We start from the raw sequence: 230,686 nt of genomic DNA on the forward strand, positions 1-230,686 counted from the left end.
ATGTATTTCAAAAAAGTCATGCAAGATAAAAATATCTATCAACGACCAATTATTTATATCGCTTTTTAAGTACCTCAAAAACCGCACGCATTCCAAACGCCTCACCACCCACCGGACGACCGGACTGTTTGCGATTATTCCAGGCCATAATATCGAAGTGCACCCATGGCACATCTTTATCCACAAATGCCTGCAGGTAGAGCGCAGCGGTGATAGCGCCACCAAAGGGGCCGCTAGCACAGTTGGTCATATCGGCAATTTCACTTTTCAGCATCGCCTTGTAGGGTTTATGCAACGGCAATTGCCACACCGGGTCATCGGCGTTATCGCCCTGTTCGGATAGCTCAGATGCCAACCCTTTATCGTCGGTAAAGAACCCGGGCAATTCGGTGCCCAGGGCCACACGGCAGGCGCCGGTAAGAGTGGCAAAGTCCACAATCAATTCCGGGTTTTCAGTGCAGGCCTCGGTCAGTGCATCGCACAACACCAAGCGGCCTTCCGCATCGGTATTGTCGATCTCCACGGTCAAACCCTGGCGAGTGGTAATTACATCACCGGGGCGGAAGGCATTGCCGGATACGGCGTTTTCCACCGCGGGAACCAATACCCGCAAACGCACTGGCAGGTTGTGAGACATAATCAGCCGCGCCAGGCCGGCCACATGAGCGGCACCGCCCATGTCTTTTTTCATAAAGCGCATTCCGGCAGCCGGCTTTAAGTCCAGGCCACCGCTGTCAAAACATACCCCCTTGCCCACCAAGGTAACTTTAGGATGATTCTCGTCGCCCCAGCGCAAGTCAATTAATCGCGGCGCGTGCACACTGGCGCGCCCGACTGCGTGAATCGTGGGGTAATTTTCAGTCAGCAGATCGTCACCGATAATTTGATTGACCTCTGCACCAAATTCACTGGCCAGATTTTCCATCACCTCTGCCATATGCTGGGGCATCATGTCACCGGCGGGTGTATTCACCATATCCCGCACCAACGCCACTGCCTGCACCAACTTATCCGCCTCATCCACCAATTCTTGAGTAGGCAACACCAGCTGTGGTCGTTCTTTTTTCTCGCTTTTCTTGTAGCGGTCAAAACTGTACGCACCCAACCCCCAACTAAACGCGGCCAGTTTTTGCTGCGCCTCACCTGCCTTCAAGCGATAATCACCGACGGGCAAACTGGTGGGTAAGTCACCGCAGATAAAATGGTTATTGGCGTCGGCCACACCAAGAATCACTTGGTTCAATACGCCCTCTTCACCGGGCACCAGACTGATACCCTTGCCCTTGTACTCTGTACTGGCCAACCAGTTTTGCAATGGTTCTGGCTGTTGTTCAAACCACGCATCGTAGTTGCCGGTTTCTACCAAAGTAATTGGGGTGCCGTGGGTTCCTGTTATCAAAAGGGAGTTCATCAATTGTCTGCCTTATCAATTTTATTGGCCGCTGGCCATCAACTGTTCAACGTCGTCCGGGTCTTTCGGCACACCTGCCGTCAGGCATTCGTGGCCATCGGCGGTGACTGCCAGGTTATCTTCGATGCGAATACCAATACCGCGCCATTTTTCTTCTACATTGAGGTTGTCTGGGGCGATGTAAATACCCGGTTCTACGGTCAGCACCATGCCCGACTCCAATACGCGGGAGTGATCGTCAACCCGATAGTCGCCTACGTCGTGTACATCCAGGCCAATCCAGTGCCCGGTTTTGTGCATATAAAATTCCCGGTAGGCACCACTTTCAATCAGCTCATCCCGATCGCCACGCAACAAACCCAGCTCCAGCAGCCCCTCGACAATGACGGCCACCGCAGCATCGTGACCAGCACTCCACGGGTTGCCCGGTTTTACCTGATCAAAAGCCGCTTGCTGGGCGGCCAGCACAATTTTATAGAGTGCGCGTTGCTGCTCACTAAAGCGGCCATTTACCGGGAATGTGCGGGTAATATCTGCGGCGTAGCCGTGCAGTTCACAACCGGCGTCAATCAGCACCAAATCACCATCGTTTAAGCGGTCGCGGTTTTCAATGTAGTGCAGGATGCAGCCATTGGCGCCAGCACCCACAATGGAGTTATAGGCCGGGTTGCGGGCACCACAATTGGCAAACTCGTGGTTAATTTCTGCCTCTAGCTGGTATTCGTACAAGCCGGGGCGGCACGCTTGCATAGCGCGACAGTGGGCAGCGGCACTGATTTCACCGGCGCGGCGCATCACTTTCAACTCCTCGGCGCTTTTGTAAAGCCGCAGGTCGTGAAGGAAGTGATCGAGATCGCTGAATTCGTTGGGAGGAATAGCGCCAGTTTTTACTTGCCCGCGTATATGGTTGACCCAGCCCATCAACTGGCTGTCGAATTCCGGATGACGACCCATGGAGTAATAAACCCGGTCGCGACCCTCCAGCAAGCCGGGAAGAATGTCGTCAATATCACCGATGGGAAATGCATCATCGGCCTGATAGTTCTTACAAGCCCCTTCCGGCCCCTGACGATAGCCGTCCCATATTTCCCGCTCACGATTGCGCTCGCGGCAAAACAGCACAAACTCGCCCTGCTCACGGCCAGGCAACAACACCAGCACCGCTTCCGGTTCTGGAAAGCCACACAAATAATGAAAGTCACTGTCTTGCCGATACAAATACTCAGTGTCGCGGCTGCGTACTCGCATGGGGGCTGCGGGCAGTATGGCGATGCTGTTGCTGCCCATCAGGTTCATCAGTGTGCGGCGACGGCGGGAAAACTCAGCGGCGGGGATAGCCATGATCGATATTAACTCCTGAACAAATGGCTCAGTGAATAGTGGGCTGTTTCGACGTGTTGGTGGTGTTCACTTCAGAATGCACCATCAATGCGGCCATACGCACATATTCGGTCACTTCAAAAAAGTTGGTTTCGCTCTCGTCGCTCTCCAGCTCGGCGGCGTCGATTTGAGCAATTTGCGCCAGATCTTTGAGGGCATCAGCCGCATCGGCGGAAAACTGGGTATCGCTGGACAGGCCAGAGAGACCCAAACCCACCAAAAAACCCTGGCACCAAAGCCCCAAGCTGTCGAGGCGCTGAGCTAGTTCGTAGTCATCGTCCGGCAGCAACAGTTCAAAGCCAAAGCCGGTGTCGCGAAGTTTGTCGTACGCCAGCTTATAAAGTGCCAACAGTTGTTCGGAGATAGCGGCGAACTTGTCGCCATCTTCTGAAAAATGTTCGACAACCGCGGCCAGGCATTGGTCATCGGACAATTTCTGACCACCGGCTATACGGCCACACAGCAAGCCGTGTAACTCAGATGGGTTTTCGTTAATGGCCGCTTTAAAGAGCGCATCGGCCAAGCTTTCAAAATCAACTTTCATGGTATTTGGCTGGATCTACAGATTGAATAGGTGCAAATGCTAACACACAACATCCACGTGGGTTTTGTCCTAAAAAATGTCATAAAAAGTGCCGACAATCACAGAAGCTAGCGCCGCCTTCTAGAAATCACTTTAAATCGTTGACCCCCGCAATGGGTCACAATATAGTTAGCGGTTAATACGTAGCCACTCGGCTCCCCTGAGGTAAACACGCGCTCATGCAGCAGGATCAGCTCCAACACATTGAACAAAAGGTCGATCGACTGATCGCCCTGTGCACCCGCCTGCACCAGGAAAACAAGTCCTTGCGGGAACGGGAGGCAAGTTTGCTGCGGGAGCGCAGTAAACTGATTGAAAAGAACGAACAGGCACGCAACCGGGTTGAGGGTATGATTACCCGCCTGAAAAGCCTGAACAGCGAGGCCTGACCCAAAGGAAAGCCCTGTGAGCAACACCACCAACATCAAAATTCTCGACAAAGAGTACCAGGTCAGCTGCCCGCCAGACGAACGCATCGCCTTGCTGGATTCTGCTCGCGCTCTGGATCAGCGCATGCGCAATATTAAAAACAGTGGCAGCGTATTGGGGCTGGAACGCATCGCAGTGATGGCCGGGCTCAACCTCACTTACGATCTGATGAAAGTGCAACAGGACGGCGCTATGGGCGATGAGGCCAAACAGCGCCTGCAGGATTTGAACAACACCCTGGATGACGCCCTTCAGCAATTTGAGAACGCCGAGCTGTTTTAAGCCAGACCACACACGGTATAATCCTCACAACCCTGGGGTGTTCGCCAGTCAACGAATGTCCTGAGCCGATAGCGTTACCCCCGGAAGTTCGTTGTTGCCACTGTTGTGCAAGTCCGTGCGGCGGAAAGCCTGATGTGGTACTGGAGCCTCCACCTTGAATCGTACGGTTCAAGGCTAACGTTGACAGCGGCACACCTGGGGCCTTTTTAATGGCACCAGTGAATGTGCTGTTGACGCGATAGCGGCGTTACTGCGGTGCTCAGTCGATCACGTATATGCATACGCTCACTCCTTGTGTGCGGTGCTTCCTTGCTCTCACACACTTACTTTCTCAAAAAACGTACACCTTCTCAGCGTCCTCACACTCTCACCATCGCAAAAAACTTAAATTCTATCCATCATTGGCTGATAACATTATCCAGAAATTGGCAGTAATGCTTAAAGCCTGTGGTGGGAGTAGCTTACTGCGACCACAGGTGATCGGAACAAAAGCACCATGAACAAAAACCAAATTCGCGCCGAAGTCCGCCATCGCCGCCGCAGCTTGTCAGCGCAGCAGCAGCGCCATGCCGCCGAAGGCTTGTCGCGGCAGATAGCCAATTTGCCAGAGTTCCGCCGCGCTCGGCGCATCGCCCTGTATCTGGGCAACGATGGCGAGATTGACCCATTGCCCACGTTGCTGCTGGCAGAAGCAGCGGGCAAACGCTGTTACCTGCCGGTGTTGCACCCGCTCAAGCACAATCGCATTCACTTTGTGCCCTATCGCAGTGGTGATCGGCTAACCGTCAGCCATCTTGGCTACCCCGAGCCCTCTCTAACGGACGGCAACATTACCCCAACTTGGGCGCTGGATATGATTCTGATGCCACTGGTCGCCTTTGATGCTTATGGCAATCGCATCGGCATGGGCGGAGGCTTCTACGACCGCACACTGGCGTTTACCAAAACCAGCTCACGGCGACCCACGCTGATCGGTCTGGCTCACAGCTGCCAGCAATTGGATAACATCACCGCCAACTCCTGGGATATCCCACTAGACGCTATCGCCACAGAATCCGCCGTGATTACCTGTCGATAGCTGGCAGCGGTATCGATATAATGCCGCTCACCCTGCTGAACCGAACTTCCAATGACCCAAGATGAACTCAAGCAAGCGGTTGCAAAGGCCGCTGTCGATTACACCCTGACCCGCATCAATGAAGACAGTATTGTCGGCATTGGTACCGGTTCTACCGCCAACTGCTTTATTGACGCCCTAGCGGAACACAAGGCCAAATTTCGCGCCGCCGTGGCCAGCTCTGAAGCATCAGCTGAACGCCTGCGCAATCACGGTATCGAAGTGGTCGACCTCAATAGCGCCGGCACTCTGGATATCTACATCGACGGCGCTGACGAAACCAACCCAAAACTGGAACTGATCAAAGGCGGCGGTGCTGCCCTTACCCGGGAAAAAATCGTCGCCGCTGCGTCAAAAGAATTTGTGTGCATCGCCGACAGCAGCAAATGGGTGGATACTCTGGGTAACTTCCCATTGCCTGTGGAAGTGATACCCATGGCCAGAAGCTATGTAGCCAGAGAGCTGACCAAGTTGGATTGTGATCCGGTATACCGGGAAGGCGTGGTGACCGATAACGGCAATGTCATTCTCGACCTGTACAATTTCACCATTACCAATGCCCTCGAAACCGAAGCCCGAATCAACAGCATTGTCGGTGTCGTCACCAACGGTTTGTTTGCCCAACGCCCGGCAGATTTGTTATTGCTGGGCAGCGAGGCAGGCGTAAAGCAGATTCGTTCGGAGTCGTAAACTTCACAAAGAATCCACACTGTTAGAGCAGCACTTACTGCACAATAGGGACGTTAATACACGCAAGGACACACAGATGAGCACCCACAAACCCAATCACTTTCTCACGGCACTACTGATCGCCGCCGGACTCGCCACTGGCGGCTACTTTATCGGCCAGACCATGTACAACGCCAAGGTGGCGCTCAATACCGCTGAGGCCAAGGGGCTGGCTGAACGCCGGGTACGGGCCGACCAGGCCAACTGGCAAATCCTGTTTACCGTGGATGGCAAGTCGAGAGACGATATTCCCCAACTCTATCAGCAAGCGGAGCAACACCAACAAACCATTATCGCCTTGTTGTCAGAAAACGGTTTTGACGATAACGAATTAGATATTGGCGTGGTGGACTACCAATATCAGGAGTATCGGGACGAAGATCAAAACCTGGTGGATCAATCCCATCAATTGGTCGGCTCCATCAGCGTGGAAACCGACAAAGTGGATTTGGTGGCTCAGGTGCGCACCAAGGTTAACAAGCTGATTGCCACAGGCATGAACATCAGCAACCGCGCTCCCACCTATCGTTTTACCCGGCTCAACGAAATCAAGCCAGACATGTTGCGAGAAGCCACCAAAAACGCCCGCGTCGCCGCCAATGAATTTGCCGACAACGCCGGTGTCAAAGTGGGCGGTATTCGCGACGCCCGCCAAGGCAGTTTTTACGTGCGCGATGCGGGAGAAAACTACGGCGACACCCAAAAGATCGACAAAGATGTGCGCGTCGTGACCACCATCACTTTTTACCTGACTGATTAGAGTTATACCCAGCGTTAAAGACGAAAGGAGTCAAATAACCGTGAAACGTCACTTTTTATTGGGCTTATCCGCACTGTTGGCAACCAGCTTGCTACTACCAGTGGCGAGTGCCGGGCAAATCTACAAATACAAAGACAAAAACGGCCGTTGGGTCTACACCGATAAAAAGCCCGCCGAAAATAAAAGTGCCGAGGTTATTAGTGATAAAAAGACTTCTATCGGCAGCACTTCTGACACTGGTCCCAAAGTTGACCTACAGGAACAATTGCAAAGCAAATACTCTACTGGTTCGCCTGAGCTAAAAGCTTCACTCGCGGTAGTCACCTTGCGAACCAATACCGGCTCGGGTTCTGGTTTTTTTGTTAGCGATAACGGTTATTTAATTACCAACAAGCACGTGGTACGACCCAAGGGGTTTTCTAATCATCGACAGCAACAACAAAGCCTTGAAAGGGAAGCGCAAAACCTCCAACGCAGATTCTCCTACTTAAAAGAGGAGAAATCACGGATCGCTACGAACGAACAAACCTTGCGAGACATGAAAAAATCGGTAGACGCTCCAGGACTTTACCGAAACCCTGTCACCCGTGAAGAGTACGAAACACACCGCACAAATCATATACAACGAAAAAAAGATTACAAAAAGGATTTAGCCGAAGCCCAGCAACAACAGAAAGAACTGAGAAGGCGCCAAAGAGATTTCAACTTAGCCAGTTCGAGCGCATCGATCACCAAGCGATTTTCGATCTTTCTGAAAGACGCCACTGAGCTCAAAGTCAAGCTAATTAAAATTTCCAAAGAACACGATTTGGCACTCCTAAAGCTCGATGGCCACAGAACTCCGTTCTTAATGCCCGCCGACTATCAGTGGCCTCGACAATCCCAACAAGTATTCGCTATTGGCAGCCCTTTAAGCCAAAGCAATTCAATCACTGCTGGCAAAGTCACCACTGTAAAAGAAAACCGCATCTTGGTAGATGCCACTATTCTGCCTGGCAGCAGTGGCGGCCCACTGATTGATAATGAGGGCAACTTACTTGGGGTTAATACTCAGCGAATAATTGACAACCGTTTTAATGGTGCTAACGGTTTTGGAGTGGCGATTCCCAAGAAAGTGGTGATCGAAGAATTTGGGCAGTTTATTGGTAAGTAACGAAGCCATTACACGCAAAATTCTCCAATCAATAGAAGCTCTCCCAGACAGCAAAGCAAACACTCCAAACATAAAGATCAAATAATCAGCAATCCATATTTCAAATACCCAATAAAAAACCGGCGCAAAATGCGCCGGTTTTTTATTATCTAGCAAAGCCTTACCCCTGATACCCATGCAAGCCCTTGCGCTTGATAAGCTCGACTACTTTAGGCTCCAACGCGGCCTCCCAGGCACCGGGGCCATCACTAATGGTAGGCATCAACTCCCGAGCCGAAATACCCAATAGATTGGGGTCATAGCCTTCGGCGTCTACCAGCTTGTTATTGTGAATCACTTGCTGAGCAACGTATTTGAGATTATCTGCAAACTGCAAATCCTTGAGCTGAGTAATCGCACCGTCTTTTTCTACTGGATAAACAATGACATTGGTGTTGTCGGCAAACAGCTTGCCCAACCCCTCCAACGCGCCACCTTCCAGGTCGTTGTAGAAGTCGAGATCAAACAAGTAGTTTTGAACATCACCGGTTTTCATCAAAATGGCAATGGCTTCCTTAGTGTGGCGACGGAACCAGGAGCGTAAGCTAAAGTAACGCACGTAGTCTGACAGCAGTACCGGCAAGCCCATGGCATTGGCCAGCTCCACTCTCAGCAAAAAGTCATTGTCATCCAGCTTGTCGTTGCTCATCACCTGAGACATAGACACTTCCGCCAGACGCACAATACGCTCTGGGTTCACCCCCGCTTTTTTCTGCAGGTGCTGGGTGCCCACATGCTCCATATCCGTATGCACCAATGTGGGCAATCGGAAAGAGCTGCGCATTACCGCCACGGGTTTTTTATAGAGGAAGTCGCGAGGCACTACCGGAGTGCCACTTTCATCAAACAATACTGCACGGGTGAGCCAGGAGTTCACCAGGTACAGGTTGGTCAAGCGATTATCAACGTAAGAAAACCCTGGACCGGAGAAGTCGATTAAGTCCACTTCAATGCGCCCCTGGCCAATACCGTCCAACAGGGATTCGATCAACCACTTGGGCTTGTGACTGTAGTTGTACGCCGCGTAAATCAGATTAACACCGAGAATGCCCAGTGCCTCAGATTGCAACTCATTGGTGTTATCGAGCATGCGCACGTGGCAGACAATCTCACAGGGTTCCTCCTTGGGGCGCAGCTGCAAGCGAACACCAATCCAGCCGTGACATTCATTGCCGCCCTTAAAGCTGCGCGCAGTGACCGTCGCCGCATAAGAGAAAAAGGTAGACATGGACGGGCGAACTTCCGCCAGGCGATTCACACACAGCTCAAACTCCAGGTTCAGCATTTGGTGAACCCGCTCGCGACTCACATAACGGCCCGCTTTGCCGTAAATGGCGTCACTGACGGTCATATCGTAAGCCGAGCTGGTCTTGGCAATGGTTCCCGCCGCCGCCCCGGCTTTAAAAAACTGTCTTGCCACCTCTTGGCCAGCGCCAATTTCCACAATCGTACCGTACTTGTGTTCGTCCAGATTGATGGACAAGGCTTTCTGTTCGGTGGAAATGTTTTTATCCCGTTCAAGCATGGCTCGGATTCCAGTTTTTGTTATGTGGTCACAAAACCCAAAGGGCATAAAGAATGTAGGGCCATAAGGGTATCACCATCTGCGGCTGGTCAAAACTCCCCGATCGGACAATCCCTAATAACCGCAGCCAATCACAGCGCCAAAAGATCAAGGAATGTTATACAGAGATCACGCCACGTTCATTGGCCCAGGCACGCAACAATGCAATGCGCTCTGCCATCACCTGAGAGAGAGGCGCGGTATTTTGTATCTCATTAACGACCGATGCGGTAGTGGGCTGATCACTGCTGGCCCTGGCCGAATAAATCGCAGCAACCACCACTTGCTCGATTTCCGCACCGGAAAAGCCCTCACTGGCCTGCGCCAGTTGCTGCAAATCAAAGTCATTGCAGTTGAGCTGGCGCTTGTCCAGGTGAATACGAAAGATATCGCAGCGGGTGGCCAGATCTGGCAAATCCACAAAAAACAGCTCATCAAAGCGGCCTTTGCGCACCAGCTCTGGCGGTAATTTGGATATATCGTTGGCCGTGGCCACCATAAACACTGGTTGGCTTCGCTCCGCCATCCAGGTGAGCAAGGTACCGAGAACACGCTGGGACAGCGCACTGTCGCTACCGTCGGTAGCCAGACCCTTCTCAATTTCATCAATCCACAACACACAGGGCGACATACGCTCTGCCATGGCCAGGGATTCCCGCAAATTGCGTTCGGTCTCGCCGTGGTACTTGTTATACAGGGCGGCCATATCCAGGCGCAGCAGCGGCACCCCCCAAACCCCAGCTACCGCTTTGGCGGATAAGCTTTTACCGCCCCCCTGAACGCCGGTCAGCAGAATGCCACGAGGCGGATCCACATCACCGTGTTCACCCAAAAACACCTGCCGGCGTTTGTTGAGCCACTCTTTGAGGGTATTCATACCCGCCACATCACTGAATTTCTCAGTGCGGTATTCGTAACTCAGCACCCCTTCCATGTCCATCAACTGAAACTTGGCTTTGTTGATTTCCGGCAGATCGTCTTCGGTAATCGCGCCATCATCGACGATGGCGCCGCGCACCAAACGGCGCACTTCGGAGTGGGTGAGCCCCTTGAGATTAGCCACCAGTTGCTTGAGTGTGGCATTGTCGGTTTTTACCTTGCGGGAATTATTGCGCTTCGACCAGTTCGCCGCCTCCTCGCGCACCAACGTGGATATTTGCTCTTCACTGGGCAAGCTCATGGAGAAACGCGCCGATAACCGCGCCAGCTCCCCCGGCAACGACAAGCGGTGACTGAGCAACACAATGGCACTTTTCAAGCCGCTGTGGCGATAGCAGTAATCCTTGAGCAGGCGAATATTTTTGGGGTGATCCTCCAGCCAGGGGTGAAAATCGCACAGGCAGTAGATACCGGGCTCGGCCTGGCTTTTCAGGTAGTTCAGCACCTGCTCTGGCTCCGAATGCTGGGCACCCTGCTGCAATTGCAGGCCAAAACCCGCGTTGCGCAGGCCGTCAGTGACTGTCCAGCTAAACAAAGGCAAATCGCGCTGACGAGCGACCCGTTGCAACAGGTCGATGGCGCGACGCTCGTCGTAAGTTTCCAGCACCACCAGGGAAATGTGCGCGTCGATGACCAGCCCCAGATCATTGGCATCCTGCATGCCGCTCTCCATTGTTTTTACTGTGGGTTTTATTGCTGGAGATCAATTCTACCCGGGTTTACAGAATTGGCCAGTGGCGGTTTTGGTATACTGCCTCCAGACTTAACAGGAACGACTATGAGCCAACGCACCCTGACCCTATTCGACAAACTGATTACCGAGTTGGACGCCGGATTGCGCACCGTAGCCGCACAGGCACCAAAGCCGACACGCTCTTCACCGGCGGAGGTTGCAGCAGAGGCCGAGCTGGACACTCAGCAGCGCCGGCACGCCGCCGGACTGATGCGGGTTAACCACTCTGGCGAAGTGTGTGCTCAGGCCCTGTATCGTGGCCAGGCATTAACCGCCAAGCTGCCGGAAGTGCGCGCAGAAATGGAGCATGCTGCGGATGAGGAAATAGACCATCTGGCATGGTGCGAACAGCGCCTGCAACAGCTGGGCAGCCACAGCAGTGCGCTCAACCCATTGTGGTATGGAATGTCGTTTGCGATCGGGGCCGGTGCCGGTCTGGTCAGTGACCGCTTGAGCCTGGGTTTTGTCGCGGCCACGGAAGATCAGGTGTGTAAGCACCTGGAAAGCCACTTGCATGAACTGCCTGAAGAAGACGCAAAAAGCCGCGCAGTGGTCAGCCAGATGTTGGAAGATGAAGCTCGCCACTCTCACGCCGCATTGGAAGCGGGCGGTCTGGCCTTTCCCGGGCCGGTAAAAGCGGTGATGACGGCAATCTCGAAGGCGATGACCAAGACAAGTTATCGAATTTAAACAGCAGACAGATCAACGGCTGCTCGCAGCTTAAAGAACCAACTCCTGCTGCTCGTCAGGCGCTCGCTCACTGCGCATTTCCTCAACCACCTGGACGACCTTGCTGACAATCCAGCGATGCATGGGTGACGTGGCAATGCGACGGTGACTGACGATGCTCAGCGGGAAAAATGGCTCCACCTGAAGACTTTCCGGCAACGGCTTACGAACAATGTCGTAGAACTCACCCTCTACCTCCAGATCCTGGAGGCTGCCGATCATCAGGCAGTCGGTATTGAACACGGTATCCAGAGCCGTCATTAATTGCGTAGTGACCAATAGCTTTTCACGGGTATAACCCTGACGAGCCAACCACTGGTCAAACAACGTGGATGAACGCGAGGCAATAGACTCCGTATTGAGCATGTAGTAGTGGACCCACTTATAGCGAAGCATCCGCTCTACGGTCAGCTCATCATCAGCCAACGGATGGCCACGACGCATCCAGCAGGCCAGGGTGAAGCCACTCAAGGGGGTTGTATCAAAGTCTTCTGGCAATTCCTCTTCACGCTCAATGGCAAAATCCACAGTGCCATCTTCCAGCCTCTGCTCATAAGCCCCCAGCTCCCCGGCAACAGCCAAGGTCAGATTGGGGGCCTCAACAGAAAGAATGCGAACCAGCTTCGGCACAATCAATACCGCTAGAAACTCCGGCATCGCCATGCGTATTTCGCCGGTAAATTTCACGGGACTGATCTCTTTATTGCGCACCAGTTCGGAAATACTGGAAAGCACCTGAGGCAGCTGGCGCTGCAGCTCCTGAGCCTTGGGCGTGGTCACCAAGCCTCGACCACTGCGCACCAACAGCGGATCTCGGTACAGGTCGCGCAGGCGCTGCAAAGTTTTACTCATGGCAGGCTGAGTAATAAACAGCCGCGCAGCCGCCCGAGTCACATTGCGCTCTTCCAACAATACCTGCAGGGAGACCAGCAGGTTGAGATCAACTCTCGATAGCGTAACCGGATCCATATAATAACCTTTGGTTATTTTTAAAATAAAACCAATACATTTTTATTATCTTAAAGTATTTCAGAGAATGCCAGCCATTCAATAACCACGACGCACAACTGGAGGCCAGCATGATCGCTCTTTACCTGGTAAACGCCACTGCACAGTTACTGCAAAGCGTTGTTAAACATGAAAAACCTCAATCTAACGACAGCCAAGAGTAAGCCCCTGTAGTTATTGACCCAGTTTTATCCTACCCCTCCTTATATTGGATTTGGCGAGAAGCAATAGCTTCTCGCTTTTTTTTGCCCAGTTCACAGCCATCGCGTGAACCAGGTCAATAATTCCTTTGAGTTATAGCGAAAATAAAACCAATACATTTTTATTATTATTCTTATCCACCTATAGTGGCCACCATCAAATAACCCAACGGAAACAGAGGAGCAACACCATGTTAATCATGTCCATCATGCTCGCCATTTCTGGGCTGCTCGGGTCAGCCATTGCCTGGGATGACCTGAAGCAGCACAACCAGGATGAAGAGCAAAAATTGAAAAGCAAGCGCCCCACAAAGCAAGGCGCTTGTTAAACACAAAGTATAGAACAGGAGCAGAACGATGATTGTAATGACCACAATCCTTTCTATATCGGCACTGCTTGGCGCAGCCATCGCAGTTGACGACTTGAAAGCAAGCATCACTGAAGGAAACACAGCGGAATAACCAGGGGTTATTCTTGAAATGAAAACAATACATTTTTGTTATTAAACAGATTTCCGTATTGTTAACACCATGAAACGCCAGTTAACGGAGGCAACACCATGATCGTAATGACTATCATGCTCTCCATCTCCGCATTGCTCGGTTCAGCGATTGCGGTTGACGACTTAAAAGGTTCGACTGAAGTTTAATCAGCCAACCTGTAAAGATTTACCTACCCTCCTATCCAAACTATTTTGGATTTTTTGCCGGAAACACCTTGTTTCCGGCTTTTTTTTGCCCGAAATAATCGAATAGCACTCTAATAAGAGTACTATTCGACAATCTCATAACTGTGAGTTATTTCAACACCGCCTTGCTGCAGCATGATTGATGCTGAACAATACTTCTCTGCCGACAAGCTGACCGCCTGCGCCACCGCCTTTTCAGACAAGCCTTCCCCACCCACAACAAAATGCAGGTTGATGCGGGTAAATACTGCGGGAACGGCGTCCGCTCGCTCTGCCTCCAGCTTCAGCTCACAGCTGTCTACCTTCTGGCGGCGCTTTTTTAAAATACTCATCACATCAAAGGAAGAACACCCACCCATTCCCAGCAACAGCATTTCCATCGGGCGCACACCTTTGTTTTCACCACCGTGGTCGGGAGGGCCATCCATAACAACCTCATGACCACTGCCAGAATGCCCAACGAACATGGCGTTGCCGCCCCACTTTACTGTTGCCTGCATAGAATTTGCTCCAAGGTATTTCTACGTAAAAAGTATGAATAGCCGGTTTATAGGCCGGAAATTGTGTTTTATTTTCAATAACGCGCTACAGTTCACAGAACAAACGTGCTTTACTTAACCGTCAATGTGTCTGCCAGTTTGTGAAGATAGTCCATTCACAGATTCTAATAATTAACACTGGCGGCACGCTTATGACGACGACATTCAAGTTCGCACTCGACATTGAAGACAGGAGCGAAGAAGACGTGAGCCCCGCCCCAATAACTCCGCATATTCCTAACGTTGAGCAGTTTTTGATCCACTGTCATCGACGCCGTTATCCAGCCAAGAGTACCATTATTTACGCCGGTGATGAGAGCGACACTCTCTACTACATCACCAAAGGGTCAGTCACCGTTCTGATTGAAGACGATGATGGCCGCGAAATGATTGTGGCCTACCTTAATGAAGGCGACTTTTTTGGCGAAATGGGCATTTTTGGACAAAGTGACCGAAGCGCCTGGATTCGCGCCAAGGTGGAGTGCGAAGTTGGGGAAATCAGCTATTCCAAGTTTCACGAAGTAGCGAAGGCCCACCCAGAATTTTTACACGCTATCGGCTGCCAAATTGCCAAACGGCTGCGCAACACCACCCGCAAAGTGGGAGACTTAGCGTTTATGGACGTTACCGGCCGGGTAGCCCGCACTTTGCTGGACCTAAGTAAAGAACCGGATGCCATGACCCACCCGGACGGCATGCAGATCAAAATCACCCGCCAGGAAATTGGCCGTATCGTTGGCTGCTCACGGGAGATGGTGGGCCGAGTGCTGAAAAATCTTGAAGACGAAGGTTTAGTGCATGTGAAGGGCAAGACGATGGTGATTTTTGGAACGAGATAACCGCTTCAAGCAGCGAGCTTCTGGCTACGAGCTGATCGAGCGAAATTCAGATTCAGCACTCTGAACCCACTAACAAAAAAGGCAGCTTATTAAGCTGCCTTTTTTAATTCTGTCATTCTGAGCGAAGGAAAGAATGACGACTTTCTCCGATCTGCTCGTAGCCCGCAGCTCGCAGCCCGAGGCTCACTGCTTCAAAAGAACAACTCCGCCAACTTCTCACCCGGTTCCTTCGCCCGCATAAACGCCTCTCCCACCAAAAATGCGTTGATCTGGTGCTCGCGCATTGCCTCCACATCAGCGGCAGTGTGGATGCCACTTTCGGTCACCACTACTTTGTCATCGGGGATCATCGCCAGTAGGTCAAAGGTGGTGTTCAATGAAGTATCAAAGGTGTGCAAATCGCGGTTGTTGATACCCAGCAGGCGGTTCTCCAACGTCAAAGCACGTTCACACTCTTCAGCGTTGTGCACTTCCACCAACACATCCAAGCCTACCTCATGGGCCAGGCCGTTAAGGTCGGACATCTGTTGATCCGACAGGCAGGCGGCAATCAGCAGAATACAGTCAGCCCCCAGTGCACGGGCCTCCACCACCTGAAACGGGTCAACGGTAAAATCTTTGCGCAACACCGGCAGACCAGCACTGTTTCGAGCCGAAACCAGATACTCATCCGCACCCTGAAAAAAGTCGATGTCAGTCAGCACCGACAAGCAAGCCGCACCGTATTGTTCATAGCTTCTGGCAATCTGAGCCGGGTCGAAGTCCGGGCGAATCACCCCTTTGCTGGGAGAGGCCTTTTTCACTTCGGCGATCACCGCAGACTGACCAGTGGCCAACTTGCTTTCCAACGCCACTACAAAGCCTCGAGCGGATGATTGCTCTGCAGCCCGGCTGCGCATTTCTGCCAATGAGGTAACCGCCAAACGAGCCGCTACTTCTTCGTGTTTGCGGGCGACAATTTTTTTCAGGATTGTCGGAGTATCTATTGCAGTCATAGGGCTACTCGGCCATCTGGCTGGACAGTGTTGCCAGCTGATTCAATTTGTTCAGCGCCTCACCAGAATTAATGGTATCTAACGCCAACGCCACACCCTGTTGCAAACTACCAACAACCTTGGCCGCATAAAGTGCGGCACCGGCATTCAGGGCAACAATATGAGCGGCTGGGTGATCTGCCTGACTCAAGGCAGTGTTAACCATCGCCAAGCTCTGTTGGGCATCGGCCACTTTTAAGGGCTCAAGACTGGATCGTTGCAAGCCAAAATCTTCGGGAGCAATCTGGTATTCGGTGATTTCACCGTCTTTTAATTCAGCCACCCAGGTTTCTGCGGCAATGCTGATTTCATCCAGCCCATCCGCAGAGTGAACCACCAGCACATGGCTGGCACCCAATTCACGCATCACCTCCGCGACCGGCTTCAACCAGTCGCGACTAAACACGCCCAGCAATAAATTGGGCACTGACGCTGGATTGGTCAACGGCCCCAACAGGTTAAACACGGTGCGTGCCCCCAGTTCCCGACGGGGGCCAATAGCGTATTTCATGGCAGCGTGATGGTTAACGGCGAACATAAAACCCACGCCTACCTGCTCAATGCACTGCTTTACCTGGTCTGCACTGATTCCCAAATTCACACCGGCGGCCTCCAGCAAATCGGCGCTGCCGGATTTACTGCTCACCGAGCGGTTGCCGTGTTTGGCCACCGTAGCACCTGCCGCTGCCGCCACAAAGGTGGACGCGGTGGACACATTAAAGGTACCGGCGCTGTCGCCACCGGTGCCGACAATATCCACCAAGTGATCGGCATTCACTTCCACAGGAGTGGCCAACTTGCGCATCACAGCCGCGGCACCGGCAATTTCGTCCACGGTTTCGCCTTTGGCGCGCAGCCCTACCAGGAAACCGCCAATCTGCGCATCGCTGCATTGACCGGTCATAATTTGTTCCATGACCGCCTGCATCTGCGCATGGGTAAGATCGGTGTTATTCAGTACCGCATTGAGGGCGTCTTTGATGTTCATAGCTATACCTCAGCCTGTCATTCCCGCGCAGGCGGGGATGACAGATTCTAAGTTTCCAAAAAATTCCGCAATAAATCGTGGCCGTGCTCGGTGAGTATGGACTCCGGGTGAAATTGCACACCTTCGATGGCCAGTTCACGATGGCGCACCCCCATGATTTCATCGATGCTGCCATCGTCGTTTTCGGTCCAGGCAGTCACTTCCAGGCAGTCTGGCAAGGTTGCCTGGTCAATCACCAGTGAATGATAGCGGGTCACGGTAAACGGGTTACTGAGGCCGCGAAACACACCGCTGTTATTATGATGAACCAACGAGGTTTTGCCGTGCATGACCTGTTTGGCCCGCACAATCTTGCCCCCAAATGCCTGGCCAATGCTCTGGTGCCCCAGACAGATACCCAGCAGCGGCACTTTGCCAGCAAAGCGCTCTATGGCAGCCACCGAAATTCCCGCCTCATTGGGTGTGCAAGGGCCAGGGGAAATAACAATGCGTTCCGGAGCCAACTGCTCAATATCGTCCACACTGAGCTCATCATTGCGCACCACTTTAACGTCCGCATCCAACTCTGCCAGGTACTGCACCACGTTGTAGGTAAAGGAGTCGTAGTTATCGATCATTAACAACATGCAAAGTGCCCTCCTCTTTTGGCTCGGCAGCAACACCACTGGCTTCCAGGCGAACGTGCAAACGCGCCAGCGCATCTTGGGTGTCGCGCAGCTCTTTTAATATTTCGTCATGGGTGGGTGCCGTGCGCAGCTTGCGCAGTTTTTCCGCCTTGGCCTCATCCAGATTGTTCAACACCACCGCAATAAACAGGTTGATCATCACAAAGGTACCCAGCACCACAAAGCTCACGAAGTACACCCACGCCCAGGGCTTGGCGGCCATGGCGGTGTACATAATGTCAGTCCAGTCTTCCAGGGTAACAATGCGGAACAAGCTCAACAGGGCGATGGGCAAATCCTGCCAGTGAGTGGGGTCTACATCGTGAAACAGATAAAAGCCCGCCACTGCGTAGATATAAAACAGCACACACAACAGAATCGCTACGTGCCCCATACTGGGCAGTGAACGCAGCAATGTATCAACAATCAGCCGCAACTCCGGGAATGCGGACACCAAACGCAGCACCCTGAATAGTCGGGCAAGACGAGCCAGCATGGCCAATTCGCCGGAGTCCGGCGCAAGACTCAGCAAGATAATGGCAAAATCAAAGCAGTTCCAACCACTTTTAAAGTAGTCAAATGGCTTGGGCCAGTGGGCAGCCATTTTCAGCAGCGCCTCAACAATAAAAGCCACCAGCACGACTTCATAGAGCACCACAAACCAATCGTGATAGCTCACCGCCACCGAATCCCAGGTTTCCAACCCTACGGCGATGCCATTGAGTATGATCAGGCCAATGATAAACCCTTGAAAGCGGCCCGATTCCGTCAGGCGCTGGGCAATAGTTACCAATCCAGTCATTCTTTCAGCTACCTTTCCAACTTTGATCCGCTTCCTTGAACCATGGCCACGGCGCGCATCATTGCCCGGGCTTTGTTCATGGTTTCTTTCCACTCCAATGCGGGCACTGAGTCTGCCACCACACCGGCCCCCGCCTGCACGCAGAGCTTGCCGCCTTTGATGACTGCGGTACGAATGGCGATGGCGGTGTCCATATTGCCGTTCCAGGACAGGTAGCCCACCGCGCCACCGTAAACGCCACGCTTCACCGGCTCTACTTCGTCAATAATTTCCATGGCGCGAATTTTCGGTGCACCGCTCAAGGTACCCGCCGGGTGGGCAGCACGGAGTACATCAATAGCGCTGATGCCCGGTTTCACCTGGCCGGTGACATTGGAAGTAATGTGCATCACGTGAGAGTAGCGCTCTACCACCATTTTCTCGGTCAGTTTGACAGTGCCGGTTTGCGATACCCGGCCAGCGTCGTTGCGGCCCAGGTCAATCAACATCAGGTGCTCGGCAATCTCTTTGGGGTCATTGAGCATATCCTGCTCCATGGCCAGATCGTCTTCTTCACTACGTCCGCGGCGGCGAGTACCGGCAATGGGGCGCACGGTCACTTGGCCATCTTCCAAACGCGCGAGAATTTCCGGTGATGAGCCAGCGATTTGGAAATCACCCAAATCCAGAAAATACATATAGGGCGACGGGTTCAGGCAGCGCAGGGCTCGATACAGATTGAGGGGCTCTGCGTGAAATTCCGCCGTCAACCGCTGTGATGGCACTACCTGCATACAATCACCAGCAAGAATGTATTCGCGTATTTTTTCCACCACCGCTTCAAATTCCTGCTGGCCAAATCCGGAGGTAAACGCTTGCTCGCAGGCCTCTTCCCCGTCCAGAGAAATGGTGCCGAGATCAGGCGGCGGGTTGTGCAGCTGTTGCTCCAGTTGGTCGATGCGGGCATGAGCTCGCGCTTCGGCACCTGCCTCAGCGGGATCGACATGAACAATCAAAATCAGCTTGCCCGCCAGGTTATCGAATACCAGCACCTCATCGGACACCATCAGTAATACATCCGGAGTATGTAGCTCGTCCGGAGGGCAACTCGGCCCCAGGCGAGGCTCGACATAGCGCACACAGTCGTAGCCAAAGTAGCCCACAAGACCGCCGTTCATACGTGGCAGTTGAGGCAAATCCGGGGCGCGAAAGCGCTGCTGAAACTGCTCCACAAAAGCCAGTGGATCGGTGGCTTCGCACTGTTCAACCACGTCGCCATCGGTTTCCACGGTTACACGATTGCCGTGTACCTTCAGCACCGTACGCGCGGGCAAACCGATGATGGAGTAACGACCCCAGCGCTCACCGCCCTGTACCGATTCAAATAAGTAGGTGTACTTACCCCTGGCCAGTTTTAAATAGCTGGATAATGGGGTTTCCAGGTCGGCCAGCACTTCACGTACCACGGGGATACGGTTGTAGTTTTGCGAGGCCAGTTCAGCAAATGTTGGGATATTCATGGTCTTTATGCCCTGCTGGGCTTGCGGCGAGCACAGCGTCGTTAACGGGTATACATAAAAGGATCAATGCCTGACCGGGTGATCCCGGAGACAGGACACAGAATCACCAGCGGCGCCATCGCCCGGTGGAAGGGAACACAGTGTTAAATGCTGTGAAACGCATTTAGAGTCTCCATGAATCGGAGGAGGATTGTAGCGAAGCTGCGGGCTACTGGCTACGGGCAGTAAGTAGATTGAATCAGATTGTTACTCTGAGCACAGCATGTCGCTGAATCACACCTTGGTAAGTTCTTCTCGCATACGATCAATCTTTTCCCGGTACACAGCTTCCCCGGCCCCACCTTTGCCAAAGATCGCCGAGCCCGCCACAAAGGTATCGGCGCCGGCAGCGGCAATCTCGCGAATATTGTCTGCGGTCACACCACCATCAATTTCCAGGCGAATATCGTAACCGCTGGCATCGATCAGGGCACGGGCCTCACGCAACTTGTCCAGGGTGCCGGGGATAAACTTCTGGCCGCCAAAACCGGGGTTGACCGACATCAGCAGCAACATATCCATTTTGTCCAACACGTACTTTACCGGTTCCAGAGAAGTCGCCGGGTTGAGCACCAAACCGGTTTTACAGCCCAGATCGCGGGCCAACTGCAACGAACGATCCACGTGGCGGGACGCGTCCGGATGAAAAGTAATATAGGTGGCACCCGCATCCGCAAACATGCGAATCAGGTCGTCTACCGGCTCCACCATCAAGTGCACATCAACGGGCGCCTCAATGCCGTAGTTGCGCAGTGCCTTGCACACCATGGGGCCAATGGTGAGATTGGGCACATAGTGGTTGTCCATCACATCAAAGTGAACAATATCGGCACCGGCACTGAGTACGGCCTCCACCTCTTGCCCAAGGCGGGCGAAATCGGCGGAAAGGATGGAGGGAGCGATTTTGTAGTCTGGCATTTCAGGGTCCGAGCTTGACTGACAGGCGGCTATTATCCCCGCCATACCGACCAAACTCCATTGTTTTTCACCGATACCCCCTTGAAACTTTGCCAATTTACCCTAAGGTTAGTAATGCATATCAATAGAAAGAGAAGGATAAGACTATGAAACTGGATCTGTCCGGGCACCATGTAGAGATTACCGATGGCCTGAGAGAAGCAGCTAACAACAAATTTTCCAATATCAAATCCCACTACCCCGACCTTACCAACCTTTCCCTGATACTTACCGTCGAACGTCACGAACACAAAGTCGAAGCTAATACCAGTTACAAGGGTGCTCCCATAGCGGTGCACGCCTCTAACGACGATATGTACGCCGCCCTTGCCAGCGCATCCAGCAAGCTCAGCGCTGCACTGGCACACCGCAAGGGCTCCGCCAGCGCAGGGCGCCACAAAAAACCCGAGTACCAGGTGGAGGCCGGCGCTGCCGAGTAACCGCTAATCTCCACCTTAAAGGCCCCGTATCTGCGGGGCCTTTTTCGTGATGGAACACAGAATGATCAACCACCAACGCATCCACAGCCTCGACAGCATTCGCGGTATCGCCATGCTCGGCATACTGTTTATGAACATTGCCGCTGTGGCGCTGCCGGATGCGGCTTACTTCAACCCCTGTTGGTACGCCGGCAACTGCACCACAGCCGATGTCTGGATCTATAGTGTCCAGCACCTGTTTTTCGACGCCCGCTTTATGACCCTGTTCTGCCTGATGTTCGGCGCTGGAATGGCGCTGTTGTGGCAAAAATGCGCAGAAAAAGGCTACCCGGCCAGGCAAGTACTGATCCGCCGCCTCAACTGGCTGCTGCTGTTTGGTGCACTGCACGGAATATTTATATGGCAGGGCGACATATTGCTCAGTTACGCCCTGGCAGGGCTGTTGGTTGTAGCCACCAATATGCTGCAGCGCCAGCCGAAAACACTGATAACTGTTGGCGTCTCACTGTTTATTGCCGGGCATCTGTTTATCGGCATCATCTGGCTGCTTTACCCGTGGATACCGGAAGATCTGGCGGTGGAGTTTGCCCTTGGCTATGCCCTCTCCCCAGATGAAACAAGCGACCAGATCGCGTTGTGGCAAGGGCCCTATTCAGGTCAAGTTTACGAGCAATTTTTGGCCGTTCTCGAACTGCTGTTCGGCACGGTTTTTACCGGCATGTTCCTGATCTGGTTTGGGCTTATGCTTCTCGGCATTGCCCTGTACAAATTGAACATATTCCACCGCGGCTTGACCCCAGCTTTACAGTGGGGGCTATTGTCTATCGGCCTGGGGTTGAGCGGTATTAACCTGGCGTTGGCGTGGGATAACCAGTTCCAATCGGCACGCAACTTCTACTCCCCATGGAACACCATCGCGGCACTGCCCATAGCCCTCGCCTATCTGTCTCTACTGGCGCGCTGGTGCCACAAGCATCAAAGGGCGATACCCATGGTCAGCGCGGTAGGCCGCATGGCATTTACCTTCTATATTTTTCAGTCGGTGACCATGGTGTTGCTGTTTCGCTGGATCGCCCCGGAGCTTTACGGGCAGCTGGATCGCTTGAGCCTGTTTGCTGTGGCGCTGGCCATGACCGTCCTACAGATCACACTGGCCAACCTGTACCTGCGGAAGTGGCAACAAGGCCCACTGGAAAAAGGCTGGCGCTATTTGACCTATCGCGGTGTAAAAGCCAGCAGTAACGAGCAACCGTTATGATCTACAGCCTGTTGGCGGATCTGGTGGTGGTATTTCACCTGCTGTTTATCGTCTTTGTGATTGTTGGCGCGCTTCTGGTACTGCGCTGGCGGTCAGTGATCTGGTTACATCTACCCGCTGTAGCCTGGGTGGCCATTCTGGAATTCAACAGCCTGATCTGCCCCTTAACCCCCCTGGAAAACCAACTGCGCCAAGCTGCCGGGCAAGCGGGTTATCAGGGCGGTTTTATCGAACACTGTCTGATACCCATCATCTACCCCAGCGGCCTGACACCCAACATTCAGGTGCTGCTGGGCATTGCCGTGCTGGCAATTAATGTGCTGATATACACCGTGCTGGCCTGTCGATGGAGACGTGTAAAATGAACTGGTTGATCAAGCTGTGCTGTATTGCCGCCACGGTTTACCTGGCAATCGGCGGCTTGCTGTACCTGGGCCAGCGCCATCTGCTCTACCACCCAACCCCGCCTCAACCCTTGCCCGACAACATTGAGGTACTGCCACTGGCCATAGAAAATGGCAGCGTAAAACTGCTGCGCCTGAACCCCGGCCACAGCAGGGCACTGCTTTACCTGGGGGGCAATGCGGAGCAAGTGGCCAACAGCGCACCAGAACTGGCGAAGCAGCTGCCAAATCACACCATCTATCTGCTGAATTACCGGGGCTACGGCGGCAGCGCTGGTAAACCCAGTGAACAAAACCTCTACCGCGACGCCACCAGCAGTTATGAACTGATCGCCCGACAACACAGCCATATTTCGGTCATGGGCCGCAGTTTGGGCACGGGCATCGCCACCTACCTGGCCAGCCGGGAAAATGTGGAACGCCTGGTGCTGATTACTCCCTACGACAGCATTACCGCCGTGGCTCAACGCCACTACCCATTTTTCCCGCTGAGATTGCTGATCAAGGATCGCTACGATTCACTGAGCCGAGCCAACGCCATCGACACGCCCACACTGATTGTGATCGCCGAGCAGGATCAGGTGATTCCACCCATACACGCCCACAAGCTTGGGGAAGCACTGCCGCCAGAAAACACATCCGTGGAAGTCATCCCCGGCAGCGACCACAACTCCGTTGGTCAATACCCACGCTACTGGTCGCTACTTAGCGACTTTTTGCAACCGTAAGAGAACGTCATGCAATTATTGCCCGCCACAGACGCTCATCTGGAAACTCTGAATAGCTGGATCGACAGCCGGCAACAGTGCATCACTTGGGGCAGTGAAAATATTCGTTACCCGTTCACCCACCAAAGTCTGAAAGAGGACATCCAGTGGGACACCTCAACCAATCGCTCATTGCTGGATGCAGAAGGCGGCATGGTGGGCTTTGGCCAGTACAGCAAACGGCATAACCGGATACATTTATCTCGCCTGATCATAAGCCCAGACCACCGTGGCAAAGGGTACGGAAAACACTTGGTTGAACAGTTACTTGCCAACGCCACCCAAGCACTGGGATGCACACTGGCATCACTGTTTGTGTATCAGGCCAACCAGCAGGCCATTCGCTGTTATCGAGCTATTGGCTTTACAGAGACGCCCTGCCCACCGGGAGAGCGCCAAACAAACTGTCCCGGGGCAGAGCCAGTCATCTTTATGACAAAAGCGTTAGTTAGATAGCAGCCATTTGAGATAGGGCTACTTCGACTTTTTCACCCAATCCAACGCCTTTTCAATAGACCCAATCATGGCGCCGGCAACATCAATCTGAGTGGCAGATTCGATGCCTTCCAGGCCCGGTGACGAGTTAACCTCCAGCAGTAACGGCCCTTTGCTGGAGCGAATAATATCCACGCCAGCCACCTTCAGACCCATAGTTTTGGCCGCTTTGATCGCCAGCTTTTTCTCCGCGGCAGTCACCTTCACGATAGAAGCACTGCCCCCCTGGTGGATGTTAGCGCGAAACTCACCGGGGGCGGCGGTGCGTTCGATGGAGGCTACCACTTTGCCATCGATGACAAAACAGCGCAGATCTTTGCCGCTGGCTTCCTTGATAAATTCCTGCACAAGCAGATTGGCCTTCAGGGATTTGATGGCGTTGATCACGCTCTCTGCGGCTTTCTTGGTTTCTGCCAATACCACGCCGCGCCCCTGGGTACCCTCCAGCAGTTTTACGATCAACGGTGCGCCACCCACCATTTCGATCAAGTCGTTAGTATCGATAGGGGAGTTGGCAAATCCAGTAGTGGGAATATCCAGGCCGCTTTTTTGCAGCAATTGCAGTGAATACAGCTTGTCGCGGGATGAGGTGACCGCTGCCGAGGAATTGAGGGTAAACACCCCCAGGCTCTCGAAATGGCGAGTCAGGGCACAACCGTAAAAGGTGAGACTGGGACGGATGCGGGGAATCACCGCATCCAGATCGTTGAGCACGCGGCCGCCACGGTAATACACCTCGGGCTCTTCCGCATCCAGTTTCATATAGCACTGTTTGATATTGAGGAAGATCATTTCGTGGCCACGTTCGGCACCGGCTTCCATGATCCGCCGATTGCTGTACAGATCCGGGTTGCTGGCCAGCACACCAATCTTTAGGCCACTGGCAGCGCGCTCCACGATACCGTACAGCTGGGTAATCTCGCTATTGGACAATTCGCCCAGGCAAAAGCTGGCAGCGGGGTCTACCAGCATGCGGCCGCTCATGGCCTCGCGCCCCAACAACATACGGTAACCCATGGTATCGCGATTGCTCAGGGTCAACTCAATTTCCCAGATATCACCACCGATTTGTACCGGCGCCATAATCACATAGCGCTTCTCGCGGGTGCCGTTGGAGCTTTTGATAAAACGGCGATCCACAACCGGAGATTCGCAGTGCACAGTGGTGCTGCGATCTCCCTGCAGTGGGTGCACATCAAAACTGACCCAAGCCTGGGAATTTCGGGTAAAAGACTGGATATTAAAGGCATGCAGCGACGAAGTTTTGGCTCCGGAATCCACTCGCGCCTTGATGGCAGGCATACCTAAACTGGGGAATGAGCACCACTCTTCACTGCCAACAATCAGTTTGTGTTGTGACGGCATTAGCCGCTCCTAATAGATGTTTTTCATCAACTTTTTTGTGGCGCGATTATGTGGGAAACAGCCACAGATAAACAATATGGAGAGCATATAAATTCAGTTTCTCCAGACAGCAAAGACAATTCAAACCAGCAGGCCCGGTTATTTTTCAACAAAATAGCCAGGCACAAAAAAGGCCTCTTTCGAGGCCTTTTTCAATACAACACAAGTTACCGCAACTTACGCCCAGATAACTTCGTCTTCCGGCTGAACCGCATCGGCAATGGGCAGGCCCACACGGGAGATATTCACCATGTGTTTCCAGTCCAGGTTTTCCGAGATGCTGTTGTTGCCCCAGGAACCACAACCCAGGGTGGTGGTAGGTGCAAAACCGTTGAAGAAGGAACCACCCGCGCTTAGGGAGGAAGGCTGGTTAACCACCAGGCGGCTAACGGTCAGTTCCAGACCCGCTTGCTTGATGTGGTCTTCGTTGTCGGAATGAATGCTGCAAGAGTGCCCTTTGCCCTCGTAGTTGAGGTTGGACTGAGCAATGTGCAGGGCTTCGTCAAACGTCTTGTACTTGAACGTAGACAGCACAGAACACAGCTTCTCTTTACAGAGCACGTCTTCGCGACCGATACCTTCTGCTTTGAGCAGAATCACACGAACGCCGTCGGCAATCTCAACACCGGCACGCTGACCGATAATCTGGGAAGATTGTCCAATCACTTCGCGGTGCATCACACCGTCTTCGTTGTAGAGCGCTTTGCGGAATTGCTCAACGGTTTCCGGATTATCAAAGTAAGCCACTTTCCCGGTCGCCAACAGCGCTTCGATGACGGTGTCGTAATCGTCTTCGTGGGCAATCACAGATTGCTCGGAAGAACAGATAATGCCGTTGTCGAAAGCAGCACCGGCAACCACTTTTTCAGCGGCAGCGTTGAAGTCGATGTCGCGGTCAAAGATGCACTGCACGTTGCCTGCACCCACGCCGAAGGAAGGCTTGCCGCTGGAGTAGGCAGCTTTCACCATGGCCATACCACCGGTGGCAACCACGACGTCAGCCAGCTTCATCAGCTCATTGGTTTTCTCAATAGAACCCTGCTTAACAACCTGGATCAGGTTTCTGGGGGCGCCCAGCTTGTCGAATTCCGCGTGCCACAGAGACACCAGGTACTCGGACATTTTTTGCACGCTGGGGTGTGCCGCTACCACAATAGCGTTGCCGCCTTTGAGGGCGAACATGGCATTACACATGGGCGTTACCACCGGGTTGGTGCACGGAGTCACTGCACCCACCACGCCGATGGGCTTGGCCACCAAGTGAAGGTTCTTTTCTTCATCGTGGCCGATAATGCCGATGGATTTAACACCTTTCAGGTTGTTCCAGATGGTTCTGGATTTACCCTTGTTCTTGAGGATTTTGTCTTCGTAAACGCCCAGACGACTTTCGTCCACTGCCATACGCGCCAGCTCTTCGGCGTTGTCAAAAACAACCTTGCCGACCACCTTTACCAACGCGTCAACCTGCTCCTGGCTGTAACCGGCAATAACGGCCTGAGCCTCTCTGGACTGAGCCACCAACTCGGCAATGGTTTCTACCGGAGTGCCAGCTTCTACTGCTACGCTTGTCATACCTCTTTACCTCAACTGTTTTTTAGCCTGACTTCTTAACTCAACTTTTTAGCTCAACTTTCTAGCTAAGTTCTGCAAAGCACTGTGCCAGAATATCCAAGCCCTCATTGGCCACCTCATCAGTGATGGTCAGTGCGGGCAGGAAGCGGATAACATTGCTGCGGAAACCACAAGACAACAAGATCAACCCTTTTTCCTGACCTTTGGCCACCAGAGCTTTGGTGAGTTCAGGGTTGGGCTGTTCGCTGTCGCCGTTTTGGATCAATTCCATGGCAATCATAGCACCGCGTTCGCTGCGAATCTCGCCAATCAGGTTCGGGTACTGAGCTTGCAGGGCGCGCAGACGCTCGCCGAACAGGCCGCCCACGTGGTTGGCGCGCTCTACCAGGCCTTCTTCTTTAATCACATCCAGAACTGCCAGTCCTGCGGCACAGCCGATGGGGGAACCACCGTAAGTACCACCCAAACCACCGGGATTAGGAGCGTCCATTACCTCTGCTTTACCAATAACGGCAGCGATAGGGAAGCCACCGGCGATGCCTTTGGCAGCGGTCATCAGGTCGGGTTCCACACCGGAGTATTCGGTGGCGAAGAACTTACCAGTACGGGCAAAGCCAGTCTGGATTTCGTCGGCAATCAGCATAATGCCGTGCTCGTCACAGAGCGCGCGCAGGGCTTGCATAAAGCTGTTAGACGCGGGATAGAAGCCGCCTTCCCCTTGAACCGGCTCAAGGATAATAGCCGCCACATCCTGGGGCTCAATGTCTACTTTAAACAGGTTGTGCAAGGCTTTCAGGGAGTCTTCTTCGCTGATGCCGTGGTAGGGAATCGGGTACGGCGCGTGGAAGATTTCACTGGGGAACGGGCCAAACAGATTTTTGTACGGAGTCACTTTACCAGTGAGGCCCATGGCCATCATGGTACGGCCGTGGAAGCCGCCGTTAAAGGCGATAACACCGCGACGGCCGGTGTGGGCGCGAGCGATTTTAATGCAGTTTTCCACCGCTTCGGCACCGGTGGTGACGAAGATGGTTTTCTTGGGGGTGTCACCGGGAGCCAGCTGGTTCAGCTGCTCGGCCAGTTCAACCGCGCTGTCGTAAGGAGTCACCATCACGCAAGTGTGGCTGAATTTTTCCAGCTGGGCTTGAACCGCCGCCTTTACCTTGGGGTGGTTGTGGCCGGTGTTCACTACCGCAATACCGCTGCCAAAGTCGATGTAGCGGTTGCCTTCCACATCCCACAGTTCGGCATTGTCGGCGCGGTCGATATAAAACGGTGCCAAGTTGCCCTGACCACGGGCGATAGCCTGCTCTTTACGAGCCTGGAGTTCTGCGTTAGTCGTCATGTTGTCACCTGCTTTTTCGGGTAAGCCTTGTGCTTGCATGTTCATGGATTGTTACTCCTGCTTTATTGACTCGCCACCACAGGTGACGACCGTTCAATTTACTGATCTATGCCACCGAGGCACATGTATTTGATTTCCAGGTAATCGTCGAGGCCGTACTTGGAGCCTTCGCGACCATCACCGGATTCCTTAATGCCGCCAAATGGCGCCATTTCATTGGAAATGCTGCCATCGTTAACGCCGACAATGCCGTATTCCAACTCTTCGGACACACGCCAAATGCGGCCGATGTCACGGGAGTAGAAATACGACGCCAGACCAAACTCACTGTCGTTGGCCATGTCGATAGCCTGTTGTTCGCTGCTGAATTTGATCAGCGGCGCCACCGGGCCAAAGATTTCTTCGCGGAATACCCGCATACCGTCGCACACATTGGTGAGTACGGTGGGCTCCACAAAAGCACCACCCAACGGGGAGCGACCACCGGTGGCCAGGGTTGCCCCTCTTTCCACCGCATCGTCGATCAACTCACACACGCCATTGGCTGCGCCTTCGTCGATCAACGGGCCAAAGTTCACACCGTCATCAACACCGTTGCCCACGGTAAAGCCGTCCTTCACCGCCTGTACCAACTTGTTGGCAAATTCGTCGTAAATGCCTTCCTGCACCAGAATGCGATTAGAACACACGCAGGTTTGGCCGGCATTGCGGTACTTGGAAATCAGTACACCCTGTACCGCAGCGTCCAGGTCCGCATCATCAAAGATGATAAAGGGCGCGTTACCACCCAGTTCCATGGACGTGCGTTTAACCGTAGCGGCGCATTGCTCCATCAAGTGCTTGCCCACTGGGGTCGAGCCGGTAAAGGTGACCTTACGGACGATTTCGTTGCCAGTAATTTCGTCGCCGATCTCACGAGTGGTACCAGTGACCACATTGATAACACCTGCAGGGATGCCAGCACGCTCTGCCAGCTCCACAATTGCATAGGCCGACAATGGGGTAGCGTTGGCGGGTTTACACACCACCGTACAGCCAGCGGCCAGAGCCGGGGCAATTTTACGGGTTAGCATGGCATTGGGGAAGTTCCAGGGAGTAATACAACCCACCACACCCACTGGCTGCTTGATACACACCAGGCGTTTGTCGTTGCTGGGGTGGGGAATAGTATCACCGTATACGCGCTTGGCTTCTTCGGCAAACCACTCTACATAGTTGGCACCGTAAACAATTTCGCCCTTGGCCTCGGCCAGGGGTTTGCCCTGCTCCGCAGTAAGGATAGCAGCCAGGTCGTCCTGGTGCTGAATCATCAGGTTGTACCAGTTGCGCAAAAACGCGGCGCGCTCTTTGGCGGGGCGGCGTTTCCAGTCACGCTGGGCGACTTCTGCAGCTTCAATGGCGCGGCGGGTTTCGGCGGTGCCGCACTTGGCCACTTCGGCCAAAGTTTCTCCGGTGGCGGGGTTGGTTACCGCCAGGGTTTCGCCGCTGTCGGCGGGCACCCATTGGCCATTGATGTAGGCCGAGGTTTTGAGCAGGGCTGCGTCGTTCAAAGCCAGCGCCATGTTGTGTCTCCGTGATTAATCCGGGGTATTTCCCGGGAGCGGGCGCGTGGTGGATTGCCACCCGAAATGCGCCCCACTGTACAAATTGGGGGCGCGAAATTATCAGGGTTTTTGCCCCCGATCTCTACCTCTCGGGGGGTAGGCAAAAGGCGCACAGACAAAAGCGCCAAACAAAGAATTTAACTCATTGATTTAAAAGCTGAATTACCGCGATAGAGCAGATAACAAAAGCTATTCTATCTATTTACTCCATATAACTACTCATCTGTTCCCTGAGGGTTTTCTTGCTGATCTTACCAGTGGCAGTATGTGGCAGTTCCGCCACAAACTCGCAGACATCGGGTATCCACCAGTCGGCTATTTTGCCTTTTAGATACGCCAATATCTCCTCTGCCGTCGCACCACTGGCCGGATGCAGCACCACCACCAACAGCGGCCGTTCCGTCCATTTCGGATCAGGGATGCCAATCACCGCTGCCTCCTGAACCGCCGGGTGGCCCATAGCGGCATTTTCAACCTCAATGGAGCTGATCCACTCGCCCCCGGATTTAATCACATCCTTTACTCGATCGGTGATCGCCATGTACCCCAGGGGATCAATGGTGGCCACATCACCGGTGGCAAACCAACCCTCTTGGAAATGACCGTCTTCATCACGGCGATAATAGCCAGCCGTCACCCAAGGGCCACGCACTTTTAATTCACCCGCGCTTTGACCATCCCAAGGCAGTTCTACACCGTCCGGGCCTTCAATTTTCATTTCCAGTCCATAAATACAGCGGCCAGCCTTTTTGCGATATTCCTGTTGGCGTTCAAGGGGCAGTTCACCGAGATTGGCCGGCGGACGATAGTAGGCACCCAGAGGACTGGTTTCGGTCATCCCCCAGCCGGGACTGACTTGAACATCAAAACTTTCCAGTGCCTGTTTCAGGGATTCCGGGCACGCAGCACCACCCACCACCACCTCTTGCAGGGAAGGGACTCCCTCGCCACTGCCCTTCAAATACTCTACCAGTGCCATCCAAATGGTAGGCACACCCAGCGAGTAACTAACCTGATAGCGATTAATGAGCCCGCAAATCACCTCGCCATCGAGCATTTTCGGCCCTGGGAGAACCAAGCTTGCACCGGTGAGTGCAGCCACATAAGGGGCACCCCAGGCATTCACATGAAACATAGGCACCAAGGGCATCAACACACTGCGGCTACTCACCGCCATTACATCGGGCAGTGCTGCCGCCATCGCGTGCAACACAATGCTTCGATGGCTATAGAGCACCCCTTTGGGGTCGCCGGTAGTACCCGAGGTATAACAAAGCCCGGCAGCGCTGTTTTCATCCAGATCCGGCCACTGGCAGTGGTCATCTTCTGCTGCCAGTAACTCTTCATAGCAAAAAACGTTTATCAAAGCGGTTTCCGGCATGTGGGAGCGATCCGTCAGCACCACATAGCCTTTCACACTGGGCAGGCTGGGGTGCAGCTTTTCCAGCAGGGGAACAATCAGCGGGTCTACAAACACCCACTGGTCTTCAGCGTGGTTGAGGATATAAGCCACTTGCTCCGGAAACAGGCGCGGGTTCACGGTGTGACACACAGCGCCTATACCAGCCACCGCAAAATACAACTCCAGGTGGCGATGGTCGTTCCAGGCCAATGTGGCAACCCGATCACCCTGTTGCACCCCCAGTGTTTTCAAGCCATTGCCCAACTGGGCAACACGGCGAAAAGCCTCACTCCAATCGTACTCTTGGGCCGGGTTGTCCAAGGTGATTGAGGCGACTCTGGTGGTTGCATGGGCGCGCTGTGCGTGACGCATAACAGATGTCACAGTAAGCGGAAAATCCATCATTTGTGCCTGCATGTGTTTATTCCCCAGGGTCTGTTGACGTTTGATCTACACCAAAACGGTATAGGGTATGATTTGTGCAGTTTCCTATATTGGTGGCCATACTCGCAAATTAGCACCTTTAAACTCGTCACCTTTAAGCATGGGCACAGTTATGACCGACACTTTCAATCAACCTCTTGGCGGCAACCAAATGCCCCGTTTTGGCGGCATTGCCTCCATGTTCAGGCTGCCCACTCAAGAAACCGCCGATGGCCTGGATATCGCCTTGATCGGCGTGCCACTGGATATTGGCACCAGCAACCGTACCGGCACCCGTTATGGGCCGCGGCAGATCCGCAGCGAGTCTGTATTGGTGCGGCCCTATGGAATGTACACACGGGCCGCCCCCTTTGACAGCTTTCAGGTAGCGGATATTGGTGACGTGCCGGTCAACCCGTTTAGCCTGGAAAAATCCATCGAGATTATCGAGCACTACTACGACGGCGTGATGGCTACTGGCGCCAAAACCGTTTCCTTTGGCGGCGACCACACCGTGGCGCTGCCCATTCTGCGGGCACTGCATAAAAAACATGGCCAAATGGCACTGATTCACGTAGACGCCCACGCTGATATCAACGACACCATGTTTGGCGCAAAAGTCGCCCACGGCACCATCTTTCGCCGCGCTATTGAAGAAGGCTTGGTAGACCCCAACAAAATGACCCAAATTGGCCTGCGTGCCACCGGGTATTCCGCCAGTGATTTCGACTGGGCCCGAGATCGCGGCGTGCAGGTGGTACAGGCGGAAGAGTGCTGGCATCAATCCCTTGAACCACTGATGGCGCAAGTGCGTGATCGCATTGGCCCGGATACGCCCTGCTATCTGAGCTTTGATATTGATGGCCTCGACCCATCCGTCGCACCGGGCACTGGCACCCCGGAGCCCGCTGGTTTGACCGCCGCCCAAGGGTTGCAAATTATCCGCGGCAGCTGGGGGCTAAATATGGTGGGCGCCGATCTGGTGGAGGTCTCTCCGCCTTACGACACCACCGGCAATACTGCTCTATTGGCAGCGAACCTGATTTTTGAGATGTTGTGCAGCTTTCCGGGGTGTGTGAGAAGGTGAGAAGATTTGATGGATAAAGTGGGGCTTGCCTTGGGCGGTGGCGGTGTTCGCGGCCTGGCCCATATTTTGGCGCTGGAAACAATGGATCATTGCAGCATTAAACCTGCAGCCATTGCGGGTACCAGTATGGGGGCCATTATTGGTGCGCTGTACGCATCCGGCTTGTCGGGGGAAGAAATTCACGCCGGAGTGTATCGCCACACCATTCGCAAAAGCGACGAGTTAAAGAGCATTCTGGCGAAGAAATCAGACTTGCTGAAATGGTTGAAGCTGGCAACCCCCACATTGCGCCGAGGCGGCTTTTTAAATGCAGACGGGGCGCTCTTATACCTGCTGGATTTAATTGAAGTACGCTCCTTTGAAGATTTGAGCATTCCTCTTAATGTGGTAGCGACGGATTACTGGAGCGGTGAAGCAGTAGTATTTAATTCCGGCGAATTACTGCCCGCCCTCAAAGCCAGCATGGCGATACCTGGGGTGTTTCCACCCGTAAAAATTGACGGCCGCGTATTGGTGGACGGTGGAGTCGCCAATAACCTGCCTTATGACCTGTTACCCGCGCACTGCACGAAAACCATCGCTCTTGATGTAGCACCGACACGCCAGCCTCCACCAGAAAAAACTGTTCCCGGCATGTTGGATTCTGTGTTGGGAATGTTTGATATCTTGCTGGAAAACGCCGACCGGCAACGCATTACCGGCTCACCACCATCAATTTACTTGAAACCAGAAATTATCGGTGTACGCACCCTGGACTTTGACATGATTGAGGAGGTATTTGAACAGGCCAAACCGGCCATGGCAGGCTTTGAGAAAGAGCTACAGGCTTTGATGAAAACTGTTAATGAATAACCTGCGCTTCAACAATATCTGGCCTGCAGCCACCAGCCAGCCGCAGGCCACCACAACCAACACCCAATTGGCGGGCTGCCACACGCCTGCGCCGAGCCAGCTGCCCAGCACTTCATAACTGAGTGGCAATAAAAGCAACCACAGAAGCAAAAACAGATTTGGCCGGATCGCACTGAACAACACCAAGACCGATAAATACCAGGGAAACACCACCGGGCTCAGTAGCAACGGAGTCGCCAGCGCCACAGCAAACCCTGCCAGTGGGTCTTGGCGGCCGATGCGAGCAGCACACCAGATTCCCGCTACGGCCAAAATCATTACCGCCAGTTGGCGAGCCAGCGTAGGTAGTGTGTTATCCAGCAGGGCAAAAAGGGGCGAACCAAAACGCCACTTGGCAAAAAATTCAAACAAAATACCGATGGGCTCCCAGCCCACGGCAAACGCGCCGCCGTAGCCAACCAATAACGCCAATAAAAAACCGGTTAGTAGTTGCCATCGCAACCGCCATTGGCGCAGCAATACCCACATAACCGGCAACAGCACAACCGGCAGCAGTTTTAGCAGTACACCTGCAGCAATCGCAGCCCCTGCAACCAGCAGCCTGCCACGCAGCCAGCACAGCACCGCAATAGCCACCGCCAGCGCACTGAATATATCCAAATGGGCGGCGATACCACCTTCGAAAATCAGAATCGGCGACAGCGCCAGCAATGGCAGATGGCGCTGCTGATTGATCTGCCGGAGAATCCCAAAGCCCACAAACAGCAACCCAATATTTGCCAGTGACACCAGTATCTTCCATATCCAAGGCGCCCACTGGGGGCCAGCTGTTGCAGCAGCGGTAAAACTGGCCATGGCCAGCGGCGGGTATAGGGAGGCGTAGGCGTTGTGCTCTGGTGGCGGCGACCAGTCGCTGTGTAAAGGCTGCAATGGTAAAGACGACGGCGGCGTTGTGTAAGGGTCGTAGCCACTGAGGGCCACTTTGCCATCCCACAGATAGCGCTTGATGTCATTGGATGTATAGCTGTCAACGGGAATCAGCAACACCCTTAACAAAACACCCAATGCCAGCAGCCATTTTAGCTGTGCCGCCCACTGGGATGCTGTTGAACGACGAGCCGCGTACCAAACGCCCAGCATTCCGATGGCCATGGCACTGTATTGCAGGCAAACCCAAAAGCCTATTTGCGACGGATGAAAAAAACCTTCTCCCTCAGCGGACTCAGCCAGGGGGTAGGCAAGAATCACAGCAATGGTTACCAGCAATAAGCAACCTGCCAGCCACCAGGATCTGGACACTACGCAACCCGTTGCGCAGCGGCCCGAATACTGCTGATAGCGGTACTGAGAAAACCGATGTGCAGTAACAACAAGAACGGCAGCGCCAACCACAGCTGCTGAGCCAAAGCCCAGACCAAAACACCGCCATATACCACGCCCAACAACAGTTCCATTGCGGTACCTTTTGGCATCACTGCTCGATAGCGCTTTTTGACGTTGTCACCAGTGGTCGATTCGCCATCGCCTTCCTTAGGGGTGCGAACAAAGGGGCTGCGTTGGTTTAACAAGGCTTCTGCAGCCGCCCGTGCGTTATTAAAGGAGAGTTGAATGCCAAGCAACAGCATGGCTGGCGCCTTGGAAATGGCAAACCAGGGAGAACGCCCAAGAACGACCTGACCAAACAGAAAGTAGGCCAGATGTCCGCCGGTAGACAGTAACAGCATGGGTGTATCCACCCAGAAGGTATACCCGATATCCAGGTGTTGCCGTATCAACAAACTGGGCACCAGCAAAAATACCGTATCAATCATCATCACCAGGTAGGCCATATTGTTGGCCAGGTGAAAGGTGGATTCCAGTTTGGTACCCAGACTCAGCGGTGCCCGCCACACAGACCCCAGTAATTTACGCATCACTTCTATGGCACCTTTGGCCCAGCGGTGTTGCTGGCTTTTAAAGGCGTTCATGTCCGCTGGCAATTCGCCGGGGCATTCAATGTGGGGTAGGTAACGCAACTGCCAGCCTTTTAGCTGAGCGCGATAACTCAAGTCCAGATCTTCAGTCAGGGTGTCGGCACTCCAGTTACCGGCATCGATAATAGCCGCCTTGCGCCAAACCCCGGCGGTGCCATTAAAGTTAAACAACGCACCGGTTGTGCAGCGCACCCATTGTTCAAGGCTGAAGTGCGCATCCAGAGCCACGCCCTGGACGCGAGTCAGGTGAGAATCGTTGAGGTTGAGGTGCCCCCAGCGCAGTTGCACCATAGCCACCTTGGGGTTGGTAAACTGGTGAACCGTGTCGTACAAAACCGACGGATTAGGCACAAAATCCGCATCAAAAATGGCAATAAATTCACCGCTGGCAGACCCCATAGCATCCGCCAGCGCCCCGGCTTTAAAACCGTGCCTATTTTCCCGCTGCACATGCTCTATGTTGACACCGCGTTCACGATGAAAAGCCACGCGCTCGGCAATAATATCGCTGGTGTCATCGTCAGAATCATCGACGATCTGTATTTGCAAGAGCTCCGATGGGTAATCAATGGCGGACATAACATCCACCACCCGTCGCGCCACAAAACGTTCATTGTAAAGTGGCACCTGCACAGTAATTTTAGGAAGCTGCTGAAACTTTTCTTCAGTTATCGATAAATTTTTACGGTACTTCAACCAGCGAAAAATCAAAGACAGGCGATGAATTCCTGTAAAGCTTAAAAACAGCAGCAACAGAAAATGTACGCCCAGCAGGATCAGGCCAAGAGTGGTCAACATATGTCTGTACGCTTAGTGGCTGTAGGTAATGCCTATTTGAAAGGTTTCGCCATCAAGCGTGTTGTCACCGTAAACGTCTTTTGTATAGGTAAATTCTATGCCGTATTTACCGCGACCGTAGCGACCGGGTTTGCCGAAATTCCACCCGGCGGTGAGCTCCCACTTGCCCAGATCAAATTCTTGAGGGGTAGAAAGGTTACCATTGTTGTTTAAAAACACGCTGGCGTTATTTGCGCTTTCTGTGCCGTCTAACTTTGTACGAAAATACAAATTTTCTGTGGCGTTAAAACCGTATTCGAGCAAATAACGAATTTCATCAGAAGGCGTTCCGCTACGCAGGCGATAACCCAGCTCTGCGCCAAAATAGCCGTATTTATTTAGGCTTTTCCCAAACAGCAATCGACCTTCGTAATCCTCTTGGCCATTGCCGCGAGGCAGGTCGTCGTCTTCGTCGTACAGGTAAGGGGCTTTAAAGGTAAACGCCGCGGACAGTACGTAAGCAGAACTGTCTACCAGGCTATAACGCAAGCCCAATTCCAAATCACTTAAACCGGATGAAGACGTTTCCTGGCCGGATATCGTCTGCTCCAAGTCTTGCAGTGACAACGAGCCAAACAGTGCCAGCTTATTGCCAAGACCAGTTTCAAAATAATAAGAAATGGAATCGTTTTGAAAATTCTCAAAACCATCGTTATCACCAAAAAAATCATCTGCGTCAAAAGCGTTGTAAGCTATCTTGTGGTAGCCGGAGCCTTTTTCACCCACCCAGGCACCCGCGTGTGCCATTTGACTACCACCAATCAAGAAAGAGACCAGCAGTGGCGCACTCAACACTTTAACGGGGTTTTTCATAGACATTTCTCCGAGCTAACGAGCAGCGATGCTGCCTGGTGATAAGTTAGCCTTGAGAAAGTACACAAGAACAAAAGTTCCTGGCCGGAATTAGCGATGAAAAATGATGCAGCTTGAACTTTTTAGACAGCCTTGAAATCAATTTTATGAAAGCAAAAGGGGCTTTTATGAAGTATTGCCAACCGCTCTTGGCAGTGACAAACGCGGCTTTCTAAATAGAGTGTTTATTTCGAATGATAGAGAAGAGCTTATGGGTGAAAGGCTCTTTCGGTAACCGTTTGACCGACTCTAAGAACTCATAAAACCGACAAGACTAACCTTTTAGCTTCAGCTGCAAATCGGTTTTCGGCACACAGCAGCAAGGCAAAATTTCATCGTCATTAATCCACGCCATCGGCTCTTGCAAGTAAGCCACTTCGCCACTGACCAATTGGGTTCGACAGCTGCCACAGTAACCCTCTCGGCATTGATAAGGCACGTAAACGTCCTGCGATTCCAAAGACTCCAACAAGTTGTTGGCGTGCTGAAACTGCACTACGGCCTCAGCGGCCTCATCCCCATTGATGTTGTGCACCGCCACCGCATGGGCGGGTTTGGCCATGCCATCCAGTTCAATTTGCGGCGTTTCTTCCGGCTGTTCCGGATTGCCCAGGGGAATAAAAAATTCCTGCTGTTCAAAAACGGAGTTATCCAGTGAAAGACTGTCCAGAGATAACAAGTCCACAGGCTCAGATTCCAGTTCAAAAAAGGGTTTTTCGGGATTTGGGGTATCGAGTTGAAACTCGCTTTTTTTATGAGTGTCAGTTTTATCGATGGGCATAACGGAAATTATTTTTTGCCATTCTGAATACAGCGAGAAGTAACCTGTATTTTTATAGCCACAAGTTTTTTGGCTGCACTCAGAATGACTAATCAAAGTGCCTTCTTATAAAGAGAATTCCCCAAACTCTTCGGTATCTACTTCCGCGTCAATAGCACCCACCAGGTAGGAACTGATCTCCGACTCCTGTGGAGCTACTTGCACGTTGTCACTCACCAGCCATGCATCCATCCAGGGCAGCGGGTTACTTTTCACACCAAAGGGCGCCGACAAATTGATTGCCTGCATACGCTGGTTAGTGATGTATTCGACGTACTGGCAGAGAATGCCTTTGTTAAGGCCAATCATGGAACCTTCGCGGAACAGGTAGTCTGCCCAATCTTTTTCCTGCTGAGCCGCATCGGTAAACATCTGGATAACTTCCGGCTCACACTCGCGGGCAATATCTGCCATCTCCGGGTCGTCCTTACCCTGAGCAAATATCTGCATCATGTGCTGAGTAGAAGTGAGGTGAAGGGCTTCGTCCCGGGCGATCAATTTGATCACCTTGGCATTGCCTTCCATTTTGGCGCGTTCGGCAAAGGCAAAAGAGCAGGCAAAACTCACGTAAAAGCGGATCGCTTCCAGAATATTCACAGAGGCGACGGTCAGGTAGAGTTTTTTCTTCAGATCACGCAGGTCAACCACCACCTCTTTGCCGTTGATAGTATGGGTGCCGGCACCAAAGTTGTTGTAGTTGTTCACGCCTTCAATTAGGTCGTCGTAATAGCGAGTCACACTCTCGGCACGGGCGATGATGTGCTCGTTGTGCATGATGTCATCAAACACCTCGCCGGGGTTGGGAATGATGTTGCGAATAATGTGCGTATAGGAGCGAGAGTGAATGGTCTCACTGAATGACCAAGTTTCGATCCAGGTTTCCAGTTCCGGCAGCGATACGATGGGCAGCAGGGCCACGTTGGGCGAACGTCCTTGCACGGAATCCAACAAGGTCTGGTACTTGAGATTAGAGACGAAAATGTGTTTTTCGTGCGCGGGCAGATTCGCGAAGTCGCTGCGGTCGTTGGACAAGTCCACCTCTTCCGGGCGCCAGAAGAACGACAACTGTTTTTCGATCAGCTGTTCAAAAATAGGGTATTTCTGCACATCGTAGCGAGACACATTCACGTTTTCGCCAAAGAACATGGGTTGTTCCAAAGCGTTGAATTCATTGCGGTTAAAGGTTTGGTAAGTCATACACTCTTACTCTTTATATATCCAGTTAACAGCCCGTCATTGCGAGTGAGCGTAGCGAATGTGGCAATCTCCATCAGCACACAACTAGCTTCAAAAGATTGCCGCGTCGCCTGCGGCTCCTCGCAATGACGAGGGTTATCAAATCTTGCAAGCGCCGCCAGCGCAACCGTCGTCTTCCTCCAGATGGCTGTCGGAAGCACCATCGCGGGTGTTGTGGTAATACAAGGTTTTCAGGCCCAGCTTGTAGGTGGTTAACAAGTCTTTCAGCAACAGTTTCATGGGCACTTTTTTATCCGGGAAGCGCGCTGGATCGTAATTGGTGTTAGCGGAAATCGCTTGATCCACAAACTTCTGCATAATGCCGACCAACTGCAGGTAACCGTCGTTGCCCGGAATATTCCACAGTAGTTCATAGTTTTCCCGATACTTATCAAGCTCCGGCACCACCTGCTTGAGAATGCCGTCTTTCGACGCCTTCACTGACACAAAGCCCCGTGGCGGCTCAATACCGTTGGTGGCATTGCTGATTTGGCTGGACGTTTCTGAGGGCATCAACGCCGTCAAGGTAGAATTGCGCAAACCATCGCGAACGATATCCTGGCGCAGGCCTTCCCAATCCAAGTGCAGAGGTTCGTCGCAAATAGTGTCCAGGTCGCTCTTGTAGTTGTCGATGGGCAATACGCCCTGAGCGTAACGGGTGTCTTCAAATTTGCGGCAGGTGCCAAATTCCCGAGCCAGCTGGTTAGACGCCTTCAGCAGGTAGTACTGAATGGCCTCAAAAGTACGATGGGTAAGACCATTGGCTGAACCGTCAGAGTACTTGGCGCCATTTTTGGCCAGATAGTAGGCGTAGTTAATCACGCCGACGCCGAGGGTGCGGCGGTCCATGGAGCCTTTTTCCGCCGCGGCTACCGGGTAATCCTGGTAGGACAGCAAGCTATCCAGGGCACGTACCAGCAAATCGGCCAGTTCTTCCAAGTCATCCAGCGAATCCAACGCACCCAGGTTAAAGGCCGCCAGTGTACACAGGGCAATCTCACCGTCGGTGTCGTTGATGTCTTCCAGCGGCGCGGTAGGCAGAGCAATTTCCAGACACAGGTTGGACTGGCGCACCGGCGCTTTGCTGGGGTCGAAGGGGCCGTTGTTGTTGCAGTGATCCACGTTTTGCAGATAGATACGGCCAGTGGACGCGCGCTCCTGCATAAACTGGCTGAACAAATCCACCGCTTTCAGGCTCTTCTTGCGAATGTTGTCGTCTTGCTCGTACTGGCGGTAAAGCTGCTCAAATTTTTCCTGATCTTCAAAAAACGCATCGTACAAGCCGGGCACATCGGAAGGGCTGAATAAGGTAATGTCGCCCCCTTTAATGAGGCGCTCGTACATCAGCTTGTTGAATTGCACACCGTAGTCCAGGTGGCGAACGCGGTTTTCTTCCACCCCACGGTTGTTTTTCAATACCAGCAAGGATTCCACCTCCAGGTGCCAAATGGGGTAGAACAGTGTAGCGGCGCCACCACGTACTCCACCCTGGGAGCAGCTTTTGACCGCCGTCTGGAAGTGTTTGTAAAAGGGGATACAACCGGTATGAAACGCCTCACCGCCGCGAATTTCGGAACCCAGCGCGCGAATTTTACCGGCGTTCACACCAATGCCAGCGCGATGGCTTACGTAACGGACAATGGCAGCGGAGGTAGCACTGATGGAGTCAAGAGAATCGCCACACTCAATCAGTACGCAAGAGCTGAACTGGCGAGTAGGCGTGCGCACGCCGGACATAATTGGCGTTGGCAAAGACACTTTAAAAGTGGACACCGCATCGTAAAAGCGGCGGATGTAGTCCATACGGGTTTGTTGCGGATAGCTGGCAAACAAACAAGCGCCAATCAATACATAGAGAAACTGCGGACTCTCAAAAATCTCACCAGTTACCCGGTTCTGCACCAGATACTTACCTTCCAGCTGTTTGACCGCCGCGTAGCTGAACTTGAGATCCCGGCAGTGATCCAGGAAAGAGTCCATTTCATCAAATTCTTCCGGGGTGTAATCCGTCAGCAGATTGGCATCGTAGCGCTTGGCATCTACCTGTTTGGCTACGTGCTCGTAGAGCGTGGGCGGCTCGTATTGGCCGTAGGCTTTCTTGCGCAGGTGGAAAATGTTCAACCGTGCCGCCAGGTATTGGTAGTCCGGGCGCTCTTCTGAAATCAGGTCAGCGGCGGACTTGATCAGGGTTTCGTGGATATCAGCGGTTTTAATGCCATCGACAAATTGCAGGTGTGCTTTCAATTCCACTTCGGACACTGACACGTTGTCCAAACCCGCTGCAGCCCATTCGACGACTTTATGGATTTTGTCCAGATCAATGGCTTCCGTACGGCCATTCCGCTTGGTCACTTTCAGATCGCTGCTATTCATGATTTACCCATTTTTGGTGAAGTTATCGCTCTGACGACGTTTTTATTTTGAGAAATATGACGGATAGCGTCCATTTAGGCACTTTTAGCCGCAAATTCCTTTGCTTAGCACTATTTATCGGTAATTTATTGGAAATCTGTAGAGATTAGCCACCCCGTTGGACACACAATATAGTGTGTTCATTAAATGGTGGCAACACTATATGTAGGTATTTTTTGAACGGCGTTCATTTCAACGGTCACCACAAAACAGGATGTAAGTAAGCACTCACCCAAAAGCCTACAGCGGGGAAAGACACTGCAAAATTCAACTGAAAAATCGGCCTTTGCTAACCCCATGGTTGTACTCAAATAAGCCGGTAGCAGCATTTTTTTTACGATGGGGTTACAGTTGGAGCGTGGAACAACGTGAATTTTTTGAAATCCCCAACCCCTGCCAGGGCGTGTGTAAAAGCGGCCCCCGTGGCTATTGCTATGGCTGCTTTCGAAGCCGGGATGAACGCCAGCACTGGAACAGCTTGGACGACCCGATAAAGCGCAAAATTGTACATGCCTGCGCACTGCGAAAGCGGCGCTATGAGATGGGACAAGCTATTGTTGAAGATGGCGAAGAGGACATCCTGCAACAGCGCTTATTTGACTAAACGTATTGCCTGCCCAGCCACAAAAGATCTTAACGCTGGCAGTACCCACAGTACACGGTTGTTCGCTGGGCCAAGCGAACCTCTTTTAAGGCTGCACCGCATTGAAGGCAAGGCTCACCTCCCCGCCCGTACACGGATAGCTGCTGGGCAAAATACCCCGGCTTACCATCACCACCCACAAAATCTTTTAAGGTCGTACCGCCTTGCTCGATAGCGCGAGCCAACACCGTTTTGATCGTACCAGCGAGCACTCTGTAACGGGCGCGAGAGATTCGCCCAGCCTCACGCAAGGGGTGAATACCCGCAGCAAACAGGGCTTCGTTGGCGTAAATATTTCCCACACCCACCACCACGTTGCTGTTCATCACAAAGCTTTTAACGGGTACTTTGCGGCGCCGGGAGCAGCTGTACAAATAGTCACCATCAAAATCATCGCTCAAAGGCTCAGGCCCCAGAGCCTTTAATAAAGAATGCTGCAGAGGCTCTCCATCCACCCACAAAACCGCACCAAAACGACGAGGATCGGTAAAACGTATAGCGCGCCCGTTGTTCATTTCAATATCGAGATGATCGTGCTTGCCTACAGGCTGGTCGACAGGCACCACTCTCAAGCTGCCAGACATACCCAAGTGCATCAGCAAATGGCCGTTACCGACCTGCCACAACAAATATTTGCCTCGCCGCCACAGAGATTGAACCTTGTGGCCAAGCAACTGTTGCTCCAAATCGTCGGGTACGGGCCAACGCAGCTGACGGTGACGCACCGCCACAGCCTGTACCCTCTTATGGGTGGTGTAAGGGGAAATGCCCCTCAGAGTGGTTTCAACTTCCGGTAATTCAGGCATTTTTTATGGCCTTTACACTGTGACAATAAAAATAACTCTGGCATACTAGCGGCGCTAAACAATCCATCACAATAGAATTTTGTGGGCGACAACGGAATTTTGCCGTTTGCTCGACTCACTCAAGAGTTTAAGGGTAGGGGTAATCAATGGCTTTAGGTAAGCGCAGAAAGGCAGAGGACGAATCAGAAATTGATCTGACACCGATGCTGGACGTTGTATTTATCATGCTGATCTTCTTTATTGTGACAGCATCGTTTGTGAAAGAATCGGGGATCGATCTCAACAAACCACCTTCCAACGACAGCCCACCACCCGAAGACGACAACAAGCCTAAAAACGTTGTCTTTGAAGTGACTGCTGACGGCCAGATCCTGCTGAAGAAGCGTTTGGTTGATATCCGCTCGGTTCGCGCCAACATTGAGCGCATGAAAGCGGAAAACCCGGAAGCCAAGGTTATTGTTCAGGCCCACCCCCAGGCTCCTTCAAAAGTATTTATCGGCATTGCCGACCAGGCGCGGGAAGCAGAAGTGGCTCACGGTGACATTACCCTGAGCTTTAAAGAAGAGTAACTTCTCGCTTTAGCAGATTGAAAGCCCGGCTCCAGCCGGGCTTTTTTATGGGCGATACTTTCTCAATCTCGACACGGCCACCAATAGATCCAACAAACAGCAGCCATAAAAAAACCCGGCCAGGGCCGGGTTTTTTTCAAAACGCAATCTCTTACTTGATCTTGGCTTCTTTATACATCACGTGCTGACGGATGGTTGGATCGTACTTTTTCATTTCCAACTTTTCCGGCTTGGTGCGCTTGTTCTTGTCAGTAGTGTAGTAGTGGCCGGTTCCAGCACTGGATACCAGCTTGATCTTGTCACGGTTTGACTTGGCCATAAGCCTTCTCCTTTACAAAAAACGCCGCGGGCGCTTTAAACTTTTTCGCCGCGTGCGCGGATTTCAGTCAGCACCTGGTCGATGCCCTTCTTGTCGATAATACGCATACCCTTAGTGGAAACACGCAGTTTTACAAAACGCTTTTCGCCTTCCACCCAGAAGCGGTGGGTGTGCAGGTTCGGCTCGAACCGACGACGGGTGCGGTTCTTGGCGTGAGATACATTGTTACCGGTCATCGGGCGCTTGCCGGTAACCTGACATACTTTAGACATGACGTTGCCTCTATAGCCTGTTACTTCACCGCCACGGCCGATTTCAGTCGGGGCAATGGTCTTGAATTTACTGTAATTTCAGCGGGCCAGCGGGCAGCTATTAACCGTTACCAAAAGGGCCAACCCAAAAGAGGCGCGATTTATACCAGAAAGCCCTGATACAAGCAAATAAATTATCAGCTGCGGGAGGCAAGTGCATTGAGCAGGCACGCTGCTTTCTCAAAGCTTTCCTCGCTCAGCTAAGGACACAACCTGCCCCACCCCAACAATTATGTGATCCAAAACCCTCACGTCTACCAGAGCCAACGCTTGCTTTAACTGCTGGGTAATCGCCACATCCGCCTGGCTGGGTTCAGCCATACCGGACGGGTGATTATGAGCAAAGATAAGTGATGCAGCATTGTAGTGAAGCGCTCGTCGCACCACTTCACGGGGATACACCGCCACGCCATCCACTGTGCCGTAAAACAGCTCTTCAAACGCAATAAGGCGATGTTGGGAATCGAGAAACAGGGCGGCAAACACCTCCTGTTGACGAGATTGCAATTGCAGGCGCAAATAGGATGAAACTGCCGTTGGGCTGGTGAACACCTGCTCGCGCTCCATCGCTTCCTGCAAATGACGACGAGCCAGCTCAAGGCTCGCTTGTAACTGTGCGTATTTGGCACTGCCCAATCCCTTGAGTTGGCAAAATTGCCGGCAGTCCGCCTGCAGCAGTGACACCAGACTGCCAAAGTGAGCCAGCATTTCCCTGGCCAGGTCTACTGCGGTTTTACCAGCACTGCCGGTGCGCAAAAAAATCGCCAGCAATTCGGTATCTGACAGCGCTGCTGCGCCCTGTCGAATCAACTTTTCCCTGGGGCGTTCCCACTCGGGCCAATCCTGAATAACCATAATTCTTCCCTGTGAAATTCCGTTTTCTCAATATAGCTAACAAGTCAGTGAACACTTACTGTCAACTATATATTGGCCACTGCTCAGTCAAACATTCGCGCAGATTCGCAACAGCGACTTTTCATATGAGCAGCTAACAGGTATCTTAGCGCTTTTGTTGTACCCTTTCAGGAAACCCAATGACGTCCCTAACCAACAAACGCATCCTTCTTGGTGTGAGCGGAGGTATTGCCGCTTACAAAAGCGCCGACTTGGTGCGCCGCCTGCAAGACGCCGGTGCGGAAGTGCAGGTGGTAATGACACCAGCTGCGTGCGAATTTATTACCCCACTGACCATGCAAGCACTGTCTGGTAACCCGGTGCATACCTCACTACTGGATCCAGAGGCAGAGGCCGCTATGGGCCATATCGAGCTGGCTCGCTGGGCCGACTTGTTGCTGGTGGCCCCCGCTTCCGCCGACTTTCTGGCACGCCTGGCTCAAGGCCAGGGCAACGACTTGCTCAGCACACTTTGTCTGGCCTGCCCATCCCCCATCGCTGTGGCCCCGGCTATGAACCAGGCGATGTATCGCAGCCAAAGCACACAAGATAACCTGACCCAGCTGGCAGAGCGCAATATCCATATATTCGGCCCAGCGGAAGGATCACAGGCCTGTGGCGATGTAGGCCCAGGTAGGGTATTGGAGCCCTTGGAACTGGTGGAGCATGCAGCCAGCCTGTTTACCAGTGGAGCCCTGGCCGGCAAGCGGGTGGTGATTACCGCCGGCCCAACCCGTGAACCACTGGACCCCGTGCGCTACATCAGCAATTACAGCTCTGGCAAGATGGGTTATGCCTTGGCAGAAGCCGCCGCAGAAGCCGGAGCAGACACAGTACTGATTAGCGGACCGGTAAATTTGCCGCCACCGGATCGGGTTACCACCGTTAGGGTCGTCAGCGCCCTGGATATGCACAGCGCCGCCATAGAGCACGCCGCAGGTACTGACCTATTTATTGCCACCGCTGCGGTCGCCGATTACCGTCCGGTACAGATGGCGGAGCAAAAAATCAAGAAAAGCGGCGATGAGATTACTTTGCAACTCACCAAGAACCCGGATATTGTCGCATCAGTGGCAGCGATGGAACCCAGGCCCACAACCATTGGCTTTGCCGCCGAAAGTGAGAATCTGGAACAATATGCCCGTGGCAAGCTGGAACGGAAAAAGTTGGACCTGGTCATCGCAAACGATATCTGCTGCGATGGCATTGGCTTTAACAGTGACGACAACCAGGTATCCGTAGTCAGCAGCAACGGCATTGAAACCTTGCCCAAGCTCAATAAACAGATACTGGCCAGGGAATTGATCCAGCGCTTTGCCACGTTGTTGGCAACCTAAACGGACAAAGACAAACACAGCATGGCAGAAAAAAACACCAACAAATCCCTGCTGAAAACGGACTCCTCGATCGCCCTATACGGCGCGCTGGTGCTGTTCGCGCTCATGCTGTTTGCCTGCTATCACCTGTATACCACGATCATCGCCGATCCGGCTCAACAGCGAGCCCAGGCGTTGGCCGAGCAAGGCGCCAACGCGGCGGTGCGAACCACCAATCACTTCATTGACGAGCAACTGCAGCAATTGCAATCGCTGGCGTCCCGGCCATTGACGGCCATGGCCCTGAGCGCCAGCGAAAACGATCGTCAAAAGCTGGAAAACAGCGTTACTGAGCTGATGCAAGGAGCGCAATACAGCCGCTTGATCACCAGCGCCGATACAGGAAACAGCCGCAAGCTCAACTTTGTGGCGCTGGATCTGGCACGCCGCGTATTGAACGGTGAGCAGGTATTGCCAGAAGCCATGCTTATGGATCGTGAATGGCATATTTTGATGATGTCAGCGGTCACCGGCAAACAGGACCAACAGCTCATGGGTTGCTTGCTGGTGAGCTTCCCCGCAAAACACCTGGCCAGCCGTTTTGCCGATGGTCGGACCTCCGGACAAGTCAAGTTAACCCAGCATTTGCCCGGCAGCGCTTCTCGAGCATTCGTCACCACTGGCAATGCAGAGAGCGAATCCCCCTCTTATCAGGTTGACACCCAACTGCCTCACTGGAAGTTGGCATTTAAACCCTCTCTCGACCAACTTCGTGCCAGCGAAACAGAGCTGTGGCTGTTTTACAGCGTACTGGCAGTTACCCTGCTGATCGGCGTCTGGGTGGGAACTCGCCTGGCCGTCCGAAGGGGCATGGAGATTAAGGCCAAACAGGACAAACGCAAACAGCAGCAACAAAAAGAAGCCGACGAATTGGCCTCTGCCACCTCATTCCTGTCCACTATTCCCAGCGCCTCAGCCGCAAACAACCAAGCTGCAGACGAGACAGAGGCCGAGCCACCACAAGACGATGATGTGTTCGACCTCAACAACAGTGATGCACCGCAAGCCGCTGCCGGCAAAGCAGCTGCGGAACCTTTGGGCGAAGACGCCCTGTCCGATGAAATTTTCCGCGCCTACGATATTCGCGGTCGCTACGATGAGCAAATCAGCGAACAGCTAGCCACCCACATCGGCCAAGCCCTGGGCACCATCGCCCAACAAAGCAACCAAACCAGCTTGGTAGCCGCTCACGATGGCCGCACCAGCAGCCCTGGACTTTACCAGGCACTGCTGAAAGGCATTCGCGCCAGTGGCTGTAATGTCATTTGCCTGGGTCAGGCGCCAACGCCGCTAATGAATTTCGCCATCAACCACCTGGAAGAAACCGACTCTGGTGTCATTGTCACCGCCAGCCACAACCCGCCGGAATACAACGGCTTTAAAATGTCCATCAACGGTGTGCCACTGACACCTGAACAGATCAAAAGCCTGCGTCAGCGCATTATTGCCCAGGATTACCTGGACGGATCAGGGGAACAAAGCCAGGTGGACTTGGTGGACGACTACATCGAACACATCAGTGACGACGCAGTGCCTGCCGATGAACTGAAGGTGGTGGTGGATGCCAGCAACGGAGTCACAGGCCCCATCGCCCCTTTACTGCTGGAGCAAATGGGCTGCGATGTGTCGCCACTGCACTGCGACGTAGATGGTACCTTCCCCAACCACCCACCAGACACCTCGGTGGCAGAAAACCTGCAAGACCTGATTCAAATGGTCAAACACCAGGAGGCCGACCTGGGTCTGGCTTTTGATGGTGATGGCGACCGCATTACCGCCGTCACCGCCAGTGGCCGCATTGTCTGGCCCGATGAACTGCTGATGATCTTTGCCCGAGACGTGCTCAGCCGCCAACCTGGGGCGGATGTGGTATTCGATGTAAAAAGTACTCGACGCCTCAATGCACTGATTGGTAACTACGGCGGCCGACCCGTAATTTGGAAAACCGGCCACTCTTTTATGCGTGAAAAAGTCCGTGAATTGGATGCCCCGTTAGGGGGTGAATACAGCGGTCATATTTTCTTCAACGATCGCTGGTTTGGCTTTGACGACGGCATGTATGCCGCTGCCCGCTTAGTAGAAATCATCAGTCTGCGAGAACAGAGCCTAGACGATATAGTAAGCACACTGCCCAAAGCCGTCGCCAGCAATGAGTACCGGGTGACCGTACCAGAAGCGGACAAGTTCTCACTGGTGGAGGCTTTAGCCAACAGCGAAGCTTTTGAGGATTGCAAGATCATCGACATTGATGGCCTGCGTATTGAAGCCGGCGACAGCTGGGGCCTGGTACGGGCCTCCAACACCTCTGCAGAGCTGACCCTGCGCTTTGAAGGCAATGACGAAGACAGCCTGCAAGCCATGAAAGATCGCCTATCCAGCGAGCTACTGGCTCTTGCGCCCCAGCTGACACTCAACCTCAACTAACTCTGGATCCAAGCCATTCAATGAGCACCACCGAGCCCCCTATCTCTCGCCGCGAACAGATTCTTCAATCACTGGCAAAGATGCTGGAAAGTGCTCCCGGTGCGCGCATCACCACTGCAGCCCTGGCCCGAGAGGTCGGCGTCTCTGAAGCGGCCCTGTATCGGCACTTCCCCAGCAAAACCAAAATGTATGAGGGCTTGATCGACTTTATTGAAGAAACCCTGTTCACCCGCATTAATCGTATCTTGGCGGAGGGTGAAACCGTAGAAACCCGCTGCCAACGCATCCTCAGCCTGCTGTTGGCCTTTGCTGAGCGCAACCCGGGGATTACTCGTATTCTCAATGGCGATGCACTAACCGGCGAAACCGAGCGTCTGCACACCCGAGTGGTGCAATTGTTTGATCGCATGGAAACCCAGATCAAGCAGGTATTGCGGGAAGCAGAAATTACTCAAGGGATACGCACCAGCCTGCCAACCGGCAGCTGTGCCAATCTTATGTTGGCTCTCGCTGAGGGCCGTATCAGTCAATTTGTACGCAGCAACTTCAAGAAATCCCCTACCGAAGGGTGGCAGGATCAGTGGTCTCTGGTCACTCAGGGGCTCTTCATTCACCACTGAGAGTGATGAGCAACAATAGGCACTGACACCTATTGGGTCAGCTGTTTATAGCGAGTGATGTAGGCGTTGTAACGCTGCTTTTCACGCTCTGACTCTTCCCGGCGCTGAACCAATGCCTGAGTGGCATCAGACTCGCGGCGCTCCAGCTCGCTGAGCATTCTGACTACCGCTTCAGAGACAACCCTACCACCACGCTGGAAGTCAGCGGCCTTGCGCTCTTCGTGGTTGCGCTGTTGACGCGTACTTTTCAAATTGCTTTCGATCAGAGCAATATCACGAGCCAGACTTTCCAGCTTGCGATCACGAGCGGCTTCAATCTCCGAGACAGAGCTGTAGCTCTTCAGCAGATACTGGTCCTCCACTTGCTGCTGTTGCAAACGCAGCTTGGCTGCTTTTTGCTCCTCCGTCATCACCACATGGGGCTCCACGGTTTGCAGCAATTTGCCCACGTTGTTGAGGATATCGTAACCCTGGGCAGCGAACTCCTTGGGAATATTGGTGGAAATCACCACATTTCCCTGAGCGTCTCGATAACGATATAAGCGCCCTCCAGCGTCTTGAGCATAGGCGCCACTGGGTAACTCCAGCGCCAGCAAGCTCACCACTAAAAGCAGCGACAGTAAAATACCAGGTACTTTCCTTTGTACTTCCGAGTTCATCGTTTAAACACCGTACTGACTGCGGTAGTCAATAATCTGGGACAGTGTGTGGGCCCGATCGCGATCTTCCCGCAAGTAATCAATAATATGATCAATGGTTACAATGCTAATCACCGGCACACCAAATTCCTGCTCTACTTCCTGAATTGCTGAATATTCACCGCGGCCTTTTTCCTTTCGATCTAACCCCACCACAACCCCTGCGGCCTCGGCGTTGTGCTGAGCAAGAATGTCCATGACTTCACGAATGGCGGTTCCTGCGGTAATCACATCATCCACAATCAGTGCTCGCCCCTGAAGTTTGGCACCAACCAGGGAGCCACCTTCGCCATGGGTTTTCGCCTCTTTGCGATTAAAGCAATAGGGCACACTTTTGCTGTGCTGATCAGCCAACGCCACCGCAGTGGTGGAGGCTAACGGTATACCTTTGTAAGCAGGGCCAAACAACAAGTCGTACTGCACACCAGCTGATTCGATGGCCGCCGCGTAAAAACGCCCCAATGCCGCCAGCGAAGCGCCGCTGTGAAACTCACCGGCATTAAAGAAGTAAGGGCTCACACGCCCTGATTTCAAGGTGAATTCGCCGAATTTCAACGCATTTTCGGCAATCGCGAGTTGCAAAAATTCTCGCTGATAGGCTTGCATAGGTCTACCTTATAAGTAGGGTGAGTGGTTATTATCGCCACTTCTGTACACCACAACCACCCGATGATTAACGATAATACTGCGTAATCGTGCACAAACCAGCGCCGTTGCGGTCTATTTATAAAGCACGATTTTTTGCCATGTGGATTGTCGGGTATGATACACGGACAGACAAGCCGTTACATAAGCTTCTCAGGGTTAGGCCCCACGCATAATAAAACCACCGGCATCCAGTCTGACCACAACGCACAAAGGTGACTATGCGCATAATCAGCCTCTGCGCCGACGGAATTCACCAGGCCGCTGAACGCAGCCTGTTTGCCTGGCTTGCATCCCAGGATGCAGACATTATCTGCCTGCAGAACCTGAAAGCCCAGGAACACGAATTGGAATGGCAGCCACAATTTGAACTGGAGGGGTACTTTGCCTACTTCTTTGGCGATGCCGAGCCCAACTCCAATGGCGTGGCTATTTACACCCGGGAAATGCCCAAAGCCCTGATGTACGGCTTTGGGTTCGCCAGTGGCGAAGACATGAAAGGCCGCTACTTACAAGCCGACTTTGCCCATACCAGCGTCGGCTCCCTGTTGGCACCGGTGGGCATCACTGGCACGCCATCCCAAGACGTCAAACGCCAGTTTTTTAACGACCTGCAGGCTCACTTGGAAAAAATTTCTCACAAGCGGCGCAGCTACATTATTTGCGGCAACTGGAACATTGCCCACAACGACAATGATCTCGAAAACCCTGACGACTACCGGGAAGAATCCGGCTTTCTTACCAGCGAACGCAGCTGGCTGAACGCCCTTTTTGGCGACCTGGGCTATTGCGATGCCTTTCGCCGGGGCAACTCAGATACTGATGAATTCAGTTGGTGGCCCAGTGGCAAGATCGGCCAAGGGGACGGCCGCCGCGTAGACTACCAAGTGGTGTCCAACGAGCTGGCACCACTGGTGGAATACGCGATTATGTACAAAGCAAAGGAGTTTTCCGCCCACACACCGGTGATTGTGGATTACGATATTGAAGAGCTTTAAAACAAGCTTCGAGCCGCGAGCTACTGGCTACGAGCAGCCCGAGTGAGCATCACGATCATTGTCATCCTGAGCGTAGCGAAGGATCTAATTCTCGCCACTAGTAATAGATTCTTCGCTGCGCTCAGAATGACAGACTTGCTCGATCTGCTCGCAGCCCGACGCCCGTAGCCCGCAGCTTTATTAAGGCTGCGCCAGTGCCATCTTCTGCACATTCACCAACTGGGTAATCCCCAGTTTGGCTAAATCCATCATCTGCGCCATTTCTTCCGCTGTAAACGGTGCTGCTTCAGCGGTACCCTGCACCTCGATAAAACCACCTTCCGCATTCATCACCACGTTCATGTCGGTTTCTGCGTTGGAGTCTTCCGGGTAATCCAGGTCCAGCACCGGCATGCCTTGATAAATGCCCACAGATACGGAGGCAATCATGCTTTTCAATGGAGTGCCTTTGGCTTTGATTTTTCCCTGTTTGCGCAAATGCTCGATGGCATCCACCAGAGCCACACAGGCACCGGTAATAGAAGCCGTGCGGGTACCGCCATCTGCCTGAATCACATCGCAATCGATGGTGATGGTGTTTTCACCCAGAGCCTGCAAATCCACTGCGGCACGCAGCGAACGGCCGATCAAGCGCTGGATTTCCAAGGTACGCCCACCCTGCTTGCCACGAGCCGCTTCACGGCCCATGCGGTCGCCAGTGGAGCGGGGCAACATGCCATATTCCGCCGTTACCCAACCCTGACCACTGCCACGCAGAAAGCGTGGCACACCGTTTTCCACACTGGCGGTGCAAATCACTTTGGTGTCACCAAACTCCACCAACACCGAACCTTCGGCGTGCTTGGTGTAATGGCGGGTAATTTTAACGGGGCGAAGTTGTTCCGGGCGGCGGCCGCTGGGGCGGGTCATAGGGCAAATCCTGTTGTATGTGAGAAGCGCGCGAATTCTACCCCGTTTTTCCATGCCCCAGCAAAAGCACTTTGCTGGTTTACAGTATCAGCGCACCAAATCCCCAGACGCTGCCGCAATCCCACCATTTTTATGGGCCACGCCGTCAATCACCCGCAGGGTCCAACCAAAGGGAACGCCGTATTCTTTGGCGTTCTTGCGAGCGTTTTCATAAAACGCCAAGCCGCGGGCATAACGGTGAGGGCCCTGGGCATCAGCACCGCCGCTGCGCTTTAGACTGTTGTGATTGGGGTTATTGTCTTTATTACCGAGCAACACCACCACGTCTTTTTGCAGTGCCGCTTTCAGCTGCGATTCACTGACACCGCTGCCTTTCAGGCCATAAGGGTAGTCGATATCGAGGTCGGCAAAGGTGTACCAACCGGCATTGGCGGGCAAGAAGCGTTTGGCCCGCGTCTGCTCCACAAACAGCAGGTAGCGATGAGCAAACTGTGAACCTGCAGAGTGGCCATAAAGCGTATAGCGCTGCTGCTTGCTGCCTAACTGTTGCTTCAGGTGATCAAAAATGGCCTCAATGGCTGAAAACGTCCATTCTGACTCAGGAATTTCAGCACCTTCGGCATCAAATACATTGCCGCGCTGATACTGGCGAGACTTGGGAAATGTCTCGCGATTAAATTCCGGCGCCACCACGATAAAGCCATCTCTATCCGCCACCTGGTCCCACTCGGACAAATAGCGAGCAGCTCCCCTTTTGGCACCGTGCATCATAAATAAAACAGGGGCAGTTTCCGTGTCGACCGTCGGCGGCACGTAAACCCAAACCGGAATCCTCGGTCCGGCCCAATCGCTGAAATACATATGGGTCAGACCTGGCGTCCAATCGACACCTGCCTGTTCGGTATTTTCCGTAGCTGAATCCTTCGCATAAGCCCCAAAACACAGAACACCGAGCATAACCAGAATTGAGCGAATTAATACGGTCATTACTTATCCTCCAGAAGCCGGGTTGGCATTATCAACAAACCCGAGTAGTTCAGGGTGGTTGTCCTTGAGATATTCCACAAAAGCCTGCTCAGTAGCCTGGGCTTGCTTGGCGATGCTAGCAGCGCGCTCGTAGCCAATAACCGACACCAAGTTAACCGCCAATGCGGTACTGTTTTGCAGATTTTTCAAGCAGCGCGCCTCGTTGGCTTCGATACCAGCGATACAGTTATCTTTGAGGGTTGCCATGGCATTGAGCAGCAGTGAGCAGGACTCGTGAATACTGTAGAGAATCAGCGGCTCCATGGCATTCAGCTGCAGCTGCCCGGCCTCGGCGGCAAAGGTGATTGCAGTATCCATGCCGAATACCCGAAAGCACACCTGGTTCACCACTTCGGGAATCACCGGGTTTACCTTGCCAGGCATAATGGACGAGCCCGGCTGCCGGTCTGGTAATTTTATTTCGCCGATTCCTCCGGCTGGCCCGGAGGACAGCAAGCGCAAATCGTTGGAAATTTTCGACAGCTTCATGGCCAGACGTTTCAACATACCGCTGAACAGTGTGAACGCCCCCATATCCCAAGTTGCTTCAATGCGGTTTTTGCTGGCGCGAAACGGCAACCCGGATACTTCACACAGCACCGCCACAACCCGGCTCTGGTAATCCAGATTGGCACCAACACCGGTGCCAATGGCGGTTCCGCCAAGGTTGACCTCAAGAAAAAGGGATTTGATTTCGCTGGCGCGACTGACGTCTTCGAACAACGTTTCCGCAAAGGCTCTGAACTCCTGCCCCAAGGTCATGGGCACCGCATCCTGGAGCTGGGTTCGAGCCAGTTTGGGAATATGAGCAAATTCAACCGCCTTTTCTTCAATGGCCAGAGCCAACTGATTCAGGCCCTGCTCCAAACGTGCGCTCAGCTGATGCACGGCAATACGAACCGCCGTGGCATAGCTGTCGTTGGTGGACTGGTTACAATTCACGTGATCGTTCGGGTGCACAATGTCGTAACGGCCACGCTCGTAACCCATAATTTCCTGGGCACGATTGGCAATCACTTCGTTGCAGTTCATATTGGTGGAAGTACCCGCACCACCCTGAATCACGTCAACACAAAAATCGTGATGGTGGCGACCGGCGATGATTTCGTCGCAGGCGGCGATAATGGCATTGGCCACTGCAGCATCCACCAGTTTGAGGCGCTTGTTGGTGAGCGCTGAGGATTTTTTTACCCAGGCCAATGCCAACAACAACTCCGGCATATCAGCGATCTTGTTCCCCGATATGGGAAAGTTGCGGAGAGCCCGCACCGTTTGTGGGCCAAAATAACTGGCAGCGGGCACAGGCACTTCCCCCAGAGGGTCGCATTCAAGGCGAACAGCACCTTCCGCTTCCGGCATCGGCTGCATAAATTCGTAGCCCGGGTCTGCCAGTATTTCCGGGGCCTGTTTTTCCATTATTTGAGCGACGCCATCTTCCACCGCTGCTTTGGCAACAGCGGCAGGAATCGCCTCCGCCAGCATGGGGTTAAAAATGGTCGGCAGGATATCGCCCTTGGGGCAGTTGATTCGTGCCAGAGCTTTGACAGCAGCCACTTTCATCGCTTCTGTGATCGCCGTCGCTCCCACATCCAGCGCTCCCCGAAACACAAAGGGAAACGCGAGCAGGTTATTCACCTGATTGGGATAGTCGCTGCGCCCGGTGGCAATCACCGCATCCGGACGTACCGCCAGCACATCCGGTGGCAGAATTTCCGGCTCCGGGTTGGCCAGAGCAAACACAATGGGGCGTTCAGCCAGCATTGCCATCAAATCCTGATTAAAAGCATCGCGGGCCGATAGGCCAATCAAAATATCCGCACCGGGAGCCACCTCTGCCAGCGTGCGTGCGTCTGTTTCCCGCAAAAATGGCCGGTGCCATTCATGCACGTCTTGGCGGCGCTCGCTGTGCAATACGCCGACAATATCGCAGAGTGTCAGCTGGTGTGCCGATACGCCAAGGGCGAGCAACATATTCGCTGTTGCCAGTGCTGCGGCACCGGCGCCGTTAATGACAACCTTGCACTCGTGCAAGCATTTCTGTTGCTTTTCGCAGGCCTTCAACAAAGCCGCACAAACCACAATGGCGGTGCCGTGCTGGTCGTCATGGAATACCGGTATATCCATGGCCGCCTGCAACTTTTCCTCGATATAAAAACAGTCTGGCGCGGATATATCTTCCAGGTTAATGCCCCCAAAGCTGGGCTCCAGAGCTTTGACAACGCTGATAATATGGTCGGGATTGTCAACATCCAGTTCCAAGTCCACGGCATTGATATCGGCAAAGCGTTTGAACAATGCCGCCTTGCCCTCCATCACTGGTTTAGCGGCGTAAGGCCCCAGGTTACCCAGGCCGAGAATGGCAGAGCCGTTACTGACAACCGCAACCGTATTGCCTCTGGCGGTATAGCGGTTGACGTTTCTTTGATCCGCCGCAATAGCACGTACCGGAGCAGCCACACCGGGAGAATAGGCGATCGCCAAATCCGCCATGGAATTCAGTGCTTTGGGCAACGATGTTTGTATTTTCCCGGCCGGGTACTTTGTGTGGTAGTCCAGAGATTGACTGTCCTGGAGAGAAGTTTCTGACGATAAAGCGTTCATGGCAGTGGTCGACAAAAAGTAGCTAAAAAAGTGAAAATTTAGCTTACTCAACAAGCGTTATCGCTGCATGTCCGTGTGACGCACACTATATGCACGAATTGCATAAAGGTACTTTAAAAATACGTTTAAAAGAGTACGTCTTACTGTTTAAGCTCAAGTTTGATAGATTTTTGAAAGGCGATCCCAGAAATTCATAATTTCCGGTTTAATATTGGCCATATAACGATAAATTTCGACCTTCAGGGGGATATTGTATGCGCCCTCCCCCAGCACAATTACTTCACCCTGTTCCAGCTCCTGCTCAATTGTGGACTTTGGCAGCCAGCCAACCCCAAAGTCTTCCATCACCATGGATTTAATTGCTTCGGCAGTACTGGTTTCAATAACTTTCTCAAAGTAGAAAGGCGTCAGACTGTTCGTGGTTACCTCGTGGATCATTTTAGTGACGGATGAGTAATTCATGTAACTGAGATAAGGAATGGGCTTTTCAGGCGTACCTGGAAATTGAAAAAGCTCCCGATTCTGCAAGGCCCGGGAGCAAACCGGCAATAAAATATCTTCGCCCAGTTGAATGGATTCATACTTGCTGGCATCCAGAGAAATTGGGCTGATGGAATCACCGTAGACAATCAAAAGATCAAATTCTTGATGCTTCAAGGATTCGTAAAAATCCACACCACCTTTGATACTCGATGACAGGCGAAAGCGAAAATCCCCAAGATCCTTCTCCATGGACTTGAACCAAGCGGGGAAAAAATACACCGATAGGTGATTAGTAATGCCAATGGTGAGAGTTGGCCGTTTACCACTCTCTGTGGTACTGAAGTCCTCTCTGACTTTGTACAAAATCCGAATGGTTTGGTTGGCAGTTTCCACAAAACGATAGCCGGCATTGGTCAGCGAAATGGGGTGGCTGGTTCTGTCCACAAGAGTGGTGCCCAGCCAATCCTCAAGAGAGCGAATACGACGACTGAATGCCGATTGGGTAACATGGCGATCTTCTGCCGCCTTGGAAAAGCTGCCAGAGTTGGCAAGACTGACGAAATCCAGCAACCACTTCAGTTCCATATTTTATTCACCGCCCGATTCTGTTGATACTGAATAAACCTTATGCAAGGCATGCATAGCCTTATTACGGATTTGCCACAACGCTGCCAGCCTCCCAACTTATAATCACTTTTGCACTATCTGCCGAGTTTCTCAAAAGAAGCTTTGCTATCGCATCGCTTAGATGAGCACTGTGTTAGCACCTTACTCTCAGGATACCGCCTATGCAAAACAGCCACGCCCTTATTAGCAGCGATGTGGTCACCTTCGGATTGTTGGTGACTATTCTGGCACTCATTTTTCACACCGCCAGTAGCAACAACCCCAAATTACGTCGTTTTTACAAATTCGTTCCCGTGGTATTGATGTGCTACCTGATACCGTCGCTGCTCAGTACTTTTGGGGTGATCACCTCGGAAGGCTCACAGCTTTGGAGCATCGCCAAAAATTATTTTTTGCCCGCCAGTCTGGTGCTGATGACTCTGAGCATCGATCTGAAAGCCATCGCCAGGTTGGGCAACAAAGCCATTGCCATGTTTTTGACCGGAACCGTTGGCATTGTTATTGGCGGTCCATTGGCTATCCTGATTGTTGGCATAGTAAGCCCGGAAACCGTTGGCGGCAGTGATAGCGACGCAGTTTGGCGCGGCCTTGCAACGCTAGCCGGCAGCTGGATCGGCGGCGGCGCCAACCAGACTGCCATGCTGGAGGTGTACCAATACAATCCGCAAAACTACTCTGCCATGGTAACGGTGGACATTATTGTCGCCAACCTGTGGATGGCGGTTTTGCTTTATGGCGTTGGCAAAAGCGACGCCATTGATCGCTGGCTGAAAGCCGACACCAGCGCCATTGACCAGATCAAAGCTCAGTTGGAAGAGTATCATGGCAGCCGCGAGCAGCCCCTGGATTTTCCTAAATTAACTGCCATTTTCGCAGTTGCTTTCGGAGGCGTAGGCCTCTCTCATTTAGCCGCCAATACCTTCACGCCTTTTTTCAGCAATATCGATTTTGCCAAGGACACCATTTTAACCAGCAGTTTCTTTTGGATTGTGGTCACCGCTACTACTGTCGGCTTAACCCTCAGCTTTACCCGCTTACGAGAGCTGGAAGGGGCTGGCGCGTCAAAATTTGGCAGCCTGTTTATTTACCTGCTGGTATTGGTTGTCGGTACCAAAATGGATGTAATGAAAGCCTTTGAACAGCCGGGATTGATCGTTGTGGGCATTATCTGGATGGCTATTCACGCCGGGCTGTTGATATTTGTGGCGAAAACCATTCGCGCACCGTTTTTCTTTCTGGCTGTGGGCAGCAAATCCAACGTGGGCGGTGCAGCATCGGCGCCCATTGTAGCCGCGGCCTTCCACCCATCACTGGCTCCGGTAGGGGTATTGCTGGCAGTATTTGGCTACGCCCTGGGCACCTACGGTGCGATTCTGTGTGCAGAACTGATGGCCATGGCTGGCAGTTTTTAAAGAACATTAGAACCGGTTTTGCTCCTGCAAAACCGGTACTCTCACAATATAAGATGCTAGGTTAGTAACACATTCAAAGTGATTGCAGCTCAGGGAATTCCACCTTATCAGCTGAGGTCAGGAACCGGTGTATTCCTGCTTCAGGATCTAGAGTAAAACCGCGTTCAAACACTTCATCCACAAATAGCGCCGCAGTTTTATCCGCAAGCCCCAAGCCCGGCAGGGCCGATTTATTGGTAACCATTAGGGTGTGCATAATGTCTCGCCGGTCTTGACGCACGTCGAAGTGGGGGCAAACACTGCCTGAGAGAATGCCGAGGCAACTCATAGGTTGTATACGAGTTTTGATGGAGTCAGTAATACACCAGTCAAACAACAAACAGATTCCAGCGCTTGCACCCGCTAACAACACACCACGCTGGTAAGCCGCCTGTAACGCTGGCACCACTTGCCATTCATTAAACAATGCCAGCAAATTTCGTGTTACACCACCATCAATAAAAATAATATCCGCGTCGGCGAAATAACTGTCCGGATCGTCGCTTTTCATATCAAACAAACGAAACAGCTCCGGCTGGCACTGGAAGCGCGCGGCCAAACTATAGAACTCCATAATGCGGCGAGGGTCTTCCGCCTTGGCGGCGCCTATGTAATAAATTTTGGGGTTTTCCGCCGCTACCGTATCTAACATCAATTGGAAAAAGTGAGCCGGTTTCCAGGAAGGCACAAAAACCGATGGCGAATCACTAAACCCCAAAATACGGCGCTTTACCTGAGTCACAATATCCTCTCTTCTTATTTAGCTGTCATGCATATGGAAACCTTGTGGTGGTACCAGTCGTCCATTATTTTTCGTCGGGAAACGTTGGCTGGTATGGCTGGCCAATATATTGACCGTACCAACCAAGCTCAGTGTTAATTTTAAAAAGCTGGTTGCGCGGCTTACCAAAGTTATGGGGCTCTCCATCAGCAATATACAAATGAGTATCAACCCCCGCTGCTTTTACCGCTCGATACATCAAAATGCTCTGGGTTGGCGGAACTCGCACATCTTTTTCACCAGCCCAGAACAGGGTTGGCGTAGTAGCTTTGTAGGCCTGATACATTGGTGACTGCTGACGATACACATCCAGAGGGGCATCTTTCTGCCAGGGAGAGCCGCCAAAATTAAAGGTTCGTGAATGGCGCACATCACTCTCACCGTACATGGAATCCCAGTCCGCAGCACCGGCACCAGACGACGCCGCTTTAAACCGATCAGTTTGGGTAATCAGCCAGTTGACCATATGCCCCCCGGCACTCCAACCGTGTTTCAGCAGTTTGTTTGAATCTGCCAAGCCCGCATCAATCAATGCGTCAATCCCTAACATCACATCTTTATCCGCATTGCGAAAATAAGCGCCCACCATATCGCGCATAAACTCATCACCATAACCAGTGCCACCTCTGTGATTGGGCAAAAATACCCCGTAGCCTTGCCCGGAAAAAACCGGTATTGAGCGGGACACATTCCAAGAACCAAACTGCGAAGATGATCTAGGCCCACCGTGGGTAATGGTCACCAACGGAAAGCGCTCGCCCTGCTGGTAGTTCACCGGGTATACCAGTAAACCCTCTACGGTTTTGCCGTCAGCGCCCTTCCAGGTAAACGCTTCCTGGTGGCCCAACAGTTTGTTCTGGTTAAAGTCTTTGTACACATGAGTAATTTGAGTCAGCTCACCATCGGCGGTAAGGCGATGCAATTCACCAGGGTTGAGCGAATTTTCCAATCTAAAAACATGAGTGCCTGTCTGCGGACTAAAGCTCCATGCGCCCAGCTCATGGTCTCCGCGGGTGATCTGGGTTAATTTTTGCTTACCAAGATCGTAGCGATACAGCTGGTTGCGCAGGCCACTATTACCCAGCACAAACACAGCTTTCCCATCTTTGGTCCAGTGATAATCCATCACTTCTATATTTTCTTCAGGGAAAATTAATTGCGCTTTTTTCGCACCAACTTTCTGCACAAACAAGTTGTCTTGATAATAGTGCTCACCGCTGTCGTTTACCGTGGCGATGTAAGCGAAAGACTGCCCGTTCGGAGACAGTTTGGCATTGGACTCTCTGTAGCTATTATTGGTCAGACGTTGACTTTGATTGCTGGCGGGCGAGAAGAGATAGAGCTCCCGTTGTTGCTGATCATCAGAGAGACGTGAGGGAGCACGAGCGTACAGAACATCGCCATTGTCAGAGGCCACATTAAAATCGCCTACGGTATAAGAACCGCTGATTATCTGTGCGGACTTACCTCCAGAAACGCTAAAGAACCACAGCTCTCTACTTGTGGGGTTATCGTAAGCCTCGATGGCGGTAGCGTACTTTTTATTAGCCACCTTGGTTTTTTTTTGGTTACTGCGAAAATAAAAACCCGAGCCGTCCGCTACCCATAGTGGGTTCTGCACAGACAGTTCGTGACGAGTCAACTTTCTAGTAGTGTTCCTACGTACATTGTAAAGATACGCCTGCTGATCAGCGACACCTTCCTTTTTTGAATCCTGCTCACGAAGCAATAAAAAATGCTTGCTATCCGGCGACCAATTGACCGTAGAAAATCGTTCACCCTTACGCTCAGGTTTGAGAATTTCTCGAGATTCTCCCGATTCTATGTTGTGTAAAATATAGCTATCAACGTGGCGATTTTTGCCCCAATCTGTCTCACGAAGGGTGTAAACCACGTAACGACCATTAGGGGCCAAGCTGACGTTTGATATCAATGGCAATGAAACCATATCTACTGCGGTGACTACTGACTTTTCTCGATCCGCAGCCGCAGAAAAACCTGTCAGCAAGCACGCTGCTGCCAAGAACAAATAACGCATAGGGTTACCTCTTAAAATGCAAAGACGTGCTCCGAGTGGAGCACGTCTTTAAAGGAAGTTAAAAGCGCGCGCGTATTCCGAATCGGAAAGTCCGGCCATTGTAAGTGGCAAGGTCACTAAAGCGGTCGGAACGGCCACGAGTTTCGTTTACTGAAAACTTACGCCCGCTGTCAGTCAGATCGCTGGCTCGAAAGTAAAAAGTGAGACGATTCAGTGGGCCGAAATCCAGATTGCGCAGTTTGTACTCGGCGGTAAAATCCAGAAAACCCCTTTCTTGCTGATACTGGCTGATACCAAACGCTTCGATTTCTTCCAGCTGTATACCGGAATAGCGGTAGCTGAGAGCCGCTTCGAAATCGGAACTGTCGTAGAACAGTGCCACATTGGCTACTTCTTCAGGAGAATTAAAGAATGAGAACTCCTGAATTAATGGATCCCCTATATCGGCCAGACCAAGTTGCACTAAAATATTTTGCTCAGGATCATCTACAGCAAGATCCGGATCACCCAGAGACCCTAAGTTAATATCTGTGGAGCTTTCTTGGAAAGTAAAGTTGGCAATAACTCCTGCATTTTGCAACCAACCCGGCAAGTAACTAAATGTATGATAAAAGCCAAGTTCTAGACCGAAGACATCTGCTTTACCACCATTTTGAGATTGGATGATATTCACTGTCGCATTTGGAGAACTTAGTAACGCGTCAAAGCCACCAAGTTGATCAATTAAGGCGGCACCTTCTCCAGTAAAAGGAACATTATTTAGCAGCTCAGCCGGATCAAAATTTCCGCCGGCATTGAAATTAGTATCGGTAGCAAAATTACTGAAGATAAAATCATCAATTTTTTTGTAAAAAACAGCAGCGGTTATAGCATTTTGAGCATCAATGTAATACTCCAGCGATAAGTCAAAATTTTGTGAATAAGCATTTTTCAAATCTGGGTTGCCCAACTCAAAATCTGCTTCAACTTGGTCAACATCTGCCAAAGTGGCCGTAGCAGCTGCAACACCATCGTTTAAATCAACGTCAAAGTCACCCTCGATGGAGGCAGCGAGGAGATCAAATGTCGGCCGTGCAATAGAAGTGGTGTATGACGCGCGGAACAACAGATTATCGGCAATATTATAGGTCGCTGCTATTCGCGGTAAGAACTCAAAATTATCTGTATCTGTTAAATTTTGCTCCAAGTCCGGCGGGGTCAAATTTACAGAATCGCCATTACCGGGCGTTTCTTCAAAAAATACACCGGCCGTAAAATCTGCCGGAGCTGACAAATCTGCCTGATATTGTTCCATGCGGAACCCGCCGACAATATCCCAGTCGCCAAATTTGAGCTTGGCTTGCACATAAGCAGAGTAAAATTTTTCAACCGCTTCGGTGAGTTCAACATTCTGAGGATCATCACCAGATGCAAAAAAACCATTACGGAAGTTGTTGCGTATATTGCGCAGGCCATCACCATCAAATACTGGAATACCGTTAAATCCGATATTTGCGAATGGGTTATCAATGGGGCCAAAAGTGCGAATATCGCGAGTAAAGACACCTAAGTCTCCTGCCACAGCATTATTGTCTGGAAAGGTATCAACTGTTCCTAGGTATTCACCAGTTTCGCTCAATAAGTCATCTGTATTAGATAAAGTAATTACCAAGTCTGTGAATTCGGAGCGTTCGTACTGCACGCCAAATTTAATACTCTGCAATACACCGTCGTCATCAAAGGAACGCTCAGCATCAAATTTAAGTGAAAAGCGTTTATTTTCCTCAGAATCTTGCAATTCTTCATCGAAGTCATTGATTTCACCACAGGCTTCACCGTCATCATCCAAGCAAAACGGATCAAGGGCCCTGGTAAACACGTCCTGAGCACCCGGAACCGGTGCAACAAAGGGGCTAGCGTCCAAATTAAAAGGCGCAAAAGCTACTGCGTTATCGTTAGTGCCTCCCGGGACATCATCAAAATCATTGGTAAAATCGATCGATAGGATAGGGTTTTCTCTGAATGCCCTGGAAGAACCTGCAATATAATTGAACGTCCATTTTTCGAGCACTGTTTCACCGCGCAGAAAAATTGATGACTGACTTTCAAACTCATCTTCAATCTGACCTTCGAAGGTGATTTCGGGATCGTCAAAAGTTCTTCTTACAACACCGTCCACTGTGTCGAAATCATCGTTATCCACATCGAATTCAATATTGGAAATAATTTCATCACTTTCCGTTTCACTGTAGCGGCCACCGAGGGTTAGCGTGGTAGTATCAGTGACATTCCATTGAAAACTACCCGATACGTTGATGTTATCTCGCTCAATATCTGCTGCTTCATAGTCAACTTGCTCGGTAGTAAAGTTCTCAATGTCAATAAAATCTGTCGGTACTAGCTCTAATGCATCTTCAATGGTATCGGCATCATCCAGAACGACTGTTGAGCCATCCGCTGCTGTAAAGGTCTGCGGAAACAGCACTTCCGGCACGGTTGTAGACGGGTTAATCTGCAAATTGTCACTAAAACGCCGACGGAATGACGCCGACAGATTAAAACCAAAATCTTCGGTAAAGTGCTTGGCAAAGTTGGCGGAGTAACGATAACCGTTATCTTCCGCAAAGCTGTTATTGATATTCTCCAGGCTGATGCTGCCACCTTCTCTGCGCTCAAGAGCGCCGCGAGTACGGATATCGACGATACCGCCAATGCCTTCTGAAGCGTGTTCTGGCAAAGGTGCTTTCGTCACCACGATATTGCTGACTCCGTCGCCGCTAACAACGTTCAGCGGTGTGCGGCGAAACTCATCTGCCGTTCCCAGGCGCAGTCCATCATTCAAAACTGTGTTAAACGATGTATCCAAACCACGAATAGAAATGAATTCACCGTCACTGGTATCGTTATCTCGCTGGAAAGAAACACCTGGAATACGAGCCAGGGCTTCGGCGATGTTGTTATCCGGAAAGCGACCGGCATCATCCGCAGACAGCGAATCTGATATGGAGGCAGCATCTTTTTTACTGAGAATGGAATTGGCAATCGAGCTCCGCGTGCCAGTAACCACCACTTCCTCCTGAATTTCCCGCTTGTTCGCACCTTCTTTGGCGCTGTCCTCCTGCCCATAGGCAAACGTCGACATGCCATCCAAAGCAAACAATGTAATCGGCAGTACTTGGTAAGCCAGTTTGTTTTTCACAACCATTCCCCCTATCACTTATATTGGCAAGCTGCGTTGCAAAAAAGGCAAACCAACCACCCTGATGTTCGCAACATAGGCTTTCTTTGTTTCTACCATCTTAGGGTTCCGGGGGCGCAAGCTGTCAAATTCGGAATGCGCAACCTGTTATGCAAAAAATACATAATCCTGAAAGCCTTGCCAGACAAGGGCTACAGCGATTTTTCCCGGCAAAATCCACAAAGAATCAACGGTTGGAGGAATACGGATTGATACTGTTTTTTTGATAGCACATAACAATTCCCCCTACATTTGGAAACAAGAAAATTGATCAAGTACTGACACCGCCTACCCTACTGGCACCCAGTAACCGGCCCGGCTAACATACAACCTTTATAACCATTATTTTTTGAGACTCTTATGCCCCGCAGTATGACCGCCTTTGCCCGCCAGTCCGCCCAATACGATTGGGGCAACATCACTTGGGAGATTCGCTCCGTTAACCACCGTCACTTGGAACTCGATATACGTTTGCCAGAGACGGTTCGCGAGTTGGAGATGGCGCTTCGAGAACAGGCCCGAAAGCAGCTGCACAGGGGTAAGGTGGGCTGCTACTTGCAGCTACAACTGGAAAATAACAATCAATCGGTGGATCTCAACCTGGATCTGGCCAAGCGTTATATAGATGCCAGCCAACAGATCGGCGCCTTGATGGGCAACCCCGCTCAAGTATCTCCCCTCGACGTGCTGTGCCACCCCGGCGTACTTCGAGAACCGGAAGTGGATGCCGAGCAGTTAAAACAAGCCGTCAAAGAATTGTTTGGTCAAGCTCTGGAACAGCTAGGTAACGTGCGAGAGCGTGAAGGCGAAAAGCTAAAAGCCATGGTGGAGCAGCGTTTAAACAGCATTGGCGAAGAAGTGAGCACTGTGCGCACTCGCCTTCCGGAGTTGATGGCCGCTCAACGGGAGAAAATTCTCAATCGCCTGGGGGAACTGAAAGGGGAGCTGGACAACGACCGGATTGAGCAAGAGCTAGTGCACTTAGCCCAAAAGGCCGATGTGGATGAAGAGCTGGATCGCCTGGAAGCTCACCTGGGAGAAATCCGCCATATTCTTACCCGTTCGGGGCAAGTCGGGCGACGCTTGGACTTTTTGATGCAGGAGCTCAACCGAGAAGCCAACACTCTATCATCAAAATCCACCGCCACCGACACCACCAATTCCGCTGTAGAATTGAAGGTTCTGATTGAGCAGATGCGCGAGCAGATTCAAAATATTGAATGACCCGTGATACCCACCAGGTGTTACTGATACTGAACGAATACGAAGTAATACTGTCCTCCTATCGCCAACAACGTTAAGAGGACGCAATGATGATAAAACGCACTGCCGCTTTGAGTGTCTTGCTCACCGTATCACTAGCTGCTGTATCACTGGTCGCTGAAGCCCGTAAACCGGCGAAAATTGAACAAATTACCGACCACATCACCGTACTCAAAGCCGGGGGAGGCAACATCACTCTGTTCAGCGGCAGCGATGGCCTGTTTGTCGCAGATACCGGGGCTGCCCACTCCCGTGACAGAATGCTCAACGCGGTCAAATCAGTATCTGACCAACCGGTGCGTTTTGTGGTCAACACCCATTGGCATTTTGACCACGTGGGCAACAACGATGGCCTGCACACCCCCAAACACAACCACCACGCGGTGGTAATCGCCCACGAAAACGTGCGCAAACGCATGGCCGCAGGGCAGTACATACCTGGCCTCGACCGCACCACCGGGCCTGCTCCGGAAGATGCACTGCCAGTTATTACCTACACCAGTGGCTCCGATAGCGCACCGACCATCGTCCACTTCAACGGCGAAAAGGTGCAGGTTTTTGCCGTAGACCCCGCACATACAGATGGTGATTCTTTTGTGTTCTGGCCCACCTCTAATGTGATCCACAGCGGTGATCTGTTTTTTAATGGCATCTGGCCACTGATTGACGACAGCTCTGGCGGCAACATTGACGGAGTCATTAGCGCTGCTCAAAAAATGCTTGCCCTAAGCGACAATAATACCCAGATCGTTCCCGGCCACGGCCCTGTCGCCAGCAAAGCCGATTTGCAACACTACCTGAACATGCTCAACGCGGTGGCTCAGAGAGTAAAGGCCGCCAAAGCGCAGAATAAAACCCTGAAAGGCTGGCTGGCTGAAAACCCGCTGCAAGACATGGAAGAAGAATGGGGCGATGGTTTCCTATCCACCGTGCGCTTTATCGGCGCGGTATGGCGTGGGTTATAAACCAACGTTTTCACCACACGACTGGTTGTTGTTTGTGCCCTGCTCTGAAAAACAGAACAGGGCACTTTGATATGATGAGCGCGTCGATTATATTGCCCTCAATTCCTACCACCGACTGACAGCCAGGAAATCCATTCATGTCCCTACGCGGCACTCTGTATACCATTTCTGCACCCTCTGGCGCCGGCAAAACCAGCCTGGTAGCGGCACTCTTGGAACGCTGTGACCAATTGCAAGTTTCCATCAGCCACACCACCCGCGCCATGCGCCCAGGGGAGCAGGACGGCGTGAACTATCACTTTGTCAGCACCGACACCTTTACCACCATGTTGGGCCAGAGCGACTTTCTGGAACACGCCCAAGTATTTGGCAACTACTACGGCACCTCCCAACAGTGGGTGGAAGACACGCTGGCAACGGGTACCGATGTCATTCTGGAAATCGATTGGCAAGGCGCTGAACAAGTACGTCGACTGATACCGGGCACGGTGGGTATTTTTATCCTGCCCCCTTCCCGCGAGGCACTGCGCCAGCGGCTCACGGGTCGCGGCCAGGATGATGACAGCGTGATTGAAAAGCGCATGGCAGAAGCCGACAGCGAAATGTCCCACTACCCGGAAGCGGATTACCTAGTTATTAACGACGATTTTAATACTGCGCTTGGGCAACTACAGGCCATTATCGAGTGTCAGCGCCTACAACTGGGCCAGCAACAGGCACGCCACCAGGCGATGTTGGAGAGGCTGTGTCAAAACACCCTATAACCGCGATCACAAATACTTATCTTTTATATACCCCAGCACCTGCTCCAACGCCGGGATGCCCGTGGCCGAGACAAACCGTTCCAATTGCGGGGTTTTATTGATTTCCCACACCTTCAAACCATCATCGGTTTGGACAATATCCACCCCGGCGAAATCGATGCCCGCCTTGCTGCTGGCCAGCAGCGCCAGCTGTCGTTCTTGATCGGAAAGCTGGGTGTGCTCCAACACCGCATCGTAGGATGTGTTGGCAAAACCATCTGCAGAGCTGCGGGTCATCGCACCAATCACCTGGCTTTCAAAAACAATAACGCGAATATCCCCCTCATTGGCAATAAACTGTTGCAGGATATGCACATCAAATGGCGCTTCTGCCAGCTTAGTGTTGAGCTCTGCTTCCGTGCGAATTAGCCATACTGCATCACCCCTGGCGCCAGCACGCTTTACCACCAAGGGGAAGCCCAGCTGATTCATAATCATGTCCCGGTGTAGGTCAAAGGAGTATGGCCTGCAAATATAGGACTGAGGAAAAGGTATTCCCTGCTTTGTCAGCCGTAACAACTGGGAAAACTTAATGTCTGGCTCCGTATGCAAACGATTGCAAGGGTCCGAAAAAGGGGCCTGGTGCTGAGTCAAAAACTCCGCCAGCAAGTAACAGTAATAACTGTCTTCCGACTTTTTTCGAATAAAGAAGTAGCCATCTGAAGGGTCGATTCTCTGATTATTTCGATATAGATAGGTCTCTTTGCCATCTGTAAAGAAGACACATTCTTTGAGGTCAATGTAGTCATGGGGGATACCCAGTTTAAGTGCCGCTGTAGCAAACTTGCCGCGAAAGTACGCCTCTGCACCATTCACAAGATATATCGTTTTGCTCATAGACTTTTTGTTCATGGGGAATTCTCTTGCGTATTACCCTTTCATAGGGCATCTGAAATTTTGCTGGGTTCCGCAGCAGCCCAAGGCATAGTATCAGGCTGGCCAGGGTAGCAACCGATACTCAGTGCTACTTCCAGAGTCTGTTGAAAAAAGCACATCTGGTGATTGAGTCCAAGCGGTGAAATTTTATACAATTGCCCGTTCTGCCCCCGAAAACCTGGCAGGACATGAATTTTTGACGGAAACAAGTTATGGCACGTATTACTGTAGAAGATTGTCTGGATCACGTAGACAACCGTTTTGAACTGGTACTGGTTGGCGCCAAACGCGCACGCCAGATTTCTGTTGGTGGCAAAGAACCGGAAGTCGCCTGGGAAAACGACAAGCCCACAGTGGTGGCACTGCGTGAAATCGAACAGGGAATCGTGACCTCAGACATCCTGGCCCAAGAAGATACCAGCGAAGATGACCTGCTGGCTCTGGATACACTGGCACAGGATATCGCCCAGGAAGTGGAAACCGCTGCGCCCCCTGTTGGCGACATCTAGAGTTTATCTATGGAGAGTGAAGCGTTGTCGCTTATAGACCCGCTCAGCAGCAAACTCTCCTCCTACCTGGAAACCAGCCAGGTAAAAAAAGTAGTTCGCGCCTATCGCTTTGCCGAGCAGTGCCATCAAGGCCAGTATCGGCAGAGCGGCGAACCCTACATCACCCACCCTGTGGCCGTGGCCCATATCCTCGCGGATATGCATATGGACCACGAAAGTCTGATGGCTTCCCTGCTTCACGATGTCATTGAAGATACCAGCGCCACCAAAGGGCAGATCAGTCGCCGTTTTGGCAAAACCGTCGCTGAGTTGGTAGACGGTGTCAGCAAACTCACCGAAATTGAATTCTCTTCCAAAGCCGAACAGCAGGCGGAAAACTTTCAAAAGATGACCCTGGCCATGGCCAAGGATATTCGTGTGGTGTTGGTGAAGCTGGCAGACCGCCTGCACAACATGCGCACTCTGGATGTGCTAAACCCAAAAAAGAAGCGCCGCATTGCCCGGGAAACCCTGGAAATATATGCACCCATCGCACAGCGCCTGGGTATGAACGATATCCGGGTGGAATTCGAAGAACTCGGTTTCAATGCTCTGCATCCGCTGCGCAGCAAACGCATGCGCGAAGCTCGCAAAGCCGCCCGTGGCAACCGCACCGAACTGTTGACCGAAATCCAACAAACCATTGAACTGGAATTGGAACGTGAAAACATCGACTGCGAAGTCAGTGGCCGGGAGAAGCACCTGTGGAGCATCTACCAGAAAATGGTGCAGAAAAAGAAATCGTTCAAAGAGATTATGGACGTATTCGCCTTCCGCATCGTGGTCGACAGCGTAGATAATTGCTACCGCACTTTAGGTTTGATTCATAACTTGTTCAAGCCGGTACCCGGAGAATTCAAAGACTATGTGGCGATTCCCAAAGCCAATGGCTATCAATCTCTACACACGGTACTGATAGGCAGGCACGGAGTGCCCATTGAAGTACAGATTCGCACCCGCGACATGGATACCATGGCCAACTACGGCATTGCTGCTCACTGGCTGTATAAATCGAACGATGATGAAACCCCACTCAGCAACCATTCACGAGCCAGCCGCTGGGTGCAAGGGCTGCTGGAGTTGCAGCAAACCGCTGGCAACCCGATGGAATTTATCGAACACGTTAAGACTGACCTGTTCCCGGACGAAATTTACGTATTTACCCCCAAAGGCAAAATTATCGAGCTGCCCAGTGGCGCTACACCCGTAGACTTTGCCTACGCTGTACACACCGATGTGGGTAACCGTTGCATTGCCTGCGAAGTAGACGGCCATCTGTCGTCTCTTTCCCACCCTTTGAACAGTGGCCAAAAAGTGCGGGTGATCACTGCCAAGTCCGCACAACCCAACCCCACTTGGCTCAACTTTGTGGTTACCGCCAAAGCCCGCAGTGCGGTACGCCACTTTCTCAAGAAACAAGAGCACCAGGAGTCCGTCACCCTGGGCAAAAAACTGCTGGATCGGGCCCTGGAAAACTTTGGCAGCAGCTACCCGGAAATCCGAAAATCCTGGGTAAAGCGCCTATTGAAAACCACAGAAGCACCGTCATTCGAATTCATATTGCAACAGATCGGCCTTGGGGAACGCATGGCGTTTGCGGTCGCCAATTTGATGTTGCCACCCTCAAAGCGCAAACCGGAATTAGCCAACTCCGGAGCCCCGATTCTGCTGGATACCAGCGAGGCCATGCTGATTAGTTACGCTCGCTGCTGCCGCCCGATCCCTGGCGACCCTATCGTTGGTCACCTCAGCTCTGGGCGTGGCATGGTGATTCACCGGGAGTCCTGCCGTAACTTAGCCGGCATTCGTGGCAACCCGGAACAGAGCATGCCGGTGAGTTGGTCGAAGGATGTACAAGGGGAATTCCCGGTAGAGTGCCATGTTGAAGTCACCACCGAACGGGGCATTGTTGCCACCCTGGCAGCTCGCATTACAGAACAAGACGCCACCATCGACCAAATTACTATCCATGAACAAAGTGTTCAGGTCAGCACTGTTAAACTGGTCCTAGGGGTCCGCGGCCGCTTGCACCTGGCCAATATTTTACGCCGTATCCGCAGCCTACACGCTGTGCGGCGCGTCACCAGAATGAAAAATTAAAGGGGAAACCATCATGCCCAACAGAGCCATCATCCACACCGACAATGCCCCGGCAGCTATTGGCACCTACTCGCAAGCGGTTAAAGTGAACAACACCGTATACCTGTCCGGGCAGATTCCGCTGGTACCCGAAACCATGGAAATGGTAGACGGGGGTTTTGACGCCCAAGTCGAGCAGGTGTTTAAAAACCTGGCAGCAGTGTGTGAAGCCTCTGGTGGTAGTCTGCAATCTCTGGTGAAACTGAATATCTTCCTCACCGACCTCAGCCACTTTGCGGCTGTGAACGAAGCCATGGGCCGCCATATCCAAGAACCCTACCCTGCACGGGCTGCAATTGGCGTCAAGGAACTGCCCAAGGGGGCGCTGGTGGAAATGGACGGAATTTTGGTGGTTTAAGCAGCTAACAGGCTTTAACGCTGTTTGAATAAACGCGCCACCATTTTTTCAATGGCTTTGACCATCTCCTGGGGTGGGTGGTCATGGCCTACCAACTCACTGGTTTCCGCCTCCCACAGCACCTGGCTTTTATCGCTGTTATAAACACTTAACTGCAAGGTAGCTCTGTCCAGGGTCACCTTGGCGTCGGGGTCTACTCGATTGCGTTGCAACTTGCCCTCACTGTCACGCTTCCATACCCAACCGCCCTCAGGTTGAACAAGGTCTGCGTACTGCTCTGGACTGAACAAAATTTTGTAGTCCAGAGTTAACTGAGCTGACTGATCGTAGGGCTGACGCTGGATATTCAGGCTGCTCATCTGCCAGGCAACGGCTTCTCGCAAGATACGATCTTGCAACAACAAATCCGCATCATGGCGCCCGGTACTCGCCAGAGGTGGCCACCCCCAGCGGTAACTGTCAAAGCCAGATAGGCGCTCAAGAGAGCCTTGCACTTGATTGACTGGCGTCTGGCCACAGGCGGTCAGGAGCAAAAGTGTCAGAGCACAAAACAATCGGGAAAATACGGTCATAATCAGGCAAAAAAACCCATTTAAGCGTTTTTAAAGTATAGGCGCTAGGAAGCCGCCTGCTCATACATCTGGTAGACCGTTTCTTCCATGCCAAGTGCCCGATAGGTTTGCTGGGCACGAAGATTATCCCGCTCCACGTACAGCCGAAAACCGCACACATCGCCACGCTCTTGCGCCAAACGCTCCACCTCCTGGTACAGCTGGCGGTATATACCCCGGCGGCGATATTCCGGGCGTACATAAACACTCTGTATCCACCAGAACAGGCCGTTGCGCCAATCACTCCATTCGCCAGTAATCATCAACGAAGCTACGACCTCGCCACTCTCTTCGGCTACCAGATAAAAACCCAGTTCCGGGCGCTGCAACAGGTTGGCAACGCCCGCTGCCACTGTGTCGCGGGGCAGGACTTTATCTTCTGTTTCCAGCGCCATAGCGCAGTTGAATGCTACCAAGCTATCGCGATCAGCCTCAGTGGCTTCACGGATTCTAGTCATTTTCTTCCGGCTTAAAACGGGCAGCACTGATAATGCACCACAGGTGCAAGATGCCAGCAATAATCGCCGGAATTACCAAAAACCAGCAGGCGTATCCTGCTGTTATGAACAGAAAAAACAAAATAGCAGCGCCGAGACGCCCCTGAATCAATTGCCCCAAACCGGGAATAAACACATTACACAGGGCGGCGATGACATTGCCGCCGGAACCTTGTCCAGACATTAACTTTCCTCAAATTGTTCAATAAGCTCCCGGTAACCACTGCGGTAGCCGGTGTGCAAAAACTGATAGCCACTGTTTAACAGTTGCCGGTTGCTGCAACGCTTGCCGGTTACAGCATCACTGGTTGTCGGTGCCGGCAAACCGGGCTCGCCCAATTGCTCGTTCAAAAAATTCCGCAACTGCCACTGCTTTACCGGCTGGCAATCGCTAGCCGTGTAAAGGGGCGACAACCTATCACCACAGCGGTGCTTTTCCAACAGGTGCACCAGCACACCCGCGCAATCCTCACTGTGAATACGATTGGTCCAACCACAAGGGCTGGTAAGTGGTTTGCCGGTGCGAGCTGCGCGCAGTTGCGACTGGCGGCCCGGCCCATAGATGCCGGAAAAACGGACAATGCAATTAGGCAGATCGCTATTTTGCAGGCGCTGCTCCGCCGCTAACAACACTTGCCCTGAGTAACTGCCGGGCTCGGTGGCAGCGGTCTCGTCCACCCACTGACCACTGTTTTGGCCATAGACACTGGTACTGGACACAAAAATTACCATAGGCCGGCTACCAGACACGGCAGCCGCCTGTAAAAAGGTTTCCACGCATTTTAGGTAGCTGGCCCTGTAGCCTTGCTCGCTGCGCACACTCGGGGTCATGGTGATCACCACGGCATCAAAGCCGAGCGCCAACAAATCGCGCATATCATCCAAGTGGGTGGCATCTGCAGACAACATCGTGAAAGGCCTTTGCGCTGGCAGTGTGCGCCGCACACCGGTAACTGTATAGTGTTGTTCCGGCAATTTGGCGGCCAATCGGCTGGCAATATCGCCGCAACCCAACAACAATAATTTCAATTGTTTACTCAAATGTAATACTCTTTAGCTATTGTTAATTCTCATCCAAGCCCATCGAGAAAGCCCATGACCTTAACAGAATTGCGCTACATCGTAACACTGGCCCAGGAAAGCCATTTTGGCCGCGCCGCTGATCGTTGCCACGTCAGCCAACCCACCCTGAGTATCGCCGTCAAAAAACTGGAACAGGAGTTGGAGGTAGAGCTGTTTGAACGCTCCAAAAACAGTGTGCGCACCACACCCACCGGAGAAAAAGTGGTAGCCCAGGCACAGCGGGTTTTAGAGCAGACCGCGGCGATCAGTGATATCGCCACTGCCGGACGAGATCAACTCAATACGCCTTTGAATGTGGGTGCCATCTTTACCATCGGCCCTTACCTTTACCCGCATTTTATTCCCAAGCTACAGGAACTCTCCCCACAGATGCCGCTGGTGGTGGAAGAAGGTTACACCGCCACTCTGCGCAAGCGACTGCGCAACGGTGAATTGGATGTGATTATTGTGGCACTGCCTTTTACCGAGCCAGACGTGCTAACCCAACCTTTGTACAGCGAATCGTTTGTGGCGTTATTGCCCGCCAACCACCCGCTGGCTGAGAAAGAGTCTGTGAGCCCTAAAGATCTGGAAGGGGAAAATGTACTGCTCCTCGGCGAAGGCCACTGTTTTCGGGATCAAGTTCTGGAAGCCATGCCCAACCTCGGCAAGCCATCCAAAGGGGAGTCCAATATACGTACCCACACCGAAGGCAGTTCTCTGGAAACCCTGCGCCATATGGTAGCGACCGGGCTCGGTGTCAGCGTATTGCCCATGTCTGCAGCACTGGGCAGCCCATCCTACGCGGGCACATTGATTACACGCCCGTTTAAGGGCGCCTGTCCTTCCCGTACCGCGGCACTGGCCTGGCGCGCCAGCTTTCCGCGCCACAAAGCCATTGATGCACTGCGCAACGCCATCCAGAAAAGTGCGCCGCCCAATGTCACCATGGCCTAAGACCTGTTGAGACGATAACAGGTTATGGCAATCAAGCTCTCCAAGCCACTGGATAAGTCACCGGTTACGGTACTGCACGGCGTCGGCCAGGCGTTTGCGGACAAGCTCTATAAGCTCAATATCCGCACCGTGCAGGATGTGCTGTTTCACTTGCCCTTACGCTATACCGACCGCACCCGTATTTCACCTATAGGGGGTCTACAGCCGTTTAGCGACGTGGTGGTGGAGGGGGAAATAAAAGGCACCGACATTGTGTTTGGCAAACGTCGCAGCCTGGTGTGCCGCATACAGGACAACACCGGCACCTTGACCCTGCGTTTTTTCCACTTTTCGGCCGCTCAACGTAACAACCTGGCCAATGGCCAGCGTATCCGCTGCTTTGGCGAAGTACGCCGAGGCAGCTCCGGGCTGGAAATGTATCACCCTGAATACCAACTACTCAGCCAACAAACTCCGTCTCCCTTGGAAGCCCACCTCACTGCGGTGTACCCCGCTACAGAAGGGCTGACTCAACAACGTATGCGTTCACTGGCTAATCAGGCGTTGGCGCTGGCCACTGAGCACAATTTGCCGGAGCTGATGCCCAATCAATTCGGCAGCCAAAGCACCATCAGCCTAACCGATGCATTGCGCTATCTTCACCAGCCACCAGCAGATGCGCCATTGGACAAGCTGACAGTGGGGAGCCACCCAGCACAGCAACGTTTGGCGTTTGAGGAGCTGTTAACCCACCACCTGAGCTTGCTGCAACTGCGCCAACGGATACAAAGCAGTGGGGCATCACCGTTGAGTACACCACCAAAGCTCAAACAACAATTCTTGCAGCAGCTGGGCTTTGTTCTCACCGGAGCGCAACAAAAAGTCTCTGAAGAGATCGCCGCCGATATGGCCAAGCCCCAGCCTATGCTGCGCCTGGTGCAGGGGGATGTGGGTTCCGGCAAAACCGTGGTGGCGGCACTGGCAGCACTGGCAGCGGTGGGCAGCGGCAAGCAGGTCGCGATTATGGCGCCCACCGAAATACTGGCGGAACAGCACCGCTCCAGCTTTGAAAACTGGCTGCAGCCCCTGAGTATTCGCACTGCCTGGCTAACCGGAAAACTCAAAGGCAAAGGCAGGGAGGCGCAGTTAGCCGCCATTGCTGACGGCAGCGCTGCAGTGGCCGTAGGCACTCACGCCTTGTTTCAGGACGACGTAAACTTCCACAATCTGGGGTTAGTCATCATTGATGAACAACACCGCTTTGGCGTCCATCAGCGCCTGGCGCTCAAAGAAAAAGCGGCCGGACAACAGCCCCACCAGCTGGTGATGACCGCCACACCAATTCCCCGCACTCTCGCCATGAGCGCCTACGCCGACCTGGACTGCTCGGTGATCGACGAGTTACCCCCCGGGCGCACACCGGTGGAGACCGTCGCTATCGCCAACAGCCGTCGCGATCAGGTAATTCAGAGAGTACGACAGGCCTGTGGCGAAAAGCGCCAGGCTTACTGGGTGTGTACCCTTGTTGAAGAGTCCGAGGTACTGGAAGCACAGGCTGCGGAAGCCACCGCCGACGAACTGCAACTGCTGTTACCGGAGCTGGCCATCGGCCTGATCCACGGGCGCCTCAAAGCGAGAGAAAAGGAACAGGTCATGGCCGCGTTTAAAGCCGGTGATATCGACCTGCTGGTGGCCACCACGGTGATCGAAGTGGGCGTGGATGTTGCCAATGCCAGCTTGATGGTGATTGAAAACCCGGAGCGACTGGGCCTCGCCCAACTGCATCAATTGAGGGGCCGTGTAGGCCGCGGTACTGCCGCCAGTTACTGCGTGTTGCTGTACGGCAGCCCACTGTCCAACAATGGCGTGGAGCGCCTGAAAATCATGCGCGAGACCAACGACGGTTTTCGCATTGCCGAAAAAGATCTGGAACTGCGCGGCCCCGGCGAAGTACTTGGCACCCGCCAAACCGGCGACATCACCATGCGCATCGCCGACCTACAGCGGGACAGCCACCTTATCGCCGAGGTACGGCACAGCGCCAAGCAATTGCTCAACGAGCATCCAGAGCTTATCGCCCCATTAATTGCCCGCTGGCTGCCAGGGGCTGAGCGTTATGGGCAGGTTTAAAAGGCTACGAGCAGCGGGCTTCGGGCGGCGAGCAGATCGGCAGAAATCCTTTAAGTACAGCGGTAAATCTCACAACTGCCTGCAACATCGAGACCCTTCGCTACGCTCAGAATGACACTTACGCTGGGGCTACTCGTTGCCCGTAGCTCGTGGCTGCGTACTTACGGTGCCAAGCGCTCAATGCCCCACTCTCCATTTTCGAGCTGGTAGTAAAAGCGGTCGTGCAAACGCCGATCTCCCCCCTGCCAAAACTCAATAGCATCAGGGACCACGCGAAAACCGCCCCAAAAATCTGGTAGCGGCACCTGCCCTTTCGCAAACTTGTCTTTGAGGCGCTGAAACTCGCCTTCGAGCAATTGCCGTGAGCTGATTCGCGAGCTTTGCCGCGAAGCCCAGGCCCCAAGCTGGCTCTCACGAGGGCGTTTGAGAAAGTAACTCAACACATCGGTTTTTGACAGTGGCTCAGCGCGCCCACCAACAATGACCTGGCGATCCAAGCGCAACCAGGGGAAGTGCAAACTCACCTGGGCATTACTCTGTATTTCTTTGGCTTTCCGGCTGCCCAGATTGGTGTAAAACACAAAACCCTTGGGATCGAATTCCTTGAGTAACACCATCCGCTGCCAAGGGCGGCCGTTACTGCCAACCGTAGCCACACTCATGGCCGTTGGGTCTTTGATATCCGACTGCAGAGCTTGTTGCATCCAGCGTTCAAACTGTTCAAAAGGGCAGTCGGCCAAACTGTCACGAGTCAGCCGGCCAAATTGGTATTCGCGGCGTTCACTTTCAAGTGCCATAGATCGATCTCTGCATATTGTCTTTACTTACAGCCACGAGTTTAGCGTTTGTTTGTAATAAAGCTACCGCAGGTTAGAATGCCAGTAGGAACCTGTTCAGGGATGTACTCAATACGAGACTAATAATATTATGTTGCATCCCTTAAAATCCCCTGCATTTCTTTTGGTGGTTTGTTTATCCAGTCACACAGCTATCGGCGAGGATCGCGAAGCAGCGGTCATTACTGAAAAGGACTTCTACACCGACCTGCCCATTGTTTCCGGCATCAGCCGTATTGACCAACTCCTGACACGGGCACCGGCCAGCGCGACAGTCATTGATCGACAAATGATCGAACTTTCTGGGGCCCAGGACTGGACCGATCTGTTTCGCCTGGTTCCGGGCATGCAGGCCTACTCCATTAATGGCAACCGCTTTGGTATCAGCTACCACGGAATTGGACGCGAATTGCCCAATCATATGGAAGTAAGGGTAGATGGCCGCTCAGTATACGACCCTTTATTTTCTGCGGTTAACTGGAATTCACTGGCCATCGAGCTGGATGATATTGAACGTATTGAAGTTATTCGCGGCACCAACGCCCCCAGCGATGGCTCCAACGCGTTTGCCGGTGCTATTAACATTATCACCCGAGATCCGTTGCAAGACAGCGGCATCACTCTGCGCAGCACATATGGCTCTGAGGGCACTCGGGAGAGTTCAGCACGATTCAATGGCTCTTTAGGCAAATTCAATTATCGCTGGTCTTTTGGCTTTCAAGAAAACGACGGCTTTACCGACCAAGCCAGGGGGCCAGATGATGATGGCCAAAACCTACGCCACAGTGAGTTACGCGCTACATATAACGCCAGCACCATAGATAGCGTGGAGTTTCACATTGGCCATAGCAATAACGGCACCGGTTTTGGCGATGCAGACGACCTGAATGCATTTGCCACCGCTGATTTCAACCAAAGCTTTCAGTCCATCAAATGGCAACGCCTTCTGGACGGCAACGACGAACTGCAAATACATCTTTACCACAACCGTTTGCAAGGTGATAACAGTCAAGAGATTGGTCGCCTTTCAGAGCTGGCTGTGGCCGGTGGCCTGGCACCAGACATACCAACTGCTATTGCCATTTTGAATAATTTTGGTATTGAGGATGGCCTGCTAGTAGGTGGTTTTCGCAAAGTGGAATCAGAACGCTACGACATTGAATTAAGCCATAAACTCGACATTGACCAAAAACTGCGAGTAGCCTGGGGTGCAGGAATGCGCCACGAAATGATTGACGCAGAAGCATTGCTGGAACCGATCGAACAGGTCTCTCAGAACAGCTATCGCCTGTTTGGAAATCTGGAGTGGCAACCATCACAGCGTTGGATTGTTAACGCTGGTGCCATGATTGAACACAATGACATCGTGCAAACCATCGCCTCACCGCGTTTGGGTATCAACTACATGATCGACAATAACCACAGCTTGCGTTTTACCGTGGCCAAAGGTAATCGTTCTCCGTCGTTACTGGAAGCCAATGAATTTAATGTGGACATTGTCAGCAACCAGCTACTAATAGCCATTCGCCGTGCCGGAGAGAATCTCCGAGAAGAAAAACTCACTAGTTATGACATTGGCTATATTGCCAGTTATCCTGAAAAAGGGCTGTCTCTTGATGTGCGCCTCTATGTAGAAAAAATTCGTGACGGCCTGGAACAACGACGTGAACTGATTACAACCAGTCCGCTATCAGATGACGACGACATTGCGGTCATCGACAATATTTTCTTCAGCGACCGCAAAGGTATTGAGCTGCAGTTTAAGTACCAGCCAAATGCTACCACCCTGCTGGCACTGCAATACGCTTACACAGACTTGAACGGCGCTCCCACACCCTTCGATGTACCTCTGGAAAATACCAACCCCACCCATACCGCCAGCTTGCTGTTTGGGCGCCAACTCAGTGACAAGCTAACCGCCAGTACCAGCCTGTATTTTCAGGATGATGTTCAGTGGCGCGGCGGTGGAGAACACCACAGTTCCTTTACCCGCTGGGACGCACAGCTGAGCTATCAGCTACGCCTAGGCAGCATTGATGGAGAAGTGGCGCTGGTGGCACAAAATATTGGTGGCGGTAGTTACCCAGATTTCAACCAAAATAACCGCTTTCATTCACGTTACTTTTTAGAACTTAAGTTACACATAGAGTAAACAGTTGGAACGGATACCTATATGGACACCACCGGGTTATACTGCGCGCAGCTTTTAAAAGCGCTCAGGGATCATGGATAGACAAAACAATAATCGGGATGCCACGCGTTACAGCAAACCACTCTGGTTTTTGCTGATATCTTTTTTGTGCGCTTCTTACGCAATTGCTGACAGTTCAAGCAGCATTGACTTGGTGCTGTCCGCCAACAAAAGTTATTACCAAAAAACCGCCGCACACATTGAAAGCGCGGTCAAAAAAGCACATCCAAACACCAGCATTACTATCGGCATTGCCGAACAAAAAGACTGGCCACAAAATGGTAACAGTCTTGTGGTTGCCGTCGGCTCTAGCGCTTGCGAACAAGCACTGAAAAAAACACCCAGCAACGGGTTGCTCTGCACATTCTTACCACGCAGCACTTATCTCAGCCTGATTGCTAAACACACCGAAAAGGCCACAGGAAGTCGCTCCGCCATATTCTTTGATCAACCCATGCAGCGCTATTTTGCGCTGATGAAAATTATCACCCCAAAAGCCAAAAAACTGGGTACTGCGGTGGGGCCACAATCCACGCAGTTATTACCCGCAATCGAACAACTTTCCCAAGAGTATCAATTTGCGCTTCTCCATACGGAGCTGACCGACAGCAAAAGCCACCTGAAATCCCTGAGTAGCGTTGTTGCCAGTAGTCAAATTTTCCTGGTAAACCCGGACAAAGCGGAGCTCAATAAAACCGTCGCTCGCACCCTTTTGCACCTCAGCATTCGCCAACGCATACCTGTGATTGCGTATTCCGGCAGCTATGTAAACGCCGGCGCGCTGGCCGCTATTTACTCCACACCGGACAATATTGGCGAAGACGCCAGCAAGGTCATCAACCAATGGCTCAGCAGCCAAGACACCCGCCTGCCACCCCCTGGTTATCCCGAATTTTTTACCATCAAAAGCAACCCCCATGTAGCTCGTTCACTGCGAATCAAACTACCCGGTGATCGCAACCTGGAGCAGGCTGTGCGCCAGTATATGGTGCAGTCGAGCCCTGAAGGGGGAACGCCATGAAGTCCTTAGACAACATCACCATTGGCCTACGCTTTACCCTTGCAGCGGTGCTGCCATTGGTTTTGATTTCCGGAGTACTCACGACCTATTTGGTGCAGGCACGGCACCAGGATTCCCAGAAACAATTTGAACAGGCCAGTAGTATCAGTACTCGATATTTAGGAACCAGTGCCGAGTTGGAACTGTTTGCAGGCAACCGGGAGAACCTTGCCGCAGCAGTGAATAACCACCGCTTTCCCGACCTCGCCGGTGTGTCTTTTTTAAACGCCCAGCGCATTCCGCTTGCCACCTCTCAAGGCTTTGAGGTGCCATCACAGCTGATGAGAATGCGCTTTTTAGGCAAACTGCAAGACGATCAGCTGCTCTATTTGCAACAACCGGTTTACCTCACTGAGCTGGAAGTCAGTGATTACAGCGAAGACTCAGACTCCGAACCCCGTTTGGTGGGCTGGGTTATTGCCGGCTTTGATACCACCGAAATAAACCAGCAACAACAAGTGATTGTTCTGACCGGGATTGGCCTGGGCGCTTTGGGGTTGGCCATCGCTGTTTTACTCGCGCTGTTTCTTGGCCGCGGCATTGTCAAACCCATTTCCCAACTTACCGATACCGTAAAAGACATGGAGTCCGGCAATCTCGACGCCCGTGCCAAGGCGGTATCAACACGAGAGCTGGCCCAATTGGCTCAGGGTATTAATCTGCTGGCAAAATCCGTGGCGGAAGGACGCAGCAACCTGGAAGGCAAAGTGCGCCAGGCAACCGCAAAGCTGGAACAAGCATTAGAGGATTTGCGCGAACGAAACGCAGAGCTGCAACAAGCCAGGGAGAGCGCCGAAGCAGCGGCTCAGGCGAAAAGCGACTTTCTGGCGCGTATGAGCCATGAGTTACGCACGCCAATTACCGCCATTCAGGGCTTTACCCGGCTACTTCATGACGCCGACGAAATCGGTGACGCAGAGCGAGACTACTGCACCATCATCACTCAATCGTCCAGCCAACTACTCAACTTAATCGACGATATTCTGGCCATCAGTCGCCTACAGGCAAATGCCATCGAATTGGAAACCGAGCCGTTTAACCTGATCGAAACCCTTGAGCAATCCGTACGCCAACAAGCGCTTTCCGCCAGAGATAAAAAGCTCGAACTGATTCTCGACATATCCCCTGAAGTCCCGGGCATGGTCGTCGGTGACCATTTTCGAGTATCGCAAATTATCATTAACCTGATTACCAACGCGGTCAAATTTACCAATAGCGGTTACGTTCGCGCAGCGGTCAGCGCCACCCCACAAGATGATGAGTACACCCACTTATCCATCGAAATCAGTGATACCGGTATCGGCATTCCGGAAGACAGCGTCGACAGCCTGTTTCACGCGTTCTCCCAAGGGGATACATCGATCACACGGCGCTATGGTGGCACCGGTCTGGGGCTGTCCATTGTAAAAAGCTTACTGGACTTGATGGGTGGCACCATACAGCTGAGTAGTATCGAGGGCATGGGTACGGTTTTCCATCTGGATCTGGTGCTACCCACCACCGCGGTGGAAACCGCGCCATTAAACCTGAATGCCCGCATTGGTTTGCTGGATCAAAATCACCTGTCACAGCAAGCAGTCAGCCACAGCCTGTGCCGCTTTATTGCAGAACTGGTCACCATTGACTCCTTGAAAGCACTCGACGGCCTGGCACTGGATGCACTGGTGGTGAATTTGCCAAGCGGGGTAGATTGCAAAATTAACTTTCAATACCTGGATCGAATTCGCCGGGTCACCTCTGTGCCACTGCTGATTCTCTCCTCGGAACCAGAATCTTGCCGGAGAGACTACTGCCAACTGAACCCAGATTACCTGCTCAAAGTATTGGACAAGCCAGCCACCCAGCACTCTTTACACAGCACCCTAAAGCAGTTGCTTGAGCGCCGCCCGGAGGACATCACCACAACCACTGTCGGCCAAAAACTGCTAAGCAGCCTCAACATATTGATCGCCGAAGACAATCGCTTCACCCGGGAGTTCTTGAAAACCCTGCTGTCCAGAGAGGGCGCCTATTGTGTCACTGCCTGTAATGGCATTGAGGCTGTAGCCGCATGCAGTAAGGAGCAATTTGACATCATGCTGGTGGACATCCATATGCCAGAAAAAAGCGGCATTGAAACCGTGCGCTCCATTCGCAAAGGCGGCAGTGACAACAAAGACGTACCCATCATTACCATTACCGCCGATGTCCTACAGCAAGAAAAGCTGGCCTTAAAAGAAGCGGGTATTACCGAACTGTTGTTCAAGCCCGTAGACGAAGAACAATTGCTGCGGCATATCTTGCACCACTGCAAGCCAGACGCCGCCAATATGCCCGTCTTCCACAAAAAACTGGGGGATGAAATCCCCGTAGAAGAGTTTCTTGAAGAGGTTCGCAACCTGGTAGATACCACAGCCACTGCTTTTGCCGAAGAGCGTCTGGAAGATGCCAGAGACCCGGTTCACCAACTAAAAGGCATCGCCGGTATTTTCAAACTGCCGGAATTGGAAGTTAAAGTGGCCAGTTTGCACAAGGCCATTAAAAACAAACGTCATTCCCAAGCAATGGCGGCACTGGAAGAAGTGCAGCAGGAATGCGAAAGACTGGAAGCTGGGTTGTATTCCAATACAGGCGCCAACATACCCTCCTGACCACCACTGTATTTACAACGCCTACGTCGCCATACCCCAAAAACAAAAACCCCCGCTTAAAGCGGGGGTCAATGCTCGGAAACCGGTGCCGCCAGGCGTTACAGCGCCCTTACCCGAACCACAGAGTCAATGCCGCCGATGGCAGCAATCACCGCCTCGCTGGGCTGCTGCTCAACATCAATAATGCTGTAAGCAATATCGCCACGGCTTTTGTTGACCATATCGATCACATTTAACTCGTTGTCTGCAAGGATAGACAGCACCTGACCCAATACACCGGATACGTTGCTGTTGCAGAACGTAATGCGGTAGCCACCGTTGCGACCCATGCGGGTTTTCGGGAAGTTTACCGAGTTGAGGATGTTGCCGTTTTCGAGGAAGTCCATCAGCTGCTCAGCGGCCATCACCGCGCAGTTTTCTTCCGCTTCGGCAGTGCTGGCTCCCAAGTGGGGCAACAGCAGAATATCGTCTCTGCCCAGTACATTGGGAGACGGGAAGTCCGCAACATACTTGCCCAGTTGGCCGTTATCCAGGGCTTCAATCACCGCTTCTTCATCCACAATTTGCTCGCGGGCAAAGTTCAGCAATACCGCATTGGGCTTGCAGCAACGCAGCATTTCCGGGTTAATCAGGTGATGAGTGGCTTCAATGGCGGGCACGTGCAGAGTGATGAAATCACAGCGAGACAGCAGTGCCTGTAGATTTTCCATACGCTCAACGCGGCTGGACAGGCTCCAGGCCGCCTCAATGGAAATAGCCGGGTCGAAGCCCACCACGTTCATGCCCAGCTCAAGGGCAGTATTGGCAATAATAGAGCCGATGGCACCAAGGCCGACAACGCCGAGGGTCTTGCCGGAAATCTCACTGCCTGCGTAGTTCTTTTTGGCAGCCTCAACCTCTTTTGACATCACACCCGCATCGTCCAGATGAGTCAGGCTTTGGCTGTAGTTCATGCCACCGACAATATCGCGAGACGCCAGCAACATACCGGCAATCACCAGCTCTTTTACTGCGTTGGCGTTGGCACCAGGTGTGTTAAAAACCACGATGCCCTGCTCGCTGAAGCGGTCCACAGGGATATTGTTCACGCCAGCACCACAGCGAGCTGCGGCCAGAACACTTTCGGGCACGTCCATGTCATGGAGCTTTTGGCTGCGCAGCATAAACGCATCCGGTGCCGTAAACTCGCTGGCAATCTCGTAGTTGTCGCGAGGGAATCGATCCAGGCCTTTGGCAGAAATCTGGTTGTAAGTACGAACTTTATACATAGTGCTATCTCAAAAAATACCGTCTTAAAAGGAAAATTCTGTGCGCTTATTGAACCTGTTGATAGGCCCACTCAAGCCAGGGCATCAACGCTTTAAGGTCATCGGCTTCAACCGTGGCACCACACCACAAGCGCAATCCTGCAGGAGCATCGCGGTAAGAACCAATGTCGTAAGCCACTTGTTCGCTATCCAATAATTTCACCAGGGCTTTGACCTTGTCCGCATCCAGATCCAGCTTCAGGCAAACACTGGTGTTGGAGCGAATGGCTTTATCAGCAGCCAGGAAATCAATCCAGTCATGTTCGGCAACAAACTGCTCTACCACAGCCAGGTTGGCTTCAGAGCGGGCAATAGCCGCATCGGTGCCACCCAGAGACTTCACCCAATTGAGGGCATCCAGGTAATCCGCTACCGCCAGCATGGAAGGCGTGTTAATGGTCGCACCTTTAAAAACCCCTTCAATCAACTTGCCGTTCTTGGTAAGACGAAAGATTTTGGGCAGTGGCCACTCTGGCACGTAGCTTTCCAGGCGCTCTACTGCGCGAGGGCTGAGAATCAACATGCCATGGGCGCCTTCGCCACCCAGCACTTTTTGCCAGCTGAAGGTCACCACATCCAGTTTTTGCCAAGGCAGTGACTGAGCAAATACCGCAGAAGTGGCATCACAAATGGTCAAACCGGCGCGATCATCGGCAATCCAGTCGCCATCGGGCACTTTCACACCGGAAGTGGTGCCGTTCCAGGTAAACACCACATCGTGGTCGGAGTTCACCTGACTCAAGTCCGGCAGCTCACCGTAGTCGGCGGTCAGAGCATTCACTTCGGGCAGCTTTAACTGCTTGGTAATGTCCGTCAGCCAGCCCAAACCAAAAGATTCCCAGGCCACCACATCCACCGGGCGCGGCCCCAACAATGACCACAAGGCCATTTCCACTGCACCGGTATCGGACGCAGGAACAATACCCACTCGGTAGCCCTCCGGCAGGCCCAGCAACTCAGCAGTATCAGTGCAAGCTTGTTCCAGCACCGCCTTGCCCAGACTGGAGCGGTGGGAGCGACCCAAGGTGCGCACATCGAGAGAAGCCACGTCATAGCCGGGGCGTTTGCTGCAGGGGCCGGATGACAGATTGGGGTTGGCCGGTTTCAGGCTGGGTTTCATGATAATTCCTAACACTATATGAGGTATTGGCTCAGAGGGTGTGCCAGAGCAGACATAGAAGGCAAATTTTTGAGGGCGCTACTATATAAAAAACCCGCAGGGCTGTCAGCCTCTGCGGGTATCAGAGAAGGCTATATCGATATAACGTGTTGACTATTTGCGAGCCTGACGCTCTTTTTCGATCAAAAATGCCGCCACTTTCAACATATCTTCATTGCTGCCAGCGGATTGACCGGATATCCGGTATTTGCCATTGACGATCAGGTTCGGGGTGCCAGTCACCCGATATGCGGAGACCCGGGACTGGGCCTGCATGGATTGGCTCTGAACACCAAAGGAATTGAATACGCTGCTGAACTGGTCGCGAGGAACTCCTGCTTCAGCAAATACTTCACTGATATCGCGCTCATTCTTGAGGCGATTTTTCTTTTGATGATAGGCAGCAAACAGCTTTTTGTGCATCTCATCCGCTTTGTTCAGCGCTTTAGCGGTGTAGTACGCACGGGTATGAATCTCTGCGGTTCTGCGCCCCAAGGTAGAAGGGTTGCGCACAAACACCACGTCTTCGGGCAGATTCTTGGCCCAGGGCTCTACCTTGCCGCTAAAATCATAGCAATGGGGGCAGCCGTACCAAAAAACCTCTGTTACCTCGATTTTCTGTGGGTCACTGGTTCTCACCGCCTGGGGCAACACAAAGTAGTGCTCACCCGCTTTATATTCTTCATTGCTCGCCTGGCAACCCATTGCCAGAGTCAGTACAAACGCCGATACAACGGCTGAAAACAACTTACGCATGCATTCCCTCCAAAAGGACCGCCAATAAAAGCGGCTTATGTTACCGATTCAGTGCTCTCTGTCCACACTCTTAGGGCCTGTTAACACTAATTGAGTCGCCACTGTTGTGACTAAAAAAGTGTCAATCAAGGCGCGAGTCGTGTGGTTTGGTCACTCCAAATGAGCGACGAGCAACACCGAGTGACACTTTTTTAGCCGCAACCCGAAGGGCTGGGGCCCCTGTTTAGAAACAGGAAGTCCGCCCAGCAGTGACGACTCAATTAGTGTTAACAGGCCCTACCGTAACCTAACAGCCTCAAGGCCAATCAAATATTCCACCACCTCAAGCATCTTGGCGCGGCTCCCCGCACTCTCTACAGTGACCAGGTATTTACCGTTAACGACCATACAGGGGGTTGAGGTGACAAGATACTGTCGACTGCGCTGTTCAGTCCGAACCAATTTGCCGCGCACCCGAAAGCTGTTGAATTGACGGCTAAAGACATCACCGTCCACACCGGCGGCAACAAACTGTTGGTAAATGGCGTACTCACTGTCCAACTTTTGACCTTTGACATGTATCGCATCAAACAACCTGGGGTGCATGACTGCCAGCTCACCCAATTCCTGGGCTGCGTAGTAGGCTTGGGCATGCAGCGCCATTTTAGCGTGCCAGATGGCAGGCATACGCTCAAAATGAACCTCTTCTGGCAACGCCTGGGACCACTCCTTGATACGCGTGCTAAAGCGGTAGCAGTGAGTACAGCCGTACCAAAATACTTCAACCACCTCTACCTTGCTGGCATCTGCAGTGGCCACCGGTTCCGGCAATACCCGATAGTGAACCCCCTTTTGATAGGCCTCTTGCTCAGCCTGTACCGCAGCCGTCAACACGCTGTACACAAACGCCAATAACAAAAAAGGCAGCCTAAGCTGCCTTTTCACACTGCGGGGAAGGATCACTCACCCGCCCCTATATGCAAGCCGGAAATATAGTTGGACACGGCCTCAATTTCTTTATCGCTCATGTTCGCTGCGATATCACGCATAATCCGGCTTTCACCATCGTTAGTGCGAGCATTGCTGCGGAACGCTTTAAGTTGCTTCGCCAAGTAATCCGCAAACTGGCCGCCTATCTTGGGGTAGCCCGCCGGATCATTACCTTGGCCAGACGGGGAGTGACACCCGGTACAGGCCGGTACACCGGTCTCTGCATTGCCAGCACGGAACACCTGCTCACCCAAAGCCAGGAATTCAGCGCTGTTGATGTCTTCCAATGGCCAATCTTTCTCTTTGGCGCCAGAAATTTGCATCGGGTTACTGGCAAAGTACGCAGCGATATCTGCCATATCCTGTTCGCTCATAGCATCCAGCTGGCCGGCCATTTCCGGCACCTGGCGAGCGCCGGATTTAATGTCATTCATTTGTTTGAGAATGTACTTCTCTCCCAAGCCAGCAATTTTCGGGAATGCTGGGGTCGGGCTATTGCCCGTTTCACCGTGACAGGCGCCACAGGTCGCGGCTTTGGCTTTACCGGCGCTGGCATTGCCTTCCGCCATAGCGACTGGAGACATCAGCAGCAGTGCCGCAGCAGTGGCAAGAATAGTGTTGTGACGAACCTGCTTCATGGATAACTTCACCTTGTTGCGAGTGACCTGGCTGTACTACTTGCTGGTCTCAGAAAAAACCAACCGTACAGTGATCTGGGTTATTATCGCACCGATTTCCCACCGGCTTGGCGGCGCATTATAGCCCGCATCGGCAACTGTACCAAGGGCAACACCCATGACACTGCAATTCAAAGAGGCAGCCTTCACCCAAAGCGCCCCTACACTGGCTCAATGCCCCCCCGATAAGGGTAGTGAAGTCGCCTTTGCCGGCCGCTCCAACGCAGGCAAATCCAGCGCACTAAACACATTAACAGATAACCACAAACTGGCCCGTACCAGCAAAACCCCGGGGCGTACCCAGTTAATCAACTTTTTCCAGCTCAGCGACCATCAGCGACTGGTAGACCTGCCCGGTTACGGCTTCGCCAAAGTGCCCAAAGCTATGAAGGAACGCTGGGATCGCAACCTGGCGGAATACTTACAGGAGCGCCAGTCCCTGCGTGGACTGGTGTTGCTGATGGACATTCGCCACCCCTTGCAACCCTACGACCTGCAAATGGTGAAGTGGGCCGCCGACGCCAATATGGCCACCCACATCCTGCTCACCAAGGCCGATAAGCTCAAGCGGGGGCCAGGGCAAAATACCCTGCAAAAAGTTCGCAAGGAATTAAAACAGCTGGGGCTGGACAGTAATATCAGTGTGCAGACTTTCTCGGCGCCGAAAAGAGAAGGCCTGAAGGAATTGGAGAAAGTGTTGCGGGGGTGGTTAACGGATTAGCTTCGAGTTGCGGGCTACGGGCGGCGAGCTGCCCGAGCGAGGTTGTCATCCTGAGCGTAATCATACTACTGCGTAAACCACAGCTAACGTCATTCCCGCGCAGGCGGGAATCCATCGACGACATTATCTCAAAGCTTTAGCGCTATACCCAAAATGGATCCCCGCCTACGCGGGGATGACACTACTTTTCTACGCCGTTCGTTACACTAAGGGTGCAGACTTGCTCGATCTGCTCGCAGCAAGCAGCCCGAAGCCCGCAGCGGTCTTACTTATCCAAATCCCTAACCCGATAGTATTCCTGCTCAGTCAGCTTGTGATATTTACGGACTTGAGTGCGGTAGTCGTTAATGGATTTGTAAACCTTGGCAAATGCTGGGTCAGCGGCGGCTTGTTCCTGCAACACGTCTTTGCTGATGCGATACAACTCTCGCAATACATCGTCCGGAAATGGGCGCACTTCCACACCGTGTTCGTTGATCAGCTTATCCAACGCACCAGCATTAGTGGCGGTATAGCTGTCCAGCATATCGGTACTGGCGGCGCGGGCGGCCACTTCCACAATGGCTTGTAAATCCGCCGGCAAGGTTTCCAGCTTTTCTTTGTTGATGATAATTTCCAGCGCCGGACCAGGTTCCTGCCAGCCAGGGTAATAATAGTATTCGGCCACCTGATGAAAGCTAAAAGCCAGATCATTGGCGGGGCCAACCCATTCGGTGGCATCGATAACGCCGGTCTGCATGGAGGTAAACAATTCGCCACCGGGGATATTGACCGCCTCGGCACCGGCGCGTTTGATCACTTCGCCACCCAAACCGGGCATACGAATTTTCAAACCCTTGAGGTCTGCCAGACTATTAATTTCCCGGTTGTACCAGCCACCCATTTGAACACCGGTATTACCGCCCGCGTAGGGCACCAAATTAAAGGGCTCGTACAACTCCCGCCACAGCTCCAGGCCACCGCCGTAGTGCAGCCAGCCGTTCAATTCCTGAGCGTTGAGGCCAAATGGGTAGGCTGCAAACAATACCGTCGCAGGGATTTTGCCCTTCCAGTAATAGGCGGCACCGTGGCCCATTTCGGCGGTGCCGCTGGACACCGCATCAAACACTTCCAGCGCAGGCACCAGCTGGCCGGCACCGTAGACTTTGATTTTCAGGCGGCCATTGGACATGTCGTCCACCATCTCGGCAAACCTCTCCGGTGCTGTGCCCAGGCCGGGGAAATTCTTTGGCCAGGTGGTGACCATTTTCCATTTGTACACTTTCTGAGGTGCCGTGTTGGCGGCACCCTCAGAGCCGTTATCACTGCCGCCACAGCCCGTCAGTAAAATTGCCAGGGCAAACGCGGGAAGCATTTTGGTGAGTTGCATGATGGTTCCTTGCAGAGTAGTAAAATTTGCCGCAAAGCCTGCAACTCAGTTGGCGCGGTGTCAAGGCAAGGCAGCGGCGGCCGCTGTCAGACCCGCCAAGGCGCCTTGTATTTTCTTCACCACTTCAGAAGCTTGCGCCAGTTGGTGCTTTTCCAACAGCTGCGCCGGATCATCGTAGGACAGCAGCACCTCACCAGTATCGTTCTGGTGAATCAATACCTTTTGGGGTAAGTCCAGAGCCGCCATCTGATCCGCTTTCATCAAGGGTGTGCCAAGGGCGGGGTTGCCGAAAATAAACAGCTCTGTGGGATTCAAGCTTTCGCCAACCGATGCGGCCCCGGCGCTGTGATTGACCCGGGCAAAGGTTTTTAAGCCCTTTTGGTCGAGGATATTCTGAAAGCGCTCGGCGGTTTCACTGTGGGAATTTTGGCTTTTTACACTGAGAATACGGGTCATGTCTGTGCCTTGTCTGGTTAGAAGACACAATGACCCATTTACAGCATCTTGGTTCCAGCTTTAAGGCTAGAGGCCTTCCAAATTAGCGTAGGCCAATACCAACCACTTATTGCCTTCCGTCTCAAAATTCACCTGCACACGAGCGTGGCTGCCGCTGCCTTCAAAATTCAGCACAGTGCCTTCGCCAAAAATTTTGTGCTGCACCCGCTGCCCCAAACTGAGGCCGGTATCGGCGCCACTGTCGGAAAAGCGCGAGGTACCTGCCGATTTGGCGTAACTGGTGGGGCGGCGCACCTGGCTGCTGAGACGCACCTCTTCCAGATACTCGCTGGGAATATCGCGCACAAAGCGGGATACGGAGTTAAAACTCTCGCTGCCGTACAGTTGGCGGCTCTCGGCAAAGGTCAGATACAGCTTTTCCATAGCGCGGGTAATGCCCACATAAGCCAGACGACGCTCTTCATCCAACCGCCCCGGCTCTTCGATACTCATGCGGTGAGGGAACAGGTTTTCTTCCATGCCCGCCAAAAATACCAAGGGAAACTCCAGCCCTTTGGCAGAGTGCAGAGTCATCATCTGCACCGCCGACTGGCCATCATCGGCCTGGCGCTCACCGGCATCCAAGGCGGCTTCATCGAGGAACTGCCCCAAAGCCGAACCTTCAGGGTCTTGCGGGCGGAAGCCCTTGCAAGCGCTGATCAATTCTTTGAGGTTATCCACCCGAGCTTGGCCGCGCTCGCCTTTCTCTTTGCCGTGGTATTCCACCAAGCCACTTTGAGCGAGGATATGGTCCGCCACTTCGTGCAGGGGCAATTCTTCGCTGTCAACATCCAGCTGATCGATCAGCGTCAAAAAGCCCGCCACTGCATTGCCCGCACGGGCGGTGAGTTGGCGCTCTGCCACCGCCTTTTGCGCGGTGCGCCACAACGACTGACCGCTGGCGCGGGCAGCATCTCGCAACGCCTGTACAGTTTTGTCGCCAATGGCTCTGGGGGGCACATTCACCACCCGCTCAAAAGCCGCATCGTCGTGGCGGTTAAGCAACAAGCGCAAATAGGCCAGTGCGTTGCGAATTTCCAGGCGCTCGTAGAACTTCTGGCCGCCGTAAATACGGTAGGGAATACCCGCTCGCAACAGCGCTTCTTCCAGCACCCGTGACTGGGCGTTGGAGCGGTACAGAATCGCCGCATCGCTGTGGCTGTTGCCGTCTTTTACCCAACCCTGAATGCGATCGCCAATAAAGCGCGCCTCGTCGTGTTCGTTAAAACCCGCGTACAGCGAGATTAACTCGCCATCGGCGCCGTCGGTCCACAGGTTTTTACCCAATCGCTCGCTGTTGCGTGCAATCACTGCATTGGCAGCGTTGAGGATATTGCCGGTAGAGCGATAGTTTTGCTCCAGTTTAACGGTGACCGCGCCATCAAAATCTCGATTGAAGTTGCGGATATTTTCTACCCGCGCACCGCGCCAACCGTAAATGGATTGGTCGTCGTCACCCACCGCCGTGACGCTGGCACACTGGTCTTTACCGGCGCCAGCCAACAGCCGCAGCCAGGCGTATTGAATGGCGTTGGTGTCCTGAAATTCATCCACCAGCATATGACGGAAGCGGTTCTGATAGTGCTGCAGCAGTTCCGGATGGTTAAGCCACAGCTCGTGGGCACGCAGCAGCAGCTCACCAAAATCCACCATGCCACCGCGCTGGCAGGCCTCTTCGTAGGCGGTGTAAATTTTTACCAGAGTGGTGGTGTGGGGGTCGCCAGTTTGCTGAATATGATGGGGGCGCAAACCCTCGTCTTTTTGGCTGTTGATAAACCACTGGCTTTGGCGAGCCGGCCAGCGGCTGTCGTCCAACCCCAGTGCCGCACTTACCCGCTTGACTACCCGCTGCTGGTCGTCGGAGTCAAGAATCTGAAAATTCTCCGGCAGGTTGGCTTCGCGCCAATGGGTTTTTAACAAACGGTGAGCCAAGCCGTGAAAGGTGCCCACCCACATACCGCGGGGGGGCATGGGCAACAGGGCATCGATGCGCTCGCGCATCTCCCGTGCCGCTTTGTTGGTAAAGGTCACCGCCAGAATTTCGTAGGGAGAGACATGCTCCACCTGAATTAGCCAGGCGATGCGGTGCACCAGCACCCGGGTTTTTCCAGAGCCCGCGCCCGCCAATACCAACAGGTTTTTATCACTGCTGGAAACCGCGTCCCGCTGGGCCGTATTGAGATCGTCGAGTATTGAGGTAACATCCATGGGCACGGATTCTAGCACCGAACAAAACTGGATTTATATACAGTGAAGCAACTGATTATTCTTTTTACTGTTTTCCTGACCTGCAATATCACCACGGCTGACGACAGTTCATCGCCACTGCGAGAAAACGCCCACCGCTATGTGGAAAGCCTGAGCGTGGATTTCGAGCTGCAGCGCAGCTTCTACACGGAAGAAACGGTGTTTGAGGATATTACCTCCGAGTCCTTTGGCCCTCGCTGGCAGTTTACCGGCCCTGATGCAATTATGGATTTTTGGCAACGCTCCTATCGGGACTACGGTGTGCTTGAGGTCAAGCCGGAAATCCACGACGTTATCGTGCAACCGCCCTTTGCCATTGTCACTTACAGCGCCCACGTTACCGCTTGTGGCATTGCCATCGGCCACCCGAACAAAGTGTTTACCAACCCCATTAAGCTGGTGACCGCACTCAGGTTTAAAGACAATAAAGTGGTGCGTCACACAGACTATGGGGCCTACGACAAAGCCAATCGTCGACTGGAGCAAATGAACAACAAGCTGGCCAACCAACCCGCTGACTCCCGCTGCGACAAATACACAGATTCCAAATAGCGCGTAAAAAACCTACACTAAAGCACCCATCAAGGTATCGGATACCTGCTGTGAAACCCGCCACCCTCACTCACACCATTAGCAACGCCCTGGATACCATGCGCCGCTCCGAGCGCAAGGTGGCAGCGTACGTTCTCGGCCACCCAGCGGAAGTGATTGGCCTGCGTATTGTGGACTTGGCTTTGCGGGCTCAGGTGAGCGAGCCCACCGTGGTGCGTTTCTGTCGGGCGGTGGGATGCAAAGGCTTTCAGGAATTTAAGCTGGCTCTGGCGCAACAACTGGCGGCCAGCCCCAGCTATGGGCAGATCGCGGTGACCGAAGGGGATTCGGTGCACCAATACACGCACAAGGTATTCGACTCCACGGTGGATACCCTGCTGCAAGTGCGCGACAGCGTCGACCCGGAACAGCTTGACCACGCCACTCAGGTACTGACCCAAGCCAAACGGGTGGAGTTTTACGGCTTTGGCGCATCCGCCTCTGTTGCTGCTGACGCCCAGCACCGTTTTTTCCGTTTACAAATTCCCTCGGCCACCTACTCCGATCCGCACTTGCAAAATATGTCGGCCACCTCCCTGGAGCCAGGCAGTGTAGTAGTGGCGATCTCCCAATCCGGCCGCACTCGCGCCCTGCTCAATTCCATGGAGCTGTCGCGCAATCGCGGCGTGGAAGTGATTGGCCTGGCACCCAGTGGCACACCGGTACTGCAAGCCGCCTCTATCCAGTTGCCTATTGATGTGGAAGAAGATATTCAGCTGTACACACCACTGTCATCCCGTATCGCACATCTGGTGGTAATCGACGTACTGGCCATCGGCGTTGCTCGTCAGAAAGGTCAGCAATTGCAAAGCCATTTGCAAGATTTGCAGGAAGGTTTGAAAGTTTTGCGGGTTCCCGACGCCTGAAGTCTCAGCTCCGCAACCCGGAGCCAAAGACACTTTTTTGTAAAGTTATGCGAATTCTCCACCTCGGCATGGAGGGGTTGGGTAGTGTCGAGCGTTTATATGTAATGTCTCTTTATTTTTAAAACAACAATCCTGGGAGAGGTAACTTCATGGCTTGGAAATCACTTTTGGCGTCGGCGCTGGCGCTGGGCACCCTGTGTGCACAGGCGGCTGACAGCGAATGGCTGCGCAACCCAGCGGTATCACCAGATGGTAGCAAAGTAGCATTTAGCCACCACGGCGATATTTACGTGGTCAACAGCCAAGGCGGCACCGCCGTTGCTCTGACCAATCACAACGCCTACGACAGCTACCCGGTATGGTCACGGGACGGCAAACAACTGGCCTTTGCCTCCGACCGCTACGGCAACTTCGATATCTTTGTAATGCCCGCCAGTGGCGGTCAAGCCAAACGGCTGACGTTCCACTCCTCCCCCGACATTCCCAGCGATTTCAGCGCCGACGGCAACAGCGTGGTATTCACCTCACTGCGCATGGACTCCGCGCAAAACACCCAATTCCCCAGCAGCCGACTGGAAGAAACCTACAGCGTTAACTTGGCTGGCGGCACTCCGAAACAAATCACTACCATCGTCGCGGAAAAAGCCCGTTATAACCGCGCTGGCAACAAATTCCTCTATCAGGACAAAAAAGGCTACGAAGATCAATTCCGCAAACACCATCGCTCCTCGGTAACCCGCGATATCTGGCTGTACGACACACAAACCGGCAAACACAGCCAGCAAACCCGCTGGTTAGGGGAAGATCGCAACCCGATTTGGACGGATAACGACCAAAGCTTTTACTTCACCAGTGAACGCAGCGGCACTATGAATGTGTGGCGGCAGAGCTTGAATGGCGACGATGCCACTCAGGTTACCGACCACAAACACCATCCAGTGCGCTTCCTGTCAGCGGATAACAACGGCAATTTGGTGTACGGCTACCATGGTTCCATTTATCGTCTGACCAATGGTGTCGAACCTGAAAAGCTGGCCATAACTATCAACCGCGACAACCAGGTGAACCCGATTCAGCGAGCGGTGATTGGCACCGGAGCCACTGAGTTTGCGGTTTCTCCCAACGGCAAAGAGGTGGCGGTTGTGGTGCGCGGTGATGTGTACGTAACCTCCACGGAATACCCCACTACTCGTCGTATTACCAACACTCCAGAACAGGAACGCTCGGTATCGTTCTCCCCGGATGGCCGCAGCCTGATGTACGCGGGTGAGCGCAATAACAGCTGGAACTTGTACCAGAGCTCTCTGGCAAACAAAGACCAGAAGTATTTTTACAACGCCCTCAAAGTCAACGAAACAACGCTACTGGCCGATAAAGAAGAGACCTTTCAACCAGCCTACTCTCCCAATGGCAAAGAGGTTGCCTATCTATCAAACCGCGACACCTTAAAAGTACTCAATCTGGCCAGCGGCAAAAGCCGGACTGTGCTGGCGGAGAAGTACAACTACTCATATAGCGACGGCGACATTACCTTTGCCTGGTCACCAGACAGCCGCTGGATTGCCGCCAGTTACATCGATGGCCGTTGGATACCGGAAATTGGACTGATCGACGCCTCCGGTAAAAAAGACCCGATTAACCTGACCCTGTCTGGCTACGCCGACTTTGTTCCTCACTGGGCAATGGACGGCAACGCCATTACCTGGCTCACTGCCAAGCACGGGCGCCGTAATCACGGCAGTTGGGGCTCGGAGCTGGATGTGTACGGCATCTTTTTAAACCAGAACACCTGGGACAAGTTCAAACTCAATAAGGAAGAGTACGCCCTCAAACAAGAGGCAGAAAAAGACAGTAAAAAAGACGACAACAAGAAAGACAGCAAAAAAGGTAAGGGTGACAAAGATAAGAAGCCGAAGGTTAAAGCCATCGATATCGATCTGGCCAATATCGAAGATCGCCGTGCCCGCCTGACACTGCATGCCGCAGAAATGGGCGATGGCCTGCTCAGCAAAGACGGCCGCAAGCTCTACTACCTGGCCAAATTTGAGAAAGGCTTTGACCTCTGGGTGCGTGACTTCGACGAGAACAGCACCAAGCCTTTGAGGAAACTGGGCGCCAACGAAGCCAGTATGCAAATGACCAAAGATGGCAAAAGCCTGTTTGTGATGGCCGATGGCAATATCCGCAAAATCACTCTTGGCAATGGCAGCGCCAAGCCAGTGGCTTACGGTGCCGAGTTTGAACTGGATGCCGCTGGTGAACGCGCCTATATGTTCGAGCATGCCTGGCGCCAGGCGCGGGACAAGTTTTACCTGAAAAACCTGCACGGTGTGGACTGGGACTTCTATAAACAGGAATACCTGCCCAAGCTGGACGGGATTAACAACAACCGGGATTTCGCCGACATTCTCAGCGAGCTGCTGGGCGAGCTCAATGCCTCTCACACTGGTGGCCGCTATCGGCCCAAGCCCAATGGCCAGGGTGACCAAACCGCTGCCCTGGGCATTATCCCTGATTACCAATACCAGGGAGATGGCATTAAAATAGCCGAAATTATTGACAAAAGCCCACTGCTCACCAAAGACAACAACGTCGAAGTAGGCATGATTATCAACGCCATCGATGGCCAGCCGATCAACGCCAACAGCAACTACTACGCCCTGCTGAACCATAAGGTGGGCAAAAAAGTGCTGCTCACCGTGACCAACCCAAAAGCGGGCAAAAAAGAGCCGAAATCCTTCGAACAAGCGGTAAAAACCCTGCCTTTTAGAGCGGAATTGGCGCTTCGCTACCAGCGCTGGGTGAAAAACCGCCGCGACCTGGTGGAAAAGCTGTCCAAGGGCAAACTGGGTTACGTACACGTGAAAGGCATGAATACGCCATCGTTCCAGGAAACCTACTCCGAGGTACTGGGCCGTAACGTCAACAAAGACGCACTGATTGTCGATACTCGTTTTAACGGAGGCGGTTGGTTGCACGACGACCTCAACACCCTGCTTTCCGGCAAGCGTTACTACACCTTCCTGCCCCGAGGGCGCAATATCGGTGCTGAGCCCATCGCCAAATGGTTCAAACCCTCCGCGGTAGTGGCTGGCGAAGGCAACTACTCCGATGCCTACCTGTTCCCGCACAGCTACAAGCAGCTGGGCATTGGCCCAGTTATCGGTATGCCGGTACCCGCCACTGGCACCGCAGTGTGGTGGGAAACTATGGTCAGCGGCGACATCATCTTCGGCATTCCACAGGTGGGCATGTTGGACGAAGATGGCAACTTGCAGGAAAACCGCGATCTGGTGCCCGATCACCTGATCAACAACGACCCCAACGCCATCGCCAATGGCCGCGACCCGCAAATTGAAAAGGCGGTGAAGGTACTACTAAAAAAATAACAACCTCACTCTTGCGATGAGGTTACTGGAAAGCCCGCATTCACTGCGGGCTTTTTTATGGCCATGGCCTTTACGCCATCAAGTTGCGATAATCCTTGCCTTTCCACCATTAGCCAGAAGGATTGTCATGCAACGCTCCCAACAACTGTTCGACGCCGCCCAAAAACACATACCCGGCGGAGTTAACTCCCCAGTTCGTGCCTTTCGCGCTGTGGGCGGCACCCCGGTTTTCTTTGAGCGCGCCGACGGAGCCTACCTGTACGACGCCGATGGCAACCGCTACGTCGACTACGTGCAATCCTGGGGGCCAATGATTCTCGGCCACGGCCACCCACAGGTGCTGGACGCCATTCGCCAGCAGCTGGACAAAGGCCTGACCTTTGGCGCCCCCACCGAGCTGGAAACCCAATTGGCGGACAAGGTCTGCGAACTGGTACCGGGCATGGATATGGTGCGCATGGTCAATTCCGGCACCGAAGCCACCATGAGTGCCATCCGCCTGGCTCGTGGCTACACTGGCCGCGACAAAATAATCAAGTTTGAAGGCTGCTACCACGGCCACTCCGACTCCCTGTTAATCAAAGCCGGCTCCGGTGCCCTTACCATGGGTGTACCCACCTCCCCCGGAGTACCAGCGGCACTGGCGGAACACACCATTACCCTTACCTACAACGATATCGACGGCCTGAAAGCCGCCTTTGCGGAACTGGGTGAGCAAGTAGCCTGTGTCATTCTGGAACCAGTAGCGGGCAATATGAGCTGCATTCCACCGGTGCCTGGATTCCTGGAAACTCTGCGCGAGCAATGCACCGCCAGCGGTACCGTACTGATTATTGACGAAGTGATGACCGGCTTCCGCGTCAGCCGTACCGGTGCCAGCGGCCACTACAACATCGACGCCGACCTGATTACCCTGGGCAAAGTCATCGGTGGCGGCATGCCAGTAGGCGCCTTTGGTGGCAAGCGGGAAATCATGGAATACATTGCGCCATTAGGCCCGGTGTACCAGGCAGGCACATTGTCCGGCAACCCGGTCGCTATGGCCGCAGGCCTGGCAACCTTGGAACTGGTGGGCCAGCAGGACTTCCACGGCCCGTTGTTTGCCCGCACCGACACACTGGTTGCGGGAATGAGGGAGCGGGCGGCAGCCGCCAGTATTCCCTTTACCACCAACCACATCGGCACCATGTTCGGCTTTTTCTTTACCGATGCAGATACAGTGAGTAACTACCAACAAGTGATGGCCTGCGATACCGAGCGCTTTAATAAATTCTTCCACGGCATGCTGCAACAGGGCGTGTACCTGGCCCCCGCCAGCTACGAAGCGGGCTTTATGTCTGCTGCCATTGGGGATGACGATGTTCAATTTACCCTAGATGCGGCAGAGAAAGTATTTGCTGAGCTGTGATTTAATATGTCGTCATGCCCGCGAAGGCGGGAATGACGGGCGCTTCATCGTACACACCACCAGAAGGATTAACCATGGCCCGTCAAATCACTCCGCGCCACTTCCCCACCACTCGCATGCGTCGCAACCGCAGCGCCGATTTTGTGCGCCGACTGGTACGGGAAAACCGCGTCACGCCAGACGACCTGATCTACCCGGTGTTTGTGCTGGATGGCGACAACCAGCGAGAAGCCATTACCTCCATGCCCGGTGTTGAGCGCCTGAGCATCGACCTTTTGATACAGGAAGCCAAGCACCTGGCGGGGTTGGGCATTCCTGCCATGGCGCTGTTCCCAGTCACTCCGCAAGCGCATAAATCGGAAAACGCCGAAGAAGCGTGGAACCCCAATGGCATCGCCCAGCGGGCTGTGAAAGCCCTGAAAGACGCGGTGCCGGAAATGGGCGTGATGACCGATGTGGCCCTGGACCCATTCACCACCCATGGCCAGGACGGCATCATTGATGACAGTGGCTATGTGCTGAACGACACCACCGTAGAAGCACTGATTGCCCAGGCCCTGTCCCACGCCGAAGCGGGCGCGGATATGGTTGCCCCTTCCGATATGATGGACGGCCGCATTGGCGATATCCGCGCCATGTTGGAAGAATGCGGCCACGTAAACACCAAAATCATGGCTTACTCCGCCAAGTACGCCAGCAGCTACTACGGCCCCTTCCGCGATGCAGTGGGCTCGTCCGGCAATATCCAGGGGGGCAATAAATACAGCTACCAGATGGATCCGGCCAACAGCGACGAAGCCCTGCACGAATGCGCCCTCGACCTGTCAGAAGGCGCCGATATGATTATGGTAAAACCGGGCATGCCCTATCTGGATGTGGTGCGCCGGGTAAAAGATGAACTGGGCGCCCCCACTTTCGTCTATCAGGTCAGCGGTGAATACGCTATGCATATGGCAGCCGTACAAAACGGCTGGCTGGACAAAGACGCAGTGATGATGGAGTCCCTGCTGGCCTTTAAGCGGGCCGGTGCCGATGGCATTCTGACCTACTTTGCCAAGGATGCCGCAGAGTTATTGAACAGTTGAGTAAACCGTCATCCCCGCGCAGGCGGAGGTGACGAGATAGGACATGCGCCTCGACAAATACCTCGCCAACGCTACCGACTACTCCCGCGCCGATATTAAAAAGCTAATCAAGGCGGGGGAAGTGATCGTAAGCGGAGTGACCGCCAGCAGCCCCGCACAGCCGGTTGATGAAAACAGTGGAGTTACCCTACACGGCACTGACGTCAGCCAGCCGGGGCCGCGTTATTTTATGCTCTACAAACCAGCAGGCTACGTGTCGGTTACCAAAGACAGCGAACACCCCACCGCCATCGACCTGCTGGTGGATGAACCCCGCAGTGAACAACTGCAAATTGCCGGCCGCCTGGATATCGATACCACCGGCCTGCTGCTGATCACCGACGACGGCCAGTGGAACCACGCGCTGACCTCACCCAAAAGCCAGTGCAGTAAAACCTATCTTGTGACGCTGGCGGAACCGCTACAAAACACGGAAAAGGTAACGGCGAAGTTCACCGAAGGCGTGTGGCTCAATAACGAAAAGCGCCGCACCCTGCCCGCGCAATTGGAAATGCTTTCCGTTACCAATGCCAAACTCACTATCAGCGAGGGCAAGTACCACCAGGTAAAACGGATGTTCGCCGCCATGGGCAACCGGGTCATTGGCTTGCACCGGGAGCGCATTGGCGAGATAGTGCTGGATAGTGATATGGAACCCGGGGAATACCGACCATTGACTGATAAAGAAATAAACAGCATTTACTAACAACGCGCCCTCGTCATTGCGAGGCCGTAGGCCGTGGCAATCTCGTCGCACATGCTGTGCCCTCGTCATACTTGCGCAGGCGGGAATCCATCAACCACAGAACTTATAGATTCCCACCTTCGTGGGAATGACGATAAAACATGACCAACCCAAACTTTCAACAACTACTCAACGAACTCTGCCAAACCAACGGCCCAGCATTACTTATCGTCGACGAAAATCTACCGGACGCCCCATTTGCAGCCCTTGCTAACAGCAACACTAACATTAGGCTGCTCACCAATCGCTACGACATCTGGCAACAGGCACAAGCCGCAGGGCTGAGCACTCATTTCAATGACTTTGATACCAGCATTTTTCAAATAGGCCATTTTGAAAAAATCGTTTATCGCATCTCCAAAGAAAAGCCCGTGGTACACCACCTGATTAACTCTGCATTCGACCTGCTGGCACAGGGCGGTGAATTGATTCTCGGCGGCGAAAAAAACGATGGCATAAAAACCTACGCAAAAAAAGCGGGCAGCTACTTTCAAGTCGCTCCACATATCGAAAAGAACGGCAACAATTACACAGTTTATATTCGCAAAGAATCCAATGACTTTAGCAGCAAATTGGATGACAAGAACTACACCCAACTTCGCCCAACCATTCAGATCGACGACACAACCCTTTTCAGCAAACCTGGCGTTTTCGGCTGGGAGAAGGTCGACCGCGGCAGCGCATTTTTGGTAGAACATTTACCGCAATTTTTAAAGCACCTGCCAGAAAACGCCAGCCTGTTAGATTTGGGTTGCGGTTACGGTTACATCACCGCCTGCGCACAACGTTATGGGTTTTCCCGCACCGTCGCTACCGACAACAACGCCGCCGCACTAGCTGCTTGTAAAAGAAACTTTGAAGAATCGGGAATTAACGGCGAGGTAATTGCGGGCGATGCTGGCATCAATATAGAAGAACGTTTTAATATTGTGCTTTGCAATCCGCCCTTTCATCAGGGCTTTGCTACTGATGGGCGACTGACCGATAAATTCCTCACCACCACTAAACGTGTGCTGCGCCGTAGTGGGAAAGCACTGTTTGTTGTAAATAGCTTTGTGCCGTTACCACAGAAGGCTGAAAAGATATTTAATTCTGTGGAAGTGGTTGCGGAAAATCGGAGTTTTAAATTGGTGGTAGTAAGCTAAAGTATTGCCTCTTATCTTTTCATTATCTTACTTTACTCGCTAGGCATTCCATGAAAAACCGCAAACTCTTTACCAGTGTACTTTCCCTGAAACGATACTGGCTTTAGCCCTGTCAGCGTCTGAAGCTCTTTTGGAACAGACTTATAAGAATAAAAATAACCTTTACCCTGATAACAGTTTTTACAGTATGAGCTGTCATGGGTATAGACTTCTATTGAAACATCTTCACTTAGTCCACTAACCGTCTGCTCGTGATAACCACTTAATATCAGCTTCTGTATTTTCACACCGTCCTCATAGTTAACTATCCACTTGGTCTTGTCATAAGCACTCAATGCCAAAACGATAGGGCTATCTACTATCGAGACATTCACAGTTATTTCCCCACCACGTTCTCTCTTTCCCTGAACCATCTCCCTGTGACAATCTAATTTATCTTCTGTCTCACACTTTGCCCACCAAGGTCTTCCGTCATCATCAGGATCTGTTCCTTCATACACACCTATTACATGAAGCTCTGGGTCTGATGATGCGACTAACTTTTTTTCTGAACACCCAGACAAAAAAATTAGAGTCAATAATAAAAAACTTATAACGATTGTTCTCACGCAACTGTACAAAAGACCTTCAAAATTTTGATATACGTAACTAATTGGACCGAGCTTATTTTCTTTAGCAAATAAGTTAGCATTAACAGTTCTGAGAATTTTCATGGATACATCCTTGTTACTTGAAAAGTATTAACATAAGTGCAATACCACTTTCACTCATCCACACAATTAAATACAAACCGCCTCAATCTCGCGACCACCTTTATTCAGCACTTGCTGCCTGGTCGTCTGACAAACCTGTTTAGATTCGTCGGCTGTCAGACCCCAGAAGATCGCCACACCATTTAGGCCATTGCTTTTATACTTCATATGGAGGTATTTGCTGGTGGTCGGGTTTTTAGCAAACATTTTGGAATATCGTTTATTTAACTGATTTTTGCATTCGTACTTTAAGGTGGTGCAATTGTCCAGGCCGTTGCACATTTCGATCAGTTTGAGATATATCCTGTCTGGTTTGCACTCAAAATCTTTATAGCGTTCCACGATTGCCACCATTTCTATATCGTGGCTGCCTTGTTTGATTTTCACTCTGGCTTCCGCGTAATTTTTCTCACGGTTGCTGTTATCGGAACAACCGACAAAAAGCACACATATGCTAAGCACCCAAAAACGTTTTGGAAAAACACGCCATTCGGCACAGATGGAAAAAATAGAATTCAGGATGGTCATAGAAACGTCCTTGTTTTTTGAACCCCCGACGGCGCAGGGGTGATGGTATTCTGTTCTAAAGGGAGAGCGAGGAAGAAACAATAAAGAGATTGCTTCGCTGCGCTCGCAATGACGGAGTAAGGTTAAACGTCCATCCCCAAATTTTCCAATTCGGCCAATGCGTCGTCAGTGGCATCAATCACCCGGAACCCAGCCCAGTAGCGATCTTCGCCGTTAGCGGGGTTTTTCCACAAGCAGTCAACACCCACGTCCAGCCAGATATTACCGTCTTTTTTCAGGCTGAGTTGGTAGATGTTACCCACCTCCACCGCACTGCTGGTAATCAGCATCAGGCCTTCACTGTGGATATCCACCAGGCGGCCAATAGTTTGCCCGGTTATGCGGTCGAGCGCATCTACCTGGCCATTGACTTCGTGGCGTTCCAGGCGGCGGCGTTCAGGGTTTTGGTTTTGATCAGTGCTCATAGTTGTCGTCTTAATGCGTTGTAAGTGTTTATTATCGAAATTAACCGACGCTGGCCTGTTTGGCACTGGCGCTGAGGTCGGCGCGTATCTGTTCCAGAGTGCGATCCATCAGCGGTTTGTCTTCTTCACTGTCCACAATATGAATGGTGCCTGCTTCCATTAAGCGCGCCAGTTCTTCTCCTGTGCGCATGCCGGTACGGTGGCCACTTTGGTTAACAAACAAGAATTGCATGGTGCGCAGGTTGTACCACACCACCTTTTCCCGCTTGCCGTCGCCCATATCAAACCAGGTACCAAAGGATATCTTTTCCAGCACATTGATGTGCTGGCGTTCGGCGTCATTGAGGTCAGCGGTTTGTTGCTCTGGGGTTTTGCCCCGTTCGTTACTGTCAGTGAGTTTTTTGCGCACTTCTGCCGGTGCAGGGCGTGCTGCCAGGCCCTGCAGGTACAGTTCGTACACATAGTCCATCGCCGAGGTCATTTTGCGGCGACGGCCTTCATCGTAACCGATGCAGTCAAAGCCTTTGGCAATGGCAGCTTCCAGTTGCGGGTAGTGTTCTTTCCATTTGCGTTTTTGTTCTGCGTCTTCTCCGAGAGCCAGCCCCCAGAGCAGGTCGTCGATCACGTCTTGGGCTTCCTGCCACTGCTCTGCTTCATCGCCAAAGCGCAGCAACACAAAGGCCATGTAATCGGACCAAGGCTGCAGCAGGAACATCAAAATAGCGCTGGGTAAGTCGCGTTTGCCAATGGCCTGCTGCACGGTGGCGTGCACCTGGTCTTTGACTTCCTGCATGCGATCTTCGCCTTTGGCTTGCTCGGTGGCGCGCTTTTCGCGGGTGGTGATTTTCAGCTCCACTCGTTTAATAAAGGTATTGAACGACAACAGCTCTTCGGTAAATGGACGAGCGTCTTCGCTCACGTCTTTAAGCAGCCGTTCCACCGCTTCACGAATGCGGCCATAAACGCCGTATTCACTGCTGCCATCGCGATTTACCCAGCGGGTGCCCGCTTCAGCCAGGCGGTTGAGCAGTTGCCGAGCTGGGTGTTCGTTTTGTTCAAAAAAGTCGCTGTCGGCAAATGCCAACTTGAGGAAGGGAGTGTGCAGGTAGCTGAGTAGCGCCTTGACAGAATCCGGAAGCTGGTCGTCGTTGAGCATATATTCGAAAATCATGCCTACCAGATCAATGGTTTTTCGATCCGGTGCTTTAAAGGCCGGCTCTTCCTCGCTACCAAGCAGCTTGGTCAGGTGATGCAGCAACAGTTCTGTTACCTGAGCAATCAAGCGGGGCTGCAAATTTTCCCCGGTAGCGGGCTTGCTGGGGATTTGCTGAGCGCTTTCCCAATCCGCCATCTGAATCTGATTAATCGCCGCGGTCAGGTCGCCAACGCTGTAGTTAACACCACCGACAGCAATGCCCGGGGCTGCCGCTGCGCCTGCAGGAGCCGCACCACCCACCGGCACGCCTGCCAGCTGATCCTGTAACGAGGAAATATCCTGGTACACCTGCTGGTGGTAATTCAGGTTGGCGGTACGGCCACCGCCACCCAACCAGCCGGAAGGGGCTTCCGGTGCGGCAGCCGGTACCGGTTGTGACACCGGCCGTGGTGCAGCGCCCGGGGCAGGAGGCGGTGAGCCAGGGGCTACCGAGCCGGCACCGCCCTCGCGGGCTTTAACCACTTCGTGGCGCAAATTGGGCAGTACACCAAGGTCGGTTAAAGCCTTGTTAACCTGTTCGTAAATACGACCCACGTGGTCCACAAACACCCGCTCGAACATGCGGTATATCTCCGCTTTGGCGGCGGTGGATACATCAATGCTCTGCATGCCCTGTTTGAGGGCAAAACAGAATCGGCAAGGTGCCAAAGGGTTGGTTTGATCCGTAACCTCACGGCCATTATTGAGCAGGGAAAAACGTCGGTTCAGGGCCCACATGGCATCGCTGTAGCGGGATTCTGCCCGTTGGCGAATGGTGGTTAGGATCACTCGTTCTTCCAGGGCCTCGTCTTCCACCAACGACAAGCTCGGGTTTCCGGCCCCCAACAGCTCATCCGCACTGACCAGGGTTTTGTTGGAAAACTGCTGAAAGGTGGTTTCCAGATAATCGACAAATCGCTTGGCAATTTCCTTGCGCGCCTGGCTGATTTTGGCGCGGGCATAGAAATACTCGTGCTGGCTGCCAATAAAGGTGCTGCTTTGAGAGCACTCGATTAACTCGTCCAGCAATTTGGCAAAGTATTTATCCAGCAACTCGATGGACTGTTGGCGAACCACCCCCAGCGCGACATCCACCCCTTTGCTTGTTATTTGTTGAGTTTGCATTGTTGTAATTTGGCCTTACGGCTCTATGTTTTTTAACCAACGGCGGGCTGGCGAAATCAGACCCACTCCATACGTCAGCCCTGTTGTTAACAGCATAGCTTATTGGCCGGACATGGTGTGCAGACTAACGTACCACACCGTGTACAGATATCGACCAACTCACAGATCGAGTTGCCTGAGAACAGCCAACGCTTCCCGTTCTATATCCACAATCAGGCAGCCGCAACGAAACTGCTCAGCCTCTTTGGCCACCCACAGGCATTTGGCCTGCAGCTCAATCCAGGGCATGGTGACGCCACTGCCCGTCATGGTAAAACGCAGTTTGTAAATTTGCTCTGGCATCAATGCCTGAGGGCATTCCAACAGCAGGCCTTCCCGGTGGACATTCAGCAACTTGCCGACTTTTGTCTCACTTTGTTGCAAAAAACCGATGACTTCACCGCTAACTTCGTGGCGATGGTAGCGACGTTGGTCATTTTCCTGGCTCATCAACAATACCGTTTACAACCTGTTTATTTGGAAATATACGCAATACCACGAATGCTATTAGCGGCAACTTTTTGTTCGTGTTCTGGCGGCTCCGCACGCCGTTTCCGTTTCGCCTTCGGCTTCTGAGGGGCGGAGGGTTCCGCGACATCGATCTTGGCCGCGGGCTCAACCACCGCAATTCCCTCAGCCAGCAGGCGGGCCAAATCCGCTCCAGTGCGGATATTCGACTTATCACTGCCAGGCTGGCCAAACTCAAATTGACCAATGCGTTGATTACAGCGCACCAACTGCTCACGGCGACCACTGGAAAAACGCAGCCAACTGCCAGTTTCTAGACTATCCAGACGCTCCAGCCACTGCTCAGCACTAAGAGCCGGTTCGGCGGCATCCTCTGGCGCCTCTGTATCGCCTACCGTTTCTGCCGTTTGCGGCATAGTGGCCACCTGGGCAGCGGGCCTGGCGCGACCACTTTCCAGCAGAGGCGTGTATTCCCTGCGCACCTGGGCCAACAGTTGCTGACATTGACTACTGTCCAGCTGTAAGTGATCCAGGCCGCTGGCCAGTACCGCTTCCAGCCATAGATAGTTCTGGCGCCAACGTTGGCTTTCGCTGCGGTTTTGAGGGTCGATTTGCAAACCCCACAACAGATCATCCACCACACTAAGGCCATCTTGCCAGCGGCTGTTGCGGTGGCAGTCGCTGCCCAGCTCAGTGGCCAGTGACTTCAGGTAGTCCGTCCAATGGCCATAAAGCAGGGCGCTGATGGATTCGGGCAAGGCTTGTTTGCCGATGCGCCTGCGCAGTGCCGCTGCCACCGATTCGCCTCGGGATGCATTGCGACCACTGGTGCGCTTCGCCTGTTGACGTTGTTTGCGACGCAATTGCGCCACACAGCCCCTAAAACCTTGCAGTTCTTCGGCAAAGGCATTGGCATTCACTGCCGGGTTGCCAAGCAAACGTTCTACGGCGGCGCGAATCTGATGGAAAACCGCCACCTCCCGTTTATCACCTTGCAGCCAGTCGGTGGCGGCTTCCACCATTTCCACCAACATCTGACGGGCTGGGTAGTCGGGGCGCTGAAATTGACCCGGCTCCGCCAATGCCACTTTGAGCAGAGGCATATGCAACAAGCTGAACAGCGCTTTAACCTCGTCGCCCAGGCGATTATTGCGGGAAAACTCCGCCATCACCCGGTCTACCTGTTCAATGGTTTGTCGGTGTTCGTCGCGCAGCGCCACCTGGCCATTACCGAGTAACGTAGTGAGCTGTTGCAGCAGTTCATCCGGGCTGTGGCTGACGCCATTAACAGGTTCGGCTGGCGCATCCGAGTCAATGGGTTCGCCGTGCGACCTTTCCACTGGGTGGGCAACAACCTCTGGCTCAGATACTTTTTGGTAGAACGGCGCCCGCACCACGTCGAAGCCATTGCGCGGCTCAATACCCACCACCTGCAGGGCCTCGGTGAGCTGTTGGTAAAACGGCTCAAGGTTAGCAAGCACGCCTTCATCAAATAATCGGTAAATGATTTTTTTTACTGGCAGGCCAACCTGAGCTTTGTCCAGAGCATGGCGCAATGCCAAACAAAAGCGCACCGGGCCAAGCGGGTTGAGGTCGGGATCGGCCACACCACCAGAAATTTGCGCCAATTGCTTGCTCAGTGGCCATAGCAAAAATTGATAACGGCCATCGGCACGCTGGCGAAGTGAGGTAATCAGGGATTGCTCTTCCAGCAATTCGGGGCTTTGTAGACTGAGAGAGTTCTGTGGCCGAAATGCCGCTTCACTGCTCGCCAGGGTATTGTCGGCAAACTGCCGCAGCACACCATGCAGGTAGTGAAACATATCCTGCACCAGTTGATTAGACTGCTTGCTTAACGAGCTGTGCACACGCTGCAAAGTGGCTCGCCGCTGCGGCTCTGCCTGAGCGATTCCCTGTAACAATTGCCGTAACAGCTGTTCCTGAAAGCCACTAAATAGCTCTCGCGGCCTCTGGCTGGCCAATATCCGCAATACTGCCAAGCCGCTTTCAGCGGGGCTGTTGGAGTTGGCGGTATTGGTCGGCAAATGGTCCACTGCTTTCTTATTCCAAGAAAAGTTTATCCAATTAAGCGTTTTATCCCCTAAAGGCTTCTTATTTATTCGCTTAGGTTCTTTTGTATCCGCTAATGGCTTTAAATATCAACCAGTTTTTTCTTCCACTTCCTGTTCATCTTCGGCACCGCCCTGCAGCTGATCCTGGGCACCACACAGATCCGCGTAAATTTGCTCCAGAGAGCGATCGATCAGCGGGCGATCATCCACTTCGATCACTTGCATTTCCCCCGCTGCCATCATTTGTGCCAGCTCTATACCAGAACGCAGTCCGGTGCGATGACCTCGGTGGTCCACAAACAGGAACTGCATGGTATCGAGGTTAAACCAGGACACTTTTTCGCGCTTGCCATCCGGGCCTTCAAACCAGGTGCCAAAGGTCACATCCTGAAGCTGGTCAAGGTATTGCTTTTCACCTTCTGACAACTGGTTTTGCTGCTGGAACAGGTTAAACATATCCTCTTCGTACTGGTCGACCAGGCGCTTTTTCTCTTTTTTGCTGGCTGGCCTTACCCGTTTTTTCTGCAGCGCTTTTTCAAACACTTGTTCCATGTCCGCGATCAATTCCTTGCGACTGTTGTCATCGTACCCTATGGCATCAAAGCCCTGTTCAATGCGTTGCTGAAGTGCCGGCTCGGCATTTCGCCAGCGTTTTATCTTGCGCTCATCGCCTTCCGTATCGAGCCCTTTGAGCAGATCGCGAATCACCTTAAAGCCCAATTTAACCTCTTGGGAGCTGCCGCCGTGACGCACCAGTAAAAACACCAGATAGTCAGTCCAGGGCTGCAATAAAAAAATCAGTATTGGCGAGGGCAGCTCGCGCTGATCGATCATTTCCTTGACCTTGATGCGCACCTGATCTTTGGCTTTGCGCAGGCGGGTTTCCCCCTCTGCCTGCTCGGCCATGCGTTTTTCCATCAGTTCCGCTTTGGCTTCCAGGCGCTTGAGGAACTGGTTAAAGGCCACCAACTCATCATCGAATGGCTTGCTGTCACTGCCGGTGTACTCCAGCAGGCGCTCTACCACTTCTTTAATACGACCATAGACATTGTTTTTGTCTTTCTTGCCTTCACCGGTCCAGCGGGTGCCAGCTTCTGCCAAGCGATTGAGCAGTTGACGTGCCGGGTGATCCGATTTTTCAAACAACTCGAGATCCGCACAAGCCACTTTCAAAAACGGCATGTGCAAATAACTAAGCAGGGTTTTAACACCATCCGGCACCACCGGATCATTGAGCATATAGCGGAATACCATGCCCACCAGATCGATGGTTTTCTGGTCGGCAACCTTGATATCAGACTCTTCGTGCTTATCATGCCCCAGCAATTCCTTGAGCTGGCCTACAATACTTCTCGCAACAGGTGCTTCCGATCGCGGAGCAAGTTCTACGCCTTCACTACTGAAAACCTGTTGGGCGATCTGGAGGTCTTTTTGCTGCAAATTATGCAAGGCTTGACCGAAATCTGTGGTGGAGTAACTCATGACAGGCAGGCCACTGAGCCCTATATGACCACCACCAACACCTCCGCCAAAGGTTACCTGTGGTACCACAGCTATGTGGCCATCAGATGTCAGTCGCCCACTTTCATCTGGAGCCAGTTGCACTCGATCTTGTAAAGCAGAAATATTGGCAAACAACTGGCCGTGATAGGTGGGTTGTACCGGCACTCCAGGATAAGGCGGCATTTGTGGATGGGCGGTGCCAGCCAGCCAACCATCACTCGCCTCACTCTGTTCCGGCATTTGCCCTGTGGGCATAGCACCGCCACTAAAGCCACCGCGCTCCGGTGCTTTCACCACCGAGTGGCGCAGATTCGGCAGCACGTGCAATTGGGCAAGCTCATCATTGGCTTGCTGATAAATTCGTCCCAGGCGATCCATTACCAAACGGTCGAACACTCGATACACTTCAAGACGAGTGCCAACGGAAATATCAATTTGGCGCAAGCTGTCGCGCAGCGCCAGGCAGAAGCGCCCAGGCGCCAGAGGATTCAGCTGTTCATCTACCGGGATACCGTCGTTCAGTACGGAGATGCGCTGGTTCAGCGCCCACAAGGCATCGCGAAAACGCCCTTCAGCACGCTGTTTAATGGTAGTAAGGGTAACTCGTTCTTCCAGATCTTCTTCTTCGATCAGGGCAAGGGTGGCTTCCTGTTCCTTGTCGAGCAGTGTATCCAGCTCTTCCAGTTGGCGAGCGCCAAACTGCTTGAAGGTGGTTTTAAAATGCTCAACAAAGGTACCGGTAATGGCATCCGCAGAGTCTTTGATTTTTGAGCCGGCGTAGAAGTATTCGTGTTTGGAGCCGACAAAAGCGCCTTGCTCGGTATGGTCGATCAGTTCGTCCAACAACCGAATAAAAAACTCTGGCAAGTTCTTGCGGGCAAAATCAAGCACCGCATCCTGTGCGGCCTTTAACCCCCTGCGTTTGAGTTTCAATGCACTCTGTGACACCAGAGTCTCCCCTTCTCTGACTGCTCAGTCACCAGGATTATAACGTTTTTATGGGGCCTGTTAGTAAGCCGCTTGGATTTCCCGGAGCAGCCCTTGCAATGCCGCACGTTCCGAAGCGCTTGCCGAGCTAATTGCCAACCCCTGGCGAGCAAGTTGTTCCGCCTGTTGCAGTTGCAGTGTGGCCAGATAGTTGCGGGAAAGCAACCGATAAAGCTCGGCCCGACGGCGGTCAATGCGCAGGCCACGTTCAGCCACACTGATAGAAGCGTCAAAACGCTCCTGGTTGTACAGCGCCCATCCCTCCTGGAGCAGATTGCTCACCGCTTGCGAAGCACTGCTGGCACGCCCCTCTGTGGGTGCAATGACTACCGGTGGAGCTATTTCCGGTTGGCTGGACTCTACCGGTGGCAATGGCGGTGGTGAGCCTCTGTGGGGGCCATTAGACGGTGGTAGCGTTACCGGAGCATTACTGATGGGTGCACGATAGGGGTTCACACAGGCGCTCAACAACAGCACCGTGAGTGGCAGGCAGGCACGCAACCCATTTTTTGGTAAATTCATATACTGCTCAGTACTCGTTAATCAAATAATCGTTTAAACCAATCCACCACCGAGCGACCGCTGTCATAACAAGGGCCTTTCTGTCGGGGCTCTGTGCCGTCCACAAACGGCAGGTAGCGAGCATCGCGACAACGCTCTCCGCTGAGGCGCCCTTGAGGGTCTACCCACAAATAGTTCACCTGATCCGGCTTTTGAAACGCCAGGGATTGATTGTCCATGCCTTTCATAATATCGCCCCACACCCTCAGGGCACCAGTGGCTCCGGTGAGCGGCATTTTGCCGTTATCGTCTCGCCCTAACCAAACCACACTGAGGTAATTGCCAGTAAAGCCCGCAAACCAGCTGTCCCGTTGATCATTGGAAGTACCGGTTTTGCCCGCCAACGCCAACTGCTGCGGCAACTGGCGGTAGACGCCCTTGCCCGTTCCTTCCCGTACCACCACCTGCATGGCGTACTGCAACAGGTGCACCGTCTCCGCCGGGAAGCGCTGTTCCACCTGATAGGGGTAGCGGCGCAAAGGTTGGTTATCCGCATTGTAAATCGCCCGAATCGCCCGCAGCGGCGTATAAAATCCGTCAGCGGCGATGGTGTGATAAATACCAGCCACCTCCATCGGCGACATGGTGGTCGCCCCCAGCAACATGGCGGGCACCTGATGGACGTCTCGCTCAAGCCCCAATTGCTCAACAGTGCGCGCCACCGCGTCCACACCAAGCTCCAGCCCCAGCTGCGCGGTTGCCAGGTTATAGGAGTGACCCAGCGCCTGATAAAGCGGCACATCACCATGACTCTGGCGGTTAAAGTTGCGCGGCCGCCACTGGGTACCGTCGTCAGTGGTAATTTCAAATTCTCGGTCGGGAACCAGAGTTGCCAAGTTGTAGCCCTGCTGCAACGCCGTCAGGTAAACCGCCGGTTTGATGGTAGAACCCACTGGGCGTTTGGCGTCCAGAGCACGATTAAAACCCGCGTAACGTGGCTGACGACTGCCTGCCACCGCCAACACTTCACCAGAACCTACCCGCGCCACAACGGCACCGGCCTGCAATTGGCCTTTTGTGACTCGATAACCCTGTTCCAGATTGTTCAGCCGATTGGTAATGCTTTTTTCCAACCGACGTTGAGCCTGTGGGTCGAAGTTGGTGAAAATACGCAGCCCTTCGCGGCGCAAGTCGTCGGCGCTGTAATCGCGACGCAACTGACGTTTCACCAAGTCCAGATAGGCCGGGTAATCGTTGAACGCCGTCCCCCGTTTGGCCACCACACCCAGCGGTTTGCGCTTGGCAGCGCTGGCAGTGACTTTATCAATCAGCTGTTGATTGGCCATCACGTCGAGCACCAGGTTACGGCGCTGAGTGGCGCGCTGCGGATTGCGCCACGGGTCGTAATAGGACGCACCTTTTACCAGCGCAACCAACAATGCCACTTGATGCAAATCCAGCTCGCTGACCGGCTGACGAAAGTAATGGCGGCTGGCCAGACCAAAGCCGTGAATACCGCGCCTGCCCGCCTGCCCCAGATACACTTCGTTGATGTAGGCTTCAAGGATCTCGGCCTTGCCATAGTGAAGTTCCAGCAGCAATGCCATGGGGATTTCCATTAGCTTGCGCCACAAAGTTCGATCGTTGCTGAGGTAGAAGTTCTTAACCAGCTGCTGGGTAATCGTACTGCCGCCCTGGGCCAGTTCCCCGGCTTTTACATTGGCCAAAAAAGCGCGGGCAATGCCACGCAGAGAAACCCCATGGTGCTGGTCAAAGTTTTGGTCTTCCACCGCCAGCAAGCCATCGATCAGATAGGGTGGTAACGACTCCAGGCGCACCAACTCGCGGTCTTCCAAATGCTCAGGGAAAATACCGCCGATGCGCAACGGCTCCAACCGAGCCACCGGCACCGTTTGCCCGGCGGCGGACAGAGCCGATACTTGATTACTGGCAAAACGCACGTTCAGGCGCTGAGACTGTTCGTCGTTATCCCAGAAGCGAAACCCCCGAGTGTAAAACTCTACTCGATCTCCGCGACGGCGATACTGGCCGGGTTCCGCCACCCAACCAACGGCGCGATAACCCAGCTTATCCAGCTCCCAAACCAATTGCTCTGGGGTCAGCGCTAAGCCTTCGTATAAATCCAGGGCACGGCTGTAAACATGTGCGGGCAGCGACCATTTACTGCCTTCAAACTTGGCACGCACCATAAAGTCGAGCACGATGGTCAATGGAATCAGCAATACCAAAAACCAGAGAGTGGCCTTGCCGGCAAATCGCCACAGGGATGGCCAAAAACCGCTCTTTTTTGGGGTTTTACGGCGGGAAGATTTGCGCTTAATGGTGTTTTTTCGTTTCGCCAAGGATGTGCTCGTTTGATCAGTATGTTGCAGCAATTTTTACAGCACGGATAATAGCGGGCTTACTCATCGACTAACACAGAGAATTGTGGAGATATGGCAAAATATCACCTTTACGGCCTTGGTGCCGCCCTGGTAGACACGGAAATTGAAGTACAAGACAGCGACCTGAACACCCTGGGTGTGGAGAAGGGCCTGATGACCCTGGTGGATGAAAGCCGCCAACAGGCGCTGATCGATCACTTGAGCGACCACCTGATCACCTCCCGGCGTGCCAGCGGCGGCTCAGCCGCCAACACCGTGATTGCCGCCAGCTACTTTGGCGCCAACGCCTGCTATGCGTGTAAAGTCGCCGATGACGACAACGGCGAATTCTACCTGCAAGACCTGGCCGACGCCGGTGTTACCCACCATCGCAATGGCTCCCTGCCCAGCGGCACCACCGGTAAATGCCTGGTGCTGATTACCCCAGACGCAGAACGCAGCATGAATACGTACCTGGGCATCAGTGAATCCATCAGCGCCGACAATCTCAACGCCGACGCCATTGCTAACTCTGAATACCTGTACATCGAAGGTTATCTGGTCACCTCCGAAAGCGGCCGCCCAGCCGCAGTAACCGCTCGCCAGATTGCTGAAAAGGCCGGAGTAAAAACCGCCATCAGCCTATCCGACCCAGGCATGGTGCAATTCTTTAAAGAGGGCTTGCAGGAAATGATCGGCGAGCGGGTTCACCTGCTGTTTGCCAACAAGGACGAAGCCCTGGGCTGGACCGGCAGCGACAACATCGAAGATGCCTGCGAGCAGCTAAAACAGAGCGCAGACTGTTTCGCAGTTACCCTGGGGGCAGACGGTGCACTGGTTTACGACGGCAGCGAGTTACACAAAGTTGAAGGCACAACCGTAGAGGCGGTGGATACCAATGGCGCAGGTGACATGTTTGCCGGAGCTTTTCTGTATGGCCTAAGCCAGGGCTGGGAATACTCCCGCGCCGGCGCCTTTGCCTGCCGTGCCGCAGGCCAAGTGGTGAGCCAATACGGGCCGAGGTTGCGGGCAGAGCAACACAAAGCGCTGTTGCAATAGCACCAGTGCCCAACCTGTAGTAGGGTTGCGCAATCATTCAACTTTCAAGGATCGGCCATGAAAAAACTGTTAATTACGTTCACTAGCCTGCTGTTTAGCGCTCAGCTGTCTTTCGCTGCAAGCCAAGCCCAACTGGATGCAGCGGATGAATTGCTAGCGATGATGGATATGGACAAAATGATGGGTGAGTCTGTGGAGCAAATGCTCAACCTGCAGATTCAACAAAACCCGGCCTTGGCGCAGTTCAAAGATATTATGATCAAGTTCCTGTCAGAACACCTGAGCTACGCCAGCCTGAAACCGGAAATGGTTGCCATTTATGCGGAGGCATTTACCGCCGATGAGTTGCAGGATCTGATCGACTTCTACAAAACCCCAACTGGCCAAAAATCCCTGCACCTGCTACCACAACTGATGGCACAGGGTGCACAGCTGGGGCAGGCCAAAGTGCAACAGAATGCCCACAAATTACAGCAGATGATTCGGGAAAAAATGGCCGAGGGCCAAACCCAGCAGTAATAACCCAGCTGGCATTTACAGATTCTAAGGCTGCCAACGGCAGCCTTATTTTTTTAGAACGTCAACTCCACCCCAAAGCGCATCCCTCGCCCCGGTTCGTTACTGCCGGAGCCATGACTGCGGTAAGCTTCGTCAAACACATTACCCAAGCCAAGAGTGAGGTTGACGTACTCACTGAGCACCATACCCGCCTGCAAATTCACCAAGGTATAGCCCGGAGTTCCCCCTGGCGGAATACGCTGGGTATCGCCCCGATCACCACTGCTGAGCCGGTCGGCAGTAGCGGCGATAGTAGCGTTAGCCGACAGCCAATAACGGGCATCACGGCTGTCCAAACGCACACCAAAATTGGTGGTTAGGGGCGTAATGCGGCTCAATGGTTCTCGGCTGGTGTTGGTAGCACCCAGGGTTAGCGCCTGATCCAATTCCCCCTGCAACCAGGTGATATTGGCATCTACAGAAAAACCACCGGCAAGTTGCCAGCGAGCGCTAACTTCAGCTCCGCGAACAAAGCCGCCTGCACTGTTCCGTTTACTGACCTCCACCTGGCCGTCGACGATACGACCCGTGGGTGTGCTGGCGACAAAATCTGAAATGTCGGTGTGATAAAGAACCGCTGCAAACTGAGCATTGGTGTGTTCAACTTTCAGGCCCAGCTCGCCGGTTAAAAAATGCTCGGCATCTAATTCGGTGGCGGCAACTTCAATCTCGTTACTGCGGCTACCACCAAAGCGGCTTAAATCGGCGATATTGGGTGCTCGAAAAGACTGACTAAGGCCACCCCATAGCACCCACTCGGCACTACTGTGAATATCCAGCTGATGGCTCAGGCGCAGTGAATTCACCAAGGCGCTCCAGCGGTTTTCAAAAGAGGCCGGCTCACCACTGGCTGGGTCTTCAAAACGCCCCACCCGTGCCGCCGTATACGAGTAACGACTACCCAGGGTTGCGGAGGTGTTATCCGTCAACGGAACCGTTGTCTGCAGGTAAATGCCCGCCAGATCGTAACGGGAATCATCGCCCACCGGGCCTTGAATGCGAACCTGGCGAACGCTGCCGTCCGGATTAAAGTCGGTACGCGCGCTGTCCACACGATCGCGGTAGAAATCCACGCCGTACTGCAAATCACCAAACCACAGGTTGCTGGTTAACTGCACTTCCAAGCCACTCATTTTCGAATCAAAACTTTCTTGCAAGGCCTGACCGTTACCGCGCACCCGCTCACCATCTTCTGCCCAGCCCTGCTGGGATAATGTAATCAGCGCGCGATCCACAACTCCGTCCAGATCTTTGCCAGACACACGCAAGTAGTTGAGATAGCGGCGCTGATCCTTTAAACGGCGCAAGTCAGAGCCCGTTTCGGTACCCGCAAAAGAGCGAGAAAACACGGTGGAATGAGTGCGCCAGACATCGTCCTGCTGCAATCCCTGATACACCGCCGTCAACGTCCAGCGGTCGCTGAGCTCTGTGTCGAAACGGGCATCGTAGGCGGATTCGTCGTAACCTGTGCGCGGCAAGGTTCCCAGCTCCGCCGCCTCGACATCACCAAAGTTCTTACCGGTATAGCCCAACAACAAACCCCACTGGCCGCCGCGACCCAACGCCAATTCCGAGCGCCCCACATGGCTGTCTTCCCCTTGAGAAAACCGGTAAGTCTGACGGCCAGAGACAAACCATTCCCCTTGAGGTTGGCCAGAAGCGCCGGCGTTACGGGTAAACAGGTTGAGGGCGCCACCAATGGCATCGCTGCCATAGGCGGTAGAGCTAGGGCCGTTAAGCACTTCCAGGCGATCGAGGCTGGCGAAGTCAATCAACGAAAAGTATTCGTTGGGGCCATCCCGGTACACAGAATTGTTGTAACGCACACCATCAATCAGCGCCAAGGTGCGATACCCGGTAAAACCACGAATAAATGGCGACCCTTGGCCATTGGCGGTTTTTTGCACTGTTACCCCGGGCACCTGGCGCAACGCCTCCGGCAGGTTACGCACAAAGTTATCGGCCAGTTGCTGACCATCAACCACTTGCAACGCGTAGGGCTTCTGGTGAGCCGGCTCGCCACTGCGAGTGACCGTAACCACCACCTCTTCCAATACCGAGTCTGTAGAACTGGTTGCATAAACCGTGGGCGCGAACAGGCACAAAGCGCAAATTATCGAGGTACAGCGAATCATCATGGGGTGATTGTATAAATTGAAACGGTAAAGGAAAAACCGCTAGTGAAATATGCCGGTAGTTTTATTGATGGAGATCAAAAGCAAATAATAAAACTATTGATAATGATTATCAATATGAATACTATTCACACCCCTTAACATTGCTTTGCATTTTTACCTTCTTAATAAATGGACGACACCATGAACAATCGCTCTCTGGCTATTGCCACTCTTTCTGCATGCACGCTGCTCAGCCCATTGGCCGCCGCAGACGAAAGCCTGTGGGTTTACGCAAAAGGCACCGATACCCTGCCGGAAGGCAAGTACGAAATAAAGCTCAATACCATTTTCCGCGAAGGCAAAGATTCTGGCGACTACACCTTTAACGACATCCGCCCGGAATTTGAATACGGCCTGACTGACCGCCTGACCCTTAGCGCCGAACTGATGTTTTTTGACCACAACTACAGTGTGGTGGACTGCATCGGCCCGGTGTTTGAAACTCAGGGCAACAGCGAGGAAGAATGTAACGAAGAAGGCGTACTGACCGTTGAGCCTGGCCGCTTTAACGACACCCAGTTTGCCGGTTACGAAATTGGCGCCAAGTACAACATTCTCAGCCCTTATGCTGACCCCATTGGCCTGACCGTGGGCCTGGCCTTTGAGCGCCGCGATGTCTACCGTCTGGACGGTGCCGACATCAACCAAAACTCTTACGTGGGCAATATCCTGCTGCAAAAGAATTTCCTGGACGACACTCTGGCGGTGGTACTCAACACCAAGCTGGAATTTGAGCGCCGCAAAAACCCAGGTTACGTAGCCGGCGCCGAAGGCAGTGTGCTGGAAGAGGAATTTGCTTACGACCTGAGCGTTGGCATTTCCTACCGGGTTGCCCCCAAATGGTATGTTGGCCTGGAATGGCGTCAGCAGTCTGACTTCCTCAACCCATTGGTAGATGGCGAATTTGACCCAGATTTGGAGCGCACCAACTTCGACATTGGTGACTTCCGCATCGGCAGCCGCCACCAGTACGGCTCCTACATTGGCCCCAGCGTGCACTACGGCACACAAAACTGGTGGGCCACTCTGGGTGCTCTGTGGCAGTTCAAAGGCGGCGGTTCTTTCGCGTCCTTTAACCGCGGTGGCCGCAATCTGGACGAGCACGAAAAAGTACACGTTGGTTTGACCTTGGCTCGTCAGTTTTAAGTTCCGTATTTAATGTTCTACGTCATCCCCGCCTGCGCGGGGGTGACGCCCCATAATTCCAAAGGGAACAACCATGAAACACCTTGTTTTCGCTTTTGCCTCTTTGTTGCTATTAAGCACTGCAGTGCAAGCCGAAACCTTCCTTACCATCGACGAAGCCAAAGCCATCATCTGGGGGGATGAAGCACTGACCGAAGCCCCGGTAACACTGACCAAACAGCAGGCCAAAGCGATTCGCAAAGCCAGCTCTGTGCGAGTGCGCAACCTGGACATACACGGTTGGAAAACCGCTGATGGTGGCTGGTTTATTCTCGACCAGGTGATTGGCAAGCACGAGAATATCGACCTCGCCGTAGGCCTCAATGCGGACGGTTCTGTGCGCGGCATCGAAGTACTTACCTACCGGGAGACCTACGGCCACGAAGTCCGCAATCCCAAATGGCGTGCCCAGTTCAGCAACTGGAAGCCCGGGGCAAAAACCCCCACCGGCACCACACCTGAAAAATTGAAATTGCGACGGGACATTCAAAACATTTCCGGGGCGACTCTCTCTTGCCGCCACCTCACCGATGGCATTAACCGCCTGACACACACCTGGCAGCTGGTACTGCGCGACCTCTAGCGCAGCACCAGCAATCAAGCTCCGTCACCCACTGGAATTATCATGGCAGGCATACGGGTCAGAATCGCCAAACCCTGGCGCCACACGTTGTACGCTGCGCTGAGCATTAGCTGGTGCAGTGGCATTGGCTTTTTTATTCTCAGCCGCTGGGTACGCATCGACGGTGACTTTGGCCCGGAGCGACACCCCCTGCAATTCCCGATATTGCAACTGCACGGTGGCGCTGCCTTTATCATGCTGATGCTATTGGGTGCTCTTTATGTTGGGCATGTGGCCAATACCTGGCCCCTGAAAAAACAACACCCTATGGGGCTGGCGATTGCCATACTCACCGCACTGATGGCGATCAGCGCCTGGTTGCTCTACTACCTGGCCAATGAAGATATCCGCGGCTGGATTGCCAACATTCACGCAGCGATCGGCCTGCTACTACCAGTCATTTTATGGGCTCACATCCGCCGTGCGCGCCGCAAACGGCTGGGAATGAGTGCACCTATCAAGCCCAATTCGCAGCAGCACTCTGCATAAAGCGCACTAGCCCCCATAAGCCAACCTTGGCATTGGCTGCGTCTTTGCCTATGCTCGACGGACAAAATCCTAAAAATCCGTGCCCGCCACTATGCAAAACATCGTCAATGACCTGAACAGTATTATCTGGAGCCCTGCATTTATTGGCCTGTTTCTCGCTGCAGGCCTGTTCTATTCCATCGCCACTCGCTTCGTGCAGGTTCGCCAGTTTCGGGAAATGACCCGCCTGCTGCTTAACAACAAAGATTCCGCACGGGGCATTTCTTCGTTCCAGGCGTTGACCATGTCACTGTCTGGGCGCGTGGGCACTGGCAATATCGCCGGGGTTGCGGCGGCCATCGGTTTTGGTGGGCCGGGTGCTGTGTTCTGGATGTGGGTAGTAGCATTTTTAGGGGCCGCCACAGCGTTTGTAGAAGCCACACTGGCGCAAATTTATAAAGAAGTACACAACGGCCAATACCGCGGCGGGCCTGCTTACTATATCGAAAAAGCCATGGGGCAAAAATGGTACGCCTGGGTATTTGCCATTGCCACGATTATTGCTTGCGGCTTTTTATTACCCACAGTGCAATCCAATGCCATCGGCAATGCGGTGGAGCAGGCGCTGGGCAGCGGCGCTGTGGTAGATACGGTACTGGGGCAACTCAGTACCACTAAAATACTCACCGGTCTCGGCGTCATCACTCTGCTGGGCATTATTGTGTTTGGCGGTGTTAAGCGCATTGCTCACTTTACTCAGATTGCCGTTCCCTTCATGGCACTGGCTTACATCCTTGCGGCTTGCACCATTATCGCCATCCACATCGACCAGGTTCCCGCTATGTTTGCGTTGATTTTGGGCGATGCCATGAACCCCATGGCCGGTGTGGGTGCCGCTATTGGTTGGGGCGTTAAACGCGGGGTTTACTCCAACGAAGCCGGCCAGGGCACCGCCCCTCACGCTGCCGCTGCCGCCGAGGTAAAGCACCCGGCTCAACAGGGGCTGGTACAAGCCTTTTCCGTGTACATAGACACCCTGTTCGTGTGCAGCGCCACAGCGTTTATGATTTTGATTACCGGCACCTACAATGTGGGCACAGAGCAAAGTGGCTTTCTGGTTCAAAACCTGGCGGCCTCTGTGGAAGCCAATAGCCCTGCGTTTACCCAATTGGCGATTGAAAGTGTGGCTCCCGGTGTGGGCAATTCCTTTGTCGCCGTAGCACTGTTTTTCTTTTCCTTTACCACTTTGTTGGCCTACTACTACATTGCGGAAAGCAACCTGGCTTATATGGAGCGCACACTGAAAATACCCCACGCCATGACAGCGCTAAAAATCGGCCTGATGGCAATGGTGTTTTACGGAACCGTCAAAACCGCCAACCTGGCTTGGGGGCTTGGAGACATTGGCGTAGGGCTGATGGCCTGGGTCAACATTATCGCCATGATTATTATCTTTTTTATTGGCCGACCCGCCATTAAGGCGCTGCGAGATTATGAAGAACAAAAGAGCGCTGGTATAAAAAACTATGAATTTTTACCGGAAAAACTGGGTATTGAAAACGCAGGCTTTTGGAAAAATGAAGTTTCAGCTGAACAGCAAAATCAACCCAATGACAGGCCCCAAAATCAACACCAATGAAATCAATGTTGATCCGAGCGCTTTCCAAGCAGAAAATTTGTGAGCTTCACCCACGCAGTGGCAAAACGTAAATACGGACCAAATACTGACTACGAGAAGAACTAGCGCAGTGCCATAGAGCAACCCATAGTAAATGTACTCATTATGGGTTGGGAGCTGGTTAAACAAGAGATAGAACGGCACTTCAACCACCAACATCCAAATTAGCGGCACATTAGCCCAGGCAACCGCGCAACGCACCTCTTCCCAGTTGCCCTGGCCACCCAACCAGCGACCTGTGATGTTAATTAAACTGCTGTACAACAACCAAAAAATAAAACCAATAATAGCGCCACCAATTAGGGCTGTGATAACCAGCCCGATAAAACCGTAGGGAATCTGCCCTTCGTTGGCGTTGGAAAATGTATTGGCAAAGCCCCCCAGAATAACCAACATAAAAACCGACTTGTTTGGATCGGTTGCCAAGATCTGTCGCATCGTGGCATGGGGTTTTAACCAGATAGAGAGCCACGGATTGTAATCGGTTGGTTTATATTCCGGTGTTTTTTGCTCAATCAGCTCTGACTCAGGGCTTTGATAAATATTATCCATCAACTACTTACTCCTATTGCAGAGAGTATTGCTTTGCTGTCAGAAAAGTCTTTAAAGCAGGTTTCGCCATCGATAACTTTGCCGATACGAATAAATTGATAGCCCAACTGCTGGCTGGCTACTTTATCCCAGTCACCATCACCAAAATAGGTAATGGATGAATAGCGATTACCCGTACTGTTTCGTTCGGCAAACTTCATAATTTCAGTTCGCTGACTATGTTCAGACGACGAAGACAGCACTGAACCAGAAAACTCGATACCAGCAGAACGCAGTTTTAATTGCGCTGTTTCTCGCCAGCCACCGGTTGCAAAAGCAGTCACAACTTTCGGATTGCCTTTTAATTCATCAATGAACTCGGCTGAGCCAGAAATACGATCTACGCCATTTTGATTGATATAAGAGGCAACCTTTTCAATAAAGAGCTGTTTGGTTTCAGCCATAATTTGTTGTTTTCGAGATGCCAGCGAATACCGTTCTATAACTTCCAGCAAAATTCCTGAATCCGTGACATGCCTGTAGTTAGACCAATCACTGTCTATTTTTAAGCCAGTCACTGATTCAACCGCCTCTAGATAACAGGCAGAATCAAAATCCATCGACTCAATCAGCGTGCCGTCGATATCAAACATCAGCAAATGCATTTATAAACCACCAGTGACATCCAATATCGTACCCGTCACATAAGATGCTTCTTCAGATAACAGCCAACCGATAGCGTTGGCAATTTCATCCACCTGAGCTCCACGTTTTAACGGGATTTTGTGCTTAACACGTTCCACCCGGCCGGGCTCACCACCGTCTGCGTGCATGTCGGTATAGGTAGACCCTGGCCTGACACCATTTACCCTGACACCTTGCTCAGCCATTTCCAAAGCCAAGCCTTTGGTAAAGGTATCCACCGCGCCTTTTGACGCAGCGTAATCCACGTATTCGTTAGGAGAACCCAAACGGGCTGCACCAGAAGACACATTAACAATGGCTCCGCCCCGGCCACCGTATTTAAACGCAATGCGTTTAATGGCCTCTCGGGCGCAGATAAATTGACTGGTGATATTAGTGGTAATAACGTGATTAATGCGCTGGGCGTCCATATCCTCAACACGCATTTGGGGCAGCAGTATGCCGGCATTATTCACCAGCGCCGTGACTGGCCCCAACTGGTTGTCTACGGCGTTAAAGAGCCGAACAACATCGTCCTCTATGGACACATCTGCTTGAACAGTGATGGCGTTAAAACCATCATCCATAAGCTCATTGCGCAGCTTTTCAGCATGAGCACGCTGGCTCTTGAAATTAATACAAACCGAGTAGCCCTTACTCGCCAAGTTTCGAGCCACTGCAGCACCAATCCCTCGACTACCACCCGTCACCAGGGCAACCTGTTTTGTGATCGCCATTACAACCCCTTAAAAGCCAAACTTCCTGTTTAAGCACAATACACCGAAGCGACACCCACTTCATTAGCTGTATGTCATAAAACTGCCACTCGCAACCTCTATTTTGGTCTACACCAAAAACCTTAGCATTGGACAACTGTCAATGAAGCACTCCCTTTCCCGGCGCCACTTTTTACGCGCTGCAGCAGCCACCGGCGTTGCCCTGACTGGCTGGAGCAGCCAGGTTATGACTGCACTTGCCGAATCCAACCGTCGAGAGATGTTTTCACACGGTGTTGCCAGCGGCGACCCGACTCACAACAGCGTGATAATCTGGACTCGAGTGTCAGTACCAGGCCAACCACTGGTGTCTTGGGAGCTGGCAAAAGACGGAGCTTTCAAACAATTGCTGCAACGGGGCTCAATCACTGCCAATGCTGACCGGGACCACACCATTAAAGTGGATGTGCGCAACCTCGAACCCGGGAAAACTTATTACTATCGCTTTCGCTGTAACGGCGTTGTTTCTGAGCCGGGCCGCACGCGCACATTGCCCAGCGGCTCTCTGGATAAGTTGACCCTGGCCATCGCGTCTTGCTCCAACTTTCCCTTCGGGTACTTTAACGCCTATGAGGTGATCGCCTCTGACCCAGACGTAGACTTTGTCCTGCACCTTGGGGATTACATTTACGAGTACGGCCACGATGGCTGGGGAGCAGAGAGCGGAGTTGAGCTGGGGCGGCAACATCAGCCTGCCCATGAAATTGTGTCGTTAGCGGACTACCGCGAGCGCCACGGCCAATACAAAGGGGATACTGCGTCGCGACTGATGCACGCATCTCACCCGCTTATCCCCACTTGGGATGACCATGAAAGCACCAACAACCCATACATGGAAGGCGCCCAAAATCACCAGCCAGAAACGGAAGGTGACTGGGGTTCCCGCCGCCAGGCGTCGGTGCGCGCTTACTACGAGTGGATGCCCATACGTGAGCCCGCACCCGGCATGAGCCGGGAGCAGCTGTGGCGCCATTTTGCGTTTGGCGATCTGGCATCACTGACCACATTGGAAACACGGCATACAGGTCGCGACAAGCAAATTGACTACAGCGATCACGAATCGAGTATCAAAAGCCCACAACAACGGGATGAATTCCTGGCCAACGTACTCGGCAACCCCGAACGCAAGATGCTGTCAGCGGATATGGAGCAATTTTTTGCCAACAGCATGAAGGACTCCGTATCCCAGCAGCGCCCCTGGAAATTGATTGGCAACCAGATTCCCATGGCGCGCACTCATATGCCAAATGTGCGCGGCAAACTGCCTGGCGTGGCTAACTTGTCCAGCGAGGTGTTGCAGCAGTTAGGTTATTACCTCAAGGCAGGCGATTACGACTTGCCGTTATTTTTGGACACCTGGGATGGCTACCCGGCCGCCCGTGAGCGTTTTTACCAATTGGCTCAACGTCAGGGAGTCTCAGACCTGCTGGTACTGACCGGCGACAGCCACAGTTTTTGGGCCAATCAGCTGTTTGATAGAGACAGCAAGCCCATGGGTGTAGAGCTGGGCACAACTGGCATCAGCTCCCCGGGTGACTTTGAAATCTACGGTACTGAAATAGCCAAGGTGATGGATCGCATGACAGCGGAACACAACAAGGAAGTCACCTGGGCCGACTGCCTTCACCGGGGCTTTATCAAGCTCAGCCTGACTCATAAAAGTGCTCAGGCCAGCTTTATTGCTGTCGATACTGTCAAAAGCAATCGCTACAAGGCAAAGTTGGTAAAACAGCTGAACATTAAAAAGCGCGCTGGTTCACTGTATTACGCCTAACGACGCCATAAAAAAACCGCCATTTTGCGAAAGCTAAATGGCGGTTTTTTTATGGCTGAAATTTATCCTCTAAGACAAACGATCGAACTGAACACTTGGCACAAAAAAGCCCGGCAGACCAGCTGCCGGGCAAAGCGAAACATAGGGGCAGTTATTATTTAAAAGTCCATAGTCGCTGACAGAGATACGGTACGGGGTGCACCAATCCAGGCAGCTTGCTGGGCAACCGTTCCCAAGTAGTCTTCGTCCAGCAGGTTGTTGACCACCAAGTTCAGTTTCACGCCAGAGAACAAACTGCTGACGTCAGCCAGGTCAGTACCAATGTACAAGTCGGTCACATTAAAGGATTCCGCCACCCAGGTATTGTTCAGATCCACGAAGCGGTCAGAGGTGAACTTGTTGGAGATACCGGCGTAGAAAGTCTCACCGGTCCAGTCCAAGCTGGCCACAAACAGATCTTCCGGAATACCAGCAACAATATTGCCAGGAGTAACACCGTTGAGCGTATCCACTGCAGCATCACCAGTACCCAGGTAGGAAGCATCACTGTAGGTGTAAGCCACATACAAGTTAAGGCCGTCAGCCAACTGATAATCCAACGCCAGCTCCACACCACGGGATTCAATACCACCCGCGTTGAAGTAAGTACCATTAGTGCCGATCAGGAAGTTGGGGCCCGTGGTGCCGTTGGCGCTGTTGTCGAGGAAAATCAGGCGGTTTTCAAACTGGTTGTCGTAGTAAACCGCAGACAGGTTGTAATTGCTGCCAGCGTAGCGCAAACCAATTTCTGTAGTTTCGGAGGTTTCCGGCTCGATGTTGGTCAGGTCCGCCGCAGGGCGCTCCAGCACCAAATCAGACAAGGCCTTAAAGTTTTCTGCGTAACCCAGAAACACTTCCAATCCTTCGACACCGGTTTCCCAAACCACACCGCCAGAGAGCAACACGTCCGAATCGGAATTTACCGAGGCATTGAGGCTAGGGTCGAAGCGGTCTTCACGCTCTACATCCACCAAAAATTGCTTGAAGCCCAAAGAGCCAGTTACCGCACCTACGGTGATGGTGTCTTGCAAGTACCACTTGAAAGTTTCCTGAGGGTAGCTGCGGTCGTACTGAATCCAGTAAGGCTCTGGGTCAAACTGGGCATCCACACCGGTAATGTTGTGCCAGTCACGGGACTCGTCACGAGTTTGATCTTCGTACCACACACCGGCGCGCATTTCATTTTCAAAACCCGCAAGCTCTGTGGTCCAAGTTAAGTCAGCACTCAAACCGGTGCGATCCTTGTCATAGTGAGTATGACGGTAAGATTGCACCGCATTGGCGTCGGCGGGGAAGCAGGAAGGATCCATCGCAGCAGGGGCTACGGCGTTCGGTGTGCCATACAGGTTAACCACGGTAAAGCTGGGCACACAATCCGCTGCTGGGGTCAGCACATTGCCGGCGTTATCCACAAAGAAGAAACGATCTCCGGCAGCTCCACCACGAGCCACAGTGCCACCCAAAAATTCGCTTTGCCCGGCACTATCGGTAGTGACATCAACTAAGTATGGAGGCACCCAGTCACCGCGACCGGTGTTCTGGTGCATGTAAACAGCAGTATCCAGTTGCAGGCTTTCGCTGAGTTCAAAATCTACTTTTACGTAACCGAACAGGTTTTCCCGCAAAGTTGACCAACCGCGACGGAATAGTTGATCCTGAAACGGCACACCAGACCATTCGCCGGTGAGAAAATCCGTTTCTGGGTTGGCGGCAAACTGTGCAGCGGAGTAAACCCGCTGGTAGTTGTCTTCGTGAATATCATCGTAGGACAGGTAGCCAGTCAGATTGGCATTGGCAAAAGACGATTCCACTTTAGCGGCAATGTGGTCGCGCTCATTTTCGGCAGTCTCGGTAATCCAATCTGTGGCTTCCTGTGTGGAAGCAGAAATCCACGCACGAGTATCGCCAAGGAAGGTACCGGTATCGTAGCGAACCGACAGGCGGCGGGCATCGTAATCACCCATGGAAACTTCTGTGCGCACGCGGGAAGTTTCCAACGGCTTGTCAGTCAGGTAGTTGAGCGTACCGCCCAGTGCTTCATGAGAGCGGGAGCCAATATCGGCAGTACCTTGTGATACATCCACACCGGCCAAGTTACCCGGGTCGATAAAGCGGTTGGCTTTGGAGCCACCGCCGTAGTTGGAGTTTCCGTTGGGCATACCATCAATGGTGGTGCCCACCTGCTGTTCACCCAGGTTAGTGGTAAAACCACGAACGGTGATCGACGTTGACCAGTCGTCAAAGCCGTAAGTATCACCTTCATTGACAGTAACGCCAGGCAAGTTGTCGATCACCGCATTGATGCTGGTCAGGCTCGACTGTTGCAGCTTCATGGACTCAGTCACCTGGTTGTTGGCGTAAGTGGTACGCTGGCCACTGACTACGATCTCTTCGCTAATGTCACGATCAGCGCTGGCATTGGTACCATCATCAGCCAGAGCACAGGCACCAGTAGCAGACGCAATAGCAGCTACCAGCAGCTTACGCTGCCAGTGATTTTTAACAGGGGTGTGAATGTTCATCATAGCTCTCCGGGTTTTTGGTATAGACCAAGTTTCGAGAGAAATGATAGTTCTCGATTGTTACACAATTAAGACCGTGAGCTGTTCTGTGAGAACTAAGTGCAGCTTATGAGTTCTAATCACTTTGGTCAGTTGCCGTGTCGAGATCAATCGTGATACAAACCAATCCCATCAGCGCCATCTTATCGAAGTAAAAATGACCAAATCTGCGCACAACAATTTTGTCTATGCCTACGTACGCGACAGACTCACCGAGCAAATACGATCTGGAGAGTTAGCCGCCGGAGAGCAATTACCCACCGAACGAGAGTTGTGTGAACGTTTTGAAATAACTCGGCCAACCCTGCGTCAGTCATTGGCACAACTGGAAAACGAAGGCTTGATCTTTCGCCAGAATCGCATCGGTTGGTTTGTGTGTTTACGCAAGCTGCGCTACAACCCGATGCGCCATATCTCTTTTTTGCAGTACGCTGCTGAGCAGGGCTTTCAGCCTCAAACTCGGGTTATCAGTCAGGAAAAATGCAAACCGCCCCAGCATATTGCGGACAAGTTGGGGATGAATCCACGAGCTCATGCTGTGCACCTCACTCGGGTACGCTCTGTCGATGAACGCCCCGTATTGGTAGAACGCCTGTGGTTTAACCCCAAGGCCATGCCCGGCATGGAACAAAAAGATCTGGCGGGCTCCATCACTGCCATTCTAAAAAACGACTTTCACCTGAAAAGCCTGGTATTCGACGTTACTGTAGACACGACCTGCCTGCTAAATCCTCACGCCAGTTACCTTGAAACCAACGAAGGAGCCCTGGGGCTTAAGCTGGTTCGAATAATCAGTGATAACAACGGTCAGGTGATGGAATACGATGAAGAGTATTGGCGCCACGATGCCCTGCAAATTGAAAACCAGGCAACCCTGGCTTTTACATAGGGTTAGTAAAGACTAAAAACCTAAATAACAGACGCTGACTGACCCCAATAGTTTATTGGCCAGCCAAGCTGTTGGGCGGTTTCGGCAAGTTGTGGGTTCGGATTTACCGCACAAGGGTTTGGTACAAGTTTCATCAGCGGCAAGTCATTGTGGGAATCTGAGTAAAAATAGCCGACAGCCTTACCCAGCGATGGATAATTCATGGCTTTTAGCCACTGCTGAAGACACTCGATTTTCCCCTCGCGATAGCTGATTGGGTATTGGCACTGGCCACTGATCACACCCTTGTCGAGCGACACCACAATGCCGATGCAGTCAGATACCGCCAGTGATCGCCCGATGGCGTTGACCAGAAAATCGGGGCTGGCAGAAATAATAACCGGCAGATGACCCTGCGCAATATGGTGCTGCAATTGAGCGCGTGCTTCAGTAAAAATACGAGGGGCAATCCATTGATCAACGAACAATGTCAGTAACGATTGCAATTCATTGAGCGTCTTTCCATGCAGCGGCTGCAGCCAAACACTCATATAACGCTCCATATTCATATGGCCGTTATTGTAGCTCTCCATCAACACACAACATTGATCGTAAGCCCGAGCTGCACCGTCCCAACCTTGTTCCATTAAAAACTGTAGCCACAATTGAGCACAGTCACCGTTAATCAAGGTTTCATCCAAATCAAAGGCGGCAATTAACGGGTAATCCTGACAAGCTTTTTCCAGGACTGACGATACATCGGGCTGCACTAGAGATGTCATATTCAAGCCGCAAATTTGAGGTCGCGCGGATTATGTTTTGGTGTAGACCAAAATGCAAGCTTTAGATCTGCCAACCTCATGGAAGTTATTCAGCTCACCACGGGAGCGAGCTTAATGACCAAATGAATAGCAACCTTGAGTTAGCCAGCAATAGTCGCCAAAGTACCTTCCAAACTCTCGCATTGTGCCAACAGCTCGTCCATTTGTTGATCTGACAACGCCAAAACCTCCAGCGCCGGATCGCTGCGAAGCGTATCTTCATCCGTTGCGTTCGGATCGAGCATATGCCGGGCAAAAGCCACCGAAGCCTGAATAATGGCCACGGGATCATTGCTGCGGTTAATGCTTTCCACACACTCTTGGCGACTGATCGCCTGAGTGACCAACAAGGGCATTTCCCAGCCTTTACAGACTTTCAAGCCCACTTGCTGCTGGTATTCCTCCTCCAGTTGCTCAACCAGGGCTGGCATCAATTCAACACCCATTTTTGCCGCCAGTTTTAACACTGCCTGCAGCACCACCGGGCGGCCAATAGAGTGCAGTAGCGCCGCCAAAAATATGGTGTCTTCACAGCTACCCAGTTGCCGTGAAATGGCTTTGCTCCACAGGGCGGTCGCCAGGGAATGCTTCCAGATCTCGATAGCCCGCCATTCGTAACCGGGTACTTTGAACAGTTTGGCACTGAGCGTGGACGCTAGCGCAATATCGGATATCGTGCGCATGCCCAACCGGGTAATAGCTTGTTGCAACGAATCCAGCTTATTCACTGGAGAATACGCTGCAGAGTTGGCAATGCGCATAGCGTGGCTGGCCAAAGCCTGGTCTCTTTGCAGTAGGCTAGCCAGCTGCTCGCTGGATGACTCAGGGTCCATGGTCAGCTGAACAACCTGATTGGCTACTGCGGGTAGCATTGGCAGTTCCATAGTGCCCTGCTCAATCATTTCTTCAAGGGCTTCGCGTATTGGGTGACTATCCATTTTCATTCAATGTCTCAGTAGTTATTGTCGGGGCAAGGTACCTTGTCTATTATCGGTCGCTGTCCACTTTTATTAACAGAGCAGTTATCCGCAAGGCTGTATTCACCAACAGCCTGCCATTAGGATAGCGAGTTTTAAGAAGCCCCCACCTGAATGAAATCACAGATTCTGTATCGAAAAATCCATCACTGGGGGTCGATTATTGTCGCACTGCCCCTACTGGCCACCATTGGCACTGGCATTTTGCTGATGATTAAAAAGGAAGTGGCCTGGATTCAGCCGCCCACGCAAAAAGGCGAACAGCGGGAACAACTGCCCAGCCAAAGTTTCGAGCAATTGTTTAATGTCGCCAAAGCCATCCCGGAAATGGAGCTGCAACACTGGAGCGAATTGCAGCGAGTGGACGTAAAGCCCGGCAAAGGAGTTGTGAAATTTGTGGCCGCCAACAACTGGGAGGCGCAAATAGACACCCACACCGGCGAACTGTTACTGCTGGCCAAGCGCCGCTCCGATGTAATTGAAGCCATCCACGACGGGAGCTGGTTCGCGGACTGGGCCAAACTGGGGTTGTTCTTGCCTTCGGGCATCGTGCTACTGATCCTGTGGCTCACCGGCATCTACCTGTTTGCCCTAATGCATTATAAACGCTGGCAAAAACGCAAACGGCTTGCGGGAAAAGCCCCGTAAAACGTCACAACCCTACAGCTTGTGGGTTTTATGCGTTTGCGCGTTACCGTCTGTCCATTCTGGGAGGGTCACTATGTTAGTCCGTTCACTGTCGTTCCGTTTACTGGTAAGTACTGTCGCCACACTGGCCATTGGCCTTGGGGTTGCAGTCACCGCAGCCGCCAAAGAGGGCGATGCCCCATCCGCTTTCGCGGGCCTTAAACTGCGCAATATCGGCTCTGCCCACACCGGCGGGCGCATTTCCGACCTGGCCGTCGTGCCCGGCCAAACCCACAAATACTATGTGGGCGTGGCTTCTGGTGGTGTTTGGAAAACTGAAAACGCCGGCACCACCTGGACCCCTATTTTCGACAACTACGGCTCCTACGCTGTGGGCGTAGTGGAACTTGACCCAAAAAATCCAGACGTGATCTGGGTCGGCACGGGCGAAAACAACTCGCAGCGTTCGGTGGCCGATGGCGATGGCGTGTACAAATCCGTGGATGGCGGCAAAACCTTCACCCACATGGGCCTGAAAAAATCCGGCCACATCAGCCAGATCGTGATTGACCCTCGCAACAGCAACCGCGTGTTTGTGGCCTCCCAGGGGCCTCTTTGGTCTGACGGCGGTGATCGCGGCCTGTACCTCACCGAAGACGGCGGCCAAAACTGGCAGCGAGTATTGGAGATCGACAAGTACACCGGCGTTAACGAAGTGGTGATGAACCCCAGCAACCCGGATGAAATGATCGCCTCTTCCTACCAGCGCCGCCGCCATGTGTGGACGCTGATCAACGGCGGTCCTGGCTCTGCCATTCACAAAACCACTGACGGCGGCAAAACCTGGCGCAAACTCAGCAACGGCCTGCCGGGCAGTGAACTGGGCCGCATTGGCTTGGCTGGCGCTCCCAGCGAAGCGGGCACCGTATACGCCATTGTGGAAGCCAACGACGCCGACAAAGGCGTGTACCGCACAACCAACTTTGGCGAAAGCTGGGAAAAGCGCTCCAGCACCATGACCACCAGCCCCCAGTACTACAACGAGCTGGTGGTGGACCCGCACAACCCCAACAAACTGTTTATGTTGGACACCTTTTCCAAGGTGTCTTTGGATGGCGGCAAAACCTTCGCCAACCTGGCGTTTACCGCCCGCCACGTGGACGACCACGCCCTGTGGGTAAACCCAGAGCACAGCAACCATATTCGCATTGGCGGTGATGGCGGCGTGTACGAAAGTTTTGACAACGGCCAGCACTGGAACCACCTGCGCAACCTGCCCCTGACCCAGTTCTACCGCATTGCCGCCGACAACGACCTGCCGTTTTATAACGTGTATGGCGGCACCCAGGACAACAACACCCTGGGCACTGCGGTTCGCAACACCTCGGTGGAAGGCATCACCAACGCCGACTGGTGGATTACCCTGGGAGGCGACGGCTTTGACCCCGCCGTAGATCCCACCAACCCCGACATTGTCTATTCCCAATACCAATACGGCGGCCTGGCACGCATCGACCGCCAGACCCGCGAAAAGGTGTACATCACCCCACAACCGGCAGCCGATGAAAACGCCTACCGTTGGAACTGGAATTCGCCACTGCTGATTAGCCCCCACAACCACGAGCGCTTGTACTACGGTGCCGAAAAGCTGTTCCGTTCAGACGACCGCGGTGAAAGCTGGGTAGCGGTTTCCGACGATCTGTCTCGCGGCCTCGATCGCAACGCACTGGAAGTGATGGGCCGGGTGTGGAGTATCGATGCCATCGCCAAAAACGACTCTACCTCCACCTACGGCTCGTTGATTGCTCTGGACGAAAGCACTCTGCAAGAAAACCTGATTGCTGTAGGCACCGACGATGGTCTGATCCACGTCACCGACAACGGCGGCGACAACTGGGTGCGCTACAGCAAATTCAAGGGCGTACCGGAAATGAGCCTGGTGGAGGATTTGCAGTTCTCCCGCCACAACAAAGACGTGCTGTACGCAGTGTTCGATAACCACAAACGGGGCGACGCCAAACCCTACGTGCTGAAATCCAGCAACCGCGGCAAGAGCTGGCAGTCCATTGCCGCCAACCTGCCAGAACGCGGCACTGTGCATACCATTGTGGAAGACCACGTTGACCCGAATCTGCTGTTTGTGGGCACCGAATACGGTCTGTTCTTCAGCCAAAACGGCGGCGGCAGCTGGACACAGCTGAAAGGCAACTTCCCCACCATTGCGGTGCGCGACCTGGAAATTCAGCGCCGGGAAAGCGACTTGTTAGTCGGCACCTTTGGCCGGGGCATTTACGTACTGGATGACTACAGCCCACTGCGCACCCAAGCCTCTGCGCTGGCCAATAACGAAGCCACCTTGTTCTCCGTAAAAGACACGCCCATCTACATCGAAACACGCCGTTGGGGCGGCTTTCACAGCAACAAAGGCATGATGGGCGACAACTTCTTTGTGGCCCCCAACCCAGATTACGGCGTGATCTTTAGCTACTACCTGCGCGACGGCCTGAAAACTGCCAAAGCCAAACGCCAGACCAGCGAACAGAAACTGCAAAAAGACGGCAAAGACAACCCCTACCCAAGCTGGGAAGACCTGCAAGCAGAAGCGGACGAAGAAGCCCCAAGTGTGTGGCTGCAAGTGAGCGACGCCAACGGCGATGTCATCCGCCGGGTACCTGCTAACACCAGTAAAGGCCTGCATCGAGTGGCCTGGGACTTCCGCCTGGAATCCCGCGACCCTGTTGAGTTGCAAAAGAGTGAAGGCAGCCTGTGGTTCAACCCGCCGGAGGGGCCGCTGGCCATTACCGGCGATTATCGAGTGCAACTGATGAAACGCCAGAACGGCGTGCTGAGCACCTTATCCGAACCGCAAACATTTAAACTCACTGAGCTAAACGTGGGCGCACTCACCACCCAAGACCGCCCAGCGTTGCTGGCCTTTCAACAACAAACGGCGGAGCTCAACAGCAAAGTGGTAGCAGCGGGCAAATACCTGGGAGAGATCAGCAACCGGCTCAAGCATGTGCTGAAAACCATTGACGCCACACCAGCACTTGGCGAAGACCACGCCCAACGGGCCCGCGCCCTTCAGGGAGAGCTGCGCAAAGCCACCTTGCTGCTGAACGGCGACAGGGTTAAAGCCGGTGCCAACGAAAAAGCCCCTATGGGCCTGGCACAGCGAGTGGTTTCCATCATTGGCAGCCATTGGGACGCACAGGCAGCACCCATGGGCACCCACCGCAGCACCTATCAGATTGCCGAAAAGCAGTACCAACAACTGGCCACTATGCTGAAAGCCAGCGAAGAAAAACTGCAAACCCTGGAAAGTGATTTGGACAAAGCAAACGCTCCCTGGACGCCAGGTCGCGCACTGCAGTAACCCATGAACAAGAAGGGCCGGATCACCTCGGCCCTTCTTGCGCTTACACCTCAAGATACATAAATCCGCTACTATGGCCGTTTTACCTGCGGCCACTGTCATGACCTCTCCGTCAACGAATACTCTGTTCGACATCAGCAACGTTACCCTCAACAACGGCGGCACACCGGTTTATCGCAACCTTAGCCTACGCATCAAGCGAGGCGAACACACAGCCATTATTGGTGCCAACGGTTCCGGCAAATCCACCCTGTTGAAACTGTTATCGGGGGAACTGTACCCGGTTGCCAACCAACAACACCGACTGCGGCTGCTGGGTCGTGAGCGGTGGAGCAAAAGCGAACTGCGCCAGCAAATGGGGTTGGTATCTCACGACCTGCAAAGCCACACCATGGACGGCGCGCCGGGGATCAACGTGGTGTTGTCTGGCTATTTCGACAGCGACAGCATCTGGCAACACCATCAGGTCAGTGACCAACAGCTACAAACCGCCATCGCCCTGATGCAGGAACTGGGCATTGAACACCTGCGCAGACGAACCTACGGCAGCCTGTCCACGGGGCAACAACGGCGACTGCTGCTGGCACGGGCCATGATCCACCGCCCCAATGTGATGCTGTTCGACGAGCCCACCACCGGCCTGGACATGCAAGGCTGCCAACAAGCCATGGGCATTATGCGGCAGATGATGGAAGACGGCGTCAGCCTGATACTGGTCACTCATCACCTGTACGAAATACTGCCGGAAATTCGACGGGTGATTTTATTAAAAGACGGAGAAATACAAGCAGACGGCGCCAAAGAGGATGTACTGACCGATGCCAACATCAGCCACTGTTTTGATACAGCGCTAAAAATTGTGTGCCATAAGGGGTATTACCAAGTGGTGGCGGATTACTGATAAATAACAACGGCCAGCCACAACTTATGGTCTGTATGGGTACAAAACAAACTGGTTGGCTGTTGGCACTTCAGCAACCTCAACAAAAAAATACCCTTTTATATGAACAGGTGTTCTTGCTTGGGAAGTGTACTGCTCTGAACTACAAATCACAGAACTTTGTGGAAATTTGATTCGATCGCCTATGTATATATCTATTGGGGAATGGTAGTGCAGTGGGTGCTGAAAAGTGAGCCGGATCATCCTGTGCAAGTTATTTTGAACTCCAAACACACCACTTCCGCATTCTATCTGTTGCCCAATTTCTGCCTCCTCAGCCGCATTAAGAGCGGGAGCAAGGTATCTCATTCTATACGCGACACTTTGCTGGTCTTGCACGGGGATAATTGTTAAGTCCAACTTAATTGCGTTGCCAGCATATTGTATCAAAGATTCGAAAAATTCGTCTGCGTGCTCATCTTCGAGCGTGGAGTTGCGTCTATTTGGGTCCGAATAATCCAGCGTAGCTATTACTTCAGACTCAATTGGCGTTCTAATGCAGCTACAACCATTTAATAAGATCGCAGCACTTACTAAAACTGTGCAAAAAACCATTTTATTGAACATCATTAGTGCCCTTAAAAAATCTCAGCTTCAGATATTTTCTTCTGCTAAGAAATTGACGTTTTTGACTTCAGCAATGTGTTGCAAATGGAAACATAGTAGATTAAACGCATTCAGGGCTTAATTTTAGGTCACAGCGATTCGTTAGCCGCCATCAATATGGCGCCATTCCAGCTGGCCATTATTGAAAGCAAAAAAAGCACTATAAAGTATGCCACTTTCTTTAAATTCGTAACCCAGCATATATTCGTATTCATCTTTTCCAACTAATGCCGGAACATAAAGCAATAAACGACTATGCAAACTTTCAAGAAAAAACCTACTCTTGATAGAATTTTCTATTACTTGCCAATGAATTTCGTAATTTTCTAATATTCGAATTGCTACACTCTTCTGTTGCTCTGTAATTTCATCAGCTATTGCACGGAAGGTATACCAAATCGAATCAATGGCTCCATTATTCAGGAAAGCTGATTCTTGCCCAACCCATCGATCTATTTGCTTTTTTGGTTGATCAAACAATGAGTTTACCTCTTAAAGTTCAACTCTATGAATATGGTTGGAACTTGCAAAATCCGAATAATGAAGGCGGTGACCTTTCCCCAGGATTAAACCATTCGCTGGATGAGATTTTCATAAATTATGCCGCCTTTCCTGCAAACTCAACTGGCGGCATGTAGCCCAATCAACTATGCGGCCTGACGTTGTTGTAGTGCTCTCGCCACTGAGAAACTTCGATTCAAAATATCCAAGCTCACAGTGAGAGCAACTCTCAATCTTTTCTTGTAGAGTATATGGCGAAAACGTTTCATAGAGATTCTTTATTTCCAATTGCAGCAGCATGTCGATTTTATGTTTAACGTCGTTGACACAGACGAGAATGCAGTGAGCATCTGATTCGGCTTGCTGATTTTTTGGCACGACTTGTTATGTATCATACTCGCTTCCTTGCCCATTCGAGACCCTCCAGTAACGCCAACGCTAGCAATCTTTGTAAGTCTTCGCTGGATATTGCTGGACTAAAACCGAATATGTAACGCAGGGTAAATATTTTAGATAGAAACTCCCTCCAGCGCATATACTGCTTGCTCTCGAATTTTGCCAATACATGAGAGTCGCGAATCTGAACTAAGCGAAAACAGACCCTAATTTTTGGCCTCCAAATTACAGGTAACGGAGGATTCGAAAATAGTGCTACAGGGCTACCATAAGTATAATTAGCCACTAATACATCAAATCGAATAGCATTATCGGGAGCTTCTTTCTCTGCATCTAGAGAAGGAAGAGAGATATAGCTAAGGATTAATTCGCGAAGATGTTCATCTGTGTTTTCTTTGGCGTTGTAATTTAGCTCCAAGAACTTAATGAATGCACTTCTCGGTACAACAGCCAAATCTCCCAAGTAAACATCTGGCTTCTGCCTACCTGACAGTTGACGCTTTATGGATTGAAAAATTCGCATATCAAAGGTATAGACGCCCTGGTAAGGAACAGGCAAACCGCCGGTTTGACTGTCCCACGCAGCCAGCTTTAGCTGGCGGAGTAAACATAAGCGGCGTGTTATGAGTTTTAAGGGTTAAAGTTTTCAAGAAACGTCAACACCAAAATTATAAATGTTGCTAGATAGCCCAAGTTCAAAGCAATGCCATGGTTAATGTAACGCCCGGCTTTATGCCTAATTTTTTCCATTACTGCCATACCTAAACTTGCTAAAGTGGGAACACATGAAATACAGAAATAGAAAAAAGGCGCTTTCAAGAGGGGATGGATCGGCCCTGAACCACCCCATGAAAATGTGACAACCAGAGTAGCACCTAAAGCACCGAGTGATGCATTAACAGCCGCCAGCTTAAATGACATAGCTACAGGGCGCTCTTTACTCATAACGTCGTAAACACGGGCGACGCCTGTGTGGTCCGAGCAGCGAAGCCATTGTGCGGCGCCTGGTTATGTGTGTCATGGTTTGCTGCCTGCTAATTGCATTGCACATTCGGGAGCTTGACTGCTACAAGAATTAAGCTCTGGCAGGATTTTCGCAAACTCTACTTGCAGTGCTTGACCTCGTTCACGAAGTACACAGAGTTCTGCACGATAAACCGAATAGGCAAACTGGTTCGTTATTTGGTACCCATAAACCTCTTCGACAATTTCCCGCATGGAACGAAGCGGCTCCGGTTCATTTTCGCTTTGCTTTGGCGGCAAAACTGACATCAACATATCCTTATTGATACCTTTGGCCTTATTGGATAAGGCAGATTGGCTAAGCGTAAATATCTTTTGGCAAACACTTATGTCATTAGCACCAACAACAGGTGGCGTAAACATCACTATCGCCAAGAGTAGAGCTTTTCGATATTTCATCAGTTCCTCATTTTTTACACATAACGCCCACGTAATAAGCGCGAGTTCGCGAGCATTCTAATTGACGCGCTTGTTATACGATTCACGGACATTTTCTAGGAGCATTTTCTTCAAATAGTTCGACTATCCATTCTTTCTGCTCAGGGAATCGCCATCCAGAACTTGGGATATCTTTCGGGTTTGCCCACAACAACCCAACTACTTCGTGATAATGGGGATCTGCGGCTTTGTTTTTGTCGACTTCGGCAAGGACAAGTGAGAAGTTAGTGTTACCCTTTGGAGAGTTTCCTAGAGACTTTAGAGGAATGATCGTATACCCAGTTTCTTCTTCTGTTTCTCGAATTGCTGTAGCACGCTCACTCTCGCCTTCTTTAGATTTTCCCGCCGGTGGAGAAAACACAAAACTCCCATCTTCATCATGCAATACGCCCAACATTGCTGGTTTTTTGTTGTTACAACCTAAAATCAACGCTCCTGTTGCCCTTACGAAATTAACTTCTTTGGGAAATAGAGTAGCTTTTAAATTTTTATATACGCCCGCACCTGAGAAAGCCATGCCGGCCGTGAATATCGATGCCACAATGGTTGCAACACCCACCCAATGCTTAACTTCAACGTGGTCTAAAAGCCAGCTTATAGTTATTTTTTCTGGTGGGAGAAGTTCTTTTTTTTGAGCGTCACATTCCTGCTTTACGGCGTTCTCGGATATCACGATTGCTTGATTTAAAATGCCGATTGCCTCATTCATACTTGCTGTAGAATCGGCTTTATTTCCCATTCTATATGTGACCTTCGCAGATATAATGCTTTGCTCAAAACTACTTTTTAACGCTGTATCGAAATACAACAAGGGTGAAACTTTATCTGCCCACTCTTCAAATTCAATCAGAGTTTCAAATGGCACTCCGTCGACTCTATCTTTCCTAAGCCTCAATAAATCTTCCGATAAAGACAAGAATACCTCCTTTTCGTATAACGCCCGAAATACGGGCGAGGAGCAAAGCGACGAGTCCAACTAGCTTGCTGGCGATCGTACTTTCGCTTGTTATGCACTACTCTACCGCTTACTGTCAGAGGGAGCCACAGTCTCCCTCAATCGATCTCGCAGGCTTTCACTTACTATTTGCTTTGGTACAAATTGAAATCTACCTTTCTCAGCTTCGGCTAATGCACTAGCAATACCCACTCCCAAACCAACACCCACTCCAGATTGCACAGGACTGCCATTAGCCCCCTGCCTACTCTGAGAAAGTGCCACAGCGGCGCTGCTCGTATCGTTCTCCGCCAATACGAGAGATCGATCCACTTCAGTTCCAATAATTGAAAAAGCCATGGCGTGTTTTTTAGGGTCGAAGGGAATAAACACCCCTCCGTCTTTCGAATCCAGATATTTACCCTTAAACTCCTCCTTGAGAACCCAGCTTGTTTCCACGACCTTCATCTCTAAGCAGCCTCGAGGCCCTTTGTAATAGACTCCTTTTGAGTCCTTACCGACAACATTATAAACCCCTGAAATGAGAGTATATTCATACTCCACACCAGTCCCGTATTTAGCGGAAAAAACGTATTCTTCACTCAATTCAATAGAGTTATACTCATCGGCTTTTTCAAGCTTCCCAGGCAAAAACCCCACACAACCAGAAAGACCTGTAACCAAGATAAGAATATAGAGAGCACTATACTTGAGACCCATAAGAAAATTTCCTTTAGCTAAAACCAACTTGTTTAAGAACCACCAACTCATCAACTACATAACGCCTCAAGAAGAGGCGCGTGTTAGCGCATCCTTCTTGCTTGAATTGTTAGGTGTGATACCAATGATTTCTGAAACACTTAGCTAAGCAAACTGATAAGCCTACAGTTAAATCAGCTACTCCTCCAGCAGCAAGACAAAGCATAAAAGCCGACCCGCTAAAGTCCAGCATGAAGGCTGAGCCAAGTCCACAACCAAGAATGATAGTTATACTTTTTTGATCAAGGTCTTTGCCATATTTACGAAGGCAATTTTTAATACACTGCTTTTTATTCATTTTAGTGAGCCTCCTGCTCTCTTTCTGAAGCTGCCTTGACTCCGCTTATAATACTAATAAATATCATTAGGGCTTGAGCATGAGGAGAGCCTACCCAGTTGTACATTGCCACCCAAATTGCTGCGGCAACACCAAAAACAACACCTACCAATATTTTCTCCATGATTATCTCCTTTAAATATAAATTTCCTCTCTACTTCTCAATGCGAGTACACGTAACGCTCACACAAAAGGCGGCGCATTAGCGACGTCCAGCGCAACGAAGTGGAGCAATTTTTAATGTTCTTGTTAGCAACCCTACTCAAGGATGACATTATTAATTGCAGGTCTGTTATCTTCACAAGCAGAGGTGGTTATCTTGACAGTTTTACCTGCCATTTTTGCTGCAAGCAACGTTGAGTAAATTCTCGCCTTAACTGCCTCGGGCAAGCTGGTTTTGACCATATAGCTGTCTGGATCAGTACACCCATCCGCAATAACTGTAGCTCCAACAGGAAGCACACGGATAACGTCGTTGCCGTAAGTTGTGCTCCATAGCTGGAAATTCTCCAGCGTAACTTCGCCTGCAGAAGCTGGGAAGGTTAAAAAAAGGACAGATATAAGTAAAATTTTGTACATTTTTGTCTCCTGATTTTCATAAGGTTGCTAACGCCTAAATCAGCCGACGCGTTAGCGGTCGGCTGGATTTTCTTGTTCTGTTTCGTCTAACAAGAACCTCTGCTCCGGAAATCGCTCCATGCGGTACATAAACTCCTTGTATAGCTTTGGTTCATCCAACTCCATACACAAGTGTTTTATAGGTCGTCGCAGTCGCTCCATGAGCATAAAGGATCGCTTGTCACCATATTTCATTGAAACATGACTAATTTCTTCAATTACTTCGATTAAATCGTATATAACAGATCGAGACATTTTTGCTCGCTTCATTGGTCTCGATGCATTCATTCGAGCTAGTTCTAAAACCTCTTCTAGAAGCTCTCGGTCACTTCGAGTTGGTGATTGGTCATTTTCCTTGTGCCCGCTTAAAATACCGTTTACTTCTTCCTCAAGTTTCCCCCACCACATGTCAAAAACTTGATCCAGAACTTTCGAATCTAACTTCGAATCTCCACCTTCCTTGTTTATGGATTCGATCATTTTCTTAAAGTCGGTTTTATTAAATTTTGTATCTTGAAACCCTGTCAATGGCCCGGTTAGATCCGAACTATCAATACCAAAGAGAAGTGTACAAACTTTGGACTTACCAAAATTTTTTGAAAGCGCACCAGCTTCAAATAAAATCCAAGGTTTATTCAGGTTGTCCTTGGTTAGACAAATTATTCCTATTTCAGAGCCTTCTAGATTATTAATAATCTCCGTGGACCATTTTGTACCTTTTTCTATATCGTCAGGAGTAAAATATGGTTTTACGTACTGCAAAACTCCAGGCAGCCAGTTTCTGACAGCTTCTGCTAGCTGCCTACTAAGATCTCCACTCCAACTTATAAAAACTTTAGTACTCACTCAGTTCTCCTTTAGAAACAGAACAGCTCGTTTAACGGGCCTTCGGCCCGATAACAATTATTATCGGGATTCTCGTTTAATATATTATCGGGCCTCCCACGAAACCCCTAACCAATTGATTTAAAATCAAAAGCATCTATATCAAATATTTTTGATCTTATTGTCGGGCCGTTTTGACCACTGTATTCATTTGATATTTACAGAGAAAAATATACTGTGCAAAAAAACAGCTTTATGGAAAGGAGATTCAAAGATGAGTCAATCGCCATTCCCTCGGTCAATTATGAATATATCTACTGTCATTCAGGCGTAAAACTATAAGGCCATCATCGCACCGATTCAAGGCGCTGCGCGAGCGCGTGCTCACACTGAATCCCTAATACTGCCTGTCAAAATCCACTATATAATTTAATGCTTCTCCCGCCTGAAACAGTCGGTAATTTTCGCAAAACAGCTCGACAATATCTTCGGCAAAAGTGATCGCTGAATTGTGGGGTGTAATAAAGACATTCTCTAATTCCCACAGCGGGCTTTCTTGAGGCAGTGGTTCGGTTTGAAACACATCCAAAACCGCGCCGCGAATGGCTTTGGTTTTCAGGGCGTTTATAAGCGCGTACTCATCCACTGCAGCGCCTCTACCCACATTGATAAACACGCCTGTAGGGCCCAAAGCGTCGAGAACATCGCGATTGATAATGCCATGAGTCTCTGGAGTATTGGGTAAAACCGTAACCAGGTAGTCCACCTGTTTGGCCAGGTGGCAAATCTCGGAGGGAGAAAAGACTTTTTCAACCATTGGCAGCTGAGTTGCTGATCGGCTTAAACCGAGCACTTTCATATTAAAGTGCATGGCAGTTTTTGCGATCTGCTGGCCGATGGAGCCCAACCCGCAAATGCCGATAGACAAGAATTCCAAACGGCGGTACGGCATTGTTTGCCACTGCTTGTTGAGTTGGTTATCGCGGGTCGCCAGCACATTGCGTTCAAAGGCCAATAGATAAGCAAACACGTATTCGCTCATCAGCGAACCGAATATGTCTTTCACACCGGTTAACCGATAGTCGGTACGCAGCCCCGCGCTGCAAAACGGTTCTATGCCCGCAAAGGACGATTGCACCCACTGCAGCTTGTCCGCTTTGTGTAAAAGAGGCGCTACTAAAGCGGGCGTGCCCAATACAATATTGGCATCAGTAATGAGCTCCTGAGCCTGCTCGGTATTTTGAGCCATGGACATTTGAAGGGCGGGTAAATTTCGATAACGCAGGTGGTTTGCGTATTCTTCGGCGTCTTTTGACACGATCAGAAGCTTATTCATGGTTCGTCGCCAAAATCAGATAATTGAGCGTGTTACTTCTCAAATAGCTCTGTTTCAATATGTTTAAAGCCCTTGAATTCCAACGCGTTACCCGAAGGGTCCAGAAAAAACAGCGTGCCCTGTTCCCCGGGCTGCCCCTTAAAACGCACATAGGGTTCAATCACAAAGCTGTCGATAAAGCCCGCCACTCGCTGGGCGAATTGCTGCCACTGCTCAAAGGGCATCACCACACCAAAGTGCGGGATGGGAACCCCGTGCCCATCCACTGAACTTGAAAAGCCAGGCACTTTGCCGGTTTTGCCCAGCTCTGGACTGAAGTGAACCACCAGTTGATGGCCAAATAGATTAAAGTCAATCCAGTCATCAGCACTGCGGCCTTCTTCAAGCCCCATTTTCACGCCATAAAATTCTCTGGCCTCGGCGATATCACGAACCTGAATGGCCAGATGAAAAGGTGTCAGTTGCATAGCTTGCCCTGTTAGTGCCCGTCGCAGTCTTGTATGGCTTTTACCGATGCATAGGTTGATACACAGTATGGCACAAGATAGGTCAGTGCAATTTTGATCGCGACCTCAGCATCCGCTGCCGCTTTTATCAGGGCGCTGCCGTGGTTGATTAACGCCAGTGCCGTACCCACGATGGCGGATACTTTTAAGGCGGAAAAAACCACCTTTTTTGAAATCGCCAGGCTTATAAAACTATCGGGCGTGGATGGCATATGGCGTGTCCTGAATTCAGAATGTGTCGGCAGTTTTTAAAAGTCAGAAAGTTGCTATAGCCCCAATTCACTCAGCCCCGGGTGATCGTCCGGACGGGGCCCTTGGGGCCAGTGAAGCTTGCGCTCACTTTCCTGAATGGGTCGATCATTAATGCTGGCGTAGCGCTTGGCCATCAGGCCGTTTTCGTCAAACTCCCAATTTTCATTGCCGTAGGAGCGGTACCAATTTCCGTTATCGTCGTGCCATTCATAAGCAAAGCGCACGGCAATACGATGGCCATCAAACGCCCACAGTTCTTTGATTAATCGGTATTCCTGCTCTCTGGCCCACTTGCGTTGCAGAAACTCGACAATTTGCTCACGCCCTTGAGGGAACTCGGCCCGGTTACGCCATTGGCTATCGGCGGTGTAGGCCAGTGCGACTTTTTCCGGGTTGCGGTTGTTCCAGCCGTCTTCCGCCATACGCACTTTTTGCACGGCAGTTTCGCGGGTGAACGGTGGCAGCGGAGGGCGAGGCTGGTCAGTACTCACTTCGGGTTACTCCAGGTGTTGGTCAAAAAGTGGCTGTTCGTTGTATCGGGGAATAAGATTGGCCTGGAGAATGACATACTCCAATGTACTGTCCGACCGCCTTAAAAGCCGCCGTCAGCATCGTCTGACACAATTACCCCCTTAGTTATAAGTAGATTTGAGCAGGGGTAACCGGGCAAAGTTCCAACAGTTGTTACTTGCGCCAGAACGTGGGCAAGCACATCACAATCAGAGTAAATATTTCCAGGCGCCCCAGCAGCATGCCGCCACACAGTATCCACTTGGAAAAGTCGTTGATATTGCCATAGTGGGCCGCCACATCACCCAGGCCTGGGCCCAGATTGTTCAAGGCCGCAGCGGTTGCCGACCAAGCGGTAACAAACTCCAATCCAGATGCCAGCAACAACAACACCATCAGATAGTACGCCGCCAGGTAGGCACCAAAGAAGCCCCAGATAGCATCCGCAATACGGTCGGAAATGGCGCGATTGCGAATTTTAATGGGCAATACAGCGTTTGGGTGTACCAGGCGATAGAGCTCGCGCATGCCCTGTTTGGCCAGAATCATCATGCGGCCAATTTTCAGGCCACCACCAGTGGAGCCCGCGCAAGCGCCGAAGAACGACAAGAAAATCAGTAAAAAGGGCAGGAAGGTTGGCCAGGCAGCGAAGTTGTCGGTGGCAAAGCCGGTGGTGGTCATGATCGACACCAGCTCAAAAATACCTTTGCGCAGGCTCTGTTCCAAATCGTAGGTGCCGGTGAAGTAAAGGTAACTGCACGTCACCAGAATACCGGCACCCATGATTTTAAAGTACATCTTGGCTTCCGGGTCGCGCCCGTATTGGGCCAAACTGCGGCGGTAAAGGGCGTGAAAGTGCAACGCGAAGTTAAGCCCGGAAACCGCCATAAAAAACACGCAGATGGACTCCACCGCAATGCTGTCAAAGTAATCAATACTGGCATCGTGGGTAGAAAATCCACCAATGGCCACGGTGGAGAAGCTGTGGCAAATGGCGTCGAACAAGCTCATGCCCGCCCACCAATAAGCACCGGCACAGGCGACCGTGAGAGTCAGATAAATATTAAACAGCGCCTTGGCGGTTTGAGTAATGCGCGGGGTCAACTTGCTGTCTTTTACCGGGCCCGGGGTTTCCGCCCGATACAGCTGCATCCCCCCCACCCCCAACATGGGCAGGATAGCCACCGGGATCACCACGATGCCGATGCCACCCAACCATTGCAGCTGTTGGCGGTAATAGAGTACGGACTTGGGCAGGTCGTCCAGGCCCGTCATCACCGTGGCACCGGTAGTGGTAAGGCCAGACATGGATTCAAACACCGCATCGGTGAAACTGAGATTAGGCTCAGTGCCCAACATCAGCGGCAGGGAGCCCGCAAAGCCCAATACCACCCAGAACAGCACCGTGATCAGAAAGCCGTCGCGAATGCGCAAATCGTGTTTGCTGTTGTGAAACGGCATCCAGATCACCATGCCCACTGCCAAGGTAATCACAAAAGCGCCAATAAAGGTGAAGACGGTTTCTTCGTCGTAATACAGCGCCACACCCACCGACGGCAGCTGAGCCACGCTGAAGATCATCAACAGCAGGCCGAGAATTCGGGCAATTACGGTAAAGTGCATGACAAACCTCGGTCGTGCGGCTTGCGACCACGAATCAAGTGCGATGAGTTCCGAACCACCCTCACCCCCTTAAAAGAACGTAAAGCCAACTTGGAACAGCTTTTCAATGTCTTTGGTGCGGCGCTTGTCCACCAAAAACACAATGACGTGATCGTTGTTCTCAATCACCAAATCGTGGTGCCCCATCATCACTTTTTGACCACGCTTGGTCTCGCGAACAATGGCACCGATGGAGGCCCCCGGGGGCAAATTAATTTCCTCAATGGAGCGCCCCACTACTTTGGAGCTGCGTTTGTCGCCGTGGGCAATAATTTCTATTGCCTCGGCGGCTCCCCGGCGTAGAGAGTGCACGCGCACAGTGTCGCCTTTGCGCACATAGGTCAGTAGGCTGGAGGTGGTAATTTGTTGCGGCGAGATAGCGATGTCCACTGCACCACCCTGCACCAAGTCGGCGTAAGCGGGGGTATTAATCAGGGTCATCACCTTGTGAGCACCCAGGCGTTTGGCCAACATCGAGGCCATAATATTGGCGGCGTCGTTATTGGTGAGAGCCAGAAACACATCGGTGGATTCAATGCCCTCTTCCAGCATCAGCTCTTGATCCGCCGCCTGGCCATTGAGCACTACCGCGCGATTCAACACCGCAGACAAGTGCTGGCAGCGGTCTTCAAACATCTCAATAATTTTGACGTTGTAGTCGTTTTCCAGCGCCCTTGCCAGGCGCAAGCCGATGTTGCCACCACCAGCGATCATCAAACGTTTGTAGGGGCGCTCCAGTTTACGCAGTTCGCTCATCACTTTGCGAATGTGATTTTTGGTGGCGATAAAAAACACTTCATCGCCATCTTCAATAACCGTGTCACCCTCTGGCATGATCGGGCGGTCTTTGCGGAAAATGGCAGCTACCCGAGAGTCGATGTTGGGCATGTGTTCGCGCAGGGCCTTTAATTCTTGCCCCACCAACGGGCCACCTTCATAGGCGCGTACCGCCACCAGTTGCACCTGGCCATCGGCAAATTCCAGTACCTGAAGGGCACCGGGCTGCTCGATCAAACGCTGGATATGATCGGTCACCAACTGCTCTGGAGTAATCACCACGTCCACCGGCATGTGAGCTTTACTGAACAAATCTTTGGCGATGCTGGGTACGGTATAGCCGGGGGTGCGAATGCGGGCAATGCGAGTCGGTGTGTGAAACAGGGTGTGGCCAATCTGGCAGGCAACCATGTTCACTTCGTCACTGGAGGTAACCGCAACCAGCAAGTCAGCATCTTCAATACCCGCCTGTTTGAGTACCGACGGCGTCGAGCCCAGGCCATTGACAGTGCCGATATCCAGGCGTTCGCGCAGTTCATTAAGGCGCGCGGTGTCGGTATCCACCAAGGTGACGTCGTTGTCTTCACTGGCCAGGTTTTCAGCCAGCGTACCACCCACTTGGCCAGCACCGAGAATCACGATTTTCATAGTGTTTTTAGTCGCTTAACGTTGCTTTATCAGCCTTCAACAGCTTTCTGTAACAGAGCATAGTAGAAGCCATCGTGACCATGGGGCTGGGGGAACAATTGGCGACCAGTGGTGGTAGCACAACCCCAGTTGGCATCAATGGTGACTACTTGCGCATCGGGCAACTGTGGGAGCGCAGCCTGTACCAGGCTATCGTTCTCCTGCGGCAGCACCGAACAAGTGGCGTAAAGCAACTTGCCACCGGGGTTTAACAGTGGCCACAAGGCCATTAATAGCTGTCGCTGCAGCGTCGCCAGCTTAGCAATATCTTCCCGGCGACGCAGCACTTTGATATCCGGGTGACGCCGGATTACCCCAGTAGCGGAACAAGGCGCATCCAGCAGAATGCGATCAAAGCCACGGCCGTCCCACCACTGCTCAGTGGCACAGCCATCGGCAGCAATCAGCTCCGCTTGCAGTTCCAGCCGTTGCAGGTTTTCCTGAACGCGCTGCAGGCGGTTGTCTTCGATATCCAAAGCAACCACCGTTAAATCAGCTTGCCGCTCGAGCATATGACAGGTTTTGCCACCGGGGGCGCAGCAAGCATCCAATACCCGTTGGCCCGGCTGAGCATCCAACAGTTGTGCCGCCAGCTGCGCGGCTTCGTCTTGCACACTGACCCAACCCTGCTGAAAATTGGGCAGCTCCGCCACATCCTGAGGCTTGGCCAGCACCACGCCATCGGCGGATATAGCCGACGACTGACAATCCATACCTGCGGCTTCAAGCAACTCGATGTACGCCTGCCGGCGCGTTTTCTGGGCATTGACACGCAAGGTCATCGGTGGGCGCTGGTTATTGCCGTTTACAATGCTTTCCCAGTGTTGAGGCCAGGCATCGCGAATGGCGTTTTCAAGCCAGGGCGGATGAGCCGATGCAAAAGCCGGATTGGATGACAGTTCTGTGCAGATGGCGCCCTGCTCTCGCTGAAAGCGACGCAAAACACCGTTTACCAAACCTTTTGCCCAGTGTTTTTTTAAGGCGACCACCGCCTGCACCGACTCACTAATGGCGGCGTGGGCGGGAATGCGGGTTTCCAACAGCTGATAGAGGCCGCAGGCAAGGACGGCCTGCAAGTCGCTGTCTTTGGGTTTGAAGGGTTTGGCCAACAGCTGTTCGAGGATCAGCGCCAGCCGGGGGTAGTAGCGCAAGGTGCCAAAACACAATTCTTGCAGCAGGGCACGATCCCTTGGCGCCACATTTTCCTGGTATTCCGGCAACAGCGTGGCCAGGGAAGCCTGTTCCCGCAAAGTGCCAGCAATGGCTTTGGCTGCGGCAACCCGAACGTTCATTCCACCGCGCCAAAGCGGCTGCCAGCAGCAAACAACTCGCTGTTGCCACGCAGAACATCGCCGGCGGGCAGCCGTGTTTTGCCCGGCAATTGCAACTCAGTAATACGCAAACCCCCACCGCCACAGGCCACTAATATGCCCTGGCTATCAGCACTGACGATCTGCCCCGGCTCACCGGATGCCTGTGCCACCTGCCCCTGCCAAAGGCGTACTCGTTGGCCGCCAATATCTGCGCAAGCCACCGGAAAGGGATTAAAGGCCCGCACCTGACGATGTATTTGCTCAGCACTTTGGTGCCAGTCAATCAGTGCTTCTGCCTTGCTCAGCTTTGCGGCGTAATTGGCCAACTTATCTTGCTGGGCTTCCGGCTGTGCGGCACCGTCGGCCAAATCTTGCAACGCTTTCAGCAGCGATGGACCACCTGCATCGGCCAGCTTGTCGTGCAAGCTGGCAGCGGTATCTTCTGAGGTAATCGGCACCTCGGCTTTTACCAGCATATCGCCGGTATCCAGGCCCGCATCCATTTGCATGATGGTAACCCCGGTCTCTGCATCCCCGGCTTCAATGGCCCGCTGAATCGGTGCCGCACCGCGCCAACGGGGCAGCAGAGAAGCGTGCACGTTAATGCAGCCCAGGCGCGGGGTCTCCAATATCGCTTTTGGCAGCAACAGTCCGTAAGCCACTACCACCATAATGTCGGCATTCATAGCCGCCAGCTGCTGCTGATGGTCAGGGCTTTTCAAATGTTGTGGCTGCAGAACTGGCAACTGGTGCGCCAGGGCCAACTCTTTTACCGGGCTGGCGGCCAGTTGTTTGCCACGCCCCTTGGGGCGATCGGGCTGGGTATACACCGCGACCAGATCGTGGCTGGCGTCTTCCAGCAGTATCTTGAGGTGGTGAGCGGCAAAATCCGGGGTGCCCGCGAAAACAATGCGCAGGCGTCTAGGCGAAGAATCAGTCATTTTTTGTGGCGCTGCTGCTTTTCCAGTTTGGCGCGTATTCGCTGGCGCTTGAGGGGAGACAGGTAGTCCACAAACAATTTGCCTTCGAGGTGATCCAGCTCGTGCTGTATACACACCGCCAGCAAGCCGTCCGGGTGCAACTCGAAGGGGTTACCATCGCGATCCAGGGCATCCACCTTGATGTTTTCCGGGCGCTCTACGGTTTCATAAAAACCCGGCACTGACAAGCAACCTTCGTCGTAATCCCGGGTGCCGTCTTCCAGCACGGTCACCTCCGGGTTGATGAACACTAGGGGCTGGTCACGTTCTTCGGAAAGGTCCATCACCACCACGCGCTCGTGCACGTTCACCTGGGTGGCAGCGAGGCCAATGCCGTTGGCGTCGTACATGGTGTCGAACATATCATCGATCAATGTGCGGATGCGGTCGTCTACGTTGACCACTGGTCGCGCTTTTGTGCGCAAGCGGGTGTCGGGGAATTCGAGGATGTCTAAAATGGCCATGGGTTGTTTGTGATCTGTTTCTAGCAATACGAAGCAGTTGACTGCTACCATTGGGGCGATGGAATTGAAAATCCATTGGGTTTCCCCAATGGATTACGCGATTCCACAAGACTCATAAAGACCAATAAGTATACACCAGAGGATGGGTCGCAATGAAAAAAGCACTACTAGGCTGTCTGCTTGGGATGATTGCCCTGGCGGTTACCGCTAATTCTGATAATTTTAACGATGTGCCAGACCGTTATACGGTGCAAAGTGGCGATACCCTGTGGGATATTTCAGAGCATTTTCTGAAAACCCCTTGGCTGTGGCCGGAAATTTGGCACGTTAACCCGGATATCGCCAACCCCCACCTGATTTATCCGGGCGATGTTATTAAGCTCGTTTATATCGATGGCCAGCCAAGGCTGACTGTAGAGCGCGGCCGCACCGTTAAGCTGAGCCCCAAAATCAAGGAACTGCCGCACGCGGAAGCAATTCCCGCACTGCCGCTGGATGCTATCGCTCACTTCCTGTCTCGCAACCGGGTGGTTGAACCCGGTGTTCTGGAAGCAGCACCCTATGTATTGGCGGGCTCCGACAAGCACTTGCTGACTGGCGCAGGCCAAGATTTTTACGCTCGCGGTGAGCTGGCAGCGGGCGTACCTACTTTTGGTGTGTACCGCAAAGGCGACCCCTACGTAGACCCTTTAACCGGTGAACTGCTGGGCATTCGTGCCAAAGATATTGGTACCGGCAAGCTAAAAGCGATTTCCGACAGTGGTGTTGCCACCTTTAATGCAACCCGCAGTGCCGAGGAAATCCGCATCGCTGACCGCCTGCTGCCTCATGAAGAGCGTAAGATTAATGCGACCTTCTACCCCAAAGCGCCGGGCAGAGATGTGGAAGGCTTGATCATTGCCGTTGAAGACGGCCTCAATCAAATTGGCCGCCTGGATGTGGTTGCACTCAACAAAGGTGAGCGCAATGGCGTCGAGGAAGGCAACATCCTGGCCATCTACAAACGTGGCGAAACCATCAAAGACCGACTCACCGGTGAAGCCGTCGAGCTGCCCTCTGAGCGCGCTGGCTTGTTGATGGTATTTCGAACCTTCGAAAAAATGAGCTATGGCTTGGTGATGAAAGCGGATCGGCCACTGGCGGTTGGCGACAAAGTTCACAACCCATAAGCTGAACCACTTTGTAAAAAAACCGGCGTTGTCATACGCCGGTTTTTTTATGGGCCTATAATGGCAATGGATTAAACAAATCAAGCAAGGATGCACTGATGAACAGGTTACCGTTACCACAACACCCGCCACCCCAAGAGGCTGCAGTTATCCTGCAATTGCAAAAGCTGGGGCTGAATGCCACACAGCTGATCGGCCTGTGGCGCCGCTTTGGATCTTTCTGCCAAGCCATTTCTGCAAAACCAGCACAGCTCCAAGGGCTATTGGAACCTTCCGTCATTGGCCAAATCAGGAAAAGTCATCACCGCTGGCTGGAACAGCCGCCGCCACCTCAAGGGGACGGCGTGACCTTACTGCCCATCAGTTCGCCAGATTATCCAGCACTGTTGCAGCAACTGCATTGCCCACCGCCACTCCTGTATGTTCGCGGCAATCTGGACTTGTTGTTACTGCCACAAATTGCCATTGTCGGCAGCCGCAGGCGCACCCAAAGCGGCGGAGAAAATGCCCGCCGCTTTGCCGCTGAATTGAGTCGTTGTGGTTTTGTAATTACCAGTGGCCTGGCCTTGGGTATCGATGGAGAAGCGCATCGGGGTAGCTTGCAAGCAAACGGCAAAACCATTGCGGTGTTGGCATCCGGCGTAGAGCAAATCTACCCACAACGACATCAACAGTTAGCCGAGGATATTCTCAATAGTGGTGGCACAATCATTTCCGAAATGCCCGCGGGCACAAAACCGCTACCCGCCTATTTCCCGCAACGCAATCGCATCATCAGTGGCTTAAGTTTGGGGGTTTTGGTGGTAGAGGCGGCGCAAAAAAGCGGCTCACTGATTACCGCTCGCTGTGCCGTGGAGCAGGGGCGCGAAGTATTTGCCATTCCCGGCTCGATTCACCAGCCGGGCGCCCGCGGTTGCCATCAGCTGATCCGCGAGGGTGCTACCTTGGTGGAAACCGTAACCGATATTGCCGAGCAACTGGGGGCCATGGTCGAGTTAAAAAGAAGCGAGTTAACGTCAATAGAGAATGACCAGCCCCTTGCAACCGACGAACAAACCTTACTGGAGACACTGGGGTTTGATCCGATGGATTTCGACACCTTGATTGAGCGTACCGGCTTTAACAGTGCCGAGCTGGGACGACTGTTAACCGGTTTGGAATTGAGCAATCTGATTGAGCAGTGCGCAGGCCGTTACCAACGAATTCGATAAAGTCGACAGGCAGTTTACAAATGCTCCGATCACGCAACCAACAGCAGCGAAACCACTAATAAATATAGGGCTTTTATCCGCAAAATTTGCCAAAGCCACTCGGTTCAGGTAGCCTTCGCGCTCTTTTCAAACCTACCTGTTGCGGTGACGACGATGAGCAAACCTTTTGTGGCGATCCTGATGGGGTCCGACTCCGACCTTCCAGTGATGGAAGCCAGTATCGAAATTCTGAAAAAATTCGATATTCCTTTTGAAATGAAGGTGTCTTCCGCCCACCGCACCCCTGTGCAAACCCACAATTATGTGAAAGATGCCGATGCCCGCGGTTGCGCCGCGTTCATCTGTGCTGCTGGCATGGCTGCTCACTTGGCCGGTGCGGTTTCTGCAAATACTCTGAAACCAGTTATCGGTGTGCCCATCAACGGCTCTCTGGACGGTCTGGATGCCCTGTTGTCCACCGTACAAATGCCTGGCGGTATTCCAGTGGCCACCGTTGCCATCGGCAAAGCCGGTGCCAAAAACGCCGCCTACCTGGCTGCGCAAATCATCGGTGTGGGTGACGCTGACATGCACCAAAAGCTGATTGCAGAGCGCGAAGAGTGCGCCCAGGCAGTGGTCGCCAAAGACGCCGCCCTGCAAGAGAAACTGGCAGCGCAGTAAACCGCCTATGGGCGACAACACTTCCCTGGCAATCGCCGCCTCTGCACTACGCAGTGGCGGCGTTATTGCCTACCCAACCGAAGCCGTTTACGGACTCGGTTGCGACCCAGACAACCAATCCGCCTGCGAAGCCATTCTGGCACTCAAACAGCGCGACAAGGGCATGGGCATGATTCTGATTGCCAGTGCTATTGAGCAGCTGGAATTTTTCCTGGCAGGTCTTAATGATGAAAAACATGCCACTCTGGCCGCCAGCTGGCCAGGGCCAATCACCTGGTTAATTCCGAATAACGGTCAAGCACCAGAATGGATCACTGGCGGCCGCGATACCCTGGCTGTGCGAGTCACCGACCACCCTGTTGCCGCAGCCCTTTGCAGCGCCTTTGGCGGCCCACTGGTGTCTACCTCCGCCAACCCCCATGGCCAACCGCCCGCCACCGACGCGAATCAAGTAGCCGATTATTTCCAGCAAGGGCTTGCAGCCATAGTCGATGGCCCACTGGGGCAACAAGCCAAACCCACCGAGATTCGCGACCTCGCCAGCGGCAAGGTTATCCGCCCAGCCTGACAGCGCCATCACTGTGATTGCGAGAAGACTGGCGACGTGGCAATCTCCAGACCTTGAACCCCCCAACCAATAATTAAGAATTTCCCATGGTCGATAAACACGCCGTAAAAGCCTACTTAATGGACTTACAAGATCGTATCTGCAACGAATTACAAGCTGCCGATGGCAGCGGTAAATTTGTGGAAGACAGCTGGGATCGAGCTGAAGGTGGTGGTGGCCGCTCTCGAGTACTCACCAACGGTGATGTGATTGAAAAAGGCGGCGTCAACTTCTCCCATGTTCATGGCACCCAACTGCCTGCCTCCGCCACGGCAGCAAGGCCGGAATTGGCGGGCCGCTCTTTTGAAGCCATGGGGGTGTCACTGGTGATTCACCCCCACAATCCTTACGTACCCACCTCCCACGCCAACGTGCGCTTTTTTATCGCCGAAAAAGACGGCGAAGACCCGGTATGGTGGTTTGGTGGCGGCTACGATCTAACACCTTATTATGGCAACGAGGACGACTGCCGCCACTGGCACCAAACCGCCAAAGACGCCTGCGAGCCATTTGGCGAACAGGTGTACCCCAAATTCAAAAAATGGTGTGACGATTACTTTTTTTTAAAACACCGCAACGAAGCACGAGGCGTTGGCGGCCTGTTTTTCGATGACCTCAACCAGCCCAACTTTGAGCAAAGCTTTGCCCTGATGCGCGCCGTGGGTGACAGCTACACCAAGGCCTACTGGCCAATTATTGAGCGCCGCAAAGACACCGAGTACGGTGAGCGAGAGCGCGACTTCCAACTCTATCGCCGCGGTCGCTATGTGGAATTCAACCTGGTGTACGACCGCGGCACCCTGTTCGGCCTGCAAACTGGCGGCCGCACCGAATCCATATTGATGTCACTGCCGCCACTGGTGCGCTGGGACTACGACTGGCAGCCAGAACCCGGCAGTGCGGAAGCGGCGTTAACCGAGCAATTTTTACCCCACCGAGAGTGGGTATAGCTCAATAGTGCCATGACTCTCAGTATTCGCCCATACCACGAGAATGACGAAGCAGCGGTTATCGCGCTGTGGTCAGACTGCGGCTTGGTTGTGCCACAAAACAATCCAGCAAAAGACATCGCGCGGAAGCTACAAGTTGATAGAGATTTGTTTCTTGTGGGCGAAGCGGATGGACAGGTAGTTGCTACCGTCATCGGTGGTTATGAGGGCCACCGCGGCTGGATTAACTACCTGGCGGTAGCTCCTCAGTTTCAACGTTTGGGTTATGGCCGCCATTTAATGGACGTTGTCGAGGCCCGTATCAAAGACAAAGGCTGCCCCAAAATCAATTTGCAGGTGCGCAACACCAACCTGAGTGTGATCGAATTCTACAAAGCCATTGGTTATGGAGACGATCACGTCATCGGGCTCGGCAAGCGACTAGAGCAGGACTAACCGTTAAATTTCCGCCATATCTTTTGGTTGGGCTTGCTTGTCGCCGCCCCACAAACCAGTGAACCAGCGTTTGATGTCTTCCCCCAACATATACAAACAGGGCACCAACAGCAGGGTCACAAAGGTCGCCGCGACCACACCCCAGGAAAGCGACACCACGGTGGGAATCAACCACTTCGCCTGAGTGCTTTTTTCCATCAGGATCGGCATCAGGCCAAAGAAGGTGGTAATGGACGTTAATACGATGGGGCGGAAACGATCTTTGGCCGCCTGCACCACGGAATCAAAGGCGTTTTTACCGGCCTTGCGCAGATGGTTGATTCGGTCGATCAACACCAGGTTGTCGTTAACCACCACACCCACCGCAGCCAACATGCCCATCAAACTCATCATGCTCAACTGCATGCCCAACGCCAAGTGACCAATGATTCCTCCGGCCAGGCCGAAAGGAATAGCGGACAGAACCAATAGCGGTTGCCAATAGGAGTGGAACAGAATCGCAATCAGGCCAAAAATAGCCAGTACGACCAAAATCATTACCTTGCCAAAGGCGCCTTCAAATTCCTTGCGGTCTTTTTCTGCACCATCCAGGTCAAAGGAAACCGTCGGATACAGGGGTTTTACCTGCTCATTGAAAAACGCTCTCGCCTGACGAGTAATCTCTTCTGTGGACAACCCATCGTCGATCAAATCCGCGCTGATGGTGATCGAGCGCTTACGATCATTGCGAATAATCGAAGAAGGCACTTTGGTAAAAGACACATCCGCTACCGCTTGCAAGGGCAACTGACGGCCATCATTCGTGCGCACCCGAAACTCGCTAAGGCTGTCCAGATTCTGGCGTTCCGCTTTCGGGTAATGCACCATCACTTTGACGTCTTCGCGCAAGCGAGCGATACGTTGCGCTTCTTCACCATAAAACGCCTGACGTAACTGGCGCGACACATCAGATAGGCCAATGCCCAATGACTCGGCTCCGGCCTTAAAGGTAAATTGTATTTCCGGTGCGCCTTCGCGCAGAGTGTCTTCCACATCGGCAACACCAACAATACGCCCCATTTGTTGGCCGAGCATGGCGGCTGCGCTGGCCAGGGTGTCGCCATTGGGGCCAGACACTACAAAGCTGATGTCCTTGGTTCGCCAGCGCCCCATGGTAGAGCGGGATTCAAACTGTTCCACATTGCTCAACGGGCCAATGAGTTTTTTGAGGCGCAATTCCACCGCCCGCGACGACACGTTGTGGTGTTCAACGCCCAGCATTTCCAGGCGGTAATCAATGCGATTATCGCGCACTCGCAGGCGCATGTTTTTAACAATGGGCTCGCCGTTGCTGGCGATAAAGTCCGCTTCGGTGCGCATTTTTCCCACGGCACCTTCAATTTGTTGGGCGGTACCCAGCACATCGTCCCAAGCCAGGCCATCCACCAGCAGAATATTGCCACGCACAGTTTCGCCGCTGATTCTTGGCCAGAAGCTGGACTTCACCCAGTTGCCCATAAACAACGCCAAGGTCACCGCCAATATGCCCGCAAACAATACGGTTGTGGAAAGCCGGTGGCGAACAACGCTGTTCACAAAGGGGCCAAATTTTTCACTGGCAAACCAGCTCATACCCTGAGCGGTTTTCAGGCGCATATTGTGCAGTGCCAGCAAAAAGCGGTTCTTGGGGTCAGTTTCCGGCTTCAGGTGGCGCAAGTGGCAAGGCAGAATCAAAAACGATTCCATCAACGAAATCGCCAGAGCAGGCAGCGCGATCAGGGGTACCACCGTAAACAAGCGCAGAGTCTGCTTGGGCAACAACAACATGGCACCGAATACCATCAGCGTGGTGATCACTGCCACGCTCACCGGCCGCAGTACACTGCGCGCACCGGCAATGGCGCCGGCTTCGTTGCGGATGCCGCGCTCATTTTGGCTGTGCACACTTTCACCGACCATAATGGCATCGTCCACCACGATCCCCAGTACCAGCAGGAACGCAAATAGGGAAAGAATATTGATGGAGATACCCAGCACCGGCATCAACGCCAAGGTACCCAAATAGGAAATGCCAATGCCCATGGCCACCCAGAACGCCAGGGCCGGGCGCAGAAACAGCATCAGCAACACAAACACCAGCAACAAACCACCCAGGGCATTACTGCCCAACAGGTTCATGCGGTTTTCCAGGTAGGCGGCCCGGTTGCGCCAAATGGTGACATCCACTTCGGGGGGCAACTCGGTGCGCAGTTCCTCAATTTTCTGTTTGACCGCATTGGCGGTTTCAATAATGTCTGGGTCCTGAGTGCTAAAGACCTCGATAAAGACTGCCGGCTTGCCATTAAAACGGTTCTTCACCCGCACATCTTCAAAACCGTCGGTGACTCGGGCCACCTCGCCCAACTTGATGCTGGTGCCATCGGGATTTTGCACCACCACAATGCTTTCAAAGTCATTAATGGTGTAAGCCTGACCGGTGGTGCGCAGTTGAATGGCTCCCTCTTCTGTACGCACTTGCCCAGCGGACTGGTTGATGGAAGATCGGCGAATAGCCGCCGCCACCTGGGCAAAACTCAGGTTAAAGCGGCGCAAGCTTTGTTCAGACACTTCCACCGATATCTCACCAATACGAATCCCTTCAACACCGACAAAATCGGCGCCCGGCAATGTACTCAAGCTATCGCGCACCCGCTCGCCGAGGAGTTTTAGCGACGCCTCATCCATCTGCGCTGCAACGGCGATCTCCACCACACTGCGCCGAAATATCTGATGGCGCACATTGGCGCGCTCTGCTTCATTGGGGATGCTGTTGATGGCGTCTACCCGAGCTTTGATATCGCTGAGCAGTTTTTGCGCATCGACACCGGGCAGGGCCGTTACCGTTACTTCAGCAAAGCCCCGGGATGAGTTGCTGACAATTTGCTCCACCCCATCCACATCGCTGACCGCCTCTTCCAGGCGCAAAGTAATTTGTTCTTCCACCTCTTCAGGGGCAGCCCCCGGATAGGGGATGGTAATGGTCACCGAATCCGGTGGCCGCTCGGGAAACATTTCGATATTCAGGTTGGGGATATTGACGATGCCGCCAATCAGGATCATCAGCATCAACAGGTTTGCAGCGATGGGGTTTTTTACAAACCAGGCGATGATACCTTTATCGTTCATAGCTGGCTCACGGGTTCGGTTTGGCCATTGCCACTGGCTGTAGCTTGAGGCTGCAACAGTGGCTGAATGGCCATACCGCGAACCAACAAAGATGGGCGTTCCAACAAAATCGCGGTGCCCGGCGATACGCCGCGCACCAAAACCGTCTCACTGGCACTTTGCAGCACGTTCACTGGCATCACCTGCAGACGATTGTTGTCATCCAGTGCCAATACATTGGTGCGTTCGTAAATGGCGCTTCGCGGCAGTTCGATGGCGTCGTCAAAAGGCCTGCCAGTAATTTCTGCTCGTGCAAACAAACCGGGCGCAAACGGCGGTGCCCCATCTTCACGTTTTTGGTAGGCATCACGCACTTCAGCAACGGCATTGACCACCCGGCTCTGGGTGTCAAAACTCGCTTCCGTACGCACGATATTGCCATGCCATGTGTGAGTTGTGCCGCCAACTTCCACGGCAAAGGCGACTGGAATATCCATACTGGCACCGGCGTGCAAGGGCAAGTCCACCAGCGCCAGCTGGCTGCTGGTCAAAGGCAGTGGCACTTCCATCACATCGGTAGAAAACGCTTTGCCCACTGCAGTGCCAATCGCAACCCGGTCACCCACCTGAACATTGGCTTCCAGCAAGCGGCCACTAAAGGGAGCTGTTAGTCGAGTGCGCTGTAAATTAACTCGCGCCTGATCCAGTTCCGCCAACGCCACTTTCACTTCAGCTTCCGCCGCGGCAATCTGTGGCTTGCGTAAAAACAAGTCGTTGGCTTCGCTGCTGCCCAACTCCTGCCATTCGCGTTGAGCCAAACGCGCCTGGCCACGCTCCTGAGACAACACTTGTTGTGCCTGAGCCAGGCGAGCCTCGCTGCGTGCCAGGGCAACTTCGTATTCCAGGGGCTCTACCTTCAACAGCTCATCGGCAGCGCGGAAAAAGCCGCCGCTGACAAACTGGTCTGACATGGAAATCACGCGGCCAGAGGCTTCCGCCACCAAGTCCACTTGCCACTTCGGACGCACGGTGCCCTGGCTGGTGACGATGGCATAGCGGCTTTTCGGTTGTGCGTAAACCACCGGCAGGGCCTGAGGAGCGGCAGAGACAGCCGGCCGCTCTTTGGGTTTGGGGCCATACAAGAACAAAGCGCTGGTAGCTGCGGCAAAAGCCGCCAAGATGAACAGTGGTAACAGCTTGCGCTGAGTGGATGAGCTCATAGTGTTCTCTTTGCTCTTTAGGAAGCCAGGGTGCTGAAGGCGGAGCTAATTGGCCATTATGGAAAACACAAAGGGGTCAGCTAATCGCTTTTACCAATATTTACACGCTATGTGGGCTGCGAACTCCTATCCTGAAGTGGGTTTACAACCGCCGAGGACGGTAAATACCACTACTCAGTTGTGGCATCCGCCCCCCCTATGTAAGACAATAGCCTGCGGCGAAACGCCACGCCGGTTTTTAACGGTCACTTATTTGACTTCATTTTGTTATCCGGCTGTCACAAACACCTCCTAGGCTCTGTTCAACTGTAGGAAAAACACCACGTTACAGGGTACTAACATGAGGTGTGGCAGCGATGAGCCGGATAATGCATCGAACCCATATTCGGAGCAGCATGAAAGTTCTTCAGGCCATTCATCAGTTCGATGTACGAGCCTTTACCTGGTGCATGCGGCGCAAACATCTGGCCCTGTGGTCGCGGCTCAGTCGCACCATCTCGTTCACCGCAGACGGGTATTTTTACCCCTTGGTGGCAGTGGCGATTCTGTTGCTGTTCGGCGCCCGCGGCGAACGTATTTTCTGGGTCATCCTGGCCGCCTACGCCATCGAGCGATGCATCTATTTCGCCTTGAAGAATCTGCTCAAGCGGGATCGCCCAGCGGATGCACTGCCAGAGTTCGAGAGTTTTATCACTCCGTCGGACAAATTCAGCCTGCCTTCCGGGCACACCTCCGCTGCGTTTCTGATGGCCGGCCTGATGAGCCACCTGTTCCTGCCACTGGTGTGGTTGTTGTACCTGTGGGCCTGCCTGGTCGGCACATCTCGGGTGTTTCTGGGGGTGCACTTCCCCACCGATATTCTCGCCGGTGCCACCATGGGCAGCTCCATCGCCCTGATGGCCATTCCCTGGATGTAGCGTCTTCTTTTGCAACCGGCAATGGAGTGGCGGTTCAATGAAAATTCTATACGGTGTACAAGCCACGGGTAACGGCCATATCACTCGCGCCCGCGCCATGGCGCCCGCCCTGCAGCAGCAGGGATTACAAGTAGACTATTTGTTTTCCGGCCGCCGTCCTGAACAGCTTTTCGATATGGAGCCATTTGGCAACTACCGTTGCCGACAGGGGTTGAGCTTCCGTACCCACCAGGGAAAAGTCGCCCTTTGGCCAACGGCCAAAGCCATAAAACCATCGGTATTCTTCCGCGAAGTGCGCGATCTGGATGTATCGGATTACGACTTAATCATCAGCGACTTTGAGCCCATCACCGCCTGGGCCGGTTTTTTGGCGAAAAAACCGGTAGTGGGTTTGGGCCACCAATACGCATTTATGCACCCAATCCCCCAACAGCGGGGATCCCTGCTGGCACGGGTAGTGACCCGCTGGTTTGCCCCGGCCAAAGTGCGTCTGGGCTTGCACTGGCACCACTTTGACCAGCCCATTTTGCCACCCATTGCACCGGTTTCTGTGGCGCCTCAGGCCAAAGTCGAAGGGCTTTATCTCGTATATCTGCCGTTTGAGTGTCTGGGCGCCATTCGCCGCCTGCTGGCGCCTTTTAAGCAGTACCGCTTTGCCATATATCACCCGGAAGCCGAGCGCGCGGATGAGGGCAACCTGCAGTTCTACCCACCATCACGCAGTGGCTTTCACCGCACCATGGCACAAGCTTGTGGGGTCATTGGCAACGCCGGTTTTGGCCTTGCCAGCGAAGCGCTGCAAATGGGCAAGAAATTGCTGGTCAAGCCCCTGGCGGGCCAGCCGGAACAGGTGTCCAACGCGCTTACCCTGGAGTTACTGGAGTTGGCCCAGGTAATGGATCAGCTGGACACCTCCGTGGCAGAAAAATGGTTGCAACAGAGCCCGGCCCACAAAATTGAATACCCGGATGTGGCGGCAGCGGTGGCCCAGTGGATTGCCGCCGGAGATCTGACCACCATCACCGAGTTGGCCGGCGAACTTTGGCGCCAGTCCAGCTGCGTGGAGTCACGTGCCTTTGCGGTCAATGTACTTGGCGAGTGGCTTTACTTGCCCGATATGACTTAGCGGTGTTTGCGTCAATCGCTGTAAAAAACCCTTAGTAAAACTGTCAACGGGCTGTCATTCAGCGATCCTACAGTGCAAAAAAACTTGGGAATATCGGCATGAATAACTTCCAACGCCCCTTGAGTTTTAACACCTTGTTTCTGTCGGATATCCACTTGGGCGACAAAAGTTGCAAGGCGGATTTTTTGCTCAGCCTGCTCAACCAAGTGCACTGCAAAACCATCTACTTGATTGGCGATATTGTCGATCTTTGGGTGATGTCAAAAAGCAGTATCCACTGGCCAGCGAACCACCAAAAAGTACTCCATCGCCTGACCGAAATGGCCAACAGTGGCACCGAAGTGATTTACGTGCCCGGTAACCACGATGAGCCACTGCGCAACTACGTGGGCAGTGAATTGATGGGCGTTGAACTGCACCGGGAATACATTCACACCACCGCCGACAACCGCCGCTTGCTGCTGTTGCACGGCGACGAATTTGACTCGGCGATTATTTTCAGCCCGCTGCAACGACTCATTGGCTACTGTTCCTACAGCCTGCTGCTGGCCATTAACGGTGCCAACAATCGCATACGCCGCTGGCTGGGTTTACCTTACTGGTCACTGGCCTACCACATCAAAAACAAGGTCGGTAACGCACGGCGAGCCATTGAAACCTTTGAGCGCGCCGCTGCGGAAGAGGCCCGACGCAGGGGCTTTGACGGCATTGTCTGCGGCCACATACACCAACCGGAAATTCGTCACTACGGTGACACCCTGTACTGCAACGACGGCGATTGGCTGGAAAGCTGCACCGCTCTGGTTGAAAACCATGACGGCAGCCTGGAGCTACTTCACTGGGCCGATTATCAGCAAACTGTTAAAGCGGAACCCGCAGCCAATGACGCCTACGCCTGCATCACTTCGCTCCCAGTGAGGGCAAGTTAGAGCACTTTTTACACTAGAATTGGCTGCGTGACCTGAACCTGGTGTGACTTGCTGAGACACGCCGCAAGTACATCCATGTAGGCTCGGGGCCAGCTTCCATGATGGCCACTGTCACAGCAAGCCACCCCAAATTTACGTCTTCAAGTTTTGTCGGGGCGCAACAATTTGCAATAAAACCGCAACCCCACAGCAACATCACCGTCATCTGCTGTTTATAGAGTTCTCCACAATCAGAAGAGGACTCAGCGATGAAAGTAACAGTATTTGGCGGTGGTTATGTGGGCTTGGTGACTGGGGCATGCTTGGCCCAGGTAGGCCACGATGTGGTTTGTGCGGATATCGACACCGACAAGGTCGCGCAACTCAATAGCGGCATCAGCCCCATTTTTGAGCCCGGCCTGGATGCCTATCTACAAGGCGGCTTGCGCCAGGAGCACCTGCGCTTTACCACCGATATGGAAGCCGCAGTCGCCCATGGCGACGTGCAGTTTATCGCTGTGGGCACCCCCGCCAATCAAGATGGTTCTGCCGACGTACACAGTGTACTGGCGGTGGCCGCCACCATTGGTCAATATCTGGATCATCAAGCAGTTATCGTTACCAAATCAACGGTTCCCGTGGGTACCGCCGATCAAGTTCAGCAGGTTTTACAGCAATGCTTCGACAGCCGCGGTGTTTACCCTCAGGCGCAAGTAGCCTCCAACCCGGAGTTTCTGAAAGAAGGCGCGGCCATTCACGATTTTATGAAACCGGATCGCATTGTGGTGGGTACGGACTCTAAGTGGGTGGAAGAAACCATGCGTGAGCTGTACGCCCCGTTCAATCGCAATCACGAACGTTTGATGGTGATGGATGTGCGCTCCGCAGAGCTGACCAAATACGCGGCCAACGCCATGCTGGCCACCAAAATCAGCTTTATCAACGAAATCGCCAATATTGCCGAAACTGTGGGTGCAGATATCGAGCACGTGCGCCAGGGTATCGGTGCCGATCCACGCATCGGCTACCACTTCATCTATCCCGGCTGTGGTTACGGGGGCTCCTGCTTTCCCAAGGACGTACGCGCACTGGAAGCCACCGCTGTCAACAACGGCTACGTCAGCCATCTGTTAAAAGCGGTAGACGGCGTTAACGAATGCCAGAAGCGGCGCCTGTTTGAAAAAGTACACCGCTATTTCGACGGCGACTTGGCGGGTAAAACGTTCGCGATTTGGGGGCTGGCTTTCAAGCCCAATACCGACGATATCCGGGAAGCGCCCAGCCGTGAGTTAATGGCGCAATTGTGGCGCAGCGGAGCCAAAGTAAAAGCTTACGACCCTCACGCCATGGATGCCATCCAGGGCATTTACGGTCATCGCGACGATTTGGTTTTGACCGGCACCAAAGAGGCCGCCGCCGCGGGTGCCGATGCCTTGATTCTGTGCACCGAGTGGAAAGCCTTTTGGGCACCGGACTTTGCCGCTTTGCGCCAACAGCTGAAAACCCCGGTTATTTTTGACGGTCGCAACCTGTACGACCCCAAGCGTATTCAGGAACAGGGCTTTGACTACTTTGGCATTGGTCGCAGCGCTCGGGGTAAGAACGTCACCGCCATTGCCAAGGTCGCCTAGGGCCTGTTTCAGGGCGGTTAAAAGGCTTTCACTAAAGGTAAATGGCCTCTGCCACCATGGGTTCGCCCACCTCGCCGCGTTTGCGACTGCCGAACAGTACCTCGACCAGGGTCAGGGCAAACTCCAGCGAGGTGCCTGGCCCCTGGCTGGTGACACAGTTGCCGTCCACCAGCACTCGGGACTGATTGTCCACCTTGCGTGCCGCCATCTGCTGAAAAGCCGGGTGGCCGGTGGCAGTTTTGTCGTCTAGCAGGCCGTGGCTGCCAAGCACCAAGGCCGGGGCCGCACAAATCGCCGCATACCATTTCCCAGCCCCCGCCTGTTGTTTCAGCAGCTCAACCAAACGCCCGTTGTCGCGCATATGTTCAGCGCCGGGGATACCGCCAGGCACGGCAATCAAATCCCAATCATCGCCACAGTCATCAATATGACAGTCGGCACTCATGGCGATGCCGTGAGCGGTAACAACGGATTTTCTGCCCTCGTCGGCCACACTGGCCAGGGACACTGCCACGCCAGCCCGGCGCAGCACGTCAACAATAGTGACAACTTCGATATCTTCAGTGCCATCGGCGATGGGCACCAGCACGTTCTTTGCCATGGTAATGTTCCAATTGGTGAAAGTGTCGGGTTAAACTGTCGCTGTTCTGACAATCATCTTTTCGCGTTATCAATTTTGAGTCAACCATGACTGTGTTTATCCTGCAAAACCAGCATCACCAGTACCTTGGCAAAGATGGGGAATGGCTGGATGGCTGTGACGCCAATGCACTGTTTCGCAGCCCTCACTACGACATTGCCCTGAACCAGCTGGTTGAGGCCAATGCCAAAGACTACGCTCTGCGTGGTGTCGTGGTCAGCTGTGATGTAGACAGCCGGGGTCGGCCGCTGTTGCAACAGGACGAACCACAAAAACCGTTAGAAGAATCCAATCAGGACTGCGATGCCGATGCTCAACCTTCGGCCGCAGCAACCAGTGAGCAGAGTGCCGAACTGGCCACCTCGTAATCAGCCACCTCGTAACTATCTCGCTCAGGGAGCCTGTTTTGCCAGATAACCACAACCCGCCAACCGGGCAGCTGCAGCAGCGCCTGGCCCTTTTGAAGCAACCCGGCCGCCAGAAACTGCTGGCGGGCATTCGCCACGGTGTGGAAAAAGAGAGCTTGCGGGTAACACCCGATGGCCAGCTGGCACTAACCCCGCACCCACAAGGGCTGGGCTCAGCACTGGCACACCCATCGATTACCACCGACTTTTCAGAAGCGCTGCTGGAGTTTATTACCGAGCCCAGCGACTCTCACCAGCAAACTATCAATTATCTGGAGCAATTACACCGCTATACCTACCGCCAAATCGGCGATGAGTTACTGTGGGCCAACAGCATGCCCTGTGTGCTGGGGGCCGACGAAGACATTCCCGAAGCCCGCTATGGCAGCTCCAATGTGGGCACCATGAAACAGGTTTACCGCATTGGCCTGGGCCACCGCTATGGCCGTTTGATGCAAACCATTGCCGGGATTCATTACAACTTTTCCCTGCCGGATTCGCTGTGGGAGTTGTTGCAGCAGGAAGACCAGCACAACGGTTCGCTGACCGACTACAAGACGGAAGGCTATCTGGGCCTGATCCGCAACTTCCGCCGTTATTTCTGGCTGCTGATGTACCTGTTTGGTGCGTCGCCAGCGGTGTGTCGCAGTTTTGCAAAAAACCGCAACCATCAATTGAGCCCTATCGGCACCGATCATCACAGCCTGCACAGCCCTCAGGCCACGTCCCTGCGCATGGGCGACCTGGGTTACCAAAGCTCGGCCCAAGACGAACTGGTAGTGTGCTACAACACCCTGGATCAATACATCACCACCTTACGCAGTGCCCTCAGCAAGCCCTACCCTGACTATGAGCAAGCCGGCCTTAAAAACCCCGATGGCAGTTACCGACAGCTCAACACCCACTTGCTGCAAATCGAAAACGAGTTCTACAGCCCGATTCGACCCAAGCGCACGACTCATTCCGGGGAACCCCCGGTGCGTGCCCTGTGGGAGCGGGGCATTGAATACATCGAAGTTCGCTGCCTGGACTTAAATCCCTTGCTGCCGGTGGGCATAGACGCCCGGCAAATGCGCTTTGTGGATACCTTCCTGGTGATGTGCCTGCTCAACGACAGCCCAACCACCTACACCGTCGAGTACTATGGCATTCTCGAAAACCAACGCCGCATGGTGTATCGGGGGCGAGACCCGGAGCTGACACTGTTGCGTAACGAGGTAGAGGTGCCCTTACAACAGTGGGGCCAGGAGCTGTTTGCGGCCATGGCGCCCGTTGCCAAGCTGTTGGATAACAGCCACGGTGGCACCGATTACAGCGAGGCGCTGACCCATTTTGCCCGCCAGCTGAACCAGCCTGAGCTCACCTTGTCGGCGGGCATACTGGCGGACATCGAAGGCAATCAGAGCTCCTACTTCCGCCGCGCTCTGGCACATTCTCGCCAACACCGGGAGTACTTTATGGATTCGCCGTTGGATCCGGCGGTGGAAGAACAACTGCAGCAACAAGCGCAAGACTCCCTGGCCAAACAGCGGGACATCGAAGCCGCAGATAACATAACTTTTGAGGAGTTTTTGGCCAATTACTACCGCGGTTGCGACTTCAGCCTGTAATCCACCGTGAATTACCTGGCCCACATTCTTCTCTCCGGTGATGAGCCTGAGATCAAAATTGGCGGGCTATTGGGAGATTTTGTAAAGGGCCCTCTGCGGGGGCAATACCCCCACCGCATCGAGCAGGGCATTGCCCTGCATCGTGCCATTGATAGCTGGTTCGACCAACAATCCCAGGTGATTGCAGCCCGCGCCCGTTTTGAACCTCCTCTGCGCCGCTTCGCCGGGATTATCGTAGATATCTGTTACGACCACCTACTGGCAAAAAACTGGCAACAGCACCACCCTCAACCTTTAAACCGGTTCAGCGGTGATTTTTACCAACTGCTGCGCGACCACTATCACTTGCTGCCACAACGAGCTCAGCGCTTTACTGACCACGCCCCCGGCATTGGCCTGCTGGAAAACTACGCCCATCGACACACTGTTGGCCTGACGCTCAGCCGCATCGAACAACGCTTTCGCCGCCCGGTGGATTTAAGTGCTGCGTCAGTACAGCTGGAGCACCAGTGGCCGCAATTGCAGCGAGAGTTTGACCAGCTGTTTCCACGGGCGAGAGCCTTTGCCGAACAACATAGGTAGTGATTAACCAATCTTTACCCTGCTCGATTGAAGCCCAAAAGCAGTTTCTGCCATACTCGCCATCACTTTGGATTGGATACAAATACAATATGGACACCGTCAAACTGCCCGGCGTCAGAGCCTGTTTCGGGATTATTTTTCTGGTGTGTTGCGGCCTGATCGCCACCGCGTTCTATATGCAGGAAGTCATGGGTTTGGAACCCTGCTATATGTGCATCTTGCAGCGTATTTTCGTTATGGCCACTGGCTTTGTGGCACTGCTGGCATTGCTGCACAACCCTGGCCGACTTGGCTATCGCGTGTATTCACTGCTCACCGCCGCTGCCGCCCTCACTGGCAGTTTTTTCTCGGGTAAGCAATTGTGGTTGCAAAGCTTGCCAGAGGGACACCCCTATATCCCGGATTGTGGCGCCTCGGTGGCCTATTTGTTTGAAGTAGAAAGTTTTTTTAACGCTCTCGACAAACTGCTGCGCGGCGATGGCAATTGCGCCGAAGTACAGTGGACATTTTTGGGCCTGAGCATTCCCGGCTGGACCCTGGTGTGTTTTATTGGGCTGGCGGCCTTGGCTTTGTGGCAGTTCACTCGCAAGCCCGATAGAATCAACAACTAACCACAACCCATAAAAGTCCCGCACTATGTTAGAGAACTGTAAATCACTGCAAGAACGTTGGGGCGGTGTCAGCCACATCATCGACCGCTGGCTGCAGAACCGTCAGGAGCTGCTGGTGGGCTATTGCGACCTGAGCAATGTGACGGAGTTTGACAGCAACAACCCAGATCATGGCCAGCAATTACAGGCGCTTTGTGAGAACCTGGTGGACTATATTTCCGCAGGCCACTTTGAGGTGTACCAGCAGCTGATGGAAGAAGGCCGGGCCTTTAACGACAAACAAGCCCTAAGTGAGGCCAGCCAGCTACTCAATGAAGTGCACAGTGCTACCCAGGCAGCCCTGGATTTTAACGACAAATACCTGGCTACCGATGACTTGGAAACCCTGGCGGTTGACCTGTCACAGTTGGGAGAATCCCTGGCCGCGCGCTTTGAAATTGAAGACCGCATGATTGAAGTTCTTCACACCGCTCATCAAGAACAGGCAAGCGCAGGCTAACAACACCAATCAACCACAAAAAAACCTCGGTAATCACTTACCGAGGTTTTTTTGTGGTTGAACACGGTCTGAAGCGGTTTAAGGGTTCACTTTAAACAGCTCTACATCAAATACCAGCGTCGAATGAGGTTGAATGGTCGGCCCTGCAGCACGTCCGCCGTAGGCCAATTCAGAAGGAATAAAGAAGCGGTATTTAGCGCCCTCTTTCATCAACTGTACACCCTCTGTCCAACCGGGAATGACCCGGTTCAGCGGGAAGGTAATTTTCTGGTCACGATCGACAGAGCTATCGAAAACGGTGCCATCAATTAAGGTACCGTGGTAATGCACCTCGACCTCATCGGTGGCCTCAGGGCGGGCACCAGAGCCTTCGGTTAATACCTGATACTGCAAGCCGGAGTCTGTGGTCACCACACCATCTTTGCTGGCATTTTCAGTGAGGAACTGCTGACCAGCCTGCCAGTTGGGGTTGGATTGTTTACGTTGCAAAGCGATTACCTCCTGACGAACCACCAAATAATTGCTTGCTGTGGTATCCACTACCTCCAGGGCACTGTCGTCGCTAACCTGGACGGCACTGCTGGCAACCGCATCGCGAGCGCCTTGGGCCACTGCGTCGGCATTGACCACCACACCATCACGCTGCATCTGTTTGGCCAGTTCATAGCCCAATAGATAGCTGGCTTTGTTGGCATCGGAGTCCAGCGTCAGTGGCTCCGGCTGCCTCTCTTCTTTGCCGCAGCCGCTTAATTGCAACGCCAGCAGGCTGGCAATGGCTATTGCGAGTGTTTTTTTCATGGCTTAGCCCTTATCGTCGGTTTGTGCCGGAGTGACTTTCAGCAATTCAACGTCAAACTGAAGCACTGAGTTGGGGCCAATACTCGGGGTGCCACCGGGCCCGTAGGCCAATTCCGCAGGGATAGTCAGTTGCCATTTATCCCCTTCTTTCATCAGTTGCAACGCTTCCGTCCAGCCGGGAATCACCTGGTTCACCTGAAAGTTTGCGGGCACACCGCGCTTAAAGGAGCTGTCAAATTCGCTGCCGTCGATCAATGTGCCGCGGTAGTGGACTTCAACACTGTCAGCCGCCCCTGGTGTCGCGCCCTCCCCGGAAGCGAGCACTTTGTATTGCAGGCCTGTGTCAGTGGTAACCACATCTTCTTTGGCGCCATTGGCTTGCAGGAAGACCTGTCCTTCCGCCAGATTCTTCTCAGCCAGTTGGTTAAATTCCGCCTCTGCCTTGGCTTGTGCTTCTTGCTGCAAAGCCAACTGATCTTTTTGGAAAGTTTCGATGGTCTGAGCAATTTCCTCCTGGCTCAAGCGTTCTTTGCCCTCAGCGACATCGCGGACAGCCAGCAACAGGGCATCGCTGTCCAGGTGAAAACCCTGGGCCTGGAACTGCTTCGCCATATTCTGGCCAATCAGGTAGCTCATTTTCTGCTGCTGGGTGGTCAACTCCACCTCGGCATTGCTGGCGGCTTTGTCCGCAGCCTGCTCGTTGCAACCTGCAAGGGCTACTGCAAAAGTGGCGATCGCCACGGGCTTGATTAACTTCATATTCCCTCCGATTCTCGGGTAAACAAAATGCTGAATTCTATAGCAATCACGACACCATAACTTATATGTTCATACACAGTGCGGCATCGATCACGGTTGCTGGGGGCTCGGGCATGGAAAGGGATTGCCCATAGGCCATCAGGTTGGCCAAAACTGGCTGCTGATTCGTTGCTTCTACAGTGTCACACTGGCTTTGCCACCAGTTCCATATCTGTTGCTGGCTATAGCGCTCTGCCTCCAATTCGGCAGCCAGCAACAACTGCCTTGCCGAGTCGTAGTCTCTGCCTAATTGATCTTCTGGCAGTTGTTGGCGCAGCCCTCGCAACGGCTTAATAACATGGCTATTCCACTGGTCAGTCACTTGATCTAGCGCCTCAATGTGTTGAGCTTGTAACTGATAGCCTTGGCTACCGGCAAAGCAACAGAACAGCAGCAGATTCACATTGGCACCGTGGGCGTTTTGCATGGCCAGGCACCAGGGTTCGATGTCACCGTAGAGGGCCAGCGAGTAATTCCAGAACGGGTTGTTGTTGCTGTCACTCATCGCGGGTGTAGAGCAAATCCCAAACACCGTGGCCAAGGCGTTCACCGCGTTTTTCAAACTTGGTCACCGGGCGGTAATCCGGGCGCGGAGAAAACTCCCCTGAACCAGCTACATTGCTAAAGTTGGCAGCCGCTTCCATAACCTCCAGCATATGCTCGGCGTAATTTTGCCAATCCGTCGCCAAATGAAAGGTGCCGCCAACCGCCAGCTTGCGGCCAATTTGCTCGACGAACACCGGCTGGACAATGCGCCGCTTGTGGTGCTTTTTCTTGTGCCAGGGATCCGGGAAGTACAGCTGTACCCGCGCCAGACTGGCATCGGCAATACAGTCTTCCAGCACATCGTTGGCATCCGCCAGATAGCAGCGCAAGTTACTCAAGCCCTGCTTGCCGGCATTGTTAATCAGGCGGCCAACGCCTGGAGGGTGCACATCGATACCAATAAAGTCTTTGTCCGGCTCTGCCGCCGCCATTTCCAACAACGAATCGCCCATACCAAAGCCAATTTCCAACACCAAGGGGGCGTTACGGCCAAACGTTGCTCCGGTATCCAGTGAGCCGTCATAAAGGCTGAGCCCGTACTCTGGCCACCAACGTTCAAAGGCGTTGTTCTGGCCTTCGGTCATACGGCCACCGCGCACCACAAAGCTGCGTATCGACTTTTTCTTAAATTCCGGTTTTATTTCCATTAGGGTTTATTCTTTTTGAAAGCGCTCACTAACAGGAAGGCCCAGCCGGCCAGAAAAGCGAGACCACCCAGCGGGGTGATGGCACCGAGCCACTTTATCCCGGTGGTTGCAAGCACGTACAGTGAGCCAGAAAAGACCACAATGCCCACCGTAAATAGCCAGGCGCTGATACTCGCCATACGCCGACACACAAGCTGCCCAGCCGACGCCAGAGACAAAAGGGCAAGAGTATGAAACATCTGATATTGCACAGCGGTTTCCCAGACACCCAATTGATAAGCGGTAAATGTGGGTTTTAGCCCGTGGGCGCCAAAAGCACCGAGGGCAACAGCCGTAAAACCACTGATTGCGGCAATGGCCAACCACTTTCTTTGCATGTGAAATCCCTAAAACAAGAAAGCCGCAACGAATATTGCGGCTTTAACGAACTGTGTTAGTTGCCTATCAGGCTTCCATAGAGGCCCGGACTTTTTTCATGGCGTTCTTTTCCAGCTGGCGGATACGCTCAGCGGAAACACCGTACTTGTCCGCCAGATCGTGCAGGGTGGCTTTTTCTTCGCTCAGCCAACGCTGCTGCAAAATGTCCCGACTGCGCTCGTCCAACTCTTGCATAGCCAGCCCCATACGGCTGTAACTGTCTGCCTGACTGTCTTCTTGCTCCAGCTGCATCGCCGGGTCAGAGCGCTTGTCTTCCAGGTAGTAAACCGGTGCCTGGTAAGCGTTGTCGTCGTCATCGTTGTCGGGGGCGTCAAAACCGGTGTCGTGGGCAGAGAGACGTTTTTCCATCTCGTATACCTGATCCACTTCCACACCCAGATCGCTGGCTACCGCTTTAGCCTCATCGTGGGTCAACCAGGCCAAGCGCTTTTTCTGGCCGCGCAAGTTGAAGAACAGTTTGCGCTGAGCCTTGGTGGTCGCCACTTTAACGATGCGCCAGTTGCGCAATACGTATTCGTGAATCTCGGCTTTGATCCAATGCACTGCAAACGACACCAGACGCACGCCCTTTTCAGGGTTGAAACGCTTGACGGCTTTCATCAAGCCAACGTTTCCTTCCTGAATCAGATCCGCCATATTGAGGCCGTAGCCGTTATAGCTGCGGGCAATATGCACCACAAAACGCAGGTGTGACATGACCAACTGACGGGCTGAATCCAGGTTTTCCTGATAATAAAGCTGCTCGGCGAGGGCTTTTTCATCCTCGGCAGAGAGCACCGGAATGGTATTAACCCCTTGAATATAGGCGCCAATGTTGGCTCCCGGAGATAACCACTCGGTAGATTGCAGGGCTGTGCTAGTGCTTGTCGTCATACTTGTCTTCTGTGATAGGTACCACTATGTACCTTGATTCCCATTGGCGATGCCAGAAGGGCCGGTTAGTTTACCATTTCTTTATGGCTTGGCAACCGAACCCAGTACTTGATTCAAAGTGCTGTTTTATAGTGAATTTTTTAAAAAATCTATGACCTTTATCAAGCTTTACATTGAAGGTTAGCGCGGTTCTATGTCACCCAGGTGACGCCCTACTGCCAGCCAGGCACCAACCAGGCCAAGTACACCACCGCCCAATAGCAAAGCCCCCAGTTCGGTAATACCGAGGTTGACGATCTCAAAGCCGCTTTCGTAAAGGGCGCTGAGGTGGGCCACAGAGGCGCCGAGCCACAACAGCCCGGCACATACCAACAGCCACCCCAGCAGGCCGCCGGACACACCGTACCAGAGGCCGGTGTAGAGAAATGGTCGGCGCACGTAACCGTTGGTACCCCCCACCAGTTTGACCACCACAATCTCATCACGGCGATTTTCCACCGCCAGGCGAATGGTATTACCGATCACCAGCAGCACCCCCAGGGCCAGCGCAATGCCCAGAGCAAAGGCCACCCGGCGACCCATATTGAGTATGCCGTGAAGGCGTTGCACCCATTGCATGTCCAAGCGAACACTGTCCACCAGAGGCAATTGTTGCAGTTCATCCGCTGTGGCAGACAGCTCTTCGGGGCTAACCAGCCCTTGGTCAAACTCAAGCACCAGCACATGGGGCAGAGGGTTTTCCTCCAACTGCGCCAAGGCATCACCGAGCCCGGAATGTGACTGAAATTCCTGCAAGGCATCCTCCGCAGACACCAGCTGGGCACGGGTCACCAAAGGGCGGGTTTTCAGTTGCAAGTGCAGTTTGTTGGCCGCCGAAAGGCTGCTGCCGTGCTTGAGGTACAGGCTCATCTGGGCGCTGCTTTCAATGCCATCGCTCACCTGTTGCAGGTTGTTAACCACCGCATAGAGGGCCGCTGGCAACGCCAGGGCAATAGCAATCACCAAGGTGGTCATGGTGGCTTGCAGGGGCATTTCACGCATCTTGCGCCAGGCGTTGATGGCACTGTCGCGATGGTGCTGAGCCCAGCTGTGCAACCTGGCACCCACACCGGTACGACTTTCCCGGGCACCTCGAGCGCGTTGGGTAGCGTGATTATTGCTCGCCATAAACACCACCGCCGTAGCCGTATTCAAAGGCGCTGTCGCCAACCAGCTGCCCCTGTTGCAACGCCAGGCGGCGCAAACCCAGCTGGGATATCAAGCTGATATCGTGGGTGGCGATCAACATGGTCACCCCCACTTCGTTAAAACGTCGCAGCAAGCCCATAATTTCCGCCGACAGTTCCGGGTCTAGATTACCGGTGGGTTCATCCGCCAACAGAATTCGAGGCTTGTGCACCAGCGCACGGGCAATACCCACCCGTTGCTGTTCACCGCCAGACAAACTGATCGGGTTCTGGCGCTCTTTATCCAGTAAGCCAACACCATCCAAAACCGCCCGCACCCGCTTGCCAATATCGCGAGCCGGAAAGCCCGACACCTGTAACGGCAGCGCCACATTGGCGTATACACTGCGGTCGAACAGCAGTTGATGATTTTGAAACACCACCCCTACATTGCGACGGTAGTAAGGCACCTGGCTGCGATGCAGACGGCCTAGGTTCTTGCCATTGATCAACAGCTGACCTCGGGTGGGCAGCTCCATGGCCATAATCAGTTTGAGCAAAGTGCTTTTGCCTGCACCAGAATGACCGGTAAGAAACGCCATTTCCCCTGCCTCAAGCTCAAAGCTGACCCCGTTAAGAGCCTCTTTGCCGCCGGGGTAACGCTTGCCTACGGAATCAAACTTAATCATCGATGCTCGTTTCGCTGGCCAGCAGGGCCGACACAAACTCAGCGGCCACAAAGGGTTGCAGGTCATCAGCGCCTTCGCCAACACCGATAAAGCGAATCGGCGCGCCAAAGCGGCGGGCCAACGCAAAAGCAATCCCGCCCTTGGCGGTGCCATCCAATTTGGTCAGCGCAATACCACTCACTTCTACAGCATCGTGGAATTGTTGCATTTGCGACAGAGCGTTTTGGCCAGTGCCCGCATCCAACACCAGCAACACTTCGTGGGGAGCGCTGTCGTCCAGCTTGGCAATCACCCGCTGCACTTTTTTCAGCTCTTCCATCAAATTACTTTTGTTGTGCAGGCGACCGGCGGTGTCGGCAATAATCACATCCACATTCTTGGCGCGGGCCGACTGGATGGCGTCAAAAATAACCGACGCGCTATCGGCACCGGTGTGCTGAGCCACCACTGGCACCTGGTTGCGTTCGCCCCAAGCCTGCAACTGCTCTACCGCAGCCGCACGGAAGGTATCGCCGGCCGCCAGCATCACCGATTTACCTTCCCCCTGCAGGCGCTTGGCCAGTTTGCCAATGGTGGTGGTCTTGCCCACACCGTTAACGCCCACAACTAGGAGAATAAAAGGGCCATCTGCCTGGGTGTCACAAGCGAGCGGTTGCTCACAGGGCACCAGCACATCTTGCAGCATGCGTTGCAGAGCCGCCTGCAACGCAGCACTGTCTTTCAGTTCACTGCGTTTTAGCTGATCGGTGAGATTGGCAATAATATCCGCCGTGGTTTCCACGCCCACATCAGCCATTAAAAGCTGGGTTTCCAACTCGTCCAGCAACTCTTCGTCGATGACCTTGCGGCCCATAAACAGGCTACCAATACCTGAACCGGTGCGCGCCAACGCCCGACGCATGCGCTCACGAAAGGAAACCTTGGGTTTTTCCGCCGTCATTGGCTGAGGGCTATCAGCTGAGGGGGTATCGGATGGGAGGTTATCGGCTGGGGCAGCGCCTGCCACCTCAGACTTGCGACGGAAGCGGCCGAATAAACCGCCCTTTTTACTGTTCTCTGAATCGCCGCTGGCAGCTGCGGAGTGCTCGTTGTCGGACATGGGTTTTATCGAATTAATGGGCTGTGGGGAAGGGGTTATTGAAAGTCGTGTATCCTATCACCTCTTTGCGACAGAAGCCGTACTCATGTCACCAAAACCCTCCCGTCCACGAACCGCGAACAGCAAAAACCAGCTGCGAATTATCGGTGGTCAATGGCGCGGCCGGAAGCTGGATTTCCCAGACGTAGAAGGGCTTAGACCCAGTGGCGATCGGGTGCGGGAAACTCTGTTTAACTGGTTGAGTTTCCATCTTCCCGGCGCCCGTTGTCTGGATCTGTTTGCCGGTTCTGGGGCACTGGGCCTTGAGGCTCTGTCTCGAGGGGCTGCGCATACCGTACTGGTGGAAAAAAACCCAACCGCCGCCCGGCAATTGCAAAGCCACTGCCAAACCTTGGGTGCCGATGCCAAGGTATTGGCAACCGATGCCCTGGCCTGGCTTAAAACCAGCAGTGCCAGCCCTTTTGATGTGGTGTTTCTTGATCCACCTTTTGGCAAGGAGCTGCTGGAGTCATGCTATCAACTATTAACAGATCATGGCTGGCTGACATCCAATGCACTCGTCTACGTAGAGTGCGGAGCCAATGAGCATAACCCCGCTCCAAATAACTGGGAACTGCATAGAGAAAAGCACAGTGGCCAGGTGGTTTATCGCCTATACCGCTGTGGCTAGAGCGATTTGCCAGTTAACACGGAGTTGTCTACTATCGATGGCCCACTGTACCGACAATAATTATGAAAAAAGTCATCTACCCAGGCACCTTTGATCCAATCACCAATGGCCATGTGGATTTGGTGGAGCGGGCAACCCGACTGTTTGACCACATTGTGGTGGCCATCGCCAGCAGCGAAAGTAAGGGGCCGCTGTTTACTTTGGAAGAACGCATCGCCCTCGCCCAGGAAGCTTTGGCTCACCTGGGTGACAAAGTAGAGGTAAAAGGCTTTAACTGCTTGATGGTGGATTTCCTCCATCGGTGTGGGGCACAAGCGGTGCTGCGCGGTTTGCGAGCCGTGTCTGACTTTGAGTACGAATTCCAATTAGCCAATATGAACCGCGCTCTATCCACCAACGCGGAAAGCATTTTTCTGACCCCTGCGGAAAAACACTCCTACATCTCTTCTTCCCTAGTGCGGGAGATCGGCTCTCTGGGCGGTGATATCAGCGCCTTTGTTCACCCAGTCGTGGCTGCGGCTTTGAAGAAAAAATTTAACCTCTAAGCCAGATATTCCACCTCTTTGCCATAAAACTGTGCGATGGTGTCAGTAGCAACCAGAGGTCATCTATGGACACAATCACACAAGCCAGCGTACGCCCCAGCAAAAGCCTGGAGCTGTTGTCACACCGGGAAATCTCCGAGCTATTAAATACCAATGCCGACGTATTGGGGCAATTTCGCCAGTGCGCTCTGGCGGTGCTAAACACCGGCAGCGAGATTGATGACGCCGCAGAGATGCTGGCGGCTTATAAAGATTTTGAAGTCGCGGTTGAGCCCACGTCACGGGGCCTGAGACTGCGTGTATTCAATGCCCCAGCGTCTGCATTTGTGGACGGCAAGATGATTCGCGGTATCCAAGATCATCTGTTTGCCGCCCTGCGGGATATCGTCTTCACCCACACCAAGCTGCTCGCCAAACAGCCCCCCGAAAATCCAGAAGCCATCACCGACATTGTGTTTCGCATCGCCCGCAATGCGGACGCCCTGCCCTCCAATACGGCACCGAACCTGGCGGTGTGCTGGGGTGGCCACTCGATCAGCCGTGAGGAGTACGATTACTCCAAGCTGGTGGGTTATCAGCTGGGGTTGCGGGGTATCAACATTGCCACCGGTTGCGGCCTGGGCGCCATGAAAGGCCCGATGAAAGGCGCCACCATCGGCCACGCCAAGCAGCAAATCCACAATGGCCGCTATATGGGCATTTCAGAGCCGGGAATTATTGCCTCTGAATCCCCAAACCCGATTGTGAACGAGCTGATGATCTTGCCAGATATTGAAAAACGGCTTGAGGCATTTGTGCGCCTGGCTCACGCCATTGTGGTGTTTCCCGGTGGCGCCGGCACCACTGAGGAAATTCTTTATCTGATCGCCATTCGCCTGCACCCGGATAATAAAGACATCCCTATGCCTTTTATTCTCACCGGCCCGGAGTGCAGCCGAGCGTATTTCGACAGCCTGGATCGCTTTATTCGCAACACTCTGGGGGCAGAGGCTGCAAATTGCTATGACATTATTATCGACAACCCGGAACAGGTAGCCCGTCAAGTCAAAAGGGGCATGGAACAGGTTCACCGCTACCGCCGCAAACATCAGTTAGCGTACTACTTTGACTGGCACACCCATATCCACTGGCAATTGCAGGAGCCCTTTGAACCTAACCACGATAATATGGCGGCTCTCAACTTGCACCGCGATCAGCCAACTCAGCAATTAGCGGCGGAACTGCGACGGGCTTTTTCCGGCATTGTGGCAGGCAATGTAAAGGCCTACGGCATTGAGCAAATCGAGCGTCACGGCCCCTATCACCTAAAGGGCGAACCCCAGTTGATGGACGAAGTCAGCAAACTGTTGCAAGAATTCGTACAGCAGCGGCGCATGAAACTCAGTGGTGAATACAAGCCCTGTTATGAAATAACCACCGGTTAAAGGTCAATCCAGTTAAAAACCCGAGCGCGGATATCTTCCCGTTCGTTCACCATATGGTGCATGACTCCCGCTATGGTATCGAGCCGTGCAGAGGGAAATTGGCGGGCAATCTGGGCCAGGTTATAGGGGCCATCGACTGTGGTATCCATATCCCCCTGTAAAACAGCAATCGGCCACGGGCAGGGGTCGGCGTCAGCAAAGTCCGATGCCCACTGCACCATGGCACTCACCCAGCTCAGTGGAATGTGGCGCTGCTGCATGGGCTCGCCATGCTCAAGGAAATGCAGAAAGTCTTTATCGTGAGAGTTGATGGCAAACTCCCGTGGCGCTCGTTGAACAAACCAGCGCAACAGCCAGTATTTGAGTAGCTTTCGTCGCCATTGCCACGGCCTCACCAAAGGAGCAAGCAGGTAAGTATTTTTGAAGGGTGCATCAGCACCCTGCGCAAACAGCTCTTGCAACGTACCCAACAACACCGCTCCGCCAGTGCTTTGGCCCACCCCGTAAAATGGGCGAGGCAGGTCATTACAGCACTCCAGCAAAGCGCGAAAAACCCGCTGGTAGCTTTTAAAGCTGTCGACGGCCAACGGCTCACCCGTAGACAAGCCATGGCCAGGCAGATCAAAAGCCACCACCGTCTGCCCTCGATCCAGTAAGGACTTGATCAAGTGATTGTAGAGGCCAACGTGGTCGAAGTACCCATGCACCAAAAACGTGGTGCCCTTACTGGATGCTGGCAGCCAACAGTAAGCACAAATAGAGTAGTCACCAACACTCAATTGACCCACTCGAAGTATCGAATCGGCCCCTTGGCTGACTGGAAACTTATATTGACACAGATATTGCTGTAATAAGGGTGCATCCAGTGGCAAATCATCGGATAACAGCGGTGCTAATGGTGGCAAGCCATCGCGTATTGCCTCAAAATCACTGGTCTTCAGGTTAACTACACGAACCATGCCACAACCCATTGCTGTTGAATATTATATGGTAGCTTGCGCTCGCCAACAGGGTAGCTAGTTTCACCCCGATGAATTACGCAAATAAACGCCGTATCGAGCGCCTGATTAAAAAGCACGGCCCTACTCTGGTGAATTTCTTAAGCAAACGGTTAAAAAACCGTGAAGATGCTGAAGATATCGCCCAGAGCACCTTTCTACGCCTCTATACCATGGACGACCCCGAACGGGTAGACAACCCTCGCGCATTTCTGTTTCAAGTAGCCTCCAATATGTCGGTGGATCAATTGAGACGACAGACTCGCATGAACCACTACCTGGAAAAAGAGCACCTAAAAGCTGACAGCCAACAGCGTACCAGCGATGACTCGCCAGACCAGCTACTGGAAGCCCAGCAAAAAAGCGCGGACATTTACCGGGTTATTGAAGCCATGCCCAGCAACGTGCGTCAGGCATTCATGCTGAGCCGCACTCGCAACCTACCTTACGCCGAAATAGCCAAGTTGATGGGGGTTTCGGTCAGCAGTGTCGAAAAATACATTCTTGACGCCTTAAAGCGATGTCGGCAGGGGCTCCTTGTTGATAAAATAGATGGCTCAAAATGAGTGCACGGTCACACTTTCTGCGATTTTTCTCAAAAAAGAGCTGGGGGTTCACCAGTTTGAAACGTCTATATACATAGAATCACACTCATAACGATCACAATCGGGGACGATACAGGGCCATGTCTGAGCTCACTCAACCACAATCTAGCGAAGATCTGCTGGACCAGGCTTGTGCCTGGGTGGTTCGCCTGCGCGCAGACAATGTAGCCGAATCTGTGTTGGAGCAGTTTGCGGATTGGCTAACCACGACCCCTCAACACCGCCAAGCTTTTGATCAAGTGGCAGAGATGTGGGGTGATTTGGGCATTGCTAGTCAGCTCCCTCTGTCGGCTGTTAACCCAGCGCAAAAAGCTGATACTTCAGAAAAACCCTCATCTTGGCTGGCCAAGCTGTTTGGCTGGAAACCCATCGGTGGACTGGCTGTGGCTACTGCTGTGGCAGTGGCTGTTACCCTTGGTGTGATATCGCCTGCCCAACCAGACATATACCAAACCACTGTTGGTGAAAGCCTTGCGGTCACTTTGGATGACGGCTCTAAAATCGAGTTAAATACCAATTCGACCCTGGAAGTACAGTACAAAGACGACCTGCGGTGGCTGCACCTGGTCAGTGGCGAAGCCTACTTCTCTGTTGCCAAAGACAAACAACGCCCATTTGTGGTTGAACTGGATGGCGCTCAGGCCAGAGCCGTAGGCACTGAGTTTAATATCTTCAAAGATGTTGCTAACAGTGCCGAGATCACCGTAACAGAAGGTACCGTTCAAGTAACTAATGCCCGACAGCCAAGCCTGCCCAAGTTTGTTGAAGCTCACCAGGCAATCACGTTTGACAGCAAAGGTGGCTTACAGAATCTGCGTACTGCCGATAGCGACATCATTACTGCTTGGCGCCAAAGCCAGATCGTGTTCGACAATACGCCTTTGAGCGATGTCATCTCGACCCTGAACCGCTACAGCAAAACACCCATTGAGCTGACAGCTGCAGATTCCGCCAAAGCCCCCATATCTGGCACTTTTTCTACTGAGCGCCCATTAGAAACCGCCCAAGCCGTGGCCGAAGCACTGACGTTAACCGCGGTACTTAAGGACAATCGCTTGCAACTGGAACCAGCGAACCCGCCCGACTGCTAGTCCACATTATTGCTCCCGATCTTTACCGGATCGTTCTATACTAAGCCTTTAAATCTCTCTGCGACACAGCAATTGGCCGGTGTCGCCTTTTGTGTATGGGAATAAAGGGTAACCGCCAACAAGTAAACCTTGGGCCATGGTGCACAGCGCCATTGCTAGTGGCACTGTGCGGCTCGCCTGCCGCCGATATCAACGACTCACTGCCCTTAACACTTCCAGAGCAGCCCCTCGCTGAAACACTCATTGAGCTAGGAAGACAATCCAAAGTCTCCATTATTTTTTCTCATCAAACCGTGGAAGCACTGCGTAGTGAATCCCTGAACGGAGAACTGCCTTTACTCGAAGCTCTGGAGGTGGCATTAGCCGACAAGCCTCTGCAGTACCGGGTAATATCGCCAAAAGCGATCGCTATTGTGGAAACATCCGCTGCATCGGAAAACAGCTCTTCACTGGCTGTGGAGGATCACATTGAAGAAATGGTGGTCCATGGCACGCCAATCACCGGCTCTCGCCTGCGCCGCAGCGAGGCTCAGGCTTTCGCTCCCATTGAGATACTGACCGCTACCGAACTCAGTCTTAACGGTGCACCGTCACTGTCAGAACAACTGAAATTTGTCCCCATTGTTTCTGGAAACTCCACCAGCACCGCTGTTAGCAATGGCGGCGATGGCACTGCTACCGTCACCTTGAGAGGTTTACCTGCAAGCAATACACTGGTTCTTATTAATGGTCAGCGGGTTGCCAGCAACGGTTTTGGTGGCGATGCGGTAGACTTGAACACCATTCCCTCAGCGGCGATCGAGCGCATTGAGATCCTCAAAGACGGCGCCTCGGCAGTGTATGGCTCTGATGCCATTGCAGGCGTCGTCAATGTCATCCTGAAGCGCAAATTTGAGGGTGTTCAGCTGGAAACCTTTTACGGGCAGAGTGGCGCCAGCGACAACGAAACCGTAACAACCAACATTGTCTGGGGTGAACACGGCGATTGGGGCTCCTTCACCCTGGCAGCCAGTTACTTCGACCAAGCCGGCTTCAACAGCCGAGACCGAGACTTTTCTCGCAGCGCGGATGGGCGCAGCCGCGGTGGTATCGACAAACGCTCTACGGCCACACCCAATGCCCGCTTCGACGTTAACGACACAACTCTAATCATCAGTGAAAATGCGGAAGGAAGCAGTCCCGACGACTTTCGCACAGCCACCGATGAAGATTTGTTTGATTTTTCAGACTTTACCTCTTCTCTGACACCGTCCGAACGGGGCTCTATTTATATAAATAGCGAGTATCAAGTCAGCAGCACACTAACCTTTGACTTGGCTGCAAGCTATACCCGTACCGAATCCACCATTTCATTTGCGCCAACCCCAATATTCACTGCCTTTGAACTAGTACCCGTGGTCATCGCTGCTGACAGCGCTTTTAACCCTTTTGGGGTTGAAGTTAATGATTTGCGACGGCGCATGTTGGAGCTGGGTGCTCGTGATCAAACCAACAAAAATCAGGCAACCCGTTTGACTTTCGGCATCAACGGACACAATGCAGACTGGCGCTGGTCACTTCATTACAACTGGAGCCAAACGCGAGCTCGCGAACAAGTCACAGGCTTGGTTAACCTGGCCAACCTGCAGCAGGGAGTTGGGCCTGCCTCAGAGTGTGTTGATGGCTGCGTTAATATCGATCTTTTCGGCGCTCAAGGATCACTGAATCAACAGCAGGTGGACTTTATTCGTGCCGACGTGGATGCAATAGGCAATACTCAACTGCGAAACCTCACTTTCGACCTGAGTCGCGACCTCTGGTCATTACCTGCGGGAGATTTGGGCCTGGCACTGGGTTTTGAGGTACGCCATGAATCCATTAGCACCACACCTGACCCACTGGCTCGCAGTGGCCTGCTGGCAGGGGGCATTAACTTTGCCGACTCCTTGGGCAGCCGCAATGTAGGGGAGGCTTACATGGAATGGCTGATTCCTCTTTTAGCCGGCAGCAACGGTGGTTCGCGGCTCGACCTAAATGTTGCTCTGCGCCACTCCGAATACAGTGATTTTGGCTCCAGCACCAATCCCAAGCTTGCGCTTAGTTACCAGCCGAGCCGTCATTGGCGGCTGCGCGCCAGCTACTCTGAAGGTTTTAGAGCGCCATCGCTCATTGAGCTATTTAAAGGTACTAGTCAAGACTTTCCCATTCTATTAGACCCTTGTGCTGAACCTGACAATGTCGGTGCACTTCCAGGTTGCCAGCAGCAGTCAGACCCCAATAGAAACCAGTTTTTAACACTCCTTGGGGGCAATATTGAATTATCCCCAGAGTCATCCAGAAACAAATCCCTTGGCATTATCTGGGAACCACAAACAGCGGCAGATTTGTCACTGACACTGGATTTTTTTGACATATCCCAAAATGACATTATCGACGCCAATGCCCAATTCTTCGTCACAGCAAACGCTGAGTCTGGGCTCTTCGCAGACCGCGTAATACGCGATAATGATGGCGAAATATCCCGCATCATCAGCACGCAAGCCAACTTGGGTATTCGGCGGATATCCGGACTCGACCTCAACTCTCACTGGCATTATTACTGGGACTGGATTGGCATGGTGTCGTCTAACTTTAGCGCAACCTACCTAAGGGAATACCTCTCTCAGGTTTCACCCCTTGCAGCACTTGAAGATCTGGCTGGCACCTTTGAAGATGCCGCAGCAGATGGCAATGGCTCATTGCCAAAGTGGAAGGTGCATGTCAATTTCTACTTACAGCGGAGCCAGTGGGAAGCGGCTTATTCCATCAACTTTGTCGATTCCCTTAACGAAGAAATACCTCGCAATGGCGGCATTAGAGAAGCATCTTCGTGGACAACACACGACCTTCAATACGCCTACCTTTATCGCGATAACGCCAAATTTACGATAGGTGTGGACAACGTTCTTGATACACCGCCACCCTTTCTTGCCTCAGCCTTTAACGATAATTTCGATAGCCGCAACTACGACGGCATTGGCCGCTTTTGGTACGCGCGACTTACTTACGATTTTTAAACCGTAAAAAAAAACAACAAAAACAAACAAAAATAGAAAGAATTCCTAAAAAATCACCTCACTAAAGAACAAAATATCCAATTTTCCATAAATTAATTGCCCCCTAAGAAAAAGTTCGTAAATTTTTGAGGTGATACCGTTTTTGTTCGTCTCCCCTTTGAGATGCCTTAAGGCACTTATTGTTCATCTATAAATATATCGAGGGGACAACATGTTAAAAAAACCATTAACTATCGCAATTAGTTCCGTATTGGGGCTATCTACCGTTGCGGCAACCGGCGCTTTCGCTGAAGAGGCCGCAAATAACAACGACATCAGAGAAGAAATTGTCACAACAGGTTCGCGTATCAGTCGCAGCGAACTGTCAGCCCCAACACCACTGCAAGTTCTCGACTCTGTGGATATCGAACTTGTTGCTCAAACCAACATTGGTGACTTGATCAACCAGTTGCCCTCTGCGGGTCAACCACTGTTTAACCGCACCAACTCCAACTTCGACAACAACAACTCCGGTGTTGTTAATATCGATTATCGCGACCTTGGCATTGCCAGGACCCTGACGTTGGTCAATGGTCGTCGTTTTGTGGCGGGCGTTCCCGGCTCATCCGCAGTGGACCTGAATGCCATTCCATCAGCAATGATCGAACGAGTTGAGGTGATCACTGGTGGCGCATCCGCTGTTTATGGTTCTGATGCGGTTGCTGGTGTAGTGAACTTTATCCTTAAAGACGACTTCGAAGGGGTTGAACTTAACACCCGCTACCAAAGCACAACCGAAGGCGACGGCCAAGAGACTGTTGTAGACCTGCTGCTGGGTAGCAACTTTGACAATGATAAAGGTAACGCTGTTTTCCAGATCAGCTATACCGATCAAAATGCAGTGTTCTCCCGTGATCGCGATGCAACCGCAATTGATGCGGTTTCCAGTGTGTTTTTTGGCGGCGAACCCTTTGAGCAAACTACACCATTCTTGTCTAGCTTCCCTCCTCAAGGCCGTTTTGATGTTTCTGGTACCGGTAGTAGCGCAGATGACTTTACCTTCCTACCCGATGGCACCTTGGTAGACAGCTTCTTTACCAATGGCAACGACGCTATGGGACGTGCACCAAACGGATTTAACCGCTCAGCATTCCGCACCATCGCCATTCCTACTGAACGATTCCTGCTATCGAGCAACATCAACTACAACTTTAATGACAATGTGACAGCCTTCTTCGAAGGTACCTATTCCAACGTCACCACTCAATCTCGTCTGGAGCCATTCCCGCTGGCTTCTGACGATATATTTACAGTGGGCAGTGGCGGATTACCTCTTCAATACGAAGATCGTGCCGGCAATATGATCAACAACCCGTTTTTGCCACAAGCCATCATTGATGCAGCCACAGCGAACGGCGTAGACAACATCTTCTTTACTCGCCGTTTGGCAGAGTTCGGCCCTCGAGGCTCAGGCAACGAACGTCAAACCTTCCGTGGCGTTATTGGCTTGGAAGGCACTATTGAAGATACCTCTATGCGATGGGATGTGAGCTATAACTATGGCCAATCCACACAAGCCCAATTCAGCGAAGGTCAGATTGATGTTACCTCCTTCCGCAACGCCCTGCTTAGTGAAGTAGACCCTGACACCGGTGCCATTCGCTGTGTAGACGTATTCGCTGAAGCCGATGGCTGTGTGCCCATCAATATTTTCGGCTTTAACTCCGTGACCCAGGATGCTTTGAACTACATCACTGCTGAGCAGTCACGCTCCGCGCGAGTAACACAAAGTGTTTTCCAGGCAAACTTAACCGGCACTCTTACAGAGCTACCAGCTGGCGAAATGCAATTTGCTGTCGGCTATGAGTACCGCAAAGAAACTTCAGATGCGCGCAACGATGCCTTGACCGTACGGGGACTGAACTCGTCGAATGCCATCGCGAGTGTAATCGGTAGTTTTGATGTTAACGAAGTCTATGCGGAACTGGATATCCCCATTGTTAATGACGGCTTTGTTGACTATATCGGCTTGGGACTTGCCGGACGTGTTTCAGATTACTCTACCGTCGGCAACACCAGCACCTACGAAGCTCGCTTAGAGGTACGCCCTACCGAGAACCTGACTTTCCGCGGTTCATTTGCACGCGCAGTACGGGCACCTAACATCGACGAGCTGTTCGATCCAGGTGGTCAAACCTTCGCTCAGGTTACAGACCCCTGTGCTGGAGTTACTGCAGCGACTACTGGCGTTGTCGCCGATAACTGCCGTTCGATTCCAGAAATCGCACAGCGTATCGCAGACACCGGTGCCTTTACCCTGACCCAGTCCGAACTGCAAGGCACCTCAGGTTTCCTTGGCGGCAACCCGAACTTGGAAGAGGAAGAAGCAGATACCTACACTGTTGGTTTCGTTTATACGCCTGACTTCCTTCCAGATAGCCTCAACGCGTCATTAACCCTTGATTACTTCGATATTGATGTTGAAGGCGCAATTGTTGCACTGGATAGAACCACTGTGTTGAATCTGTGCTTTGACTCACCAGGGCTGAACAACCCGCTGTGTAGTAATGTTCGCCGCTTTGATAGCACAAGTCCCTTTGCAGGCGCACTGGATGAGGTTGATTCAACCAACGATAATATTGGTTCAATCGTGACCTCTGGTGTTGATGTTGGCTTTAATCTGGACTTTGACCTGGATAGCTGGTCCCTCCCAGGCAGCTTAGGTGTTTCAACTGTTTACACCTATCTGGATGACTATGTCATTTCTACCAGCCTGCCCGATGATGCGCCAGATGTCGAAGTCGGTGAAATTGGCAACGCAGAACACCGCTGGAATACCTCTTTGCGGTACACCACTGATGACCTGATGGTTCAATTGCGAGTACGCTACATCGGAGAGTCTCGCATCGAAGATCAGGACTTGTCTGATGAGGACTGTGCAAGCCTTCAGTGTTTTGTTGACGAAGTTGTCTACACAGACCTTCAAGCCCGCTATACTTTTGAGGACTCCCCCTTTGGTGAAAACTTGGAAGTGTTTGCTGGCTTCAACAACCTGTTTGATGAAGACGCACCCATTATTCCGGCCGGCTTGACCGACAGTGATACTGGTACGGAAACCAATGCTGGTGTTTATGATGCTATTGGCAGATCCTACTACGTAGGCGTCAAAGTTAACTTCTAATCATCAACTGTTAAGAACGGGGGACTTTTGTCCCCCGTTTTTTTATTGCCGACATTTGAGGAAAGCGCTGTGAAACACGTATTAGCTATTGCAATCTTTGGTTTGATTTCAAGCTTTAATGTAATGGGAGACAACAAAAAGGAACAATGGGCCCCCATTGAGGACAGGCTGTCGGCCAAAGAGTTTATGGAGATGGGCCTTCACAAAATTTCTCCAAAAGAGTTAAAACGCCTCAACAACTGGCTTAAAGCGGAAGAAAAAGAAGTTATTATCAGCACACCACCGAGCGTTCGAAACGCTATTGAGAGCCAGCCCAGAGAGATGCGCATTGCTGGCACTTTCAAGGGATGGACAGGCAAGACAGTTTTTAAAATGGATAATGGAGAAATTTGGATTCAAAGGTCTCCAGGCCGGTATACCAAAAAGCTTGAAAGCCCCCAAGTGATTATTAACAAGAACTCATTGGGGTTCTTTGTGATGACTGTAGCAGAAACAGGAAAGTCTATCGGTGTCAGCCGCTATAGAAAGAAACGAAAATAATCTGCGTGTAGCTTGGGATTACATGAGCCATCAACCGCTTACCAAAAATTCCAGCTTTTTACGGTAACGCTTGCGAATAAACTCTAACTGTGATTTTTCTTCTGCCTTGGAAAAATTGTCCTTGGCCAGATTTTTATCCCCTAACTGGTAGTAGCTCAAACCTCTTAAATAGTAAAACAGGTGCTCATCATCTTTTTTGGCGATGGCTTTTTGCAGATGTTTCAAGGTTTGACTGTATTCCTGCTCCCTATAGGCTTGCTGAGCCAACCAAAAATAGTAGTAAGGGTTTGCATTGCGGTAATAACGAGCTTTTTTTGAATATTTTTCAAACAGCTCGTTTTTGCCTTGAGCGCGATAAAGATTAGCCAAATTATTATAAGCCGTCTTATCCCGCCTATTGGCTTTTATGGCATATAAGTAAGCTGCCTCAGCATGGTCATAGTAGCCATGCCGAGAATACAGTGCACCCAGATTAATCCATATAAAGGATTGTCTTGAATCGGTAAGTAGTGCTTTTTTCAAGTAAAGGAATGCATCTCGGTACTCTTTATTTTCCAAGTACTCAACCGCCAGATTGCTGTAATACTGTGCGAACGCTGTTTTATCAGATACAGGCTCTGTCTCATAATTGCCGCTGTAGTCTGGCAAGTTAAAGTCCACCACATAATCGTCTTCATAAGGAGTTTTTACCAACACATTAACGTGTTGGTTTATCACCAAAAAATCGCCTCCTCGACGCCATGAGGGCGGTACATCCACGCTTTGATAATACACATTCAAGCCAAGCTCACGAGCCAGCGCTACAAACAAGTTGGTAAACGCCAGACAGTTGCCCGCTCGCTGCTCGAAAGTTTCTTGGGCCGTTAATGTTTTGTTGTTGGTATATTTCAAGTTCATCAACCCATTATCCAACAACGCCTTCATCAGCTTACGCAGACGGTGCCCTTTACCTCCGAGGTTATCCGTATGGTCGCTCAGGAATTGGCGCATCTCGTCACTAACCGCGAGAATATCTTCGCTAGGCAATGCCCAATTGGATACCTCAGAACCAAACAAAACTTCTCCCGAGAGTAAATCTTGCTGGCTGAGAGAGTTAGACGGGGAAGACGTCGGTAAGCTACTGCACCCGGCGAGAGAAGCCAGGATAACGAGCAATGACCATTTGATAGATTTGTAACGAATAAAAGCGCTCATAACTCTAAGAGTAGCCGCTTTCAGAAAAAATCCCAAAAATAAAGGCGACCAATAGGGCCGCCTTTCAAACAGTGAGTGCCTTTTGGATCAGTTCACTTGTGCTTCCAGCTCACCCGCTTCATAACGCTGGAACATACTCTCCAGGCTAATCGGAGTGATTTTGCTGGCATTACCTGCTGTACCAAAGGCTTCGTAACGGGCTACACAGATTTCGGTCATGGCCTTTGTGGTTACCGCCAGGAATTTGCGCGGGTCAAACTCTGAGGTGTTTTGCGCCAGGAAACGGCGTACAGCACCCGTAGACGCCAAGCGCAGGTCAGTGTCGATATTGACTTTGCGCACACCGTGCTTAATGCCCTCACAGATTTGCTCCACTGGCACACCGTAGGTTTCTGGAATTTCGCCACCAAACTCGTTGATCACCGCCAACCACTCCTGAGGTACGGAAGATGAGCCGTGCATCACCAGATGAGTGTTGGGGATACGAGCGTGAATTTCCTTAATACGATCGATAGCAAGAATGTCCCCAGTGGGTGGGCGAGTGAATTTGTAGGCACCGTGGCTGGTGCCACAGGCAATTGCCAGGGCGTCTACGCCGGTTTTCTTGACAAAATCCGCCGCTTCTTCCGGATCGGTGAGTAGCTGGTCGTGGCTCAGCTTGCCCGCTGCGCCCACACCGTCTTCCTCACCGGCCTCACCGGTTTCCAATGAGCCCAGGCAGCCCAATTCACCCTCAACGGAAACACCGCAGGCGTGAGCCATTTCCACAGTGCGCTTGGTTACGTCGACGTTGTATTCGTAGCTGGACGGTGTTTTGCCATCCGCTTCCAAAGAGCCGTCCATCATCACCGAGCTAAAGCCCAACTGAATGGAACGCTGACACACGGAGGGAGAGGTACCGTGATCCTGGTGCATACACACCGGGATATGAGGAAACTCTTCGATAGCCGCCAAAATCAAATGGCGAAGGAACGGAGCGCCAGCGTACTTGCGAGCACCGGCAGACGCTTGAACAATCACCGGAGAATCGGTTTTGTTGGCCGCTTCCATAATGGCGCGCATTTGTTCCAGGTTATTGACGTTAAACGCAGGCACGCCATAGCCATGTTCAGCGGCGTGATCCAACATTTGGCGTAGGGAGATTAGGGCCATGATTTTGTTCCTTTAATGTCGTCTAACTTACTCGTAATTATCTATTCTGCTGCTCGGGCTTCCAGCACAGCCACCGCAGGCAAAACCTTCCCTTCCACAAATTCCAGGAAGGCGCCGCCACCAGTGGAAATATAGGACACTTTATCGGCAATGCCGTATTTGTCCACAGCGGCCAGCGTATCGCCGCCGCCGGCAATGGAGAAGCCCTGGTTGTCGGCAATGGCCAGAGAGAGGGCTTTGGTACCTTCGCCAAACTGGTCGAACTCAAATACACCCACCGGCCCGTTCCAGATGATCGTACCCGCATTGGCAAGAAGTTCAGCAAACACCGCAGCTGTGTCGGGGCCGATATCGAAAATCATATCCTCTTCAGCCACATCGGCTGCGGCTTTCAGGGTGGCCTCTGCGGATTCTGAAAACTCGCTGCCCACCACCACATCTGTGGGCAGCGGAATGCTGACTTTGCCCGCCAGCGATTGGGCAGCGGGGATCAGATCTTGCTCACACAGGGATTTACCCACTGGATGACCGGCAGCAGCCAGAAACGTGTTGGCAATACCGCCACCGACAATCAGCTGATCCACTTTCTCGGATAACGCTTCCAGCACGGTTAACTTGGTGGATACTTTGGAGCCACCAACGATGGCAACCACCGGTTTGGCGGGTTCATCCAGGGCCTTGGCCAGGGCGTCCAACTCACCGGCTAACAACGGGCCTGCACAGGCTACCGGGGCAAAGCGGGCAACACCGTGAGTCGATGCCTGGGCACGGTGGGCAGTGCCAAACGCGTCCATAACAAACACATCGCACAGGGATGCATAGGCTTTCGATAGCGCTTCGTCGTCTTTCTTTTCGCCCTGATTAAAACGCACGTTTTCCAACAGCACCAATTCGCCACTGCCGAGGTCGAGACCGTTTTGCCAGTCAGCCACCACTGGCACGTCGCGATTCAGCAAACCGCCCAAATGCGCGGCCACCGGTGCCATAGAAAACTGCTCTTCAAACTGACCCTCGGTGGGTCGCCCAAGGTGGGACATCAGCATGACTTTAGCACCGGCATTCAGCGCGCGCTCAATGGTCGGCAACGCTGCGCGAATGCGGGCATCAGAAGTCACTTTGCCGTCTTTTACCGGCACATTCAGGTCTTCTCGGATCAATACCCGCTTACCGGCAAGATCCAGTTCGGTCATCAGTTTTACAGTCATGTTTACTCTCTCAGCAGTCGGCCACCTTGTCGGCATACCGATTCCCACATCAGATTATCTGGTTCCAATATCGCAACACATCCAGCAGCCGATTGGCATACCCCCACTCGTTATCGAACCAGATCAGTACTTTCGCCAAACGTTTGCCACTGACCCGGGTCTGGCCGGCGTCGACAATACCGGAACGTGGGTCGTGATTAAAATCGCAGGAGGCCAGCGGCTCTTCGGTATAGCCAAGCACACCGTGAAAACGGTCGCGGGCGGCTTCAGCAAGGATGCCATTCAACTGCTCGGCATCCACATCACTGGCCAATTGCACCGACAAGTCGATCATCGATACATTGACGGTGGGCACACGCATGGCCTGAGCTTCAAAACGCCCCGCCAGCTGCGGCATCACCCGGTCGATGCCACGAGCCAGGCCGGTATCTACCGGAATAATTGACTGCACGGCGGAGCGGGTTTTGCGCAAATCCGTGTGGTGGTAGGCGTCGATCAGGGGCTGGTCGTTCATTGCGGAGTGCACCGTGGTAATCACCCCGTATTCCACCCCTACGGTATCCTGTAAAGCCTGAATCACCGGCACTACGCAGTTAGTGGTGCAGGAGGCGCCGGAAACAATGGTGGCGTCGGCAGTGAGTAAGTGCTCATTGACGCCGTAAACGATGGTGGCATCCACTTCCGGTTTTGCTGGCTGGGAAAATAAAACCCGCTTGGCGCCCTGAGCGAGATGCTGCTCTGCGGTGGTACGATCGTCAAAGCTGCCGGTGCACTCCAGCACCACATCCACGCCCACCTCTGCCCAGGGCAGATCATTAATGGATTCGCAGTGGAATACCTGAATACGATCGCCGTTGACTGTCAGCACATCATTGGCCACCGCCACATCGCCGGCAAAACGCCCATGGGTGGAGTCATAGCGCAACAAATGGCCAACGGTCTTGCAGTCCGCCAGCTCGTTGATAGCCACTACCTTTAGCTCATCACTGCAGCCGCTCTCATAGAGCGCCCGCAATACCGAGCGGCCGATGCGGCCAAAGCCATTGATGGCTATACGCAAGCTATCCTCCTACCCCGAGATTCCGCGTTGCTCTACCCGGAAAGCTCTTAAAACAGGCTCTCTGCCGCTTCAACCACGTTTTCAACTGTAAAGCCAAAGTGCTTAAACAGCTCGCCCGCTGGTGCGGATTCGCCAAAACTGTTCATGGCGACAATTTTGCCGCCAAGGCCTGTCCACTTGTGCCAGTAGTCACCGTGGGCTGCTTCTACCGCTACCCGGCGGGACACAGAAGCAGGCAGTACCGACTCGCGGTAGTCTGCGTCCTGAGCGGCAAAAATTTCCGCACAGGGCATGGAAACTACGCGAACCTTGCGACCAGCTTCACTCAGCTTGGCAGCAGCATCCATGGCCAGACCCACTTCTGAACCCGTGGCAATCAGAATCGCTTCCGGCGTGCCATCGCAATCAACCAAGGTGTAAGCACCGCGAGCGACATCCGCCAATTGTTGGGCATTGCGCTGCTGATGAGGCAGGTTTTGACGACTGAAAATCAATGCGCTGGGGCCGTCGCGACGTTCAATCGCGCCTTTCCAAGCCACCGCGGACTCCACCGCATCGCAGGGGCGCCAGCAGTGCATGTTCGGTGTGGTACGCAGATTGGTAATTTGCTCCACCGGCTGGTGGGTGGGTCCATCTTCACCCAGACCAATGGAATCGTGGGTGTACACAAAAATACTTTGCTGCTTCATCAGCGCCGACATACGCACCGCATTGCGGGCGTATTCCATAAACACCAGGAAGGTGGCACCGTAATTCACAAAGCCACCGTGCAGAGCAATGCCGTTCATAATCGCGGACATGCCAAATTCGCGTACACCGTAGTAAATGTAATTGCCGGCGGCATCGTCCGCAGACACGCCTTTACTGTCAGACCAGATCGTCAAGTTGGAGCCCGCCAGGTCGGCGGAGCCGCCAATCAACTCAGGCAGCAGTGGGCCGTAGGCGTTGAGGGTGTTTTGCGAGGCTTTACGGGAGGCGATGGTGTCGCCCTTGGCCTGACATTCGGCGATATAGGCATCGGCCTTTTCGCTAAAGTCCGCAGGCAGGTCACCTTTCATGCGACGCTCAAACTCGGAGGCCAACTCCGGGTGAGCCGCACGGTAGGCGTCAAAACGAGCATTCCAGTCACTCTCGGCGGCAGCGCCTTTTTCTTTGGCGTCCCAGCCCGCGTAAACCTCAGCGGGCACTTCGAATGGGCCGTGGCTCCAACCCAGAGTTTCCCGGGCCAGTTGAATTTCATCCGCACCCAGCGGCGCACCGTGGCAGTCTTCTTTGCCCTGTTTGTTGGGGGAGCCAAAGCCGATAATGGTTTTGCAGCAGATCAGTGTCGGCTTATCAGACTCCGCACGGGCCGCCTCAACCGCCGCTTTAATGGCGTCGCTGTCGTGGCCGTCTACGGCTTCGATCACTTGCCAGCCATAAGCGCGGAAGCGCGCCGGCGTATCGTCGCTAAACCAGCCTTCTACCTCACCATCAATGGAAATGCCGTTGTCATCCCAAAAGGCAATTAACTTGCCCAGGCCCAAGGTGCCGGCGAGAGAACAAGCCTCGTGGGAAATGCCTTCCATCAAACAACCATCACCCAGAAACACGTAGGTGTTGTGATCAACGATAGCGTGGCCGTCGCGGTTGAACTGGGCAGCCAGCACCTTCTCCGCCAGCGCCATGCCTACACCGTTAGTGATGCCCTGGCCCAACGGGCCAGTAGTGGTCTCAATACCCGGCGCGTAACCGTATTCCGGATGACCGGGGGTTTTGGAACCCATCTGGCGGAAGTTTTTCAGCTCCTCAATGGGCAGCTCATAACCGGCCAAATGCAGCAGGGAGTAATGCAGCATGGAGCCATGGCCATTGGAAAGCACAAAGCGGTCGCGATCGGCCCATTCCGGATTAGCGGGGTTGTGCTGGTAAAAATCGTTCCACAGCACTTCGGCAATATCTGCCATACCCATAGGGGCACCGGGGTGACCGGAGTTGGCTTGTTGCACGGCGTCCATACTGAGGGCACGCACGGCATTGGCGAGGTCGCGACGAGTGGGCATGGGGAGTTCCTAAAATTGGCTTAAATGAAATCAGCGAAAGGGCGCTATTCTCCCTTATATTGGCGGCTCCCGTAAACCAAAAACGCCGGCAATCCACGCTGAATTGCTGGCGTTTTCCAGTTTTAGGGCTTCTTTATGCTTCCGAAAGGCCTTTTCTGCCGTTTAGCTGCGAACCACCTCGGGTTCGATAGCGGTTCGCGGTGTCCCAGAGAGCATTATGACCGCGATCACCCCCACCCCCATTACCAGGCTGTAGATGCGGGAAAACTCATCGCCGTTATGAGTAAAGGCGACCACAATAAACGCGGCGCTGGCGACGGAATCCAGCAGCAGATGCGCCCGATAGGAAAAAAGTCCTTTCCAGGACAGCTTGTAGTCGGTCATCAAGCTGTAAGCAATCAAGCCTATACCTGCGATCACCGAAAACCAGTGTACAAAGACGGAGTGCTGCTGCATTGACAACGCAAATGGCAGCAAAATCAAGGCCGAGGCGGCCGCATAATCCAGCACACCGTGGAGTGTTGGGGTTATAAATCGGACAGTCATTGGTCGCTCCAAATTAATTTAGTTTTTAATCGAAACTAAATATATATTTCTCAACAATTCCAGTCAAGACTTTTGTTTTGAATGGGAACAATTTATGCTGTCTGAAATTTCAGAGCCCACTCAACCATGACCCAAAAAAACAACATCATTGATTATCTGGAATCCCTGTTCGCCATTCTTCGTTATGAGCAGCGCGACATCTCCAATGCCCACGGATTGCAGCATGTGCATATTCAGATCATTACCTACCTAGGCCGCTGTAACCGCTACAGCGACACCCATCAAGTACTCTGTGATTACCTGGGGTTAACCAAAGGCACGTTGTCTACATCTGTCGGCTTGCTGGTTAAAAAGGGGCTTTTGGAAAAGTTGTCGGACCCTGCGGATGGTCGCAAGGTGCACTTACGCCTCACTCGAACAGGTGCCAGCATTTACAAACAACTGCGCAGCAGTTGGGCCAAATTGCTGCAACCTGTGGAGTCACCTGCCACTGTAGACTCATCCCTGAACGGCCTGCTTCGAGCCATACAAACAACCAACGACAATCACGCCTTTGGCATTTGCCATAGCTGCAAGCATTTGTGTCGCGCCGGTAAACAGTTTTCTTGCGGGCTCACTGACGAGCCATTACAAATCCGCGAAACCGAGCAAATCTGCGTCTTTCACGCTCACCCAGACTAAATTCAGACCTTTCATTCAGATCTATATCAAATTTTTTTGATATAGATCTGATCTTTTGTTAGCATGCCTCGCCATGAGCAATAGCCCTGCGCCTGAAACAGACACGCTGGCCGCGCTGTTAAAAGCCGGGGGAGACCCATTGAGGCTGGAAATTTTGCGGGTCTTGCGGCGCGATTCTTACGGAGTTCTGGAGCTGTGTCGAATCTTGGACTTGCGCCAGTCGGCACTCAGTTACCAGCTCAAAGTACTGGCCAAAGCGGGCCTGGTAACCACTCGCAAAGAAGGCAACACCGTGTTTTACCGCCGCGCACCGGTGTCAGGCACACTGAGTCCGTTATTACAGGAGCTGTTTGCCGCCGCCGACAGGTTGCCATTGAGGCCACCCTTGCGACAGGGCATAGCCAATGTGCAGGCAGATCGTGTCGCGGCATCGCGAGACTTTTTCCAGCGCAATGCCCGACGGTTTCGCAAATACCAGGACTTGATTGCCAGCTTTAAGGATTATGGTGAGGCCGTCACCGATCTTCTAGGGCACATTGTGCCACCATCGGCGGCCAACGCACTGGAAGTAGGGCCTGGAGAAGGAGAGTTGCTACCTAACCTGAGCAAGCGTTTTGAGCGGGTTATCGCGTTGGATTTATCCACGGAAATGTTGCAAAAATCCCGGGAGCTGGCCAGTAAACAAGCACTTGCCAACATCGGTTTTTTTCACGGTGACACAACGGCAGCGATAGCAGAAGGCATCAAGGCAGATTGCATCACCATCAATATGGTGCTGCATCACACCCCATCGCCCGCCGAAGTTTTTACTGACCTTGGCCAACTGCTAAATCCCGGTGGTGCCCTGTTAGTGACCGATCTGTGCCATCACGACCAGGCTTGGGCACGGGAATCCTGCGGCGACCAATGGCTGGGATTTGAACCGGAAGATTTAACCGACTGGGCCAGGCAAGCGGGACTGAGCGAAGGGCACAGCGAATATCTGGCACTTAAAAATGGCTTTAACGTGCAATTGAGGCACTTTGTAAATGATGATGCCACTGGCAACTGATCACTGGCACAACACCATGCTCGCTTAAATGAGCAGTGAGTACACCATTAACCTAAGCAGTTGAGACGAAAATATGAGCAATTACACCGTATTTACTTCGGAATCTGTGTCCGAAGGCCACCCCGACAAAATGGCGGATCAGATTTCCGACGCCATTCTCGACGCCATGCTGCAAGACGATCCGGAATCCCGAGTGGCGGTAGAAACCATGGTCAAAACCGGCATGGCAGTGGTTGCCGGTGAAGTGCGCACCTCCACCTATGTGGACCTGGAAGAAGTCGTTCGTCAGGTAATTCTCGACATCGGCTACGACTCCAGCGATGTCGGTTTTGACGGTGCCAGCTGCGCGGTGCTCAACGCCATCGGTAAACAGTCCCACGATATCGCCATAGGTGTCGACGAAGGCGATGATAAAGACCAAGGGGCCGGTGATCAGGGCCTGATGTTTGGCTACGCCACCACCGAAACCGACGCGCTGATGCCCGCGCCAATCTACTACTCCCACCGTTTGGTAGAGCGTCAGGCCTACCTGCGCAAACAAGGTGTTCTGCCCTGGCTGCGCCCAGACGCCAAAAGCCAGGTGACCATGCGTTACGACGCCAGTGGCAAACCCTGTGCCGTAGACGCCGTGGTGCTGTCCACCCAGCACAATCCGGATGTATCCCAGGCCGACATTCGCGAAGCAGTGATGGAAGAAATCATCAAACACTGCCTGCCCGAGGATCTGCTGCACGCCGACACCAAATACCACATCAATCCCACCGGTCAATTTATTATCGGTGGCCCAGTGGGCGACTGTGGCCTTACCGGACGTAAAATTATTGTCGACACCTACGGCGGTATGGCTCGCCACGGCGGTGGTGCCTTCTCCGGCAAAGACCCGTCTAAGGTGGATCGTTCTGCCGCTTACGCCGGCCGCTACGTGGCCAAAAATATTGTTGCTGCCGGCCTCGCTGAGCGCTGCGAAATCCAGGTGTCCTACGCCATCGGTGTGGCTGAGCCCACCTCCATCAGCATTAACACCTTCGGCACCAACAAACTGCCGGAAGAACATATCGAAGCATTGGTACGAGACCACTTCGACCTGCGCCCCAAAGGCATTGTCGATATGCTCGACCTGAAGCGCCCCATTTACCGACCCACAGCGGCTTACGGCCACTTTGGGCGGGACGAAGCTGAGTTCACTTGGGAACACACCGATAAAGCCGAGGCCCTGAAAGCCGCGCTGTAATTTATTTTGGCCGCACGTTAGAGAGATAACGTGCGCCCTCTAACCAAGAGGTATTGATTATGAACACTGCAGTAACTATCACCGACTACAAAGTCGCCGATATCACCCTCGCCGACTGGGGCAACAAAGAAATTGCGATCGCCGAAACTGAGATGCCAGCGCTCATGGCATTGCGCGCCAAGTACGCGGGGCAACAGCCGCTGGAAGGGGCAAAGATTCTGGGTTGTATTCATATGACCATCCAGACCGCCGTGCTGATCCAAACGCTGGAAGCTCTGGGTGCGGAGGTGCGCTGGACATCGTGCAATATTTTCTCTACCCAGGATCACGCTGCGGCGGCCATCGCCGCCAACGGCACCCCGGTGTTTGCCTGGAAAGGCGAAACCGAGGAAGAGTACGACTGGTGCCTGGAACAACAGATCCTCAAAGACGGCCAGCCCTGGGATGCCAATATGGTATTGGACGACGGTGGTGACCTCACCGCCATGCTGCACGAAAAGTACCCACAAGTACTGGATAACGTGCACGGCATTACTGAAGAGACCACCACCGGGGTACACCGTCTGTACGACATGCTGGCTAATGGCGAATTGAAAGTGCCCGCCATCAATGTCAACGACTCAGTGACCAAATCCAAGAACGACAACAAGTACGGTTGCCGCCACAGCCTGAATGACGCCATCAAGCGCGGTACCGACCACCTGCTGGCGGGTAAAAAAGCGCTGGTTATCGGCTACGGTGATGTGGGCAAGGGCTCTGCGCAATCTCTGGTTCAGGAAGGCATGATCGTCAAGGTTGCCGAGATTGACCCTATCTGCGCTATGCAGGCCTGCATGGACGGTTTTGAAGTGGTTTCCCCGTTTGTGGGCGGCGACCAAAGCAGTGGCGTTGACACCCAGTTGCTCGGCAATACCGACCTGGTGGTGACCACCACCGGTAACGTGAACGTGTGCAACGCCGCCATGCTGGCCGCCCTGAAAAGCGGTTGTGTCGTATCCAACATCGGCCACTTCGACAATGAAATCGATACCGCCTTTATGCGCGATAACTACGAGTGGGACGAAGTGAAACCTCAGGTACACAAAATCTACCGCGACCGCGCCAGCAATGATCACCTGATCCTGCTGTCCGAAGGCCGCCTGGTCAACCTGGGCAATGCCACCGGCCACCCATCGCGCATTATGGATGGCTCCTTCGCCAACCAAGTGCTGGCGCAAATGCACCTGTGGGAACTGAAATACGCACACCAAAGTGATGAACGCAAAGCGGAGCTGTTGAAGGTGGAAGTACTGCCGAAAAAGCTGGACGAGGAAGTGGCGTCAGATATGGTGGCCGGCTTTGGCGGTGTGATAACCAAAATGACCGACACCCAGGCTGAGTACATTGGGGTGCCTGTTGAAGGCCCCTACAAGCCAGAAGCGTATCGTTACTAAACCGTTATCTGTTTGAGGTTCGATGCTGGACGCAAGCGCCGTATCTGCATGCGCCTGACGTTTAGCATTGAGCTTTAAGCAACAGACTTCAGTGATAAAAAATGACCACCGAAAATATAAAAATCAGTTTCGAATTCTTCCCACCGAAAACACCGGAGGGCCGAGAGAAGCTAAAAACCGTTCGCGCTGAACTGAACAAACTCGGCCCCGATTACTTTTCCTGCACCTACGGGGCTGGCGGCTCCACTCGCGATAACACCAAGGGCGTGGTGCTGGAAATGCGCGAGGAAGGCTACGACATCGCCCCGCACTTGTCTTTTGGTGCCGACAGCGAGGAAACCATCCACGCCCTGTTGAGCGATTACAAAAATGCTGGCGTCAATCGCCTGGTGGCCCTGCGCGGCGATTTGCCTTCCGGTATGGGCGCACCTTCGGTGGTGTATGCGTCGGAGCTAGTAGCTTTTGCCCGCAAACACTTTGGCGACCACTTTAAAATTGCGGTGGCCTGCTACCCGGAAACTCACCCTCAAGCCCCCAGCTACAGCAAAGACATTGAATACCTGAAACAGAAATTCGATGCGGGCGCCAACACTGGCATCACCCAGTACTTTTACCACGCTGACGCCTATTTCTACTTTGCGGAAGAGTGCGATAAGGCAGGTATTCACCAACCGATTTACCCCGGGATTATGCCCATCACCAACTACCAGAATCTGGTGCGCTTTTCCGACGCCTGCGGCGCCGATATCCCCCGTTGGATTCGCAAAGGGCTGGAAAACTGCGGTGAAGACAAAGAGGCCATTCGCGCCTTTGGCCTGGACGTAGTCACCAGCTTGTGTGAACAGCTTATTGATGGCGGTATTCCCGGCTTTCACTTCTACACCATGAATCAGGTAGAACCAACGCGGCAGATTATTGAAAACCTGGGCTTGATCGAATAGCGACTACCTAGGGGCTGTAAACCCGCCCTTACAAGGTTTCCCTATTCCCGTCGTTGCGAGCAGCGCAACGACGGGGCAATCTCCTCGCAATAGCCCAGTTTAGTTTCGAGGACGCCCTATGGCCCATATGCAACCCCTGTCTGCGGATACCCACCCAGGACTGGCAGACGACTTTCAGATATTCGTAGAGATTCTCGGCTTTGTACCCAACAGCCTGCTGACCATGCAACGCAGCCCAGATATGGTGAAGGGTTTTGGCGTACTTACCAAAGCAGTAATGAATCCGGAAGGTGGCGTAGACTTGGGCTTTATGCGCATGCTGGCGCACTTTTGCAGCCGCGCCGCCGGTTGCCAATACTGTGAGGCACACTCTCTGGTAGCCGCGCAAATTCACGGTATTGCTCAGGAAAAAATTGATGCCTTGTGGGACTACCAAACCAGCGAACACTACTCCGACGCAGAGCGAGTGGCATTGGATTTTGCCCTGGCCGCAGGCTCGGTGCCCAATACTGTGGATCAAGCCTTGATGGACCGCATGAAAGCGCATTGGAGCGAAAAACAGATTGTGCACATCTTGGGAGCCATCAGTCTGTACGGCTTTCTCAACCGCTGGAATGACAGCATGGCCACCGATTTGGAAGAATCCCCAAAAGCCATGGGCGAACGAGTATTGCGCTCAGGCGGCTGGGACGGTGGTAAACACGTTAAATAAACGTAAAAACGCTTTACTGGTTTGCCCTTCACTGTACCTTGTGGTTAAAACATACTCCGCAGAATCAACACACTTTTAGGGCAGCCATATGAACTTCAAAGGATTACTTGATCAGGTGATGAGCTCTGGTGCCGATGTGGCACACCAGGCCAAAAGCCACGTAGGTCAAAACTCATCGGGCGGCGGCCTATCGGATATGACCAAAGGAGTCATTGGTGGGGCCGTGGGCGGCAGCTTGTTAGCAATGCTGGCGGGCAATAAAAAAGCTCGCAAAATGGGTATGAAGGTCGCCAAAATTGGCGGCGCTGCAGCGCTTGGCGCCTTCGCTTACAAAGTCTATAACGACTATCAAGCCAACCAAAGCTCTCAAACCCGTATTCCAGCCCAGGCCTCCACTGCGCCAGCACAAACAGAGCAGCACTCAATGGTGGTACTCAAAGCCATGATTGCCGCCGCCAAAGCCGATGGCCACGTAGACGACAATGAAAGTGCTCGCATCCATGACGCAGTGCAAGCGGCTGGTGCCTCTGGCGAGGTGACGGCTTTTGTCCAACAAGAGCTCGATAAACCCCTAGACCCCAGTGAGATTGCCAGAGCGGTCAGCGGCCCTGAAGAAGCCAGCGAGGTGTACCTGGCCTCACTGTTAATAGTGGATGAGCAAAATTTTATGGAAAAAGCATACCTCAAAGAACTGGCAAGCCAGCTCGCACTGCCCCCTGAATTGGTGTCTCGGCTTGAGGCACAAGTGGCTTAACCAGTCACTGATTACGTCATAATGCGTATTAGCCGTATATATATCGATCAACCCCTGAGTGCCGGGGAAGAGGTTTTACTCAACCCGGAAGCTGCCCGCCATCTGGTGACGGTGTTACGGGCCAAGGTCGGTGCCGAACTGGTGCTGTTCAATGGTCGCGGTGGGGAATACCGGGCAACGTTGACTGAAGCCGCCAGCAAAAAAACTGTCGTGCGAGTTGAGTCATTTGACGATGTTGACCGCTGTTCCCCATTGCCCATTCATCTGGGCATTGGCTTATCTCGGGGTGACCGCTTTGATTGGGTGATTCAGAAATCCACAGAGCTAGGGATTTCAGAAATTACCCCACTCTACACCGAACGCTGCGAAGTGAAGCTCAAAGGTGATCGCACTGAAAAGAAACTGCGCCACTGGCAACAAGTCGCCATCAGCGCCTGCGAACAGTGTCAGCAAAATCGGGTGCCTGTGATTCACCCTCCGATCACGTTGCAACGGTGGCTGGCAGACACCGAGGCAACGCAAAAGTTTGTGCTCCACCATCGCAGCGAAAAAGCCTTGCGGGATTACAGTGATACACCCCGCTCCGTTGCCCTCGCCATTGGCCCGGAAGGTGGATTATCGGAATTCGAAATTCAAACTTGCCACGATAGCGGCTTCCAGAATTTGACCTTAGGCCCAAGGGTTTTGCGCACGGAAACCGCACCGCTGGCGGCAATCAGTTTGTTGCAATTTCAGTGGGGAGATTTTTAAAGCCCGTCATTCCCGCGAAGGCGGGAATGACGCCACCTTACAAGTGATAAGAAACCGACAACTGAATATAGTCGTCCCGCTCCACAAAAAACGCACTCTCCCCCGGCTCAGAACCGGTTAAAAAACGCGCTCGCAATTCAGCGGTAATATGTTGGCCAATGCGGGTTTCCGCCTCGATATTGTAAAACTGCTCGCCGCTGTGACGGTCCACTGACACGCCCGCCAGCAAAGCGGTATCTTGAGTATCGTTCAGTGACCAGCGCATTCCTGCAAACAGGTCGTCATCCGCCAAAGTAAACGGTGCCAGTTCATTGCGGCCATCGTATTGGTACTCCAACAGCACGCCAATATCCGTGCTGGATTCTGCCACCTGATAGAAGGTGTATTCAAAGCCAGCCACGGTGGCAAAAAAGTTGTCGATACGGCTTTTCTGGTAAATGCCTTCAAACTTCAGCAACCAGGCTTCCCAGGTGTATTGCAGATCAACACCGAGCTGATCGATTTGATCGTAATTGGGTATCAGCCACTCTCCGCTGCTGTCGAGCAACAAACGCGCTTCCCGATTAGTGCCACGAAAATAGGAGGCGCCGAAATCCCAATCACCGAAGTAATGGGAATAGCGCAGGGCGATATCCTGATGCCACTGGCCAGCGGCAGATTCGTAATCAGCGCGATCATTATCTACCGGCAGCGGGGTGCGCAAGCGGCCATCGCTACCCGGGAAAGTGCGTTCGCGAAAATAAGGCAGCCAATACAAACTGACAGCGCCCCAGTCCGTTTGTGTGCTGGCAGTAATCATAGGCTGACCCAGTTTGTCTTCCTGATCGATGTCTTCCACCAGGTCGGTCTGGTTAATAATATCCACCAGGTGGCGAGATTCAGCGACGCCCCAGAATACTTTATCGACACCAGTGGTAATTTCCCATTTATCGCCTATGTAGCGCCAGTAGGCTTCGCGCAAGTCGAAGTGCGAACGCTCGCTGTCTTCAGCGTCGTAGCGCAGAAACGGAACCAGGGCAAACTGGTTTTTTCGATCATCACTTTTATAACGAAATTCCGGCTGCAACATCAGCGACAAGCCCAAACCGCGCTGTTGGTTATCGACGCGGACATCCTGGATAAACCAGCGGCTTTCCAGACCAACCTCAATAGACGCATTCCAGTTATCCGCCTGCGTTGCTATTGAGGCAAAAACCAAAGGAGCCGTGAGCAGTTTTTTCAAAATAATGTCTCGCAATGACAAAAATTTATTAGTTTTTAGCGCAACCGGTTCAATACACCCTTGGTAAAGTCTTTATCCGTCAATCCGGTTTTGAATTGGTAATCCGAATACAGCAGATCGGTGCTTTTTCCGGTTTTGTGGTTCACCATAACCATTTTTTGAGTACGCCAGATGTTACCTTCGTAGAGTTTGTAATTTTCTAGCGTCAGGGTCTTTAACTTGTCGCCACGGCGATCGTAAAATTCTACCTGACGCACTTGAAAGTCTTTTTGGTCAGTCCAGGATACCTGCTTTTTATATCCGGACTTTTTGTAAGCCGGATAGCGCTCCACCACATCACAAGTCAAATCAGTGTCTTGTGGACACGGCTCTTCCCGCAAAAATTTGTAGGTAAATTTATTCAGTTCCTGAGCGGTAAAATCTTCAAAGGCAAATTCACTGCCTACAAATGGGCCGGATTTATTGGCGGAGGAAATTCGCTTGGTACGTTTTAGAGCGGGCAAAAACAACCACTGATTATCCGGCTTGAGAATTTGCGCGTGGGACAGCAACGCTGTGCCCTCTACATCAGCCGGGGTATAAAATAAAATCAGGCTTTTGTCGCCCACATTTTCATCCGCCAGTTCCAGAGTTTTGGTGAGCAGGGTGCGGCGGGTTTCGGTACCGGCGGCGTTGCGCAACACCATAGTCAGTTCTACTTCGCTGCTTTCAAAACCGCGATCAGAACGATCGGAACGGGCAGCGATGTCGAAGCCTTTTTGTTGCAGATCATCTGCTTGGATTTGCACCGCAACTGAAAACAGAGTGGCGGCAAAAATTATTAATTTTTTCATTTAAAAATTCCTTTGAAATACTGAAACTTAAAAAGAATCGTCATTCCTGCGCGGAGATGACGGTGTTTTTCAAGACAGCGCCTGTTTGGCAACTGGCTCCGCCAATTTTTTCTTATGCCCCAACATCAACAACGCTGGCAGCATCAAGAAATCAAACACTAGGGCAGAGACAATCGTAATGGCGGTCAACAATCCCATCTGGAAGTTGATCAGGAAACTGGAATACATCAGCACACCAAAGCCGATCACTAAAATAACGGTGGTGGCCAGAATAGCGACGCCTACGGTTTGGAAGGCGTAGCGAATGGCGTCGGGAATTTCCAAACCTTTCTCCCGGCGAGCGCGTAAGTACTTGGATAAAAAGTGCACGGTGTCGTCCACCACAATGCCCATAGACGTGGCGGTAATCGTAGCGGCTGCCATACCCACTTTGCCCACCAAAAGTGCCCAGATACCAAAGGTCATCATAATTGGTACCGTGTTAGGAATCAGGCTGAGAGCGCCGAGGCGAAAGCTGCGCAAAGCAAACATCAAAATAATGCCGATGGCAAAAATCGCCACGGTATTGCCTTTAAACATACTCTCGATATTGCGCTGGGAAATGTAGGAAAACATGACCGTGGCGCTGGTGGGTTTGGCCTGCATGTGTGTCGGTAGGTTATCCCCCATCCAGGCTTTGCTGCGATCCAAAAAGGCGCGTATTTCGATGGTCGACATATCTTTTAACGCGGCAGTAACGCGAGTAGCGGATTTGTCCACATTGATGCGATCGTTCAAATCCAAACCGTAGGGCAACGACATTTCGTACAATAGCAAGTACTGGGCCGCCAGTTCGCGATTGTCGGGAATGCGGTGCCAATCCGGGTCATCGCTGTGCAGGTTTTTATTGAGGCGTTTGACAATATCAGTGTAGCTGTACACGTGGTTCACTTCCGGCTGCGCGGCCAGCCAGTCGGTCAGCTGCTCCAGATTTTTCAGGTAATCGGGATCACTGATGCCACCGGCTTCACCCGATTCCACCGACAGCTCCACCACGTAGGGGCCATTCAAATGAGCATTGGCAAAATCCGCGTCGTTGCGAAACTCCACACGCTCATCAAAGTACTTCACAAATTCGTCATTGAGCTGGATGGTGGGAATCATCGCCACCAGTATCAAGGTGGTGGAACCCATAATCAGCAGTATCGTCTTGTAACGTTCCGTAACCCAGTCCGCCAGGCGGGTAATACGCTGGTTCAGTTTGTTGTTACTGCCACCGTCACGCCGCTTGATCGGCAGCAAGCTCACCACCGCAGGCAATAACGTCAGCGACAACAACCAGGCTGCGGTAATGCCCATAGCGGTGATGTTGCCCAGGTGCCAAAACGGCGGCGTGTCCGAAAAATTCAACGACAGGAAACCCACCACCGTAGTCAGGCTGGTAATGGTCACCGGCATCAGGTTAATGCGAATGCTCTCTTTAAGAGCAGAAATCTTATCGCGGCCTTCACTCATGGCGGCAAACATACTCACCAATATATGAACACTATCGGCGATCGCCAGGGTGAGAATAATGGTGGGTGCGGTTACGGAAATGGGGGTCAGCTTGATGCCTGTAAACCCGGCCAAGCCCATGGCCACCACAGAGGAACACAAGATCACCACCAAAGTGGCGATCATGGCGCTGAACGAGCGCAACACCAGCACCATGGCGACCAGCAAAATCAGATACATCAGTGGCGTCAGGGTAGCCGCGTCGTTGCGGCCGGTCTCCCCAAAGGCGTTGTTGAGCATGGTAACACCGGACAGGGCGATGGTGAGGTCGAGGAATTCGGCGCGGAATTGATCCGCAATGTCGCGAGCCACAACCACCGCCTCCGGCACTTCCTGAATATTTTCGCCAGAAAATTGCAGAGTAGCGCTGATGCCGGCGGTACCAGCGTCTTCCGAAATCAGGTTATGCAGCAATAACGGCTCGGCCAGAGCCACCTGCTTTTTGACGACCAACTCTTCGGGAGCAAGCTCCAGGCCACCACTGATCAGGTCCTCAACGATCAGATCGTCATCTTCTGACCAGGTGTACTGGAAGTTGGTGAGTGAATCCACCCGAATCACATAGGGAATCTGCCAGGCCAGTTCGGTGAGACGCTCCATGGCGTCGGCCAGCTGTGGGGAAAACACTTCTCCATCCGCGGGCTTGAGCACAAACACGATGTTGTCGTTTTTGGTGTAGGTGTCCTGAAAGGACTCAAAGGCCACCAGCTCCGGATTTTCGTCACTGAAAAAGATGCGATAGTTGGTGGAAAATTCCAGCTTGCCCAGGCCACTACCAATGGCCACGACACCGGCAATGGCAGCAACAATCACCAGCCAGCGGTAGCGGATCATGGCGTTGGCAAGCCCCAGGGCAAATCGATCGGCAAAAGTCCCCATTGGAATATCCCCTCTTAAACGCTCTTTTCAGAACTGTCGTTCTGATTTTGGGCAAAAAAATTTATGCGTACTTAATCGTTAATAGCCGCCAGCGCCACTTTCAAAAACGGCTGCATGCGGGCCTCACCAAAGCCGGAGCGAACCATCATTGCCATGGCCATTTGCACCCCAAGCAAGTAACTGGCGTACTCATCCAGATCCATGGTTTCTGCCAAGTCACCATTGGCCTGGGCATTGCGCAATGCATTAACGAAGACTTGTCTCAGCCCTTCAAACATGGCATCCAGCTGCTCACCAATACCTGCATCGCTGCTGGCCAAATCAACCGCCGTATTGCACATAAAACAGCCCATATGGGCTTCAGACGTTTTGGCATGGGCGAGCAAACGAGCATAATACGCGCGCAATTCGTTCAAACCCGCCTCTGGGTTGCCCAATTCCTGAATCAAATCCTGAGAAAATTTTTGGTGGAAATGCTGCAGCGCCTTGATAAAAAATTCGCGCTTGTTGCCAAACTCCCCGTATATACCATAGCGGCTGATACCGGTGTGCTTAACAAGGTCATCCATCGACGTATCGGCATAGCCCTTCTCCCAAAAAAGGAGAACGGCTTTCTCAATAACGTCAGCTGGATCAAATTCGCGGGTTCTGGCCATAGAACCGAACTGTAGCAGAATGATCATTCTGTTATCAATGCTTTTATTTGTTACTCTTGCCGGTTACTGGGTAAACTGGCGAATTACGCTCCCAATAATTGCTGTACTTGAGATGAAAATATGGATTGGTTGAGTATTTTCAACGAAAATCGCACCGAACTGCTTCATTATTTGCAAGGCCGCTTAAAAAGCGACGCAGATGCTCAAGATGTTTTACAGGAAATCTACCTGCGCACTTCTCGACTGAAAGCCAAGGACGTTAACAATCCCAAAGCGTACATCTACAAAATAGCCAACAACCTGGCCATTGATTACCAGCGCTCAAACAGTAGTTATTCTCGCCTCAAGCAAAATCTCGAGCAATCGCACACCGATGCGGATACAGCTACCGAGCCAGCGCCTGATCGCGCTTATGAAGCACAACAGCGGCTGAGTGTACTAAAAGAGGCGATTGATTCCCTGCCCACAAAATGCCGTCGAGCCTTTATCTTGCACCGGTTTGGCCGCAAAAAGGTGGCTGAAATCGCAAAAGAACTCGGCGTTGGCAAAAACTCTGTGGAAAAGTACATAATCCGGGCCATGCGCGAGTGCAGTGCCGCTATTGACCGCTACGAAGCGGCCAGTCGTCGGGTCGACGACAAATAAAATTCAGGCAAAGTGAACACCAAACGTCTTTACAGAAGACACCAATGAGTGATTTTGAAATGGATAACTCCAACTCCGACAGCAAGCTTTTTGATATCGCCATGCAATGGCGCTTGCGGCTGGATAGTGAGCCCGAAAACCGTACTGTTAAGCAAAAATTCAATCGCTGGATAGAAGCCTCTGAGCTGCACCGCCAGGCCTACGAAAAAACCAACTGCGTGTGGGACGAATTGGCACCTCTGGAAAATGCCATGCTGAGCAGCTTGGAAGTCGACAAACCCGTTCAACCTTGGTGGAAACAATCATTTTTTATGCGCACAGTGGCACCAGCGGCACTTGCTTGTGGTTTGCTGGTTGCTCTAACACTGGCCCTGTTTCCTCAGCAGCAGAATGAACCACAGTCACTGCACTACAGCGCTGCGACAGGAGATCAATATGAAGTACAACTGGCCGACGGCAGCACCGTTCACCTAAACGCGCAATCCTCGATCCTGATAACGATTGCGGACAAAAAGCGTCATGTGACCCTGGAGCAAGGTGAAGTATTTTTCGACATCGCCCACGACAGCGAACGGCCGTTTACTGTAGAAGCAGGAACCCTGAAAGTAACGGTATTGGGTACGGCATTCAATATTTACAAAAGCGCCAACCGAATTGATGTGACAACACTGGAAGGTCTGGTAAGCGTGGCAACAGAGTCGACCGAACAAGGTGAACCACTGCGCCCTGGTGAACAGGCTTCAACTACTTCCGGCACTAACGGTGCGATAGATATCCGCAAAGTAGATACTGCAAAAATCACCGCTTGGCGGAATAACATGCTGGTTTTTGAAAATACACCTATTTCACAATTTATTGCCGATATAAATCGCTACCTGCCCTCAGCACTGACGGTTGACCCATCGCTGGACGAACAGCGTATTAGTGGCGCCATTAACGTGGCCGACGCCGACGGGATCCTTGACAATCTGGAACTGACCTTTAAGGTAAAAACCATTATTAATAATGATGGCCAACTGACGCTGATCCCCGCCGACTATAAACCGGTGGAGTAAGCCAGATATTCAGTTATCAAGCTAAAGCTGTTAAATAAAAGTGGTATCAATGAATGCAGCGCCGAACATGCTGTTTTCAGGGAAAGTTATTTTCGCTGCCCGAATTCTGGCGGCAAGCATAGCTTTTGCTCATCAGCCTGTATTGGCTGCAAAACCAACCATTACTTTACCCCCTATAGAACTAGATATTCCGGCTCAATCTCTGCAAAGCGCTCTTATCCAGCTAGCCATTCAGTCTCAGTCCTCAATTATCGCCCCAACTAATCTGGTAGATGGGAAAACCACTCAGGCGATTAAAGGCCGCTATCAATTGGAGCAGGCTCTACGGCAGATACTCGGTGATAATAACCTGCGCTATCGATTCTCTGAGGATCGACGTAGCGTATCTATTATTGCCGCGCCCAAGAAAGCCACACCAGAACCGCCACCGAATCAACCGGAGGCGCCTCGCCAACAAATTTTTGAGCAGCTGGTGACCGTGGGATCAAGGTTGCCACGTAGCCGAATCGGTCATCCGTTGAACTCAATAACACCGGTATCCAGCATTCATTTTGATAATACTGCCGCCAATGGCACCGTCTCCATAACAGACACTATTCGAGATCTGACCATTAACAATGGCTCGGCATTTATCAATGAACAAAATAACCTGGCCGGCACAGTGCAATTTAATATACGCGGCATTGGCTTTGCTTCGACCCTCGCCCTCATTAACGGTCGCCGCAGTGGAAAATCCGGGCTATCTGACAACGGAGGTGCGTTCTTTTTTGACATCAGCCATATTCCACTCAACATGATTAGCCGTATCGATGTGCAGAAAGACGGAGCCTCTGCCATTTACGGCTCAGAAGCTGTCGGTGGGGTAGTTAACATTGTCACCCGCAAAGGCTTTTCGGGGCTGGAGCTGTCTGGCAGCTATACCGACGCCTCCAATGAAAGTGGCAATGTAAGCCTTGCCCTAGGTGATTGGGAAGACGAAAGTGGCTACAACCTCTACATCAATTATTTCCGCCAAAATCGTAATAACCGTACAGACTTTCCTTGGCTAACAGAACGGCTGAGCCATACTGACGATCTACAGAATACCGTACTTGCATCAGCAGCGGGATCACCGGGCACCTATCGCCAGGCCACCTTTAACACAGATACTGGACTGGCCAGCGAAGTAGCCAGTGAGCTCGCATTTCCAGACCCAGATTGCATTGAGGCCGGAGGGGTACTGCGTAACTCTAACTGCCTGCATATTTTTGCTGACCAAAACTCCGTTCTTCACGAAAAGCGTCAACTGCAAATCTTTGCCGAAGCAAATTACCAATTAAATGATGCCACTCTGATATTCACAGAGGTGGGCTTTAACAACGGCAGAATCAACCGTACTCGAGGGCCAGGTAATTTTAATAATGGACTGGTTGCCGACAGTGGTCGTATTTTTATACCCAGCGATCATCCATTTAATTTTTTTACAGCAGGCAGTCAACCTGGAGAGCTGATATATATCGATCCGTCGCAATGGGACAACGCCATTCATAACGCCGTTGATTTAAGCTGCCAATGCCGCGTTCTCGGCAACGAGTTTAATGGTGTCAATTCGCCGGAAGACCGAATATCAGACAACGATTTTGCAAGAGCCCTCATCGGCATTGAATATGAATTGGGGGATAGCATCAGTTTTAGTGCGAGCTACCTATATTCGAGTTCTCAATGGGATCTATCAACACCTTTTAATTACTCTGCACCCGTGGTTAACCAACTAATTCTCAATGGCCGCTTTAATCCCTTTGGCACTCGTATCGCCAGTCCTGAGCTTATCTCACCAAAAGACAACATCAGCCGGGCTGGTTTAAGTGACGATGTATTTGAGGTACTTAGAGAGCGTGACAATACCTCAACACGCCAGGATCAACAGGTTGTGGATATCTCTATTACTGGCGAGGCATTTAGCCTGCCTGCAGGAACTGCTGGCTTTGCGCTCGGCACTCAACTGCGGCGAGAAGATTTTACGTTACTTAATGACCCCAAACGCCTTAACGGCACCGGAGGGCTACGAGGCACACTCAACAATATTTCCGGCCAGCAAAGATCATGGGCTTATTTCGCAGAGCTCATGATACCGGCAGCGTCTACTTTGGACATACAACTCGCCTTGAGAGGTGAAAATTACAACCTGGAGTCGGCTAGCGACATTGGGCCCAAGGTAGCCATGCGTTGGGAGGCACAACCCTGGTTAGCCTTACGAGGTTCGTTTAGCCGCTCTTTCCAAGCGCCTTCATTGAGGCAAATCAGCGAAGCGAGATCTGCGTCTATTATCAATGATCCCGCCAGGCCCAACCCGGTGACAGGTGAACTGGAATGCACAGATTCCAGCCGTGGGGGCAATACATCCAGTCGCACTGTCGGCGATCCTGACCTGAACTCACAGCTGGCCCGAAACTTGAGCTTTGGGGCCGTCTTTACGCCAACAGACGAATCTCACATAGTGTTGGATTACTGGCAAATTGATTATCGAGACTTAATTGTTCAAGACGAAGGTGCATCGCAAATTGTCACCAACGATTGTTTGGACGACGGCATTCCCAACGACCCGCGCATTGAGCGGTCTGCGGGTGGCAACATCCTTCTGGTTACCTCAAACTTCATTAATTCCGGAGAGCTACTAGCCAGCGGTTTCGACATTTCTGCGCGCCATACCGCCACTTTATCTGGAGGAGAATTGGAACTGGGATTGGAAGCATCTCTCGTGGATGAATTTCTTTTTGATCCAGCTAACGGCGATCCTATCGTCAATGGTGCGGGCAGTAGAAACTCACTGAACCGATTCAGTTCTGTGCCTGAATTACGAGCTAATGCCAGTCTTCACTGGCACAGTGATTACATTTATTCCAGTGCCACACTGCGCTATATCTCAGACTACGAAAACGACCAAGACAACAACTCTCGAATACCCTCTTTTGTCACTCTCGACCTGCAATTCGGTGTGCAAATACCCAGTGAATTTGGTGACAGCCAGATTACATTGGGTATCAATAATGTTGCTGATCGCGACCCACCTTCTCTAGGCATTAACCAGCGTCCTGGCTACGACCCTGCCGTTCACGATATACGTGGCCGGCAGCTGCTGGTTGCCTTCAAACATAAATTCTGAAAACCCCAATCAATAAAAATCTTTATTGGTCATCTCAAAAAATTTATTAATTAAAAAATATTTTCAGGTTTTTTTAATTTGAGAACGTCCTTCAGGTGCCAGTCAGAAAAACTGTCGGCATAGGGGGAGTGGCGAAACAAATAAAACCGAGTGAGCTAAAAAAAGTTGCATTGGAATTTGGCGAACTCAACGCTTGGTTTTGCAAGCGCTATCGCTACTGTTAATGACTAAAAAATTATTATATGGGGTCAACAGTATGTCTAAATCAACACCAACGTATTTTCCACGAAAAGCTATTGCAGCGGCAGTCGGCAGTATAGTCTGTCTAACAGCCGGCCAAATCTTCGCTGAAGAAAGTGCCAAATCAGACGCGGTGCAGGAAGAAGTCGTTGTTACCGGGTCTCACATCAAACGCAGTAATTTGGAGGGCAGCGCGCCAGTACAAGTACTGGACCGCGCAACTATTTCTGCCGCTGGCGCAGCAACCGTTCAAGATCTGGTTATCGACCTGCCTGTGAACACCGGCACCATTATTAACGACGAACAAAGCAGTTTGGCGGGCACTACCCAGTTCAACTTGCGCGGTCTGGGCCTGGGCTCAACACTTACCCTGATCAATGGTCGTCGCGCCGGTAAATCCGCCGTTGCTGACGGCGGTGGTAACTTTTTCTTCGACATCAACCAGCTACCATTGGCGATGATTGACCGCATCGATGTGCAAACCGATGGTGCATCGGCTATTTACGGTTCTGAAGCGGTTGCCGGTGTTGTTAACGTAGTTACCCGCAAAGGTTTTGAAGGCTTTGAGCTTTCCGCAAATTACGAAAACGCCACCAACTCTTCTGGCTCCTTGAACCTTGCCGGTGGTGCTTGGGGGGACAACGGCGGTTTTAATATTTACGCCACTTACTACACACAGACTCGCAACAACCGCACTGACTTTGACTGGTTGCGTGAGCGTACTCTGCATGTTGGCGACCTTCAGGATACAGCACTGTCGTCAGCAAACGGGGCACCAGGCACGTATTTCCGCACAGAAGTTAACCCAGAGACTGGCGGAGTTCGCCAAGTTAGCGGAGCAGATGCTTTTCCTGACCCAGATTGTGTGGCAGCCGGAGGCATTTTACGTGGCAGTACTTGCCGCCATATTTTTGCCGACCAAAATGGCGTGATCCATGATTCAGATCGCTTCCAGGTATTCGCTGAATACGAATACAACATTACCGAAACAATGAAAGCCTTTGGCGAATTCAGCGCCTCTAATAATGAAGTAGGCCGCACTCGCGGACCAGGCAACTACAGCAATGGTTTGATCGAAAGCAGTGGCCGCATCTTTATTCCCGGCGACCATCCCTTTAACTTCTTTATCGAAGACCCCGACAACCCAGAAGCTCTAATTTATATCGGCCCCGAAGACTGGGATAACAGTATCCACACAGGTGCTGATATATCTGGACGCGCACGTATTCTTGGCAACGAATTTAACGGCCGTAACTCCCCCGCTGACCGACGCAGTGATATTCAAAACTTTCGCGCATTACAAGGTTTTTCAGTAGATATAGGGGAAAGCTGGAATGTAGAAGCCAGCTATATGGCGGCCCGTGCACTCTGGGATCTAACAACCAGCCTTGATTATGCTGCGCCAGTGGTAAACCAGCTGCTGATTGACGGGGAATTTAACCCATTCGGCACGCGGGTTGCCAATCCTACATTGGTATCGCCAAAAGATGGTGTCAGCGTAGCTGGCTTATCCGATGAGGTATTTGCGCAACTACTGGTACCTCAGACACAGTTTGCCCAACACGATCAATTCGTAATTGATGTGGTTGCTGCCGGCGAAATTATGGACCTACCTGCAGGTTCGGTAGGTCTTGCCGTGGGCTGGCAGCGCCGCGATGAGCAATTCGACTTTACACCCAGTGCACTGCGCGGCGCAGGCCTGGGCGGCCTCAGTGGTAGAGTCTTCCCTCGTTCTGGTGAGCTGGATGTGGATGCGTACTTTGCAGAAGTAGCTATCCCTGTACTGGATAACGTGGAGCTGCAATTGGCTTTGCGCTACGAAGATTACGGATTTACTGACACGACCGACCCGAAAGTTGCCGCACGCTGGGATATCAATGACTACATTGCTCTGCGTGGCTCCTTTGGTAGCTCTTTCCAGTCGCCAACCGTATTGCAAACCAGTGAAGCTCGCGGTGCAGCCATCTTAGATGACCCTGTAGGTGTAGACCCCGTAACAGGAGTACTGAGTTGCGGAGCAGAAGGCCAGGCAGGTAATACAGCGACACGTACGGTAGGTAGTGATGACTTGAGTCCACAAAGCGCTGATAACTATAACTTTGGGTTGATCATCAGGCCTACCGATGACCTGTCCATTGGGCTTGATTACTGGTCCTATGACTACACCAATTTGATTTCATCAGACGAAGGGCCACAGGCGATCGTTCTAAATGACTGTTTAGACGATGGGATCCCCAATGATCCAAGGGTTCAGCGCACCGGTGGTGGCAACATCATTTTGGTGACATCAAACTTTATTAACACTGCCAGCGTTGAAACCGATGGTGTTGACCTGAATGTGCGCTACGACATCGACACCGATGACTTGGGAAGCTTTGCCCTCGGCTTTAATATGAGCTACATCAACTCCTTCGATTTCCGCACCACTCCGACTTCTGAAGTAGAAGATGCCGTTGGCTCACGGAACTTCCTCAACCAGTTCCCATCCACACCTCAAACCCGGGGCAATATCACTATGGCCTGGAATCGGGACAACCTGTTCGGCAATGCAGCAGTACGCTATGTGGACAGCTACCTGAACGATCGCAATGACTTTACAATTGACTCGTTCACCACGCTAGATCTGCAATTTGGTGGAGAGTTCGGCCTTCTGGATGACGAAAGAACCACCACCATCACTGCAGGCATCAAGAACGTTTTTGATGAAGACCCTCCCGCAATCGGCTTTAACGAGACTACCGGACAAGCTTCCGCAGGCAGACCCGGTTATGACCCTGAAGTCGCCAATATTCGTGGGCGAATCGTTTATCTGGAACTAAAACAAAGGTTCTAAAACCACCACAAAAAATACGGCCATCAAAACAAATTTGATGGCCGTATTTTTTTATTGACATACTGGACCTCGATAAAAAGGCAAAGCTTTTCAGGTTTTTCAGGCTCACTTCCGTCCTTATTTTTAGCAACAAGACCATAAGCACCGTCCTCCTGAAAGTAAGGCAAGAATATGCTTTTTACTATTCTGCCAGGTGCTATAAGCTAAAATTTTGCTACTCGGCTTTATTTCAACCTGTCACCCAAACTCTATCGGCGAATTTCATGAAAATAGTCATTCCTTTGCTTGCTCTGTTTGCTTTGTGCACTACACCCGGCTTGGCCGCCGAAAAAACCTACCTGATCGACGGCAACGATCGCGACGGCACCCGCCGCATTACCCCTCTGGATGACGGCGGCTTTGTGCTGACCGGCTGGACCAATGGTAATGCCGACAAAAAAGACGGTGAAGGCTGGCTGGTGCGAGTGGATAAAAAAGGCAAAATTCGCTGGCAGCAACGCTTCCCCAACCAACTGACTACTGGGCGTGGCTCTCAAGCCTCCGGGCATGCTGTAGACAGTGACGGTACTATTATTATGGCGTTGGAGGAATACCGCAGCAAAGGCCCTTACCGGCCCGATGGCTCCAACGGCCGCGGCACCTTAATGCGCTTCTCCGCCGACGGCAAATTGCTGCACAAAAAAGTCATGGGCAGCTCCGGTATTAACGTACTCGACATTATCAAACCCGTGGGCGACGGCACTTATCTGATCGCCGGTGAAACCACCTCCCCCATTCAAAAAGGCTACGACGGCTGGATTTTTAAAACCGACGCCGACTTTAATGTGATTTGGGACACCAAGGTCGGCGGCTTTGGCGCCGAGCGCTTTAACGATGTGCTGTTTACCGACGATGGCGGTTTTCTGGCGGCCGGGCGCACCACCACCGATGAAGGTGGCTTCCGCGCCTGGATCGTCAAGCTGGACAGCAACGGCAAAGTACAGTGGCAAAAGCGCTACCGGGAGGACCAGTACGAGAACACCATTCGTGAGATTCTGCCGGTCAAGGACGGCGGTTGGGTGTTTACCGGCTTCACCAAAAACCACCCCAGTGATCCGGACACTCGCAACGCCTGGATAGCGCGCATAGACACCCAGGGTGAATTGCTGTGGGACAAAGCCATTGGCGGCGCCGGCTCCGACGTCACCTATGTAATGACACAGACCAACGACGGCACTTATCTGGCAGCGGGCTCCACCCAAAACCAGACGGGCGGCACCCGCGACGCCTACGTGATCGCCTTTGATGCCTCAGGCAAAGTGCTCTGGGAGCGCACCTTTGGCAAGCCGGAAACCAACGAAGTGATTCGCGGCATTACCCCCTATAAAAAATCAGGCTTTGTGCTGTCGGGCAACTATCAGGATCCGCGCACTGGCCAGCAGGACTCCATGCTGATTAAAGTCGACAAGGTAAAAACCAAAGCGAAAAAAGCCGCCGCTCCCAAAGCGGATAACACCTTTTTGATCGGCGCGGAAGGCCGCGATGGTGTACGCCGCAATACGCCTCTGGACGACGGCGGTTTTGTGCTGTCTGGCTGGACCGAAGCCGGTGCTTCTCGCAAAGAGGGTAAAGCCTGGATTGTGCGCATCGATAAAAAAGGCAAGATTGTCTGGAAGAATGTTCACCCCAACGAGCTGGGCAATAACCGCGGCTCTCATATGGGTGCACATACGCTGGATGTTGACGGCAACCTGGTTTATAACCTGGAAGAGTTCCGTTCCAAGAACGGCAAACCACCGGGTATCACTGGCCGCTCAACCCTGCATCGGGCTACCCTCGACGGCAAAATTCTGCACAAGAAAATCATGGGTGGCGCGGGCACCGATATCATCGACATTATGATCCCACAGGGAGATGGCACCATCGTAATGGGCGGCGAGACCACCTCGCCGGATGGCAAGTCTTACAGCGGCTGGATTTTCAAAGTCGACAAAGACTTCAATGTAATCTGGGACCGCAAACTGGGCGGCCTGGGTTACGAGCGTTTTAATGGCCTGATTCAAACCGCTGACGGCGGCTTTCTGGCCGTGGGCCGCACCTCCGGCCGCCTGGGGCGCTACCGCGGCAAACTGTGGCGTCTGGATGCCGAGGGCAATGTGATCTGGGAACAGCGCTACCGGGAAGATGAATACTACGCCAGCTCCTTCCGCGAGGGCATTGAGCTCGATGACGGCAGCTTTATCTTTAACGGCTGGGTCTTTAACGAAGAATCCAACAGCGAAGACCCACGCAATATGATTATTGGCCGGGTTACCGCTGGCGGCACTCTGATGTGGGCGAAAACTCTGGGCGGCCCCGGTGACGACATCTCCTTCGGTCTGATCCAGACTGATGACGGTACTATTCTGGCGGCGGGTCAGGAGCAATCCAGCATCCGTGACAACGCCGATGCCTGGGTGGTGGCGTTTGATAAAAATGGCGATATCCTCTGGCAGAAACGCCACGGCTACAAAGATACCCACGATGTGATTCGCGGCCTGACCGCTTATAAGAAAAACGGCTATATGCTGACAGGCAATGCGGAAAACAAGAAAACCGGTGAGCACGACGCACTGCTGGTAGTCGTGGAAGACATCAATAAGTAAAACGCCAGAGAACAGGACAATGGCAGCAGGCAAGCAGACAACAACACTTGCCTCGCTGCTTTGCCTGCTGTCTTGTATTTCACCACTGTGGGCATCGGATAACCTGAGCGGAGAAATGATCGTCATCCCCGGTGGCTCTTTCACAATGGGCGACCTGGCAGGCACAGGGAATGCCGATGAACGCCCTCTTCGCCAAATCAGTATTCAGCCCTTTGCCCTGGCCAAGCACGAAGTCACCATCGCGCAGTTCAAGCACTTTGCAAAAACCAGTAATTACCGTTCCACAGCTGAACAGTGCCAAGTGTTCCATTTTGCGCCACAGCCCACCTGGAGCTGGAACAAGCAAACAGACTGGCAAAGCGTGAGCTTTGATAGCTGGCAGCAACCGGATAACCACCCGGTAGTATGCGTCAGCTTTAGTGATGTGATGGCCTATATCCAATGGCTCAACCAAAAAGGCGACGGCGGATTTCGCTTGCCCACAGAAGCCGAGTGGGAATACGCCGCTCGTGCAGGCAGCCAAAACCCACATTTCTACAGGGACGTAAAAAATCAATGCGACTTTGCCAATGGCGCCGACGCCACACAGTTGCCAGAGGGGGCAACCTGGAAAGAAGCGGTTGAGTGCACGGATGGTCATATCTTCACCGCACCGGTCGGTAGTTTTACCGCCAACCAGTTTGGTTTGCACGATATGCTGGGCAACGTTTGGGAGTGGGTGGCGGACTGTTATACCGATAGCTATCAAAACCTGCCTCTGGATGGCTCCGCTCAAGACAGGCCGAATTGCCAGACACGGGTACGACGGGGTGGCGGCTGGTATGAGCCGCCATATTGGCTGCGCACCGCCAATCGGGCTCCAGCCGATATTGACAAAGCCACCGCTCGCCTGGGGTTTCGGCTTGCACGAGACTTACCAACGCAACACAAAGCAATAGCAAATAAATGAATAGACTCTTGGGAAAAACGCTGCTACTCGCCACCTTATTGTGGGCTACCAGCCCTGCTGTACAGGCGGGAGAGTCTCTTGTTGCCGAAGGCGCACTGCCTGAACGGCTGGCCATGGGTTTCAGTTTTACCGAGGGGCCATCCGTAGACCGGTTCGGCAATATCTATTTTTCCGATATCCCCAATAGTCGCATTTACAAGTGGTCTGTGGAGGAAAAGCGCCTGTCTCTTTTTCACCCCAACACCCATCAGGTGAACGGCACCTGGTTTGGTCACGATGGCCGCTTGTATGCCTGCCAGTGGGGCAAAACCCGTATCGTTGCCTTTGGGCTCGATGGATCAGAAGATGTGATTGCGGATCAACACGCTGGCAAGCCCTTTAACCGCCCCAACGACTTGTGGATGGACCCGAAAGGCGGCATCTACTTTACCGACCCCAATTCCCGCGATACCAAGCCCCTGTCTCAAGACGGCGAGCACGTGTTTTACATCACCCCGGATCGCAGCCGGGTGATCAAAGCCGCCGATGGTTTCAAACGCCCCAATGGCATTATCGGCACCCGGGATGGTAAAACCCTTTACATCGCCGACCGGGGAGCCAAACAAACCTGGCGCTACCGCATTCAGCCCGACGGCCGCCTTACGGATAAAACCTTCCACGCTGCGGTGGGTTCCGACGGCATGACTCTGGATGAGCACGGCAACCTCTACACCACCACCGACGCGGTTTATGTATACGCGCCAGATGGCCGCCTGCTTGAGCGCATCGCCATCACCCCGGAAAAGCCCCGCAATGTGGTGTTTGGCGATGTGGATAGCAAAACCCTGTTTATCACCGCCGGCACCCGTTTTCTGGCACTAAAGATGAACGTGGCGGGCATGTACGGGCCTCATACCAATGACCATTAATCGATGTCAGCTCTGCCAACAAGGCGCCGCAGCGCTTGCGGCCTTTGCTACGCCGGAGCTGAATGCAATAGAGGCCGCTCCACCATGAAACTAATTTTTTCTCGTTTAAGGGGTCATAACCCTTCGCTGCAGCGAACAGCGTAAAACAACAAATTACTGACTACTCATCAACAAGAGATTCACTGAATGAAAGCCTTGACCATTATGTTACTGCGAATTTCCACCGGACTGCTGCTGGTTGTTTGGGGGGTGTACAAGCTCATTACGCCCGATAAAGCCATCAGCATATCCAACCGCTACTATTCCGGCATGATTAGTGCCGAAAGTATCCAGATGTGGTTGGGACTGGCGGAAGTGGTTCTGGGGCTTATGGTGTGCCTGGGTTTGTTGCGCCGCTTCACCTACCCACTGCAGTCCATTGTACTGTTTTTCGGTGCAGCGCTGATTTGGCAGCACCTCCTCGACCCCCTGGGACTTTGGCTGGTAGAACCGGAAAATCGCAAAATACTGTTTTTCCCATCGCTTTGCGTATTCTTTGCCACTCTGGTTCCCCTGGTTTTCAAAGGGGACGATCGCCTGGCTCTGGATCACAAATTTGGTTTGAAACTCTAGTGCCTTCTACACAACATTTTTCAACACAATGACGGTGAATAGTTGGCAAGTTATTCATGCCAGCTTATAAGAACTGTTATTCATAGAGTCGAAATGATGAAAAAAACCATTACCCTCCTATTAAGCTGCTTGCTAATCAGCGCCTGCTCTCAGGAAAGCCAGACGCCAACGCTTCTGGAAGTAGACACACTGATCGTCAACGGGCTGGTGTATTCCGGTGATATTGCTGACCCTCAAACCCTGGCAGTGGGTATTACCGATGACACCATTGTGTTCGTTGGCGACACAACCAGTCAGGCCGTTATTGCTCAACAAACCATTGATGCCGACGGAATGATGGTATTGCCAGGATTTATCGACCCACACACCCACTCTGCCGGCGACCTGAAAAGCACCGACAGAAACGCCAATCTTAACTACCTGACTCAAGGTGTGACCACGGTTTTTAACGGCAATGATGGGGGCGGCAGCGCTGATATTGCAGCGCAATTCGGCCTTATGGAAAAACAGGGAATCGGCACCAATGTAGCGCTGTTTGTGGGTCATGGCGATATCCGCGAACAAGTGATGGGGCGAGATAACCGCGATCCCACACCGGAAGAGATGGAAAGCATGAAAGCCCTGGTTGACAGCGCTATGGACGAGGGTGCATTGGGTTTATCGACCGGGCTGTTTTACGTGCCCGACACCTATTCCACAACCGCAGAAGTGGTGGAACTTGCCAAAGTAGCTGCCGCTAAAGGCGGTATTTACGAAAGCCATATTCGCGATGAAAGCAACTACAACATTGGCGTTAAAGCCGCTATTGCAGAGCTATTGCAGATTGGCCGCGAAGCGAAGATTCCGGTTCATATCGCCCACATCAAAGCGCTGGGAGTTGATGTCTGGGGCCAAAGCGCTGACATTATCAAGATGGTCGAAGAAGCCCAACAGAATGGGCAGGCAGTTACTGCAGACCAATACCCATGGCGCGCATCCGGCACCGGATTGCACAAGGCAACTGTACCAAGCTGGGCTTTGGCCGGTAGCGAAGCAGAAATCCAAGCTCGCTTTAAAAACCCTGAATTGATGCCTGAAATACGCGCGGCGATGACGGAAAACATACGCCGGCGGGGCGGGCCCGATTCATTACTTATCGTGACCGCGCTGGATGAAGCATTGCTGGGTAAAACAATCGCCGACCTATCCAAACAGTGGAGCTTGGACCCAGTGGATACCGTACTGAAAGTATTGGCGCTGGGCGTGAATAACGGTGGTGCTCGGGTGGCTTCGTTTAATATGAGCCCTGACGATATCGCAAATTTTATGGTGCAACCCTGGGTAATGACCTCATCGGACGGCACTAACGGCCACCCCCGCAAGTACGCCAGCTTTCCCACTAAATACCGTCACTACGTATTGGAAAAGTCTTTAATGGACGTTCCCACTTTTGTGCACCGCAGCTCGGCTCAAGTGGCAGAAACCTTTGGCATTAAAAATCGGGGTTACATCAAGCCTGGCTATTTTGCCGATATTTCAATTATTGACAGCGAACAATTTAAACCGGCTGCAACTTTTCGGGAATGGAATCAATTAACCCCTGGAGTTATCCATCAATGGGTTAATGGCGTTCAGGTTATCAACAATGGCGAGTATACCGGCGCCCTGCCCGGGCGTGGCCTGCGCAAAGGCCTATAGAGGAAAATTGATCGAGAGCAGAACGTTGGTTATTTGCTAAGTATTGTGTTCAAAAAAAACGGAGGGAAAAACGATGAGACATCGCTGGTTTTTACTAAGCTCACTATGGCTGTTTGCTTTAAGCCACACCTCAGCTGTCGCTGACGATGGCACCGACGAGTTGCTGACCTGGATGGATAGCCGCTATGAACAAACTGCCCATGCAGCGCGCTCTATCTGGGAATTCGCCGAGCTTGGCTACCTGGAAGACAAAAGCTCGGCTCTGTTGCAGGGCCAATTGCGTGACGCCGGCTTTGCTATCGAACGAGGAGTCGCCGGCATTCCCACATCCTTTATCGCCAGTTACGGCAGCAAAGGCCCCATAATTGCCATCCTGGCAGAGTTCGATGCTCTGCCGGGTTTAAACCAGGATTCTGTGGCCCATCGCAGTTTGATTGAAGGCAAACATGCGGCCCATGGCTGCGGTCATAACCTGTTTGGCGCAGGCTCCGTGAGCGCAGCCATCGCCGTAAAACGTTGGCTGGAAAGCACCGGGCGCCCCGGTGTGATTCGCCTTTACGGCACACCGGCAGAGGAAGGCGGTAGTGGCAAAGTGTATATGGTGCGCGAGGGACTATTTGAGGATGTGGATTTTGCCATTCACTGGCACCCCGGTAGCAGCAACAACGCCGATGCGCGCAGCTCGCTGGCCAACCGCTCTGCCAAGTTCCGTTTTCACGGTCGCTCAGCCCACGCTTCGGGCTCGCCACACAAAGCCCGGTCTGCCTTGGACGGTGTTGAAGCTTTTAATCATATGGTGAACCTGATGCGTGAGCACGTGCCTCAGGAAACCCGCATTCATTACGTAATTACCAAAGGGGGTTTAGCGCCCAACGTCGTGCCGGACTTCGCCGAAGTTTTTTATTACGTACGTCACCCGGAATCTGAGACATTGAAACAATTGTGGACACGGGTTGAGGCCGCCGCTCAAGGCGCAGCTCAGGGTACTGGGACTCAAGTGGAATGGGAGATTATCCACGGCAACCATCCGTTGCTTCCGGTTGAAGCACTATCCAAAGCCGCACACAAACACCTGACCCGAGTAGGAGGCATAACCTACGATAAAGAGGAGCGCCAGTTTGCTGAGCAAATTTACGCCACTCTGGACAGCCCAAGGCTGGCACTGGGCAGTGAACAGGAAATACAACCCTACCAATTGAAACGTGGTGGCGGCTCTACCGATGTTGGCGATGTCAGTATGGTGGTGCCCACTGTACGCCTGTCTACCGCTACTTACGTTCCCGGTACATCGTCCCACAGCTGGCAATCCGCTGCTGCTGCGGGCATGTCTATTGGCTTTAAAGGAGCACACAATGCCGCCAAGGCAATGACATTAACAGCCATTGAGCTCTATCAGAACCAAGCATTGCGAACAGCGGCGCGTAACGAATTTGATGAACGCCGCGGCCCTAACTTCAAGTATGAGGCCCTGCTAGGAGATCGCGAACCGCCTTTGGACTATCGAAAATAATTCCCACCACGTAGGGTCTCTCTGCCTAATAGAGGCCCTACTTTCAGCTCCATTTCACTCCCACCATAGCCACCTCTTATACCCAGCCTAAAAAATTGAATAAATCTTATTGTTAAGGTTTTTTTACACTCTATTCGTCTGGTTTATGGATGCCTTAATTGCTTGGCACGTTAACCAGCTGCCAATTTATTGGTATTCGTAGTTCTAATAAGTAAATTCACAACGAGGTGGGATATGTTCAAGAAGCAAAAGCTTTCTGTAGCCATTGCAGTAGCAGGGAGCAGCTTGCTGCTGTCAAATACAGCAATAGCCGAAGAAAACGAAGAAGCAGTCGTTGACGAGGAAATCGTCGCTGTCGGCACACAAATTAAGGGCGCGAATATTGAAGGTACGCTGCCTGTTACTGTACTCAGCGCGGAGCAATTAGACAGCTCCGGTATTGCAACCGGTGAAGAGCTACTGCGTTCGATCCCTCAAATTGGTTCTATCGGCTTCGGTAACTCAAGGGCCGGTTCCGTGGGTGTGAACACCGCTCGCGGTGATGTGTCTTCTTTTAACCTGCGCAGTATTGGTGAAGGCAACACCCTGGTGCTGATCAATGGCCGCCGTATGGTGTTACACCCAATTTCACAAACCAGCCGTTTCGACTCCGGCATTCCTATTGTTTCATCGAACGCTAACACGTTGCCTGTGGCCGCACTTGAGCGTGTTGAAGTACTTCGCGATGGTGCTGGTGCCTTGTATGGCGCAGACGCGGTTGCCGGTGTGATTAACTACCAGGTTAAAGACGATTACGAAGGCTCAGAGGTTACCATTCGTTACGGCGCTGAAGATGGCACTGGTCGACAGGATATTACCTTAAGCGGCGCTGCAGGTTTTTCATTCAATGACGGCAGAACAAACCTTGTTTTATCCGGCAGCTATGCCGATAGAACTGGCGTAAATTCCGGCGAATACGACTTCACTCGTGACCAGGACTTGCGCTCAAGAGCCCCTGAAGGCTTTGCTACAACTGCCTTTGACAATCGTACCGGCAGTGAAGCTCATGCCAATGTGGTGTTTGGTGGCGGAGTAGGACGCTTTCACTTGCGTCCTACCAACTTAATTGGCGACGATGGCGTCAGCATTGTTGAAGACTCGAGCGAATGTGGCGGTCGCGGCCTGGCACCAGGCTCTACCATTTTTACCGGCCCCGGCAGCCAAAGCCTATGTCTGGATGGCGGAGGCCAAAACCGCGCCCTGCGCACTAACCGTAATGAAAACCGTACACTGGTTCCAGACGTCAAACGCTTTAATGTTTTCGCCAAGCTGACTCATGAACTGGAAAGCGGTGCCGAGCTATACGGTGAGTTCTCTTACTACGATTCCGAAGCACGGCGTGAGCGTGAGCAAGGTGGCCCCCTGTCTACCGGTGAAGTATTTGTTTCAGCGGACTACTTTTTCAATCCCTTTGGCCCCACCACATTGGCTGACGGCAGTGTAAACCCCAACCGTATTCCAGGGTTGGATACTTCCATTGTTCCCGAAGCAGGTGTTGGCTTTCAGCTGGATACCATTCAACTGTCTGACGTAGGCAACCGCAGAGCTGAAGTAAATGGCGAAAGCTACCGTTTCCTGGCGGGTATTACCGGTGACTGGGGCAACTGGAACTACGACACCGCTGTTCTTTACAGTGAAGCGGACGTAAACGATACCACCAGCAATCGTGTTGATACTACACTGTTCCAGGCCCAGCTGAATAACACACCCGGAGCGTACAATATTTTCTCTGGGCTGAACCCAGCAGACGCAGGCAGCTTAGTCGACCTGACGCCTAATCCACAAAGCGCGATTGACCCATTCCTTACCAGTGTAACCCGTGAAGCCAAGACTACTTTGAGCTTGGTGGATTTCCGTTTATCCAACCCATCTGTGTTTTCATTGCCTGCCGGCGATGCAGCACTGGGCCTTGGTGTTGAGTATCGGGAAGAGGATCTTGTTGAGGACAACTCGGCCAACCTGGACGGTTCAGCACCTTTCGTCGACACACTGGGGCCCAATGGCACTGTAATCAACCCTTCTAATGTTATTGGCAGTAGCCAGCGTTTGGATTTCGCCGGTGAGCGCGATGTGTTTTCCGCTTACGCAGAGCTGATTTTGCCCATTGCCAGAGACCTTCCTGGCGCAAACAGCATTGATGTACAGCTGGCGGCGCGATACGAAGATTTCAGTGATTTTGGCAATATTACAACACCAAAAATTGCAATTTCCTGGTATCCGGTTGAATGGCTGCAATTCCGAGCTGCGTTCTCAGAGGGCTTCCGAGCACCGAACCTGGTACAAACCAACAACCCACAGAGCACCGTTTCTACTTCGACGGAAGACTTTGCACTGGGTGAACTACTGGGCACCGGTGACCTGTCCGACAGCGGTTTGGACGCCACAACCACCGTTGAGGTGCGTGGTGGTAACCCCAATCTGGAAGCAGAAGACAGTGAAAATACCAGCTTTGGTTTCGTACTGACGCCTCTCGAAGGCCTCACAGTTACCGTAGATTACTGGGAAATCGAAACTGACGGTACCGTAGGTAGCTTTAACGACGAGAACCAATCTCGCCTGGATGCATTGCTGCGCCGCTCTGGAGGTTCTAACCCCAATGTAATTCGCGCAGCACCTTCTGCAGAAAACCCAATCGGTGAAATTCAACAGGTTAACAGTATCTTTGAAAACCTGAATACACGCTCAGTGTCGGGTATTGACTTCAGTGCATTCTATAATTTCGATACTTCAATCGGGAGCTTTGATCTGCAGCTGAATGTTGCTCAATTGGATGAATTTAGCCAAGAGCCAGGCGGCCAAGCTGGCCTGTTGTTGGCAGCAGGTGCTACTCCAGAATCTGTTGGTGTTGAAGACAGGGTCGGTCTTGAAGGCTTCCCGGAATACCGACTCACCGGTACTGTAACCTGGAACAGCAATGACGATCTGTGGGGCGCATCACTGTTTCTACGTCATATTGACAGTGTGATTGACCCCAATATCGTCGTCGATGATGTACCTTTTGAAATTGACTCGTACACGACTGCCAACCTCTCTTTGGTAAGGCGCGATATTTTTGGTGAAAACAGCTCGCTGCGTCTGTCTGTTAACAACATAACGGATGAAGAACCACCACTTGCCGACCAAGCCTTTGGCTTTGATGCAGAAATGCATTCAAGCCGTGGACGCTATGTGGCTCTTACCTTTAAGAGATCGTTTGGCGCCAATTAATTTGGTCACATAACCTGTGTTGATGCCGGTCGGGATTTGTTAAAACTGTTGAAAGCAGAAAAGCTGAAATACGCTATCTGAATGAACATTTTTTTCAAATTCTGATTCGGCTGACACACAAAACTAAGTTCCAATTGCTCTATCCCTCGCAGTAACCAAAAAAATTAGAAACCATCAAAAGACGTTAAGGTTTTTCCATCCAAACACGTCTTATCTATAGCCGTAGATGATATGGCTGTCTAAGAGCATCGGGAAGGCGTTCCCCCTCGGTACCCCTTCTCGGCTGCTCTTCTCTTTGTAATCGTTTACGCACCAACTTTATTTGAACCACTCTCGAGCTGTTCAAATATTGAATGTCAATATTGGCAATTTACGCGTTATGTCTTGCTCACTATTTATTAAGGGCTTTTGATGAAAATTTTTCGCCGGTTCCTTTTATGCCTTTGCTACAGCCTACTTTTTTCAAGCCAGGTTGTGGCTGCCGACCTGAGTACCGAAGAAATTTGGGCTTTAGAGCGCCCTATCCCAGCACACGACACGGTTGTTATGGAAGACATGACCTGGATGGAAGTGCGAGACGCCATAAAATCTGGCAAAACAACGGTGATTATTCCCACCGGTGGTGTAGAGCAAAAGGGGCCATACAGTGTTATTGGCCGCCACAATCTCTCCCTAAAAGTAACTACGCAAAAAATTGCCAAAAAATTGGGTAATGCCCTGGTGGCGCCAGTAGTACCTTTTGTTCCCCAAGGCTCTATTGACCCACCCAGTCGGCACATGCGCTACCCGGGCACCATCAGTGTCAGCGAAGAAAATTTTGTTAACTTGCTGGTAGATATTGCCAACAGCCTGCGCATGCACCGCTTTGAAAATATTATTCTGCTCGGCGACAACGGTGGCAACCGAAAAGGACTCGAAAGAGCTGAGAAAATTCTCACAGAGCAGTGGCAAAACAAGTCTGCTCGGGTACATTATATTCGTGAGTTTTACGATAACCCACGATGGAAGGCTTGGCTAAAAAGCCGCGGGATTATCGAAGTTTCAGAAGGCCTACATGATGGCTTTCGCGCCAGCTCAGTTATGCTTTTGATCGATCCAATGGCAGCACGCATGCCACAGCGTATTGCCGCCGATAAATTTTCCATCAATGGTGTGAGCTTGTTACCAGTTGACAGAACCATCAAGATTGCCAAAGAGTTTGTGGATTACCGTACGGATATTACTGTAGCGGCGATCCGCAGAGAAACTTCATCGACAGACGAAACCCAGTAAAAGAGGCACCTGACTATGAATCGAAAAATCGCTATGTTCGCAGCGCTGTTTTTTTCGTCAACACTCTACGCCGCAGGTGCTGGCCACACGTTGACAGAGACCCATAAGCAACAGCGTACGGTAGATGCCTACGACACCGTATTTATTGAAGAAATGACTTGGGTGGAAGTACGCGACGCCATCGCCGAGGGCAAAACCACCGCCATTATCGCGACTGGCGGCGTGGAACAAAACGGTCCCTTTTTAGCCACTGGCAAGCACAACGTCATTTTGAAAGAAACCACCAATCGCATTGCTCGGCAGCTCGGCAATGCGCTGGTTGCCCCCATCGTGCCCTTTGTTCCTGAAGGTAACCACGACCCTGTGAGTGGCCACATGCGCTACTCAGGCACGATCAGCCTTAGTCTG

Annotated in this window: 208 protein-coding genes and 1 other RNA gene (2 of these 209 running past the window's edge); 98 read left to right on the forward strand and 111 right to left on the reverse strand. The window is 52.6% G+C overall.

The features are described from left to right. The 4 genes in view from KFE80_08240 to KFE80_08255 are tightly spaced (at most 38 nt apart) and all read right to left on the reverse strand, a layout consistent with a single transcriptional unit that may run on beyond the window. On the reverse strand, positions 1 to 11 hold the beginning of the coding sequence (locus tag KFE80_08240) for a hypothetical protein (protein ID UTW44386.1). The gene continues 388 nt to the left of window position 1, outside the view; only the first 11 of its 399 coding nucleotides appear in the window; it begins with the start codon at positions 9 to 11; the stop codon falls past the left edge of the window. Between the two features lie 38 nt (positions 12 to 49). Next, positions 50 to 1,411: a leucyl aminopeptidase family protein gene (locus KFE80_08245; protein ID UTW44387.1), complete on the reverse strand. Its 1,362-nt coding sequence runs from the start codon at positions 1,409 to 1,411 to the stop codon at positions 50 to 52. A 21-nt stretch (positions 1,412 to 1,432) separates the two neighbouring features. After that, positions 1,433 to 2,752: a Xaa-Pro aminopeptidase gene (pepP, locus tag KFE80_08250; GenBank protein ID UTW44388.1), complete on the reverse strand. Its 1,320-nt coding sequence runs from the start codon at positions 2,750 to 2,752 to the stop codon at positions 1,433 to 1,435. A 28-nt stretch (positions 2,753 to 2,780) separates the two neighbouring features. Next, entirely contained in the window at positions 2,781 to 3,335 is a 555-nt protein-coding gene (locus tag KFE80_08255; protein UTW44389.1) for a UPF0149 family protein, read from the reverse strand. Positions 3,336 to 3,553: 218 nt separating this feature from the next. On the opposite strand from KFE80_08255, the gene KFE80_08260 reads away from it, so the two are divergent. The 7 genes from KFE80_08260 (at position 3,554) to KFE80_08290 (ending at position 7,844) form a co-directional block, all read left to right on the forward strand. Continuing rightward, complete coding sequence (locus KFE80_08260; GenBank protein UTW44390.1) at positions 3,554 to 3,763, forward strand: TIGR02449 family protein; 210 nt, start codon at positions 3,554 to 3,556, stop codon at positions 3,761 to 3,763. A gap of 16 nt (positions 3,764 to 3,779) precedes the next feature. Then, positions 3,780 to 4,085 carry a cell division protein ZapA gene (locus KFE80_08265; GenBank protein UTW44391.1) on the forward strand — a complete coding sequence of 102 codons (306 nt, stop codon included), beginning with the start codon at positions 3,780 to 3,782 and terminating at the stop codon, positions 4,083 to 4,085. A gap of 26 nt (positions 4,086 to 4,111) precedes the next feature. Then, a non-coding RNA gene (gene ssrS / locus KFE80_08270) (6S RNA) lies at positions 4,112 to 4,291 on the forward strand. 290 nt (positions 4,292 to 4,581) lie between these two features. Further along, the gene (locus KFE80_08275) at positions 4,582 to 5,163 is read left to right on the forward strand and encodes a 5-formyltetrahydrofolate cyclo-ligase (GenBank protein UTW44392.1); all 582 of its coding nucleotides are present in this window, start codon (positions 4,582 to 4,584) and stop codon (positions 5,161 to 5,163) included. Positions 5,164 to 5,214: 51 nt separating this feature from the next. Beyond that, on the forward strand, positions 5,215 to 5,892 hold the full coding sequence (gene rpiA, locus KFE80_08280; GenBank protein UTW44393.1) for a ribose-5-phosphate isomerase RpiA: 678 nt from the start codon (positions 5,215 to 5,217) through the stop codon (positions 5,890 to 5,892). Positions 5,893 to 5,968: 76 nt separating this feature from the next. Further along, complete coding sequence (locus KFE80_08285; GenBank protein UTW44394.1) at positions 5,969 to 6,691, forward strand: SIMPL domain-containing protein; 723 nt, start codon at positions 5,969 to 5,971, stop codon at positions 6,689 to 6,691. 40 nt (positions 6,692 to 6,731) lie between these two features. After that, entirely contained in the window at positions 6,732 to 7,844 is a 1,113-nt protein-coding gene (locus KFE80_08290) for a trypsin-like peptidase domain-containing protein (protein UTW44395.1), read from the forward strand. A gap of 160 nt (positions 7,845 to 8,004) precedes the next feature. Here KFE80_08290 and KFE80_08295 read toward each other — a convergent pair whose 3' ends face one another. Both KFE80_08295 and KFE80_08300 read right to left on the reverse strand, forming a co-directional pair. Continuing rightward, the gene (locus tag KFE80_08295) at positions 8,005 to 9,408 is read right to left on the reverse strand and encodes a TonB-dependent receptor (GenBank protein ID UTW44396.1); all 1,404 of its coding nucleotides are present in this window, start codon (positions 9,406 to 9,408) and stop codon (positions 8,005 to 8,007) included. 157 nt (positions 9,409 to 9,565) lie between these two features. Continuing rightward, positions 9,566 to 11,047: an AAA family ATPase gene (locus KFE80_08300; GenBank protein UTW44397.1), complete on the reverse strand. Its 1,482-nt coding sequence runs from the start codon at positions 11,045 to 11,047 to the stop codon at positions 9,566 to 9,568. Positions 11,048 to 11,164: 117 nt separating this feature from the next. Here KFE80_08300 and coq7 point away from each other — a divergent pair, with 117 nt between their 5' ends. Further along, positions 11,165 to 11,809, forward strand: coding sequence for a 2-polyprenyl-3-methyl-6-methoxy-1,4-benzoquinone monooxygenase (coq7, locus tag KFE80_08305; protein UTW44398.1), 645 nt, complete (start codon positions 11,165 to 11,167; stop codon positions 11,807 to 11,809). Positions 11,810 to 11,839: 30 nt separating this feature from the next. Here coq7 and KFE80_08310 read toward each other — a convergent pair whose 3' ends face one another. Beyond that, positions 11,840 to 12,817: a LysR family transcriptional regulator gene (locus KFE80_08310; GenBank protein UTW44399.1), complete on the reverse strand. Its 978-nt coding sequence runs from the start codon at positions 12,815 to 12,817 to the stop codon at positions 11,840 to 11,842. A gap of 430 nt (positions 12,818 to 13,247) precedes the next feature. Between KFE80_08310 and KFE80_08315 the strand changes: the two genes are divergently transcribed. Continuing rightward, a complete protein-coding gene (locus KFE80_08315; protein ID UTW44400.1) occupies positions 13,248 to 13,385 on the forward strand; it encodes a hypothetical protein in 138 nt (45 codons plus the stop codon). Between the two features lie 443 nt (positions 13,386 to 13,828). Here the strand turns inward: KFE80_08315 and KFE80_08320 are convergent, their stop codons facing one another. Further along, entirely contained in the window at positions 13,829 to 14,245 is a 417-nt protein-coding gene (locus tag KFE80_08320) for an OsmC family protein (GenBank protein ID UTW44401.1), read from the reverse strand. Positions 14,246 to 14,436: 191 nt separating this feature from the next. Between KFE80_08320 and crp the strand changes: the two genes are divergently transcribed. Continuing rightward, positions 14,437 to 15,123, forward strand: coding sequence for a cAMP-activated global transcriptional regulator CRP (crp, locus tag KFE80_08325; GenBank protein UTW44402.1), 687 nt, complete (start codon positions 14,437 to 14,439; stop codon positions 15,121 to 15,123). A 191-nt stretch (positions 15,124 to 15,314) separates the two neighbouring features. On the opposite strand, the gene trpC is transcribed toward crp, so the two are convergent. The 6 genes from trpC to rpe form a co-directional block, all read right to left on the reverse strand. Further along, the gene (trpC, locus tag KFE80_08330) at positions 15,315 to 16,118 is read right to left on the reverse strand and encodes an indole-3-glycerol phosphate synthase TrpC (GenBank protein UTW44403.1); all 804 of its coding nucleotides are present in this window, start codon (positions 16,116 to 16,118) and stop codon (positions 15,315 to 15,317) included. A 4-nt stretch (positions 16,119 to 16,122) separates the two neighbouring features. Further along, complete coding sequence (trpD, locus tag KFE80_08335) at positions 16,123 to 17,145, reverse strand: anthranilate phosphoribosyltransferase (GenBank protein ID UTW44404.1); 1,023 nt, start codon at positions 17,143 to 17,145, stop codon at positions 16,123 to 16,125. A gap of 47 nt (positions 17,146 to 17,192) precedes the next feature. Further along, positions 17,193 to 17,771, reverse strand: coding sequence for an aminodeoxychorismate/anthranilate synthase component II (locus KFE80_08340; GenBank protein UTW44405.1), 579 nt, complete (start codon positions 17,769 to 17,771; stop codon positions 17,193 to 17,195). Then, positions 17,752 to 18,612, reverse strand: coding sequence for an ion transporter (locus KFE80_08345; GenBank protein UTW44406.1), 861 nt, complete (start codon positions 18,610 to 18,612; stop codon positions 17,752 to 17,754). Before KFE80_08345 ends, KFE80_08340 begins: the two co-directional genes overlap by 20 nt. Positions 18,613 to 18,620: 8 nt before the next feature. Further along, positions 18,621 to 20,111, reverse strand: coding sequence for an anthranilate synthase component I (locus tag KFE80_08350; protein ID UTW44407.1), 1,491 nt, complete (start codon positions 20,109 to 20,111; stop codon positions 18,621 to 18,623). A gap of 273 nt (positions 20,112 to 20,384) precedes the next feature. Continuing rightward, positions 20,385 to 21,068, reverse strand: coding sequence for a ribulose-phosphate 3-epimerase (gene rpe, locus KFE80_08355; GenBank protein UTW44408.1), 684 nt, complete (start codon positions 21,066 to 21,068; stop codon positions 20,385 to 20,387). Positions 21,069 to 21,214: 146 nt separating this feature from the next. On the opposite strand from rpe, the gene raiA reads away from it, so the two are divergent. From raiA to KFE80_08380, 5 genes are all read left to right on the forward strand, one after another. Continuing rightward, positions 21,215 to 21,547, forward strand: coding sequence for a ribosome-associated translation inhibitor RaiA (raiA, locus tag KFE80_08360; protein UTW44409.1), 333 nt, complete (start codon positions 21,215 to 21,217; stop codon positions 21,545 to 21,547). Between the two features lie 61 nt (positions 21,548 to 21,608). Next, positions 21,609 to 22,805 carry a DUF418 domain-containing protein gene (locus KFE80_08365; protein ID UTW44410.1) on the forward strand — a complete coding sequence of 399 codons (1,197 nt, stop codon included), beginning with the start codon at positions 21,609 to 21,611 and terminating at the stop codon, positions 22,803 to 22,805. Next, positions 22,802 to 23,170 carry a DUF2784 domain-containing protein gene (locus tag KFE80_08370; protein ID UTW44411.1) on the forward strand — a complete coding sequence of 123 codons (369 nt, stop codon included), beginning with the start codon at positions 22,802 to 22,804 and terminating at the stop codon, positions 23,168 to 23,170. Before KFE80_08365 ends, KFE80_08370 begins: the two co-directional genes overlap by 4 nt. Further along, entirely contained in the window at positions 23,167 to 23,937 is a 771-nt protein-coding gene (locus KFE80_08375) for an alpha/beta fold hydrolase (GenBank protein UTW44412.1), read from the forward strand. Before KFE80_08370 ends, KFE80_08375 begins: the two co-directional genes overlap by 4 nt. Positions 23,938 to 23,946: 9 nt before the next feature. Continuing rightward, positions 23,947 to 24,432 carry a GNAT family N-acetyltransferase gene (locus KFE80_08380; GenBank protein ID UTW44413.1) on the forward strand — a complete coding sequence of 162 codons (486 nt, stop codon included), beginning with the start codon at positions 23,947 to 23,949 and terminating at the stop codon, positions 24,430 to 24,432. An 18-nt stretch (positions 24,433 to 24,450) separates the two neighbouring features. On the opposite strand, the gene rimK is transcribed toward KFE80_08380, so the two are convergent. The 5 genes from rimK to KFE80_08405 all read right to left on the reverse strand — a co-directional run bounded on the left by rimK (position 24,451) and on the right by KFE80_08405 (position 32,215). After that, positions 24,451 to 25,836, reverse strand: coding sequence for a 30S ribosomal protein S6--L-glutamate ligase (gene rimK, locus KFE80_08385; protein UTW44414.1), 1,386 nt, complete (start codon positions 25,834 to 25,836; stop codon positions 24,451 to 24,453). 216 nt (positions 25,837 to 26,052) lie between these two features. Continuing rightward, positions 26,053 to 27,447, reverse strand: a complete 1,395-nt coding sequence (locus KFE80_08390) for an aldehyde dehydrogenase family protein (protein UTW44415.1) — start codon at positions 27,445 to 27,447, stop codon at positions 26,053 to 26,055. Between the two features lie 61 nt (positions 27,448 to 27,508). After that, positions 27,509 to 28,792 (reverse strand): 4-aminobutyrate--2-oxoglutarate transaminase, encoded by a 1,284-nt coding sequence (gene gabT / locus KFE80_08395; protein ID UTW46678.1) that lies wholly within the window; start codon positions 28,790 to 28,792, stop codon positions 27,509 to 27,511. A gap of 98 nt (positions 28,793 to 28,890) precedes the next feature. Further along, a complete protein-coding gene (locus tag KFE80_08400; GenBank protein UTW44416.1) occupies positions 28,891 to 30,354 on the reverse strand; it encodes an NAD-dependent succinate-semialdehyde dehydrogenase in 1,464 nt (487 codons plus the stop codon). 244 nt (positions 30,355 to 30,598) lie between these two features. Next, on the reverse strand, positions 30,599 to 32,215 hold the full coding sequence (locus KFE80_08405; protein ID UTW44417.1) for a long-chain fatty acid--CoA ligase: 1,617 nt from the start codon (positions 32,213 to 32,215) through the stop codon (positions 30,599 to 30,601). A gap of 139 nt (positions 32,216 to 32,354) precedes the next feature. Between KFE80_08405 and speB the strand changes: the two genes are divergently transcribed. Then, on the forward strand, positions 32,355 to 33,308 hold the full coding sequence (speB, locus tag KFE80_08410; GenBank protein ID UTW44418.1) for an agmatinase: 954 nt from the start codon (positions 32,355 to 32,357) through the stop codon (positions 33,306 to 33,308). A 9-nt stretch (positions 33,309 to 33,317) separates the two neighbouring features. Beyond that, positions 33,318 to 34,160 carry a patatin-like phospholipase family protein gene (locus KFE80_08415; GenBank protein UTW44419.1) on the forward strand — a complete coding sequence of 281 codons (843 nt, stop codon included), beginning with the start codon at positions 33,318 to 33,320 and terminating at the stop codon, positions 34,158 to 34,160. Here the strand turns inward: KFE80_08415 and KFE80_08420 are convergent. The 6 genes from KFE80_08420 to nrdA form a co-directional block, all read right to left on the reverse strand. Then, a complete protein-coding gene (locus KFE80_08420) occupies positions 34,128 to 35,459 on the reverse strand; it encodes a hypothetical protein (protein UTW44420.1) in 1,332 nt (443 codons plus the stop codon). The two genes, KFE80_08415 and KFE80_08420, sit on opposite strands and share 33 nt — an antisense overlap. Beyond that, positions 35,459 to 36,928: a glycosyltransferase gene (locus tag KFE80_08425; protein UTW46679.1), complete on the reverse strand. Its 1,470-nt coding sequence runs from the start codon at positions 36,926 to 36,928 to the stop codon at positions 35,459 to 35,461. Before KFE80_08425 ends, KFE80_08420 begins: the two co-directional genes overlap by 1 nt. 15 nt (positions 36,929 to 36,943) lie before the next feature. After that, entirely contained in the window at positions 36,944 to 37,783 is an 840-nt protein-coding gene (locus KFE80_08430; protein ID UTW44421.1) for a hypothetical protein, read from the reverse strand. 313 nt (positions 37,784 to 38,096) lie between these two features. Continuing rightward, positions 38,097 to 38,384, reverse strand: coding sequence for a 2Fe-2S ferredoxin-like protein (locus KFE80_08435; GenBank protein UTW46680.1), 288 nt, complete (start codon positions 38,382 to 38,384; stop codon positions 38,097 to 38,099). Positions 38,385 to 38,708: 324 nt separating this feature from the next. Continuing rightward, a complete protein-coding gene (gene nrdB / locus KFE80_08440; protein UTW44422.1) occupies positions 38,709 to 39,839 on the reverse strand; it encodes a ribonucleotide-diphosphate reductase subunit beta in 1,131 nt (376 codons plus the stop codon). Positions 39,840 to 39,977: 138 nt separating this feature from the next. Beyond that, positions 39,978 to 42,251, reverse strand: a complete 2,274-nt coding sequence (nrdA, locus tag KFE80_08445) for a ribonucleoside-diphosphate reductase subunit alpha (GenBank protein ID UTW44423.1) — start codon at positions 42,249 to 42,251, stop codon at positions 39,978 to 39,980. Positions 42,252 to 42,648: 397 nt separating this feature from the next. Between nrdA and KFE80_08450 the strand changes: the two genes are divergently transcribed. Beyond that, entirely contained in the window at positions 42,649 to 42,894 is a 246-nt protein-coding gene (locus KFE80_08450; protein UTW44424.1) for a DUF1289 domain-containing protein, read from the forward strand. Positions 42,895 to 42,923: 29 nt separating this feature from the next. Here the strand turns inward: KFE80_08450 and mutM are convergent, their stop codons facing one another. Continuing rightward, entirely contained in the window at positions 42,924 to 43,739 is an 816-nt protein-coding gene (gene mutM, locus KFE80_08455; GenBank protein ID UTW44425.1) for a bifunctional DNA-formamidopyrimidine glycosylase/DNA-(apurinic or apyrimidinic site) lyase, read from the reverse strand. A 146-nt stretch (positions 43,740 to 43,885) separates the two neighbouring features. Between mutM and KFE80_08460 the strand changes: the two genes are divergently transcribed. Next, positions 43,886 to 44,308 (forward strand): biopolymer transporter ExbD, encoded by a 423-nt coding sequence (locus KFE80_08460; protein UTW44426.1) that lies wholly within the window; start codon positions 43,886 to 43,888, stop codon positions 44,306 to 44,308. Positions 44,309 to 44,459: 151 nt separating this feature from the next. Here KFE80_08460 and rpmG read toward each other — a convergent pair whose 3' ends face one another. From rpmG to radC, 3 genes are all read right to left on the reverse strand, one after another. Then, complete coding sequence (gene rpmG / locus KFE80_08465; GenBank protein UTW44427.1) at positions 44,460 to 44,627, reverse strand: 50S ribosomal protein L33; 168 nt, start codon at positions 44,625 to 44,627, stop codon at positions 44,460 to 44,462. 35 nt (positions 44,628 to 44,662) lie between these two features. Continuing rightward, positions 44,663 to 44,899 (reverse strand): 50S ribosomal protein L28, encoded by a 237-nt coding sequence (gene rpmB, locus KFE80_08470; GenBank protein ID UTW44428.1) that lies wholly within the window; start codon positions 44,897 to 44,899, stop codon positions 44,663 to 44,665. Between the two features lie 219 nt (positions 44,900 to 45,118). Next, entirely contained in the window at positions 45,119 to 45,793 is a 675-nt protein-coding gene (gene radC, locus KFE80_08475; GenBank protein ID UTW44429.1) for a DNA repair protein RadC, read from the reverse strand. 179 nt (positions 45,794 to 45,972) lie between these two features. Between radC and coaBC the strand changes: the two genes are divergently transcribed. Genes coaBC through slmA form a run of 3 tightly spaced genes read left to right on the forward strand, consistent with a single transcriptional unit; the run spans position 45,973 to position 50,252 of the window. Then, entirely contained in the window at positions 45,973 to 47,169 is a 1,197-nt protein-coding gene (coaBC, locus tag KFE80_08480) for a bifunctional phosphopantothenoylcysteine decarboxylase/phosphopantothenate--cysteine ligase CoaBC (protein ID UTW44430.1), read from the forward strand. A 21-nt stretch (positions 47,170 to 47,190) separates the two neighbouring features. Further along, a complete protein-coding gene (locus KFE80_08485; GenBank protein UTW44431.1) occupies positions 47,191 to 49,632 on the forward strand; it encodes a phosphomannomutase/phosphoglucomutase in 2,442 nt (813 codons plus the stop codon). 20 nt (positions 49,633 to 49,652) lie between these two features. Further along, positions 49,653 to 50,252 (forward strand): nucleoid occlusion factor SlmA, encoded by a 600-nt coding sequence (gene slmA, locus KFE80_08490; GenBank protein ID UTW44432.1) that lies wholly within the window; start codon positions 49,653 to 49,655, stop codon positions 50,250 to 50,252. A 29-nt stretch (positions 50,253 to 50,281) separates the two neighbouring features. Here slmA and KFE80_08495 read toward each other — a convergent pair whose 3' ends face one another. Then, positions 50,282 to 50,911: a hypothetical protein gene (locus KFE80_08495; protein ID UTW44433.1), complete on the reverse strand. Its 630-nt coding sequence runs from the start codon at positions 50,909 to 50,911 to the stop codon at positions 50,282 to 50,284. A 3-nt stretch (positions 50,912 to 50,914) separates the two neighbouring features. Next, the gene (gene pyrE / locus KFE80_08500) at positions 50,915 to 51,556 is read right to left on the reverse strand and encodes an orotate phosphoribosyltransferase (protein UTW44434.1); all 642 of its coding nucleotides are present in this window, start codon (positions 51,554 to 51,556) and stop codon (positions 50,915 to 50,917) included. A gap of 260 nt (positions 51,557 to 51,816) precedes the next feature. Between pyrE and KFE80_08505 the strand changes: the two genes are divergently transcribed. Further along, entirely contained in the window at positions 51,817 to 52,593 is a 777-nt protein-coding gene (locus tag KFE80_08505) for an endonuclease/exonuclease/phosphatase family protein (GenBank protein UTW44435.1), read from the forward strand. 180 nt (positions 52,594 to 52,773) lie between these two features. Here KFE80_08505 and rph read toward each other — a convergent pair whose 3' ends face one another. The 4 genes from rph to KFE80_08525 form a co-directional block, all read right to left on the reverse strand. Next, positions 52,774 to 53,502, reverse strand: a complete 729-nt coding sequence (gene rph, locus KFE80_08510) for a ribonuclease PH (GenBank protein UTW44436.1) — start codon at positions 53,500 to 53,502, stop codon at positions 52,774 to 52,776. An 87-nt stretch (positions 53,503 to 53,589) separates the two neighbouring features. Beyond that, a complete protein-coding gene (locus KFE80_08515) occupies positions 53,590 to 54,489 on the reverse strand; it encodes an alpha/beta hydrolase (GenBank protein UTW44437.1) in 900 nt (299 codons plus the stop codon). A gap of 3 nt (positions 54,490 to 54,492) precedes the next feature. Continuing rightward, positions 54,493 to 57,129 carry an aspartate ammonia-lyase gene (locus KFE80_08520; GenBank protein UTW44438.1) on the reverse strand — a complete coding sequence of 879 codons (2,637 nt, stop codon included), beginning with the start codon at positions 57,127 to 57,129 and terminating at the stop codon, positions 54,493 to 54,495. A 153-nt stretch (positions 57,130 to 57,282) separates the two neighbouring features. Further along, positions 57,283 to 58,197: a LysR family transcriptional regulator gene (locus tag KFE80_08525; GenBank protein ID UTW44439.1), complete on the reverse strand. Its 915-nt coding sequence runs from the start codon at positions 58,195 to 58,197 to the stop codon at positions 57,283 to 57,285. 203 nt (positions 58,198 to 58,400) lie between these two features. Between KFE80_08525 and KFE80_08530 the strand changes: the two genes are divergently transcribed. Next, positions 58,401 to 59,651 carry a DUF819 family protein gene (locus KFE80_08530; protein UTW44440.1) on the forward strand — a complete coding sequence of 417 codons (1,251 nt, stop codon included), beginning with the start codon at positions 58,401 to 58,403 and terminating at the stop codon, positions 59,649 to 59,651. A 73-nt stretch (positions 59,652 to 59,724) separates the two neighbouring features. On the opposite strand, the gene KFE80_08535 is transcribed toward KFE80_08530, so the two are convergent. The 3 genes from KFE80_08535 to KFE80_08545 form a co-directional block, all read right to left on the reverse strand. After that, complete coding sequence (locus KFE80_08535) at positions 59,725 to 60,432, reverse strand: Type 1 glutamine amidotransferase-like domain-containing protein (GenBank protein ID UTW44441.1); 708 nt, start codon at positions 60,430 to 60,432, stop codon at positions 59,725 to 59,727. Between the two features lie 64 nt (positions 60,433 to 60,496). Beyond that, positions 60,497 to 62,509, reverse strand: a complete 2,013-nt coding sequence (locus KFE80_08540) for a S9 family peptidase (protein UTW44442.1) — start codon at positions 62,507 to 62,509, stop codon at positions 60,497 to 60,499. Between the two features lie 58 nt (positions 62,510 to 62,567). Then, complete coding sequence (locus KFE80_08545; GenBank protein UTW44443.1) at positions 62,568 to 65,687, reverse strand: TonB-dependent receptor; 3,120 nt, start codon at positions 65,685 to 65,687, stop codon at positions 62,568 to 62,570. Positions 65,688 to 66,086: 399 nt separating this feature from the next. Here KFE80_08545 and KFE80_08550 point away from each other — a divergent pair, with 399 nt between their 5' ends. The 3 genes from KFE80_08550 to gmk all read left to right on the forward strand — a co-directional run bounded on the left by KFE80_08550 (position 66,087) and on the right by gmk (position 68,718). Beyond that, complete coding sequence (locus KFE80_08550) at positions 66,087 to 66,950, forward strand: YicC family protein (GenBank protein ID UTW44444.1); 864 nt, start codon at positions 66,087 to 66,089, stop codon at positions 66,948 to 66,950. An 86-nt stretch (positions 66,951 to 67,036) separates the two neighbouring features. Beyond that, positions 67,037 to 67,954, forward strand: coding sequence for an MBL fold metallo-hydrolase (locus tag KFE80_08555; protein UTW44445.1), 918 nt, complete (start codon positions 67,037 to 67,039; stop codon positions 67,952 to 67,954). 137 nt (positions 67,955 to 68,091) lie between these two features. After that, a complete protein-coding gene (gene gmk / locus KFE80_08560) occupies positions 68,092 to 68,718 on the forward strand; it encodes a guanylate kinase (GenBank protein ID UTW44446.1) in 627 nt (208 codons plus the stop codon). Positions 68,719 to 68,724: 6 nt separating this feature from the next. Here gmk and KFE80_08565 read toward each other — a convergent pair whose 3' ends face one another. Next, the gene (locus tag KFE80_08565; GenBank protein ID UTW44447.1) at positions 68,725 to 69,594 is read right to left on the reverse strand and encodes a hypothetical protein; all 870 of its coding nucleotides are present in this window, start codon (positions 69,592 to 69,594) and stop codon (positions 68,725 to 68,727) included. A 251-nt stretch (positions 69,595 to 69,845) separates the two neighbouring features. Between KFE80_08565 and rpoZ the strand changes: the two genes are divergently transcribed. From rpoZ to KFE80_08580, 3 genes are read left to right on the forward strand one after another with little or no spacing between them, the layout of a single operon-like run. Further along, entirely contained in the window at positions 69,846 to 70,142 is a 297-nt protein-coding gene (gene rpoZ, locus KFE80_08570; GenBank protein UTW44448.1) for a DNA-directed RNA polymerase subunit omega, read from the forward strand. 24 nt (positions 70,143 to 70,166) lie between these two features. Continuing rightward, the gene (locus KFE80_08575) at positions 70,167 to 72,281 is read left to right on the forward strand and encodes a RelA/SpoT family protein (GenBank protein ID UTW46681.1); all 2,115 of its coding nucleotides are present in this window, start codon (positions 70,167 to 70,169) and stop codon (positions 72,279 to 72,281) included. A 13-nt stretch (positions 72,282 to 72,294) separates the two neighbouring features. After that, positions 72,295 to 72,678, forward strand: a complete 384-nt coding sequence (locus KFE80_08580; protein ID UTW44449.1) for a RidA family protein — start codon at positions 72,295 to 72,297, stop codon at positions 72,676 to 72,678. A gap of 14 nt (positions 72,679 to 72,692) precedes the next feature. Here the strand turns inward: KFE80_08580 and KFE80_08585 are convergent, their stop codons facing one another. Genes KFE80_08585 through KFE80_08600 form a run of 4 tightly spaced genes read right to left on the reverse strand, consistent with a single transcriptional unit; the run spans position 72,693 to position 74,827 of the window. Next, complete coding sequence (locus KFE80_08585) at positions 72,693 to 73,250, reverse strand: DUF4136 domain-containing protein (protein ID UTW44450.1); 558 nt, start codon at positions 73,248 to 73,250, stop codon at positions 72,693 to 72,695. Between the two features lie 44 nt (positions 73,251 to 73,294). Further along, complete coding sequence (locus KFE80_08590; protein ID UTW44451.1) at positions 73,295 to 73,747, reverse strand: GNAT family N-acetyltransferase; 453 nt, start codon at positions 73,745 to 73,747, stop codon at positions 73,295 to 73,297. Further along, positions 73,740 to 73,970, reverse strand: coding sequence for a hypothetical protein (locus KFE80_08595; protein UTW44452.1), 231 nt, complete (start codon positions 73,968 to 73,970; stop codon positions 73,740 to 73,742). The genes KFE80_08590 and KFE80_08595 overlap by 8 nt, the downstream gene beginning before the upstream one ends. After that, a complete protein-coding gene (locus KFE80_08600) occupies positions 73,970 to 74,827 on the reverse strand; it encodes an SDR family oxidoreductase (GenBank protein ID UTW44453.1) in 858 nt (285 codons plus the stop codon). The genes KFE80_08595 and KFE80_08600 overlap by 1 nt, the downstream gene beginning before the upstream one ends. Before the next feature lie 54 nt (positions 74,828 to 74,881). Here KFE80_08600 and KFE80_08605 point away from each other — a divergent pair, with 54 nt between their 5' ends. After that, positions 74,882 to 75,805 (forward strand): LysR family transcriptional regulator, encoded by a 924-nt coding sequence (locus KFE80_08605; GenBank protein ID UTW44454.1) that lies wholly within the window; start codon positions 74,882 to 74,884, stop codon positions 75,803 to 75,805. 24 nt (positions 75,806 to 75,829) lie between these two features. Further along, entirely contained in the window at positions 75,830 to 77,914 is a 2,085-nt protein-coding gene (gene recG / locus KFE80_08610) for an ATP-dependent DNA helicase RecG (protein UTW44455.1), read from the forward strand. 161 nt (positions 77,915 to 78,075) lie between these two features. On the opposite strand, the gene pdxH is transcribed toward recG, so the two are convergent. Continuing rightward, entirely contained in the window at positions 78,076 to 78,711 is a 636-nt protein-coding gene (pdxH, locus tag KFE80_08615; GenBank protein ID UTW44456.1) for a pyridoxamine 5'-phosphate oxidase, read from the reverse strand. Positions 78,712 to 78,841: 130 nt separating this feature from the next. Here pdxH and KFE80_08620 point away from each other — a divergent pair, with 130 nt between their 5' ends. The 3 genes from KFE80_08620 (at position 78,842) to KFE80_08630 (ending at position 84,631) form a co-directional block, all read left to right on the forward strand. Beyond that, positions 78,842 to 80,902: a TonB-dependent receptor gene (locus tag KFE80_08620; protein UTW44457.1), complete on the forward strand. Its 2,061-nt coding sequence runs from the start codon at positions 78,842 to 78,844 to the stop codon at positions 80,900 to 80,902. Positions 80,903 to 80,975: 73 nt separating this feature from the next. Beyond that, a complete protein-coding gene (locus KFE80_08625; GenBank protein UTW44458.1) occupies positions 80,976 to 81,962 on the forward strand; it encodes a hypothetical protein in 987 nt (328 codons plus the stop codon). Next, positions 81,959 to 84,631 (forward strand): response regulator, encoded by a 2,673-nt coding sequence (locus tag KFE80_08630; protein UTW44459.1) that lies wholly within the window; start codon positions 81,959 to 81,961, stop codon positions 84,629 to 84,631. The genes KFE80_08625 and KFE80_08630 overlap by 4 nt, the downstream gene beginning before the upstream one ends. 98 nt (positions 84,632 to 84,729) lie before the next feature. On the opposite strand, the gene KFE80_08635 is transcribed toward KFE80_08630, so the two are convergent. The 5 genes from KFE80_08635 to KFE80_08655 all read right to left on the reverse strand — a co-directional run bounded on the left by KFE80_08635 (position 84,730) and on the right by KFE80_08655 (position 89,460). Continuing rightward, positions 84,730 to 85,899: a phosphoglycerate dehydrogenase gene (locus tag KFE80_08635; GenBank protein UTW44460.1), complete on the reverse strand. Its 1,170-nt coding sequence runs from the start codon at positions 85,897 to 85,899 to the stop codon at positions 84,730 to 84,732. Between the two features lie 46 nt (positions 85,900 to 85,945). Next, a complete protein-coding gene (locus KFE80_08640; GenBank protein ID UTW44461.1) occupies positions 85,946 to 87,058 on the reverse strand; it encodes a phosphoserine transaminase in 1,113 nt (370 codons plus the stop codon). Positions 87,059 to 87,211: 153 nt separating this feature from the next. Continuing rightward, positions 87,212 to 87,853 carry a thiol:disulfide interchange protein DsbA/DsbL gene (locus tag KFE80_08645; protein UTW44462.1) on the reverse strand — a complete coding sequence of 214 codons (642 nt, stop codon included), beginning with the start codon at positions 87,851 to 87,853 and terminating at the stop codon, positions 87,212 to 87,214. A 276-nt stretch (positions 87,854 to 88,129) separates the two neighbouring features. Then, positions 88,130 to 88,795 carry a thiol:disulfide interchange protein DsbA/DsbL gene (locus KFE80_08650; GenBank protein ID UTW44463.1) on the reverse strand — a complete coding sequence of 222 codons (666 nt, stop codon included), beginning with the start codon at positions 88,793 to 88,795 and terminating at the stop codon, positions 88,130 to 88,132. Beyond that, entirely contained in the window at positions 88,792 to 89,460 is a 669-nt protein-coding gene (locus tag KFE80_08655) for a cytochrome c4 (GenBank protein ID UTW44464.1), read from the reverse strand. Before KFE80_08655 ends, KFE80_08650 begins: the two co-directional genes overlap by 4 nt. Positions 89,461 to 89,617: 157 nt before the next feature. Here KFE80_08655 and KFE80_08660 point away from each other — a divergent pair, with 157 nt between their 5' ends. After that, positions 89,618 to 90,220 carry a YihA family ribosome biogenesis GTP-binding protein gene (locus tag KFE80_08660; protein UTW44465.1) on the forward strand — a complete coding sequence of 201 codons (603 nt, stop codon included), beginning with the start codon at positions 89,618 to 89,620 and terminating at the stop codon, positions 90,218 to 90,220. 265 nt (positions 90,221 to 90,485) lie between these two features. On the opposite strand, the gene KFE80_08665 is transcribed toward KFE80_08660, so the two are convergent. The 3 genes from KFE80_08665 to uvrD form a co-directional block, all read right to left on the reverse strand. Beyond that, positions 90,486 to 91,589, reverse strand: a complete 1,104-nt coding sequence (locus KFE80_08665) for a TRAP transporter substrate-binding protein (GenBank protein ID UTW44466.1) — start codon at positions 91,587 to 91,589, stop codon at positions 90,486 to 90,488. Positions 91,590 to 91,649: 60 nt separating this feature from the next. Further along, positions 91,650 to 92,045, reverse strand: coding sequence for a DUF302 domain-containing protein (locus KFE80_08670; GenBank protein UTW44467.1), 396 nt, complete (start codon positions 92,043 to 92,045; stop codon positions 91,650 to 91,652). Between the two features lie 66 nt (positions 92,046 to 92,111). Beyond that, entirely contained in the window at positions 92,112 to 94,292 is a 2,181-nt protein-coding gene (uvrD, locus tag KFE80_08675; protein ID UTW44468.1) for a DNA helicase II, read from the reverse strand. A 42-nt stretch (positions 94,293 to 94,334) separates the two neighbouring features. Between uvrD and KFE80_08680 the strand changes: the two genes are divergently transcribed. The 7 genes from KFE80_08680 to KFE80_08710 all read left to right on the forward strand — a co-directional run bounded on the left by KFE80_08680 (position 94,335) and on the right by KFE80_08710 (position 103,599). Beyond that, complete coding sequence (locus KFE80_08680; protein UTW44469.1) at positions 94,335 to 94,883, forward strand: nuclear transport factor 2 family protein; 549 nt, start codon at positions 94,335 to 94,337, stop codon at positions 94,881 to 94,883. Positions 94,884 to 94,933: 50 nt separating this feature from the next. Next, complete coding sequence (locus tag KFE80_08685; GenBank protein UTW44470.1) at positions 94,934 to 95,788, forward strand: SIS domain-containing protein; 855 nt, start codon at positions 94,934 to 94,936, stop codon at positions 95,786 to 95,788. Between the two features lie 149 nt (positions 95,789 to 95,937). Continuing rightward, positions 95,938 to 99,177, forward strand: a complete 3,240-nt coding sequence (locus KFE80_08690) for a PD40 domain-containing protein (protein ID UTW44471.1) — start codon at positions 95,938 to 95,940, stop codon at positions 99,175 to 99,177. Between the two features lie 127 nt (positions 99,178 to 99,304). Further along, on the forward strand, positions 99,305 to 100,585 hold the full coding sequence (gene hemL / locus KFE80_08695) for a glutamate-1-semialdehyde 2,1-aminomutase (protein UTW44472.1): 1,281 nt from the start codon (positions 99,305 to 99,307) through the stop codon (positions 100,583 to 100,585). A 74-nt stretch (positions 100,586 to 100,659) separates the two neighbouring features. Beyond that, complete coding sequence (gene hemB / locus KFE80_08700) at positions 100,660 to 101,670, forward strand: porphobilinogen synthase (GenBank protein ID UTW44473.1); 1,011 nt, start codon at positions 100,660 to 100,662, stop codon at positions 101,668 to 101,670. A gap of 43 nt (positions 101,671 to 101,713) precedes the next feature. Beyond that, positions 101,714 to 102,415, forward strand: a complete 702-nt coding sequence (rsuA, locus tag KFE80_08705; protein UTW44474.1) for a 16S rRNA pseudouridine(516) synthase RsuA — start codon at positions 101,714 to 101,716, stop codon at positions 102,413 to 102,415. A gap of 140 nt (positions 102,416 to 102,555) precedes the next feature. Beyond that, the gene (locus tag KFE80_08710; GenBank protein ID UTW44475.1) at positions 102,556 to 103,599 is read left to right on the forward strand and encodes a class I SAM-dependent methyltransferase; all 1,044 of its coding nucleotides are present in this window, start codon (positions 102,556 to 102,558) and stop codon (positions 103,597 to 103,599) included. 32 nt (positions 103,600 to 103,631) lie between these two features. Here KFE80_08710 and KFE80_08715 read toward each other — a convergent pair whose 3' ends face one another. The 9 genes from KFE80_08715 to mrcB form a co-directional block, all read right to left on the reverse strand. After that, entirely contained in the window at positions 103,632 to 104,312 is a 681-nt protein-coding gene (locus KFE80_08715; GenBank protein UTW44476.1) for a hypothetical protein, read from the reverse strand. A 66-nt stretch (positions 104,313 to 104,378) separates the two neighbouring features. Beyond that, positions 104,379 to 104,879: a hypothetical protein gene (locus KFE80_08720; protein ID UTW44477.1), complete on the reverse strand. Its 501-nt coding sequence runs from the start codon at positions 104,877 to 104,879 to the stop codon at positions 104,379 to 104,381. A 122-nt stretch (positions 104,880 to 105,001) separates the two neighbouring features. After that, positions 105,002 to 105,343: a PilZ domain-containing protein gene (locus tag KFE80_08725; GenBank protein ID UTW44478.1), complete on the reverse strand. Its 342-nt coding sequence runs from the start codon at positions 105,341 to 105,343 to the stop codon at positions 105,002 to 105,004. A gap of 40 nt (positions 105,344 to 105,383) precedes the next feature. Continuing rightward, positions 105,384 to 107,663, reverse strand: coding sequence for a DUF1631 domain-containing protein (locus KFE80_08730; GenBank protein UTW44479.1), 2,280 nt, complete (start codon positions 107,661 to 107,663; stop codon positions 105,384 to 105,386). 159 nt (positions 107,664 to 107,822) lie between these two features. After that, positions 107,823 to 108,152 carry a PilZ domain-containing protein gene (locus KFE80_08735; GenBank protein ID UTW44480.1) on the reverse strand — a complete coding sequence of 110 codons (330 nt, stop codon included), beginning with the start codon at positions 108,150 to 108,152 and terminating at the stop codon, positions 107,823 to 107,825. Between the two features lie 23 nt (positions 108,153 to 108,175). Next, the gene (locus KFE80_08740) at positions 108,176 to 110,224 is read right to left on the reverse strand and encodes a DUF1631 family protein (protein UTW44481.1); all 2,049 of its coding nucleotides are present in this window, start codon (positions 110,222 to 110,224) and stop codon (positions 108,176 to 108,178) included. 105 nt (positions 110,225 to 110,329) lie between these two features. Beyond that, a complete protein-coding gene (locus KFE80_08745; GenBank protein ID UTW44482.1) occupies positions 110,330 to 112,693 on the reverse strand; it encodes a DUF1631 family protein in 2,364 nt (787 codons plus the stop codon). 60 nt (positions 112,694 to 112,753) lie between these two features. Beyond that, positions 112,754 to 113,254 (reverse strand): hypothetical protein, encoded by a 501-nt coding sequence (locus tag KFE80_08750; protein UTW44483.1) that lies wholly within the window; start codon positions 113,252 to 113,254, stop codon positions 112,754 to 112,756. A 17-nt stretch (positions 113,255 to 113,271) separates the two neighbouring features. Next, positions 113,272 to 115,596: a penicillin-binding protein 1B gene (mrcB, locus tag KFE80_08755; GenBank protein ID UTW44484.1), complete on the reverse strand. Its 2,325-nt coding sequence runs from the start codon at positions 115,594 to 115,596 to the stop codon at positions 113,272 to 113,274. A gap of 93 nt (positions 115,597 to 115,689) precedes the next feature. Between mrcB and KFE80_08760 the strand changes: the two genes are divergently transcribed. Both KFE80_08760 and KFE80_08765 read left to right on the forward strand, forming a co-directional pair. Then, the gene (locus KFE80_08760) at positions 115,690 to 116,676 is read left to right on the forward strand and encodes an adenosine kinase (GenBank protein UTW44485.1); all 987 of its coding nucleotides are present in this window, start codon (positions 115,690 to 115,692) and stop codon (positions 116,674 to 116,676) included. A 57-nt stretch (positions 116,677 to 116,733) separates the two neighbouring features. Next, positions 116,734 to 117,195, forward strand: coding sequence for a DUF2059 domain-containing protein (locus KFE80_08765; GenBank protein ID UTW44486.1), 462 nt, complete (start codon positions 116,734 to 116,736; stop codon positions 117,193 to 117,195). Between the two features lie 53 nt (positions 117,196 to 117,248). On the opposite strand, the gene KFE80_08770 is transcribed toward KFE80_08765, so the two are convergent. Then, positions 117,249 to 119,372 (reverse strand): TonB-dependent receptor, encoded by a 2,124-nt coding sequence (locus KFE80_08770; protein ID UTW44487.1) that lies wholly within the window; start codon positions 119,370 to 119,372, stop codon positions 117,249 to 117,251. A gap of 180 nt (positions 119,373 to 119,552) precedes the next feature. Here KFE80_08770 and KFE80_08775 point away from each other — a divergent pair, with 180 nt between their 5' ends. From KFE80_08775 to KFE80_08790, 4 genes are all read left to right on the forward strand, one after another. Then, on the forward strand, positions 119,553 to 120,557 hold the full coding sequence (locus KFE80_08775; protein ID UTW44488.1) for an outer membrane beta-barrel protein: 1,005 nt from the start codon (positions 119,553 to 119,555) through the stop codon (positions 120,555 to 120,557). Between the two features lie 73 nt (positions 120,558 to 120,630). After that, positions 120,631 to 121,179 carry an FMN-binding protein gene (locus KFE80_08780; protein ID UTW44489.1) on the forward strand — a complete coding sequence of 183 codons (549 nt, stop codon included), beginning with the start codon at positions 120,631 to 120,633 and terminating at the stop codon, positions 121,177 to 121,179. Positions 121,180 to 121,221: 42 nt separating this feature from the next. After that, entirely contained in the window at positions 121,222 to 121,707 is a 486-nt protein-coding gene (locus tag KFE80_08785; GenBank protein UTW44490.1) for a hypothetical protein, read from the forward strand. Between the two features lie 91 nt (positions 121,708 to 121,798). After that, positions 121,799 to 123,325: an alanine:cation symporter family protein gene (locus KFE80_08790; GenBank protein ID UTW46682.1), complete on the forward strand. Its 1,527-nt coding sequence runs from the start codon at positions 121,799 to 121,801 to the stop codon at positions 123,323 to 123,325. Here KFE80_08790 and KFE80_08795 read toward each other — a convergent pair. The 3 genes from KFE80_08795 to KFE80_08805 are packed head-to-tail and all read right to left on the reverse strand — an operon-like array spanning position 123,272 to position 125,316. Beyond that, entirely contained in the window at positions 123,272 to 123,916 is a 645-nt protein-coding gene (locus KFE80_08795) for a YIP1 family protein (protein ID UTW44491.1), read from the reverse strand. The genes KFE80_08790 and KFE80_08795 overlap by 54 nt on opposite strands. Beyond that, positions 123,916 to 124,548, reverse strand: coding sequence for an HAD family hydrolase (locus tag KFE80_08800; protein UTW44492.1), 633 nt, complete (start codon positions 124,546 to 124,548; stop codon positions 123,916 to 123,918). The genes KFE80_08795 and KFE80_08800 overlap by 1 nt, the downstream gene beginning before the upstream one ends. A gap of 12 nt (positions 124,549 to 124,560) precedes the next feature. Further along, positions 124,561 to 125,316, reverse strand: coding sequence for an SDR family oxidoreductase (locus KFE80_08805; protein ID UTW44493.1), 756 nt, complete (start codon positions 125,314 to 125,316; stop codon positions 124,561 to 124,563). A 142-nt stretch (positions 125,317 to 125,458) separates the two neighbouring features. Between KFE80_08805 and KFE80_08810 the strand changes: the two genes are divergently transcribed. Next, positions 125,459 to 127,129 carry an alkaline phosphatase D family protein gene (locus tag KFE80_08810; protein ID UTW44494.1) on the forward strand — a complete coding sequence of 557 codons (1,671 nt, stop codon included), beginning with the start codon at positions 125,459 to 125,461 and terminating at the stop codon, positions 127,127 to 127,129. Positions 127,130 to 127,287: 158 nt separating this feature from the next. On the opposite strand, the gene KFE80_08815 is transcribed toward KFE80_08810, so the two are convergent. Next, positions 127,288 to 129,690, reverse strand: coding sequence for a TonB-dependent receptor (locus tag KFE80_08815; protein ID UTW44495.1), 2,403 nt, complete (start codon positions 129,688 to 129,690; stop codon positions 127,288 to 127,290). Positions 129,691 to 129,886: 196 nt separating this feature from the next. On the opposite strand from KFE80_08815, the gene KFE80_08820 reads away from it, so the two are divergent. Next, positions 129,887 to 130,618 (forward strand): UTRA domain-containing protein, encoded by a 732-nt coding sequence (locus KFE80_08820; protein ID UTW44496.1) that lies wholly within the window; start codon positions 129,887 to 129,889, stop codon positions 130,616 to 130,618. Positions 130,619 to 130,638: 20 nt separating this feature from the next. Here KFE80_08820 and KFE80_08825 read toward each other — a convergent pair whose 3' ends face one another. After that, complete coding sequence (locus tag KFE80_08825; GenBank protein UTW44497.1) at positions 130,639 to 131,379, reverse strand: HAD family hydrolase; 741 nt, start codon at positions 131,377 to 131,379, stop codon at positions 130,639 to 130,641. Between the two features lie 140 nt (positions 131,380 to 131,519). Continuing rightward, on the reverse strand, positions 131,520 to 132,362 hold the full coding sequence (locus KFE80_08830) for an HDOD domain-containing protein (GenBank protein UTW44498.1): 843 nt from the start codon (positions 132,360 to 132,362) through the stop codon (positions 131,520 to 131,522). Positions 132,363 to 132,509: 147 nt separating this feature from the next. On the opposite strand from KFE80_08830, the gene KFE80_08835 reads away from it, so the two are divergent. The 3 genes from KFE80_08835 to KFE80_08845 all read left to right on the forward strand — a co-directional run bounded on the left by KFE80_08835 (position 132,510) and on the right by KFE80_08845 (position 137,299). Beyond that, positions 132,510 to 133,043, forward strand: coding sequence for a PepSY domain-containing protein (locus KFE80_08835; protein ID UTW44499.1), 534 nt, complete (start codon positions 132,510 to 132,512; stop codon positions 133,041 to 133,043). A gap of 73 nt (positions 133,044 to 133,116) precedes the next feature. Then, positions 133,117 to 136,398 carry a glycosyl hydrolase gene (locus KFE80_08840; protein UTW44500.1) on the forward strand — a complete coding sequence of 1,094 codons (3,282 nt, stop codon included), beginning with the start codon at positions 133,117 to 133,119 and terminating at the stop codon, positions 136,396 to 136,398. Positions 136,399 to 136,498: 100 nt separating this feature from the next. After that, positions 136,499 to 137,299, forward strand: a complete 801-nt coding sequence (locus tag KFE80_08845) for an ATP-binding cassette domain-containing protein (protein UTW44501.1) — start codon at positions 136,499 to 136,501, stop codon at positions 137,297 to 137,299. A gap of 24 nt (positions 137,300 to 137,323) precedes the next feature. Here the strand turns inward: KFE80_08845 and KFE80_08850 are convergent, their stop codons facing one another. The 20 genes from KFE80_08850 to KFE80_08945 form a co-directional block, all read right to left on the reverse strand. Further along, positions 137,324 to 137,908 (reverse strand): hypothetical protein, encoded by a 585-nt coding sequence (locus tag KFE80_08850; protein UTW44502.1) that lies wholly within the window; start codon positions 137,906 to 137,908, stop codon positions 137,324 to 137,326. 138 nt (positions 137,909 to 138,046) lie between these two features. Further along, positions 138,047 to 138,424, reverse strand: a complete 378-nt coding sequence (locus KFE80_08855; GenBank protein ID UTW44503.1) for a hypothetical protein — start codon at positions 138,422 to 138,424, stop codon at positions 138,047 to 138,049. A gap of 412 nt (positions 138,425 to 138,836) precedes the next feature. Then, complete coding sequence (locus KFE80_08860) at positions 138,837 to 139,400, reverse strand: hypothetical protein (protein ID UTW44504.1); 564 nt, start codon at positions 139,398 to 139,400, stop codon at positions 138,837 to 138,839. A gap of 71 nt (positions 139,401 to 139,471) precedes the next feature. Next, positions 139,472 to 139,786: a hypothetical protein gene (locus KFE80_08865; protein ID UTW44505.1), complete on the reverse strand. Its 315-nt coding sequence runs from the start codon at positions 139,784 to 139,786 to the stop codon at positions 139,472 to 139,474. A gap of 72 nt (positions 139,787 to 139,858) precedes the next feature. Beyond that, positions 139,859 to 140,263 carry a hypothetical protein gene (locus KFE80_08870; protein UTW44506.1) on the reverse strand — a complete coding sequence of 135 codons (405 nt, stop codon included), beginning with the start codon at positions 140,261 to 140,263 and terminating at the stop codon, positions 139,859 to 139,861. A gap of 82 nt (positions 140,264 to 140,345) precedes the next feature. Then, entirely contained in the window at positions 140,346 to 141,218 is an 873-nt protein-coding gene (locus KFE80_08875) for an NUDIX domain-containing protein (protein ID UTW44507.1), read from the reverse strand. A gap of 102 nt (positions 141,219 to 141,320) precedes the next feature. Next, entirely contained in the window at positions 141,321 to 142,007 is a 687-nt protein-coding gene (locus KFE80_08880; GenBank protein ID UTW44508.1) for a hypothetical protein, read from the reverse strand. A gap of 58 nt (positions 142,008 to 142,065) precedes the next feature. Further along, a complete protein-coding gene (locus tag KFE80_08885; protein ID UTW44509.1) occupies positions 142,066 to 142,293 on the reverse strand; it encodes a hypothetical protein in 228 nt (75 codons plus the stop codon). A gap of 1 nt (position 142,294) precedes the next feature. Then, a complete protein-coding gene (locus KFE80_08890) occupies positions 142,295 to 142,456 on the reverse strand; it encodes a hypothetical protein (protein ID UTW44510.1) in 162 nt (53 codons plus the stop codon). 134 nt (positions 142,457 to 142,590) lie between these two features. Then, the gene (locus KFE80_08895) at positions 142,591 to 142,911 is read right to left on the reverse strand and encodes a hypothetical protein (protein UTW44511.1); all 321 of its coding nucleotides are present in this window, start codon (positions 142,909 to 142,911) and stop codon (positions 142,591 to 142,593) included. Between the two features lie 51 nt (positions 142,912 to 142,962). Continuing rightward, positions 142,963 to 143,796 (reverse strand): toll/interleukin-1 receptor domain-containing protein, encoded by an 834-nt coding sequence (locus KFE80_08900; GenBank protein UTW44512.1) that lies wholly within the window; start codon positions 143,794 to 143,796, stop codon positions 142,963 to 142,965. Between the two features lie 376 nt (positions 143,797 to 144,172). Further along, positions 144,173 to 145,111, reverse strand: coding sequence for a D-2-hydroxyacid dehydrogenase (locus KFE80_08905; GenBank protein UTW44513.1), 939 nt, complete (start codon positions 145,109 to 145,111; stop codon positions 144,173 to 144,175). A gap of 32 nt (positions 145,112 to 145,143) precedes the next feature. Continuing rightward, the gene (locus KFE80_08910) at positions 145,144 to 145,578 is read right to left on the reverse strand and encodes a glyoxalase (GenBank protein UTW44514.1); all 435 of its coding nucleotides are present in this window, start codon (positions 145,576 to 145,578) and stop codon (positions 145,144 to 145,146) included. Between the two features lie 11 nt (positions 145,579 to 145,589). Continuing rightward, positions 145,590 to 145,829, reverse strand: a complete 240-nt coding sequence (gene nrtS, locus KFE80_08915; GenBank protein ID UTW44515.1) for a nitrate/nitrite transporter NrtS — start codon at positions 145,827 to 145,829, stop codon at positions 145,590 to 145,592. A 54-nt stretch (positions 145,830 to 145,883) separates the two neighbouring features. Continuing rightward, positions 145,884 to 146,360, reverse strand: coding sequence for a nuclear transport factor 2 family protein (locus tag KFE80_08920; protein ID UTW44516.1), 477 nt, complete (start codon positions 146,358 to 146,360; stop codon positions 145,884 to 145,886). Positions 146,361 to 146,553: 193 nt separating this feature from the next. Beyond that, positions 146,554 to 148,002 carry a TrkH family potassium uptake protein gene (locus tag KFE80_08925; protein UTW44517.1) on the reverse strand — a complete coding sequence of 483 codons (1,449 nt, stop codon included), beginning with the start codon at positions 148,000 to 148,002 and terminating at the stop codon, positions 146,554 to 146,556. 69 nt (positions 148,003 to 148,071) lie between these two features. Continuing rightward, a complete protein-coding gene (trkA, locus tag KFE80_08930) occupies positions 148,072 to 149,466 on the reverse strand; it encodes a Trk system potassium transporter TrkA (GenBank protein ID UTW44518.1) in 1,395 nt (464 codons plus the stop codon). A 29-nt stretch (positions 149,467 to 149,495) separates the two neighbouring features. Continuing rightward, complete coding sequence (gene rsmB / locus KFE80_08935; protein UTW44519.1) at positions 149,496 to 150,797, reverse strand: 16S rRNA (cytosine(967)-C(5))-methyltransferase RsmB; 1,302 nt, start codon at positions 150,795 to 150,797, stop codon at positions 149,496 to 149,498. Then, positions 150,794 to 151,759 (reverse strand): methionyl-tRNA formyltransferase, encoded by a 966-nt coding sequence (gene fmt, locus KFE80_08940; GenBank protein ID UTW44520.1) that lies wholly within the window; start codon positions 151,757 to 151,759, stop codon positions 150,794 to 150,796. Before fmt ends, rsmB begins: the two co-directional genes overlap by 4 nt. Beyond that, a complete protein-coding gene (locus tag KFE80_08945; GenBank protein UTW44521.1) occupies positions 151,756 to 152,262 on the reverse strand; it encodes a peptide deformylase in 507 nt (168 codons plus the stop codon). The genes fmt and KFE80_08945 overlap by 4 nt, the downstream gene beginning before the upstream one ends. A gap of 152 nt (positions 152,263 to 152,414) precedes the next feature. On the opposite strand from KFE80_08945, the gene KFE80_08950 reads away from it, so the two are divergent. From KFE80_08950 to KFE80_08975, 6 genes are all read left to right on the forward strand, one after another. Continuing rightward, positions 152,415 to 153,431, forward strand: a complete 1,017-nt coding sequence (locus KFE80_08950; GenBank protein ID UTW44522.1) for a LysM peptidoglycan-binding domain-containing protein — start codon at positions 152,415 to 152,417, stop codon at positions 153,429 to 153,431. A 98-nt stretch (positions 153,432 to 153,529) separates the two neighbouring features. Beyond that, positions 153,530 to 154,642, forward strand: coding sequence for a DNA-processing protein DprA (gene dprA / locus KFE80_08955; GenBank protein ID UTW44523.1), 1,113 nt, complete (start codon positions 153,530 to 153,532; stop codon positions 154,640 to 154,642). Between the two features lie 153 nt (positions 154,643 to 154,795). Beyond that, the gene (gene purE / locus KFE80_08960) at positions 154,796 to 155,302 is read left to right on the forward strand and encodes a 5-(carboxyamino)imidazole ribonucleotide mutase (protein UTW44524.1); all 507 of its coding nucleotides are present in this window, start codon (positions 154,796 to 154,798) and stop codon (positions 155,300 to 155,302) included. A gap of 7 nt (positions 155,303 to 155,309) precedes the next feature. Further along, on the forward strand, positions 155,310 to 155,870 hold the full coding sequence (locus tag KFE80_08965; GenBank protein ID UTW44525.1) for a threonylcarbamoyl-AMP synthase: 561 nt from the start codon (positions 155,310 to 155,312) through the stop codon (positions 155,868 to 155,870). A gap of 86 nt (positions 155,871 to 155,956) precedes the next feature. Next, positions 155,957 to 156,859, forward strand: a complete 903-nt coding sequence (gene hemF, locus KFE80_08970) for an oxygen-dependent coproporphyrinogen oxidase (GenBank protein UTW44526.1) — start codon at positions 155,957 to 155,959, stop codon at positions 156,857 to 156,859. Positions 156,860 to 156,871: 12 nt separating this feature from the next. Continuing rightward, the gene (locus tag KFE80_08975) at positions 156,872 to 157,294 is read left to right on the forward strand and encodes a GNAT family acetyltransferase (protein UTW44527.1); all 423 of its coding nucleotides are present in this window, start codon (positions 156,872 to 156,874) and stop codon (positions 157,292 to 157,294) included. Between the two features lie 3 nt (positions 157,295 to 157,297). Here the strand turns inward: KFE80_08975 and KFE80_08980 are convergent, their stop codons facing one another. Both KFE80_08980 and KFE80_08985 read right to left on the reverse strand, forming a co-directional pair. Continuing rightward, entirely contained in the window at positions 157,298 to 160,438 is a 3,141-nt protein-coding gene (locus KFE80_08980) for an efflux RND transporter permease subunit (protein ID UTW44528.1), read from the reverse strand. Further along, positions 160,435 to 161,637 carry an efflux RND transporter periplasmic adaptor subunit gene (locus tag KFE80_08985; GenBank protein ID UTW44529.1) on the reverse strand — a complete coding sequence of 401 codons (1,203 nt, stop codon included), beginning with the start codon at positions 161,635 to 161,637 and terminating at the stop codon, positions 160,435 to 160,437. Before KFE80_08985 ends, KFE80_08980 begins: the two co-directional genes overlap by 4 nt. Before the next feature lie 395 nt (positions 161,638 to 162,032). Between KFE80_08985 and KFE80_08990 the strand changes: the two genes are divergently transcribed. From KFE80_08990 to KFE80_09005, 4 genes are all read left to right on the forward strand, one after another. After that, on the forward strand, positions 162,033 to 162,554 hold the full coding sequence (locus KFE80_08990; protein UTW44530.1) for a phosphatase PAP2 family protein: 522 nt from the start codon (positions 162,033 to 162,035) through the stop codon (positions 162,552 to 162,554). 37 nt (positions 162,555 to 162,591) lie between these two features. Further along, positions 162,592 to 163,680, forward strand: a complete 1,089-nt coding sequence (locus tag KFE80_08995) for a hypothetical protein (GenBank protein ID UTW44531.1) — start codon at positions 162,592 to 162,594, stop codon at positions 163,678 to 163,680. Between the two features lie 98 nt (positions 163,681 to 163,778). After that, positions 163,779 to 164,609, forward strand: a complete 831-nt coding sequence (locus tag KFE80_09000) for a UDP-2,3-diacylglucosamine diphosphatase (GenBank protein ID UTW44532.1) — start codon at positions 163,779 to 163,781, stop codon at positions 164,607 to 164,609. 248 nt (positions 164,610 to 164,857) lie between these two features. Beyond that, the gene (locus KFE80_09005) at positions 164,858 to 166,219 is read left to right on the forward strand and encodes a UDP-glucose/GDP-mannose dehydrogenase family protein (GenBank protein ID UTW44533.1); all 1,362 of its coding nucleotides are present in this window, start codon (positions 164,858 to 164,860) and stop codon (positions 166,217 to 166,219) included. A gap of 31 nt (positions 166,220 to 166,250) precedes the next feature. On the opposite strand, the gene KFE80_09010 is transcribed toward KFE80_09005, so the two are convergent. After that, positions 166,251 to 166,820 carry a DJ-1/PfpI family protein gene (locus KFE80_09010; protein ID UTW44534.1) on the reverse strand — a complete coding sequence of 190 codons (570 nt, stop codon included), beginning with the start codon at positions 166,818 to 166,820 and terminating at the stop codon, positions 166,251 to 166,253. A gap of 86 nt (positions 166,821 to 166,906) precedes the next feature. On the opposite strand from KFE80_09010, the gene KFE80_09015 reads away from it, so the two are divergent. The 5 genes from KFE80_09015 to rsd all read left to right on the forward strand — a co-directional run bounded on the left by KFE80_09015 (position 166,907) and on the right by rsd (position 170,568). Then, entirely contained in the window at positions 166,907 to 167,227 is a 321-nt protein-coding gene (locus KFE80_09015) for a hypothetical protein (protein UTW44535.1), read from the forward strand. Between the two features lie 71 nt (positions 167,228 to 167,298). Continuing rightward, entirely contained in the window at positions 167,299 to 168,876 is a 1,578-nt protein-coding gene (locus KFE80_09020) for a glutamate--cysteine ligase (GenBank protein ID UTW46683.1), read from the forward strand. Between the two features lie 6 nt (positions 168,877 to 168,882). Further along, positions 168,883 to 169,458, forward strand: coding sequence for a DUF479 domain-containing protein (locus KFE80_09025; protein UTW44536.1), 576 nt, complete (start codon positions 168,883 to 168,885; stop codon positions 169,456 to 169,458). 89 nt (positions 169,459 to 169,547) lie between these two features. Continuing rightward, positions 169,548 to 170,069 carry a disulfide bond formation protein B gene (locus KFE80_09030; protein ID UTW44537.1) on the forward strand — a complete coding sequence of 174 codons (522 nt, stop codon included), beginning with the start codon at positions 169,548 to 169,550 and terminating at the stop codon, positions 170,067 to 170,069. A gap of 25 nt (positions 170,070 to 170,094) precedes the next feature. Continuing rightward, complete coding sequence (rsd, locus tag KFE80_09035) at positions 170,095 to 170,568, forward strand: sigma D regulator (GenBank protein ID UTW44538.1); 474 nt, start codon at positions 170,095 to 170,097, stop codon at positions 170,566 to 170,568. A 78-nt stretch (positions 170,569 to 170,646) separates the two neighbouring features. Here the strand turns inward: rsd and KFE80_09040 are convergent, their stop codons facing one another. The 9 genes from KFE80_09040 to ftsY all read right to left on the reverse strand — a co-directional run bounded on the left by KFE80_09040 (position 170,647) and on the right by ftsY (position 177,622). Then, positions 170,647 to 171,366: an FKBP-type peptidyl-prolyl cis-trans isomerase gene (locus KFE80_09040; GenBank protein ID UTW44539.1), complete on the reverse strand. Its 720-nt coding sequence runs from the start codon at positions 171,364 to 171,366 to the stop codon at positions 170,647 to 170,649. Between the two features lie 3 nt (positions 171,367 to 171,369). Next, positions 171,370 to 172,125, reverse strand: coding sequence for an FKBP-type peptidyl-prolyl cis-trans isomerase (locus KFE80_09045; protein UTW44540.1), 756 nt, complete (start codon positions 172,123 to 172,125; stop codon positions 171,370 to 171,372). A 61-nt stretch (positions 172,126 to 172,186) separates the two neighbouring features. Further along, positions 172,187 to 172,669: a TIGR02444 family protein gene (locus KFE80_09050; GenBank protein UTW44541.1), complete on the reverse strand. Its 483-nt coding sequence runs from the start codon at positions 172,667 to 172,669 to the stop codon at positions 172,187 to 172,189. Then, on the reverse strand, positions 172,662 to 173,351 hold the full coding sequence (trmB, locus tag KFE80_09055; protein ID UTW46684.1) for a tRNA (guanosine(46)-N7)-methyltransferase TrmB: 690 nt from the start codon (positions 173,349 to 173,351) through the stop codon (positions 172,662 to 172,664). The genes KFE80_09050 and trmB overlap by 8 nt, the downstream gene beginning before the upstream one ends. A 5-nt stretch (positions 173,352 to 173,356) precedes the next feature. Beyond that, positions 173,357 to 173,734, reverse strand: a complete 378-nt coding sequence (locus tag KFE80_09060) for a DUF423 domain-containing protein (GenBank protein UTW44542.1) — start codon at positions 173,732 to 173,734, stop codon at positions 173,357 to 173,359. A 67-nt stretch (positions 173,735 to 173,801) separates the two neighbouring features. Beyond that, positions 173,802 to 174,668 carry an RNA polymerase sigma factor RpoH gene (rpoH, locus tag KFE80_09065; GenBank protein ID UTW44543.1) on the reverse strand — a complete coding sequence of 289 codons (867 nt, stop codon included), beginning with the start codon at positions 174,666 to 174,668 and terminating at the stop codon, positions 173,802 to 173,804. Positions 174,669 to 174,848: 180 nt separating this feature from the next. Further along, complete coding sequence (ftsX, locus tag KFE80_09070; GenBank protein ID UTW44544.1) at positions 174,849 to 175,877, reverse strand: permease-like cell division protein FtsX; 1,029 nt, start codon at positions 175,875 to 175,877, stop codon at positions 174,849 to 174,851. After that, positions 175,822 to 176,523 (reverse strand): cell division ATP-binding protein FtsE, encoded by a 702-nt coding sequence (gene ftsE, locus KFE80_09075; GenBank protein ID UTW44545.1) that lies wholly within the window; start codon positions 176,521 to 176,523, stop codon positions 175,822 to 175,824. The genes ftsX and ftsE overlap by 56 nt, the downstream gene beginning before the upstream one ends. After that, positions 176,516 to 177,622, reverse strand: a complete 1,107-nt coding sequence (gene ftsY / locus KFE80_09080; protein ID UTW44546.1) for a signal recognition particle-docking protein FtsY — start codon at positions 177,620 to 177,622, stop codon at positions 176,516 to 176,518. Before ftsY ends, ftsE begins: the two co-directional genes overlap by 8 nt. Before the next feature lie 85 nt (positions 177,623 to 177,707). Between ftsY and rsmD the strand changes: the two genes are divergently transcribed. The 3 genes from rsmD to KFE80_09095 all read left to right on the forward strand — a co-directional run bounded on the left by rsmD (position 177,708) and on the right by KFE80_09095 (position 180,261). Further along, a complete protein-coding gene (gene rsmD, locus KFE80_09085; GenBank protein UTW44547.1) occupies positions 177,708 to 178,292 on the forward strand; it encodes a 16S rRNA (guanine(966)-N(2))-methyltransferase RsmD in 585 nt (194 codons plus the stop codon). A 62-nt stretch (positions 178,293 to 178,354) separates the two neighbouring features. Beyond that, positions 178,355 to 178,837 (forward strand): pantetheine-phosphate adenylyltransferase, encoded by a 483-nt coding sequence (coaD, locus tag KFE80_09090; protein ID UTW44548.1) that lies wholly within the window; start codon positions 178,355 to 178,357, stop codon positions 178,835 to 178,837. Between the two features lie 65 nt (positions 178,838 to 178,902). Beyond that, positions 178,903 to 180,261, forward strand: coding sequence for a DUF3412 domain-containing protein (locus KFE80_09095; GenBank protein UTW44549.1), 1,359 nt, complete (start codon positions 178,903 to 178,905; stop codon positions 180,259 to 180,261). Here the strand turns inward: KFE80_09095 and KFE80_09100 are convergent. Further along, positions 180,258 to 181,220 (reverse strand): alpha/beta hydrolase, encoded by a 963-nt coding sequence (locus KFE80_09100; GenBank protein ID UTW44550.1) that lies wholly within the window; start codon positions 181,218 to 181,220, stop codon positions 180,258 to 180,260. The two genes, KFE80_09095 and KFE80_09100, sit on opposite strands and share 4 nt — an antisense overlap. A 71-nt stretch (positions 181,221 to 181,291) precedes the next feature. On the opposite strand from KFE80_09100, the gene KFE80_09105 reads away from it, so the two are divergent. From KFE80_09105 to KFE80_09125, 5 genes are all read left to right on the forward strand, one after another. After that, a complete protein-coding gene (locus KFE80_09105; GenBank protein UTW44551.1) occupies positions 181,292 to 181,825 on the forward strand; it encodes a sigma-70 family RNA polymerase sigma factor in 534 nt (177 codons plus the stop codon). A 119-nt stretch (positions 181,826 to 181,944) separates the two neighbouring features. Next, a complete protein-coding gene (locus KFE80_09110; protein ID UTW44552.1) occupies positions 181,945 to 182,955 on the forward strand; it encodes a FecR domain-containing protein in 1,011 nt (336 codons plus the stop codon). 95 nt (positions 182,956 to 183,050) lie between these two features. Beyond that, the gene (locus tag KFE80_09115) at positions 183,051 to 185,990 is read left to right on the forward strand and encodes a TonB-dependent receptor (GenBank protein UTW44553.1); all 2,940 of its coding nucleotides are present in this window, start codon (positions 183,051 to 183,053) and stop codon (positions 185,988 to 185,990) included. Positions 185,991 to 186,201: 211 nt separating this feature from the next. After that, positions 186,202 to 189,150, forward strand: a complete 2,949-nt coding sequence (locus tag KFE80_09120) for a TonB-dependent receptor (GenBank protein ID UTW44554.1) — start codon at positions 186,202 to 186,204, stop codon at positions 189,148 to 189,150. 69 nt (positions 189,151 to 189,219) lie between these two features. Next, on the forward strand, positions 189,220 to 189,690 hold the full coding sequence (locus KFE80_09125) for a hypothetical protein (protein ID UTW44555.1): 471 nt from the start codon (positions 189,220 to 189,222) through the stop codon (positions 189,688 to 189,690). Positions 189,691 to 189,720: 30 nt separating this feature from the next. On the opposite strand, the gene KFE80_09130 is transcribed toward KFE80_09125, so the two are convergent. The 6 genes from KFE80_09130 to KFE80_09155 all read right to left on the reverse strand — a co-directional run bounded on the left by KFE80_09130 (position 189,721) and on the right by KFE80_09155 (position 196,889). Next, the gene (locus tag KFE80_09130) at positions 189,721 to 190,884 is read right to left on the reverse strand and encodes a hypothetical protein (protein UTW44556.1); all 1,164 of its coding nucleotides are present in this window, start codon (positions 190,882 to 190,884) and stop codon (positions 189,721 to 189,723) included. An 87-nt stretch (positions 190,885 to 190,971) separates the two neighbouring features. Further along, positions 190,972 to 192,036, reverse strand: coding sequence for a fructose-bisphosphate aldolase class II (fba, locus tag KFE80_09135; protein ID UTW44557.1), 1,065 nt, complete (start codon positions 192,034 to 192,036; stop codon positions 190,972 to 190,974). A 41-nt stretch (positions 192,037 to 192,077) separates the two neighbouring features. Then, positions 192,078 to 193,241, reverse strand: coding sequence for a phosphoglycerate kinase (locus KFE80_09140; protein UTW44558.1), 1,164 nt, complete (start codon positions 193,239 to 193,241; stop codon positions 192,078 to 192,080). 49 nt (positions 193,242 to 193,290) lie between these two features. Then, on the reverse strand, positions 193,291 to 194,301 hold the full coding sequence (gene gap / locus KFE80_09145) for a type I glyceraldehyde-3-phosphate dehydrogenase (protein ID UTW44559.1): 1,011 nt from the start codon (positions 194,299 to 194,301) through the stop codon (positions 193,291 to 193,293). A gap of 47 nt (positions 194,302 to 194,348) precedes the next feature. After that, positions 194,349 to 196,343 (reverse strand): transketolase, encoded by a 1,995-nt coding sequence (tkt, locus tag KFE80_09150; GenBank protein UTW44560.1) that lies wholly within the window; start codon positions 196,341 to 196,343, stop codon positions 194,349 to 194,351. Between the two features lie 162 nt (positions 196,344 to 196,505). Then, positions 196,506 to 196,889 (reverse strand): hypothetical protein, encoded by a 384-nt coding sequence (locus tag KFE80_09155; GenBank protein ID UTW44561.1) that lies wholly within the window; start codon positions 196,887 to 196,889, stop codon positions 196,506 to 196,508. A gap of 126 nt (positions 196,890 to 197,015) precedes the next feature. Between KFE80_09155 and KFE80_09160 the strand changes: the two genes are divergently transcribed. The 8 genes from KFE80_09160 (at position 197,016) to KFE80_09195 (ending at position 204,442) form a co-directional block, all read left to right on the forward strand. Then, complete coding sequence (locus tag KFE80_09160) at positions 197,016 to 197,570, forward strand: winged helix-turn-helix transcriptional regulator (protein ID UTW44562.1); 555 nt, start codon at positions 197,016 to 197,018, stop codon at positions 197,568 to 197,570. Positions 197,571 to 197,643: 73 nt separating this feature from the next. After that, positions 197,644 to 198,621, forward strand: a complete 978-nt coding sequence (locus KFE80_09165) for an ArsR family transcriptional regulator (GenBank protein ID UTW44563.1) — start codon at positions 197,644 to 197,646, stop codon at positions 198,619 to 198,621. Between the two features lie 73 nt (positions 198,622 to 198,694). Further along, positions 198,695 to 199,852, forward strand: coding sequence for a methionine adenosyltransferase (gene metK, locus KFE80_09170; GenBank protein ID UTW44564.1), 1,158 nt, complete (start codon positions 198,695 to 198,697; stop codon positions 199,850 to 199,852). 59 nt (positions 199,853 to 199,911) lie between these two features. Then, on the forward strand, positions 199,912 to 201,285 hold the full coding sequence (locus KFE80_09175) for an adenosylhomocysteinase (protein ID UTW44565.1): 1,374 nt from the start codon (positions 199,912 to 199,914) through the stop codon (positions 201,283 to 201,285). Positions 201,286 to 201,386: 101 nt separating this feature from the next. Next, positions 201,387 to 202,226, forward strand: a complete 840-nt coding sequence (gene metF / locus KFE80_09180) for a methylenetetrahydrofolate reductase [NAD(P)H] (protein UTW44566.1) — start codon at positions 201,387 to 201,389, stop codon at positions 202,224 to 202,226. Positions 202,227 to 202,344: 118 nt separating this feature from the next. Further along, the gene (locus tag KFE80_09185) at positions 202,345 to 202,938 is read left to right on the forward strand and encodes a carboxymuconolactone decarboxylase family protein (GenBank protein ID UTW44567.1); all 594 of its coding nucleotides are present in this window, start codon (positions 202,345 to 202,347) and stop codon (positions 202,936 to 202,938) included. A gap of 88 nt (positions 202,939 to 203,026) precedes the next feature. Continuing rightward, entirely contained in the window at positions 203,027 to 203,692 is a 666-nt protein-coding gene (locus KFE80_09190) for a tellurite resistance TerB family protein (GenBank protein UTW44568.1), read from the forward strand. Between the two features lie 21 nt (positions 203,693 to 203,713). Next, positions 203,714 to 204,442: a 16S rRNA (uracil(1498)-N(3))-methyltransferase gene (locus KFE80_09195; GenBank protein ID UTW44569.1), complete on the forward strand. Its 729-nt coding sequence runs from the start codon at positions 203,714 to 203,716 to the stop codon at positions 204,440 to 204,442. Positions 204,443 to 204,479: 37 nt separating this feature from the next. Here the strand turns inward: KFE80_09195 and KFE80_09200 are convergent, their stop codons facing one another. The 4 genes from KFE80_09200 to KFE80_09215 form a co-directional block, all read right to left on the reverse strand. Next, positions 204,480 to 205,664 carry a hypothetical protein gene (locus tag KFE80_09200; GenBank protein UTW44570.1) on the reverse strand — a complete coding sequence of 395 codons (1,185 nt, stop codon included), beginning with the start codon at positions 205,662 to 205,664 and terminating at the stop codon, positions 204,480 to 204,482. Between the two features lie 35 nt (positions 205,665 to 205,699). Beyond that, positions 205,700 to 206,497, reverse strand: a complete 798-nt coding sequence (locus tag KFE80_09205; GenBank protein UTW44571.1) for an outer membrane lipoprotein-sorting protein — start codon at positions 206,495 to 206,497, stop codon at positions 205,700 to 205,702. Between the two features lie 69 nt (positions 206,498 to 206,566). Then, entirely contained in the window at positions 206,567 to 208,909 is a 2,343-nt protein-coding gene (locus tag KFE80_09210; protein ID UTW44572.1) for an MMPL family transporter, read from the reverse strand. A 71-nt stretch (positions 208,910 to 208,980) separates the two neighbouring features. After that, on the reverse strand, positions 208,981 to 209,592 hold the full coding sequence (locus KFE80_09215; protein UTW44573.1) for a TetR/AcrR family transcriptional regulator: 612 nt from the start codon (positions 209,590 to 209,592) through the stop codon (positions 208,981 to 208,983). A gap of 93 nt (positions 209,593 to 209,685) precedes the next feature. On the opposite strand from KFE80_09215, the gene KFE80_09220 reads away from it, so the two are divergent. The 13 genes from KFE80_09220 to KFE80_09280 all read left to right on the forward strand — a co-directional run. After that, the gene (locus tag KFE80_09220) at positions 209,686 to 210,210 is read left to right on the forward strand and encodes an RNA polymerase sigma factor (GenBank protein ID UTW44574.1); all 525 of its coding nucleotides are present in this window, start codon (positions 209,686 to 209,688) and stop codon (positions 210,208 to 210,210) included. Positions 210,211 to 210,254: 44 nt separating this feature from the next. Continuing rightward, positions 210,255 to 211,265, forward strand: coding sequence for a FecR family protein (locus tag KFE80_09225; GenBank protein ID UTW44575.1), 1,011 nt, complete (start codon positions 210,255 to 210,257; stop codon positions 211,263 to 211,265). A gap of 49 nt (positions 211,266 to 211,314) precedes the next feature. Then, positions 211,315 to 214,407: a TonB-dependent receptor gene (locus tag KFE80_09230; GenBank protein ID UTW44576.1), complete on the forward strand. Its 3,093-nt coding sequence runs from the start codon at positions 211,315 to 211,317 to the stop codon at positions 214,405 to 214,407. Between the two features lie 256 nt (positions 214,408 to 214,663). Beyond that, complete coding sequence (locus KFE80_09235; GenBank protein ID UTW44577.1) at positions 214,664 to 217,480, forward strand: TonB-dependent receptor; 2,817 nt, start codon at positions 214,664 to 214,666, stop codon at positions 217,478 to 217,480. Between the two features lie 263 nt (positions 217,481 to 217,743). Continuing rightward, a complete protein-coding gene (locus tag KFE80_09240) occupies positions 217,744 to 220,104 on the forward strand; it encodes a hypothetical protein (GenBank protein ID UTW44578.1) in 2,361 nt (786 codons plus the stop codon). A 19-nt stretch (positions 220,105 to 220,123) separates the two neighbouring features. After that, a complete protein-coding gene (locus KFE80_09245) occupies positions 220,124 to 221,053 on the forward strand; it encodes a formylglycine-generating enzyme family protein (protein ID UTW44579.1) in 930 nt (309 codons plus the stop codon). Then, the gene (locus tag KFE80_09250; GenBank protein UTW44580.1) at positions 221,050 to 221,961 is read left to right on the forward strand and encodes an SMP-30/gluconolactonase/LRE family protein; all 912 of its coding nucleotides are present in this window, start codon (positions 221,050 to 221,052) and stop codon (positions 221,959 to 221,961) included. Before KFE80_09245 ends, KFE80_09250 begins: the two co-directional genes overlap by 4 nt. A gap of 186 nt (positions 221,962 to 222,147) precedes the next feature. Continuing rightward, positions 222,148 to 222,573 carry a DoxX family membrane protein gene (locus tag KFE80_09255; protein UTW44581.1) on the forward strand — a complete coding sequence of 142 codons (426 nt, stop codon included), beginning with the start codon at positions 222,148 to 222,150 and terminating at the stop codon, positions 222,571 to 222,573. Between the two features lie 93 nt (positions 222,574 to 222,666). Beyond that, positions 222,667 to 224,250, forward strand: a complete 1,584-nt coding sequence (locus KFE80_09260) for an amidohydrolase family protein (protein UTW44582.1) — start codon at positions 222,667 to 222,669, stop codon at positions 224,248 to 224,250. Between the two features lie 73 nt (positions 224,251 to 224,323). Continuing rightward, complete coding sequence (locus tag KFE80_09265; GenBank protein UTW44583.1) at positions 224,324 to 225,760, forward strand: amidohydrolase; 1,437 nt, start codon at positions 224,324 to 224,326, stop codon at positions 225,758 to 225,760. Positions 225,761 to 225,994: 234 nt separating this feature from the next. Further along, a complete protein-coding gene (locus KFE80_09270) occupies positions 225,995 to 229,006 on the forward strand; it encodes a TonB-dependent receptor (GenBank protein ID UTW44584.1) in 3,012 nt (1,003 codons plus the stop codon). 474 nt (positions 229,007 to 229,480) lie between these two features. Further along, on the forward strand, positions 229,481 to 230,278 hold the full coding sequence (locus KFE80_09275) for a creatininase family protein (GenBank protein ID UTW44585.1): 798 nt from the start codon (positions 229,481 to 229,483) through the stop codon (positions 230,276 to 230,278). A 15-nt stretch (positions 230,279 to 230,293) separates the two neighbouring features. After that, a protein-coding gene (locus KFE80_09280; protein UTW44586.1) for a creatininase family protein crosses the window boundary here: on the forward strand, positions 230,294 to 230,686 show its 5' portion. It continues 450 nt past the right edge of the window; only the first 393 of its 843 coding nucleotides appear in the window; the start codon lies at positions 230,294 to 230,296; its stop codon lies off the right edge, out of view.

The organism is bacterium SCSIO 12696, assembly GCA_024397955.1.
Classification (GTDB): domain Bacteria; phylum Pseudomonadota; class Gammaproteobacteria; order Pseudomonadales; family Porticoccaceae; genus SCSIO-12696.

What these genes read in the sequence shown, in the direction of transcription:
- KFE80_08245 (UTW44387.1), bottom strand. Translation starts at nt 1,411, where the DNA reads ATGAACTCCCTTTTGATAACAGGAACCCACGGCACCCCAATTACTTTG.
- pepP (UTW44388.1), bottom strand. Translation starts at nt 2,752, where the DNA reads ATGGCTATCCCCGCCGCTGAGTTTTCCCGCCGTCGCCGCACACTGATG.
- KFE80_08255 (UTW44389.1), bottom strand. Translation starts at nt 3,335, where the DNA reads ATGAAAGTTGATTTTGAAAGCTTGGCCGATGCGCTCTTTAAAGCGGCC.
- KFE80_08260 (UTW44390.1), top strand. Translation starts at nt 3,554, where the DNA reads ATGCAGCAGGATCAGCTCCAACACATTGAACAAAAGGTCGATCGACTG.
- KFE80_08275 (UTW44392.1), top strand. Translation starts at nt 4,582, where the DNA reads ATGAACAAAAACCAAATTCGCGCCGAAGTCCGCCATCGCCGCCGCAGC.
- rpiA (UTW44393.1), top strand. Translation starts at nt 5,215, where the DNA reads ATGACCCAAGATGAACTCAAGCAAGCGGTTGCAAAGGCCGCTGTCGAT.
- KFE80_08285 (UTW44394.1), top strand. Translation starts at nt 5,969, where the DNA reads ATGAGCACCCACAAACCCAATCACTTTCTCACGGCACTACTGATCGCC.
- KFE80_08295 (UTW44396.1), bottom strand. Translation starts at nt 9,408, where the DNA reads ATGCTTGAACGGGATAAAAACATTTCCACCGAACAGAAAGCCTTGTCC.
- KFE80_08300 (UTW44397.1), bottom strand. Translation starts at nt 11,047, where the DNA reads ATGCAGGATGCCAATGATCTGGGGCTGGTCATCGACGCGCACATTTCC.
- coq7 (UTW44398.1), top strand. Translation starts at nt 11,165, where the DNA reads ATGAGCCAACGCACCCTGACCCTATTCGACAAACTGATTACCGAGTTG.
- KFE80_08310 (UTW44399.1), bottom strand. Translation starts at nt 12,817, where the DNA reads ATGGATCCGGTTACGCTATCGAGAGTTGATCTCAACCTGCTGGTCTCC.
- KFE80_08315 (UTW44400.1), top strand. Translation starts at nt 13,248, where the DNA reads ATGTTAATCATGTCCATCATGCTCGCCATTTCTGGGCTGCTCGGGTCA.
- KFE80_08320 (UTW44401.1), bottom strand. Translation starts at nt 14,245, where the DNA reads ATGCAGGCAACAGTAAAGTGGGGCGGCAACGCCATGTTCGTTGGGCAT.
- crp (UTW44402.1), top strand. Translation starts at nt 14,437, where the DNA reads ATGACGACGACATTCAAGTTCGCACTCGACATTGAAGACAGGAGCGAA.
- trpC (UTW44403.1), bottom strand. Translation starts at nt 16,118, where the DNA reads ATGACTGCAATAGATACTCCGACAATCCTGAAAAAAATTGTCGCCCGC.
- trpD (UTW44404.1), bottom strand. Translation starts at nt 17,145, where the DNA reads ATGAACATCAAAGACGCCCTCAATGCGGTACTGAATAACACCGATCTT.
- KFE80_08340 (UTW44405.1), bottom strand. Translation starts at nt 17,771, where the DNA reads ATGTTGTTAATGATCGATAACTACGACTCCTTTACCTACAACGTGGTG.
- KFE80_08345 (UTW44406.1), bottom strand. Translation starts at nt 18,612, where the DNA reads ATGACTGGATTGGTAACTATTGCCCAGCGCCTGACGGAATCGGGCCGC.
- KFE80_08350 (UTW44407.1), bottom strand. Translation starts at nt 20,111, where the DNA reads ATGAATATCCCAACATTTGCTGAACTGGCCTCGCAAAACTACAACCGT.
- rpe (UTW44408.1), bottom strand. Translation starts at nt 21,068, where the DNA reads ATGCCAGACTACAAAATCGCTCCCTCCATCCTTTCCGCCGATTTCGCC.
- raiA (UTW44409.1), top strand. Translation starts at nt 21,215, where the DNA reads ATGAAACTGGATCTGTCCGGGCACCATGTAGAGATTACCGATGGCCTG.
- KFE80_08365 (UTW44410.1), top strand. Translation starts at nt 21,609, where the DNA reads ATGATCAACCACCAACGCATCCACAGCCTCGACAGCATTCGCGGTATC.
- KFE80_08370 (UTW44411.1), top strand. Translation starts at nt 22,802, where the DNA reads ATGATCTACAGCCTGTTGGCGGATCTGGTGGTGGTATTTCACCTGCTG.
- KFE80_08375 (UTW44412.1), top strand. Translation starts at nt 23,167, where the DNA reads ATGAACTGGTTGATCAAGCTGTGCTGTATTGCCGCCACGGTTTACCTG.
- KFE80_08380 (UTW44413.1), top strand. Translation starts at nt 23,947, where the DNA reads ATGCAATTATTGCCCGCCACAGACGCTCATCTGGAAACTCTGAATAGC.
- rimK (UTW44414.1), bottom strand. Translation starts at nt 25,836, where the DNA reads ATGCCGTCACAACACAAACTGATTGTTGGCAGTGAAGAGTGGTGCTCA.
- KFE80_08390 (UTW44415.1), bottom strand. Translation starts at nt 27,447, where the DNA reads ATGACAAGCGTAGCAGTAGAAGCTGGCACTCCGGTAGAAACCATTGCC.
- gabT (UTW46678.1), bottom strand. Translation starts at nt 28,792, where the DNA reads ATGACGACTAACGCAGAACTCCAGGCTCGTAAAGAGCAGGCTATCGCC.
- KFE80_08400 (UTW44416.1), bottom strand. Translation starts at nt 30,354, where the DNA reads ATGGCGCTGGCTTTGAACGACGCAGCCCTGCTCAAAACCTCGGCCTAC.
- KFE80_08405 (UTW44417.1), bottom strand. Translation starts at nt 32,215, where the DNA reads ATGCAGGCACAAATGATGGATTTTCCGCTTACTGTGACATCTGTTATG.
- speB (UTW44418.1), top strand. Translation starts at nt 32,355, where the DNA reads ATGACCGACACTTTCAATCAACCTCTTGGCGGCAACCAAATGCCCCGT.
- KFE80_08415 (UTW44419.1), top strand. Translation starts at nt 33,318, where the DNA reads ATGGATAAAGTGGGGCTTGCCTTGGGCGGTGGCGGTGTTCGCGGCCTG.
- KFE80_08430 (UTW44421.1), bottom strand. Translation starts at nt 37,783, where the DNA reads ATGAAAAACCCCGTTAAAGTGTTGAGTGCGCCACTGCTGGTCTCTTTC.
- KFE80_08435 (UTW46680.1), bottom strand. Translation starts at nt 38,384, where the DNA reads ATGGCCAAACCCGCCCATGCGGTGGCGGTGCACAACATCAATGGGGAT.
- nrdB (UTW44422.1), bottom strand. Translation starts at nt 39,839, where the DNA reads ATGACTTACCAAACCTTTAACCGCAATGAATTCAACGCTTTGGAACAA.
- nrdA (UTW44423.1), bottom strand. Translation starts at nt 42,251, where the DNA reads ATGAATAGCAGCGATCTGAAAGTGACCAAGCGGAATGGCCGTACGGAA.
- mutM (UTW44425.1), bottom strand. Translation starts at nt 43,739, where the DNA reads ATGCCTGAATTACCGGAAGTTGAAACCACTCTGAGGGGCATTTCCCCT.
- KFE80_08460 (UTW44426.1), top strand. Translation starts at nt 43,886, where the DNA reads ATGGCTTTAGGTAAGCGCAGAAAGGCAGAGGACGAATCAGAAATTGAT.
- rpmG (UTW44427.1), bottom strand. Translation starts at nt 44,627, where the DNA reads ATGGCCAAGTCAAACCGTGACAAGATCAAGCTGGTATCCAGTGCTGGA.
- rpmB (UTW44428.1), bottom strand. Translation starts at nt 44,899, where the DNA reads ATGTCTAAAGTATGTCAGGTTACCGGCAAGCGCCCGATGACCGGTAAC.
- radC (UTW44429.1), bottom strand. Translation starts at nt 45,793, where the DNA reads ATGGTTATTCAGGATTGGCCCGAGTGGGAACGCCCCAGGGAAAAGTTG.
- coaBC (UTW44430.1), top strand. Translation starts at nt 45,973, where the DNA reads ATGACGTCCCTAACCAACAAACGCATCCTTCTTGGTGTGAGCGGAGGT.
- KFE80_08485 (UTW44431.1), top strand. Translation starts at nt 47,191, where the DNA reads ATGGCAGAAAAAAACACCAACAAATCCCTGCTGAAAACGGACTCCTCG.
- slmA (UTW44432.1), top strand. Translation starts at nt 49,653, where the DNA reads ATGAGCACCACCGAGCCCCCTATCTCTCGCCGCGAACAGATTCTTCAA.
- KFE80_08495 (UTW44433.1), bottom strand. Translation starts at nt 50,911, where the DNA reads ATGAACTCGGAAGTACAAAGGAAAGTACCTGGTATTTTACTGTCGCTG.
- pyrE (UTW44434.1), bottom strand. Translation starts at nt 51,556, where the DNA reads ATGCAAGCCTATCAGCGAGAATTTTTGCAACTCGCGATTGCCGAAAAT.
- KFE80_08505 (UTW44435.1), top strand. Translation starts at nt 51,817, where the DNA reads ATGCGCATAATCAGCCTCTGCGCCGACGGAATTCACCAGGCCGCTGAA.
- rph (UTW44436.1), bottom strand. Translation starts at nt 53,502, where the DNA reads ATGACCCGCCCCAGCGGCCGCCGCCCGGAACAACTTCGCCCCGTTAAA.
- KFE80_08515 (UTW44437.1), bottom strand. Translation starts at nt 54,489, where the DNA reads ATGACCGTATTAATTCGCTCAATTCTGGTTATGCTCGGTGTTCTGTGT.
- KFE80_08520 (UTW44438.1), bottom strand. Translation starts at nt 57,129, where the DNA reads ATGAACGCTTTATCGTCAGAAACTTCTCTCCAGGACAGTCAATCTCTG.
- KFE80_08525 (UTW44439.1), bottom strand. Translation starts at nt 58,197, where the DNA reads ATGGAACTGAAGTGGTTGCTGGATTTCGTCAGTCTTGCCAACTCTGGC.
- KFE80_08530 (UTW44440.1), top strand. Translation starts at nt 58,401, where the DNA reads ATGCAAAACAGCCACGCCCTTATTAGCAGCGATGTGGTCACCTTCGGA.
- KFE80_08540 (UTW44442.1), bottom strand. Translation starts at nt 62,509, where the DNA reads ATGCGTTATTTGTTCTTGGCAGCAGCGTGCTTGCTGACAGGTTTTTCT.
- KFE80_08550 (UTW44444.1), top strand. Translation starts at nt 66,087, where the DNA reads ATGCCCCGCAGTATGACCGCCTTTGCCCGCCAGTCCGCCCAATACGAT.
- KFE80_08555 (UTW44445.1), top strand. Translation starts at nt 67,037, where the DNA reads ATGATGATAAAACGCACTGCCGCTTTGAGTGTCTTGCTCACCGTATCA.
- gmk (UTW44446.1), top strand. Translation starts at nt 68,092, where the DNA reads ATGTCCCTACGCGGCACTCTGTATACCATTTCTGCACCCTCTGGCGCC.
- KFE80_08565 (UTW44447.1), bottom strand. Translation starts at nt 69,594, where the DNA reads ATGAGCAAAACGATATATCTTGTGAATGGTGCAGAGGCGTACTTTCGC.
- rpoZ (UTW44448.1), top strand. Translation starts at nt 69,846, where the DNA reads ATGGCACGTATTACTGTAGAAGATTGTCTGGATCACGTAGACAACCGT.
- KFE80_08580 (UTW44449.1), top strand. Translation starts at nt 72,295, where the DNA reads ATGCCCAACAGAGCCATCATCCACACCGACAATGCCCCGGCAGCTATT.
- KFE80_08585 (UTW44450.1), bottom strand. Translation starts at nt 73,250, where the DNA reads ATGACCGTATTTTCCCGATTGTTTTGTGCTCTGACACTTTTGCTCCTG.
- KFE80_08590 (UTW44451.1), bottom strand. Translation starts at nt 73,747, where the DNA reads ATGACTAGAATCCGTGAAGCCACTGAGGCTGATCGCGATAGCTTGGTA.
- KFE80_08595 (UTW44452.1), bottom strand. Translation starts at nt 73,970, where the DNA reads ATGTCTGGACAAGGTTCCGGCGGCAATGTCATCGCCGCCCTGTGTAAT.
- KFE80_08605 (UTW44454.1), top strand. Translation starts at nt 74,882, where the DNA reads ATGACCTTAACAGAATTGCGCTACATCGTAACACTGGCCCAGGAAAGC.
- recG (UTW44455.1), top strand. Translation starts at nt 75,830, where the DNA reads ATGGCAATCAAGCTCTCCAAGCCACTGGATAAGTCACCGGTTACGGTA.
- pdxH (UTW44456.1), bottom strand. Translation starts at nt 78,711, where the DNA reads ATGGCACTTGAAAGTGAACGCCGCGAATACCAATTTGGCCGGCTGACT.
- KFE80_08620 (UTW44457.1), top strand. Translation starts at nt 78,842, where the DNA reads ATGTTGCATCCCTTAAAATCCCCTGCATTTCTTTTGGTGGTTTGTTTA.
- KFE80_08625 (UTW44458.1), top strand. Translation starts at nt 80,976, where the DNA reads ATGGATAGACAAAACAATAATCGGGATGCCACGCGTTACAGCAAACCA.
- KFE80_08630 (UTW44459.1), top strand. Translation starts at nt 81,959, where the DNA reads ATGAAGTCCTTAGACAACATCACCATTGGCCTACGCTTTACCCTTGCA.
- KFE80_08635 (UTW44460.1), bottom strand. Translation starts at nt 85,899, where the DNA reads ATGTATAAAGTTCGTACTTACAACCAGATTTCTGCCAAAGGCCTGGAT.
- KFE80_08640 (UTW44461.1), bottom strand. Translation starts at nt 87,058, where the DNA reads ATGAAACCCAGCCTGAAACCGGCCAACCCCAATCTGTCATCCGGCCCC.
- KFE80_08645 (UTW44462.1), bottom strand. Translation starts at nt 87,853, where the DNA reads ATGCGTAAGTTGTTTTCAGCCGTTGTATCGGCGTTTGTACTGACTCTG.
- KFE80_08655 (UTW44464.1), bottom strand. Translation starts at nt 89,460, where the DNA reads ATGAAGCAGGTTCGTCACAACACTATTCTTGCCACTGCTGCGGCACTG.
- KFE80_08660 (UTW44465.1), top strand. Translation starts at nt 89,618, where the DNA reads ATGACACTGCAATTCAAAGAGGCAGCCTTCACCCAAAGCGCCCCTACA.
- KFE80_08665 (UTW44466.1), bottom strand. Translation starts at nt 91,589, where the DNA reads ATGCAACTCACCAAAATGCTTCCCGCGTTTGCCCTGGCAATTTTACTG.
- KFE80_08670 (UTW44467.1), bottom strand. Translation starts at nt 92,045, where the DNA reads ATGACCCGTATTCTCAGTGTAAAAAGCCAAAATTCCCACAGTGAAACC.
- uvrD (UTW44468.1), bottom strand. Translation starts at nt 94,292, where the DNA reads ATGGATGTTACCTCAATACTCGACGATCTCAATACGGCCCAGCGGGAC.
- KFE80_08690 (UTW44471.1), top strand. Translation starts at nt 95,938, where the DNA reads ATGGCTTGGAAATCACTTTTGGCGTCGGCGCTGGCGCTGGGCACCCTG.
- hemL (UTW44472.1), top strand. Translation starts at nt 99,305, where the DNA reads ATGCAACGCTCCCAACAACTGTTCGACGCCGCCCAAAAACACATACCC.
- hemB (UTW44473.1), top strand. Translation starts at nt 100,660, where the DNA reads ATGGCCCGTCAAATCACTCCGCGCCACTTCCCCACCACTCGCATGCGT.
- rsuA (UTW44474.1), top strand. Translation starts at nt 101,714, where the DNA reads ATGCGCCTCGACAAATACCTCGCCAACGCTACCGACTACTCCCGCGCC.
- KFE80_08710 (UTW44475.1), top strand. Translation starts at nt 102,556, where the DNA reads ATGACCAACCCAAACTTTCAACAACTACTCAACGAACTCTGCCAAACC.
- KFE80_08715 (UTW44476.1), bottom strand. Translation starts at nt 104,312, where the DNA reads ATGAAAATTCTCAGAACTGTTAATGCTAACTTATTTGCTAAAGAAAAT.
- KFE80_08720 (UTW44477.1), bottom strand. Translation starts at nt 104,879, where the DNA reads ATGACCATCCTGAATTCTATTTTTTCCATCTGTGCCGAATGGCGTGTT.
- KFE80_08725 (UTW44478.1), bottom strand. Translation starts at nt 105,343, where the DNA reads ATGAGCACTGATCAAAACCAAAACCCTGAACGCCGCCGCCTGGAACGC.
- KFE80_08730 (UTW44479.1), bottom strand. Translation starts at nt 107,663, where the DNA reads ATGCAAACTCAACAAATAACAAGCAAAGGGGTGGATGTCGCGCTGGGG.
- KFE80_08735 (UTW44480.1), bottom strand. Translation starts at nt 108,152, where the DNA reads ATGAGCCAGGAAAATGACCAACGTCGCTACCATCGCCACGAAGTTAGC.
- KFE80_08750 (UTW44483.1), bottom strand. Translation starts at nt 113,254, where the DNA reads ATGAATTTACCAAAAAATGGGTTGCGTGCCTGCCTGCCACTCACGGTG.
- KFE80_08760 (UTW44485.1), top strand. Translation starts at nt 115,690, where the DNA reads ATGGCAAAATATCACCTTTACGGCCTTGGTGCCGCCCTGGTAGACACG.
- KFE80_08765 (UTW44486.1), top strand. Translation starts at nt 116,734, where the DNA reads ATGAAAAAACTGTTAATTACGTTCACTAGCCTGCTGTTTAGCGCTCAG.
- KFE80_08770 (UTW44487.1), bottom strand. Translation starts at nt 119,372, where the DNA reads ATGATGATTCGCTGTACCTCGATAATTTGCGCTTTGTGCCTGTTCGCG.
- KFE80_08775 (UTW44488.1), top strand. Translation starts at nt 119,553, where the DNA reads ATGAACAATCGCTCTCTGGCTATTGCCACTCTTTCTGCATGCACGCTG.
- KFE80_08780 (UTW44489.1), top strand. Translation starts at nt 120,631, where the DNA reads ATGAAACACCTTGTTTTCGCTTTTGCCTCTTTGTTGCTATTAAGCACT.
- KFE80_08785 (UTW44490.1), top strand. Translation starts at nt 121,222, where the DNA reads ATGGCAGGCATACGGGTCAGAATCGCCAAACCCTGGCGCCACACGTTG.
- KFE80_08790 (UTW46682.1), top strand. Translation starts at nt 121,799, where the DNA reads ATGCAAAACATCGTCAATGACCTGAACAGTATTATCTGGAGCCCTGCA.
- KFE80_08795 (UTW44491.1), bottom strand. Translation starts at nt 123,916, where the DNA reads ATGGATAATATTTATCAAAGCCCTGAGTCAGAGCTGATTGAGCAAAAA.
- KFE80_08800 (UTW44492.1), bottom strand. Translation starts at nt 124,548, where the DNA reads ATGTTTGATATCGACGGCACGCTGATTGAGTCGATGGATTTTGATTCT.
- KFE80_08805 (UTW44493.1), bottom strand. Translation starts at nt 125,316, where the DNA reads ATGGCGATCACAAAACAGGTTGCCCTGGTGACGGGTGGTAGTCGAGGG.
- KFE80_08810 (UTW44494.1), top strand. Translation starts at nt 125,459, where the DNA reads ATGAAGCACTCCCTTTCCCGGCGCCACTTTTTACGCGCTGCAGCAGCC.
- KFE80_08815 (UTW44495.1), bottom strand. Translation starts at nt 129,690, where the DNA reads ATGAACATTCACACCCCTGTTAAAAATCACTGGCAGCGTAAGCTGCTG.
- KFE80_08820 (UTW44496.1), top strand. Translation starts at nt 129,887, where the DNA reads ATGACCAAATCTGCGCACAACAATTTTGTCTATGCCTACGTACGCGAC.
- KFE80_08825 (UTW44497.1), bottom strand. Translation starts at nt 131,379, where the DNA reads ATGACATCTCTAGTGCAGCCCGATGTATCGTCAGTCCTGGAAAAAGCT.
- KFE80_08830 (UTW44498.1), bottom strand. Translation starts at nt 132,362, where the DNA reads ATGAAAATGGATAGTCACCCAATACGCGAAGCCCTTGAAGAAATGATT.
- KFE80_08835 (UTW44499.1), top strand. Translation starts at nt 132,510, where the DNA reads ATGAAATCACAGATTCTGTATCGAAAAATCCATCACTGGGGGTCGATT.
- KFE80_08840 (UTW44500.1), top strand. Translation starts at nt 133,117, where the DNA reads ATGTTAGTCCGTTCACTGTCGTTCCGTTTACTGGTAAGTACTGTCGCC.
- KFE80_08845 (UTW44501.1), top strand. Translation starts at nt 136,499, where the DNA reads ATGACCTCTCCGTCAACGAATACTCTGTTCGACATCAGCAACGTTACC.
- KFE80_08850 (UTW44502.1), bottom strand. Translation starts at nt 137,908, where the DNA reads ATGATGTTCAATAAAATGGTTTTTTGCACAGTTTTAGTAAGTGCTGCG.
- KFE80_08865 (UTW44505.1), bottom strand. Translation starts at nt 139,786, where the DNA reads ATGAGTAAAGAGCGCCCTGTAGCTATGTCATTTAAGCTGGCGGCTGTT.
- KFE80_08870 (UTW44506.1), bottom strand. Translation starts at nt 140,263, where the DNA reads ATGAAATATCGAAAAGCTCTACTCTTGGCGATAGTGATGTTTACGCCA.
- KFE80_08880 (UTW44508.1), bottom strand. Translation starts at nt 142,007, where the DNA reads ATGAGTTGGTGGTTCTTAAACAAGTTGGTTTTAGCTAAAGGAAATTTT.
- KFE80_08885 (UTW44509.1), bottom strand. Translation starts at nt 142,293, where the DNA reads ATGAATAAAAAGCAGTGTATTAAAAATTGCCTTCGTAAATATGGCAAA.
- KFE80_08890 (UTW44510.1), bottom strand. Translation starts at nt 142,456, where the DNA reads ATGGAGAAAATATTGGTAGGTGTTGTTTTTGGTGTTGCCGCAGCAATT.
- KFE80_08895 (UTW44511.1), bottom strand. Translation starts at nt 142,911, where the DNA reads ATGTACAAAATTTTACTTATATCTGTCCTTTTTTTAACCTTCCCAGCT.
- KFE80_08905 (UTW44513.1), bottom strand. Translation starts at nt 145,111, where the DNA reads ATGAATAAGCTTCTGATCGTGTCAAAAGACGCCGAAGAATACGCAAAC.
- KFE80_08910 (UTW44514.1), bottom strand. Translation starts at nt 145,578, where the DNA reads ATGCAACTGACACCTTTTCATCTGGCCATTCAGGTTCGTGATATCGCC.
- nrtS (UTW44515.1), bottom strand. Translation starts at nt 145,829, where the DNA reads ATGCCATCCACGCCCGATAGTTTTATAAGCCTGGCGATTTCAAAAAAG.
- KFE80_08925 (UTW44517.1), bottom strand. Translation starts at nt 148,002, where the DNA reads ATGCACTTTACCGTAATTGCCCGAATTCTCGGCCTGCTGTTGATGATC.
- trkA (UTW44518.1), bottom strand. Translation starts at nt 149,466, where the DNA reads ATGAAAATCGTGATTCTCGGTGCTGGCCAAGTGGGTGGTACGCTGGCT.
- rsmB (UTW44519.1), bottom strand. Translation starts at nt 150,797, where the DNA reads ATGAACGTTCGGGTTGCCGCAGCCAAAGCCATTGCTGGCACTTTGCGG.
- fmt (UTW44520.1), bottom strand. Translation starts at nt 151,759, where the DNA reads ATGACTGATTCTTCGCCTAGACGCCTGCGCATTGTTTTCGCGGGCACC.
- KFE80_08945 (UTW44521.1), bottom strand. Translation starts at nt 152,262, where the DNA reads ATGGCCATTTTAGACATCCTCGAATTCCCCGACACCCGCTTGCGCACA.
- KFE80_08950 (UTW44522.1), top strand. Translation starts at nt 152,415, where the DNA reads ATGAAAAAAGCACTACTAGGCTGTCTGCTTGGGATGATTGCCCTGGCG.
- dprA (UTW44523.1), top strand. Translation starts at nt 153,530, where the DNA reads ATGAACAGGTTACCGTTACCACAACACCCGCCACCCCAAGAGGCTGCA.
- purE (UTW44524.1), top strand. Translation starts at nt 154,796, where the DNA reads ATGAGCAAACCTTTTGTGGCGATCCTGATGGGGTCCGACTCCGACCTT.
- KFE80_08965 (UTW44525.1), top strand. Translation starts at nt 155,310, where the DNA reads ATGGGCGACAACACTTCCCTGGCAATCGCCGCCTCTGCACTACGCAGT.
- hemF (UTW44526.1), top strand. Translation starts at nt 155,957, where the DNA reads ATGGTCGATAAACACGCCGTAAAAGCCTACTTAATGGACTTACAAGAT.
- KFE80_08975 (UTW44527.1), top strand. Translation starts at nt 156,872, where the DNA reads ATGACTCTCAGTATTCGCCCATACCACGAGAATGACGAAGCAGCGGTT.
- KFE80_08980 (UTW44528.1), bottom strand. Translation starts at nt 160,438, where the DNA reads ATGAACGATAAAGGTATCATCGCCTGGTTTGTAAAAAACCCCATCGCT.
- KFE80_08985 (UTW44529.1), bottom strand. Translation starts at nt 161,637, where the DNA reads ATGAGCTCATCCACTCAGCGCAAGCTGTTACCACTGTTCATCTTGGCG.
- KFE80_08990 (UTW44530.1), top strand. Translation starts at nt 162,033, where the DNA reads ATGAAAGTTCTTCAGGCCATTCATCAGTTCGATGTACGAGCCTTTACC.
- KFE80_08995 (UTW44531.1), top strand. Translation starts at nt 162,592, where the DNA reads ATGAAAATTCTATACGGTGTACAAGCCACGGGTAACGGCCATATCACT.
- KFE80_09000 (UTW44532.1), top strand. Translation starts at nt 163,779, where the DNA reads ATGAATAACTTCCAACGCCCCTTGAGTTTTAACACCTTGTTTCTGTCG.
- KFE80_09005 (UTW44533.1), top strand. Translation starts at nt 164,858, where the DNA reads ATGAAAGTAACAGTATTTGGCGGTGGTTATGTGGGCTTGGTGACTGGG.
- KFE80_09010 (UTW44534.1), bottom strand. Translation starts at nt 166,820, where the DNA reads ATGGCAAAGAACGTGCTGGTGCCCATCGCCGATGGCACTGAAGATATC.
- KFE80_09015 (UTW44535.1), top strand. Translation starts at nt 166,907, where the DNA reads ATGACTGTGTTTATCCTGCAAAACCAGCATCACCAGTACCTTGGCAAA.
- KFE80_09030 (UTW44537.1), top strand. Translation starts at nt 169,548, where the DNA reads ATGGACACCGTCAAACTGCCCGGCGTCAGAGCCTGTTTCGGGATTATT.
- rsd (UTW44538.1), top strand. Translation starts at nt 170,095, where the DNA reads ATGTTAGAGAACTGTAAATCACTGCAAGAACGTTGGGGCGGTGTCAGC.
- KFE80_09040 (UTW44539.1), bottom strand. Translation starts at nt 171,366, where the DNA reads ATGAAAAAAACACTCGCAATAGCCATTGCCAGCCTGCTGGCGTTGCAA.
- KFE80_09045 (UTW44540.1), bottom strand. Translation starts at nt 172,125, where the DNA reads ATGAAGTTAATCAAGCCCGTGGCGATCGCCACTTTTGCAGTAGCCCTT.
- KFE80_09050 (UTW44541.1), bottom strand. Translation starts at nt 172,669, where the DNA reads ATGAGTGACAGCAACAACAACCCGTTCTGGAATTACTCGCTGGCCCTC.
- KFE80_09060 (UTW44542.1), bottom strand. Translation starts at nt 173,734, where the DNA reads ATGCAAAGAAAGTGGTTGGCCATTGCCGCAATCAGTGGTTTTACGGCT.
- rpoH (UTW44543.1), bottom strand. Translation starts at nt 174,668, where the DNA reads ATGACGACAAGCACTAGCACAGCCCTGCAATCTACCGAGTGGTTATCT.
- ftsE (UTW44545.1), bottom strand. Translation starts at nt 176,523, where the DNA reads ATGATTAAGTTTGATTCCGTAGGCAAGCGTTACCCCGGCGGCAAAGAG.
- ftsY (UTW44546.1), bottom strand. Translation starts at nt 177,622, where the DNA reads ATGTCCGACAACGAGCACTCCGCAGCTGCCAGCGGCGATTCAGAGAAC.
- rsmD (UTW44547.1), top strand. Translation starts at nt 177,708, where the DNA reads ATGTCACCAAAACCCTCCCGTCCACGAACCGCGAACAGCAAAAACCAG.
- coaD (UTW44548.1), top strand. Translation starts at nt 178,355, where the DNA reads ATGAAAAAAGTCATCTACCCAGGCACCTTTGATCCAATCACCAATGGC.
- KFE80_09095 (UTW44549.1), top strand. Translation starts at nt 178,903, where the DNA reads ATGGACACAATCACACAAGCCAGCGTACGCCCCAGCAAAAGCCTGGAG.
- KFE80_09100 (UTW44550.1), bottom strand. Translation starts at nt 181,220, where the DNA reads ATGGTTCGTGTAGTTAACCTGAAGACCAGTGATTTTGAGGCAATACGC.
- KFE80_09105 (UTW44551.1), top strand. Translation starts at nt 181,292, where the DNA reads ATGAATTACGCAAATAAACGCCGTATCGAGCGCCTGATTAAAAAGCAC.
- KFE80_09110 (UTW44552.1), top strand. Translation starts at nt 181,945, where the DNA reads ATGTCTGAGCTCACTCAACCACAATCTAGCGAAGATCTGCTGGACCAG.
- KFE80_09115 (UTW44553.1), top strand. Translation starts at nt 183,051, where the DNA reads ATGGGAATAAAGGGTAACCGCCAACAAGTAAACCTTGGGCCATGGTGC.
- KFE80_09120 (UTW44554.1), top strand. Translation starts at nt 186,202, where the DNA reads ATGTTAAAAAAACCATTAACTATCGCAATTAGTTCCGTATTGGGGCTA.
- KFE80_09130 (UTW44556.1), bottom strand. Translation starts at nt 190,884, where the DNA reads ATGAGCGCTTTTATTCGTTACAAATCTATCAAATGGTCATTGCTCGTT.
- fba (UTW44557.1), bottom strand. Translation starts at nt 192,036, where the DNA reads ATGGCCCTAATCTCCCTACGCCAAATGTTGGATCACGCCGCTGAACAT.
- KFE80_09140 (UTW44558.1), bottom strand. Translation starts at nt 193,241, where the DNA reads ATGACTGTAAAACTGATGACCGAACTGGATCTTGCCGGTAAGCGGGTA.
- tkt (UTW44560.1), bottom strand. Translation starts at nt 196,343, where the DNA reads ATGCCCACTCGTCGCGACCTCGCCAATGCCGTGCGTGCCCTCAGTATG.
- KFE80_09155 (UTW44561.1), bottom strand. Translation starts at nt 196,889, where the DNA reads ATGACTGTCCGATTTATAACCCCAACACTCCACGGTGTGCTGGATTAT.
- KFE80_09160 (UTW44562.1), top strand. Translation starts at nt 197,016, where the DNA reads ATGACCCAAAAAAACAACATCATTGATTATCTGGAATCCCTGTTCGCC.
- KFE80_09165 (UTW44563.1), top strand. Translation starts at nt 197,644, where the DNA reads ATGAGCAATAGCCCTGCGCCTGAAACAGACACGCTGGCCGCGCTGTTA.
- metK (UTW44564.1), top strand. Translation starts at nt 198,695, where the DNA reads ATGAGCAATTACACCGTATTTACTTCGGAATCTGTGTCCGAAGGCCAC.
- KFE80_09175 (UTW44565.1), top strand. Translation starts at nt 199,912, where the DNA reads ATGAACACTGCAGTAACTATCACCGACTACAAAGTCGCCGATATCACC.
- metF (UTW44566.1), top strand. Translation starts at nt 201,387, where the DNA reads ATGACCACCGAAAATATAAAAATCAGTTTCGAATTCTTCCCACCGAAA.
- KFE80_09185 (UTW44567.1), top strand. Translation starts at nt 202,345, where the DNA reads ATGGCCCATATGCAACCCCTGTCTGCGGATACCCACCCAGGACTGGCA.
- KFE80_09190 (UTW44568.1), top strand. Translation starts at nt 203,027, where the DNA reads ATGAACTTCAAAGGATTACTTGATCAGGTGATGAGCTCTGGTGCCGAT.
- KFE80_09195 (UTW44569.1), top strand. Translation starts at nt 203,714, where the DNA reads ATGCGTATTAGCCGTATATATATCGATCAACCCCTGAGTGCCGGGGAA.
- KFE80_09205 (UTW44571.1), bottom strand. Translation starts at nt 206,497, where the DNA reads ATGAAAAAATTAATAATTTTTGCCGCCACTCTGTTTTCAGTTGCGGTG.
- KFE80_09210 (UTW44572.1), bottom strand. Translation starts at nt 208,909, where the DNA reads ATGGGGACTTTTGCCGATCGATTTGCCCTGGGGCTTGCCAACGCCATG.
- KFE80_09215 (UTW44573.1), bottom strand. Translation starts at nt 209,592, where the DNA reads ATGATCATTCTGCTACAGTTCGGTTCTATGGCCAGAACCCGCGAATTT.
- KFE80_09220 (UTW44574.1), top strand. Translation starts at nt 209,686, where the DNA reads ATGGATTGGTTGAGTATTTTCAACGAAAATCGCACCGAACTGCTTCAT.
- KFE80_09225 (UTW44575.1), top strand. Translation starts at nt 210,255, where the DNA reads ATGAGTGATTTTGAAATGGATAACTCCAACTCCGACAGCAAGCTTTTT.
- KFE80_09230 (UTW44576.1), top strand. Translation starts at nt 211,315, where the DNA reads ATGAATGCAGCGCCGAACATGCTGTTTTCAGGGAAAGTTATTTTCGCT.
- KFE80_09235 (UTW44577.1), top strand. Translation starts at nt 214,664, where the DNA reads ATGTCTAAATCAACACCAACGTATTTTCCACGAAAAGCTATTGCAGCG.
- KFE80_09240 (UTW44578.1), top strand. Translation starts at nt 217,744, where the DNA reads ATGAAAATAGTCATTCCTTTGCTTGCTCTGTTTGCTTTGTGCACTACA.
- KFE80_09245 (UTW44579.1), top strand. Translation starts at nt 220,124, where the DNA reads ATGGCAGCAGGCAAGCAGACAACAACACTTGCCTCGCTGCTTTGCCTG.
- KFE80_09250 (UTW44580.1), top strand. Translation starts at nt 221,050, where the DNA reads ATGAATAGACTCTTGGGAAAAACGCTGCTACTCGCCACCTTATTGTGG.
- KFE80_09255 (UTW44581.1), top strand. Translation starts at nt 222,148, where the DNA reads ATGAAAGCCTTGACCATTATGTTACTGCGAATTTCCACCGGACTGCTG.
- KFE80_09260 (UTW44582.1), top strand. Translation starts at nt 222,667, where the DNA reads ATGATGAAAAAAACCATTACCCTCCTATTAAGCTGCTTGCTAATCAGC.
- KFE80_09265 (UTW44583.1), top strand. Translation starts at nt 224,324, where the DNA reads ATGAGACATCGCTGGTTTTTACTAAGCTCACTATGGCTGTTTGCTTTA.
- KFE80_09270 (UTW44584.1), top strand. Translation starts at nt 225,995, where the DNA reads ATGTTCAAGAAGCAAAAGCTTTCTGTAGCCATTGCAGTAGCAGGGAGC.